This is a genomic window from Streptomyces griseoloalbus, from assembly GCA_014650015.1.
GTDB lineage: Bacteria > Actinomycetota > Actinomycetes > Streptomycetales > Streptomycetaceae > Streptomyces > Streptomyces griseoloalbus.
The window spans coordinates 7,069-236,133 of the sequence record BMUD01000013.1 but is presented as its reverse complement, the minus strand read 5'-3'; the positions used below and the strand labels follow the sequence as shown (position 1 = coordinate 236,133).

Genomic DNA, 229,065 nt, shown 5'->3' with positions numbered 1-229,065 from the left:
ACTCGCGTACACGACGACGGACGGCGGCCTGACCGCAGTCCTCGGCGTGATCCCCGTCGAAGGCAACCAGTTCGAGCCCGGCGACCTGTTCGCCCTCGCAGGCCGGCACGGCTTCATCGGTGAGTGGAAGGGCGACCACAGACAGCGCTGCGGCTGCTGGCTCGCCTGCATCGGCTCCGGGTCCCGCACCGTACTGAAGCCGGGCACCATCGACGTGCCGAGCACCAGTTGGTCCCTCGACATGGTGCAGGCCGTCGACCTGGACAGCGCCTACTACGGGCACCAGCGAGTGGTGGCGGGCCGGATGACGCTGGCCGACCCGGCACTGACGGAGCAGGCTCACGCGCTGCTCGACCGCCCGCTCGTCACCGCGTAGCCCCCTCATGCCGGCCCCGCTCGTCTGCTCCCCCCCGTGGCGGATGGGCGGGGCTTCCTCACGTCTCACCCCACGAGGTCCCGCAGGGGGACCCCAGTTGCATCCGCGAGGAGCAAGAGATCGTCCAGGCTCGGGACGCGTTGCCCGTACTCCCAGCGGTGGATGGTCCGGTGGTCGCGGCCGATGCGCTCGCCGAGCTGGAGTTGGGTGAGGTTCGCCGCGAGGCGGGCTTGGCGGAGGCGGGCCCCGATCTCCCGGCGGCGGGCTGGCACCCAGTCGGGCATCGGGTCGAGGGGCACCCGCTCACGCTGTAACGATCATGACTCGTTGTCTTTGCCCCCGTGGGCAAATTAAATGATCTTGCTGCCCCAGGGAGGCCAAACACCTTCTCACCTGCGGAAACGCGGGTGACCAGTGCACGGATCTTCGCCTGGACAAGTCACCGGACACCAAGACTCAGTCAAGGCGCAATGCCTCTGAGGTAAAAGCCAGCAGGGCGGTTTACCGTGTACGGCAAGAGGCCCCCGCCGACTCTCTCGGCGGGGGCCTCGTTCCTGTCGGGCCGACCTCCCCGCCGGACACCACACAGGCACGCGAGAGGCGCGTCTCAGGCGCGTGTGGGGGAGTCACGCCTGTCCCTCTCGCTGGATCTACTGTACGTGCGCGGTGCACCGAGTCCAGTACCTCGAACGGGTGAACTAGTCGGCGTGATCGTTTGGCGTTGTGGACGCTATGCGGACTCTGATCATGGAAACGCCCTCCGAGATTGGGTCCCGGAGGGCGTTTGACCTGCTGTGGAGCCTAGGGGAGTCGAACCCCTGACATCTGCCATGCAAAGACAGCGCTCTACCAACTGAGCTAAGGCCCCGGAAGGAAAGCATCCACCTGGGAGAAAGACATCCTGGTGGGCGCCCGAGACCAGAGTACCGGGTCCCCCCGGGGATTCCGCAAAAAGATTGGGGGTCCCCGTGACCGACCACTCTCCGTAAGATGCTCGGCGTGGTTCGCTACAGCGAACCACGGTTCATGGGGAAGCGATGGGGAGACGCAATGGACGCCGCACAGCAGGAAGCCACCGCCAGAGCGCGGGAACTGCAGCGGAATTGGTACGGGGAGCCACTGGGGGCGCTCTTCCGTAAGCTCATAGACGACCTGGGTCTCAACCAGGCTCGTCTCGCGGGGGTACTGGGACTGTCCGCACCGATGCTGTCTCAGCTGATGAGCGGCCAGCGGGCGAAGATCGGGAATCCCGCGGTGGTTCAGCGGGTCCAGCTGCTGCAGGATCTGGCGGGGCAGGTCGCGGACGGCAGTGTCAGCGCGGCCGAGGCGACCGAGCGCATGGAGGAGATCAAGAAGTCACAGGGGGGCTCGGTGCTCAGCAACACCACGCAGACGACGAGCAGTTCGGGAGCGCCCACGGTCAAGCGAGTGGTCCGCGAGATCCAGTCCCTGCTGCGCTCCGTGGCCGCCGCCGGCGACATCATCGAGGCTGCCGACACCCTCGCCCCCACCCACCCCGAACTGGCGGAGTTCCTCCGGGTCTATGGAGCCGGCCGCACCTCCGACGCGGTCACGCACTACCAGTCCCACCAGAGCTGATCCCCCTCCCGCGCGGCCGAAAGGGGGTTCGGCTGCCAGGGACGCGGGGGAGACGGGGGAAGCGGGGGAGACAGGGGGCCGCGGGGGGAGTCGTATCGCTCATAGAGGGGGAGGCACAGGGGGACACCGCAGGGGGAGGAGCGACGCACAGTCATGGGTGAGGTCTTCGCCGGCCGGTACGAACTGGTCGATCCGATCGGACGTGGTGGCGTCGGCGCCGTCTGGCGCGCCTGGGACCACCGCCGCCGCCGTTACGTGGCCGCCAAGGTCCTGCTGCAGAGCGACGCCCACTCGCTGCTGCGTTTCGTCCGCGAGCAGGCCCTGCGGATCGATCACCCCCATGTCCTGGCCCCCACCAGCTGGGCCGCCGACGACGACAAGGTCCTCTTCACCATGGACCTGGTCGCCGGCGGTTCACTCGTTCATCTGGTCGGCGACTACGGTCCCCTGCCGCCGGCCTTCGTCTGCACCCTGCTCGACCAACTGCTGGCGGGGCTCGCCGCGGTGCACGCGGAAGACGTCGTGCACCGCGACGTCAAACCGGCCAACGTGCTCCTGGAGGCCACCGGCACGGGCAGGCCACGGCTGCGCCTGTCCGACTTCGGCATCGCGATGCGAATGGGCGAACCCCGGCTGACCGAGACCAACCTGGTGGTCGGCACACCCGGTTATCTCGCGCCGGAGCAGATGATGGGCTCCGAACCCGACTTCCCCGCCGACCTGTTCGCCGTGGGCCTGGTGGCCCTGTATCTGCTGGAGGGCGCCAAACCGGACGCCAAGGCCCTCATCCAGTACTTCGCCGACCACGGGACACCCGGTGCGCCCCAGGGCATCCCCGAGCCGCTGTGGCAGGTCGTGGCCACACTTCTCCAGCCGGATCCACAAGCGCGGTTCCGCACGGCCACGGGAGCGCGCAAGGCGCTCGCCGCGGCAGCGGAGCTTCTGCCGGCGCCCGGCCCCGACGACGAACTGATCGAAATCTTCGACCAACTGGGACCGCTCCCCCCGGGCTTCGCCGCGGACGGTCCGCTGAAGAGGGCTTCCGGTGTGCGGCCTGGCGGCGTCGGTACGGCCACGGGGGAACACCGCCCGCAGGACGTGCGGGGTCCTCTTACCGAGGCCGGCCAGACGGGCAGCCGAGGGGCGGACGCGGTGCCCGGGACGGCCGGGGGACACGATGCCGTCCCCGTAACCGGTGGCCGGGGCACGGGTGCTGCGAACGCCTCCGCCGACATGAGCGGGGGCTGGGGTCGGGGCGGGGACGGGGGCGTCGGACCCACCGATCCGCGTCAGAGCACCGCCTCCTCCACCCCACCGTCCGCCTCCTCCACCCCACCGTCCGGCTCCTCCCCGCAACCGCCCGGCATGTCGGACACCGGCAGCTTCCATCTGCCGCCGCCCCAGGCCACGATCACCTCCTCCCCCGTGCCCGCGCCGCCGACGCCCGCGCACGCCCCTCGGACACCGGAGCAGGGCCGGCACGTCGCACAGCACCAGCCGGCCAACGCCGCCCCTTACGTCTCCCCCCACGAGCCCACGCATCCGCTGCGCTCCCCCCTGCCACGACCGCCCGCATATCGCGACGCCTCCACTGCTGAATACACCGCCCGGGCCGCGCAGGTTCCGGTGCCGTTCGAGGCAACGTCACGGCACGGATCGTCGCGGCACGGATCCACCCATCGGCCCCACCGCCGACGCAGCCGCCGACCCGGCCCTCCGGCAACGGTGGCCGTCCCTGTTCTGCTCCTGGCCCTGGCCTGCTACGCCGTGGGCTTCTGGGCCCTCACACGCATCTGAACCACCCCGACTGCGGGACACCCCGGCGTCCAGGCCGCCCTTACCTCCGGGACACCCCGACCTCCAGGCCCGCCCTTGCCTCCAGGCCCACCCTTGCCTCCAGGCCCCCTTACCTCCAGGCCGCCCTTGCCTCCGGAGCACCCCGCCCCCGGTAACACCTCGTTCCGCGCGACGACCCCGCCTCCCATACGACGACCACCGCCTACGAGCGGGCCCGCCGACGAGCGACCAGCGTCCACACACCGAGCCCCACCAGCAGTGCGCTCCCGGTGCCGATGCCGCCCACCGCGAGCGCCCGGAACGCGGCGTCGTCGCCCGCGGCCGCGCCCTCGGCCGCCGTCTGACGGTCCTGGCCCGTGACCGTGAAGACGCCCGACGGCACGGGCTCCCCCGCGTACCCGGGCCCGTCCTGTGCCCCACCGCTCAACCGCACCCGCAGGGTCAGCGGCACGGGCCCGTCGCCGAAGGCGTCCGCCACCTCCGCGGAGAGGTGCGCGACGAGGTAGTACGAACCGGCGAACCGCATCGCACCGGCCTGACGGCTGACGGCGTGGCGATTGACGTACGCGACCGGTGGCAGGGGAGCGAGGCTCTCCGCCTTCTGTGCGCCGTCGTAGCCGATGCCCGCGTCCGCGACGTGACCGCGGGCGGGGTTGTAGAGGTCCAGGTCCAGCGCGGCGGCGACGTAGCCGCTGCCGCCCGAGCCTGAGCTGCCCAGTTCGGCGGTGGCGTAGAGCTGACGGCCCCAGTCGACGGGGACCTTGTAGAAGAGTGTCTGCCCGGGGCGGATGTCGTCCCGCCAGACGCCCTGGCCGACGGGGGTGGCCCGGGCGAAGCCCGCTGCGCCCGGGCGCCGCTCGGGCTTGCCCGCGATGGGGCGGGGCGGGGCGGAGTTCCACTCCTGTGGCGCACGCGTCGCACCGGCCTTTTCGAGCGGCGGCTCCGACACCGCGGTGAGTTCCATCTCCCAGGGGTCGGGAGAGGAGCCCTCGCCGTCCGGGTCGACGCGCTCGACGGCCACGTAGTACGTACCGGCCTCCTTGCAGAGGGATTTCCTGGGGGAGATCTCCCGCATGGCCCAGGCGGCGACCGGATGCGGACTGCCGGCGGCACCGAAGCTCGCCGTGTCCACGTCACAGGCGCGGCCTTCGCTGTCCTCCACGGACACCTTGACTCCGTCGATGACGGAGGCGGTGCGGCCGGCCGGAGGGACGGCGGTGGCGGAGGCGTAGACGTTCGTGGTGGCGTCGAGTTCCAGGCGGTAGTAGACCCTCCCGCCGGCCGGAAGTGTGCTCCGGTAGGTCCGGCCGGGCACCAGTTCCACGGCGTCCGCGGTGCTCACGGTCCCGTCTATCCTCCTCGCGTCCTCGGCGAAGGCGTAGGTTCCGAGGGCTCCGGACGCCGACCGGAGGTTTCCGGCGCCCTCGACGGGCCCAGCGGCATCGGCGACGGCGGCCCTGGTGGCGGTCGCGGCGGTCGTCCCGGCGGAGGCGGCGGCAAAGGCACCCGGCGACACGCTCCCCAGCCCCAGCACCACCGCGGACGCAAGCGTCACCACGCCCGCGCGTCCGGCCCCCGAAGCCCCCACGCTCCCAGCCCTCGCGCGCCACCGCGCCGTACACCGCCGTGCCCTCACGCGCCACCCCTCGTCGTCGCCCGGACGTCGCACCGTCGCTCATCCTGCCCCGCGGACAAGGCCCGTCGGCAGGGTCCCGCCACACACAAAACCCCGACCGCGAAGGCGGCCGGGGTCTGTTCAGCGTCGGTTGTCGGTACTCACGAACCCGTGGGCACGGAGTCAGTCGCCTCCGTCCACAGATCCTGCTCGGCGCGATCCGCCTGGATCTGGCGGTACACGAGGAGCCCGCCGATGGCGGCCAGTGCGACCAGGAGAAGCTTCTTCACCGCGCGACCTCGTCTTTCCTTGACGTAGGGGACCTCTGCCGCCCGACTATACACACCGGTCGATACCGATCGGTGACCTGTGTCGGCGCCTCCAACTGCCCTCCGGCACCGCCCGATAGAAGCGGAGTACGGCGATCGGATCGGAGGGTGATCACACCTCCACGGACGGTTACTTAGACCGCTTTTCTCCCGCATCTTCCGCTTTTCGTCCCTCTTGCGACCATTCGAGTGGTGTTCATCTGAACATCCACGCGCCACGGGCGCGGATCCACCACTTCGGGGCCCACATACACATCATGAGGAAAGTACGCAAATCGCCCGACCCGAAAGAGAGGGACCATGGCCCGGAACAAGGTCATGAAGCTGTGGACCGCCGTCGTCACCGCCTTCCTCGCGCTGTGCACGGCGCTCGGACTCATCACCACGGCCACTACGGCCGCCTCCGCCGCCGTACCGCAGAGCGAGCCCGCCCGCAACAGCGAGAGCCACCCGAGTGCGACGGAATCGGCGCCGCTCCCCTGGTCCCTCCTCAGCGCCTTGCCCCCCACGATGAAACAGCGCATCCACGCCGAGGCCCACGGAAAGTCCCCCAGCTGCCGCCACCGACTGCTCCCGGATCCGGCCCCCGAACCGGCGCCCGAGGACTGCTCCGACGGCACCGCGTCCCCGACGGAATCCCAGCCCGCCGACGCACCCCTCCGACGCTGAGCGAGGCCGCAGCCCCCGCCCGTGCCGTCCTCGACTCCCACAAGTCCCGGCGAACTCGCGTACAGCCCCACGGCACGCGCCGGCCCGGCTCGCTCGAAGAGAGCAGCCGGGCCTTCCTCATGCCCGCATCATCCGCTTCTCTGCAGGCACCGCACCCGATGCCGGCAGGCCTTCCCCACGTCCTCCCGGATAAGACCGCCCATGGTCCGGCCTGCTGACGGTGGCGGTGACGGGCCTTCTGCCCCACGTCGGCCACCGACTGTCAGCCGTAAAACGGCGAGGACTCCCAACCGGCCCATGGACGTCCACACCCACGGGGTGGGGGACAGTGAACGGGAGGCTGTGACGGTGTTCGCAGAGCTGCTCGAGGGGCCCCTGATCGGCCGACCTCTGCCGTTCGCCGTCGTTGGTGTCAGCCGGTGGTGTCAAAAGACCCCCGGACCGATGGTCCGGGGGTCTTCTGGCTGGTGGGGCTAACAGGATTTGAACCTGTGGCCTCATCCTTATCAGGGATGCGCTCTAACCAACTGAGCTATAGCCCCGCCGCGCTCTGCGGTGTGTGTCCCGCGCGCTGACTCCTGAAGATTAGCGCACGACGGGGGCAGTCCCAAAATCGGTTGTCGGGGGACCGTCAGCCCAGAGCGCGGAAGGCCGGTGAGCAGCTCACTCGTCCTCGGCCAGCGTCAGCTCGACACCGCCCACGAACCCCGCGGAGAGGTTGTAGATGAACGCGCCGAGCGTCGCGAGGGCCGTCGCCAGGACGACGTCGATGACCGCGATGATCGTCGTGAACATCAGGACGTTGGGCAGTGACAGGAACGACTGGAGGTCGAAGCCGTTCGACTCGTTGGAGCCGGTCGCCTCGGCGATCGTGCCGCCGACCGTCGAGAACACGCCCATGGCGTCCATGACCATCCACAGCACCGCCGAGGCGACGATCGTGCAGATGCCGAGCGCGATGGAGAGCAGGAAGCTGACCTTCATCACCGACCAGGGGTCGGCCTTCGACACACGCAGACGTGCCTTGCGCACGCGCGGTGTGGTGCGCGCCCCCGTACGCGGGCGGCGCACCGCGCCGGTCTGGCCGGCTGCCGTGCCGGCCTGCGCCGGGTAGGCCTGCGGCGGGTGGTACGGGCCCGCCTGTTGCTGCGGCTGCCGTTCCCCCGGCAGCGGTGAGGCCGTATCAGCGGCTGCGCCCTGTTCCGGCGCTGCCTGCTGCGGGCCTCGGGTGTCCGTCACAGTTCCCCCCTGGGATCCATGCCTGTCGGACGAGGACGCGTCCTTGGCGGGCGACTTGATCGCTTTGAGATTCGTCGTGTGCGGATCTGTCGCCCGCGCGGCGGAGCCACGGCCACCGCCGTCCGTTCCCGTGCTGGTACCGGCCGGTCCGGCGCCCGTGGCTCCGCTCACGCTGACTCACTCCTCGTGCTACTCGGCCGAGGGCGCCTCACCCTCGTCCGTGCCGGTGGTCGCGGCCCCGTCGGCGGTCTCGTCCACGGCCACGTCGCCGTCGACTTCCTCCGCCTCGCGTCCAGCCTCGGCGTTACGGGCGATGCCGACCACGGCATCGCGCTTGCCCAGATTGATCAGTTGGACGCCCATGGTGTCACGGCCCGTCTCCCTGATCTCGTTGACTCGCGTACGAATCACACCGCCCGACAGCGTGATGGCGAGGATTTCGTCGGTCTCCTCGACCACCAGCGCGCCGACGAGGGAGCCGCGGTCCTCGACGATCTTGGCGGCCTTGATGCCGAGGCCGCCGCGACCCTGGACGCGGTACTCGTCGACGGCGGTCCGCTTCGCGTACCCGCCGTCTGTGGCAGTGAACACGAACGTACCGGGTCGAACAACATTCATCGAGAGCAGCTCGTCTCCCTCACGGAAACTCATGCCCTTGACGCCCGAGGTCGCGCGGCCCATGGGACGCAGCGTGTCGTCCGTGGCGGTGAACCTGATCGACTGCGCCTTCCTGCTGATCAGCAGCAGATCGTCGTCGGACGAGACGAGTTCGGCTCCGATCAGTTCGTCGTCGGAACCGTCCACCTGCTCGCGCAGGTTGATCGCGATCACACCGCCCGAGCGCGGGGAGTCGTAGTCCTTCAGCGGCGTCTTCTTCACCAGGCCGCCCTTGGTGGCCAGGACCAGGTGCGGGGCCGCCTCGTAGTCGCGGATCGCGAGAATCTGGGCGATGGCCTCGTCCGGCTGGAAGGCCAGCAGGTTCGCCACGTGCTGCCCGCGCGCGTCCCGTCCTGCGTCGGGAAGCTCGTACGCCTTCACGCGGTACACGCGGCCCTTGTTGGTGAAGAACAGCAGCCAGTGGTGCGTGGTGGAGACGAAGAAGTGGTCGACGATGTCGTCTTCCTTCAGCTTCGCCCCCCGTACGCCCTTGCCGCCGCGCTTCTGGGCCCGGTAGTCGTCGGTCTTGGTGCGCTTGATGTAGCCGCCGCGCGTGACCGTGACGACGATGTCCTCCTCGGCGATCAGGTCCTCGATGGACATGTCGCCCTCGTACGGGATCAGCTTGGTCTTGCGGTCGTCACCGAACTTCTCGACGATCGCGGCCAGCTCCTCGCTGACGATGCCGCGCTGGCGGACCGGGGAGGCCAGGATCCCGTTGTACTCGTTGATCTTCGCCTGGAGTTCGTCGTGCTCCTGGACGATCTTCTGCCGCTCCAGGGCGGCCAGTCGGCGCAGCTGCATCTCGAGGATGGCGTTGGCCTGGATCTCGTCGATCTCCAGGAGGCTCATCAGGCCCCCGCGCGCGATCTCGACCGTGTCGCTGCGCCGGATGAGCGCGATGACGTCGTCAATGGCGTCCAGGGCCTTCAGCAGGCCGCGCAGGATGTGCGCCCGCTCCTCGGCCTTGCGCAGCCGGAAGCGCGTACGGCGGACGATGACCTCGATCTGGTGCGTCACCCAGTGCCGGATGAACGCGTCCAGGGAGAGCGTGCGCGGCACGCCGTCGACCAGGGCCAGCATGTTGGCGCCGAAGTTGGTCTGCAGGTCGGTGTGCTTGTACAGGTTGTTCAGGACGACCTTGGCGACCGCGTCCCGCTTCAGCACGATGACCAGGCGCTGACCGGTGCGCGAGGAGGTCTCGTCGCGCACGTCGGCGATGCCGCCGATCTTGCCGTCCTTCACCAGGTCGGCGATCTTCTGCGCGAGGTTGTCGGGGTTGGTCTGGTACGGCAGCTCCGTGACCACCAGGCACTGGCGGTTCTGGATCTCCTCGACCTCGACCACCGCGCGCATGGTGATCGAACCGCGCCCGGTGCGGTACGCCTCCTCGATGCCCCTGCGGCCCACGACGAGCGCGCCGGTCGGGAAGTCGGGGCCCTTGATGCGCTCGATCAGCGCGTCGAGCAGCTCCTCGTGACTGGCTTCGGGGTTCTCCAGGTACCACTGGGCGCCGGCGGCCACCTCACGCAGGTTGTGCGGCGGGATGTTGGTCGCCATACCGACCGCGATACCGGCCGAGCCGTTGATCAGCAGGTTCGGGAAGCGGGCCGGAAGGACGGTCGGCTCCTGGGAGCGGCCGTCGTAGTTGTCCGTGAAGTCGACGGTCTCCTCGTCGATGTCACGGACCATCTCCATCGACAGCGGCGCCATCTTGCACTCGGTGTAGCGCATGGCCGCCGCCGGGTCGTTGCCCGGCGAGCCGAAGTTGCCGTTGGAGTCCACCAGCGGCATCCGCATCGACCACGGCTGCGCGAGGCGGACCAGCGCGTCGTAGATCGAGGAGTCGCCGTGCGGGTGGTAGTTGCCCATGACGTCGCCGACGACGCGGGCGCACTTGTAGAACCCCCGCTCGGGGCGGTAGCCGCCGTCGTACATGGCGTACAGCACACGGCGGTGGACGGGCTTGAGGCCGTCACGGACGTCCGGCAGCGCACGCGAGACGATGACGGACATCGCGTAGTCGAGGTAGGAGCGCTGCATCTCCGTCTCGAGCCCGACGGGCTCGACGCGCAGGGCGAGGCCGTCCTCGTCGGGCTGGACGGGAGTGTTCTCGTCGGTCATTGCTGGTGAAGATCCTTTCTGACGCGGTCAGCTGAGACCGACTCAGATGTCGAGGAAGCGGACGTCCTTGGCGTTGCGCTGGATGAACGCGCGGCGTGCCTCGACGTCCTCGCCCATCAGGACCGAGAACAGGTCGTCGGCCTGGGCGGCGTCGTCCAGGGTGACCTGGCCGAGGACGCGGTGCTCCTGGTCCATCGTGGTGATGCGCAGCTCCTCGGCGTTCATCTCACCGAGGCCCTTGAAGCGCTGGACGGAGTCCTCCCGGATGCGCTTGCCGGCCTGGCGGCCCATCTCGATCAGCGCGTCGCGCTCGCGGTCGGAGTACGCGTACTCGAAGTCGTCCCGGCCCCACTTGATCTTGTAGAGCGGCGGACGGGAGAGGTACACGTGCCCGGCCTCGACCAGCGGCCGCATGAAGCGGAACAGGAACGTCAGCAGCAGGGTGTTGATGTGCTGGCCGTCGACGTCGGCGTCCGCCATCAGGATGATCTTGTGATAGCGGAGCCTCTCGATGTCGAAGTCCTCGTGCACGCCCGTGCCGAACGCGGAGATCATCGCCTGGATCTCCTGGTTCTGCAGGATCCGGTCGATGCGCGCCTTCTCGACGTTGAGGATCTTGCCGCGGATCGGGAGGATCGCCTGGTACTGCGGGTTGCGGCCGGACTTGGCCGAACCGCCGGCGGAGTCACCCTCGACGATGAAGATCTCGCACTTGGTGGGGTCGTTCGACTGGCAGTCGGACAGCTTGCCCGGCAGAGAAGCCGACTCCAGCAGGCCCTTGCGACGCGTCAGGTCGCGCGCCTTGCGGGCCGCCACCCGCGCGGTGGCCGCCGCGATGCCCTTGCGGATGATGTCCGCGGCCTCGTTCGGGTTGCGGTCCAGCCAGTCGTTGAGGTGCTCGTAGACGACCTTCTGGACGAAGGTCTTCACCTCGGTGTTGCCCAGCTTGGTCTTGGTCTGGCCCTCGAACTGGGGCTCGCCCAGCTTGACCGAGATGATCGCGGTCAGACCCTCGCGGATGTCGTCGCCCGTGAGGTTGTCGTCCTTCTCGCGCAGCAGCCTCTTGTCCCGCGCGTACTTGTTGATGAGCGAGGTCAGCGCCGCGCGGAAGCCCTCTTCGTGCGTACCGCCCTCGTGGGTGTGGATGATGTTGGCGAAGGAGTACACACCCTCGGTGTAGCCGCCGTTCCACTGCATGGCGACCTCGAGGGACAGATGCCTGTCCTTGTCCTCGGCCTCCAGGTCGATCACGGTGGGGTGCACCAGGTCTCCCTTGCGGGAGTTGAGGTACTTCACGAAGTCGACGATGCCGCCCTCGTAGTGGTACGAGACGCTCTTGACCTCATGCTTCTCGTCCTCCCCCGCCTCGTCCGCGCCGGCGGTGGCCTTCGCCGACTCACGCTCGTCGGTGAGGTTGATCTTCAGGCCCTTGTTGAGGAAGGCCATCTCCTGGAAGCGCCGGGAGAGCGTCTCGAAGGAGTAGTCGGTGGTCTCGAAGATGTCGCCGTCGGCCCAGAAGGTGACCGACGTGCCGGTCTCCTCGGTGGCCTCGTGCCGAGCGAGCGGTGCCGTGGGGACGCCCAGCTTGTACTCCTGCGTCCAGCGGTAGCCGTCGGTCCTGACCTCCACCGCGACCCTCGTGGAGAGGGCGTTGACGACGGAGACACCCACGCCGTGCAGACCACCGGAGACCGCGTAACCGCCGCCGCCGAACTTGCCACCCGCGTGCAGCACGGTCAGCACGACCTCGACGGCGGGCTTGCCCTCGGAGGGGACGATGCCCACCGGGATGCCACGGCCGTTGTCGACGACCCGGACGCCGCCGTCGGCGAGGATCGTCACGTCGATCGTGTCCGCGTGACCGGCCAGCGCCTCGTCGACGGAGTTGTCGACGACCTCCTGCACCAGGTGGTGCAGTCCTCGCTCACCGGTCGAACCGATGTACATACCGGGTCGCTTGCGGACCGCGTCCAGACCCTCGAGGACGGTGATGGCACTGGCGTCGTACGAGGCGGTGACCTCGCTGCCCGAGGTGATCGCCTCGCTGTTCACGCCGGTGTCGGTGGACGGGATGTTCTCGTTGGGGTTGCCGGAATCGGCCACGAAGCGCCCTTTCTGGCACACCACGAACCGGGCTCGTCGGCAGGTTGCCGGAGCGGCTGCGGCATGTTGCGTTGGTAAGCCTTGATCAGCGTTGCTCAGCTTTTCCCGGACGGTCCCCACGGTCGGGGCGGGATTGTCTTCCAGTCTACCGGTAGCGCCGACATCGATGGGGGTTTGCGGGCACCTGAGTCCGCATGTGCCGCCCTCAACCGGTCTCGTCCGACTCCCGATATGCGGATGGGGGCTCCAAGAGCCCCACGAGGGCACTCAGCGCTTCCAGCCGTCAACCCTTGGCTACTTAAGAGTCAGGTCGCGATACGCGACCGCGTACGGGCGTACGACGAAACGGTCACCGGGGGTCCGAACCCACCGCTGAGGAGCAGTGATGTGATGTCAGTCACGTGTGGTGGAAGGGCCGGAAAAGGGCCACCGGTCACCCGTACGTGTCACCGGGCCCGGTGCTTCCGGGGGCGCGCAAGGGCCCGAAGCGACGGGCGGGACCACTGGGGCCGACGACCTTGATCAGCAGCACGGTGCCGTGGCCGAGGTCCTCGTTGAGGCGCGCGACCAGGGTCGGCGCGAGCAGCCGCAGATTGGTCGCCCAGGCCGTGGAGTCGCAGCGCACGACCAGCACCCGCTCGTCCTCGTCGTAGCGCTCCGGCTCGCAGTGCTTGGCCACGTCCTCGCCGACGATCTCCGGCCAGCGCCCCATCACCCCGCCCACCGCGGCCGGAGCCTCCCAGCCGCGCTCGGTGAGCAGCCGGTTGATCGCCGCGCCGAGAGCCATCGGGTCGCGGCGGTCGGCGCGCGCGCCGGAGCGCAGGCCGCCGCGCCGGGCCTGCTTCTTCTGCTGTGCCGCGTCGCCACGCGCGCGTGCCGCCTCCCTGGCCGCGCGCAACGCCACGCGCGCGAGATCGACACCGGAGGGCTCGGGGGCCTTCACGCCGTCACTCGTGGGCGCGCCGGGCTCGCTCATACGCGTTCCACCGTCCCCCCGGCCACCGCGAACCGGGCTCCGGCCAGCACATGGGGTACGTCGTCGTCGACGGCCGCGGTCACCAGGACCTGCTCCCCGGGCGCGACCAGCTCGGCCAGCCGCTCACGCCGGCGCGTGTCCAGCTCGGCGAACACGTCGTCGAGCACCAGCACCGGCTCGTTGCCCTCGGCGCGCAGCAGGTCGTACGAGGCCAGGCGCAGCGCCAGCGCGTAGGACCAGGACTCGCCGTGCGAGGCGTAGCCCTTGGCGGGCAGCTGGCCCAGCTTGAGGAGCAGGTCGTCGCGGTGCGGGCCGACCAGGGTGACGCCCCGCTCGATCTCCTGCTTGCGGGCCTCGGCGAGCGCGGCCATCAGCTGCTCGTACAGGTCCTCGCGCGTGTGGGCCTCGCCGGGCGCGGACGGCCGGTACTCCAGGGCGACCGGTCCGCCGCCGGGCGCGAGCTGCTCGTACGCCTTGTCGGCCAGCGGCTGGATCGCGGCGATGAGGTCCAGCCGCTGCGCCAGGAGCTCGGCGCCCGCCCGCGCGAGGTGCTGGTCCCAGACGTCGAGGGTGGAGAGGTCCAGGGTGCGCCCGCCGTGCCGGCGGGCCAGTGCGGCCGACTTCAGCAGGGTGTTGCGCTGCTTGAGCACCCGGTCGTAGTCGGAGCGGACGCCTGCCATGCGCGGGGAACGTGCGGTGATCAGCTCGTCCAGGAAGCGGCGCCGCTCGCCGGGGTCGCCCTTGACCAGGGACAGGTCCTCGGGAGCGAACAGCACGGTCCGTACGATCCCCAGCACATCCCGGGGCTTGACCTGCGAGGACCTGTTGATACGGGCGCGGTTGGCGCGGCCCGGGTTCAGCTCCAGCTCGATCAGTTGCTGCCGCTCGCCCTGGCGGACCTGCGCCCGGATGATCGCGCGGTCGGCTCCCATGCGGACCAGGGGCGCGTCGGAGGAGACACGGTGGCTGCCGAGGGTGGCGAGGTAGCCGACCGCCTCGACGAGGTTCGTCTTGCCCTGTCCGTTGGGCCCGACGAAGGCCGTAACCCCCGGGTCGAGCGGTACCTCGACCCGGGGGTAGGAGCGGAAGTCGGCCAGCGACAGATGCGTGACGTGCATGGTCGTTTCGCCGACCTCCCGCGGCGTAGTGGACCGCCCCGCGGTCCTGTGGATGCGTGGCGATGCCCTGTGGATTACTTCTTCTCGACCGCGTGGCCGCCGAACTGGTTGCGCAGCGCCGCGATCATCTTCATCTGCGGCGAGTCCTCCTGCCGCGAGGCGAACCGCGCGAACAGCGATGCGGTGATCGCCGGCAGCGGGACCGCGTTGTCGATGGCGGCCTCCACAGTCCAGCGTCCCTCACCGGAGTCCTGTGCATAACCCCGGAGCCCGTCCAGGTGCTCGTCCTCGTCGAGGGCGTTGACCGCGAGGTCGAGCAGCCAGGAGCGGATGACGGTGCCCTCCTGCCAGGAGCGGAACACCTCCCGGACGTCGGTCACCGAGTCGACCTTCTCGAGGAGCTCCCAGCCCTCGGCGTAGGCCTGCATCATGGCGTACTCGATGCCGTTGTGGACCATCTTCGCGAAGTGCCCGGCGCCGACCTTGCCGGCGTGCACCGCGCCGAAGTCGCCCTCCGGCTTGAGGGCGTCGAAGATCGGCTGCACCTTGGCGACGTTCTCCTTGTCACCGCCGTACATCAGCGCGTAGCCGTTCTCCAGGCCCCAGACGCCGCCGGAGACGCCGCAGTCGACGAAGCCGATGCCCTGGGCCGCCAGCTCCTCGGCGTGCTTCTCGTCGTCCGTCCAGCGGGAGTTGCCGCCGTCCACGACGACGTCACCCGGCTCGAGCAGCTCGGCGAGCTCGTCGATGGTGGTCTGGGTGGGCTCGCCTGCCGGAACCATCACCCAGACCACGCGCGGGCCGCTGAGCTTGCCCACAAGCTCCTGCAGGCTGTGGACATCGGCGAGGTCCGGGTTGCGGTCGTATCCGAGGACGGTGTGACCTGCGCGGCGGATCCGCTCGCGCATGTTGCCGCCCATCTTGCCGAGGCCGACGAGACCGAGCTCCATCAGTTGTGTTCCTTAGGTATGCGACGTGGCGTGACGGCACTTTCGTACCGGCGTCCGAGCCTAAACCCGGACGCCCGCGCACATCTGTGGGCATACGCGCTCATGCGCACGCCCTCACCTGCGGCTTTGCTCGGGCAGGTGCTCAGCCGCTGAGCCGGACCGGCATGATCAGGTACTTGTAGGCCTCGTTCGCCTCCGCGTCCACCGCCGGACGGCCGCTGAGCAGCGCGGGCTTGGTGGACGTGGTGAAGGACAGCTGGGCCACCGGGGAGTCGATGGCGCTCAGGCCGTCCAGCAGGAACGTCGGGTTGAAGGCGATCGAGATGTCGTCGCCCTCCAGCTGGGCGTCGACCCTCTCCACAGCCTGTGCATCGTCGCTGGAACCGGCTTCCAGGATGAGCACGCCCTGCTCGAAGCTCAGCCGCACCGGGGTGTTCCGCTCGGCGACCAGGGCCACGCGCTTGACGGCCTCCACGAAGGGTGCGGTCTCGATCACGGCGACGCTGTTGAACTCGGTCGGGAACAGTGTGCGGTACTTCGGGAGGTCGCCCTCCAGCAGCCGCGTGGTGGTGCGGCGGCCGGCGCCCTCGAAGCCGATCAGGCCCTCGCCCGCACCGGAGCCGGACAGCGCCAGGATCACCTGGTCCCCACTGGTCAGCGCCTTGGCGGTGTCCTGGAGCGTCTTGGCGGGCACCAGGGCGACCGCGGAGACCTCCGGGTTCTCCGGCTTCCACAGGAACTCGCGGACCGCGAAGCGGTAGCGGTCCGTGGAGGCCAGCGTGACGGTGTCGCCCTCGATCTCGATGCGCACGCCGGTGAGCACGGGCAGCGTGTCGTCCCGGCCGGCCGCGATGGCGACCTGCTGCACGGCGGAGGCGAAGACATCGCCGGGAACCGTGCCCGTCGCGTTCGGCATCTGCGGCAGGGCCGGGTACTCCTCCACGGGCAGGGTGTGGAGGGTGAACCGCGAGGAACCGCACACCACCGTCGCCCGTACACCGTCGGTGGAGATCTCCACCGGCCGGTTGGGGAGGGCGCGGGAGATGTCGGCCAGCAGGCGGCCGGAGACCAGGACCGTGCCCTCCTCCTCGACCTCCGCCTCCACCGAGACCCGCGCGGAGACCTCGTAGTCGAAGCTGGACAGGCTCAGCTGGCCGTCCTCGGCCTTCAGCAGCAGGCCGGCGAGGACAGGGGCCGGCGGACGGGCCGGGAGGCTGCGCGCCGCCCAGGCCACTGCCTCCGCGAGTACGTCGCGTTCCACCCGGATCTTCACTGTTGCCGCCTCCTGCTGTTGCCGGCGCTTCTCGCCCTGCCTGGCTTTCGTCGTCTGACTCGGTGTCGTCGGCCCCTGCGAGGGGAAGGACTCCGGGGACCAGTCTGACGCACCGCACTGACAGTAGGTGCCCCTCGGGGTCAAGTCGTGATGAGTGGCAGTCGGGGTCGAGACACCGAGTTGTGCACAGGGCCCCCTTCGAAACGGATTCCTCACTCTCTCTAGTCGGGAGTAGTAGTAGGGCCTGTGGATACCGTGGATAACCTCGTTTTCCCAGCTCAGCGCCGTGATTTTGTCCACCGGCCCTGTGGGCGGAGGCAGTGGACAACCAGGCGTATCTGTGGAGAACAGAAAGTTCTGCACACCCCGTGCACAGGTTGGGGCGAGTTCTCCCCAGCTCCGTCCCCAGCTTTGGAGGTCTTTCCCACAGCCCCCTTCGGCAACGTGATGTGACGCCTTTCACTCGCCCCGGTGAGGGAGCGCGTCGCGTTGCCGAACAGTGGACAGCCATGTGGAGAAGCGGGTGACCGCTGGGGACAACCGGCCCCTGCCTGTGGGTTGCCCGTGGACAACTTGGTGCACAGGCTGTGGATCACCGCTTTGTCCACAGTCTGTGGAGATCCTTCGTCCACGAATCCACAACCGGTTGACCTGCCCCGATGGTTCCTCAACAGGTTGAGCTGTGGACAGGATCGGGACAACTTCGCGGTCCCCAGCGTGTGGACGGGAAAAAGTCGCCCAATCTGTGGAGGGCGGCCGTAACCCGGCCTCGAAATCGAACAGCGGAGAGTGGCGCGGTGGACGGCGGCGGACGTCCGCGGGCGGCGAGGGGACCGCGGTCGGGTGTGACGCGCTGCGACGGACGGCGGCGCGGCGGGCCGGGCGGCCCGGTGGCGGGCCGTGGATGCCGGGTGCGGGCCGGGAAGGCAACCGACGGGGTGGACGCGGTCGGCGGGCCGTGGAGGCGGTCGGCGGGCTGAGGAATCAGCCCGCCGGGAGCGGGCGGGAGGCGCCGGGAGCGGGCGGGAGCACGAAGAAGGGCGCCCCCGGAACGATCCGGAGGCGCCCTCGACAACGAGGTCGGTGGGCCCTCAGCCGGCCTTGATGCGGTTGGTGAGCTCGGTGACCTGGTTGTAGATGGAGCGCCGTTCGGCCATCAGATTGCGGATCTTCCGGTCCGCGTGCATCACCGTCGTGTGGTCGCGTCCGCCGAACAGCGCGCCGATCTTCGGCAGTGACAGGTCCGTCAGCTCCCGGCACAGGTACATGGCGATCTGCCGCGCCGTCACCAGCGCGCGTCCGCGCGAGGTGCCGCACAGATCCTCGACCGTGAGCCCGAAGTAGTCGGCGGTCGCGCTCATGATGGCCGTCGAGGTGATCTCCGGGGCCGAGTCGTCGCCCCCGGGCATCAGATCCTTCAGGACGATCTCCGTCAGCCCCAGGTCCACCGGCTGCCGGTTGAGCGAGGCGAACGCCGTCACCCGGATCAGCGCGCCCTCCAGCTCACGGATGTTGCGCGAGATCCGGGAGGCGATGAACTCCAGTACCTCCGGCGGGGCGTTGAGCTGTTCCTGGACCGCCTTCTTGCGCAGGATCGCGATGCGCGTCTCCAGCTCCGGCGGCTGGACGTCGGTGATCAGGCCCCACTCGAAACGGTTCCGCAGTCGGTCCTCCAGCGTGACCAGCTGCTTGGGCGGCCGGTCGCTGGAGAGCACGATCTGCTTGTTGGCGTTGTGGAGCGTGTTGAAGGTGTGGAAGAACTCCTCCTGCGTCGACTCCTTGTCCGCCAGGAACTGGATGTCGTCGACGAGCAGGATGTCCATCTCGCGGTACCGCTTGCGGAAGCTGTCGCCCTTGCCGTCGCGGATGGAGTTGATGAACTCGTTGGTGAACTCCTCCGAGCTCACGTACCGCACGCGGGTGCCGGGGTAGAGGCTCCGTGCGTAGTGTCCGATCGCGTGCAGCAGGTGCGTCTTGCCGAGTCCGGACTCCCCGTAGATGAACAGGGGGTTGTACGCCTTGGCCGGCGCCTCGGCGACGGCGACCGCGGCCGCGTGCGCGAAGCGGTTGGACGCACCGATGACGAAGGTGTCGAAGAGGTACTTCGGGTTCAGCCGCGCGGTGGGTTCACCGGGGCCGGTCGCCGGCGCGGGCTGCGCGGCCAGCGGGCCGGGCGCGCCGCTGGTGGGCAGGTTCGGGCCCACCGGGCCGCCGCGGTGGACGTGCCCGGAGCCTGACGGCGGTTCGGGCAGCTCGCGGCGCCTGGGCTCGCGCTGGTCGTAGTCGCCCCGTGAGGTGTCGTAGTCGGAGCGCTGCTGGTCGTAGTGCGGTCGCTCCATCGGCTGCGGGCGGTAGTCCTGCGAGGGTGCACCGCCGTAGCCGTCCTGGGCGCCGTACGAGTTCTGCGAGCCGTAGGCGTCCTGCGACGGTGAGGCGTACGGGTCCCGCTCCGGGAAGCCGAGGCGCTGCTGCTGCCAGCCGTAGTCGTCCTGCGCCGGCCGCGGCCAGGCACCGGGCTCCGGGCGCTGGTACTCCGACGGGTAGGCGGGACGGGCCGTGGGGAGCTGGTCGCCGCCCGGACCCGGCTGCTGATCGGCGCGGCGACGGCCGTAGCCGTCGTACCCCTCGTAGGCGTCGCGCTCCGGCCGCTCCGGCCTGTCCTGCCGTTCGTGCCGGCCCTGCCTGTCCTGCTGCTCGAGGTGGTCCGAGCGGCCGGGGCGGTCCTGGCGGACGGCCGGAAGCTCCGGCTCCTCGTAACGCGGCTGGGGCCGGGGTGCCGGTGGGGCCGCGGGCTCGCCGACGGTGTCGTCGACGGTGATCGCGATCCGGATCGGACGGCCGCACTCACGGCTCAGGCTCTCGCTGACCACGGGGGCGAGGCGGCCCTCGAGCACACCCTTCGCGAACTCGTTCGGCACGGCGAGCAGGGCGGTGTCGGCGACCAGGGCCAGCGGCTGGCAGCGCCGGATCCAGTGTTCGTCCTTGCCCTCGACCCCCTGACCGCGGCCCTCTCCGAGTAGCTGCTCCAATACGCGTGGCCACACTGCGGCAAGATCGGCAGGTACGTCAGCCACAGGGCACGCTCTCTCACAGGTCCCTCGATCGTGTGATGCGAAGGACGGGTCGGGATGTAGATCGGGTGGTGGAGGGTCAAGGGAACGAATCGGAGTCCAGTCACGGTAGTCAGGGCGGCCGGTACGGTTCAAGTCGTTGTCCCCAGGCTGTGGACAAGGTCTCCCGGCGACCGCTGGTTTGACCGAATGGCGCAGCCGCGCGTACCGTAACCAGGTCGAGTTGTCGATGGCTGCTGCCGCCTGCCTCCGATGGGCACAGATCGCGCAAGGTGATCGGTCAGCGGTGCACTGGGGCGTAACGCGAGCTACTCGTGGGCGCACGGTGACAGCCAGGACGGCACCCCGCAAACACCGATTTCTTCTGGAGCCCCCGAGTGAGCAAGCGCACCTTCCAGCCGAACAACCGTCGTCGCGCCAAGACCCACGGCTTCCGGCTGCGTATGCGCACCCGTGCCGGCCGCGCGATTCTCGCGTCCCGCCGTAGCAAGGGTCGCGCCCGTCTGTCCGCCTGATACCGGTCAGGTCATGACGTCGTGCTGCCCACCGAGAACCGGCTGAGGCGGCGCGAGGATTTCGCGACCGCGGTACGACGAGGGCGCCGGGCCGGGCGCCAGCATCTCGTCGTCCACCTTCGAAGCGGTGCCACGGACCCGCATGCGCCTGGGGAGAGCGCTCCCCCGTCGCGTGCGGGTTTCGTCGTGAGCAAGGCCGTGGGAGGCGCGGTGGTGCGCAACAAGGTGAAGCGCAGGCTTCGCCATCTGATGCGCGAGCGAGTCGACCAGCTGCCCCCCGGTAGCCTGGTAGTCGTACGAGCGCTGCCCGGAGCGGGCGACGCCGACCATGTACAGCTGGCCCGAGACCTGGACGCCGCCCTGCAGCGGCTCCTGGGAGGGGGCGCGCGATGAAGTACCCGCTGCTGGCTCTGATCAAGCTCTACCAGTGGACGATCAGTCCACTGCTGGGGCCGGTGTGCAAGTACTACCCGTCGTGCTCCCACTACGGCTACACGGCCATCGACCGGCACGGTGCCGTCAAGGGCACAGCACTCACGGCCTGGCGCATCCTGCGGTGCAATCCGTGGTCGCTGGGCGGTGTGGACCATGTCCCGCCGCGTAAGCGTCCCCGGTGGCACGAAATGCTGCGTAACGCCTGGCGTGCACGCAAGGGCGGGACCATTGCCGCCGAACCGGCCACCGAAGGACAGACTCCTCCCACAAGTCCGACGAGTCCTTCGAGCCCGGCCGCAGAGACCTCGCCCCATGCCCAAGGAGCATGATTAGTGGACACGATTGCCAGCCTCTTCAGCTTCATCACGACACCTGTCTCCTGGGTCATCGTCCAGTTCCACAGCGTGTACGGCGCCCTCTTCGGCCCTGACACCGGATGGGCCTGGGGCCTGTCCATCGTGTCCCTGGTGATCCTGATCCGTATCTGCCTGATCCCGCTCTTCGTGAAGCAGATCAAGGCGACGCGCGCGATGCAGACGCTCCAGCCGGAGATGAAGAAGATCCAGGAGCGCTACAAGAACGACCGGCAGCGCCAGTCCGAAGAGATGATGAAGCTGTACAAGGAGACGGGTACCAACCCGCTTTCCTCGTGCCTTCCCATCCTGGCGCAGTCGCCGTTCTTCTTCGCCCTCTACCACGTGCTCAACAGCATCGCGTCGAACGACACCATCGGTGTGATCAACGACCGGCTGCTGGAAAGCGCGCAGAAGGCGCACATCTTCGGTGCCCCGCTCGCGGCGAAGTTCACGGACAGCGCGGACAAGGTCGAGGCGCTCAATTCCTCGCTGACCGATGTCCGCGTCGTCACGGCGATCATGATCGTCCTGATGTCGCTGTCGCAGTTCTACACGCAGCGCCAGCTCATGACGAAGAACGTCGACACCACGGTGAAGACGCCGTTCATGCAGCAGCAGAAGATGCTGATGTACGTCTTCCCCGTCATCTTCGCCGTGTTCGGTATCAACTTCCCGGTCGGTGTCCTCGTCTACTGGCTGACCACCAACGTGTGGACCATGGGCCAGCAGATGTACGTCATCCACAACAACCCCACGCCGGGTTCCAAGGCCCAGGCCGCGTACCTGGAGCGCCTCTCCAAGCACGTCACCCGGCACGGCAAGACCCGCAACCGTCGTGAGCGCGCCATCGTCAAGGCGATCGTCGCCAAGGGACGGGACCGCAACGAGTACGAGCGCAAGTTCATCAACGGCCTGAGCAAGGCGGGACTCGCGGCTCAGACCGACGGCATGGTGATCAAGAGCGAGAGCACCGTCGCCGCGCAGGCCGAGGACGGCACGCCGACCACCACCGGGGCATCCGCTCCCAAGCGTCAGCAGCCCAAGCGGCAGAGCAAGTCCCAGCGCCAGTCCGGTACGGCCAAGGCCGCAGGGGAGCCCACCTCGCTGACCAAGTCCGACGAGCCTGAGGACGACACCAAGCCCGCTGCCGCTGCCAAGAAGGGCAACGCCAAGCCCGCCGGCAGCACCCGCAGCAAGGCCCAGTCCGGACAGCGCAAGGGCCCGCAGCGGCCCAAGTCCCCGTCCAAGAAGTAAGAAGGAGTCCATCCCGTGACGGAAGGCACCACCGCCGCCGCTGCCGAGGGCGCAGACACCCTGACCCGCCTGGAGCAGGAGGGCGAGATCGCGGCGGACTATCTGGAGGGTCTGCTCGACATCGCCGACCTCGACGGTGACATCGACATGGACGTCGAGGCCGACCGCGCCTCCGTCTCGATCATCAGCGACACGGGCGGCCGTGACCTGCAGAAGCTGGTCGGCCGTGACGGTGAGGTGCTGGAGGCGCTCCAGGAGCTCACGAGGCTGGCCGTGCACCGGGAGACCGGGGACCGCAGCCGGCTGATGCTCGACATCGCCGAATACCGCGCCCAGAAGCGGACCGAGCTGTCCGAGCTGGGTGCGAAGGCCGCCGCTGAGGCCAAGAGCAGCGGCAAGCCCGTGAACCTCGACCCGATGACGCCGTTCGAGCGCAAGGTCGTGCACGACGCGGTCAAGGCTGCCGGCTTGCGCAGCGAGTCCGAGGGCGAGGAGCCGCAGCGCTTCGTCGTCGTGCTTCCCGCCTGATCGGCTCTACGTTCCACCGGCCCCGTCTGTTGCGCAGACGGGGCCGAACTTTGTCAGCCTGATAGTTCTGGTTCTGGTGTCGGCATCCCGTGTCGGCACGGTACGGAAGGACGGTCCCACGTGACGGAGGCAGCGGAGCTTCCCCCCGCGCCCGAGCAGGCCCGCGAGGTGTTCGGTGATCGCTTCGACGACGCGGTCCGGTACGCGGAACTGCTCGCCGAGGCGGGAGTGCAGCGCGGTCTGATCGGTCCGCGTGAGGTGCCCCGCCTGTGGGAGCGGCATCTGCTGAACTGTGCGGTGCTCTCCGAGGTCGTTCCGGAGGGCGTGACGGTGTGCGATGTCGGTTCGGGCGCTGGTCTGCCGGGCATTCCCCTGGCGCTGGTTCGAGAGGACCTCAAGATCACACTGTTGGAGCCGCTGCTTCGGCGCACCAACTTCCTGACCGAGGTCGTGGAGCTGCTCGGCCTGGACCACGTGACGGTCGTGCGTGGCCGTGCCGAGGAGGTCATGGGGAAGCTGCCTCCGGTGCATGTGGTGACCGCGCGCGCCGTGGCACCGCTCGACCGTCTCGCCACGTGGGGCATTCCTCTCCTGCGGCCGTACGGGGAGATGCTTGCGCTCAAGGGCGACACCGCCGAGGAGGAGCTGAAGAGCGCGGGCACGGCGTTGAGCAAGCTCGGAGCCGTGGCGACGTCGATCGTGCATGTGGGCGACGGTGTCGTGGACCCGATGTCCACGGTGGTGCGGGTCGAGGTCGGAGAGAGCCCGGGAGGTGTGCGGTTCGCGGCGAAGCGCTCGAAGGCCGCACGTACGGGACGGGCTCGGCGCCGACGCGGATAGTGGGCGATCCTGGTCCGAGAGTACGCAGTCCGATGGAGCAGGGTCTGTCCTGAGGGCCAGACGTACTCCACACAAGCTGCCAAACCCATGCATGTCGGAGTGTCGCGGCAGTGCCGCCTCGGCTGCTGTGCATCGTGTTTCACGTGAAACGTCGCTCACTGCTGCACGGCATCATCAGTCGGGGCCGCGCTGCGGCCGAACCCCGTGACCGGAAGCCTCTTGGTTCGCTCGGAGGGGCTCCTGTTCCCGACGAGACACCGGCCTCCTCAGGGGGCACGGAGTTGTCCACAGAGGTGGATTTCTCCACAGAACGTCAGGCCTCACTGGTTCACGACCCCGAAGGCATGGGAGGCTCTGTTCATTGCGAGCCTGAAGTCGAGGAGAGTGAATCCTTGCGGTCCGACGCCAACATCGCGGGACCGATGACCGATCCGGTCCCCGGTCCCCGTACCGAATCGACGGGGGCGGATGTTTCACGTGAAACACCACCTCCGATGGACGACACTCCCATCGGTCGTGCTGCCCAACTGGCGGTGGAGGCTCTAGGGCGAGCCGGTGAGGGCCTGCCGCGGCCCGAGCAGACCCGCGTCATCGTGGTCGCCAACCAGAAGGGCGGCGTCGGCAAGACGACGACCACCGTCAACCTTGCCGCGTCCCTGGCTCTGCACGGTGCCCGTGTCCTGGTGATCGACCTCGATCCCCAGGGCAATGCGTCCACGGCCCTGGGTATCGATCATCATGCCGAAGTTCCCTCCATCTATGACGTGCTGGTGGAGAGCAGGCCGCTGGCCGAGGTGGTCCAGCCGGTCCCCGACGTCGAGGGACTCTTCTGCGCACCCGCCACCATCGACCTCGCCGGTGCGGAGATCGAGCTCGTGTCCCTGGTGGCGCGGGAAAGCCGACTGCAGCGGGCGATCCAGGCTTACGAGCAGCCGTTGGATTACATCCTGATCGACTGCCCGCCCTCGCTCGGCCTGCTGACGGTCAACGCCTTGGTGGCCGGCCAGGAGGTTCTGATCCCGATCCAGTGCGAGTATTACGCGCTGGAGGGACTGGGACAGCTACTGCGCAACGTCGACCTGGTGCGAGGCCACCTCAACCCCGCCTTGCATGTATCGACGATCCTGCTCACCATGTACGACGGCCGGACGCGGCTCGCGTCACAGGTCGCGGACGAGGTGCGCACCCACTTCGGCGAAGAGGTACTCCGGACGAGCATTCCCCGCTCGGTCCGTATCTCGGAGGCGCCGAGCTATGGGCAGACGGTGCTGACTTACGATCCTGGATCGAGCGGTGCCCTCTCCTATCTCGAGGCGGCACGAGAGATTGCGCTGAGAGGCGTCGGCGTCAGCTACGACGCATCGCAGGCGCACATCGGCGCACAGAAGAATGATCCGACCATGGTGGAGGGCGTCCAGTGAGCGATCGACGGAGGGGGCTGGGCCGTGGTCTCGGTGCACTGATCCCTGCTGCCCCGACAGAGAAAACGGTGCCGCCGACCGCGGTGGGAGGCACGGCTTCCACGTCCCCTGCGGCGGTTCCGTTGCTGCCGAACGAGCGTGGGGTGGCTGCCGCGAAGGTGGCCACGCTGCCCTCTGTTTCACGTGAAACAGAGGAGCCCTCGGCGATGGGGGCTGCGGCGATGCCCGCGCCCCCCATGGGCGCTCACTTCGCTGAAATCCCCCTTGATGCCATCACGCCGAACCCCCGGCAGCCCCGTGAGGTCTTTGACGAGGACGCGCTGTCCGAGCTCATCACCTCCATCAAGGAGGTGGGTCTCCTTCAGCCAGTCGTCGTACGGCAGGTGGGACCCGCGCGCTATGAACTCATCATGGGCGAGCGCCGCTGGCGAGCCTGCCATGAGGCGGGACTCGAGGCCATCCCGGCGATCGTGCGGGCCACGGACGACGAGAAACTCCTCCTGGACGCACTGCTGGAGAACCTGCACCGTGCCCAGCTGAACCCGCTGGAAGAGGCCGCCGCTTACGACCAGTTGTTGAAGGACTTCAACTGCACGCACGACCAGCTGGCGGACCGCATCGGCAGGTCCCGCCCGCAGGTGTCCAATACGCTCCGTCTGCTGAAGCTCTCGCCGACCGTCCAGCGCCGGGTCGCCGCCGGTGTGCTGTCCGCAGGCCATGCCCGTGCGTTGCTGTCCGTCGAGGACTCCGAGGAGCAGGACCGGCTGGCCCACCGGATCGTGGCCGAGGGCCTCTCGGTGCGAGCTGTCGAGGAGATCGTGACCCTGATGGGCTCACGGCCCCAGAAGGCTCAGCGCTCCAAGGGACCGCGGGCCGGTGCTCTTGTTTCCCCGGCATTGACGGATCTGGCGACGCGCCTCTCGGACCGCTTCGAGACGCGGGTGAAGGTCGACTTGGGACAGAAGAAGGGCAAGATCACCGTCGAGTTCGCCTCCATGGAGGACCTGGAGCGCATTCTCGGCACCCTCGCTCCGGGTGAGGGACCCGTTCTGCAGAAGAGTCTGGTGGACGACGACGCCGAAGAGGCCGAGTCCTGAGCCGTCGGCTGATGCAGCCGAGCAGGGCGGACCGTGTCCGGTGTGTACCGGAAAACGGTCCGCCCTTTGCTTTTTGGCGGTATCGATGGAATCGCTTCATGGATACGATGCGTTCACATGTGGCGCATCCACCCGGCACTACCTCTGAGAGCAAGGCAGGGGCTATGCGAATGACGAGCCGCACCGGACTGGTGAGCGCAGGGCTGGGGGTGGGCGCCGTCAGCGGCTTCATCGGCAGCCTGCTCAGGGAACGGAGCACTCTGACAGCCGCCCGTGAGGCATCGGGCGTAGGAAGCGAGGAACAGCCTTCATGGGCCGTAGGCTCGTACCGCTCACGCTGGACAACCTTCAGGATCTCCCCCAGCGCTGTCGCTCGTGCATCTTCTGGGAGCTCGACCCCGTCAGCGGCGAGGCAGCAGTAAGGGCGGGCACCGCCGCGCTCGAGAAGGAGTCGTGGATCTCAGCCGTTCTTTTGGACTGGGGCTCCTGCGGCAGAGTCGTCTATGTCGATGACGTCCCCGTGGGCTTCGTCCTCTACGCTCCACCCGCCTATGTGCCGCGCTCCACGGCGTTTCCCACGAGCCCCGTGTCGCCCGACGCGGTGCAGCTGATTACCGCGTTCATCATGCCGGGGTACCAGGGCCAAGGGCTGGGTCGGGTGATGGTGCAGACGGTGGCGAAGGATCTGCTGCGCCGGGGCTTCAAAGCGATCGAGGCCTTCGGCGACGCCCGCTGGAAGGAACCGGCCTGCGTCCTGCCCGCTGACCACCTGTTGGCTGTGGGATTCAAGACTGTCCGACAGCACCCCACATACCCCCGGCTGAGGCTGGAGCTGAGGACGACACTCTCCTGGAAGGAAGATGTGGAGATGGCGCTGGACCGGCTGCTCGGAGCCGTGCAGAAGGAGCCGGCACTGCGTCCCCTCTGAGGACCTCATGCGAATGGGCCAGCCCACAAGGGCCGGCCCATTCGTGTTTCACGTGAAACATGTGCCGCCGGTGAGGCGGCCCACCGTCATTCGGCGATGAACTCCTCGAGGTCGCGAACGATCGCGGCCTTCGGCTTCGCACCAACGATGGTCTTGGCGACCTCGCCACCCTGGTAGACGTTCAGGGTCGGGATGGACATGACGCCGTACTTGGCGGCCGTACCCGGGTTCTCGTCGATGTTCAGCTTGACGATCTCGATCTTGTCCCCGTACTCGGAGGCGATGGCCTCGAGTGACGGAGCGATCTGGCGGCAGGGGCCGCACCAGGCGGCCCAGAAGTCCACCAGGACGGGCTTGTCGCTCTTGAGGACGTCCTGCTCGAAGGAATCGTCGGTCACATTCTTCAGGGTGCCGGCCACGGCGGGCTCCTTAACTGGTTGGTGCGTGGGGCGGGTGGTGGGGGTCAGACAGCGGTCTTCTCGGGCTCGGCCTGCTCTTCGTCGGCGAGAGCTGCGAGGAAGCGCTCGGCGTCGAGAGCGGCGGAGCAGCCCGTACCGGCCGCGGTGATCGCCTGGCGGTAGGTGTGGTCAACGACGTCGCCGGCACCGAAGACACCGGTGATGTTCGTGCGCGTCGAGGGCGCGTCGACCTTCAGGTAGCCCTCCTCGTCCAGCTCGAGCTGGCCCTTGAAGAGCTCCGTGCGCGGGTCATGGCCGATCGCGATGAACAGGCCCGTCACCGCCAGGTCCGAGAGCTCACCGGTCTTGACGTTGCGCAGCTTCAGGCCCGAGAGCTTCTGGTCGCCCTGGACCTCGGCAACCTCGCTGTCCCAGACGAACGAGATCTTCGGGTCGGCGAAGGCGCGCTCCTGCATCGCCTTGGAGGCGCGCAGGGTGTCGCGACGGTGGACGATCGTCACGGACTTGGCGAAGCGCGACAGGAAGGTGGCCTCCTCCATCGCGGTGTCGCCACCGCCGATCACGGCGATGTCCTGGTCCTTGAAGAAGAAGCCGTCACATGTGGCACACCACGAGACACCGCGGCCGGAGAGGGCGTCCTCGTTCGGAAGGCCGAGCTTGCGGTGCTGTGAGCCGGTGGTGACGATGACGGCCTTCGCCTTGTGTACCGTGCCGGCGGTGTCCGTGACGGTCTTGATATCACCGGTCAGATCGACGGCGACCACGTCGTCCGGAACGAGCTCGGCACCGAAGCGCTCCGCCTGGGCGCGCATGTTGTCCATGAGCTCGGGGCCCATGATGCCGTCCTGGAAGCCGGGGAAGTTCTCGACCTCGGTGGTGTTCATCAGGGCGCCACCGGCGGTGACGGCGCCCTCGAACACCAGGGGCTTCAGCGACGCACGGGCGGTGTAGAGCGCCGCCGTGTAGCCGGCGGGCCCGGAGCCGATGATGATCACGTTACGGACGTCGCTCACGGCTTAATTCCTCGTCTCTGGTCTGCGTCGGTCGACCGGGGGAGCTTCTCTCGTGACTCTCACCCCACCCAACGGATCCTAAGGGGCGCGCATTCCCGCTGTGCCCGGGCACACGATCACGGCCCTTTGGCGGCGTGGCGAGGCACCCACCGTACGGGAGACCAGGCAGGACGGAGACGAAGCGCCGGTCGTCAGGAGCGCGTGTAGGAGTGCTTCAGCAGGATCTTGGCCGCTGCGTCCGGAGAGGGGTTGTCGACACACGTCGCCTCAACGATGTACGCGGTCACACGGGTGTCGTCCGAGACATCGGGAAGCACGACGAGCACTGCTTCCTTCCCCTTGTACGTGCCCTGCTCGGTTGCGAGGGCGGCGTCATTACGGCCGATGCCTTCGCGCACACATTCCGGCACTGTGGGCTGCTTGAGGACCTTGGGGTTCGCGGCGCCGGACTCCGATTCCATCCCGAAGGGATGGGCCGAGCTGGACCCCTTTGCCTCCCCTGGGCTCTGCGCGAGGAGATCGGTGACCTGCTTCTCCAGTTTCCCTTCGAAGAAGGTGTCCGAAGCGGTCGCCCGACGCCCCTCATCGGGCCCCATGTCGTCGTTCAAGGAGGACAGGACCACCGACCCGAGCCCCAGAGCGGCGACGGTGAACACAGTCCCCAGAACGGCGACCCGTCGGCGTCCGCCTCGCAGGCGACCCTTGCGGCCCGGTCCGGTCGTGGCAGAGCGAGGGCGTCCGGTCGGCCGGTTTGGGGACGTCGATGTTTCACGTGAAACATGCGTCTGATCGTCGCCGGACGATACGGAAGCGGTGGCGAGGGGCTCCTCGGCCGCGACAGGCTCCGGCGTCGTGGCATGCAGCAGAGCCTCCGCGGCCAGCGCAGCGTCGATACGGCCCGCCACCTCGGCGGGCATGCGGGGCGGACCCGGCATCGTGCCGAGCAGATCGCGGATTTCCTCGAGCGAGGCATGGACGTCCGCGCAGAGCGCACACTCGTCCAGATGCCGGCGTACGGCAGCGCTCCGGGCGGACGGGAGGAGTCCTTCGGTGAGGTCGGAGATCTCCGCGACGTCCGGGTGCTCCGCCATGTCTGTCGTCGATGTCACGCTCGCCCACCTCCGCCCTTCACTGCAGCCGGGTCATTCGATTCTGCGTCCGGTGGATCCGCTCGCCGTGGACCCGCTGCGGGTGGGACGTCCGTCCCCTGCGTCCGGTTCCGTGCCGCACCCCGCTTCTTTCCCTCACCGGTGCCGTCCGGCCGTAGATGACTGAGCAAGGGCAGGAGTCTGGCTCTGCCGCGAGCGCAGCGGCTCTTCACCGTGCCGGTGGGCACGCCGAGGACGCGGGCGGCCTCCGCGACCGGGTAGCCCTGCATGTCCACCAGGACGAGCGCCGCCCGCTGATCGGCCGGGAGAGTACCCATGGCTTCGATGAGCTGGCGGTGCAGATCATTGCGCTCCGCCGGGGCCGAGGCGGACTCGTGCGGCTCCAGCAGCTGCTCCAGCCGCTCCGCGTCGTCGACCGGGGCGGTCTTCCGGGAGGCCGCCTTGCGCGCACGGTCCAGACAGGCGTTCACCGTGATCCGGTGCAGCCACGTCGTGACGGCCGACTGGCCACGGAAGGTGTGGGCGGCCCTGTAGGCGGATACAAGGGCGTCCTGGACGGCGTCAGCGGCTTCCTCGCGGTCGCCCAGCGTCCGGAGGGCCACGGCCCAGAGCCGGTCGCGGTGTCGGCGCACGAGCTCACCGAAGGCCTCGGGGTCGCCCTCCACATGGCGAGTGAGCAGCTCCTGATCACTCGTCCCGTCGTACGCTGCACCGTCCGCCATCGGCCCTCCTCCCCTCGTCGCAGAAGGCCTTAGCTGCTCACCTTGACGTCCATGACCCGACCGCGGAAGTTCCCGTCACTCGTCTGCGGCAGTTCTGTCAGCCACACCAGAAGGTACCGGGACTTGACCGCTTTCCCGGGCTTGAGGGTCACACTGGAGCCGGACCCCTCGGCGACCTTGGCGTAACCGTCGAAGGACGTGGGGCGAAACCCGTCGTCACCGGGGGCGGCACGCAGCTCGACCGATGTATGCCCCACGAAGGAGACGGTGACCTTCCCGACCTGCTGTACCTCGCCGAGGTCGACAATGACACCGACGCCGGGCTTGAGCCGGCCGAAGTCCGCACTCAGGTAGAAGTCCGTCTGCCAGTACGTGCCGGGCGTGTCGTCGTACACCTTGCCCACATCGCCTGGCTTCTCGGAACCGTCGCTGCCGAACGGGTCGAAGTCCTGTGCACCCCGAATGGCTATCGGCTTGCTGACCGGCTTCTCGGGGCTCTTGTCGTCCCCGTCCGTCGTCTGGGTCTTGTTCGTCTCGTCGGTCTCGCCGCCCTGTTCCATGAGGGCGTCCGCCAGTTGCCAGCTGCCCAGGCCCAGCGCGGCGATCAGCAGCGCCGAGACGGCCCACTTCAGTGCCTTTCCCGTGCGGCTCTGCAGCGGGGGAGGCGGAACCGGTGTCGGCTGGGTGATGCCGGGATGCGGTGCGGGCCGGCCGTAGGTGCCCTGTTGGTAATTGGTGCGCTGGTAGTCGGGCGGGCTGGTGAACGCGGGCTCCGGCGGGCGGATGCGGGGCATCTCGCCGATCGCCTTCACCAGTTCCTCCGGCGTGGTGCACGGGGACTCGTGGCGGGAGGCGGTGGCCCCGTCGTTGGCGAGCGCGCGCATGGCCAGCTCGGACAGGCCGCGGTGGACACCGGCCCGCACCTGGTCGGGCGGGATCAGCCCGATGTCCTTCGGCAGGCCGGACATGCCGTAGGCATCGTTCTCGTACGGCCAGCGTTGGGTGAGCGCCGCGTACAACAGGGCGCCGATGGACTCGGTGTCGGTGCGCTGTGGGGTGTCGGAGCTGATGCCGCGCAGCGCCGCGTTCACGGCGAGGCCCCGGATGCGCCACTGGCCGGTCGAGGTGCGCAGGACGGCGTTGGGATTCAGGCGCAGGTGGGCCAGGCCCTCGCGATGGGAGGCGGCCATGGCGGCGGACACCTGACTGACCATCTGGTAGGCGTCGTACACCTCCAGCGGGCCGGCCGCCAGGAGCGTGGTCAGTTCGGTGGCGTCGGGGAGCCATTCGTGCACGACGTAGACGACGTCGTTCTCCTCGACGGCGTCCAGGACCTGGACGAAGCGCGGGTCGCCCAGCAGGGCGGAGGAACGGGCCGCGGCCAGGACGGACCGGGCACGCGAGTGATCCGCGGGCAGGATGTGGACGCCGACGGCGCGGCGGAGCTTCTCGTCCACGGCACGCCAACTGCTGAACCCGTCCAGACGGGTGACGCACTCCTCCAGGCGGTAGCGTCTGGCGAGCTTGTGACCGCTGTGCAGTTCGGGCGGCGAGGTCTTCCCGGAACCGTCGGCCCCGATGCTCTCCTGTGCCTCGTCGCTGTCCGTGTCCCGCTCCCGGTTCTTGGCCACACCGTCGGCCGTGGACTGGTCCGCCTGTGCGGTCAGCGGCTGATCGCCGCTGTTGTCTGCCACGTCGACGGCAGCTGTGCTCCGTTCCGCCACCGTCGTTCCCTGCCTCCCCATCCATTGCGCGTCGGTCGGCGTCCGTCGCGCGCCGTCCGACGCCGAAACCAATTGTGCCCACAGTCCGCCGCTAAGCACGACACACAGCGGCTGATGATGGTTGTGCGCCTACCCCCTGCCTCAGCGTCCAAGGCGTCCGCGGACCATGCCGACCAGCGAGTTGACTTCCTCGATGCGCATCCGGCGGGCGGCCACAAAGAAGATCCCGAGCAGAACGGCCCCACCGGCCAGCAGTGCCGCGAATGATCCCACGACACCCTGGCCGAGCGTCTGGACGACTCCGTAGCAGGCCGCGCCGCTGAGCAGTGCGGCCGGAACGGAGGCGATGCACAGTCGCGCGTAGGTCCGCAGTACCCGGGCACCGTCCAGATCCCCGCCCAGCCGCTTGCGCAGTCGGCGCCAGGCGACGCCGACACCGATCACGTAGGCCAGGCCGTACGAGGCGGCCATGCCCACCACGGCCCAGCGGGCCGGGAGCACGACGAAACAGACGGCCGAGGCGACCGCGTTGCCCGCGGCCACGATGACCGTGTTGTAGAAGGGGGTTCGGGTGTCCTCGTACGCGTAGAAGGCCCGCAGGACGACGTACTGCACGGAGTAGGGGATCAGGCCGAGGCCGAACGCCATGAGCATGTAGCCCATGTTGGTGGCCGCTCCGATACCCGAGGAGCCGAAGATCAGCGTGCACATCGGAACGCCGAGCGCGACGAAACCGAAGGCGATCGGCACGATCGCGACCGCCGTGGTGCGCAGGCCCTGGGAGATGTCGTCGCGGACGGCGCCGCCGTCCGCCTCGGCCGCCGAGCGCGAGATGCGGGGCAGGAGGGCGGCCATCAGGGAGACGGTGATGATCGCCTGGGGCAGGCCCCAGATGAGCTGGGCGTTGGAGTAGGCGCTGAAGCCGGTGCCGGCGATGTCCGTGTCCTTGACCGACGCGGTCGCCAGCTGGGTGACCACCAGCGCGCCCGCCTGGTTGGCGAGGACGAAGAGGATCGTCCACTTGGCGAGCATGGCGGCCTTGCCGAGACCGTGGCCCTTCCAGTCGAAGCGCAGACGGATGCGGAACCCGGTTTCGCGGAGGTAGGGGATCATCGCCAGGGCCTGGACCACCAAGCCGAGAAGGACGCCCACGCCGAGCAGCCGCTCGCCCTCCGGGGGGATGTTCTCGACGGTCATTCCGGAGTCGGCGGCGGTGCCGTAGACCCAGATGAACGTGCCGAGCGTGACGATGATGACGATGTTGTTCAGGACCGGAGTCCACATCATCGCGCCGAACCGACCACGGGCGTTGAGGATCTGACCCATCACCACATGGACGCCCATGAAGAAGATCGAGGGCAGGAAGAAGCGGGTGAAGGTCACCGCGACGTCGTTGGCCGCCGGGTCGGTGGCGACCGGGACCGACAGCGCGCGCACCAGGAGCGGAGCGGCCAGCCACGCGAGCGCGGTGAGCGCGGCCAGGGCCACCATCACGAGCGTCAGCAGACGGTTGGCATATGCCTCGCCGCCGTCGTCGTCGTCCTTCATCGCTCGCACGAGCTGCGGTACGAAAACCGAGTTGAGGCCTCCGCCGACGGTCAGGATGTAGATCATCGTCGGCAACTGGTAGGCGATCTGGAACGACTCGCCCAGCAGGGCCAGGCCCAGTGCGGAGACGATCATCGCGGACCGGATGAACCCCGTGAGACGGGACACCATCGTGCCGGCCGCCATCACGGCGCTCGACTTCAGCAGCCCCCCGGCACGGCCGCCCTTCTTCGGGGCGGGGACGGGAACCGGCTCGGGTACGGGAGCTTCGGCGGCGGGCGGTGGCGTGGCCCCCGCGTAGTGGCCGGGTGACGAGGACGGGCCGGGCACCGGCGCGGCCTCGTAGGGCTGTCGGGCTCCCACCGGCTGCGGGCCTGGGTATCCGGTTCCGTGCGGGTCGGGGTACCCCCCGCCCTGCTGCTGGTCCGGGAAGGCACCATTCTGCTGCTGATCACGGAAGAGGTGAGCGAAGGCGTCCGGCTCCTGGCGGTGGTCGCCCGCCTGGCCGACCAGGTCGTCCACGCCCACGAACTGTGTGGTGCGGGGGTCGTCGCCGTACGGGAGGTACTGCGTCGGACCGTCCGGTTCCGGCGCGGGGGTGGGGGCCCACACCCGGGGGTCGGGAGCGTAGGGCGACTGGGGCGGCTGTCCGTACAGGGGCTGCTGGGCGGAGTATGTGCCGGGAGGGGGCGGCGGGTGGGCGGCGCGGTCGTAGAGCGCCTCGGCCACCGGGTCCTGGGCGGCGATGTCCTGCGCCCGGTAGGGATCCTGGTCGTAGGCGTCCTGGAGGTACGGGTCGGCGGGCGGCTGCGGCACCTGGTCGTGCCCGGGCGGCGGACCCTGCGAGGGGTCCGACTCGGGGTAGCCCGAGTTGCCCGCGGCATGGCCGCGGTCACCGTCGTACGGCGCGTTCATGGTTACCCCACCTCATCGTCCCGGGCCCACCGGCCACGACATCCTCAACGGTCCACTCTCTCACCCGTGCCGGACGGGCCGGCGCTTTCCGGTGCGGTGTCCGGGGCCGGGTCACTCGGCTGCTCCGGGCCGTCTGCCCGCGAGCCCGGCTCGGACTCCTGGGTGAGACGCTCCCCGGGAGCCGCCGGGTTCTGCGGGCCGTCCACGTCCTCGCCCGCCTCGTCATCCTGCTCTTCCGCCTCCCGGGCCGTGGCCCGCTTGCGCTGGGTGTACATCCGGAAACCGGCGAGAACGAGCAGCAGCACGCCACCGCCGATGACCAGCATCACCGTGGCGGTGATCTCGGTGACCTTCACGTCGAACGTGACGGGCTCGCCGTACTTCTGGCCGTCCTGCGTGTACAGCTGGGCGACCACCGTCGCCCGGCCGTTGGCATTGGCGGACGTGGTGAACTTCACCGACTGGCTGTGGCCGCCGGAGACCGCGACGGGCTGCTCCTCGTAGGAGTCCCCATCGATCTCGAGACGGGTCGGGTTGGTCGAGGTGAGTCGGAGCACCAGGTGCTCGACACCCTGCACCAGGTTGTTCTGGACCGTCACGGGGATCGTCGCACTGCGGCCGGAGAGTTTCGTCTCCGACTTGTCGATCAGCCTCACCTGACCGATGAGCCCGTCCAGATAGGCCTCGATGCCGCTGCGGTAGATCGCCGCCTCCGACTGCCGGCCCCGCCACGACGCGGCCATCCCCCGGTTCAGGGCGCGTCCGAACGGGGTCACCACCCGGGACTGGTCGGAGAGGATCACCTTGAACTTGTCGAGCTTGGCCTGCGTCCTCGCGATCTGCTCGAACGTCGACCGCGGCAGCTCGTGCTTGCGCAACGAGGAGGGGTACGAGGAGCCCGAGGGGACCTTGGTGGCGGCCGCGGGGTCCGGTTTGGCTTTGGCGGCCGACGTGAGGTCCTGCGACTCGGACCAGGACCCGCCCTGGAGGATGGCGAGGGCCTCGGCCATCGTCTGGGCCTGGCTCGCGGTCGGCGTGCGCTGCGGCGCGACGACCACGCTGCGCTGCTGATCCGTCTGCAGGCCCAGGGTCAGGCTCTGGGCCAGGAACCGCTGCACCGCGAGCGTGGACGCGGACGCCTGGGTCATGTCGCCCTGGAACGCGGTGGACAGCGGGGCGTCTGCGACGACGGCCGTGGTGCCGCCGCCGATGGGGCGGGGCGCGGAGGGCGTGTACGACAGGCCGCCGGACTCCTCGAAGGAGTCGCTGCGGGCGATGACCTTGTCGGCACCGGCGGATGTGGCGACCTTCACGATGGAGGGGTCGACGGCGCCGTTGACGGGCCAGGCGAAGTCCGTGGTCGGCTTCACGTGGAGGATCGAGTCGACTGTGCCGGAGGCGACGTCGGAGGCTTCCTTGAGGTGGCTCAGCGAGCCGGTGACGGACGTGCCGTTGTGGGCGAGAGAGGCCAGGTCGGGATCGCCGAACGGCAGCGCGACGACCTCCTTGTCCGCCACCGCCTTCTGCACCTCGGTGAGCCAGCGCTTGGCGACCGACTGGTGGGCGCCGACGGTGGTGTCGTCACCCGCGCCCGGGATTTCGTAACGGTCGGTCATCGCCTCGACGGACGCCAGCAAGTCCGGATCGATCACCCATGTGACGTCGAGATCCTTGCCCAGCGCGACCATCCGGTCCAGTCGGCCACCCGGGGCGATCTCCTTGGCGAGTTCGTCGTCGTGGAAGACCGGTGTCTGCCGCTCGTCCGAACCCGTCTCCGCCGTCATGTGGACTGTGGAGATCAGAGGCCACATGAACGTCGTCTTGGTTTTGGTGCCGGCTTCCTCGGGCTGCCATGGCAGGAACGTCCGCTGGACGCCGAGGGTCTGCTCCCACGGTTGCGCGGAGGTCTGCCCGGCGAGTGAGACGGCCAGCTGATAGACGCCGTCCTTCCCGAGGTCCAGTTCGTCCACCGGCACGGAGAGGGTGAAGGGCTGCGAGACGCCCGGGGTGAGCCTGGCGAACTCCTTGGCGTACTTGTCATCGACCTCAGGGCCGACGGCGCTCTGAACGTCGTCGCTGTTCCTGGCGACGGTGTCGATCCCCGAGCGGGTGTTCAACGGCGGCCCGACACGCAGACCCACGTGGGCGTCGGTGACGGTCTGCTTGCCCTTGTTGGTCACCGTTCCGGACACGGTCACGGTGTCGCCCTCGGTGGGGGCACCGGGGGTGAGGGAGTTCACCGATACGGACACCGAGCCCGGACCGGAGACGGCCTGCGACTCGTCCGGTGCGGCCGCGTCCGCGGGGGACGCGGCCGGAAGCTGCATGAGCCCGGCCAGCAGTGGCGCTCCGGCCAGCAGGGCTCCGGTGCGCCGCAGCCAGCGGCGGGCAGGTGAGGGACTCGTCCCCTGGAAGTCTGCCTCCTCGGCCACGCGCTCGCCCGTCCCTCGTCGTCGTCAGTGGTCGTCGGAATGTGCGTCCACGCATGGTAACGATGCGCGCTGAGGGGAAGTGCCGCGGACCGGCCCGCGAGATCGGAGGACGCGGGCCTTGTCCATGTATGACGGGGGTGTCCTCGCACGTAATGGGGGAGCTCCCGGCCGTTCGGGCCACGTACCCTCTTTTGTTGTGCCGAACGCCAACGAAGAAACCAGTGCCCTGAGCCAGGTGCAGGACCGCGCCGTGAGTGAACTGCTGCGGGTCGCCCCTGTCGCCGACGACCTCGCACGCCGCTTCCAGGAGGCCGGGTTCTCTCTTGCCCTGGTCGGCGGCTCGGTGCGGGACGCACTGCTCGGCCGCCTCGGCAACGACCTGGACTTCACGACCGATGCCCGCCCCCAGGACGTATTGAAGATCATGCGTCCTTGGGCGGACGCCGTCTGGGACGTCGGAATCGCCTTCGGTACGGTCGGTGCGCAGAAGGAAGCCCGTGTCGGAGACAGTGATCGCAGCTTTCAGATCGAGGTGACCACCTACCGGTCGGAAGCGTACGACCGCACCTCGCGCAAGCCGGAGGTGTCGTACGGCGACTCCATCGAGGACGATCTAATCCGCCGTGACTTCACGGTGAACGCGATGGCCGTCGCACTTCCGGAGAAGCGGTTCGTCGATCCGCACGGCGGTCTCGAAGATCTCGCGGCGGGTGTGCTGCGCACGCCGGGTACTCCCGAGGCTTCCTTCTCGGACGATCCACTGCGGATGATGCGAGCAGCCCGGTTCGCCGCTCAGCTGGACTTCGAGGTGGCACCCGAGGTCGTCGCGGCGATGAAGGAGATGGCCGGGCGTATCGAGATCGTCTCCGCCGAGCGCGTACGGGACGAGCTGAACAAGCTGATCCTGTCCGCGCAGCCCCGCACAGGGTTGTCGCTGCTCGTGGACACGGGGATTGCCGAGTACGTACTGCCCGAGCTGCCGGCCCTGCATCTGGAGAGGGACGAGCACCACCGGCACAAGGACGTCTACGAGCACACGTTGATCGTCTTGGAACAGGCGATGGCTCTTGAGGACGACGGCCCCGATCTGACCCTTCGCCTGGCGGCCCTGCTGCACGACATCGGCAAGCCGCGCACACGGCGCTTCGAGAAGGACGGCCGCGTCTCGTTCCACCACCACGAAGTGGTCGGGGCGAAGATGACGAAGAAGCGGATGACGGCACTCAAGTACTCCAACGAGCTGGTGAAGGACGTCTCACGTCTCGTCGAGCTTCATCTGCGCTTCCATGGCTACGGCACCGGGGAGTGGACGGACTCCGCCGTCCGCCGCTACGTCCGTGACGCCGGACCGCTCCTCAGCCGACTCCACCAGCTGACGCGCTCGGACTGCACCACGCGCAACCGGCGCAAGGCCACCGCGCTCTCTCGTGCCTATGACGGCCTGGAGAAGCGGATCGCCGAGCTTCAGGAGCAGGAGGAGTTGGACGCCATCCGCCCGGACCTCGACGGCAACCAGATCATGGAGATCCTCGGCGTCAAGCCGGGCCCGGCCGTCGGTCAGGCGTACAAGCACATGCTGGAGCTCCGGCTGGAGAACGGTCCGATGGGGCACGACGCGGCGGTGGCGGCACTCAAGGAGTGGTGGGCCGGACAGCAGGGCTGAGAGCGGGAAACGGGGTCATGTTTCACGTGAAACATGACCCCGCCGAACGTGCGGAGGGGCGGTGTTTCACGTGAAACACCGCCCCTCGGGCGTCTGAGGCACCTGCCCTACTACTTGTAGTCCTTCAGGCAGAGCAGGAAGTCCTTGCTGTCACCGCTCTCGGTGTACGTGTACTGGAAGTCCTTGGCCTCGGCCTCGCACTTGCTCGAAGCCAGGGTCTCGGTGAGGAACGAGCCTTCGATCTTGGCCAGCACCTTGTACTGAGCCTTCGCGTCGGCGCAGTCGACGACCTCGAGGTCCGGGTTGTTGTCATCCGTGCTGCCGCGGTGCATGCAGTCACCGACCGCGGCGGTCTGGGCGTCGTCCTGGCTGGAGATGTAGCCACCGATGGCCACACCGGCGACGATCAGCACGATGACGATGTTTTTGATCGTCTTGAAGCTGAGCTTGCGGCCCTGCTGCGGCGGCGGAACCGGAGCACCCGGAGGGGGGAACCCGGGCTGACCGGCCTGCTGCGGGAAGCCTCCCTGGGGCGGGTAGGGAGCCTGGCCCTGGGGCTGGCCGTAGGGCTGCTGCTGGCCCTGTGCGAACGGGTTGCCCTGGGGCGGCGGAGTGGTCACTTGGGGGTCCCCCTAGAACATAGGTGCGTGACGCGAAAGGCGCGTTGATAAGACGCACGTAAGTTACCGGCCCTCACTGACAACGCTGCAGCCTCATAAGGCTCTGTGGCACTGATGTGACACTTACTGAAGTTCAAAACGGGCCATAGCCATAGCTACTGCTCCGTAGATAACGGCGATTGTTACCACCAGCGGGACCGATCGACCATCCGGTGGGAGCATCAGGGCAGCCACCGCGGCGGCGGCGACGAAGGCCACGTTGAACAGGACGTCGTACAGGGAGAAGATCCGGCCACGGAAGCCGTCCTCGACGTAGGACTGGACGATGGTGTCCGTGGCGATTTTCGCGCCCTGGGTGGTCAGCCCCAGGACGAATGCCCCGGCCAGAAGCGGGCCGGTGGCGAACGGCAGACCGAGCGTGGGCTCCAGCACCGCGGCTGCCGCGGCGCACACCACGATCCAGCGACCCGGGCCCAGCCGCCCGGCGGCCCAGGGCGTCATGACGGCAGCGGCGAAGAAGCCGGCGCCCGAAGCCCCCAACGCCAGCCCCAGCAGGGCGAGTCCCTCGTCCGTGGTCGAGGTCAACGCGTACCGGCACAGCATCAGCAGGAGAACGAGCATGGCGCCGTAGCAGAAGCGCATCAGCGCCATCGCGGTGAGCGCCCAGGCGGCCTCCCTGCGCGAGGGAGCGGCAAGGTGACGTACGCCTGCCATCAGGTCGCGAGCGGTGCCGGTGACAGCCGTGCTCACCCGGGGGCGTATCAACGCCCGGTCGGGACCCAGCAGTCCCTTGGCGATGCGCAGCGACGCCACGGCCGCGCACAAGTACAGCGCTGCGCCCACGAGCACCACGGCCGCGTCCGAGTCGGCGACGACCAGGCGGACGACGAAGGCGAGACCACCGCCCGCGGTCGCGGCGAGCGTCCCGGCGGTCGGGGACAGGGAGTTGGCGATGACCAGCCGCTCGGTGTCCACGACACGGGGCAGCGCGGCGGACAGTCCGGCGAGCACGAAGCGGTTGACGCCGGTGACGCACAGCGCGGAGACGAACAGCAGCCAGTCGGGCACCCGGCCGAGGATCAGAAGGGCGGTCACCGACGCCATCAGGGCGCGCAGCAGATTGCCGTACAGGAAGACCTGGCGACGGCGCCAGCGGTCCAGCAGGACCCCGGCGAAGGGGCCGACCACGGAGTACGGGAGAAGCAGGATCGCCATCGCGGAGGCGATCGCCGCGGGCGAGGTCTGTCTCTCGGGAGAGAAGACCACGTAGGCGGCGAGTGCGACCTGGAAGACGCCGTCGGCACCCTGGGAGAGCAGCCGGACGGCGAGCAGGCGTCTGAAGCCCTGGAAACGCAGCAGAACGCGCAGGTCACGGACGATGGCCATGGGGCACAGCCTCACATATGGAGAGGGTCTCCGGGACGTACGACCCGGAGACCCTCAACTGCCCACAGTGGAGAGGCCTTAGCGCTCGACCTCGCCCTTGATGAACTTCTCGACGTTCTCACGGGCTTCGTCGTCGAAGTACTGCACCGGCGGGGACTTCATGAAGTACGAGGACGCCGAGAGGATCGGGCCACCGATGCCCCGGTCCTTGGCGATCTTCGCGGCGCGCAGGGCGTCGATGATGACACCGGCGGAGTTCGGGGAGTCCCAGACCTCGAGCTTGTACTCCAGGTTCAGCGGGACGTCACCGAAGGCGCGGCCCTCGAGGCGGACGTAGGCCCACTTGCGGTCGTCCAGCCAGGCCACGTAGTCGGACGGGCCGATGTGGACGTTGTTCTCGCCGAGATCCCGGTCGGGGATCTGCGAGGTGACGGCCTGCGTCTTGGAGATCTTCTTGGACTCCAGGCGCTCGCGCTCGAGCATGTTCTTGAAGTCCATGTTGCCGCCGACGTTCAGCTGCATCGTGCGGTCCAGGACGACACCGCGGTCCTCGAACAGCTTCGCCATGACGCGGTGCGTGATGGTGGCGCCGACCTGGGACTTGATGTCGTCACCGACGATCGGGACGCCCGCCTCGGTGAACTTGTCCGCCCACTCCTTGGTGCCGGCGATGAAGACCGGGAGGGCGTTGACGAAGGCGACCTTGGCGTCGATGGCGCACTGGGCGTAGAACTTCGCAGCGTCGTCGGAACCGACGGGCAGGTAGCAGACGAGGACGTCGACCTGCTTGTCCTTGAGGACCTGGACGACGTCGACCGCCGCCTCTGCGGACTCCTCGATGGTCTCGCGGTAGTACTTGCCGAGACCGTCGAGTGTGTGGCCGCGCTGGACCGTCACACCGGTGGTGGGGACGTCGCAGATCTTGATGGTGTTGTTCTCCGAGGCGCCGATGGCGTCCGCGAGGTCGAGACCGACCTTCTTGGCGTCCACGTCGAAGGCGGCGACGAACTCGACGTCGCTGACGTGGTAGTCGCCGAACTGGACGTGCATCAGGCCCGGCACCTTGGCCGCCGCGTCGGCGTCCTTGTAGTACTCGACTCCCTGCACCAGCGATGCGGCGCAGTTGCCCACGCCGACGATGGCTACGCGAACCGAACCCATTCCGGTTGCTCCCTGTGTGTACGAGTGAGGCCCTCAACGGGTCTCACGTGGCGGTGTCGTCGGGCGAATCCGGCCGGGGATCGTCCCCGGACCGGGGCAGGCCGCCCGTCGCTCCAGATGTGGTGTCCTGCTGAGCGGGCTCTCCGGTGGCGGATCCCTTGAGGTCCCGCCCGGCCCGCTCGCTCTCGATGAGCTCGTTCAGCCAGCGCACTTCGCGCTCCACGGACTCCATTCCGTGGCGCTGGAGCTCGAGCGTGTAGTCGTCGAGGCGCTCCCGGGTCCGGGCCAGGGAGACGCGCATCTTCTCGAGGCGCTCCTCCAGCCGGCTGCGGCGGCCCTCTAGTACGCGCATGCGTACGTCGCGCGACGTCTGCCCGAAGAAGGCGAACCGAGCGGCGAAGGTCTCGTCCTCGTACGCGTCCGGTCCCGTCTGGGAGAGCAGCTGCTCGAAGTGTTCCTTACCCTCCGCCGTCAACCGGTAGACGATCTTGGCGCGGCGCCCCGTGAGCGGAGCGGCCAGGGCGTCCTCGGTGGTGTTACCCGGCTCCTCGATCAACCAGCCTTGGGCGACCAGCGTCTTGAGGCAGGGGTAGAGCGTTCCGTAGCTGAAGGCGCGGAACACGCCCAGTGACGTATTGAGTCGTTTGCGCAGCTCATAGCCGTGCATCGGTGACTCGCGGAGCAGGCCGAGTACGGCGAACTCGAGGATCCCGGAACGTCGGCTCATCGTCGCCTCCCCTCTGCCGCGGTCATGCCATGACGGGCTCGTGTACGGCTCGTCGCCGCCCTTATGTCGAGCTGATGTATCGACTCGATACATCACGACGATAGAACGGCCTCCCGGATGCGACAAGAGGGAGAAGAGTGAACGGGATCACATCACCGATTCATCGCGCGCAAGTTGCCTGATTTGAGGTGAACTTCTGTGCTCGGAAGGTTTTGGCGGTGCGTAGTCTGTGCGCCATGCACACCACCGGGAACCAAGTGACGCCTGGGGGCGTCTCTGTCCCTGGTGTAGTACGGGTGAATGCGGAAACCTCCGCATCCGTACTGCGGGGGGACCGGAAACCAGCCGCCGTTTCCAGGCGCCCAAGGGTGCGCCTGCCCTAGGAGTAGTCGTTCGATGAGCGAGCACCGTCGCAAACCGCCGCAGCCGCAGGGAGGCGGACGTGCCGCGGCCCGACGCGGCCAGTCCGGCTCGTCCTCCGGCCGCCGCGCGGCTCCGCGAGGCGCCACCGGGTCTCCGTCCCTCTCCCATGGGTCGGGTTCCCACGGCTCGGGGGGTGAGGACCGTACGTACGGCAGCCGTGCCGAGGCGCGGCGCGCGGCACAGAGAGGCGGAGGCCGTCGGGCCGGTTCCGCCGGCCCCGGTCGCGGAAGGGGCCGCGCGGCTCCACCCGGCAAGAAGCGGATCATCGACTATCCGCGGCACAACAAGGACGGCTGGCAGCGCTGGCTGCCGTCCTGGAGGCTCGTGTCCGGGCTGTGCATCGCGTTCTTCGGCAGCCTGGTCGCCGTGGCCGGCATCGGCTACGCCATGGTGGGCGTGCCCAGCGAGGAGAACGCCGCGGCCTTGTCCGAGAACAACGTCTACTACTGGGCTGACGAGACTCAGATGGTCGCCACAGGTAGCGGCCAGAACCGGCAGAACGTCACGATCGACCGCATCCCCGAGGCGATGCAGTGGGCGGTGATCTCCGCCGAGAACAAGAGCTTCTACCAGGACTCGGGCATCGACCCCTCGGGCATCGCCCGGGCGCTGGCCAACATGGCGCGGGGCGGTGACACGCAGGGTGGCTCGACGATCACCCAGCAGTTCGTGAAGAACACCTACCTGAGCCAGGAACAGACGATCGGCCGGAAGTTCAAGGAGATGTTCATCTCGATCAAGGTGGGCACCAAGCTCTCCAAGGAAGAGATCCTCCAGGGCTACCTCAACACCTCGTACTACGGCCGGGGCGCCTACGGCATCCAGGCCGCCGCCCAGACCTACTACGGCAAGGACGCGGTCGACCTCACGCCGAGCCAGTGCGCCTTCCTCGCCGCGCTGCTCAAGGGCCCGACGTACTACGACCCCGCGGGCAACCAGAGCCTCGACTCCTCAGCCACCGCTGAAGCGAACCGGGAGCGCTCCGAGGAGCGCTGGGGCTGGATTCTCGAGCAGATGCACACGGACAAGCACCTCTCGGATGCCGAGTACCAGGAGGCGACCAAGAAGTACCCCATGCCTCAGGGCCGCAAGGCGACCAAGGGCATGACCGGCCAGATCAGCTATCTCGTGGACACGGCGAAGCGGTACGTCCTGAAGAACTCCGACATCACGGAGGCGCAGTTCGACCAGGGCGGCTACCAGATCTACACGACCTTCGAGAAGAGCAAGGTCGAGGCACTGGCCAAGGCCGTGAAGAAGGTCGAGCAGGAGAAGATCGACCCGGAGAAGCGCGAACTGGACAAGCACGTGCAGTTCGGCGCGGCGTCGGTGAAACCCAACGACGGTGCGATCGTCGCTCTCTACGGCGGAGCCGGCTTCGAGAACGGTCACTTCAACAACAACGCCGACACCTCCGGCGTCCCCGTCGGTTCGACGTGGAAGCCGTTCGTGCTCGCCGCCGCGATGCAGCACGGCACCTACAAGACCAATGGCCAGGGTGTCTCACCGCAGAGCAAGTACAACGGTGACGACCACCTGCAGATCAGGAACAACGACGGCTCCCTCGTGCTCAAGAAGGACAACACGCCCTTCTACCAGGAGAACGAGAGCGACTACCCGTGGGGTTACATCACCCTGCACAAGGCGATGGAGCAGTCCGTCAACACCCCCTTCGTGCAGCTCGGCATGGACGTGGGGATGAAGCACGTGGCGGATGTCGCCGAGAAGTCCGGCATCCTCAAGGACAGCTTCGCCGGGCTGAACGCGTCGTTCGCCCTTGGCACGTCGACGCCGAGCGCGATCCGCATGGCGGACGCCTACGCGACCTTCGCGGCATCGGGCAAGCAGGCCGACCCGTACTCGGTGACCGCCGTCAAGCACAAGGGGTCGGAGCTGCCGAACTTCGAGAAGCCGCGGGTCGAGCAGGCGATGCCGGAGAACGTGGCGCACAACGTCACCAAGGTCCTCGAGAACGTGATCGAGAACGGTACCGGTAAGAACGCGCTGGAGCTGGGGCGTACGGCCGCCGGCAAGACGGGTACGACGGACGAGAACAAGTCCGCCTGGTTCGTCGGCTACACCCAGCAGCTTGCGACCTCGGTCGCGATGTTCCGTGAGGACCCCGAGAGCCACAAGCTGCTCTCCATGAACGGCACGGCGGGTGAGGACTCCATCCACGGTGGTGACGTTCCGACGCAGGTGTGGACCGAGTTCATGAAGGCCGCGCTGAAGGGGGAGCCCGACCCCGGCTTCCCCGAAGCCGAGGAGATCGGCGAGATCGCGGACGGGATCGGCGCGCCGTCCCCGACCCCGACCATCACGGAGACCGAGGAGGCGACCCCGTCGGCGTCTCCGACCCCCACCGAGACCGAGACCACTCCGACACCCACCGAGTCCGCCACGTGTGGACCGTTCGACTTCAACTGTGAGGACGAAGAGGAGACGGGTGGCACCGGTCCGGGTGGCACGGACGCCGGTGGTACGGACGGAGGAGCGACCAATTCACCGGAACCGACGGAGAGCGGTGACACCGGCACCAGCAACGGGAACGGCAACGGCAACGGCGGCATCTTCGGAGGCGCTGCCGATTAGTCGGTCTCTCACCCGGCTTGGGTGTTTCACGTGAAACATGGGCCGCCGCACCTCCGGGTGCGGCGGCCCTCAGCATGTCCCTGGCCCTGTACGGCAGGATGTGCGGCATGCCCAGTGGAGAATCGACGCAAGCGAGCGTCCATGAGCCGGAACTGGTGCGGCCGACCGAGGAGGACCGGGTCGCCGCGGCCGGCAGCGAGCTGATCGGTGGTCCGCTCGGGCGGCGTGCCCTGCGCGGCAGATCCTGGTGGACCCCGGTGCGGGTGATCGCGCTCGTGGCGATCGGAATGTTCGCCCTCGGCCTGATCCAGAAGGCGCCCTGCTACAACGGAGCCTGGTTCTTCGGCGCCAGCTCCCAGTACACGCACGCGTGCTACTCGGACATCCCGCACCTCTACCAGGGGCGCGGTTTCGCCGACGGGCTGGTGCCGTACTTCGACAAGCTCCCCGGGGACATGCAGTACCTCGAGTACCCGGTGCTGACCGGTGTGTTCATGGAGGTCGCCGCCTGGCTCACTCCCGGCAGCGGCAGCATCCAGGACCAGGAGCAGTGGTACTGGATGGTCAACGCCGGGATGCTCATGGCGTGCGCGGCCGTCATCGCCGTCTGCCTGACCCGCACACACGCCCGGCGGCCCTGGGACGGTCTGCTGGTCGCGCTGGCACCGGCCTTCGCGCTCACCGCGACCATCAACTGGGACCTGCTGGCGGTCGCTCTGACGGCCGCCGCGATGTTGATGTGGTCGCGGGGGCGTTCCCTCGCCTTCGGCGTCCTCCTCGGGCTCGCCACGGCCGCCAAGCTCTATCCCGTGCTGCTGCTCGGGCCGCTGCTGGTGCTGTGCTGGCGTGCGGGGCGGTGGCGGGCGTACGGGACGGCCCTCGTCGGCGCGGCCGTCGCCTGGCTCGTCGTGAACGGGCCCGTGATGCTGTTCGCGTTCGACGGCTGGTCGAAGTTCTACACCTTCAGCCAGGAGCGAGGCGTCGACTTCGGGTCCTTCTGGCTGATCATGGCGCAGAACTCGGACGACCCGCTGAGCACCGACACGGTCAACACGTTCGCCACCCTGCTGATGCTGCTGTGCTGCGTGGGCGTCGCGGCGCTCGCGCTGACGGCTCCGCGCCGGCCGCGCTTCGCCCAGCTCGCCTTCCTGATCGTCGCGGCGTTCATCCTCACCAACAAGGTCTACTCACCCCAGTACGTCCTGTGGCTGGTGCCGCTGGCGGCCCTCGCCCGGCCGAAGTGGCGGGACTTCCTCGTCTGGCAGGCCTGTGAGGTGGCGTACTTCCTGGGCATCTGGATGTATCTCGCGTACACGACCAGCGGGGACGCGCACAAGGGGCTGCCCACCGACGGCTACCACTGGGCCATCGGCGTGCATCTGCTGGGGACGCTCTACCTGTGTGTCATGGTCGTGCGCGACATCCTGATGCCGGAGCGGGATCCGGTGCGCCGGTCCGGCGACGACGACCCGTCGGGCGGGGTGCTCGACGGGGCCGAGGATGCCTTCGTGCTCGGTCCCGCAGCTCGTCCCGCGCGCCACGCGGCCCACTTCGAAGGACCACAGGTCGAGTGGGGCAGGACGGGAGCCACGAGCGGTTCGCTCTGAGCGAACAGCCCGGGAGGCCTCCGGAGCACGGCGTCCTCAAGGCAGGAGAAGAGCCGTACACGGGCAACCGTGTACGGCCCTTTGGCGATGCTCAGCGGTCGACGAGACGGTCGAACTGCGTGGTGGTGTGGCGGAGATGAGCCACCAGTTCCTCGCCGACCTTCGGTTCCGGCGCGTCCGAGGGCACGAAGAGGATCGACACCTGCATGTGCGGCGGCTCGGCGAACCAGCGCTGCTTGCCGCCCCAGACGAACGGCGAGAGGTTCCGGTTGACCGTGGCGAGGCCCGCGCGGGCGACGCCCTTGGCACGCGGCATGACGCCGTGCAGGGCCTTGGGGGCCTCCAGGCCCACCCCGTGCGAGGTGCCGCCCGCCACGACCACCAGGTAACCGTCGGAGGCGGCCTTCTGCTGCCGGTAGCCGAACCGCTCCCCTTTGGCGACGCGCGTGACGTCCAGGACCGCGCCCCGGTACTCGGTGGCCTCGTGGTCCCCCAGCCAGAGCCGGGTGCCGATCCGGGCGCGGAAGCGGGTCTGCGGGAACTGCTGCCGCAGCCGGGCGAGTTCGTCGGCCTTGAGGTGGCTCACGAACATCGTGTGCAGCGGGAGGCGGGCCGCCCGCAGTCGGTCCATCCAGCCGATGACCTCCTCGACCGCGTCCGAACCGTCGGTACGGTCCAGGGGCAGATGGATGGCGAAGCCCTCCAGCCGGACGTTCTCTATCGCGGCGTGCAGCTGAGGCAGGTCCTGCTCGCTGATGCCGTGCCGCTTCATCGAGGACATCACCTCGATGACGACGCGGGCACCGACCAGGCCGTACACGCCGTCGATCGACGACACCGAGCGGATGACCCGGTCGGGCAGCGGTACGGGCTCCTCGCCGCGCCGGTACGGCGTCAGCACCAGCAGGTCACCGCCGAACCAGTCCTTGATCCGTGCGGCCTCGTACGTCGTGCCGACCGCGAGGACGTCCGAGCCCAGTCGTGTGGCCTCCTCGGCCAGCCGCTCGTGCCCGAAGCCGTAGCCGTTGCCCTTGCAGACGGGGACGAGCCCCGGGAACTGCTCCTGCACGTGCTTGTGATGCGCCCGCCAGCGCGCGGTGTCGACGTAGAGCGTGAGCGCCATGGCCGGACCTGGAACCTTTCTCGTGGATGCGGTGTAGCAAAGGTAGGGGAGCAGACGAAGCCGTCAGGGCGGCGAAGACCGGGTCAGCGGCGCGACATGTAGATGTCGAGAGCCTTGTGGAGAAGCTTGTTCAGCGGGAAGTCCCACTCCCCGAGGTACTCGGCCGCCTGACCGCCGGTGCCCACCTTGAACTGGATCAGACCGAAGAGGTGGTCGGTCTCGTCCAGCGAGTCGGAGATACCACGCAGGTCGTAGACGGTGGCGCCGAGCGCATAGGCGTCGCGCAGCATCCGCCACTGCATCGCGTTCGAGGGCCGGACCTCGCGGCCGATGTTGTCGGAGGCGCCGTAGGAGTACCAGACGTGCCCGCCGACGATCAGCATCGTCGCCGCGGACAGATTCACGCCGTTGTGCCGGGCGAAATACAGCCGCATGCGATTGGGGTCCTCGGTGTTGAGGGCCGACCACATGCGCTGGAAGTACGACAGCGGGCGGGGCCGGAAATGGTCGCGCACCGCCGTGATCTCGTACAGCCGCTGCCACTCGGGCAGGTCGTCGTAGCCCCCCTGGACGACCTCGACGCCGGCCTTCTCCGCCTTCTTGATGTTGCGGCGCCACAGCTGGTTGAAGTTCTTGTGGACATCTTCCAGGGCGCGGTTGGCCAGCGGCACCTGGTAGACGTAGCGGGGCTGGACGTCGCCGAAGCCGGCGCCGCCGTCCTCGCCCTGCTGCCAGCCCATACGGCGCAGCTTGTCGGCGACCTCGAAGGCGCGGGGCTCGATGAAGTCGGCCTCCAGGTCGCGCAGCCGCTTCACGTCCTGGTCCTGGATGCCCTTCTTGATGGTCGCGGCCTCCCAGCGCCGGATGATCACCGGCGGCCCCATCTTCACCGAGAACGCGCCCTGCTGCTTCAGGTGCGCGAGCATCGGCTCGATCCACTCCTGGAGATTCGGCGCGAACCAGTTGATGACCGGGCCCTCGGGCAGATAGGCGAGGTAGCGCTTGATCTTGGGCAGCTGCCGGTAGAGGACGAGACCGGCACCGACCAGCTCACCGGTCCGGTCGTCGAACCAGCCGAGACTCTCCGAGCGCCATTCCGCCTTGACGTCAGCCCAGGCCGGGACCTGCATGTGACTCGCCGACGGCAGGCTCTGGATGTAGGCCAGATGCTGCTCTCGACTGATGGTCCTCAGGGTCAGGCTCATTCGGGGCGCTCCTCGGGCTGGTGTGTCCCCATGGGTTCAGGGGCTCCGGCTCTCGCGCGAAGCCTACTGCGCCTTGGCGGCGCCCCGGTTGGGCGCACGGGACCTTCGCCCCGGCCCGTCGCCGGCCGGGGCGTTCGACGATGTTCGAAGGCAGGGGTGTCCGACGTCAGTCGAAGAGCCCGCCGAAGAGGCCACCGTGCGCCATGCCCAGGAAGAAACCGACCGCCGCGGCACCAAGGCCCAGGATGAGGCCGAAGCGCTCACGCGTCGTCTCCGAGGTCCACTGGCCGTACGCGCCGGTGATGATTCCCACCAGGCCGGCCCAGGAGCTGAGCAGATGCAGATGGTCGAACATCGCCGTGATGAAGGACGTGACGCCCAGCGCCAGGGTCACCGCGAGCAGGGTGGCCTGGAGGGGATGGGGCTTGCCGTCCGTGGCGAAAAGGCCTCCGGCGGTGGGTCGCAATGCCTGTGCCATGGGGCACCTCCTGCGAAAGGCGGCGAATCGTAGCGCCATACACACCCGATGTGTACAGATTGGGGGTCCCTCCGGCCGGATTTCAACCGGAAGCCGCTGTGCGGGTAGTCTGTAGCGTCTGCACCGGTGTCTGTCCGGACAGAGCCAGGCAAGGGGAGGGCCCACGGTCCGTCCCGGCCGGCCTGGGAAACCGCCGCCCGGCCTCGATTGTCAGTGGCGGCTGTTTTACTGACAGGCATCGTTGCGCAACGCATCACGACCCTCCTGCCACGGAACGACCGTGGCCGCTGAGTCCAAAGGAGGTGGGTTCCACATGCGTCACTACGAGGTGATGGTCATCCTCGACCCCGATCTCGAGGAGCGTTCTGTCTCCCCGCTGATCGAGAACTTCCTCTCTGTCGTCCGTGACGGCGGCGGAAAGGTCGAGAAGGTCGACACCTGGGGCCGTCGTCGTCTCTCGTACGAGATCAAGAAGAAGCCCGAGGGCATCTACTCGGTCATCGACCTGCAGGCCGAGCCTGCGGTCGTCAAGGAGCTCGACCGCCAGATGAACCTGAACGAGTCGGTCCTCCGGACCAAGGTCCTCCGCCCCGAGACCCACTGAGCCCTTCCGCTCAGCTGATCTCGGGACTCGAGTAGCAGCACCAAGCAGCCAGCAGCAAACCCGCCGAGAGGTTCCCCCATGGCAGGCGAGACCGTCATCACGGTCGTCGGCAATCTTGTCGATGACCCCGAGCTGCGCTTCACCCCGTCCGGTGCGGCCGTCGCGAAGTTCCGTGTCGCGTCGACCCCCCGCACCTTCGACCGCCAGACGAACGAGTGGAAGGACGGCGAGAGCCTGTTCCTGACCTGCTCGGTCTGGCGTCAGGCGGCGGAGAACGTCGCCGAGTCGCTCCAGCGAGGCATGCGCGTCATTGTGCAGGGCCGGCTGAAGCAGCGGTCCTACGAGGACCGTGAGGGCGTCAAGCGCACGGTCTACGAGCTGGACGTCGAGGAAGTCGGCGCCAGCCTGCGCAACGCCACGGCCAAGGTCACCAAGACCACCGGCCGCGGTGGCCAGGGAGGCTACGGCGGTGGCGGTGGCGGCGGCCAGGGTGGCGGCGGCTGGGGCGGTGGCCCCGGCGGCGGTCAGCAGGGCGGCGGCGCTCCCGCCGACGACCCGTGGGCGACCGGCACTCCCGTCGGCGGCCAGCAGGGTGGCGGCGGCTGGGGCGGTGGCTCCGGCTCCGGTTCCGGCAGCGGCGGCGGCTACTCGGACGAGCCCCCCTTCTAGGTGGGCCGTACCCACACTTCTTGATCACACAGGAGATACACCATGGCGAAGCCGCCTGTGCGCAAGCCGAAGAAGAAGGTCTGCGCATTCTGCAAGGACAAGGTCACGTACGTGGACTACAAGGACACGAACATGCTGCGGAAGTTCATTTCCGACCGCGGCAAGATCCGTGCCCGCCGCGTGACCGGCAACTGCACGCAGCACCAGCGTGACGTCGCCACGGCCGTCAAGAACAGCCGTGAGATGGCGCTGCTGCCCTACACGTCCACCGCGCGATAAGGGAAGGGTGACCGACTCATGAAGATCATCCTCACCCACGAGGTCTCCGGCCTCGGTGCCGCGGGTGACGTCGTCGACGTCAAGGACGGTTACGCTCGCAACTACCTGGTTCCGCGGAAGCTCGCGATCCGCTGGACCAAGGGCGGCGAGAAGGACGTCGAGCAGATCCGTCGTGCTCGCAAGATCCACGAGATCCAGACCATCGAGCAGGCCAATCAGGTGAAGGCCCAGCTCGAGGGCGTCAAGGTTCGTCTCGCCGTCCGCTCCGGCGACGCCGGTCGTCTCTTCGGTTCCGTCACCCCGGCCGACATCGCTTCGGCGATCAAGGCTGCCGGTGGTCCCGAGGTCGACAAGCGCCGCATCGAGCTGGGCGTGCCGATCAAGACGCTGGGCGCCCACGAGACGTCGGTGCGTCTGCACCCCGAGGTTGCCGCCAAGGTCAACATCGAGGTCGTCGCTGCCTGAGTGCTGCGCTCGCTGAAGCAGTGAGTATGGGGGCCGCATCCTTCGGGGGCGGCCCCCATCGCCATGTTTCACGTGAAACGGTCAGCGCGTCGCGCCCGTGACGATCCAGCGGCCCGAGCGGGTACGGAACCACAGGGTCAGCATGCGCACGGTCATCATGAGCGTCATGGTGGCCCAGAGCGCGGTGAGCCCGCCCCCGAGTGCGGGGACCAGCAGGGCGGCGGGAGTGAACACCGCAAAGGTCAGCAGCATCGCCCATGCCAGATACGGTCCGTCGCCCGCGCCCATCAGGACTCCGTCCAGGACGAAGACGATCCCGCAGATCGGCTGGGACAGCGCTACAAGCACCAGGGCGGGCAGTGCCGCGTCCTTGACTGTGGCGTCGCTGGTGAACAGGGGCAGAAACACCGGCCGGGCGAGTACCACCAGCACACCGAGCACGACACCGACCGCGATACCCCACTCGACCATGCGGCGGCATGCCTCACGGGCACCCTGGGTGTCGCCGGCGCCGAGATAGCGCCCGATGATCGCCTGCCCGGCGATGGCGATGGCGTCCAGCGCGAAAGCGAGCAGGCTCCACAGGGAGAGGATGATCTGGTGGGCCGCGATGTTCGAGTCACCGAGGCGGGCGGCAACGGCCGTCGCGATCATCAGGATGGCCCGGAGTGAGAGGGTGCGCACCAGCAGGGGGACACCCGCCTGGGCAGAGGCCCTGATCCCGGCGGCATCGGGTCGCAGCGAGGCTCCGTGCCGGCGCGCCCCACGGAGGACTACGGCCAGGTAGACCGCGGCCATGCCCCACTGTGCGATGACGGTGCCCCAGGCGGAGCCCGCGATACCGAGACCTGCGCCGTAGACCAGCGCGACGTTGAGCACACCGTTGGCGACGAAGCCGGCGATGGCGACATAGAGCGGCGTCTTGGTGTTCTGCAGCCCGCGCAGGACACCGGTCGCGGCGAGCACGACCAGCATGGCCGGTATCCCGAGCGTGGAGATCCTCAGATACGTGGTCGCATAGGGGGCCGCTGTGTCCGAGGCACCGAAAAGGTCCACGAGGGCCGGTGCCGTCGGTAGAACGACGGCCATGACGGAGGCACCGAGGAAGAGCGCCAGCCAGATTCCGTCCATGCCCTGTCGGATGGCCGACGACAGGTCGCCGGCCCCGACCCGCCGGGCGACAGCGGCCGTGGTGGCGTAGGCCAGGAAGACGAAGACGCTGACGGCGGTCATCAGAAGGGCGGAGGCGACGCCGAGCCCTGCGAGTTGTGCCGTGCCCAGATGGCCGACGATGGCGCTGTCGGCCATGACGAAGAGTGGCTCGGCGACGAGGGCGCCGAAGGCCGGGACGGCCAGCATGACGATCTCTCGGTCATGCTTCCGTCGCGCGGCTCCGGGGCGTGCGGGGGCCTGTGTCATGTGCACCAATCTAATCGTCCACAGGTAAGAGATGCAAAGCTTTTGTGACCCTTACGTCGTGGCTCTGGGTGTGGGCTTGCGTACACCTTATGAAGCGATCTTGATCCGACTGGGGAAGTTTTTCTTCTGCACAGCCGGTGGACGGGAAACATGCAGGTCGGAGCCGTCTTCGCACGGGAGTCCCGGGCTTGTTCACAGGGCTGTCCACCGGCTCGTGCACAGGTTTCGCGGAGTTCTCCACAGCATTGGGGCGGTCATCCACATGGCCTGTGGATAACCAGATTGGCTGACGGTGCCGACGGGCCTACGGTGGTCCGGCGCCCGCTCCGTCCGCCGGTTTCAGAAACGTCACAAATCCGGCGCGCCACAAACGGAGTTGGGCCTCTTATTTGTCAGTGCCGTGCCGTAGAACAGAGGGGCATGGCGAGGTCCGCTCGGCGGACGGGAGGAGGTGGCTCGGTGAGCATTTCCGAGCCCTTGGACGACCCGTGGGCCGACAGCGGTCCCAGTGATCGTCTGCCCGCCTCCCGCCGTCGTGACGACCGCGGCAAGGGCCGTGACGAGCAGCACGACCGCGGCCGGGACAACGGCGTGTGGGACGGTGGAGGCTCCGCGTTCGAAAGGGTGCCGCCACAGGACCTCGAGGCCGAGCAGTCCGTCCTGGGCGGCATGCTCCTGTCCAAGGACGCCATCGCCGACGTCGTGGAGATACTCAAGGGCCACGACTTCTACAAGCCGGCCCACGAGACCATCTACACGGCCATCCTCGACGTCTACGCCAAGGGTGAGCCGGCAGACCCCATCACGATCGCCGCGGAGCTGACCAAGCGCGGCGAGATCAACAAGGTCGGCGGGGCCTCGTACCTGCACACCCTCGTGCAGACGGTCCCCACGGCGGCCAATGCGGCGTACTACGCGGAGATCGTGCACGAGCGCGCGGTGCTGCGTCGCCTGGTCGAGGCCGGTACCCGCATCACGCAGATGGGATACGCGGCCGACGACGACGTCGATGAGATCGTCAACCGTGCGCAGGCCGAGATCTACGCGGTCACCGAGCAGCGCACCAGCGAGGACTACCTGCCGCTCGGCGACATCATGGAGGGCGCCCTCGACGAGATCGAGGCGATCGGGTCGCGCAGTGGTGAGATGACCGGGGTGCCCACGGGGTTCACCGACTTCGACTCGCTCACCAATGGCCTGCACCCGGGGCAGATGATCGTCATCGCCGCGCGTCCCGCGATGGGCAAGTCGACGCTCGCCCTGGACTTCGCGCGAGCCGCGTCCATCAAGAACAACCTGCCCAGCGTCATCTTCTCGCTGGAGATGGGGCGCAACGAGATCGCGATGCGCCTGCTGTCCGCCGAGGCCCGGGTCGCACTGCACCACATGCGTTCCGGCACGATGACCGACGAGGACTGGACGCGCCTGGCGCGCCGGATGCCGGACGTCTCGGCGGCGCCGCTCTACATCGACGACTCCCCGAACCTGTCGATGATGGAGATCCGCGCCAAGTGCCGTCGTCTGAAGCAGCGCAACGATCTGAGGCTGGTCGTCATCGACTACCTCCAGCTGATGCAGTCCGGTGGTTCCAAGCGTGCCGAGAGCCGTCAGCAGGAGGTCTCGGACATGTCCCGAAACCTCAAGCTGCTCGCCAAGGAACTGGAGGTCCCGGTCATCGCCCTGTCCCAGCTCAACCGTGGCCCCGAGCAGCGCACCGACAAGAAGCCGATGGTCTCCGACCTGCGTGAGTCCGGGTCCATCGAGCAGGACGCCGACATGGTCATCCTGCTGCACCGCGAGGACGCCTACGAGAAGGAGTCCCCGCGCGCGGGTGAGGCGGATCTGATCGTGGCGAAGCACCGAAACGGTCCGACGGCGACGATCACGGTCGCCTTCCAGGGCCACTACTCGCGCTTCGTGGACATGGCGCAGACCTGAGGAGCGGCCGGCAGGTGAGTCGGTTGTTGACGGGACGGCGGGAAGCCCGCCGGTGATCGACAACCTGCCGTGACTGGTCGCCGTAGTGAGGCCGATCATCAGCGCGCCTCACCCGGCGACCGTGCTGGACTGAGGGCATGACGACACCTCAGGAAGAACTGCTGCCCGGAACGCGGCGGGCGTTGCTGCACCGGATCGCCGTCGCCCAGACCGAAGGGCGTGCGCCGTCGCTCGTCGCGACCGTGGTGCGGGGCGGGAAGGCCGTGTGGACGGGGGCGCGGACCTCGGTGGAAGGACACGCCCCGGACGAGAACGTGCAGTACCGGATCGGGTCGATCACCAAGACGTTCACCGCCGTACTGGTGCTTCGGCTGCGCGACGAGAGAGCGCTCGATCTCTCCGACCCTTTGGACAAGCACCTGCCGGGTACGGGGGTGGGCCAGGCGACCATCGCCGACCTGCTCGCACACAGCGGTGGGCTGGCTGCCGAAACGCCCGCCCCTTGGTGGGAGCGGACCTCAGGGGCCCTGCGGCCCGGCCTCGCCGATGTGCTGGGCGAGCGGCCTCTGGTTCACCCCGTGGGCCGGCGGTTCCACTATTCGAACCCCGGATACGCGTTGCTCGGGGCCCTTGTCGAGAAGCTGCGTGATGCCCGGTGGGAGGACGTGCTTCGGCGAGAAGTGCTCGAACCCTTGGGCCTGCATCGCACGAGTGCGCACCCACAGGCGCCGCACGCGGGTGGCTGGGCGGTGCATCCCTGGGCGGATGTGATGCTGCCCGAGCCTTTGGAGGACCTCGGGGTGATGGCACCGGCCGGGCAACTGTGGTCCACCACCAGCGACTTGGCACGCTTCGCGGCGTTCCTGACGGAGGGGGACGACCGGGTGCTGAGCGCCGAGTCGTTGCGGGAGATGAGGACGCCGGCCGCGGCGGACGTGGCGAGCGGCTATGCGTACGGCCTGGGCATGGAACTCCGTCATCAGAACGGCCGAGCTCTGGTCGGGCACACCGGATCCCTTCCGGGCTTCCTCGCCTGCCTCACGATCGGTGTGGCGGACGACGTGAGCGCGGTGGTCCTGGCCAACTGCACCTCCGGGCCGGCACCGTTCACGGTCGCCGCTGACCTCGTACGGATCGTCGCCGAGGCGGAACCACGGATCCCTGCTCCCTGGCAGCCGCTGCGGGAGGCCGATCCGGCGGTACTGGAGCTGGTGGGGCAGTGGTACTGGGGGACATACGCCTTCGCGCTGCGGCTGTCGGCCGACGGTCTTGTCTCGCTGGAGCCCTTGTCTGGCAACGGTCGGCGTTCGCGTTTCCGGCCGAAGGGGGACGGCACCTGGGTGGGGCTCGAGGGCTATTACGCCGGCGAACTGCTGAAGCCCGTACGGCGACCGGACGGGGCGGTGAGCCATCTTGACCTGGGCTCGTTCGTGTTCACGCGCCAGCCGCATGAGGAAGGGGGTTCCGTGCCGGGTGGAGTGGACCCCGAGGGGTGGCGGGGCATCGGCTAGCCCCTCCTCGTTCAGGAGCCTGTGAGGGGTGCTGTTTCACGTGAAACAGCACCCCGAGTTGTCCTTACAACGCGAGCTTGAAGCCCACGTGGGAGGCGGTGGGCATCCGTGCGGGAGTTGTCGGAGGTCAGTTGGACCAGTTGGCAGCCCTCGCGGCGGGACGCGTCGATCGCCCACTCGATGAGCCGGCTCCCCAGGCCGCTGCCGCGCTCGTCCGCATGGACGCGAACGCCTTCGATGATCGACCTGGTGGAGCCGCGACGGGACAGTCCCGGAACGATCGTGAGCTGAAGTGTGCCGACGACGCGGCCTTCGCGGACCGCGACGACGAGGTGCTGGTGGGGGTCGGCGCTGAGTCGCTGCAGCGCGGTCAGGTACGGGGCGAGGTCGTCCGGCGACTCGCGCTGCGCGCCCAAGGGGTCGTCCGCGAGCATGGCGACGATCGCGGGGAGGTCGTCGGCGACCGCGGCTCGCACTTCAAGATCTCCCATGCCTGCACCCTACGCAGGCGCGGCCGGACCGGGCGACCTCCCTGGCGGCGCGATCTTCCGCCTATCTCCGCCTTCTACGCGGGCATGGGTGCCTTCAGTGTTTCCACGGTCCGCACCAGCGGGGCCAGATCGGGGTTCTTCGCCGCAGCGTCGAGGGCCTCGCGCAGGGCGGTGTCGTTCGTCGGCCGTGCCTCCTCCAGCAGCTTCAGGCCGGCCTCGGTGACGTTGGTGTAGATCCCGCGCCGGTCGGTGGGGCACAGGTAGCGCTCCAGCAGACCGCGGTCCTCGAGCCGGGTGACCAGACGCGTGGTGGCGCTCTGGCTGAGCACGACGGCGTCGGCGACCTGCTTCATCTGCAGATGCCCCCCGTCGCCGTCGTGCTGACGGCTCAGTACGTCGAGCAGGGAGTACTCCCGCACGCTCAGATCGTGCCGGGCCTGAAGGGCGCGCTCGATATGGGCCTCGATCCTCCCGTGCAGCAGGGAGAGAGCGCACCAGCCCTGAGCTAGGGCAGTGAGCGCGGGGTCCGTGGCTGTCATGGGCGTTTCCTCCGTCCAGGAGCTGCTGACACCAGGGTAGAGCAAGCGTGCAATAGACGGCGTTTGCAAGTAGCCAGCGTCTGCAATTATTGTGGTGGCACGCAAAGCGCTCCTGCAATCTTCTGGGAAGGTCTGTCCCCCATGCCTCTCGCGCTTCTGGCCCTCGCGATCGGGGCCTTCGGGATCGGAACCACGGAGTTCGTGATCATGGGCTTGTTGCCCGAGGTCGCGGGCGACTTCGATGTCTCCATCCCCACGGCCGGCTACCTGGTGACCGGCTACGCCCTGGGCGTCATGTTCGGCGCCCCGCTGATGACCGTGCTCGGCACCAAGATCTCCCGCAAGCGGATGCTGATGCTGCTCATGGGACTGTTCATCGTCGGCAACCTGCTCTCGGCGCTGGCCCCGTCCTTCGGCGTCATGCTGATCGGACGGGTGGTCGCCTCCCTGGCCCACGGCGCTTTCTTCGGCATCGGCTCGGTGGTCGCGGCCGACCTGGTCGCCCCGGACAAGAAGGCCGGAGCGATCGCCCTGATGTTCACCGGGCTGACCGTCGCCAATGTCGTCGGCGTTCCGCTGGGCACGCTCGTCGGCCAGTCCATCGGCTGGCGCGTCACCTTCGGCCTCGTCGCTGCCCTGGGGATCGTCGGCCTGGCCGGTATCGCCAAGCTCGTCCCCGACATGCCCAAGCCCGAGGGCGTACGGCTGCGTCACGAGCTGGCCGCCCTGAAGAACGTCCAGGTCCTCCTCGCCATGGCGATGACCGTCCTGGGCTTCGGCGGCGTCTTCGCGGCCATCACGTACATCGCGCCGATGATGACGCACGCCGCCGGCTTCGCCGACGGCTCCGTCACCTGGCTGCTGGTCCTCTTCGGCCTCGGCATGGTCGGCGGCAACCTCATCGGCGGCCGGTACGCGGACCGCGCGCTGATGCCCCTGCTGTACGTGTCCCTGGGCGCCCTCGCCGTCGTGCTCGCACTCTTCACGCTGACCGCGCACAACAAGGTCGCCGCCGCCGTCACCATCGCCCTCATCGGCGCTCTGGGATTCGCCACCGTGCCGCCCCTGCAGAAGCGCGTGCTCGACCAGGCGCACGGCGCCCCCACCCTGGCCTCGGCCGTCAACATCGGTGCCTTCAACCTCGGCAACGCGCTGTCCGCCTGGCTCGGCGGCCTCGTGATCGCGGCGGGCCTGGGCTACACCGCACCCAACTGGGTCGGCGCCGTCCTCGCCGCGGGTGCTCTGGTGCTGGCCTTTGTCTCGGCAGCTCTGGAACGCCGTGACGCCGTACCCGGCACCGTGGTCGCCGGCTCGGCGCCCACCGAGCAGCGGACTGCCATCTCCCACTGACCGAGAGGACCGGCCGGTGCGGGGCCGGGGCCGCCCCCGCACCTTCCGCTTCCGCACCTCGGCACGACCGACACCACCCGTACCGCAAGGAGAAACTTTCCATGAGCACCACCGCCGTCGCCCCGCTCAGCACCGCCGATGCCGAAGCGCTCGTCACCGTCGCACGCGAGGCCGCCGAGGCAGACGGTGTCACGGTCAGCGTCACCGTCCTCGACGCCGGCGGGCACCTGCTCGCCTTCCGCCGTGACGACCGTGCCGTACTGATCTCCGGCGAGACCAGTACCCGCAAGGCGTACACCGCTCTGCAGCTCGACGCGCCCACCGCCGACCTCGTGGACGCCGTGCAGCCCGGCGGTCTTTTCCACACCCTGCCCACCGCGCTCGACCGGCCGCTGCTGTTCATCGCCGGGGGCGTGCCCGTCCGGCGCGACGGCCGGCTGATCGGAGCCATCGGCGTCGGCGGTGGCGCACCGGAACAGGACCACGCCTTTGCCACGGCCGCCGTGGAGGCCCTCGTCTGACGACGGCGCCCATCGGACGCGACCAGACAGCGACGCCGGTCCCGCGTCCTCGGAACCGGCGTCGTCATGTCGGCGGGGGTCAGCCCGCTGCGACCGTCACCGGTGCGAACCGTCGGTTCCAGTCCCCGGGCAGCTCCGTGATCCCGTAGGTCATGACGGCGTTGAACGCGATCGAGGCCAGCCCGTGTTCCTTTGCCCACCTCAGCAGCTCTTCGTGCCGCACGTCGATGTCGGTGCGCAGCGGCCGGTCGGTGTGGGCGGCGACGGAGGCGAGGAGCGCCTTGGCCGTCGCGGTGTCACGGGCGATCAGCGGGCCCACGACATGGGTGTCCATGTTGGGCCAGGCAGCCGCGTAACCAATGATCCGTCCGTCCTCCTCGGCGACACGCAACTGGTCGGCGAAGGCCGGCAGCCGGGTGACGACGTGCGTCCGGTCGGCCCCGAACACCTCCTCGTCGAGCCGGAGAAGGGCGGGGAGATCCTCCGCGGTCGCGGCACGGGTGGCGACCTGCTGAGCCCCCGTGGGGACGAAGTGGCCGCGCAGCATCTCCGCCCGGCCGATGACCTTGAAACCGAGCTCCTCGTAGAGCGGCTGTCCGAAAGGGGTCGCATGCAGGGTGAGGGGCGTGGTGCCCATCGCGGCGACGACGTGACGCATCAACCGGCGTCCCACGCCCCGGCGCGCATGCCGTTCGGCGACCAGGACCATGCCGATGGCTGCCAGAGCGGGCTGTTCCCGCGGCCCGTACTCGGTGACGACGCTGGCGGCCACCAGGCCACCATCGGGGTCGTCGATGCCGTAACCCCTTCCGGCCGCGAGAAGGAGACCCCACTTGTGTTCCTCCCGAGGCCACCCCCGGTCCTCGGACAAGTCGGCACAGGCGGTGAGATCGCGGAGCGTCAGACGGCGGATGGGCAGAGCGTCAAGGGAAGGTGTCGGCACGCAGGTCAGGCTGTCCGACAGCGGGCTTCGGCGTCCACCTGTTTCCGAAGACTCATGCGAGCTTTTGGCCATGCCGCGTCGCATGGCGGCACCCGTGCACGGTCGGGCGTCAGCCCAGGTCGGGGGCGTGCATGGCGCGGACGCCCTCGATGTTGCCGTCCAGGTAGTGCCGTAGCGACAGCGGTACGAGGTGGACGGAGGCGATCCCGACGCGGGTGAACGGCACGCGCACGATCTCGTACTCGCCGGCGGGTTCGTCGACCTCCGGGCCGTGTCGCAGGGACGGGTCCATCGATTCCAGGCGGCATACGAAGAAGTGCTGCACCTTCACGCCGGTTGCGCCGCCGTCCTCGCCGATGTGCTCCACGGTGTCGACGAAACAAGGCACCACATCGGTGATCTTGGCGCCGAGTTCCTCGTACACCTCTCGGTGCAGGGCGTCGACGACGGTCGGGTCCTCTGGCTCGACCCCGCCGCCGGGGGTGACCCAGTAGGGATCCACGCCGGGTTTGGTGCGCTTGATCAGGATGAAGTTCTCGCCGTCCAGCAGAACGGCTCGGGCGGTGCGCTTGACCACGGGTCGGACGGTCATGGGGGGAATGTGGCCCGGCTGGTTCCACGTGAAACATCGCGAGATGTCCTCGCCCGGCTTTCCCGCGGTCAGCCTCCGCCGCAGTGCTCAGGACCAGTCGGTGGCCGCCTGCTCCAGCCGCCCATGAGCCCGTGCGATGTGCGGCATCGCCAGCGTGCCGGTGCGGACCACCAGGAAGTACGTGCGTAACGGAGGAACCGTCGGTTCGTACAGGGCCACCACATCGCCCCGCTCGAGCGCGCCCGTGCACAGGTAACGGGGCAGCACCGCCAACCCCGCTCCGGCGGTCGCGCAGGCCAGCACCGCGCGTAGATCCGGGACGACGACGGTGCCCGGGGCGACCGGGCGGGAGTCGAAGACGGAGGCCCAGTAGCGGGCGACAAGCGGCAGCGACTCGTGCACCTCGACCACCGGGACCTGGTCCAGGGCGGACGGGCCGGTATGGCGGAGCGTGCCGGGGCCGCCGATGCGCTCGGCCCAGCGCGGGGCGGCGACCAGGACGTGCTCTTCGTCGCAGAGCGCAGTCGCCGAGAGCAGGGCACCGCGTGGCCGGACCGTGCTGATGGCCAGATCGTGATGGCCGGCAGCCAGTCCCTCCAGTGTTTCCTCGGCGGTGCCGAAGGAGGCACGCAGGGCGAAGCCCTGGCCGTCCTCGCCGGTCAGCTCCGTGAGCGCGGGCAGCGCCCGTTCGGCGGTGAATTCCGGAGGGCCGGCCAGATGCAGGGTCCGTAAGGAGGAGTCCTCCTCCAGCCCGGCCTCGGCGATCTTCACCAGGGCGTCGAGGTGCGGTGCCGCCTTGTGGGCGAGTTCGTCCCCGATGGTCGTCGGTGTGACGCCGCGCGCCTGTCGAAGGAACAAGGGCCGCCCCAGCTGCCGTTCCAGCGTCCGTATCTGCGAGGTGACGGCAGGCTGGGAGAGGCCGAGCAGCGCGGCGGCACGGGTGAAGGAGCCGGCCCGGTGCACGGTCACGAAGGTTCGCAGCAAGGCCAGATCCACGGCACACCCTCCCCTGGTCAACCCCCGCCGTCGGCCCGGACGCGCCCAACTATAAGTAAGTCGATAGGTCGCTGTCGCTACGGTGATTGGACACTGACACTGAGTCAACTAGCCTTGGTCGCGCGGTTCTTCGCGCGCAGAACCGAGGACGGTCCGAGCCACGAGGGGGGAGGCTCGGACCGTCCGCAGTGGTGCGCCGGGCCTCGTCGGCCCTGCCGAAGCGGCCGGTCAGACGGCCGACTCGGCCAGGGCGCGCAGGACGTCCGCCACCAAGTCCTCGGGGTCCTCGGCGCCCACGGAGAAGCGGATGAAGCCCTCCGGCACCGCGTCCCCACCCCAGCGCCCACGTCGCTCCGCCGTGGACCGTACGCCGCCGAAGCTCGTCGCGTCGTCCACGAGCCGTAGCGCGTCGAGGAAACGGTCCGCACGCGCGCGCGTGGGCAGCGTGAAGGAGACCACACACCCATAGCGCCGCATCTGCTGCGAGGCGATCTTGTGCGAGGGGTCGTCGGGCAGCCCCGGATAGCGCAGCCCCGTCACCTCGGACCGCTCCCGCAGCGCCTGGGCGAGCGCCAGCGCGGTGGCGCTCTGCCGGTCGACACGCAGCTGCAGCGTGGCGATCGAGCGGTGCGCGAGCCAGGCCTCCATGGGTCCGGGAATGGCACCGACGATCTTGCGCCAGCGGCGGACGGCGGCCATGGCCTCGGCATCGCGGCCGCTGACGTATCCCAGAAGCACGTCGCCGTGCCCGGTGAGCTGCTTGGTGCCGCTGGCCACCGCGAAGTCGGCGCCGAGCTCCAGCGGGCGCTGGCCGAGGGGCGTCGCGAGGGTGTTGTCGACGGCGACCAGGGCGCCGCGCGCGTGCGCCGCTTCGGCGAGCCGGCGTACGTCGCACACGTCCAGCCCCGGATTCGAGGGCGTCTCGATCCACAGCAGCTTGGCGCCGTCGAGGACCTCGAGCTGGGCGTCGCCGCCCGTCGGCGCGGTGCGCACCTCAATGCCGTACGCCTCCAGCTGGGCACGCACCAGGGGCAGCGCCTGATAGCCGTCGTTCGGCAGGACGACCGCGTCCCCGGCGCGCAGCTGGGAGAAGAGCACCGAGGAGATCGCGGCCATGCCCGAGGCGAACACCAGGGTCTCGACGCTGTCCTGCCCAGGCGCCTCCAGCTCGCCGATGGCCCGTTCCAGCAGCGTCCAGGTCGGGTTCTCGTCCCGGCCGTAGGTGTACGGGCCGGTGGGGTCGCCCGGCAGATGGAAGTGGGCCGCGAACACGGGTCCGGGCAGTGTCGGCTCGTGCTTGACCGGCTCGGGCAGCCCGGCGCGCACCGCGCGGGTGCCGTCACCCGCCTCCTCCGGCAGGGCCGGCCCGTGGCTCGCGCCCGTCGTCGAATGGTTCATGCCGCCTGTCCTTCCACCTGCTCGCGTACGGCGGCGAGCAGTCCGGTGCTCGCCGCCTCCACCATCTCAAGGCACTCGTCGAAGCCTTCCGCGCCCCCGTAGTAGGGGTCCGGCACGTCGAGGTCGTCCTCGGCCGCGGGGTCGTACGACCGCAGCAGCCGCACCTTGTCCGCGTCCCGCTCCGTGGGAGCCAGGTGGCGCAGTGCCCTGAGGTGCCCGGAATCGAGCGCGATGACGAGATCGAGACGGGCGAACCAGGACGGGTCGAACTGCCGGGCGGTGTGGCCGGCGTCGTAGCCGTGCTCCCGCAGCACCGTCACCGTGCGAGGGTCGGCGCCCTCGCCCTCGTGCCAGCCGCCCGTACCGGCGCTGTCCACCTCGACCAGGCCGTCGAGTCCGGCCTCCGCCACCCGCGCGCGGAAGACGGACTCGGCCATCGGGGACCGGCAGATGTTGCCGGTGCAGACGAAGCAGACGCGGTAGGCCATCGCGCTCAGTCCCCGTCGGGCAGGACGACGTTGAGCGCCCAGGAGACGACGGAGATGATCAGGCCGCCCAGTACGGCCGTCCAGAAGCCCTCCACGTGGAAGCTCAGGTCGACCTGGTCGGCGAGCCAGGAGGTGAGCAGCAGCATCAGCGCGTTCACCACCAGGGTGAACAGCCCGAGCGTCAGGATGAGCAGGGGCAGGCTCAGGAGCTTCACGAGCGGCTTGACCAGGACGTTCACGAGTCCGAAGATCAGGGCGACCAGGAGCAGGGTGCCGATCTCCTTGCCCGTGCTGTCACCGGTCAGGGTGATCTTGTCGAGCAGCCATACGGCGACCGCCAGGGCGCCGGCGTTGGCGATCGTCTTGACTAGGAAATTCATCATGTGTCTGATCGTGACAGACACGATCGGGCTTGAGCAGTGAGGGCAGGGGCGGGACAAGGCGATGAAGGCATTCCGGCTGGACGAACTGGAGGCGGAACGCGCCGCCAACGACGGGGCGTATCTGCAGTTCCTGCGGGAGCGGAACATGTCGGTCGGCCTCTACGCGCTGGACGCCGGCACCCAGGATCCGCAGCAGCCACACCATCAGGACGAGGTGTACTTCGTCGTCAGCGGCCGCGCGGCGATCACCGTGGGTCTGGAGACCACCCAGGTGGCACGCGGCAGCGTCGTGTACGTACCGGCCGGCGTGGCGCACAAGTTCCACCACATCAGCGAGGATCTGCGGGTACTGGTGGTGTTCTCTCCCCCCGAGAGCTGAACCGCGGTTTCGGGGTTCCCTAGGGGGACGGTCAGGGGAGGACAAGGGATCCGAGGCCCCCGCCGGACCATCTGCCGCCCTAGCATCGAGTGCGGGACATCATCAATGCGACCCGGCACTCGGCGGGCGGAGAGGTAAGGACAAGGGCGATGCGAGAGATCTTCGCGGGACTGCCGTGGTGGGTGAAGTGGATCGCGGTGCCGGTCATCGCGCTGGTCGTGTTCGGCGGGCTGATAGCGAGCGTGGTCGGCTTCGTGATCGGACTTCTCTTCAAGGTACTGGTCTTCGTGGCGCTGGTCGGTGGACTGATCTACGTCGTACGGAAGTTCACATCGAGTTCTTCCTCGCGCGGCGACTGGTGAGTGGAGGGGAACCGGTGGTGCGGTAACAGGAATCGCCGGTTCCCTCGGGCGGGGGAAGTTTCTCCGACGCGCCGTCTGCGTGCGGTGACAGCCCGTTAGAGTCCGGAACTCGACGCGGGGACGATCCCCGCGAGCGGCGACCCCCACCCGTGTTCCCCACACGGGCTGCCCCCTCGCGTTTCGGGAGTGACCCTTGGCCACGACTGGCTCCGCCTCCGCGCATCTGACCGCGGTTCCTCCGCAGCCCCGCTCCCCGGCGTCCCCGGCAGCACCGGCGGCCACCACGACCCTCATCGGCTCCGTACAGCGAGCCATGCGCCTGCTGGAGACCGTCGCCGGGCACGAGCACGGGGCCCCCGCCAAACAACTGGCCCGCGAGACCGGGCTGGCGCTTCCCACCACCTACCACCTGCTGCGCACCCTGGTGCACGAGGGCTATCTGCGCCGGGACAAGGGGCTGTTCTTCCTGGGTGACGCGGCAGCGCGGCTGAGCTGCAGCGGAGAGCAGCAGAAACGTCGCAGCACGGTGGTCGACATCCTCGCCCGCTGGCGTGACGCGATCGGAGCCCCCGTGTACTACGCGGTCTACCGCGAGGGCGAGATCGAGGTCGTCTGCGTCTCCGGCGCCGCCGGCACCCCCGCGGTCGAGGGGTGGGCCGACTTCCGGGAGACCGGCCACGCCCATGCCATCGGACAGTGCCTGCTCTCCCAGCTCGACGAGGACGCCCGCCGCGACCACCTCGACCGCTATCCCGTGCGGCCCGTCACGCCCTACACCGTGCGCGACGACCACAGTCTGCTGAGACGCCTGGAACGGACACGGCGCATGGATCTGGTGATCGAACGTCAGGAGTACGTCCTGGGCGCGGTGTGCGCGGCGATTCCGATCACCGTCGGTACCACCGCCGCGTCACTGGCCCTCTCCATGCCCGCACATCAGGCCGACCGGCTCCTCCCCGCGGCGCGGCGACTGCAGGCCGAGATGGGGCGCCTGGTCGGCTCGCTGGAGCTGTCTATCAGTATCTGAAAACTCACTCCTTGTGATCTGCTGTGTACGTTGAGCAAGATTCCCTCTAGTGTCAGGGTCCATGCCCGGCCAGTCCGTGGCGAATGACGGGGTAGGCGATGCGCGAATCCGTACAGGCAGAGGTCATGATGAGCTTTCTCGTGTCGGAGGAGCTGTCCTTCCGCATCCCGGTGGAGCTGCGCTACGACACCTGTGATCCCTACGCCGTGCGGCTGACCTTCCACTTGCCCGGGGACGCTCCCGTGACCTGGGCGTTCGGCCGTGAGCTGCTGATCGATGGCGTGGGCCGGCCGTGCGGAGAGGGCGATGTCCGCGTCTCGCCGGTCGATCCCGACACGCTGGGCGAGGTGCTGATCCGCCTTCAGGTCGGCAGCGACCAGGCGCTGTTCCGTTCGTCGACCCCACCGCTCGTGGCCTTCCTCGACCGCACCGACAAGCTGGTGCCGCTGGGTCAGGAAGGGGCGCTCGCCGACTTCGACGCGCACCTCGACGACGCCCTGGACCGCATCCTGGCGGAGCAGAGCGCCGGCTGAAGCGTTACGCCAGTCGGGTGGCCGTTGGCGGAACGCTTCAGCGCGTTCCGCCACGCTCCGCGGGCGTCAGCGCTTACGGCGCCTGCCCCTCCCGCCGCGCCCCGCGGCCGGCCGGACATCCGGAGCCTGCCCGTGCCCCTGCGCTTGTGCCAGGGTCTGGCCCTGTGCCGTGGTCGATGCCGTCGGACGGTCGGCAGAAACCACCAGCGCGGCCAGGGCGGTGGTGACCGGCACCGAGGCCACCAGGCCGATCGAGCCGATCAAGGTGCGCACGATCTCCTCCGCGACCAGTTCGCTGTTGGCGACCGTTCCCACACTGCTCTGCGCGATGGAGAACAGCAGGAGCAGTGGCAGTGCGGCGCCCGCGTAGGCGAGGACCAGTGTGTTGACCACGGACGCGATGTGATCGCGGCCGATACGTATGCCCGCCCGGTACAGCCCGCGCCAGCCCGTCGACGGATTGGCCTCGTGCAGCTCCCAGACCGCGGAGGTCTGCGTGACGGTCACGTCGTCGAGGACACCGAGCGAACCGATGATGACACCGGCCAGCAGCAGACCGCTCATGTCGATCTGCGGGTACAGGCCGTGGATCAACCCGGTGTTGTCATCGGTGTTGCCGGTGAGCGCGGCCCAGTCGATGAACACCGAGCCCAGGACACCGATCAGCAGCAGCGAGATCAGTGTGCCGAGCACTGCCACGGAGGTACGGGCGGATAGTCCGTGACAGAGATACAGCGCGATCAGCATGATCGCGCTCGCCCCGATCACCGCCACGACCAGAGGGTTCGAGCCCTGCAGGATCGCGGGCAGGATGAAGAAGTTGAGCACCAGGAAGCTGATCGCCAGCGCGACCAGCGCCATGACACCCCGCAGCCGCCCCACGGCGACGACGGCGAGCGCGAAGATGCCGGCGAGCAGCGCCATGGGGAAGCGCCGGTTCACGTCGGTGACCGAGTACTGGAGATCCTCGGGCGCCGAGGGCTCGTAGGCGACCACGACTGCCTGGCCCTCGCTCAGCTGCCGGGACTGGTCCGGTTGCACGATCTCGTTGAACGTACGGTCCTTGTCATTGCCGGTGTCGACCCGGATCGTCGCCTTCTCGCAGGTGCCGTCCGCCTGCTGCTGGGCGGAGGAGCCCTCGGCGGTGGAGGTGTCACCGGTCGGGACGCCTCCGGAGGCGTTCACGGACTGGCAGCTCACCTCGACCACCTTGGTCACCGTGGCGTGCTGCGTCTGCCGGTCGAAGCCGACGCCGGTGCGCTCGTGCGCCGGGGCACCGCCCGGCCACAGCACCGCGAGTCCGATCAGCACCGCCGCGGCGAACGGGATCAGGATCGCCGCGATGACCCTGCGCAGATGCCGGGACACGGGCGCTGCCGGGCCATGACCGTGACTGTGCCCGTGGCCATGCCCGTGCCCGTTCCCTTGGCCGTTCCCGGTTCCGGCGCCGGAACCGGAACCGTGCGGTGGTCCGGGTGGTGGATACGGAGGAGGCTGAGTCGAGGTCACCGACCGATCATCGCAAGAACAAGCGGGGCCCTCTGTTCACCGCGCCAGAACTGCCGCTAGCGTGGAGGCACCTTTTGTACACGCGGGAGCTCGGAGCACCGGGCTGAGAGGGCGCTGACCTCCGTCCCAGCGACGTTTCACATGAAACATCACCGAAGTCGAGTGATGTTTCACACGGAACGCCGGCAGACGGAAGCCGCTGCGTCGACCGCCGAACCTGTTACCGGGTAATGCCGGCGTAGGGAGTAGGTCTCATGACCAACAAGGACGCACGCACGCCTGCCTTCACGCAGAACGCGACGGAGACGTCGCTGAACGAGGAGGCCGGGAAGTCCATCGGCTGGCACAAGGCGTATGTCGAGGGCACCCGCCCCGACCTGCGCGTGCCGGTCCGTCAGGTGCACCTCACCAACGGGCAGTCGGTCACGCTGTACGACACATCGGGCCCGTACACGGATCCGCTCGTCGACACCGACGTCCGCAGGGGACTGTCTCCGCTGCGGGAGAACTGGATCATCGCCCGTGGTGACACGGAGGAGTATGCGGGCCGTCCCGTCCGTCCCGAGGACGACGGAGTCAAGCACACCTCTCCGCGCGGGGGTCTGCGCAACCTGGACGCCGTCTTCCCCGGCCGGCCGCGCCTGCCGCGCCGGGGCCGCGCGGGCGAGGCGGTCACCCAGCTGGCGTACGCGCGCCGTGGTGAGATCACGCCCGAGATGGAGTTCGTGGCGATCCGGGAGAACGTCTCTCCCGAGGTGGTGCGCGAGGAGATCGCGGCAGGGCGGGCCGTGTTGCCCGCCAACGTCAACCACCCGGAGATCGAGCCGATGATCATCGGCAAGCGGTTCCTGGTGAAGGTCAACGCCAACATCGGCAACTCCGCGGTGACGTCCTCCATCGAGGAGGAGGTGGAGAAGATGACCTGGGCGACCCACTGGGGCGCCGACACGGTCATGGACCTGTCCACCGGCCGCAACATCCACACCACCCGGGAGTGGGTGCTGCGCAACTCGCCCGTGCCCATCGGCACGGTGCCGCTCTACCAGGCTCTGGAGAAGGTCGACGGCCGGGCCGAGGAGCTGACCTGGGACATCTACAGGGACACGGTCATCGAGCAGGCCGAGCAGGGCGTGGACTACATGACGGTCCACGCGGGCGTGCGCCTCGCGTACGTACCGCTCACCGCCAACCGCAAGACCGGCATCGTCTCGCGCGGTGGTTCGATCATGGCCGCGTGGTGCCTGGCGCACCACAAGGAATCGTTCCTGTACGAGCACTTCGAGGAACTCTGCGAGATCCTCGCCGCGTACGACGTCACGTACTCGCTCGGCGACGGCCTGCGGCCCGGTTCCATCGCGGACGCCAACGACGAGGCGCAGTTCGCGGAGTTGCGCACGCTCGGGGAACTCAACACGATCGCGAAGCGTTTCCAAGTGCAGACCATGATCGAGGGCCCGGGCCATGTCCCGATGCACAAGATCAAGGAGAACATCGACCTTCAGCAGGAGATCTGCGATGAGGCCCCGTTCTATACGCTCGGCCCGCTGACGACGGACGTCGCGCCCGCGTACGACCACATCACCTCTGGCATCGGTGCCGCGATGATCGCCTGGTGGGGCACGGCCATGCTGTGCTACGTGACGCCCAAGGAGCACCTGGGCCTGCCCAACCGTGACGATGTCAAGACCGGTGTCATCACCTACAAGATCGCCGCCCATGCCGCCGACCTCGCCAAGGGGCATCCGGGCGCACAGGAGTGGGACGACGCGCTGTCCGACGCCCGCTTCGAGTTCCGGTGGGAGGACCAGTTCAACCTCGCCCTCGACCCGGACACGGCACGCGAGTTCCACGACGAGACCCTGCCGGCGGAACCCGCCAAGACGGCGCACTTCTGCTCGATGTGCGGCCCGAAGTTCTGTTCGATGAAGATCTCGCATGACATCCGCCGTGAACACGGCGGCAGCCGGGACGAGATCGAGGAGGGTATGGCGCAGAAGTCGAAGGAGTTCGCGGCGGCGGGCAATCGCGTGTACCTGCCGATCGCGGACTGGTCGACGGACTGGTCGACGGACTGATCGACGGGCTGGTCGTTCGCCGGAAGGACGGCGCGGGAGTGGTGCTCGTGGCGGTGGCTCGCTTCTCGGGCACCGCTCCTGTGGGGGTCTGTCCGGGACCCCCTCCCCTTCGCCGGGCCGGGTGGGCAGACTGGCCCCATGACAGCGAGTTCGATGAGCAAGGGATCCAATCTTCCCGTCGATTCCCCCGTGGTGCGCGTTGAGCTCGCTTGGGTGCCCGGCCCCGGGGTGCCCGACGTCGACGCCTCGGCCCTGCTCCTCACGGAGGCCGGACGCGTGCGGGACGACGGTGACTTCGTCTTCTACAACCAGCCGCGACATGCGTCCGACGCGGTGACGCATCTGGGGAAGCGAAGCGCCACCGGCGCCGCGGCCGACACGGTGGAGGTGAATCTTCGCTCGGTGGAGCCGGCCGTCGAACGGATCGTGCTGTGCGCGTCGGCCGGTGGCGGGACGTTCGGGCAGGTGCCGGGGCTGGCGCTCAGGCTGCTCGATGCCGGGACGGGGTCCGAGCTGGCCCGGTTCGACATGGCCGCGGGGACCGAGACCGCCTTCATCGGCGGCGAGTTGTACCGGCGGCAGGGGACGTGGAAGTTCCGCGCGGTGGGGCAGGGGTACGCCTCCGGTCTCGCCGGGCTGGCCACGGACTTCGGCATCACCGTGGACGATCCGTCCCCGGCGGCCACCGCACCCACGGTCCCCGCACCCCCGGCCACCACCGCACCCCCGACCTCCCCAACGGTCCCCGCACCCCCGCCGGTACCTCCCACGGCGCCGGTCGCATCCGCACAGCCCTCCGGGGGTCACTCCGGCGCCCCGCGTCTCACCAAGGGTGAGGAGCGGCTGCCCGTCGACATGCGCAAGCGGTTGTCCCTGCGCAAGGAGCAGGTGGCGGTCAGCCTGCGCAAGCACGGGGCGGCCGACATCACCGCGCGCGTCATCCTCGTACTGGACGCTTCCGGGTCCATGTCCTTCCTGTATTCCAAGGGCGTCGTGGCCGACGTGGTCGAACGCATGGCCGCGGTCGCCGCGCAGCTGGACGACGACGGGGAGATGCAGGCCTGGACGTTCGCCTCGAACCCGGCCAGGTTGCCGGATCTGCGGCTCGGGGAGCTTCCCGAGTGGCTGCGGCTGCATGTGCGCGTGGGGGAGGTGGGCCTGTTCCGGCGCGGGCGCAAGAAGGGGCTGGATCCGAGCCAGGTCGACATGCGGGACGTCGGCATCCAGAACGAGGAGCAGAAGGTCATCGCCGAGGTGCGCGCCTTCGTGCGGGACCATCCCGCGTCCGCTCCGACCCTCGTGCTGTTCTTCTCCGACGGTGGCGTCTACCGCAACAAGGAGATCGAGGGCGAGCTCCGCGCGGCGGTGGAGGAGCCGATCTTCTGGCAGTTCGTGGGGCTGGGCCGGTCGAACTACGGCGTGCTGGAGCGGTTCGACACACTGCCCGGGCGCCGTGTCGACAACGTCGGGTTCTTCGCCGTCGACGACATCAGCACCGTGCCGGACCCGGAGCTGTACGACCGCCTGCTGTCCGAGTTCCCGCTGTGGATCACGGCCGCGGGCCGGGCGGGCATCCTCTGACCCGTCCACCCGGCTCGCGCCCCCGCCGCGGAGACTTCCTGGAGGTCTCCGCCCAAAAGGGAGCGCAAGCCGACGGACGGGTTACGGGCCGTACGGGCTGCTCCGGCCGGTGTTCCGGCTACTCCGGCTTGTGCTCCGGCCCTCCGAAGTCCGGACTCGAGTAGTCCGGACTGGAATAGCTCGGCCGTGTGCCACGGGCCCGCCCCTCGTCGGGACTGGTGAAACCCGGCCGGTCGTACCCGAGGTGCGGGATACGGCCGGTCGGCGCGGGCGGTGCCGTGTGCTGGAGCGCGGTGGCCGTCACCGGGTCGGTGAGCGCGTCCCGCAGGAAGGGCAGGATCCCCCGCTCCAGCAGGGCCTCGCGCCAGGCTTCCCTGGCCCGGCTCACCTCGCCGTCGAGTTCGCCGTACGCGCTGCCGAGCACCGCGGGCTTGTTGCGGAGCGCGGTGGTCAGCAGGCCCATGGCGGCGACGAGGATGGCGACCGCCGTCACCGCGCCGAACACCCAGCCGGTGGTGAGCATGGTCTGGGCGAACGCGGCGCCGGGGTGGAGCATCCGCAGGACGTAGCCGACGAGCAGGAATATCGCGGCCGCGGTTCCGGCCAGGACCGGTGCCAGGACGGCGACGACGGCGACGGCGCCCGCCCCGGCGGTCTCGGCGACCTCTCCCACGGTGGCGGCGAGCCCCGCCGCGTTCGTGCCCGGTTCGCTGGAGCCGGACGCGCGGACGGACGGGGTGGACGGCGCCGGCGGCCGGCGCAGTTCCTCGCGGACCTTCACGTAGTGCTGGTACTCGGTCGCCGCGGCCGCCGTGATGATCGCGGTGGCGTTGAGTGCCATCGTGCGCAGTTGTGCGGAGTTGAGCCGCTGTCCGGCAGCGGCCGGTTCCGGGTGGGTGTGTGGTGCGGAGCGCAGCGCCTCATCGAGAATCCGCTCGTATTCCTGGCGGTCCTCGCTCAGCAGGTGCTGCGGAACGCTGTTCATGTGCATCCCCCGATGCTCCGTAGGGCTTGGGGCTCGGCATGCTGACGAGCCGTCGGGCAGAAACGGAGGGGAGCCTGCTACGGATAAGCCGATGGTAGAGCGGTGACGGCGCGCGGTGACAGGGGGTTTACCGAAAAAGCCACCCGCGCGGTGCGGTCCCGGGACGCGGGACTGCGGCCCGGTGCACGCTCAGACGCCCAGTGGCAGTTTCGTGACCAGCAGTTTTCCGGCCATGGTGACCCCGCCGTCCATCGCGATGGCGAGTCCGTCGGCATAAACGTGCGGTCCGGCGACCACGGGACCGGTGTCGTCCTCGCCGTCCTCGGAGCCGACTTCGCCGAGCAGATACGGAATGGGGCTGTGGCCGTGAACGACCCGGGTGCCGCCGTACGTATCCAGCAGGGAGCGCACGGCGTCGGCGCCGCCCTCGTCGCGGAAGGAGAACCGCTTGGTGAACTTGCGGAACAGGTCCCAGACCTCGTCGGCGTCGTTGCGGGTGAGCGTTTCGCGGACGGTGTCGTTGACCTCCTCGATGGAGCGGCCGTAGTCGAGGTAGGCGGTGGTGTCGGAGTGGAGCAGCAGATGGCCGTCGACTTCCTCGACGGCGTCGAGGCGGGCCATCCACTGCAGGTGGTGGTCCTGGAGGCGGTCCATGTCGGTCTTCTGGCCGCCGTTGAGCAGCCAGGCCGCCTGGAAGGTGGCGGTGCCGGCCCCGGAGTTGACGGGGGTGTCGCCGAACCGCTTGGCGCCGAGCAGCAGCAGCTCGTGGTTGCCCATGAGGGCCTTGCAGTAGCCGCCGGCCGCGGCGGCCTCGGCGGACAGCCGCATCACGAGGTCGATGACGCCGATGCCGTCCGGGCCGCGGTCGGTGAAGTCGCCGAGGAACCACAGCCGCGCGGTGCCGGCGCACCACTGACCCGCCGCGTCGATGAGGCCCTGCTCCTGGAGGGCGGCCACCAGCTCGTCGAGATAGCCGTGGACGTCGCCGACCACGTACAGCGGTCCCGGGCCCGTGGCAGGCTGCGGGGCGGGGACGGACGCGGGGTCGACGGTCACCTGAACAGTGTCACCCCGATTGATGACGGGGAGGTCCCGCTGGGTGGGGGTGTATCCCTCCGGATGGGCCTCGTCCGACGGCGGGACGGCGTCACCCGGGTGGCTGCTCTGGGCATACGGACCGGTCTCGTGGACGTACGCGGGTACCCGGAAGTCGCGCAACGTCGCCGTCCGCTCCACCTCGGGTCCCTGACCGGCCCCCTGAGTCATCGACCCCTCCACCATCGCGCCGCATCTGCACCGCGTCGGACTGCCTGGTCGCAGCGGCCCGCGGTGTCGTGGGCCCATCATAGGAATGCGGATCGCGCTGTGTGATGACCCAGGGGTGGTGAATCGGAGCAGGACCCCGGATCGCCGTGGCATTCGCCCCGTTTGATCCGATGTTCAACTGCCCGGTGGCCTTCCACACCGCGCGTCCGCTGCCGGTGACCGGCCCGCCTGTTCCCGGGGGCCGGCCCGTTTCCCCCGGAGGGTGGCCGGGCAACGACCTCGTCCCACCCCTGGGGAAGCGAGGGCTCCACGGGCGGGTCCGCGATGCGACCCCGCCCGGAACCCGCTGTCACGTCCCGTTCGGCGACCTCGGCGGGCTGACCGTCGTACGGGGCGGTCGGCGCTGCGAGGAATTCCGCACGATCAGCTCGGTCGGTATGACCTGCTCCACCGGGTGGTCCGAGTCGACTCCCTCGATGGCGTCGATGAGCAGTTGGACCACCGCCGTGCCGATGCGGCGCGGCTGCAGGGAGAGCGTCGTGACGGGCGGTTCGGTGTTGGCGTAGACGGTGGACTCGCTGCAGCAGACCAGCAGCAGGTCGTCCGGGACGCGCAGGCCGTAGCGGCGGGCGGCGGCGAGCAGATCGGTGCCGTTGGGGTCGAACAGGCCGTAGACGGCGTCGGGGCGGTCGGGCCGGGCGAGCAGCCGGTCGGCGGCGACGGCCCCCGCGCACGGGTCGTGTGCCGGATAGGCCTCGTACACCGGTTCCTGGCCGACGCGCTCGCACCAGCGCAGATACGCGGTGGTCGACAGATGGGTGTACGTGTCGGTCGACGTGCCGGTGAGCAGGCCGATGCGGCGGGCACCGGCGCCGGCGAGGTGGTCGAGGATGCCGAGGACCGCGGCCTCGTGATCGTTGTCGACCCAGGCCGTGACCGGCAGTGAGCCGGCCGGCCGGCCGTCGGAGACGACCGGTAACCCCTGGCGGACCAGCTCGCTGACGACCGGGTCCTGGTCGGAGGGGTCGATGACGACCGTGCCGTCCAGGGCGACGTTGGACCACACGTCGTGGCGGGAGGTCGCGGGCAGGATGACGAGGGCGTAGCCGCGGGCGAGCGCGGCGGAGGTGGCGGCCCGCGCCATCTCGGCGAAGTACGCGAACTCCGTGAAGGTGAAAGGTTCATCCCCGTACGTGGTCACGGTCAGGCCGATGAGTCCGGACTTCCCGGTGCGGAGCGTCCGGGCGGCGGCCGAGGGGCGGTACCCCAGTCTGTCGGCCACCTCACGGACGTGGCGCCGGGTGGCGTCCGGGAGTCGGCCCTTGCCGTTGAGGGCGTCGGAGACGGTCGTGATGGAGACTCCGGCGGCGGCGGCCACGTCCCTGATGCCCGCTCGACCCGGCCTGCTGCCTCGGCGTGAGGTATCCGCGCGGCTCACCTGGTGCTTCCCTGCTGCTGTCATGGCGAGCCGATAGTAGGGCTCATGCGGTGGGGTAGGGCGGACGCATATGCGCGCATTGACAGGCACGTTTCTGCAAGATCATAAAGGGTCAACCCCCTTGGAAATCAAGGGTGTTGAACGTTCCAAAGTCAGGACCTGACGTGTTGGCCCATGCAGGCCTGTCGAGGGTGCGATGTTGCGAAGAGGTCTCAACTCACCTGCACGGGGGACGCGCGCCACGGCGCGAGCCACCGGCGCGTAGATATATGTGCGGCGCGCCCCTGGCCCGTACGTCATTCGTACCCCTTCGAGGGATGTTGCCCGTGTTGCCCGTGTGATCAATGAGGCAAGCCTGAGCCCCGGCCGCCCCTATACGCAGCGACGCCGAATCCTCATAAGGTGAGCAGTATTGAATGTCGGCGGCGGTCATGGGCCGCCGGTCTTCGCGAGGAGGACTGCGGTGAGCGAGACGAGCCCCAAGCTGCGCGCCGAGCTGGAGGGGATCCCCACGTACAAGCCGGGCAAGCCGGCGGCGGCCGGTGGACCGGTGGCGTACAAGCTGTCCTCCAACGAGAACCCCTATCCGCCGCTGCCGGGCGTGATGGAGACCGTGACGGCCTCGGCGGCCTCCTTCAACCGCTACCCGGACATGGCCTGTACGGCTCTGATGGCCGAGCTGTCCGACCGCTTCGCCGTTCCCGCCTCCCACGTGGCCACCGGAACCGGCTCGGTCGGTGTCGCCCAGCAACTGCTGCAGGCCACCTCGGGCCCGGGCGACGAGGTGATCTACGCCTGGCGGTCCTTCGAGGCGTACCCGATCATCACGCGGATCAGCGGTGCCACGCCGGTTCAGGTGCCGTTGACCCCGGGTGATGTGCACGACCTGGACGCGATGGCCGGGGCGATCACCGACCGGACCCGCCTCATCTTCGTCTGCAACCCCAACAACCCGACCGGCACGGTCGTGCGGCGGGCCGAGCTGGAGCGCTTTCTCGACCGGGTGCCCGGCGACGTCCTGGTGGTGCTGGACGAGGCCTACCGCGAGTTCATCCGGGACACCGAGGTGCCGGACGGCGTCGAGATCTACCGGGAGCGGCCCAACGTCTGCGTCCTGCGGACCTTCTCCAAGGCGTACGGCCTGGCGGGGCTGCGCGTCGGCTTCGCCATCGCCCACGAGCCGGTTGCCGCGGCGCTGCGCAAGACGGCGGTGCCGTTCGGGGTGAGCCAGATCGCGCAGGATGCGGCGATCGCCTCGCTGCGGGCCGAGGACGAGCTGATCGGCCGGGTCGGCTCGCTGGTGTGTGAGCGCAACCGGGTGATGGACGCGCTGCGGGCCCAGGGCTGGACGGTGCCCGAGACCCAGGCCAACTTCGTGTGGCTGCGGCTGGGGGAGCGCACCGTGCCGTTCGCGCAGGCGTGCGAGCAGGCGGGTGTGGTGATCCGGCCGTTCCCCGGTGAGGGCGTGCGGGTCACGGTCGGGGAGACCGAGGCGAACGACATCTTCCTGAAGGTGGCGGAGGGCTTCCGCAAGGAGCTCTGACCCGCGCATACGTCCAGGCGGCCGACGGGGCATCCCCGTCGGCCGTTGCCTTGTGCGCCGCATGTTCCGGCAAAGGGGTTGACGTCACACGGGACCCCCCTTCCGGGTCCGAAAAGCAGTAGGTCATAATTGCTTGTGAATGTGAACGCGTTCACAAGCGCATCCTGTTTTCCCGAGATGTGGGGGACGAACAGGATCAAAAGGCCGCTGTGACCACGGCGATGTAAGGAGCGACGACGTGGATCTGGCTCTGGCGCCGGAGACCCTGGCGCGATGGCAGTTCGGCATCACCACCGTCTACCACTTCCTCTTCGTCCCCCTGACGATCTCGCTGGCCGCCCTCACCGCCGGGCTGCAGACCGCCTGGGTGCGCACGGAGAAGGAGAAGTACCTCAGGGCGACGAAGTTCTGGGGCAAGCTCTTCCTGATCAACATCGCGATGGGTGTGGTCACCGGCATCGTGCAGGAGTTCCAGTTCGGCATGAACTGGTCCGACTACTCGCGCTTCGTCGGCGACGTCTTCGGCGCCCCGCTCGCCTTCGAGGCCCTGATCGCCTTCTTCTTCGAGTCCACCTTCATCGGTCTGTGGATCTTCGGCTGGGACAAGCTCCCCAAGAAGATCCACTTGGCCTGCATCTGGATGGTCTCCATCGGCACCCTGCTGTCGGCGTACTTCATCCTCGCCGCCAACTCCTGGATGCAGCACCCGGTCGGCTACCGGATCAACGAGGAGAAGGGCCGCGCCGAACTCACCGACTTCTGGCTGGTACTCACCCAGAACACCACGCTCAACCAGGTCTTCCACAGCTTCTCGGCGGCCTTCCTGACCGGCGGCGCCTTCATGGTCGGCATCGCCGCCTTCCACCTGATGCGCAAGAAGCACATCCCCGTGATGCGCACCTCGCTGCGGCTGGGCCTGGTCACGCTGGCGGTCGGCGGCCTGTTCACCGCGGTCAGCGGGGACACCCTCGGCAAGGTCATGTATGAGCAGCAGCCGATGAAGATGGCCGCCGCCGAAGCCCTGTGGGATGGCGAGGAGCCGGCACCCTTCTCCGTGTTCGCCTACGGAGACGTCGACCAGGGGCACAACAAGGTGGCCCTCGAGATACCCGGCCTGCTGTCCTTCCTCGCCCACAGCGACTTCGAGTCGTACGTGCCCGGCATCAACGACACCAATGAGGCGCTGCAGGAGAGGTTCGGCCCCGGTGACTACAAGCCCATCGTCCCGGTCGCCTACTGGGGCTTCCGCTGGATGATCGGCTTCGGTATGGCTTCCTTCTCGCTCGGCCTCCTCGGCCTGTGGCTCACGCGGAAGAAGTTCCTGCTGCCGGCCGCCTGGCGCACCGGTGACGACGAGGTACCCCATCTGATGCTGCTGAAGCAGCCGCTCGGTTCCCGGCTCACCCGGATCTACTGGCTCCTGGCGCTGTGGACCATGGCGTTCCCGCTGATCGCCAACTCCTGGGGCTGGATCTTCACCGAGATGGGCCGTCAGCCCTGGGTGGTGTACGGCGTGATGCAGACCCGGGACGCGGTCTCCCCCGGTGTGTCCACGGCCGAGGTCATCATCTCGATGTCCGTCTTCACCCTGCTCTACGCCGTCCTGGCCGTCATCGAGGTCAAGCTCCTCGCCAAGTACGTCAAGGCAGGCCCGCCCGAGCTCAGCGAGTCCGACCTCAACCCGCCCACGAAGCTCGGCGGCGACCTCCGTGACGCCGACAAGCCGATGGCCTTCTCGTACTAGGCCGAGGGAGCTGAACCGTCATGGAACTGCACGACATCTGGTTCGTTCTGATCGCCGTCCTGTGGACCGGCTACTTCTTCCTGGAGGGCTTCGACTTCGGGGTCGGCGTCCTCACCCGGCTGCTCGCCCGCGACCGCGCCGAGAAGCGGGTGCTGATCAACACGATCGGCCCCGTCTGGGACGGCAACGAGGTGTGGCTGCTCACGGCCGGCGGTGCGACCTTCGCCGCCTTCCCCGAGTGGTACGCCACGCTCTTCTCCGGCTTCTACCTGCCGCTGCTGCTCATCCTGGTCTGCCTGATCATCCGCGGTGTCGCCTTCGAGTACCGGGCGAAGCGGCCCGAGGAGCACTGGCAGCGCAACTGGGAGACGGCGATCTTCTGGACCTCGCTCATCCCGGCCTTCCTGTGGGGCGTGGCCTTCGGCAACATCGTGCACGGCGTGAAGATCGACGCCGAGTTCGAGTACGTGGGGAGCGTCGGGGACCTGCTCAACCCGTACGCACTGCTGGGCGGCCTGGTCACCCTGACCCTGTTCACCTTCCACGGCACGGTCTTCACGGCACTCAAGACGGTCGGCGACATCCGGGAACGGGCACGGAAGCTGGCCCTGCGCGTGGGTCTCGTCACCGCGGTACTGGCGTCGGCCTTCCTGCTGTGGACGCAGGCCGACCGGGGTGACGGCGCCAGCCTGGTCGCGCTGGTCGTGGCGGTCGCCGCACTGGTCGCCGCCCTGGTGGCGAACCAGGCGGGACGCGAAGGATGGTCGTTCGCCCTGTCCGGCGTCACCATCGTGGCCGCCGTGGCGATGCTCTTCCTGACGCTGTTCCCGAACGTCATGCCGTCCACGCTCGACGCCGACTGGAGCCTGACCGTCACCAACGCGTCGTCCAGCCCCTACACCCTGAAGATCATGACCTGGCTCGCGGTGATCGCCACCCCGCTCGTCATGCTGTACCAGGGCTGGACGTACTGGGTGTTCCGCAAGCGGATCGGCACCCAGCACATCGCCGATCCCGTGCACTGAGGTGTGTTTCACGTGAAACCAATCGACCCGCGCCTGCTCCGGTACGCCCGCGCCACTCGGGGTTTCCTGGTGGCTGTCGTCGCCCTGGGGGCCGTCGGCGCGGGGCTGGTCATCGCCCAGGCCATGCTCATCGCCGAGATCGTGGTGGGCGCGTTCCAGGACGGCAGGTCCGTCGGTGCGCTCGGCACTCCCGTGCTGCTCCTCACCGTCGTCGCGGCCGGCCGTGGGCTGGTCGGCTGGCTGACCGAGCTGGCCGCGCACCGGGCAAGCGCCGCGGCGAAGTCGGAGCTGCGGGGACGGCTGCTGGAGCGGGCGACGGCCCTGGGCCCGGGATGGCTGGACGGACAGCGCACCGGATCGCTGGTCGCCCTCGCGACCCGGGGAGTCGACGCCCTCGACGGATACTTTTCGCGCTACCTCCCCCAGTTGGGGCTCGCCGTGGTCGTACCGGTGGCGGTGCTGGCGCGCATCGTCACCGAGGAGTGGGTCTCGGCGGCGATCATCGTGGGTACCCTGCCGCTCATCCCGGTCTTCATGGTGCTGATCGGCTGGGCCACCCAGTCCCGTATGGACCGTCAGTGGCTGTTGCTGTCCCGGCTCTCCGGGCACTTCCTGGACGTCGTCGCCGGACTGCCGACGCTGAAGGTCTTCGGGCGGGCCAAGGCGCAGGCGGAGTCGATCCGGCGGATCACCGCCGAGTACCGGCGGGCGACCATGCGCACGCTGCGGATCGCCTTCATCTCCTCCTTCGCGCTGGAACTGCTCGCCACGCTCTCGGTGGCGCTGGTCGCCGTGACGATCGGCATGCGGCTCGTACACGGCGACCTGGACCTCTACATCGGCCTGGTCATCCTGATCCTGGCGCCCGAGGCCTATCTGCCGCTGCGGCAGGTCGGCGCCCAGTACCACGCGGCGGCGGAGGGACTGGCGGCGGCCGAGGAGATCTTCTCGGTGCTGGAGACGCCCGTACCGACGCCCGGAACGGGCGCGGTGCCGACGGGCGCCCTGTCCTTCGACGGTGTGACGGTCCGCCATCCCGGACGGTCCACGGACGCGGTGTCGAACGTGTCCTTCACCGTCGCCCCCGGAGAGACGGTCGCGCTCGTCGGGCCGAGCGGAGCGGGCAAGTCGACCCTTCTGAACGTGCTGCTGGGGTTCGTCCGGCCCACCGAGGGGCGCATACGGATCGGAGGAGCCGATCTCGCCGGCCTCGACCTCGCCGAGTGGCACAGCCGCGTCGCCTGGGTGCCGCAGCGACCGCACCTGTACGCCGCGACGATCGCGGAGAACGTACGGCTGGCCCGGCCGGACGCGGACGACGACGCCGTGCGGGGTGCCCTGCGAAACGCGGGGGCGCTTAAGTTCGTGGACGCGCTCCCCGAGGGTGCCGCAACCGTGCTCGGCGAGGACGGAGCGGGACTGTCGGCCGGGCAGCGGCAACGGCTCGCGCTGGCCCGGGCGTTCCTCGCGGACCGGCCCGTACTCCTGCTCGACGAGCCGACGGCCGCGCTGGACGGAGCCACCGAGGCCGAGATCGTGGCGGCGGTGCGGCGGCTGGCCGCAGGCCGGACGGTGCTGCTCGTGGTGCACCGGCCCGCGCTGCTGGCGGCCGCGGACCGCGTCGTGCGGCTCGCGGAACCGGCTCCCACGGCCCACGGCGAGTCCCCGCGCAGGGAGGCCGCTACGGATCCGGCCGTCGAAGTTTGCCCGGGACCCGTCGGCGGGCCCGCCGAGCCCGACGCCGCCCCGGCCCCGGGTGGTGCGCTCGCCCGTGTCCGTGCCCTGTCCGGCGCCCGGCGGGGGAGGCTCACGCTGGCGCTGCTGCTCGGCACCCTCGCCCTGGGCAGCGCCGTCGGGCTCATGGCGACCTCCGGGTGGCTCATCTCCCGGGCCTCGCAGCAGCCGCCCGTGCTGTATCTGATGGTGGCCGTGACGGCGACCCGGGCCTTCGGTATCGGGCGGGCCGTGTTCCGCTACGCCGAGCGGCTCGTGTCCCACGACGCGGTCCTGCGCATGCTGGCCGACACCCGGGTCGCGGTCTACCGGCGACTGGAGCGGCTGGCGCCCGCCGGACTGCGCGGCACCCGCCGGGGGGACCTGCTCTCCCGGCTGGTCTCCGACGTGGACGCACTGCAGGACTACTGGCTGCGCTGGCTGCTGCCTGCCGGTGCGGCCGTCGTCGTCTCCGCCCTGTCCGTCGGCTTCACGGCCTGGCTGCTGCCCGAAGCAGGGGCGGTGCTCGCGGCCGGGCTGCTGGCGGCGGGAGCCGGTGTGCCCCTGCTGACCGGTGCCGTGGCCCGGCGTGCGGAACGCCGGCTGGCACCCGCCCGGGGCGTTCTCGCGACCCGGGTGACCGATCTGCTCACCGGGACCGCCGAGCTGACCGTCGCCGGCGCGCTGCCCGTGCGGACCGCCGAGGCGCGCCGGGCCGACGGCACGCTCACCCGGATCGCCTCGCGCGCCGCCACCGCCACGGCGCTCGGCGACGGGCTCACCGCGCTGATCTCCGGCCTGACCGTCGCGGCCGCCGCGCTCGTCGGGGCACAGGCCGTGGCCACCGGCCGACTGGACGGTGTGGCGTTGGCCGTCGTGATCCTCACCCCGCTGGCCGCGTTCGAGGCCGTCCTCGGGATGCCGCTCGCCGTGCAGTACCGGCAGCGGGTGCGCCGGAGCGCCGAGCGCGTGTACGAGGTGCTGGACGCCCCGGTGCCCGTACGGGAGCCGGAGTCGCCGCGGCAGGCGCCCGCGTCGCCGTTCCCCCTCGTGGTCAAGGGGCTGGCGGCCCGGCACCCCGGGCAGGACCGGGACGCGCTCGACGGGCTGGACCTGACGCTGGAGCGGGGCCGCCGGATCGCGGTCGTCGGCCCGTCCGGCTCCGGGAAGACGACCCTCGCGCAGGTGCTGCTGCGCTTCCTGGACGCGGGCGCGGGCTCGTACACGCTGGCCGGTGTGGACGCGTACGCCCTGGACGGCGACGACGTACGGCGGCTGGTCGGGCTGTGTGCCCAGGACGCACACCTCTTCAACAGCTCGATACGGGAGAACCTGCTGCTCGCCAGGAAGGGCGCGACCGAGGACGAGCTGCGCGGCGCGCTCGCCCGGGCCCGGCTGCTGGAGTGGGCCGACAGCCTGCCCGACGGGCTCGACACGCTCGTCGGTGAGCACGGGGCGCGGCTGTCCGGCGGACAGCGGCAGCGGCTGGCGCTCGCCCGGGCGCTGCTCGCGGACTTCCCCGTGCTGGTGCTGGACGAACCCGCGGAACACCTCGACCTGCCGACCGCCGACGCGCTCACCGCCGACCTGCTGGCCGCCACCGCAGGACGCACGACGCTGCTCATCACCCACCGGCTGGCCGGCCTGGACGCGGTGGACGAGGTGATCGTGCTGGACGGGGGACGGATGGTGCAGCGCGGGTCGTATGCGGAACTCGTCGCCGCGGACGGTCCGTTGAGGTCGCTGGCACGGCGGGAGGAGGCGGCCGAAGCCCTGGTGACGGCACGCTAGCTCACCGTTCGCGGACGCAGGGCGTGTGACAGGGCGTCAGGCATGCGCGCTCGCACCGCCGTTCGGCGGCATGACTGGTCCGTCCGGGGTGAGTGGTCCCCCATGTGTACGAGGTGAACAGGACCGTGCGCCGTGGCGGGGCCAGGATCGCAGTCATGCGCTTCACCCGCCGCCACCCGATGCTCGCCGCCGTGCTGCTCTGCGCGCTCGCCGTGCTCGCCGCCCGGCCCACCGACGGCGACGGCTCCCACGCCCCCGGCCATGGCTCACCGTCCGGCGTCGGCGCGCAGGTGGCGCGGCTGTACGAGGAAGCGGCGGCGGCGACCGAGCGGTACGAGGCCGGCCGGCGGGAGGCCGAGAGGCAGCGGGCCAGGGCCCAGCGGCTGGAGGGGCGGCTCGACCGCGAGCGACGGGCGATGGCCGGCCTGCACGGGGAGCTGGGCCGGATCGCGAGCTCCCAGTACCGGGACGGCGGCGGACTGCCGCTCACGGCGCACATGCTCCTCGCGGACGACCCCGAAGAGATGATGCGGGGTCAGCGCGCGGTGCGGCAGGCGGAAGTGTCGCTCGACAAGGCGATCGACAGGAGTGAGCGGGCCGAGGCCCGGCTCGCCCGGGACGAGGCGCGGGCCGCGGCCGCGTGGAAGGGGCTGGAGCAGCGGAACGCGGAACTCGCAGCCCTGAAGCAGGGCATCGAAAGGAAACTCGAAGCGGCGCGGTGGAAGCTCCAGGGCCAGGCGGATGCCTCGGTCGCGGCCGGCGCCTGCCGCGGCGCGGTCCGGCTCGACCAGCCGGAGACACACTTCACGACCCGCTGGGTCGCGCCGGTGGAGACGTACGCGCTGTCCGCGTCCTACGGCAGTGGGGGCGCGCGGTGGGCGAACCGGCACACCGGGCAGGACTTCGCGGTACCGATCGGCACGCCGGTGCGGGCGGTGGGCACCGGGAAGGTGGTGAAGGTGTCCTGCGGTGGGGCCTTCGGCATCGAGGTCGTGGTGCGGCACGCGGGCGGGTACTACACCCAGTACGCCCATCTCGCCGCCGTCGCCGTCGACCAGGGTGAGCGGGTCTCGCCCGGGCAGTGGATCGGTCAGTCCGGCACCAGCGGCAACTCCACGGGACCACATCTGCACTTCGAGGTGCGGGTGACGCCGGAGATGGGGTCGGCGGTGAATCCGGTGGCGTGGCTGGCCCGGCGCGGGGTGTCCCTCTGAGCGGCTACCGCCGCTCGTCCAGCAACTGCTCGATCACCACGGCCACCCCGTCGTCGTTGTTGGCGACCGTGCGGCCCGAGGCGGCGGCGACCACGTCCGGGTGGGCGTTGCCCATCGCGTAGGAGCGGCCGGCCCAGGTCAGCATCTCGACGTCGTTCGGCATGTCCCCGAACGCGACGACCTCCTCGTGCGAGATGCCGCGCTCGGCGCAGCACAGGGCGAGCGTGCTGGCCTTGGACACACCGGGTCCGCTGATCTCCAGCAGGGCGCTGGGGCTGGAACGGGTGACGTTGGCGCGGTCGCCGATGGCGAGCCGGGCCAGGGTGAGGAAGGCGTCGGGATCGAGCTCGGGGTGGTAGGCGAGGATCTTGAGCACCGGTTCGCCGGCGGTGTGGGAGTCCGGAGCCAGCAGGTCCTCGGCGGAAGCGAGGATGTCCGGGGCCTCCATGTGCAGCTTCGGGTAGGCCGGTTCCTGGTTGAAGCCGAAGGTCTGCTCGACGGCGTACGCCGTGCCCGGTGCGGCCTCGCGCAGCAGCCGTACGGCGTCCAGCGCGTTCTCCCGGGCCAGCTCGCGCACCTTCACGAAACGGTGCGCGCCGGGGCCGCCGTGCAGATCGACCACGGCGGCGCCGTTGCCGCAGATGGCGAGGCCGTGGCCGTGGACGTGGTCGCTGACGACGTCCATCCAGCGGGCCGGGCGGCCGGTGACGAAGAAGACCTCGATGCCCGCCTCCTCCGCGGCGGCCAGCGCGGCGATCGTACGCGGGGACACCGACTTGTCGTCACGCAGCAGGGTGCCGTCGAGGTCGGTGGCGATGAGTCGCGGTGGGGTGGTGGCTGCCGGGGTCTCGGACTGTCGGATCGCTGAGGTCACCCGGCCATTGTCCCGCATATGCCTGCACGGCCGTGCGGGAGTCCGCACATCTGAGTGGTTACCGTCGTCACCAGCACTCTTCCCCACTCCCCGGGAAGGGTGGGAGGCCCGCCCGGGCAGCCGGTTCACCGCAGCTGTGCCGGTGCCTCCATGGCGATCCGTTCGAAGACCTTCTGGTCCGCCGCGAAGTCCGAGTCCGGGATGGGCCAGTGGATCACGATCTCGGTGAACCCCAGCTCCGCGTGGCGGCCCGCGAAGTCGACAAAGGCGTCCAGGGACTCCAGCGGGCGGCTGCGGTCCGGGGTGAATCCGGTGAGCAGGATCCTGTCCAGTTCGGTCACGTCCCGGCCGAGCTCGGCGCAGGCGTCGGCCAGCTTCTCCGCCTGACCACGAATGGCCTGAACCGATTGTTCGGGCGTGCCGTTCTCGTACAGCCTGGGGTCGCCCGTGGTCACCCACGCCTGTCCGTGCCGTGCCGCGAGCCGCAGCCCGCGCGGCCCGGTGGCGGCCACGGCGAAGGGAAGCCGGGGCCGCTGCACACACCCCGGGATGTTGCGCGCCTCGTGCGCCGCGTAGACGTCGCCCTCGTACGACACCGCGTCCTCGGTGAGCAGCCGGTCCAGCAGTGGAACGAACTCGGCGAAGCGGTCGGCCCGCTCGCGCGGGGTCCACGGCTCCTGGCCGAGCGCGGTGGCGTCGAAGCCGGTGCCGCCCGCGCCGATCCCGAGGGTGACGCGCCCGCCGGAGATGTCGTCGAGGGAGATGAGCTCCTTGGCGAGGGTGACCGGGTGCCGGAAGTTCGGCGAGGTCACGAGCGTGCCCAGGCGCATCCGGTCGGTGACGGCCGCGGCGGCGGTCAGGGTCGGAATCGCGCCGAACCACGGGCCGTCCCGGAAGCTGCGCCAGGACAGATGGTCATAGGTGTACCCCGTGTGGAAGCCGAGCTCCTCGGCGCGCACCCACGCCGCACGGCTGCCTTCGTGCCAGCGGCGGTACGGAAGGATCACGGTGCTCAGGCGCAGACTCATACCACCGAGCCTATGCGCCGTTGCCTGTTTCACGTGAAACGGTTGCCGCACACGTTGTCCGTCATCGCACCCGGTGGTGACGCCGACGCCCGCGGGCGGTGCGGCGCGAGGTCTGGTCGGCGCCGATGTCATGGGTGAAGCCGATCTCGCGCTCGTACACGTCGGCGAGTGCCCGGAGGGCGGTGACGGCGGCCTCGGTGCTGGGCAGGTGGTCCATACCGCCGATCATGCGGCTTCAGTGGCTTGCGGGGAACCGCAGATACCGGCTGGGCACGGTCCGCGTCAGCCACACGCCGTTCGCGCTCACGTGGAAGACATGACCGTCGCGGTGCATGGCGGCCGCGTCCACTGGCAGCACGACCGGGCGGCCCCGTCGGGCGCCGACGCGGGTCGCCGTCTCGCGGTCGGCGGAGAGGTGTACGTCGTGCCGGTTCATCGGCCGGAGGCCCTCGGCGCGGATCGCGTCCAGGTTGCGGGCGACGGTGCCGTGGTACAGATACGGCGGCGGGGTGGCAGCCGGCAGTCCGAGGTCGACCTCGACGCTGTGGCCCTGGCTGGCGCGGATCCGGGTGCCCTCGACGGCGAAGCGCCGCTTGTCGTTGGTGGTGACGACGTCGTCCAGTTCCGCCCGGGTGAAGCGGAAGCCGTGCGCGGACGCCGCGGCGATCAGCGTGTCGATCTCGACCCAGCCTCCCTCGTCGAGCGTGAGCCCGATCCGCTCGGGCTGATGGCGCAGATGCCTGGCGAGGTACTTCGACACCTTCACGGTGCGTCTTTCATCCATCCGTTCAGACTGCCGGGAGAGACGCGTATCACGCGATCGATTTTGCTCCGCAGGTTTGATCCACAGCTAAGTATGGTTATCCACAGGGAAATTGAAGGTTCTGTGGACAACCACGCTCACCCGGACGCCCTCACACCGGCGGCTTCACCCGCGCGATCCTCCGCAGCGCACCCGGCATCCACCGCGACAACGCGTACGCCCCTCGCGCCTCCGGGGTGACCGGCACCACCGCCTCGTCGCGCACCACCGCCCGCAACACCGCGGCGGCGACCTTCTCCGGGGGATAGTTGCGCAGCCGGTAGAGGCGTGCCGCCCGCTTCCGCAGGCGCCGCTCCTCCTCGGCGTCCGTACCGGCGAACCGCGCGGTGGAGGTGATGCCGGTGTTGACGAACCCGGGGCAGATCGCCGTCACGCCGATCCCCTGCCCGGCCAGCTCCGCGCGCAGGCACTCGCTCAGCATCAGCACCGCCGCCTTGGAGGTGCTGTAGGCGGGCAGCGCCCTGGACGGCTGGAACGCCGCCGCCGAGGCGACATTGACGATGTGGCCGCCCTGCCCGCGCTCGGTCATCCGCCTCCCGAAGAGCCGGCAGCCGTGGATCACACCCCACAGGTTGACGTCGAGGACCTTCTTCCAGTCCTCCGGGGTGGTGTCGAAGAAGGAGCCGCCCAGTCCGACACCGGCGTTGTTCACCAGGACGTCCACCACGCCGTACACACGGGTGACCCGCTCGGCGAGCCGCTCCATGGCCTGCTCGCCGGAGACGTCCGCCGTCTCCGCCCAGGCAGCCGCCGCGCCACGCCGGCGGGCCTCCTCCGCCGTGCGGGCCGCGGCCTCCGTGTCCCGGTCGACCGCCAGCACCCGCGCGCCCGCCTCGGCGAACGCGAGCGCCGTCGCCCGCCCGATGCCGCCGCCGGCTCCCGTGACCAGGACCAGCTGCCCGCCGAAGCGGTCGGCGTACCGGCCCGGAGCCGTCACCTCCGGCCGCCCGGCCTCCACGGACGTCACGAAGTCGGTGATCCACGTCGTCAGTTGGTCGGGGCGGGTGCGCGGCACCCAGTGCTTGGCCGGCAGCGTCCGCCGGGTCAGCTGCGGAGCCCACGACTCCAGTTCGTCGTGCAGCCGCTCCGAGAGAAACGCGTCCCCCAAGGGCGTGATGAGCTGCACGGGCGCGTGCGCGTAGGCGTCCGCGCGCGGGCTGCGCAGCCGGCGCCGCACGTTGTCCCGGTAGAGCCAGGCCCCGTGGGCCGCGTCCGACGGCAGCGACGAGGTCGGATAGTCGCCGCCCGGCACCCTCTCGACGCGCTCCAGGATCCGCGGCCAGCTCTTGCCGAGCGGTCCGCGCCAGGCGAGTTCGGGCAGCACGGGGGTGTGCAGCAGGTACACGTACCAGGACTTGGCGCCCTGGCCGAGCAACTGGGCGACCCGGCGCGGGGTCGGCCGCTTCAGGCGGCGGTTGATCCAGTGGCCGAAGTGGTCGAGCGAGGGCCCGGACACCGAGGTGAAGGAGGCGATCCGCCCCGCGGCGCGGTGGACCGTGACGAACTCCCAGGACTGCACCGAGCCCCAGTCGTGCCCCACCAGATGCACCGGGTGGTCCGGGCTGACGGCGTCCGCGACGGCCAGGAAGTCGTCGGTCAGCTTCTCCAGGGTGAACCCGCCGCGCAGCGGCCGCGGTGCCGTGGACCGGCCGTGACCCCGGACGTCGTACGCCACGACGTGGAAGCTCTCGGCGAGGCGCGGCGCGACCTTTGACCACACCTCCTTGCTGTCGGGGTAGCCGTGCACGAGGACGACCGTCGGCCGCCCGGGGTCACCCAGCTCGGCCACGCACAGCTCGACCCCGCCCGTGCGCACCCGGCGCTCCCGCGCGCCCTCGATCCCCGTCACACCGGCGAATCTGGCAGGTGTCGGAGAGTTCGGCAATAGCGCCCCACGGTGTGTGGATAACTCTCAGGCACTGTCCCCCTACGGGCCCGTACGACTCCAGGGGGACGCCAAGACGGCTCTCCGGTCTGACGACCGGAGTGGTACGGGTCACTATCGTCGACGACGTGACTGTGATCGCGACCGAAAGCCTGAGCAAGCGGTTCCCCAGGGTGACCGCCCTTGACCGGCTCTCCGTGGACGTCGGGCCCGGTGTGACCGGACTCGTCGGAGCCAATGGAGCCGGCAAGTCCACACTGATCAAGATCCTGCTGGGTCTGTCCCCCGCCACCGAGGGCCGCGCCGAAGTGCTCGGCCTCGACGTCGCCACCAAGGGCGCCGCCATCCGCGAACGGGTCGGCTACATGCCGGAGCACGACTGCCTGCCACCGGACGTCTCGGCCACCGAGTTCGTCGTCCACATGGCGCGCATGTCCGGCCTGCCGCCCACCGCCGCGCGCGAGCGCACCGCGGACACGCTGCGCCACGTCGGCCTGTACGAGGAGCGCTACCGCCCCATCGGCGGCTACTCGACCGGCATGAAGCAGCGCGTGAAACTCGCGCAGGCCCTGGTGCACGACCCGCAGCTGGTCTTCCTGGACGAGCCGACCAACGGCCTCGACCCGGTCGGCCGTGACGAGATGCTCGGTCTGATCCGCCGGATCCACACCGACTTCGGCATCTCTGTCCTGGTCACCTCGCACCTGCTGGGCGAACTGGAACGCACCTGCGACCACGTCGTCGTCGTCGACGGCGGCAAGCTGCTGCGCTCCAGCTCCACCACGGACTTCACCCAGACCACCACGACCCTCGCCATCGAGGTCACCGACACCGACGAGCACCCCGACGGCACCCGCTCGGTGCGCGACGCGCTCCACGCGCGCGGGGTGAGCACCGAGGACGGCAGCGGACTGCCGGGCGCCGGACACGTCCTGCTGCTCACCGCGCAGGGCGAGGAGACCTACGACCTGGTCCGGGACGTCATCGCGGACCTCGGCCTCGGCCTGGTGCGCATGGAGCAGCGACGGCACCACATCTCCGAGGTCTTCAAGAACGGCGACGAGAACGGCGACATGAACAACGACGGACACAACGGCGGGCAGCGCAAGGAGGCGGTCGGCCATGACAGCTGAGCAGTCCCTGCGGACACCGGCCACCGCATCGGGTGACACCCGTATCCACAACATCGGCTACCGCTCCTACGACGGCCCCCGCCTCGGCCGCTCCTACGCCAGGCTGTCGCTGTACTCGCAGTCCCTGCGCGGCTCCTACGGCCTCGGCCGCTCGGTGAAGTCCAAGGTGCTGCCGATGCTGCTGTTCGTGGTGATGTGCGTGCCCGCCGCCATCATGGTGGCCGTGGCCGTCACCGCGAAGGCCAAGGACCTGCCCGTCGACTACACGCGCTACGCGATCATCATGCAGGCCGTCATCAGCCTGTACGTCGCCTCGCAGGCACCGCAGTCCGTCTCGCGCGACCTGCGCTTCAAGACCGTACCGCTGTACTTCTCGCGGCCCATCGAGACCGCCGACTACGTACGCGCCAAGTTCGCCGCGCTGGCCTCGGCCCTGTTCATCCTCACCGCAGCTCCCCTGCTGGTGCTGTACATCGGCGCGCTGCTGGCCAAGCTCGACTTCACCGACCAGACCAAGGGATTCGCACAGGGACTCGTCTCCGTGGCACTGCTCTCGCTGCTCTTCGCCGGCATCGGCCTGGTCGTCGCGTCGGTCACCCCGCGCCGCGGCTTCGGCATCGCGGCCGTGATCGCCGTCCTGACCATCTCCTACGGCGCGGTCTCCACGCTCCAGGCGATCGCGGACGCCCAGAGCAGCGGCGACTCCATCGCCTGGATCGGCCTGTTCTCCCCGATCACCCTCATCGACGGCGTGCAGTCCGCCTTCCTGGGCGCGAGTTCCGTGTTCCCCGGCGGAATCGGCCCGAGCAACGGTGAGGGCGTGGTCTACGTCCTCTTCAGCCTCGGTCTGATCGCCGCCTGCTACGGCCTCCTGGTGCGCCGCTACAAGAAGGTGGGACTGTGACCACGCTCCACATCGACCACGTCTCCCGCTGGTTCGGCAACGTGGTCGCCGTCAACGACATCACCATGACCGTCGGCCCCGGTGTCACCGGCCTGCTCGGGCCCAACGGCGCCGGGAAGTCCACCCTCATCAACATGATGGGCGGCTTCCTCGCCCCCTCCACCGGCACCGTTACCCTCGACGGGCAGCCGGTCTGGCGCAACGAGGCCATTTACCGGCACATCGGCATCGTCCCCGAGCGCGAGGCGATGTACGACTTCCTCACCGGCCGCGAGTTCGTCCTCGCCAACGCCGAACTGCACGGCCTGGGTGCCAAGGCCGCCCAGCAGGCGCTGGCCACGGTCGACATGGAGTACGCGCAGGACCGCAGGATCGCCACGTACTCCAAGGGCATGCGGCAGCGCGTGAAGATGGCGTCCGCGCTGGTCCACCAGCCGTCACTGCTCCTGCTGGACGAGCCGTTCAACGGCATGGACCCGCGCCAGCGCATGCAGCTGATGGACCTGCTGCGGCGCATGGGCGACGAGGGCCGCACCGTGCTGTTCTCCTCCCACATCCTCGAAGAGGTCGAGCAGCTCGCCTGGCACATCGAGGTCGTCGTCGCCGGCCGGCACGCGGCCAGCGGTGACTTCCGCAGGATCCGCCGCCTGATGACGGACCGCCCGCACCGCTACCTGGTGCGCTCCAGCGACGACCGCGCCCTCGCCGCCGCGCTCATCGCGGACCCGTCGACGTCCGGCATCGAGGTCGACCACGCCGAGGGCGCGCTGCGCATCCAGGCCGTCGACTTCGGCCGCTTCACGGCCCTGCTGCCGAAGGTCGCGCGCGACCACGGCATCCGGCTGCTCACGGTCTCGCCGTCCGACGAGTCCCTCGAGTCCGTCTTCTCGTATCTCGTCGCGGCGTAGGAGGCCCTGATGTACGACCCCACAGTCGCCCAGCTCACCTACCGGGCCCTGCTCGGCCGCCGCCGGGCCCTCATCCTGGGCGCGCTGCCCCTGCTGCTGATCGCGATCTCCCTGGCGGTGCGCGCCCTCGCGGGCGCCGACGACCAGACCGCGGCCGACGTCCTCGGCGGGCTCGCGCTCGCCACGATGGTGCCGATCATCGGTGTCATCGCGGGCACCGGCGCGATCGGACCCGAGATCGACGACGGGTCCGTGGTGTATCTGCTGTCCAAGCCGATCAAGCGGCCCACGATCATCTACACCAAGCTGATCGTCGCCATCGCCGTCACCATGGTCTTCTCGGCGGTACCCACCCTGATCGCGGGCTTCATCCTGAACGGCAACGGCCAGCAGGTCGCCGTCGCCTACACCGTGGCCGCGCTGGTCGCCTCCATCGCGTACGCGGCGCTCTTCCTGCTGCTCGGCACGGTCTCCCGGCACGCGGTGGTGTTCGGACTGGTCTACGCGCTGGTCTGGGAGGCGCTGTTCGGGTCCCTGGTGCCCGGCGCGCGCACGCTGAGCATCCAGCAGTGGTCGCTGGCCGTGGCCCAGAAGGTCTCCGGCGGCGACCTGGTCACCTCGGACGTCGGCCTGACGACCGCGACGGTCCTGCTGGCGGCGGTCACCGTCCTGGCCACCTGGTACGCCGGCCAGAAGCTGCGCTCGCTGACGCTCGCCGGGGAGGAGTGAGACGTACGGACTCCTGACGGGGGCTTGACCCCGTCAGGGCGCACTGGGCAAACGGGACGGACCTTTTATTCACTGGCGTCCAGCCAGCCCGGTGGGCAGAGTGGTTGTGTCCGCGTCGCCGGGAAGGTCCGGCGTTCACATACCGGGAGAGGAGCGGGACGATGTCCATGCACGGCAGTACGTCCAGCTCCCTTCGGGGCAGCCCGCGGCGGACTCCGGAGTAATCCCTACTGCTCCGTGGAGTCCGCCCCGCACGGGGAGCTGCCCGGGGCGGCCGCTTCGAGCACGCGCACTCGTGTCGCGTGGGCCGCCCTTCCCTGCTTCCGCCTCTTCGGAGGCGGTGCTGTGGGTGTGGTGCGGGTCGGGTGCGGGTCGCGCGGGCCCGGCGCTGTGCGGGGTGCCCTCCGACTCGGCTTCGATCGAGCGGGAGGCGCCCCCCACCGCGCACCCGTGCCGTCCGGAGGGGGTACCACCAGGGCGTTCAGGCTCTGGGGGAGGCACGACTCGCCCGCGGTCACGCGAGCAGTCGCTCCAGCACCACCGCGATCCCGTCCTCCTCGTTGGAGGACGTCACCTCGTCGGCCACCGCCCGCAGTTCCCGGTGGGCGTTGGCCATGGCCACGCCGTACGCGGCCCAGGCGAACATCGGGAGATCGTTCGGCATGTCGCCGAAGGCGATCGTCTCCGCGGCCTTCAGGCCCAGCCGCCGCGCCGCCAGCGACAGCCCCGTCGCCTTGGACAGGCCCAGGGGGAGCAGCTCGACGATGCCCTCACCCGCCATGGTGACCGTGACGAAACCGCCCGCCGTGCGGGTGGCCGCCTCGGCGAGCTCGTCGGAGGTCAGGGTCGGGTGCTGGATGTACAGCTTGTTCAGGGGTGCCGTCCACAGGTCCGACGCGTCCGTGAACGGTGTCGAGGGCAGCGCGCCCACGACCTCGTAGCCGGGACCGACCATCACCTCGCCGTCCAGCCCGTCGCGGCTCGCCGCCAGGTGCAGCGGACCGACCTCCGCCTCGATCTTGGCCAGCGCCACCCCGGCCAGCTGCCGGTCCAGCGTCACCGAGGTGAGCAGGCGGTGCGCTCCGGCGTCGTACACCTGGGCGCCCTGGCCGCAGACGGCGAGACCGCGGTAACCGAGGTCGTCGAGTAGGGGGCGGGTCCAAGGCACCGCGCGGCCGGTGACGACGATGTGCGCGGCGCCCGCCGCGGTGGCCGCGGCGAGCGCGTCACGGGTGCGCGCGGAGACCGAGTGGTCGCCCCGCAGCAGCGTTCCGTCGAGGTCGGTGGCGATGAGCCGGTAGGGGAAGGCCGCGCTCACGTGGCGACCGGTTCCAGGATCTCCCGGCCGCCCAGGTACGGACGCAGCACCTCGGGCACGCGCACCGAGCCGTCGGCCTGCTGGTGGTTCTCCAGGATCGCGACGATCGTGCGCGGTACGGCACACAGGGTGCCGTTGAGCGTGGCCAGCGGGCGCACCTGCTTGCCGTCACGGACGCGGATCTGCAGTCGCCGGGACTGGAACTCGGTGCAGTCCGAGGTCGAGGTCAGCTCCCGGTACTTGCCCTGGGTCGGGATCCACGCCTCGCAGTCGTACTTGCGCGCGGCGGAGGAGCCCAGGTCACCCGAGGCGACGTCGATCACACGGAACGGCAGCTCCAGCGACGTCAGCCACTGCTTCTCCCACTCCAGCAGCCGCTGGTGCTCCGCCTGCGAGTCCTCCGGATCGACGTACGAGAACATCTCGACCTTGTCGAACTGGTGCACGCGGAAGATGCCGCGGGTGTCCTTGCCGTGCGAGCCGGCCTCGCGGCGGAAGCAGGGCGAGAAGCCCGCGTACCGCAGCGGCAGCCGGTCGGCGTCGATGATCTCGTCCATGTGGTACGCGGCCAGCGCCACCTCGGACGTGCCGACCAGGTAGAGGTCGTCCTTGTCCAGGTGGTAGACGTCCTGGGAGGCCTGGCCGAGGAAGCCGGTGCCCGCCATCGACTGGGGGCGCACCAGTGCCGGGGTCAGCATCGGCGTGAAGCCGGCGGCGGTGGCCTGCGCCATCGCGGCGTTCACCAGGGCGAGCTCGAGCAGTGCGCCGACGCCGGTCAGGAAGTAGAAGCGCGAACCGGAGACCTTGGCGCCGCGCTCGACGTCGATGGCGCCGAGACGCTGGCCGAGCTCCAGGTGGTCCCTCGGCTCGAAGCCCTCGGCGCCGAAGTCGCGGATGCTGCCGTGCGTCTCCAGCGTGACGAAGTCCTCCTCGCCGCCGACGGGCACGTCGGGGTGGATGAGGTTGCCGAGCCGGAGCAGCAGCTCCTGGGTCTCGGTGGCGGCGGCGTCACGGTCGGCGTCGGCCGCCTTGACGTCGGCGGCGAGCCGGCCGGCCTTCTTGAGCAGCTGGGCCTTCTCGTCGCCGGCCGCCTTGGGGATGAGCTTGCCGAGTGCCTTCTGCTCGGCGCGCAGCTCGTCGAAGCGGACGCCGGACGACCTGCGCCGTTCGTCGGCAGACAGGAGGGCGTCGACGAGGGCGACGTCCTCTCCACGGGCGCGCTGCGAAGCGCGCACTCGGTCGGGGTCCTCACGAAGCAGGCGAAGGTCAATCACGCGGTCAAGGCTACCGGTGCGGGATGACGGCCCACGACTCACTATTGCGAGGGTCGGCTCACGTTCCGTTATGCGTGTATTGCGTCTCGTGTTCCGTGAGGTCAATAGATGAGACGCTGCCCCTTGAACGAGTCAGTTCGCGGGCGGCCGGTTGACTCGAATCCCTTGTGCGGTACGGGACTTGGGATTCGGTTGTCCACAGGTATCCACACGCTGGGGAAAGTTATCCACAGGCTGTGGGGAAAATCTGTGGACACCGGAATTGATCACTCCGAAACGCGCGTCCGGGGCCGAGGAATCCCAGCGCAAACCCCCCTCCATCCCTACTTTTGAGTGGAAAGAGCTCACCCCAAAGGGTTGACCAAAGGAAAAGGGTGGACGAAGGGTGAGGTGCGCGATGATGAACGCGATCATGGCCGCTAGGGTGATTTGTCGACCGAATGAGGCTTCGGTGTCGACTTGTCCCCAGGTCGAGAAGCGGACCTGTGGATAACTCCTGTGGACAACGAAAATCAGCAGGTAGGACCGGCCGGTCCGGGCGCCCCCGCTTCCGTCAGAAGCGGCCGTCCTGGCACCGCGCGACCCAGTCCGCCGCCCCCACGAACTCCTCGTCCGAGGTTCCGGGGAACAGTGGCCGCACCTCCCCCGGACGCACATCCGCACGCGGGTACGAGCCCAGGAAACGCACCTGGAGGCAGATCCGCTTCAGCCCCATGAGCGCCTCGGCCATCCGGCGGTCCGAGATGTGCCCCTCGGCGTCGATGCAGAAGCAGTAGTTGCCGATACCGGCCCCCGTCGGGCGGGACTGGAGCAGCATCAGGTTGATGCCCCGTGTGGCGAACTCGCCCAGCAGGTCGCGCAGGCCGCCGGGGTGGTCGTCGCGCTGCCACAGCACGACGGAGGTCTTGTCGGCGCCGGTGGGCGCCGCGGGCCGGGCGGGACGGCCCACCAGCACGAACCGGGTCTGGGCGTTCTCCGCGTCGTGGATCCCGGTCTCCAGGGCCTCCAGCCCGTACCGGGCCGCCGCGAACTCACCGGCGAAGGCGGCGTCGTACCGCCCCTCCTGGACCAGTCGCGCGCCGTCCGCGTTCGAGGCGGCCGACTCCCAGAGGGCGTCCGGGAGATGGGTCTTCAGCCAGTTGCGCACCTGCGGCTGGGCGGCCGGGTGGGCGGTGACCGTCTTGATGTCCGACAGCTTGGTGCCCGGGCGTACGAGCAGCGCGAAGGTGATGGACAGCAGCACCTCGCGGTAGATCATCAGCGGGGTGCCGGCGACCAGTTCGTCGAGGGTGGTGGTGATGCCGCCCTCGACCGAGTTCTCGATGGGGACGAACGCGGCCTCGGCCTCGCCGACGCGCACCGCGTCGAGCGCGGACTGCACGGACACGTACGGGATCAGCTCACGGGTGGCCGCCTCGGGAAGCGTGCGCAAGGCGACTTCGGTGAAGGTGCCCTCTGGGCCGAGATACGCATAGCTCGCTGGCATGACCTCACCCTAATGGGCTCACGCCGGCGGAAGCCTCCTCGCCGGCTCGCAGGGGTGACTTGCTGCAGTTCTCATCCCTCCAGCAGACGCTGTCCCACATACTCTCCCTCTGCCGCGCCGCCCGGGACCGCGAACAGTCCGCTCGCCTCGTGGCGGACGAACGGGGTCAGGGCGTCACCCCGGTCCAGCTTGCGCTGCACCGGCACGAAGCCGCGCAGGGGGTCGGCCTGCCAGCAGATGAACAGCAGACCCGCGTCCGGCACCCCGTCCCTGTCGATGCCGTCGTGGTACGAGAACGGCCGCCGGAGCATTGCCGCGCCGCCGTTCTGGTCGGGCCGGGTGATCCTTGCGTGGGCGTTGATGGGGACGACGAGGTTGCCCCGCGAGTCCGTCTTCTCCAGGTCCATCTCGGACGTCTCGGTGCCCCCGGACAGCGGCGCCCCGTCGGACTTGCGGCGCCCGATGACGTTCTCCTGCTCCTTGACCGGCAGCTTCTCCCAGTCGTCCAGCAGCATGCGGATACGGCGTACGACGACGTAGGAACCGTTCGCCATCCAGGCGGGCTCGCCCTTCTCGGGTACGAAGATCCGCCGGTCGAAGTCGGCGTCGGCGGGCTTGGGATTGCGGGTGCCGTCGACCTGGCCCATGAGATTGCGGGCCGTCATGGGGTGGGCGGTGGCACCCGGTGAGCGGTTGAAGCCGTTCATCTGCCAGCGCACCCTGGCCGCCGAGCCCGCGTTCCGCTGAACGGCCCGCAGGGCGTGGAAGGCCACGAGGGCGTCGTCGGCGCCGATCTGCACCCACAGGTCACCGTTGCTGCGGCCCTTGTCGAGGTGGTCGGAGGAGAAGTCGGGCAGCGGGTCCAGGGCGACCGGGCGCTGCTTAACCAGACCGGTGCGCCCGAAGAAACTGTGACCGAAGCCGAAGGTGAGGGTCAGTGAGGAGGGGCCGGCGTCGCGGGCCACGCCGGTGTCGCCCTGTGCGCTCGGCTCACCCGCCATCAGCCGACGGGCCGTGTCCGACCAACGGCGCAGGAGCGCGGCAGCCTCCTTGCGGCCGGCGCCGGGTGCGAGGTCGAAGGCGATGAGATGGCCGCGGGCCTGGAGCGGCTGGGTGATGCCGGGCTGATGTTTCACGTGAAACTCCACCCGGCCCTCGCCCACCGACGTCAGCGGAGTGGCTTGGGCGGGCGCCGACGCATACCCCACCGCCCCTCCAGCCGCCCCGAGGACGAGCCCGGTGGCACCGGCCGTGCCGAGCAGCCGGCGTCGGGAGATGCCTTCCCCGGTGGCCGGGCCGGCGGGCCCCTCCAGGGGAGCTGCTGGGGTACGGGCCGGGGAAATGGACTGGTCAGCCATGATGGTTCAGCCGATCTTCGCGTTCTTCGAGACGGTCACCTGGTCGATGTCGGAGGTCCGCACGGTCACCTCGACCTCCCAGTCGCCCGCCATGGGGATCTGTACTCCGCTCGCCGACCAGTGTCCGGTGGTGACGTGGTCGGGGACGACGGCCAGCGGCCCGATGTCCTTGGCGGAGAGGGTGAAGGCGACCTTCACCTCGGGAATGTCGACGGGTCGGCCGTCCGGGCCTTCCACATAGACGTGCAGGTCGTTGTCACCCACGCGTGCGGGGTCGAGGTCGATCGTGGCGACGCCCTTGCCGTTCTCGCCGCCGGTGTCGAACGGCATGTGCAAGGTCACCGCGCCGGTGCCCTGGCCGGTGGAGGCGGATGCCGAGGACGAGGAGGAGGCCGCCTTGGCCTCCTGCTCCGTACGTCCCGGCTCGGTCTGCGTCAGCACGGTGGTGACGGCCAGCAGGACGACGGCGATGCCCGCCTCGGCGAGAACGGAGCGGCGCAGGCCGAACCGGTCGGGGTCGGCGTCGCGCAGTCGCTTCTGCCGGGCGGTCTCCATCGCAGCCCGCTGCCGGGCGAGCTGAACGGCTCGCGCGGAGTCAGCGCCGACGGCCTCCCCGGCCCCGGTCGCTCCGGCCCCGGCCTTGCCGGCCGTCTCGGCCCGGCCGCCCGCGTCGGTCACGTCCTGGCCCGCGTCGGACTTCTGCGCGGACACGGCCTTCGCGGGCGCCGTCTCCTGTGCCTGCTCATGCCGCGTATCCGTCGGCGCAGCCGCCTGAGCGAGCCGGGACGTCCACCGTCGCGAGACGGAGGCGATGGCGACCAGCACCACCACGAGCCCGATCTTGACGAGCAGCAGCTGCCCGTACCGGGTGTCGGTGAACGCCGACCAGGAGCCGAGCTGCCGCCAGCTCTGGTAGACCCCGGTGACCACCAGCGTCACCACACTGCCGAAGGCGAGCCGCGAGAACCGCTGGACGGCGTCCCGGTCGACCGGGGTGTCGGCGGGCGCCCGGTAGAGCGCGACGAGCAGGGCGGTGAGCCCGCCGAGCCAGGCGGCGGCGGCCAGCAGATGCACCACGTCGATGGGCATGGCGATACCCGGCTGGAGCCCCTGGGAGGCGTGCTCGGACATCGCCCAGCTCGCGGCGAGCCCGGCCGCCACGACCGTCCCGCCGATCGCGAGCCCGAAGGTCAGGTCCCGCTTCTCCTCGTCCTCCCGGTTCTCGTACGCCCCGAACAGCACCGCGATGAACAACGCCGCCGCCGCGAGCAGCAGCAGCCGGGACACCAGCGCCGCCCCCGGCTTGGTCTGGAGCACCTCCCCGAGCAGCGACAGATCGAAGACGTCGCCGATCTTCCCGGAGCGGGTGTACGAGCCGCGCAGGAGCAGCAGCGCGAGCGTCGCCCCGGTGAGCGCCAGCCACCCGGAGACCACCAGCCGCTGCACCGGCCGTACTCCGGCGCCGCGCCCCCAGCAGGCGAGCACGAAGGCGGCTCCGCCGGCCATGACGACGAAACCGGCGTACGACGTATACCGTCCGAGGCCGTACAGCCAGCCGACCAGGCCGGCGTCGGACGCCTGCGCGGAGACCGAGACGGACGTCTCGGAGGGTGCACCGATGGAGAAGGTGAAGGCACCGGCGACGGGATGGCTGTCCGCCGACACCACCTGGTAGGCCACGGTGTACGTGCCGTCGGGCAGCCCGCTGAGCAGCCGCACGGTGTACGTCGTGCCGCTCGGGTTGGCCGGGTCGCCCTTGTCCACCCGCTTGCCTTGGGGATCGAGCACCCGCACGGCGTCGTCGCTGACCGCGATCTGTTCGGAGAAGGTGAGCGAGACCTGGGCGGGTGCCCTGTCGACCACCGCCCCCTGCCCGGGATCGCTGCCGGTCAGCGCGGCGTGCGCGGAGACGGGAGCGGCCCCGGCGAGGAGTGCGCCGGTGACGGCCAGGAACAGCAGCACCAGGGTCCGCACGCGGGGGGCGATGGTCTGGGTCACAGGGGTGTCTCCCTCAGTGTCCGGTCTTCGGGGTGTAGGTGGCCGACTTCACCGGAATCTCGACCGTGACGGGGTCGGAGTGGGCGAAGCGCAGCTCGACGGAGACCGTCTGGCCCTGCTTGGGCTTCCGCTTCAGCTGCTCGAACATCAGATGGTTGCCGCCGCTCTCCAGCACCAGGCTGCCGTGGGCCGGGATGTCGAGGGCCTCGACCTCCTGCATGGCCCCGTCGACGGTCTCGTGTACCGAGACCTGGCCGGCGACGTCACTGCTGACCGAGGTGAGCCGGTCCGCGGCATCGCCCTCGTTGGTGATGGTGAGGAAGCCGGCGGCCATGTCCGACACCGGCTGCGGTATGTACGCGGAGCCGACGGACAGCTCCGCCTCGCCGCCGCCGGAGCCCGAACCGTCCGAGCCGCCGCACCCGGCCAGGGTCAGTGCCCCGGCGGCGATCACGGCCGCGGCTGCCAGGCCCCTCACGGGTTCTCGCCCTTGATGAGCTTGGGCAGGTCCTTGGTGTAGTCGTCGACGGTCGCGTCCTCGCCGTAGAGGACGTAACCGCCGTCGGTCTTCGGGGAGAAGGCGATGACCTGGGTGCCGTGGTCGGAGACGGTCTTGCCGGCGTCGTCCTTGCGCGGCGGGTCGATCGAGATGCCGAGGGTGCGGGCACCGGCCTGGATGGTGGCGAAGTCGCCGGTCAGGCCGACGACCTGGGAGTCGATGCCCTTGAGCCACTTGCCCAGCGCGGCGGCGGTGTCCCGCTCGGGGTCGGTGGTGACGAACACGATCCGCAGCTCGTCCTGCTGGTCCTGGGGCAGCTGCTTCTTGGCGACGGCGATGTTGTTCATCGTCAGCGGGCAGACGTCGGGGCAGTGCGTGTAGCCGAAGTAGACCAGCGTGGGCCGGCCCGCGGTCTCCTTGCGGACGTCGTACTTCTTGCCGTTCGTGTCGGTGAGGACGAGGTCGGGCTTCTCGAAGGGCTTGTCGAGAACGGTGGCCGCCTTCTGGGCGCCGGCCTCCTCGGACACCACGGAGACGGGCTCGCCGCTGTCACCGTCGCCGCCGCCGCAGGCGGAGAGGGTCAGGGAGGCGACGGCGAGCAGGGCCGCCGCCGCGAAGGTTTTCTTGCGCATGAATGATCCTGAAGTTGAGTGCTCCGGCGCGCACCGGAAGGTTTTGGGGCCGTGTGCGGTCCGGTGCGCGCCGTGGAGAAGGGGGTGGGCTCAGACGGTGCTGCGGCGACGTCCGGCGAGTACGCCGTAGGCGACGCCCGCGGCGCCGACCACGATGCCGACGACGCCCAGCACGCGGGCGGTGGTGTCCGTACCGCCGGAGTCGCCCTCGTCGGACGCGGCGGAGGTCTCGGTGGAGGCGTCCTCGGCCGAGGCGGCGTCGTCGGTGGCCTTGCCGTCCTCGGAGGCACCGTGGGAGTGACCGTCCTCGGCGGCCTCGGACAGGGTGAGCACGGGGGCCGGGTTGTCGGGTTCCTCCTGGCCCTCCTGCGGCACCTCGATCCAGCGGACGACCTCCTTGTTGGAGTACGTCTGCAGGGCCTTGAAGACGAGTTCGTCGGCGTCCTCGGGCAGGGAGCCGACGGACACCGGGAACTTCTGGAAGAAGCCGGGCTCGATGCCGTCGCCCTTGGCCGTCCAGGTGACCTTGGAGACGGCCTCGTTGATCTTCTCGCCGTGCATCTCGAGGGGCTTGTCCAGCGTGGACTTGCTGACCTTGATGTCCCAGCCCTCGACCGGCTGCGGCATCACGGACGCCAGCGGGTGGTCCGTCGGGAACGTGACCTCGACCTTGGTGGTCGAGGCGTTGTCCCGCTCATTGGGGACCTTGAAGCCGACGACCGCGTAACCGCCCTTCGCGGCCTCACCCTCCGGCTGCACGGTGACGTGCGCGAAACAGGGGGTGGACACGGCGAGGACGGCGACACCGGCGACGGCACCGGCGGCGGCGATACGGGAAGCCTTCATGGCAGAAGCACTCCGCTTCGATTGAGGTTTCACTGACGGTGAGGAACACGCCGCGCGCGCGGCCGGGCGGCTCTCCTCGGAGGAACGAGCCCGGGCGCACACGGACATCGGACGCACGCGCGTGCCACCCGCCGACGACGCTCCCCGCACCCGGAAGACCCGGAAGACCCGGAAGGGAAGACCCGGAAGGACCGGGAGGACCGAGAAGACCGAGAACCGGAGATCCGGAAAACCCGGAGGACCGGGCCGCGGCGGAGTGGTCGTCGCCTCGTGTCAGGCGGCGAGGGCGAGTGCGGTGCCGACGGCCGGCGGGCCGCGGCGGATCACCGTGTGCTGGAGTGCGGTGGTGGGCGGCGCGGGCGGTGCGAGCAGCGCGGTGCGCGCCATGCGCGGGGTGTCTTCCGGGGCTCCCGGGAGTCCTGCCCGCAGGGCGCGCACCAGGGCGAGCGCCGCGCGGAGGGACCGTACGAGGGCGCCCTCGGTGACACCCTGCGCCGACAGTTCGCTCAGCCGCAGCAGGGCCAGGTCGCCGCGGCGCAGCAGCCATCCCGTGGCCGTCGCCGCGAGGATGTGGCCGAGCAGCATCGGCAGCGAGGGCAGCAGGGACGCCGGGGAACCCGCGGCGGTCGACACGGCGTCCGCCGCGTGGACGTCCGCCCCGCCGGGGTGGATCCGCGCCTCGATGAGGACGCGCCGGGCCTGAACGGGGCTGATCCCCGCAGCGGTGGTCCCGCACAGCAGCCGAGCGGCCTGCTCGACCAACGAGGCGTCGGAGAGCGCGGACGACGAACCCGCGGGGGGTGCGCCGTGCTGCCCCAGACCGAACAGCGTGTGCAGCGCCGTCTGGCCGAACGCCAGCAGCGCCGCGATCAACGGCAGCGACCGCACGCGTCCGGCGAGCGGCGCGGCGACCACGACCGCCCCGAGGAATCCCGCGCCGAGCGTCCACAGTGGGACGGCGTCGCAGGAGGCGAGGGTGTGACCTGCCCCGGCCAGCACGACACAGACCGCGGCGAACACCGCGGCCCGCAGGATCCGGACCCCTCGTCCGGTGCGCATCGTGCGCGGGTGGGGGGCAGTCATGGCGGGCTCATCATCGCACCAGTCCGCCAACCGCCGTACGGCAGGTCCGCAAGATGAGGTACGACCGGAAGGTCACATCTGCCACAGGACGTCCCACATACACCGGTCAAACCCACGACACACCCGCCATATGGGCGGCGTCACGTCAACGTCACGCTTACCGGCGACGACTCAGGGCAATACGTAACGGTATGTCGAGCCGCAGCCAGGAGGCTGGAGCATGAGCATCTGGTGGTCACTCCATCTGCGGCGCGACGCCGCCAGCGTGCCGCTCGCCCGGCGCCTGCTGCTCGGCACCATGGAGACCGCGGGCGTCGACCCGGACATCTCCTACGACCTCTCCGTCGCCCTCAGCGAGGCCTGCGCGAACGCGGTCGAGCACGGCGGGGGCACCGCGCGGGGTGGCACCGCGGAGGCGTACCGGGTCACCGCCTATCTCGACGGCGAGAAGTGCCGCATCGAGGTCGCCGACGCGGGTCCCGGCTTTCCCGCCGCGACCGGGGGCCGCTCCCGTCCGCCGGCCCGTCCCGTGCCGTCCGACGCCGAGCACGGACGGGGCCTGTGCCTCATCCGGGAGCTCGCCGACCACGTCCACATCGGCAACAAGCCGGGGCGGGGCGGCGCCGTGGTGAGCTTCGACAAGATCCTCAAGTGGCGCGAGGACGCCCCGCTCGTCGCGGTGTAGCGAGACGGCCGGGCACGCGCGCGTACCCGGCCGTCATGCCGTGCGTCAGCCCTTGAGGGACGCCATCCACGCCTCGACCTCGTCCGACCGCCGGGGCAGCCCGGCGGACAGGTTCCGGTTGCCGTCGGCGGTGACCAGGATGTCGTCCTCGATGCGGACGCCGATGCCCCGGTACTCCTCGGGCACGGTCAGGTCGTCGGCCTGGAAGTACAGGCCCGGCTCGACCGTGAGCACCATGCCCGGCTCCAGCGTGCCGGCGACGTACGTCTCGGTCCGCGCGGCGGCGCAGTCGTGGACGTCCATGCCGAGCATGTGACCGGTACCGTGCAGCGTCCAGCGGCGCTGCAGGCCCAGCTCCAGCACCCGCTCCACGGGCCCCTCGACCAGGCCCCACTCGACCAGCCGTTCGGCCAGCACGTGCTGCGCGGCGTCGTGGAAGTCCCGGTACTTGGCGCCCGGCTTCACCGCCGCGATACCGGCCTCCTGGGCGTCGTACACGGCGTCGTAGATCTTCTTCTGCAGCTCGCTGTACCGGCCGCTGATCGGCAGCGTGCGCGTGACGTCGGCCGTGTAGTACGTGTGCGTCTCCACGCCCGCGTCGAGCAGCAGCAGGTCGCCGGAGCGGACCGGGCCGTCGTTGCGCACCCAGTGCAGGGTGGTGGCGTGCGGGCCGGCCGCGCAGATGGAGCCGTAGCCGACGTCGTTGCCCTCGACACGGGCCCGCAGGAAGAACGTTCCCTCGATGTAGCGCTCGCTGGTCGCCTCGGCCTTGTCGAGGACCTTCACGACGTCCTCGAAGCCGCGCACGGTGGAGTCGACGGCCTTCTGCAGCTCGCCGACCTCGAAGTCGTCCTTGACCAGCCGCATCTCGGAGAGGAAGACGCGCAGCTCCTCGTCCCGCTCGGCCGTGACCTTGTCGGTCAGCGCCGCCTCGATCCCGGCGTCGTAGCCGCGCACGACCCGCACCGGGCCGGTGGCCTCACGCAGCGCGTCGGGCAGCTTGCGGACGTCGGAGGCGGGGATGCCGTACCGCTTCTCGGCCTCGGTGAGCGAGTGGCGGCGGCCGACCCACAGCTCACCCTGTCCGTCCAGCCAGAACTCGCCGTTCTCACGGTCGGAGCGGGGCAGGAGGTAGATCGTCTCCTCATGGCCGTCGGCCGTCGGCTCCAGTACGAGGACGCCGTCCTCGGTCTGGTTGCCGGTGAGGTGGGCGTACTCGACCGACGCGCGGAAGGGGTACTCGGTGTCGTTCGAGCGGGTCTTCAGGTTGCCCGCGGGGACGACCAGACGCTCCCCCGGGAAGCGGGCGGAGAGCGCCGCGCGGCGGGCGGCGGTCTCGGCGGCCTGGGGGATCGGCTCCAGGTCCCGCAGCTCGGTGTCGGCCCAGCCGCTCTTCATGCTCTCGGCCAGCTCGTCGGACACGCCCGGGTACAGGCCGTTCTTGCGCTGCTTGACCGGCTCTTCCTCGGCGGTCTCCTGCTCGGCAGTCTCCGGGGTCTCCGGGAGCTGTTCTGCCACGGCGGTCATCCTCCTCGATACGCCACTGCACCTCCCCCGGGCTCACGGTTTCGCTCGAGCGGGGGACCCCCACCATCGTACGGTCGTGCCGAAACGGGCACCGGGCGGCAAATGACCTGCTACGGCGGGCGCACGGAGGATGACGCAACGACGCCGGACCGGCTACTCGAACCGGGCCGCCAGCAGCACCACGTCCTCCGTGGAGTCCGCCGTGTCCGCCCCGTCCGGAAGCACCGAGCGCAGGACGTGGTCGGCGACGGCGCCGGGGTCGCGGCGCAGCGCCGTCGGCACTCCGGCCGCCGCCGCGTGCAGCCGGGCGAAGGCGCGGTCGGTCGGGTCGCCGGTGCGGTGCAGCAGTCCGTCGGTGTAGAGCAGGACCGTCTCGCCCGGCTCCGCGTGGATCTCCACGCTCGGCGCCTCCCAGCAGGCGAGCATGCCCAGGGGGGCGGAGACCGAGGTCTCGACGAACTCGGTGCGGTGCTCGCCGAGCAGCAGCGGCGGACTGTGCCCGGCCCCGGCGAGCGTGATCCGGCGCAGCGCGGGTTCGCAGTAGCCGAACAGGGCGGTGGCCGACCGGGCCGGTTCGGTGAGCCGCAGCAGCAGTTCCAGATCGGACAGGACGGCGACCGGATCCTCGCCCTCCATCACGGCGTACGCGCGCAGGGACGCCCGCAGGCGCCCCATCGCGGCGACCGCGCTGGGCCCCGACCCGGTGACGGACCCGACGGCGAGACCGAGCGCGGCGTCCGGCAGCGACAGCGCGTCGTACCAGTCGCCGCCCCCGCGCGGGGAGGTGCGGTGCCGTGCGGCGAGCTGCACGCCGGCGACCCGGGGCAGGCGGGAGGGCAGCAGTTCCTCGGCCATCGTGGCCATGCACGCGCGCGTGCGCTCGAGCTCCAGGAGCCGGGCCAGGTGCTCGGCGGCGTGACGGGTGTAGAGACCGACGAGGTGGCGCCGGCGTTCCGACGGCTCGGCCGGCTCGTCGTAGAGCCACACCACGGCGCCCAGACGTCCGGTGGCTGCGGTGGTGAGGGGGAGGGCGTAGCTGGCGGCGTAGCCGAGGCGGGCGGCGACCTCGCGGTGCCGGGGGTCGATCCCCTTCTCGGCGAACAGGTCGGGCTCGGCGATGCCGTCGTCGGCACCGGGCAGTCCGTCGAGGATCCTGCCGTACGCCACGGAACTGCGCGGCACCGTCTCCATGTGGCCGAGGTCCGCGCGGGCCAGGCCGAGGCCGATGCTGGTGGCCGGTCCGTGGCCGTCGGCGGGTTCCAGGGCGACGAGACCCCGTCGCGCGCCCACCAGGGCCGCTCCCGCGCGCAGCAGTTCCTGGAGGGCCTCCTCCAACGCGTTCGCGCGGAGCAGGCGTTCGGTGAGTTCGTGGAGGGTCGTGAGGTCGGAGACCCAGCCGGCGAGGCGGTCCTGGAGCAGCGCGCCCGGTGCGTGCCGGGGGTTTGCCGACGGAGACGGGGAGGTACCCGTCGCGACGGACGCGACAGTGTGTGCGGGTGCGGGGACCGTTGAATCGATTCCGGCCACTTTCGGAGGGTGCGGGGCGTTCATGGCGTCCGGCTTTCCGACCGGTACGTACTGCTCGAAAGCATCGCAAACCCCCATGTCATTCTGCGTCGCCGGCAGTGTCTCCACATGTACACGTACTCGTAAGGAGATGTCCAGCATTGTCCTGCTGGGATTCCTGGTGTCCGTGGGACGGAAGGGAAGTCCCGATAGACCTCTTGCCGAATTATGAAATTGGCTTGAAACTGCCTCAGGGGGAGGCCTATTGCGATCGACTGGCCTTGCTCGACGGAGCGTCACAGCGGTCGTGATGGGTACGTACTCGGTGAAGGCCAGGGGTGGTTGTGAACCGCTCGGGAACCTGGCGACGGACCCGGGCGTCTTAACCATCGACGACCGTGCCCCATCCTCCCGTGGCGGAGGCGGAGAGAACCACGCGCGACGGCAAACGCCAGACTTCGCCACCCCCACGCCGCACCCGTACTTCTGATCGACGCAGTATGGGTGAAACGGCCGCGGAGGCAGCCCATGCTCGGCCCATAGGGGTTCCCCCTGCCCATGCGGGGGTGTGATGCGCCAACAGGTACGCACAGTGAAGTGATCGACTCATGACGTGATGTGGACCACCGGTGTTGCCAGGCGTGCAACGGAAAGGAACGAGCGCTCATGCGCGAGATCCTCGGAAGGCGGCGCGGGCTTCTGTCCCGGCGCGGCGACGGAGGGCCTGAGCTGATCGGCGCGGCCCTGACCTTCGCCACGGAATGGCAGTGGCCCATACTCCCGGGCGTGACGGCCGACCCGCAGGGCCGGGCCCGCTGCGGCTGCCCCGACCCCGAGTGCACGGTGCCGGGGGCCCACCCGTTCGAACCCGGCCTCCTCGCCGCCACCACCGACGCGCGCATGGTGCGCTGGTGGTGGAGCAACCGGCCGACGGCGCCCATCATCCTCGCCACCGGCGGCAATGCCCCCTGCGCGGTCTCCCTGCCCGCACCGGCGGCGGCCCGCGCCCTCGCCGCGCTCGACGGCCGCGGCATGCGGCTCGGCCCGGTCGTCGCCTCGTCGGCCCGCTGGTCGATCCTGGTGAAGCCGTACTCCATGGAGCAACTGGGCGAGCTGCTGTACGCCAAGGACTTCGTCCCCGGCTCCCTCCGCTTCCACGGCGAGGGCGGCTACATCGCCCTGCCCCCGTCCGAGATCGCGCAGGGCGAGGTCCGCTGGGAGCGCGCGCCGCTGCCCGGCTCGGCCTCGCCCTGGGTGCCCGATGTCGAGGCCGTGGTGGACGCCGTGGTCGAGGCCCTCACCCGCACGGGTGTGAGCGCACCCGAGATGTAGCGGGCGCCGGCGCCCGCCGCGCCCATCAACCGCGCCCCGGGGGCTGTCTTCCCGGGGCATGCGGCGTCATGCCGGGGGCCGCGCCCGGCACCGCCGAAGAGCCCGTCTGCTCGCCCTCGGGGGCGTCGTGGCGGCCGGCGCGATCGCGGTGGCGGTGGCGTCGGCGTCCACGGGCTCGGCCGACCGGGGGTACGCCTCGGGCCCCGGGCACCCCACGGTTCCGTACGGCCCGTCGCGCGCGCGGCGACGGCGTGACGCCAGTGCCCGCCGCCCCTGCCGTCGGCTCCCCGTCGTCGCCCGGCCCGCACCTGTCCGCCGCCGTGCGCTGCGGCCATCCCGACCGTCAAGCTGTCGGGCGGGTACCCGCGTGGTGGTCCGGAGCGAGGACGTCCGGGCGCGGACCCACTACCGCGACGCCACCGACGCGGCGCTGGACGCCGTACTGAGCCTCATGGGGCCCGGCGGCCGGAGCGTGCGGACCCGCGGCGCCGTGGACGCCGGGGACGAGCCCGTTCCGTGCGGGACGCCGCGTGAGCTGGGCGGGGAGGTCTGGCGCCGTACACGGAGTTCGCGGTGGTCACGGAGTTCGCGCGGTTCGCGGAGTTCGGGCACCGTGCCGGGGGAGGGCGGCTGCCGCTGCGTTCCGGGGGCAACTCACCGGCGACGAGCGGTTGAGAGCCGATCGCGTTCCGTGAACGGCGACCGGCACGGAAAGACCCGGTTGCTGGCGACGGGGGATGCACCAGCAACCGGGCTACGGGAACGGTAACAAGAGATCGGCGGTTCGCAAATTCGATCTCGGCTTTTCCGGTCACCGACTGGCTTGTCCGCACCGGGAGTTGCGCAGGGCGCCGGTGGTGCGGGGCAGGGCGGTTCCGCCGACCGGCCGGCCGGCGGAACCGTGTGGTGCGGTGGGCCTCAGCTGAGCGTGACCTGGCGGTTTGTCAGGCCGCCACGCGCACGGCGCTCGTCGGCGGTGAGCGGCGCGTCCGTGGCCAGCGCGGCGGCGAGCCGCTCGGCGAACTCGGCCGCCGGCTTCTCCACGTCCTCGGCGCCGACCCCGCTGGGCAGGTCCCAGACCGGGACGGTGAGCCCGTGAGCGCGGAAGGAGCCCACGAGACGGGTGCCCTCGCCGAGGGAGGACCGGCCCGCCGCGTGCAGCCGCGCGAGAGCGTCCAGAAGCTGCTCCTCGGGATGCGGCATGACCCACCGCAGATGGTTCTTCTCGGGCGTCTCGCACCAGTACGCGGCGTCCACGCCCGACAGCTTGACGGTCGGGATGGCCGCGGCGTTGGCCCGCTCCAGAGAGGCGGTGACGTCCGGGGTGGCCTTCTCCGGCTCCGGGATCCAGAACTCGAACCCACTGTGCACCACCGGCTCGAACCCGCCCTCGGGATCGAGGAGATCCTGCAGCCGGGGACCGTCGGCCGGCGCGCGCCGGGACTGCACCGGCGTACCCGGGTCGGCGGTGAGCGCGCGCTGCAGGGTGTCGGCGAGATCGCGGCTGATGTCACCGGAGGAGGTGTCGTTCTGCAGGCCGATCAGGACCGAGCCGTCGTCGCGGCGCAGGGCGGGCCAGGCCATGGGCAGCACCGTGGCCAGTGTGACCGACGGGACGTCCTCGGGCAGGCCGTCCTTGAGCGTCAGCTCGACGGTGGCGGCCGGCACCAGCTCGCGCAGCGCGACCCAGTCGCACTCGCCCGGCAGGCCCTCGAAGGGGCGGTGCACCAGCTCGGTCGCGGCATGCGCGGCCGCACGGCCGTGGCAGGCCTTGTAGCGACGGCCGCTGCCGCAGGGGCAGGGCTCGCGGGCGCCGACGACCGGGATGTCCCCATCAGCGCGTGCGGCGCGGGCTCCGTCCGTGCGCTGCGGTCGCTTGGCCTTCGTCTGGGGTCGCTTCTTGGCCATCGTGGGTGTCTCCCGGTTACGGCTCGTCTCGTACGGGCGGAGCCTAGTCGTTCACGCCACGGCCGACGGGAACCTGTGGACAACGTGCCGAACCGTGGTCACCCCCGAAGCCTTACGCGACCGAAGCGGTGCATGCTCCGCGCGCCCTCGGTCGCGGTCGTCCCGGAGCCGCTGCCGCCTCCGAGTCGCGGTCGTCCCGGAGCCGCTGCCGCCTCCGAGTCGCGGTCGTCTCTCAGTCCTCAGTCCAGGTCGTCGAAGACGTCCGCGAAGTCCAGTCCCGGTATGCGTGACACCGAGGGGGCCGTCACCCGGGCGGCGAAGTCCTCGCGCCGGTGCCCGCCACCGGCGTCCGGGTCGTACACGTCGTGGTGGACGACGACCCACACCGTGACCTCGCCCGGCACCTCGTCGCGTACGCCCCAGTCGTCGGCCAGCGCCGTGATGATGTTCAGCCCCCGGCCGCCGTGCGCCGTGACCGACGGAGTGGCCGGCGCCGGGCGGGTCGGGCCGCCGCCGTCCGTGACCTCGACGACGAGTCGGCCGCGCGGGTCCACCCGCCAGGCGGCGAGGACGTCGCCGTCCCCGGCCAGGGCGTCGCCGAGAGGGCGGCCGTGTTTGCACGCGTTGCTCAGCAATTCGGAAAGGATCAGTACGGCATCGTCGATGACCGCCTCCGCCACGCCGCCGTCGCGCAGTTCTGCGCGCAAACGGCGCCTCGCCTTCCCCACGCCCGCAGGGCCATGGGGCACGGCCATGCTCGACGACGTGGGCACCTCCTGTGCCACCACCAACGCCACCCCCGAGACCTCCTTCGCCCCACGCCACGGTGTGGATGCCCCATTGGCCTGAACCGGAAACCGGCCAATCCACGAGCGGTGACGCACTCGAAACGACCGAATACGCGCCGAACGCGCCGGGGCACTCCCTGTAGCGGTGTGGCTGGAATTCTTCGATGTGGCCGAGATGTGAGGATGCGTCGGGGTGCGGCGCCGGGTCAAGACTCCTGCACGCACCTCTTGGGACCGGTGGGACGCGAAGGGTGGGGCAGCCGGTGGGGCCGGCGGTCCACCGCGCGGTCAGCGGCCGAGGTGGTCGAGCACCGCGCGGGGACGGTTGGTGATGATGGCGTCCACGCCGAGGCGCACGCAGAGGTCCACGTCCTCCGGTTCGTTCACGGTCCACACGTGCACCTGGTGCCCGGACTGCTTCAGGCGCTCGATGTAGGCGGGGTGGCCGCGCACGATGCGGATCGAGGGTCCCGCGATCCCCACGCCGGCGGGCAGCCGTCCGTCGCGCAGCCGCGGAGAGACGAACTGCATCAGGTAGACCGTGGGCAGCGTCGGCGACGCGGCACGCACGCGGTGCAGCGACCGCGCGGAGAAGCTCATCACGCGTACCGGCGAGTCCTCGGCCCCGGCGGGGGTGTCGAGCCCGAACCGCTTGAGCAGGAGCAGCAGCCGCTCCTCCACCTGTCCCGCCCACCGCGTGGGGTGCTTGGTCTCGATCGCCAGCTCGACCCGGCGCCCGGCGTCGGAGACGAGCTCCAGCAGTCGCTCCAAGGTGAGGACGGAGGTGGCCTCCCGGTCCTCCGGTCGGTGCTCCCAGTCGGGCTCCTCGACGCGCGGGCCCCCGGAGGGGTCGCGACTCTTCCAGGAGCCGAAGTCCAGGGCGGCCAGATCGGAGAGCTCGAGCGCCGAGACCGCACCGCGCCCGTTGGACGTACGGTTGACGCGGCGGTCGTGAACGCACACGAGATGACCGTCGGCGGTCAGGCGTACATCACATTCGAGCGCGTCCGCACCGTCCTCGATCGCTTTGCGATAGGCGGCCAGGGTGTGCTCGGGGGCGTCCTCGGAGGCTCCGCGGTGGGCGACGACCTGAGTCGGGCGCTGTCGTGCGTGGGTCACCGCGTCATGGTGCCACCGCGCGCGGGTAGACGTGCGCTCGGAGTGGCGTGAGCGGTCTCGGCGTCCGGTCGGAGGCATCGAGGTGGCGCACCTTACGTGAGTAATGCCCTATATAAAGGATGAACCCGGACCCACAGGAACGGCTTATGGTGCCCTGACGGCCCGTGGGAAAAGCTGACGTCATACAAAGAGACATGCACAGCTGCATCGCGACGGACTCGTGGACGAGGGTGACCGAGCCGGACCGAGTGCGACCGGGAACAACAGCCGTGGATCGAGGAGAGAAGCTGTGAGCACCGAGAACGAGGGCACCGCGGTACCCCCTGCCCCGTCCGCACCGCCGCCCCCGCCGGTGGATGCTCCCGCTGCTTCGGCACACCAGGGGCACCCGGTCCCGGGAGCGGCTCCGGGCCCGGCTTCGCCGCCGCCGTCGGCGAGCGCGCAGGGCGGCGCGGGCCAGCCGTACGGCACCGGCCCGCAGGGGACCCAGGGCGAGGGCGGTTACGGCACCGCCGGCACCCACCACCCCGACCACCCCCACGGCGCGCACGACGCGCACGGAGACCAGGCCCCCCACGGGGGTACCCCGGCCGGGCCCCCCGCAGGTCCCCACGGCCCCTCCTCCGCCCCCGACGCCTCCTGGCCCCCGCCTCCTCCGCCGTCCACCCCGGCGTACGGAGACGGCGGTGCCGGGCACGGTGGCGCCGGGCACGGTGACGGCGGCTGGGGCTCCTCCTACCAGCAGCCGGCGCCCAGGAACGGCGGCGGCGGACGCGGCCGTATGGTCGCCGCGGTCCTGGCTGCCGCGCTGGTCGCGGGCGGCCTGGGCGGCGGCCTCGGTTACACGCTGGCCAGGGAGAACGACAGCAGCGGCTCGACCACCGTCTCGTCCTCCACCAGCGGTGGCAACGTCAAGCGCGACCCGGGCACGGTCGCCGGTGTGGCCGCCAAGGCGCTGCCCAGCACGGTCACCATCGAGGCCGAGAGCAGCAGCGGCGAGGGCGGCACCGGCACCGGCTTCGTCTTCGACACCCAGGGCCACATAGTCACCAACAACCACGTGGTGGCGGACGCCGTCGACGGCGGCAAGGTCTCGGTGACCTTCCCGAACGGCAAGAAGTACGACGCCGAGGTGGTCGGCAACGCGCAGGGCTACGACGTCGCGGTCATCAAGCTGAACAACGCCCCCTCGGACCTGAAGCCGCTCACCCTCGGCAACTCCGACGACGTGGCCGTCGGCGACTCGACGATCGCGATCGGCGCGCCCTTCGGTCTGTCCAACACGGTGACGACGGGCATCATCAGCGCGAAGAACCGCCCGGTGGCCTCCAGTGACGGCACCGGCAGCCAGGCCTCGTACATGAGCGCCCTGCAGACCGACGCGTCCATCAACCCGGGCAACTCCGGCGGTCCGCTGCTGGACGCGCAGGGCAACGTCATCGGCATCAACTCCGCGATCCAGTCCACCAGCAACGGCGGCTTCGGCACGGGGCAGTCCGGCTCGATCGGCCTCGGCTTCGCCATCCCGATCAACCAGGCCAAGTACGTCGCCCAGGAGCTGATCAAGACGGGCAAGCCGGTGTACGCCAAGATCGGCGCGTCGGTCTCCCTGGAGGACACGACGGGCGGCGCGAAGATCACCGACCAGGGCGCGGGCGGCGCCGAGCCCGTTGACCCGGGTGGCCCCGCCGACAAGGCCGGCCTCAAGCCCGGTGACGTCATCACCAAGCTCGACGACCGCGTCATCGACTCCGGTCCGACCCTGATCGGCGAGATCTGGACCCACAAGCCGGGCGACGAGGTCACGATCACCTACGAACGGGGCGGCAAGGAGCAGACCACGCAACTCACCCTGGGCTCCCGCGTCGGCGACAACTGACACCCACCCCTCGGCACCGACCCGTTACCCTTGTCCCCGCGCCGCCGATCACCGGCCGGCGCGGGGAGGCGTGCCCGAGCGGCCTAAGGGAACGGTCTTGAAAACCGTCGTGGCAGCGATGTCACCGTGGGTTCAAATCCCACCGCCTCCGCGCTGAGAGCAGTGAGAACGGCCCCTGACCTGGTAATTCGGTCGGGGGCCGTTCTCGTGTCCGGCCCTTTGACTCCCCGCTGTTCCCCGCGGTTTCCCGCTCGAACGGGCACGCAAGGGGCACGTAGGGGGCACGCGCGGACGGCTACCGGGAGATCGGAATCTCGTAGACGATCTCGCAGAGAGCGGCGGGCACCACGATGTCCGCTGTCTCCACGGGCCGTCCCTGGTCGCTGTAGTACGTCCGCCGGATGTGCGTGACGAGTGAGCCCTTCTGGATGCCCAGGAGTGAGGCCTCCTCGGCGGTCGCCTGCCTCGGCTCCGGCTGCTCCACGGCGTGGCTGACGGTGATGCCGATCTCCGCCATGCGGTTCACGACCCCTGCCCCGGCGTGCGGCCCTCCCTCGGGGAGGACGACCAGCGTGCCGCCGGTGAGGTCGTACGGCTCCCAACTCGTCGACAGTTGCACCGGCCGGCCGTCGGCGAGGAACTCGTACGCGGTGCAGACGCACAGATCGCCTTCGGCGATACCGAGACGCGCCGCGACCTCCGCCGGTGCCGGAACCTTGGCCTCGGTCCGGCTCTCCCAGTCCCCTTGCCTGCCTACGGCCTTCATGTCCGCGCGGAATGGCGAGCCGCTGGGCTGCTCACGCGCGGACGACCGGACCACGCGCACGCGCTGCCGGGGCTCGGCGACGTAGGTGCCCGAGCCTGCGCGGCCTTCGAGTACACCCTGGGAGATCAGCAACTCCTGCGCCCGGCGGACCACGTTGTCGCCGACGCCGTATTCCTGGCCGATCTGGGCGCGGGAGGGCAGTCGGTCCCCCGGCTCCCACTCGTGCTCCGCGATCCGCCGCCGGAGCTCGTCGGCGATGCGGAGATAGGGCGGTTGCTCAGGCATATGGAAAATCTAGTCCACTAGCTCTAATCTAGTTAACTAGCTTTACTTAAAGTGATCGCCACTAACCGGAGGGCTGCCCTGTGCCTGCTTCCAAGGAGCGCGCGGTGGCCATCGCAGCCCGGTTATCGGCCGTCGGGCTCGCCACGCGTGTGGAGGAGCGCGACGACTGCACGGCCATCGAGGCGGAGGTGCCGGAACCACTCTCCGCGGAGTCATGGCGGGAGGTCCTGGAAGCGGTGGCTACGGCCGACCGCTTCGGCCTCCTCGCCACCAGTTCGAACGACCGCACCCTCTGGGCGGTCGTACGCAAACGGTCCCCGCGACGGGCGATGTCGGGGGACCGGGCCATCAGCGATAGGGGCTGAACACCGTGCTCAATCGTATCCGCCGTACCGCCTCGCACCTCAGGGAGCGGTACCTCTACAAGGGACGGCACCGCCGCTCCGAAACGCCTGCGGGGCCGTTGCCTGTGTTGCCGGAAGTCGCCTACGGTGCGGTGCTGTTCCTGCGCTGGCACCGCGAGCACACGGGCGTTCTCGTGGGGGAGGAAACGGCGCTCGTCCGCCCGTACGTCCTGGCCAGTGAGGCGCGCACACGGCACCGCTCGGCGGCCGTGAGCAGCGCTCCCCTCGCCGACCCTTGGTACGCCTCGGCGGGTGACTTCTGATGCCACCCCGCCAACAGACCCACGTGCCGGGGCCCGACTCCTACCGGTCGACCTCTTGCCAGATCGGCACACACCACGCCTGCGCGGAGTCCTCCCCGACCACCGCGCCGGTTGACGTGCCGGTGAGCTACGAAGCCTGCGACTGCTCGTGCCACACCATCGCCAAGTGCCCGGGATTCACGGAGGCGGCACGGTGAAGGCAACGGCACTCAGCGGCGCCGTGCTTTCTCCTGTCGAGATCACCTCGGCCAGCGTGCAGCGCGGCGACATCATCCAGGTCGGAGGCCAGCAGCGCCGGGTGACTGACCTCTTCCAGCTGCCCGGCGGAGCGAAACGACTCGTGTTCGACTCGGGCGAGTTGCTGACCATCCACACGATGACCCGACTCGTCGCCCTGCGGCTCGTGCGAGTGAGAGGTGGTGAACCCGCCCATGCCCTCGCGCCGCGACGCCATCGCCGATGACCTCCGGGACCGGATCGCCACCGGCAGACTCAAGCCCGGCGATCGCCTGCCCTCTGAGGCGCACTTAGCCGCGCAGTACACGGTGAGTACGCCGACACTGCGGAACGCCCTCGCCGTGCTCCAGGCGGAAGGCCTCGTCGAGAAGATCCACGGGCGTCCGTTTCCCCCGCCGCCTTATCGAGGAACGCCGCATCACCTTCGTGAAGGTCGGCCGACACGTCCGCATCCCCGAGAGCGCCGTAGAGGCATACGTGGACGCCAACACTGTGGTACCGATCGTCCTGCGTCCCGCCGGTCTTCGGAGGGCTGCCTGATGGCTGGCAAGCGCAAGTCCCGCCGGGGCTTCGGCCGTGTCCGCAAGCTGCCGTCCGGCCGGTTCCAGGTCCGCTACCCGGGGCCTGACGGCGTTCTGCGCCCTGGGGATCGCACGTTCGCCACGTCGACCGATGCCGACCGCTGGCTCATGCGGAAGCGCATCGAGATCGAAGAGGGGCGCTGGCTCGACCCGGCCGAGGGGCAGACGACGGTACGGGACTGGTCGGCCCGCTGGCTTGCTGCCGTCTCTCCACAGCTCAAGCACAAGACACAGGCGTCGTATCGATCCCTGATCAATTCACTGATCGTTCCGGCCCTCGGTGACCGTGAACTGTCCGGCCTCCGACCGATCACCGTCGCTGAGTGGGTCGGTGGGATGAAGTCCAGGGGGCTCAGCGCGTCGCGAATCAGGCAGGCGTACCGCGTCCTGTCGCAGATTATGCGGTCGGCCGTCGACAACGACATGATCCCGCAGACGCCCTGCCGGGGCGTGAAGTTGCCTCGGATGCCGCAGACCGAGCCGCACATCCTCACCCCGCTGGAGGCTTCGCGGATCGTCCAGAGTGCGGCCAAGCCGCATGACCTGCTGATCGCCCTCCTCGCGTACGCGGGCCTGCGAGTCGGTGAAGCGTTCGCCCTTCGGCGTGCGGACATCGACGTCTCCGGCGGCTTCGTCCTGGTCGACGAGAACCTTGCCGAAGCCAACGGCACCTTGGTCTTCGATACCCCCAAGTCACATCAGAAGCGGCTACTTCGGGTCGGCCCGGCGCTCGCGAAACGGCTCGGCCGGCACCTGGAGGCGCTGCCTGGTGGGGATGATGCGCTCCTGTTCACCACACCCCGCGGCAAGCCGCTGCGCTACAACCAGTGGCGCAAGGCGTATTTCGACCCGGCGGTCTCGGCGGCAGGGCTAACTGACGTCACCCCGCACGACCTCCGCGCCTCGCACGGCACATGGGTCGCCGACCGGTACGGCGTCATGACCGCCGCCCACCGGCTCGGCCACTCCAACGCGAGCGTCACCACCCGGCACTACGCCCGTCCTGTCGCTGGTCGTGATGACCAGGTGGCCGAAGCAGCGGACTCATGGCTCGGCGGGCACGATGGCGACGGCTCCGTCGGGATGCTCGCACCCGACTGACCTGTGGGGAAGCAGTCGGCCCATCCGAGTGGTGAAAGGCCTCAGGAACCGTCGTGGTAGCGATGTCGCCGTGGGGCGACTCCCGCTCCCTCTGCATGTTGAGCAGCGAAGACGGACCCTGACCGGGGTAGATCGGTCAGGGTCCGTTCTGCTGCGTACTGCCCGAAGTACTCGTCGTTCCCCTGTGTCTTCCGCTCGACTGAGCATGGATGGGGCGTTGGCATCCGGACACAAGCCGATGGGGATCGATTAACGACGGTGAGTCGGCTGCGTATAGCTCTGCGGACGCTGCTGTGTGGGGTCAGATACCGTACGTCGGTACCGTCTGCCCTTGTTGACGGGTTCTCGATCCCCAACTACTCCTGGTGGGTAGGATTTTGTCGACCTTCATCGACCTCAGGGGGGCTCCATGATCGAGATAGTCGCTGATAGCCGTTCACCCTCACCTAGGCCCTGTCTCTTTGGTCAGCGCCGGGTCCAGATGAGGATGCCCGCGAGGTGGAGTGCGGCCTGATAGGCAATCGCGAGCTTGTCAGTTCGTGTGGCCAGGCCGCGCCACTGTTTGAGGTGGTTGATGCAGCGCTCGACGGTGTTGCGCTGCTTGTATGCCTCGCTGTCGAAGCCGGGCGGGCGGCCACCGAGTCGGCCTCGTCGCAGGCGATGGCGGACCTGGTCGGAGGGTTGCGGGATGACCGCGCGGATGTTTCGGCGCCGCAGGTGGCTGCGGATGGCACGTGAGGAGTAAGCGCGGTCGGCGAGAACGGCCAGGGGGCGTGTCCGTGGCCTGCCCGGGCCAGTGCGGGGGACGCGGATGCGGGACATCAACCCCTCGAAGGCGGGCGTCACCGGCTTGGCCTGGGGTGAGGATGAAGGCGAGGGGCCGTGCGTGGCCGTCTGCGGCCAAGTGGACCTTGCTGCTCAGGCCGCCGCGGGAGCGCCCGAGTGCATGATCGGCTGGCTCGTCGGGAGTGTGCCGCCGCCCATTTTTACGGGCTCCGGCTGCGTGCTGGTGGGCCCGGACGACAGTGGAGCCCACCGACACTGTCCAGTCGATGTCGTCGTCGGCGTCCGCCGCTGCCAGGAGAGCGGTGAGGACCGTCTCCCAGGTGCCGTCGACGGCCCACCTGATCAGCCGTTTGTGAGCGGTCTGGAAGGAGCCGAGCTCGTCGGGAAGGTCCCGCCAAGGCGAGTTGGTGCGGTACTTCCACGCGATGGCTTCCAGGGTGCGGCGGTGGTCGGCCCATCGCCGCCCGCGGACCGGATCGGCCGGCATCAACGGCTCGATCCGGCCCCACTTCGCATCGGTGATCACTAATCGGACAGGCACATCCGATCAACTGACCAGCCCACCGATGGGACACGTGCCGTCATGGTGGTCAGTCCTCGACTGATCAGGGACGTAGTGCTCAGTCGAGGACAGTGACGTTCTCCACGCCCCAGTACGCCATCTGGTCGCAGATCTTCCCGGATTCGTCGAAGGTCATGACTTCGATGATGTCGATGCTGAGGTCGCGGCCGTCCACCTCCGCCCAGAGCTTGAACGCCATGGCCGCTGTGTTCCCTAGGGAGAAGCTGATGGGAGCGGTCAGCTCGGCCCTCTTGGGTGTGAAGGGCACGTCGAGGAGCTGCTTCATCTCGTCCAGCGACTCCTCTCCGTTGCCACGGAGAGTGATGGGCTTCGTCCCCACCGGATCCTGGATGGTGCGCGGCACGGCGAGGTACTTGGCCGCGTAGTCCGGATCCGGGTTGGTGATGTTGTCGATGTAGCCCTCGATGGCCTTCCGCATGTGCTCTTCGGTGGGCGGGTTCGTAGGCCGGTCCAGAGGCGTGCCCGAGGTGAGGTGCGGCATCAACTTGCCGAAGCTGAATTCCGTGGCCATGCTCTGGTCTCCTTCGTAATGCGGTCGGGCGACGTGGTCGCCCCTCTTGGTCGACGGCAGCGTCGGACAGCGCACTGCTAGGTGTGGTCCGACAGCAGCCACGAACAGCGTGCAACCTTCTCACCATGTCAAGGTCAAGTCGGCTCGCGACGTCGCCTCACGAGTCCAGCTTCCGCACGGAGTAACCTTGACATCATGAGAGCCTTGGTGGTGTACCGATGAGGATCGGCGAACTGGCGCGGAGGACGGGGATCACCGCGCGCATGCTCCGCTACTACGAGGAGCAGGGCCTCATCACGCCCCAGCGCGCCGACAACGGATACCGCGACTACGACGAGACCCTCGTCGAGCGAGCGGAGAAGATCCGCTGCTTTCTCGACGCAGGTGTCCCGACGCGAGCCATCGCACCGATGCTCCACAGCGTTGAGCACCCGCACGAGATGGTCCCCAGCACAGCCCCCGAGCTGCGGGCGATGCTCGTGCGCGAGCGAGACCGGATGACCGAACGCATCGACTCCCTCGAACGCAACCGGGCCTCCCTGACCGAACTGATCGACGCCATGGACCGCGGCGACGCCCAATCGACAGGATCAGCCTGAGGGCGCCACCAAAGAGACAGAACCTAGCTCCCGTCTGGTCCGCCCTCGACCCACACACCGCGGAGCGGGCGTGGGTACCTGGCGTCCAGGTGGAGCGCGCCACTTTTATGAATGACCGACGCCGAGGGCCGCTCCGCCGCGACGGCCAGGCGGCCGAAGCATCCGACGTGTGGTCCAGCGGACATGACGGCGTCCAGGGGCACGTAGGGGGCACGACGGCAACGGCGACGGCTCGGCGGGGATGCCTGCGCGCGTCTGACCTGCGGCGCAGCGGTCAACGGCCTTGATCGCCGAAAGGTCTTGAAAACCGTCGTGGCAGCGATGTCACCGTGGGTTCAAATCCCACCGCCTCCGCGCTGAGAGCAGTGGAAAACGGCCCCTGACCTGGGTAGCTGGTCGGGGGTCGTTCGCATGTTCGGACGCCCTGACTGTCCGATGTTCCGCGGCGTGGTGCTCATGCACGCTTCACCGGACGGGGGTGCTGCTGGATATCGGCAGGTCTGATCTTGCTGCTGATGAGAGACGTGCAGGGCCGTTGGAAACCGGCGGTACCCATGGAACGTGGTCATGTCGCATGGCCGGTGATCGTGCCGCACCCTGAGAGGGTGATGGACCCCGGGCCGAGGCGTCAGCCACCGGAGGATGCTCGCAGGCGTGCCGCCGCGAGACGATCACGCCTGGTATGGGTGGGCGCTGCTCTGATGGGTGTGAGCGTGGTGATGCTCGCTGTGGCTGTCCTCAGCAGTTTGGGTGGTCAGGAGTCGGGCGGCTCGACGTCGCCTTCCCACACGTCGTCCCACACGCCCCGGTCGCCATCGCCTCCTGCCACACCGCCCGGGAGTAAGACCAGCACGGAACGGCCCCCCGGTGCGTCCCCCAGCAGCGACGAGGCCACACCGGGGGCCACGCCGCCCGGTTCCACTGACGACGAGAGTGCGACTCCGGAAGTGCCACCACCTGCTCCGGCCGTGACGGTGACGATCACCAAAACCGTCGAGTCGGGGCATGCCGAGGAGGCCACCGCCGGGACTGGGGGAACCGACGTTCCTGCGATCATCACCTCCGTCGCGGGGTTGATCACCGCCGGAGTGGGTGCCGCGTCCTTCGCTGCGGGGATGAGGAAGGCTCATCAGCCTCCCGGCGGGTCTTGACGACCACGTGTACGGATGGGCGCCCCCGCGCACGCCACTACGGACCCGCGGTCGGGGACGGCGCCCCCTGCATCCCGGTGCCCGCCGATCCTCCGCCGGAGGCATGGGGGTACGGACTTGTCGGCGAAGGGTCACCGGACGCCGGTCGGACCTGGCTTGACCCTCACGGTGCGTGAGGCTGAAGGGTGGGGTGCATGAGCGACTACTACGACGCGTTCGAGATGAGTCCCGTGCCCGCTCCCGGCCCGGATGCGGTTCCGCCGGAGCCGTTCCGCGGCATCTACGGAATGCCCGCGTTCGTGACGATCCCCACGAGCGATCTGGCGGCGTCGGTGGACTTCTGGGTTCGTGGGCTCGGGTTCTTCGAACTGTTCGGCATCCCCGGCCGGCTGGTGCATCTGCGCCGGTGGGCGTTCCAGGACGTACTCCTCGTCACGGCGGAGAGCGTTCCGGAGCAGGCGCCGGCGATGAGCCTCAGTTTCGCGTGCGTGCTCGGCCAGGTCGATTCCCTGGTCGAGGCCTGTCGTGCGGTGCGGCCGGACTCGGTCGATGGTCCACGGGACACTCCCTGGAACACCCGCGATGTGGAGGTGATCACCCCCGAGAACGCACGGATCGTCTTCACCGCGGCGAAGCCCTTCGATCCGGCCAGTCAGGAGGCACGGAACCTTGAAGCCATCGGTATCACCCCGCCGGGCGTCGGTCGCGGCGACAATGAGGACCATGCCTGATGCCACGGACCCCGATGGCCTGACCGTCGGTCAGGTCTCGGCGGGTCTGGGCGTGACGGTCCGCGCGCTGCACCACTGGGACGAGATCGGTCTGGCCCGACCGTCGCTGCGCACGGCTGCCGGATACCGGCTCTACACCGCTGGTGATCTGGAACGTCTGCACCGCATCGTCGTCTACCGTGAGATCGGTCTCGGCCTGGACCGGATTCAAGCCGTCCTGGACGACTCGACCGCAGACGTGCCCGGCGCATTGCGCGCGCAGCGCACCCAGGTCGCCGAACGGATCGACCGCCTCCAGCAGCTCAGTGCCGGACTGGACCGGATGATCGACGCCCACGAGCGCGGTCTGCTGCTGACCGTCGAACAGCAGACCGCGATCTTCGGACCCCAGTGGAACCCGGACTGGCCCGCCCAAGCCCGTCAGCGCTACGGAGACACGACGCAATGGCGGCAGTACGCCGAACGCTCGGCCTCCCGCGACCCGCAGGAGTGGCAGGCCGTCGCCGACGCGGTCGCCGGCCTCGAGCGCGCCCTCGGGGAGGCGATGGACGCCGGCGTCACACCCGGCAGCCCGGAGGCGAACCGACTCGTCGAGCGGCACCGCGAGGTCTTCGCTTCGTACTTCCCCCTCACCAGGCAGATGCAGGTCTGTCTCGGCCGTATGTATGAGGCCGATCCGGCGTTCGCCGCCCACTACGACGGCATCCGCGCCGGCCTTGCCACGTGGTTCCGTCACATCGTCGACGCCAGCGCGCGCGCCCACGGCATCGACCCCGACACCGCGACCTGGCAGTAGCCGGTACGTCAGCCCGCCCGAGGCCCGCAGTGGCACCGGCTCGCCGAGGCCGTCCGGTCCGACGGGGTCCGCCGGGCCGCTCGCGCGCGGGCAGTGCGGGGGGCGCGCGGCAGGCGGCGCCGGCCGGGCGACTCCCCACGCCGTTCCCGTGACTCGCCCTACACTCAGCGTCACGCGACGCACCGACTCTAGGGGGGCCGGATGGTGCCGAACGAAGGGGCCGGGCAGGGGGACGCCGCCTCGGCGGGGCCGACGCTGGAGAGGCTGCTGGCGGTCATGGGGGCCGGTGTGCTGGAGCCGGGCGCGGCCCCGCGCGGCCTGGGCGCCGTGGTCGAGGGGGTCACGGTGCTGGACCCCCTGGAGCCGGGGCAGCCGCGCGGGCAGGTGCTGCTGGCCGTGGGTGTCGATCCGCAGTCGGCCGCCGCCGTCGACGTCGTGCGGCAGGCCGCCGGCTCGGGGGCGGCCGCGGTGGTCTTCGGGCCGGGGAGGACGGGGCGGCACCCGGACGCGCTGCGGACGGCCGCCGAGGACACCGGTACGGCGGTGCTCTTCCGGACGGCATGGTGCGGCTGGACCGAACTGGTCGGCGCGCTGCGGGCCGGTCTGGTCCTGTCGGGAGTCCCCGCGGACCCGGCCGTGGCGGCTGTGACGCCGGGCGACCTCAACGGGCTGGCCGACGCGGTGGCGGTGCTGGTCGGCGGCGCGGTGACGATCGAGGACGTCGAGTCCCGGGTCCTGGCGTACTCGTCCACGAAGGAGGACGTGGACGAGTTGCGCCGGCTGACGATCCTCGGCCGCCGGGTGCCGGAGTGGCGCGTGGCCGCCATGCGGGAGGCCGGCTTCTTCCGGGCGTTGTGGGGCTCGGGTGACGTCATCCACCGGCCGGCGCACGGGGAGAACCCCGAACGCCTGGTGGTGGCCGTCCGGGCGGGCGGGGAGATCCTGGGATCGATCTGGGTGGCGGCCGCGGGCGGCGACCTCCCGCCGCACGCCGCCGACACGCTGCGGTCGGCGGCGCGGGTGGCCGCCGTACATCTGCTCCACCACCGGTCGCACCGCACGCACGCCCGGCTGGTCGAGGACGCGGCCCGCGCGCTGCTCGACGGACGGGGATCCGCCGACGTACTGGCCGAACGCACCGGGATACCGGTGCACGGGAACTGCGCCGTCCTGGCGGTACGTCCGGGAGCCTCCTGCAAGGGGGAGCAGACCGGGAGGCTGTGCGCCCTGCTGGCGGTGCGCTGCGGCGCGGACGGCCTCATGCCGGTGGTGGTGCCGGTCGACCAGGGAGCGCTGGTCCTGGTGGGCGGGCTGCACCAGGACCGGCGGCGGGCCGTCGAACAGGTGGGGCGTCTGGGGAGGTCCCTGGTCCGGCAGGTGGCCGACGCGTTCGGGCCGGAAGCGAGGATCGGGCTGGGCACGGTGGCCGACACCCTGGCGGGCCTGCCCGAGTCCCGCCGGTCGGCGGACCTGGCACTGGGCGCCCTGCTCACGACGGGCACGAGGGCAACGCCGGGCACGAGGGCAACGCCGGACACGCCGGCGACGACGGGTACGCCAGGCACGACGGGTACGCCAGGCACGACGGGAGAGCCCCGCACCGTCGCCTTCGCGAGCGAGGTGGCCGAGACGATCGCCCTGAACCAGATGCTGGACACGCTGCCGGGACCGTCACCGGCGCCGGACACACCGGTGGCACGTCTGGTGGCGTTCGACGCCGGGCCGGGCGGGGGCACCATGGTGCAGACCCTGCGGGCGTACCTCGACCACTTCGGTCATGTGCCGGACACCGCCCGGGCGCTGGGTGTGCACGCGAACAGCCTGCGGCACCGCATCAGCCGGCTCACCGAGGTGTCCGGGCTCGACCTCGGCAGCCCGGACGCCCGGCTCCTCGCCCAGTTGCAACTGCGCCTCCTCGAGCGCGGGGGCGGCCGCGAGGGCTGAGCACTCGGGCGCCGCCACGAAGAACGGGCGGTTCCTTCGTGCTCGCGCACAACGGCGGCCGTGCCACGTCCCGGGTTTCGCTCCACGGTGAGAACCGCGCGGCGCGACACCGGAATATCCGACGAAGACACCCGCACCCTTCCGACGGGAGTCTGGTCTCACCGCCCACGGCAGCCGTGGGCGGTGAGACCCCGGTTCACCGGTTCAGGGAGGGTGCACGATGAGTGGTTCCGACAAGGCAGGCCGGCGCGAGCGGATACTGCGGGCGGCGGTCCAGCAGGGGCTCCTGGAACCCGAGACGGCCGTACTGGCCGGGTTCGTCGACCTCGACGGCGTCCGCGAGACCGTCACGTCCCTGCACAGCGCGTTCCCCGCCCGCCTCCGGGTCCTGCACGCGTTCGCGGCCAAGGCGAACTGCCTGGTTCCGGTACTCGAGGAACTGCGCCTGAACGGCATGGGCTGCGAGGTCGCCAGCGCCGGCGAGTTCGCCCAGGCCCTGGAGGCGGGCTTCGAGCCCGCGCACATCGTGTTCGACTCCCCGGCCAAGACGCGGGCCGAACTGGCCCGGGCACTGAGCCTCGGGGTCGCGGTGAACGCGGACAGCTTCCAGGAACTGGCGCGGCTGGACGAGATCCTGGCGACCCGCTCCTCCGGCTCGCGGATCGGCGTGCGCATCAACCCCCAGGTCGGCGGCGGATCGATCTCCGCCATGAGCACGGCCACCGCGACCTCGAAGTTCGGCATCCCCCTGGAGGACGAGGGCAACCGGCGACGACTGCTCCAGGCGTACCGGGACCGGCCCTGGCTCACCTGGGTGCACACGCACGTCGGCTCGCAGGGCTGCCCCCTGCCCCTGATCGCCCGGGGCATAGCGAAGGCGGTGGAGTTCGCCGAGGAGGTCAACGCCCACCTCGGCCGCCGCCAGGTCACCGGCATCGACATCGGGGGAGGCCTGCCGGTCAACTTCGACAGCGACGAGACGACGCCCGGCTTCGACACCTACGTGGACCACCTGCGCGAGCACGCCCCCGCCCTGTTCTCCGGCGCGTACGAGATCGTCACCGAGTTCGGCCGCTCCGTGCTGGCCAAGAACGGCTTCATGGCCGCGTATGTCGAGTACACCAAGACCGTCGGCGGGCGCCCGATCGCGATCACCCACGCGGGCGCGCAGGTCGCCACGCGCACGGTGTTCGCCCCCGACGCCTGGCCCCTGCGGATCGAGGCCCACGACCCCCACGGCCGGGCCAAGCACGGCCGGCCGGTGCCGCAGGACATCGCGGGCCCGTGCTGCTTCGCCGGCGACCTGCTGGCACGCGACCGCGCGCTGCCCCTCCTCGACGTCGGCGACCTCGTCGTCGTCCCGGACACCGGTGCCTACTACTTCTCCACGCCGTTCCACTACAACAGCCTGCCCGAGCCCGCCGTGCACGGCGCCCGCGTCGACGCCGACGGCCGGGTCACCTTCCGGCTGCTCCGCCCCGCTCAGGACGCCCACCCGGCCCCGGCCCTCGCCGGCCGTTGACCCCCGCTCCCCGCGTGACCCACCAGCACACCGCGTCGTAGCCAGGAGACCAGGAGAGAGGAAGGTGCAACCACCATGAAAGTACGGTGCGCCCGGTCGGGGTGCCCCACGGAGAAAACGAGGCCCCCGCGCCGGTGGGGTGCCGTCGGACGACGGCTGTCCGTCACGGGGACGCGCTGCGGCAGAGCGACGTGTGATGTAGTGCGGTGGATCTCACGGCGCCGCCGCATCGCGGCCGACCAGTTCCTTCGGGGCGCGTGCTACGGGGCCGGTACGGCCGTAGTGGGTCTGCTGGCGGTATGGGCACAGACCCGCTGACGCCGCAGGAGCCCCGGACCACCGGTCCGGGGCTTCTCCACGGGAGCGGACGCGCGCACGCCGAGAGCCGAACCGCCCCGGGGCGGGGCCGTCGGCCGTCGAAGGGCGGGGGGTGGCGGCCCGGCGGTGGTGGTCTCGCCGCGGTTCTCCTCGGATCGGCTCAGGAAGCGGGCCGAGGTGCCGGACGACGCGTCGGAAGGGGGCATGCCGGGAGCATCGCAGCCACCACTGACACTCGTCAGGACGCTGCTCGCAGCAGCCGCAGCTGACCGATTTCCGTCACGTTCTTCATCAGTTCGGCGTTGGCCCAGGCGAGCATGGCGGCGACGGTGTACGTGGGGTCGTCCGGCCGGGGGAACAGGGCCGTGGCGTCCAGGTCGGTGTCGGTGAGGTCGTCCAGGACGGCCAGCCACTGTGTGCGCAGGTCGCGCAGCCACTCCACCGTGGGTGCGCCTTCGCCGGGCCAGGTGACGTCGGTGCGGTCCCGGGGCTGTCGCCCCCGCGCGTGGTCCAGGGTCACGCTCCACCACCAGCCGATGTGCCAGCTCACCCAGGCGACGGTGGGCACGGGTACGGGGTCGGGCTCGGTGTCCGCCCAGTCCGGCACCCAGGTTCCGTCGGGGGACCTGCGTACGGTCCAGCACAGGGGAGCGGGCTCCCACAGGAAGTCCTCCGGCTCCAGCCGCTCCAGGTGGTACTCGAACAGCGACCAGGTCAAGTCGAACTGACGGCGCAGCAGCGCGGAACGGGTGGCGGGGGGAGGGACGGGCGCAGAGGTGTTCATTCGGAGGCCTTCAGTGGCGTGGGTGGTCAGAGGATGGTCAGAGCTCTTCGTCCGTGGCCAGCCGCTCCCAGGACACGTCCCGCAGCCCGGGTGCGGCGTCGCAGCCCGACGGCACGCGCGGGGTCGGCTGGAACCAGACCACGGTGAGGCGGGAGCGGTACAGGGCGCGGTCATGGGCCGGGTCGAGCGCCTCGGAGCGGAAGCTGCCGACGCAGGTCACGGCGGGCAGCACCTCCACCGGGCCGAACGCGCCCGCGTACTGGTCGGGGTACTCGCGCGGGGGCGTGATCAGGTGGACCGGCGCTCCGGGGAAGTCGCGTTCGGCGGAGCGGAGCAGCCCGGCGATCCTCAGGTCGTTGAGGGGCTTGCAGGGGTAGCCCTCCAGTAGCCCGCCGTACGTCGACGACATCCGCAGCTCGGTGAGGTCGACGGAACGGCCGGCGGCGAGGACGACGCGGGCGAGTGCCATGGTCGGCACTCTAGAGCCGTGGTGCATCCGGGTCTTTCGGTTTTCGTGGGGGAGCGGGGAGGGAAGAGGGGCGGTCAGGGGCGGTGGCCCGTCATCCGCGCGGCCGACGCGATCGTCGCGCGGGCCTCGCGTTCGGACAGGCCCGTGGCACGGGCCGCGTCGACGAGGGGATCCACCAGGGCGGGGCCGATGCCGTCCTCGTAGGCACGGCAGGCCGCCCAGAACAGGCGGGTGTTGCGCTGGCCCGCGTGCGCGGCGAGGACGAACTGGACCAGTCCCCGGCCGCGTCCGCCGTCCGACGGGGGCGTCGGGTGGTGCGCCCGGGGCGGTGGGAGGAGCAGGCGGAGGAGGGCGGGGGGACAGGGCGCCGGGGGCAGGTGCGCGGTGCCCGGGGCGGTGGCGTAGGTGCCGTGGCCCGTACGGGAGCCGGGGCCGACCAGATAGCCGCCGGCGCCCCTGATGTCGATGCCGGGGGCGAGGCGGCCCGCGGAGTTCGGGACGACGACGTCCGGCGGTCCGCTCAGCCACAGATGGCGGCCGCCGCTCGGGGTCACGACGACCACCGTGGCGGGAATCGTGAACAGGTGGCGCAGGGCGAGCTCGCGCAGGGCGGCCGAGGAGTCCGTACCGGTCTTCGTGTCCAGGTCGACGCCGATGAGGTGGTGCGGGGGCAGTCCGCAGGCGATGCCGTAGCCGGTGGCGCGGGGTGCGGCGGCGAAGAGCTCGCGGACGCGGGTGGGGTCGGTGGAGGCGTCGTGGACGCCGTGACCCGGGCGGCCGCACGCGCCGTGGCACGGGGCGGGGTCGGGATCGTCGCGGTGCGGTGAGCGCAGGGCCGGGAGCTTCGTCCGGGACAGGGGGATGACGGCCAGTCCGCGTTCGGCGGCTGACAGGGCGTGTGCGAGGGCCAGCGTCGTGGCCTGCCGGTCGGTGGTGGCCATGACGCCATTTTCGTACAGGCGTTCGACAAAGGGAAGGGGGCGTGGGCGCGACGCGCCGGGGATGGTGAGGTCGGCGGGACCTGTGCCGGAACGCTTCATCCCTTGTGGGGCTCGGGGTGGGGATGTCCCTGTCGGGGCGGTGCGTGATGCGGGGGGCGTGAGGGGGTTTAACGACGTGTCATCACGCTTGCGTGCGAATGGCGGCTTCCGGGGTGGTTCGCCGGGGATTCCGTGGGCAACTCTGATCCCGCGACGTCGTGCACAGCACCGGGGCGGGGGCGACTTCCCCGGTGACCGCCGTACTTCACGCACAGACGGCCATAAGCCGGTGCGTCCTTGTTCTGGAGGGAACACAACATGGCACACATCCGTACCGTCCGCGTCATCGCCGCCGTCTCCGCGCTACCGCTCGCGGCCGCCCTCTTCACCGGTGTCGCGACCGCGGACGGCGGCGCCCTCGCGGACGACGGATCGAACGCGACGGCCACGAGCTCCGAGGTCGATGCCCTCGGCAGTGGTGTCGGCGGTGACAACTTCGGCAACTCGGCCACCACACAGCAGCAGGCCACCGGCCTCGGCGCCGCGAACGAGAGCAACACCGCCCAGGTCACCGGCTCCGCGTTCACCGCCGTCAACCAGGGCGAGGACAACGTGGCCATCAGCTTCACCCCGCTGTGGTGATGAGGTGAGAGGGCCGACGGCCCTCTGACGGCCGGGGTGCGGGTGTGCTTCGTGGGGGCAGGGCGTCCGGGCGGCGGTGCTTCGGCATCGCCGCTCAGGCGTTCTCGGAGTCCGTCAGGGCCATCCCGGGCCTCCCCCCGATGGCGCCCCGGCCGGCGCGCTCGGCCTCTCCCCCAGGGGTCAACCCGCAGTACCCCTCATCCGCTCGTCCACCTTCAGGAGGTGCAGCGAACCCCACCCCTACAACCTGAGGGGGATTCGTCTTCGGGACCTGCGGCCGATCCGCCGGACGGGGCACCGCTCATAGCGTTGAGCCATGACCACACCCGTCTGCACCAGCGCGTCGAACGCCGCTGCTCCGGCGACGCAGACCCTCCCGTACCCGTCGTTCTCGTCGTACATGAGGGCACGGCAGCCGGTGCTCCTGCGTACCGCCCGGTCGCTGACCGGGAATCCGAGCGACGCGGAGGACCTGCTGCAGACCGCGCTCGCCAAGACGTACGTCGCCTGGGAGCGCATAGAGGACCATCGCGCGCTCGACGGCTATGTGCGCCGGGCGCTGCTGAACACGCGGACCTCGCAGTGGCGCAAGCGCAAGGTCGACGAGTTCGCCTGCGACGAGCTGCCCGAGCCCGACCCGGTGCCGGCCGGTGACGACCCGGCCGAGCAGCAGGCACTGCGCGACGCGATGTGGCGGGCGATCATGCGGCTGCCCGCGCGGCAGCGGGCGATGGTCGTCCTGCGGTACTACGAGGACCTCAGCGAGGTCCAGACGGCCGAAGTGCTCGGCGTGTCGGTGGGGACCGTGAAGTCCGCCGTGTCGCGGGCCCTCGGCAAGCTGCGTGAGGATGCTGAACTGGGGATTGTCCGACAGTGAGACGGCCCTGAGGGAAACCGACGGCAGACCTCGTCCGGCGGGGCGTGATCGATCATCCGCTCCCCTAGTGACATACCGCTCGGTATGTGCGCAGAATCAGCGCGACCCCTACCGACGCGCAGGCGATGTCGCCCAGGAGGACGCCGTGCTGAGCACCATGCAGGACGTACCGCTGCTGATCTCGAGGATCCTCGACCACGGGTCGACGATCCACGGGACATCACTGGTGACCACCTGGACCGGTGAGGGCGAACCGCACCGCCGCAGCTACGCCGAGATCGGCGCCCGCGCGGCCCAGCTGGCCCACGCCCTGCGCGAGGACCTCGGGGTCGCCGGCGACGACCGGGTGGCCACCCTCATGTGGAACAACGCCGAGCACGTCGAGGCGTACTTCGCGATCCCCTCCATGGGGGCGGTGCTCCATACCCTGAACCTCCGCCTCCCGGCCGAGCAGCTCGTGTGGATCGTCAACCACGCCGCCGACCGGGTGATCATCGTCAACGGTTCGCTGATCCCGCTGCTCGCTCCCCTGCTGCCGCACCTGAAGACCGTCGAGCACGTGGTCGTCTCCGGCCCCGGGGACCGTTCGGCGCTGGCGGACGCCACCGCGCGGGTGCACGAGTACGAGGACCTGATCGCCGGACAGCCCGTCGCCTACGACTGGCCGGAGCTGGACGAGCGTGCCGCCGCGGCCATGTGCTACACCTCCGGCACCACCGGTGACCCCAAGGGCGTGGTCTACAGCCACCGCTCGATCTACCTGCACTCGATGCAGGTCAACATGGCCCAGTCGATGGGTCTGACGGACCAGGACACCTCACTGGTCGTGGTCCCGCAGTTCCACGTCAACGCCTGGGGCCTGCCGCACGCCACCTTCATGACCGGCGTCAACCTGCTGATGCCGGACCGCTTCCTGCAGCCCGCCCCGCTCGCCGAGATGATCGAGGGCGAGAAGCCGACCCACGCGGCCGCCGTCCCCACCATCTGGCAGGGCCTGCTCGCCGAGCTGACCGCCAAGCCCCGGGACGTTTCCTCCCTCACCCAGGTCACCATCGGCGGCTCGGCCTGTCCGCCGTCGCTCATGGAGGCGTTCGACCAGCTGGGCATGCGGGTCTGCCACGCCTGGGGCATGACCGAGACCTCCCCGCTCGGCACCATCGCCCGGCCGCCTGCCCACGCCGTGGGAACCGAGGAGGAGTTCGCCTACCGCCTGACCCAGGGCCGCTTCCCGGCCGGTGTCGAGGCCCGCCTGACCGGACCCGGCGGCGAGCGCCTTCCCTGGGACGGCGAGTCGGCGGGCGAGCTGGAGGTGCGGGGCTCCTGGATCGCCGGCGCCTACTACAACGGGCCCGACGCCGAACCCCTGCGCCCCGCCGACAAGTTCAGCGCGGACGGCTGGCTGAAGACCGGCGACGTCGGCACCATCAGCGCCGACGGCTTCCTGACCCTGACCGACCGGGCCAAGGACGTCATCAAGTCCGGCGGCGAGTGGATCTCCTCGGTCGAGCTGGAGAACGCGCTGATGTCCCACCCGGACGTCGTCGAGGCCGCCGTGGTGGCCGTCCCGGACGACAAGTGGGGCGAGCGCCCGCTGGCCACGGTCGTCCTCAAGGAGGGCTCCACCGCCGACTTCACCACCCTGCGCGCCTTCCTCGCCGACGAGGGCAAGATCGCCAAGTGGCAGCTCCCGGAGCGCTGGACGGTGATCGAGTCGGTGCCGAAGACGAGCGTCGGCAAGTTCGACAAGAAGGTGCTGCGCAGGCAGTACGCCGAGGGGGGACTGGACGTCACCCGGCTCTGACACCGCGGCAGACGTCGTACGGCGGCTTACGGCACACACGTGTCGGCCGGCGGGCGCCGGGCGGTGAGCGGAACCCGCCCGGCGCGCGGCCGTCACCGGCGTACGGGCAGCCGCTACCGGCGTCCCCGCCGCACCACCGTGCTGCCCCAGCCCAGTGCGAGTGCCACCGCCGCCACCGCCGACACCCCGCCCCAGCCGAAGTGGGTGAAGGCGGTGCCCGCGAGGGCCGAGGCGGTGGCGCCACCGGCGAAGCCGGAGACGACGTAGGCGGTGTTCGCGGTGGCCGGGCTGGAGGTGGTGGTCAGGGCGAGGGTCTGGTTGGCGACGTGGGAGGCGACCAGGGCCGCGTGGATGGCGATCGCGGCGACGAACAGGGCCCAGATGACGTGCCCGCCCAGCCAGAACAGCGGCACGGAGACGGCCGCGAGCAGATACGCCGCGCGCACCACCCGGGCGGCACCGAACCGGTCGACGAGTCCGCCCGCCAGCGGCGCCACCGCGCTCGCCGCGAGGCCGAAGAGGCCGAAGAGCCCGGCGGTGGCGGTGGACAGGCCGTAGGCCGGGCCGGTCAGCAGCAGCGCGAGCGAGGTCCACAGGGCGCTCCACGCACCGAACATCCCCGCCTGACGCACCGACGCGCGCCACAGATCGGGGGAACGGCGCAACAGTCCGGGCAGCGCGCTGAGGCCGCCGAACAGCGAGCCGTCACGGGGCTGCCGCACGGACGGCAGGACGAGGGCCGTGGCGAGTCCCAGGGCGAGCGTGAGCACGGCCGCGCCCACGAAGACCCACCGCCAGCCGAAGGCCTGCCCGGCGAGACCGCCGAGGACCCGGGCCGCGACGATGCCGGTGAACAGGCCGGCGATCACGGCGGCGACATGGCGGGCGCGACGCGCGGCCGGGGCGCGTTCGGCGACCAGCGGGACGAGGAGTTGCGGCACGACGGTGGCGGCCGAGGCGACGAACACGGCGGTGGCCAGCGCGCCGGTGCCGGGAGCGACCGCGCTGGCGATCAGGGCGGCGGTGGTGACCAGGGTGAGGGTGGTGACCAGGCGGCGCCGGTTGACGGTGTCGCCGAGCGGGGCGAAGAAGAGCAGGCCGGCGGCGTAGCCGAGCTGGGCGACCGAGGCGATCCAGGCCACGGCGGACGGCGTGGAACCGAAGTCCCGGGCCATCAGGGAGAGCAGCGGGGCGGCGAGGTAGATGTTGCCGGCCATGACCGCGCTGCACACGGCGATGAGCGTGAGGAACGGACCGGAACCCCGGGCCTTGCCGGATCCGCGGGCCGTGTCGGACCCGTGGGGCTGCCGTCCGGCCGGTGGCCTGTGGCCCTGCTGGACGGTGGTGGTGCCGGGTGCTGAGGACATGAGCGGGACAACCCCTTCGAGCCTGCTCTAACAACTAACCGGTTGGTTGGCTTACCGGGGAACAGTCTGCGTCGCCGTCGGATTCCCTGTCAACCAAACAGTTGGTTACTTGCCGCGCTACCCTGTCCCCATGGGAGTCAGGGACCCCGAGGCCACCAAGGCCCGGATCTTCGAGGCGGCGGTCACCGAGTTCGCCCGCCACGGCATCGCCGGTGCCCGCATCGACCGCATCGCGTCCGAGGCCAAGGCCAACAAGCAGCTGATCTACGCCTACTTCGGCAACAAGGCGGAGCTGTTCGCGATCGTCCTCGAACGGAAGATGATGGACCTCGCCGAGTCCGTCCCCGTCGACCCGGACGACATCGAGGGCTGGGTCGACCGCCTGATGGACTACCACGCCGCCCATCCCGAACTGCTGCGCCTGCTCTTCTGGGAGGGCCTGGAGTACGGCACCGACGAACTGCCCCACGAGAGTGGCCGCCAGGAGCACTACGTCCGCAAGGTGGCCCTCCTGAAGGACGGCCAGGACCGCGGAGTCGTCACCGACGCCATCCCCGCGGGCGACCTGTTGTTCCTGCTGACCGCGCTCGCGAACTGGACGGCCGTCGTCCCGCAGATGCGCCGCATCCTGGCCGGCGACGCGGACGGGGACAACGCGCGACTGCGCGCGTCGGTGAAGGAAGCGGCCCGCCGCCTGGTGGCCCGCTGACGGTTTCGCCGCCGGGCGCCCCGGCGCCCCGGACGCCCCGGACGGCGTACGGGCGCGGCCCTCCGCCAGTCGGCCCGAACGGCCGGTCCCCGGTCACTCGGTTCCGATCTCTCGGTTCCGATCTCTCGGTTCCGATCAGTTGGTCCCGATCAGTTGGTCCCGATCCGCGAGAGCAGGTCGACGATCCTTTCCTGCACCTCGGCACTGGTGGACCGCTCCGCGAGGAACAGCACCGTCTCACCGGAGGCCAGCCGCGGCAGGTCCGCCTGGTCGACGGCGGCGGTGTAGACGACGAGCGGGGTGCGGTTGAGCTGGCCGTTCGCCCGCAGCCAGTCCACGATCCCGGCCTGGCGCCGGTGCACCTGCATCAGGTCCATCACCACCAGGTTCGGCCGGAACTGCCCCGCCAGCGTCACCGCGTCGGCGTCACTCGCGGCCCGCGCGACCTGCATCCCGCGCCGTTCCAACGTCCCGGTCAGCGCCAGCGCGATCTCCGCGTGCTCCTCGATCAGCAGGACGCGGGGCGGATGCTGTTCGCTGTCGCGCGGTGCCAGCGCCTTCAGCAGTACGGCGGGATCGGCGCCGTACGCGGCATCGCGCGAGGCCTGTCCGATCCCCGCCGTGACGAGCACCGGCACCTCGGCGGCCACCGCCGCCTGCCGCAGCGACTGGAGCGCCGTACGGGTGATCGGCCCGGTCAGCGGGTCCACGAACAGCGCGGCGGGGAAGGCCGCGATCTGCGCGTCGACCTCCTCGCGCGAGTGCACGATCACCGGCCGGTAGCCGCGGTCGCTCAGCGCCTGCTGAGTGGAGACGTCCGGCGCGGGCCACACCAGCAGCCGGCGCGGGTTGTCCAGCGGCTCCGGGGGCAGTTCGTCGTCCATCGGCTGCGGACGCGGGGGGTCCGCCACCTCGACGGCCCCGCCCGGGCCGTCCAGCGGTTCGGGTCCCTCGGCGGCATCGGCGTCGGGTGCCCCTATGGCGTACGACCGCCCGGTGCCCTCGGTTGCCGGAGCGATCCGGGACTGACCGGCGGGCGCGTGCTGCGGCTGGGGCTGCGCCGGGGCCGGGGCCGGGGCCTGTGCGTGCGTCGGTGCCGGTGACCGGTCCTGCTGCGGGGCCGACGCCCGGGCGGTGCCGGGTGCGGTGGCGGGTGCGGACTCGGCCGACGGATGCGGGCGCGCGCCCTGCTCGTTGCCCGCGGCCGGGTCGGGACGCGTACCGAGCTTGCGGCGGCGGCCGGAACCACCCGGCTGGTGCGGGGGAGGCGTGGCCGACGGCAGCGGCTGCTGGACCTGAGCGGCCTGACGGTTGAACGGCACCCCCTGCCCCAGCGTCCGCACGCTGATCGCCCGTCCCTGCGTCGAGTTCGGATCCACCGGCGCCGCGGCCTCCGCGGGCAACGGCTGAGCGGCCCGCGGCGCCGGCGCGCCCTCGGGCGGCAACGGGGTGCCGGTGGCAGGGGTCGGCTGCGCCGGGTCCGGGACCGGCGGTACGGGCATACCGGCGCCGGAGGTGTCGCCTGCGGCGGGCCACTGCTGCGGAGCCGGGGTGCCTTCCGGCGGGGTGCCCTGCCCGGGCGGGGCCTCGGCGGGCAGCGGCTGCGCGGCAGGACGCCGTCCCTGCGCCTCTCCGTGTCCATCTCCGTGCCCCGGCGGGGGCACGGGCGCCCCCGGCGGCGGGACGGGAGCGTTTTGCGGCGGAACCGGAGCCCCCGGCGGCGGGATGGGAGCGCCCTGTGGCGGGACCGGGGCGCCTTGTGGCGGGACCGGAGCCCCCTGCGCCGGAACGGTTACCCCCTGCGGCGGAACCGGAGCGCCTTGCGGCGGGATGGGAGCCCCCTGTGGCGGAACCGGAGCGCCTTGCGGCGGGATGGGAGCGCCTTGCGGCGGGACCGGAGCGCCTTGTGGCGGGATGGGAGCGCCCTGTGGCGGAACCGGAGCGCCTTGTGGCGGGATGGGAGCCCCCTGTGGCGGGACCGGAGCCCCCTGCGCCGGAACGGTTACCCCCTGCGGAGGCACCGCACCCCACTGCGCCGAACCCCCCGGGGCCTGAACAGGCGGAGCCTGCCCCGCCGGTGCCTGAGCCTCCGCCTGCTCGCCGCCCTCCGCCGGCCGGCCGACGGCCCGTCGGCGGCGGCCCGTCGGCGCGCTGGTGGGATGCGGCTGCGGCGGGGTGTGGTCGTCGGCCTGGTCGTGCGGTACGGCGTCATGGCGGCCGTGGTCGATCAGTCCCTCACCGGGCGCGACGGTTCCGATCCCGCCCGTCTGTGCGGCCTGGCCGACCGCCCCGGCCTGCCCAACCGGCCGGGCCTGCCCGGCCTGCTGCGCGGCGGTCTGCTCCCCTTGATCCGCCTCGGCCGGCGGCAGTGCGAACACGGTACGGGGCGCGGCCTCCTGCGCCGCCGCCCGCTCCGTGGCGGCGGCCAGCGCACGCCGACGCCGTCCCGTCGCCTCCGGCTGCCCCGTGGACTGGGCCGGAACATGCACCTGGACCTCGGCCTGGGACGCATCGCCCGCCCCGTTCCCGCCGGACGGCGCGGGAAGCGCCGGCGGCAGCGCGTGCTGTTCGCCGGACGCGGTCCGCGCTCGCCCCCCGGACGGTGCGGGCATTCCCTGCGGGGGTACGGTCCCGCCCAGCCCCGTGTTCGACGCGGCAGCCCCCGCCGCATGCTCGGCGGCGGTGACGACGGCCCCCTCGGACACCCCGGCACCGGCGAGTTCGACCTCGGCGCCGACCGCGCCACCGGCCGTACCGGCGGCGGCAGCCGCCGCATCCTCGGCGGGCCGACCCCGCCGCCGTCCCGTACCGCCGGACACCACCGCGCCCTCAGCGGACGCCTGAGCCGGTGGCTGGGCCTGCGCGGGCTCGGCGGCGGCAGCCGCCCGGCGCCTGCGCCGCCCGGTGGGAACGGCGGCCTCCGGGCCGTCGTTCCCAGCCGGCACCTCGCTCTCCAGGAAGGCATCCACGGAGGCACGCCGCGCCCGCCGCCGCCCGCCACCGGAAGCCGACTCGGCACCGTCGGCGGGCGCACCCTCGTCGGCCGGAGCCGGAACGGGAGCCACGCCCGGCACCGCGGCCGGGCCTGCGCCCGCCACCGCGGCCGCATCCGCGCCCGGCACCGCGACGGGCGCCTCGATCGCCGCGACGGTGGTCGCGGCGGTGGCCGCGACGGCCCCCGCCCCGCCCCCGATCGGCACCTCGAGGACGAACGCGCTGCCGCTCATCCCCGGTACCTCGTGCGTCTGGAGCACGCCGCCGTGCGCCCGGACGATCCCGCGCACGATCGGCTCGTGCACCGGGTCACCGCCGCTGTACGGCCCGCGCACCTCGATGCGTACGACCTCACCGCGCTGCGCCGCCGCGACCACGACGGTGTTGTCCAGGTAACCGCCCGCGGACACGGGCGTGTTGCCGGTCGCGTCGACGCCCGCGACATCGGCGACGAGATGTGCGAGGGCCGTCGCGAGCAGCCGCGGGTCGACCTCGGCCTCGATGGGCGGCGCGTGCACGGCGAACTGGACCCGCCCGGGACCGATGAGCTCCACGGCCCCGTCGACTCCGGCGGCGACGACGGCGTCGAGCATCACCTTCGTACGGGTGACCTGCTCGGTCCCGACGTCGAGTCGCTGGTAGCCGAGGACGTTGTCGATGAGGGTGGTGATCCGGGCGTAGCCGGCCGACAGATGGTGGAGCACCTGATTGGCCTCGGGCCACAGCTGTCCGGCGTCGTCGGCGGCCAGCGCGGACAGTTCCCGGCGCAGTTCCTCCAGCGGGCCCCGCAGGGACTGTCCGAGCAGGGTGAGCAGCTGCTCGTGCCGGGCGGAGAGGGCCTCGTAGCGGTCCTTCTCCCGCTCGCCGAGCGCGGCGTACCGCTCCTCGTTCGCGGCGAGTTCCTCCGCGTGCCGCTCGCGCAGCTCCTCCAGCTCGGTGACGTGGCTCTGGCGCAGGGCGGTGAGCTCCAAGGCGTGTTCCTCGGCGATCCGCTCCAGCTCCTCGGCGTGCCGCTGCTCGGCGTCCTCCTTCTCCTTGACCAGCGCGTCGTAGGGGCGCCGGTCGGCGAAGGTCATGACGGCGCCGACGAGCTGGTCGCCGTCGCGCACCGGCGCGGTCGTCAGGTCGACCGGCAGCTGGTCGCCGTTCTTGGCGTACAGCACCTGTCCGCGCACCCGGTGCTTGCGCCCGGAGCGCAGGGTGTCGGCGAGCGGGGACTCGTCGTACGGGAAGGGGGAGCCGTCGGCGCGGGAGTGCAGGATGAGCGTGTGCAGCTCGCGCCCGCCGAGTTCGCCGGCCCGGTAGCCCAGGATCTGGGCGGCGGCCGGGTTGACGAGGACGATCCGCCCGTCCGTGTCGGTCCCGACGACGCCCTCGGAGGCGGCGCGCAGGATCATCTCGGTCTGCCGCTGCGAACGCGCGAGCTCCGCCTCGGTGTCGACCGTGCCGGAGAGGTCGCGGACGACGAGCATCAGCAGTTCGTCGGCGGTGTAGCCGTAATTGTCGTACGCCTGCTGACCGGTCTCCAGATTCGCACTGGTGACCTCGACCGGGAACTCCGTCCCGTCGGTCCGCCGGGCGATCATCCGTGTCGGCTTGGTGCGCGCCCGGGGGTCGATGTGGTCGGGCCGCCGCATGGACCCCGGGATGAGCTTGGAGTCGAACTGCGGGAGCAGATCCAGCAGCCCGCGCCCCACCAGCGCCGTGCCCGGGGTCTCGAAGGCCTCCAGGGCGATGGTGTTGGCGTTGACGACCGTTCCGTTGGCGTTGACCAGCACCAGCGCGTCGGGAAGCGCATCCAGTATGGCTGCGAGGCGAGCAGCGCCTCGGGATGGCCTGCTGCTCACGAGACGCTTCCTCCCTGTTACCGCGACGTGCCGACCGCTCGGGCCATCTTGCCAACCTGCCCGCAGCGTGTCACGCGAGGGAGTCTAAGGGCTGGGGTTGCGCTCGCGACGTCGGATGGGACGGACGACGCACGAGTAAGTGACGGCGATGTGACGCCCGGTAGCCCCGGAACCCATGACTGCCTGCGGTGACGCCGTCCGAACCTTCGCGGGACCTTTACGCCCGCTGTGCCCCGACTCGCCGACGCGCGCCCCCCCACGCGCCCCCCGAGTCCCTCATGGACGCCCCGCGGAGCGCGGTTCGGGCAGCGGTTCCGGCAGCAGGGGGACGAGCCGGTCCCAGCGGGCGATCGCGCATCCGTTCGCGCGGTCGTACGTCGCGTCGACGGGACGGCCGGCCCAGGTGCCGGTGATCCGGGCGGTGGCGGGCCCGCCGTACTGCATGGTGCAGACGGCGTCCCGCGGCGCCGGCGCGAAGGCGTCCTCCCCCCACCGCGTGTTCCGGTCGACGGCGGCACAGGCCCCGGCGGGGTCGGGATGGCTGCCGCCACTGGGCCGGCAGTACACCTCGTACGTCCCGTCCGCCCCGTCGCCCGCGTCGCGCACGGTGACGACGAGACGGTCACCGCGCGGAGCCGCATCCTGCGCGTACGCCACCGGGGGCGCCGCGGACAGCGACGTGAGGGCGGCGGCGGAGGCGGCGACGGCACCGACGACGAGTCGCCGCAGCGCGGGCCGGGCGGTCGGGTGGGCGGTGGGCCGGGCGGCGGGCGGCCGGAAGGTGTCGGAACGAACGATCTGCGTCATGACCTGCCCAACGCGCCACCGCGCGGGACGTTGCGCCACGCCGACGTCCCGGTCGGAAGTGCTTTGCCCTGCGGGCTCTCCGCCTAGTACCGTGGGGGGCGATTGGTGACACCCCACACGGTTGTGTCATCATCGGCACGCACGAACCACTCGCGCTCGCGCGCGGAAGGTCGTGCAGGGAGGCGTCGCCTAGTCCGGTCTATGGCGCCGCACTGCTAATGCGGTTTGGGTCTTAAAGCCCATCGAGGGTTCAAATCCCTCCGCCTCCGCCCCGATCAGAAGCCCCGGCCCCAGTGGCCGGGGCTTCGTCGTTGACGCCGCGCCGTCACCGCTCGATAGCGCTCGATCCTGTGTTTTCGCAGGTCACAAGGGGTATGGCAAACGGATTTCACATGGCGGCGGCAGTCATGTAATGTTCTTCCTGTCGCCGCGAGCGGGCCGAAAGGGCCGGGGAGCGGCGAGAAAACTGAAAAGACAAGCACTCGTAGCTTAACGGATAGAGCATCTGACTACGGATCAGAAGGTTGCAGGTTCGAATCCTGCCGAGTGCACACAGATCGAAGGCCCCGGAGAGATCCGGGGCCTTCGGCGTTTCCGGGTCGTACCGCAGTGAAGTACAGCGACGAGGAAGCGGCCCGCCGCGGTGGATCAGCGGCTACTGGGGTCGCCTGTCGGCTTCGTCTTGCGCGCATCGTCCCCGCAACGGTGCGCCCACGCGACGTCCATGCCGGTGCCGCGCGAGGAGGTGGCTGTCCGAGCGGGCGTACGCGGCGTGGGAGGGCCACGCCTGGTCACCGGCGATCTGCCGGCCGCCTCTGGCGTTCCGGTGTCATCCGGTGTCCGCGTCGTCCGAGTCGGGGTCGGGGTCGGGGCCTGGAGCGGGGGCGTCGTGTCCGGGGGAGGTTCCGTGGTCGCGGAGGGTGGTCCGGAGGTAGTGGGTCAGGGCGGTGGCCGCCGCGGTGAGGAAGACGAAGGTGTAGAGGATCTGCAGGATGGTGACCAGGCGGGCCGTCTGGCCGTGCGGGGTGATGTCGCCGTAGCCGACGGTGGCCAGGGTGACCAGGGTGAAGTAGAGGGCGTCCAGGCGGGTGGTGATGCCGTCCAGCTCGCCGGGGCGTTGGGCCAGGGCCTGGTAGGCGGTCGCGAAGACCAGGATGGACAGGCACATCAGTGGGGGGATGACCAGTCCGGGGCGGACGTCCCGGCGGGACAGCAGTACGTGGACGACCTGCCTCAGCAGCAGGAGGGCCACCAGGGCCAGGGCGAGGCAGAAGAGGATCCAGCTGAGCACCGGGCGGTGCGGGCCCAGCCGGTCCAGGGGGAGCAGGAAGTAGGCGGTGACCATCGCCGCCACACCGGTGACCTCGGCCAGCCAGAGCCAGAGGGCGCTCCGGACGGTGGGGGCGCGCTTCAGGCCCGGGACTCGGGGGACTCGCGGCGCGGTGCGCACAGGGCCCAGATGATGAAGCCGTCGATGATGATGAGGACGATCGACCACACCGGTGCGTAGGGCAGCCAGACGAAGTTGGCGATCATGCTGAGCCCGGCCAGCGCCACTCCCACCGCCCGGGCCCAGCCGGCCCCCCTGAACAGGGCGAGACCGGCGGCGGCCACCAGGGCGCCGAGGATCAGATGGACCCAGCCCCAGCCGGTCAGGCTGAACTTGTACGTGAAGTCTCGGGTGGCGACGAAGACGTCGTCCTGGGCGATGGCGGCGATGCCCTGGAAGATCGCCATGATGCCGCCGAAGGTCATCAGTACCGCCGCGGCGACCGTCCAGCTCGTCGCCCACGGGCTTGCCGCCTCCCACCCGGCCTGGTGGTGGCGCGTGCCGCTGACATTGCTCGCCATGTTCTCGCCTGCCCTTCGGCTGTCCCCGAGCGGTGCGGTCCCTCATTTCAGGTTGGCACTCCGGGTGGCACCCGGCACCTCGGCCCCGGCACCTCGGCCCCGGCACCTCGGCCCCGGCACCTCGGCCCCGGTACCTCGGCCCCGGCACCCCGGTGCCGGGCGCGCCTCGCACCGGGCACCTCGGGTCCGTACCGCGCGCGCCGGGTCAGTCGGTACGGCAGTGCTCCTCCAGGTAGTTCGCCGCCACCGTGTTCGCGCGATGGAACCAGTCGTGCAGTACGGCGGTCTCCTCGGCGGTGTAGTCGGCGAAGAGCGCGGTGATGCGGGCGTAGTAGGGCTCGTAGATCTCACGGGTGCGGGCCACGGCGTCGGGCAGGGCGGCCACGCGGACGCGGCGGCGGTCCGCGGGGTCGGGGCGGCGGGTGATGTAGCCCGCGCGTTCCAGGCGGTTGAGGATTCCGGTCATCGCGCCCGTCGTGACATGGACGCGGTCCGCCAGTTCGCCGGCCGTGAGCAGGTTCTCGCCGGCCTGGAGGACGAAGGCGAAGCAGGTCAGGTCGGTGACGTTCAGGCCCACCTGCTGGGCGATCTCGTGCTGACCCACCAGGTGGGTCGCGATGAGCTGGTCCATCGCCCACAGCGCCTGCTCCGGGGTGGCGGACGGGCGCGGCTTGGCTTGCATTCCGGGGTTCCTCATTTTCCTTAGTTCGTGAGGGGTTTCTATAGTAAATTTCTTAGGATGTGAGAGATTATGGGCGCCGACTGCAAAGGGGGGGCAGGCACGTGAGCGCACATCCATATGACCACGGGCACACGGTCGCGGGGTGGACAGGTTTCGCGATCGCCGGTGTCGGTACGGCGGTTCTGGGCCTGGGGGTCTGCACGGTGTCCGGGCCGCTGCTGGTCGGCGGGCCGGTGATCGCCCTGGCCGGTCTGCTCGTCACCTGGGTGCTGCACCTGGCCGGGTGGGGCAAGCCGTCGGGGCCGCGGCCGAGGGAGCAGTGGGGGTGGCGGGTGCGGGACCTGACTGTCCGGCAGGGGCATACGGGGTGCCTCGGATGCCGGTTGGCGGGCCGGGGGCGAGCCCGCCGCGGGCCCGCCCCGGCGGCGGGCCGGGTTCCCGTACCCGTGCGCGGGAGCGGCGCGGAAGGCGCGGATCCCGCGCGCGCCGGACAGCCCCGGAGCTGAGCCGCCGCGCGCGGTCGTCGGCGAAGCCACGGCCAGGGACGCCGGGAGGTTACCCCGGACGGCTGCCGCAGGGTTCTCACGGCCACCAGGACCTCAGCGGCCACCGGGACCTGCGCACCACTATCAATGTCAGTGGTCGCCTCTACTCTCGTCAGAGATGGGACAGGCATGGCGGTGCTCGGGGCTGCGGTGGTCGGCGGACGGTCCCGTGCTGGTGTGGGACGGTGGCCGGCGCTCCGCGCTGACCTGGGGGAAGCGGGTCGCCTTCGGGGTCGAGGAAGGGGGAGTGCGCGGATGCGTGGGGGCACGGGGGCATGCGTGTCCGCTCGGTGCGGCGGTGTCGGCGCGCGGTACGGGGGCGCGCTGCGAGGAGTGCGCGCGGCTGGACCGGGCGCACTCGGTGGCCGCCGACACCCTCGCGGACGATCCGCGGCCCTACCGCGTATACCTGGCGTGGTTCGGGCCCGGGATGGCCAAGGTCGGGATCACGGCGGTGGAGCGGGGTCCGGCGCGGCTGCTGGAGCAGGGAGCGGTCTGTTTCAGCTGGCTGGGGACCGGGCCGCTGATGGCGGCGCGGCGCACCGAAGAGCTGCTGCGCGCCGCGCTGCGCGTGCCCGACCGCATCGCCTACGCGGACAAGCGGGCGGTGAGGGCGTCCCTCCCCGCGACGGCGGCGGGGCGAGCGGCGGAGACGGCCGAGCTGCACGCGCGGGCGGTCGCCCTGAGCGGGTGGCCGGAGTCGCTCGGCCGTGAGCCCTTCCACCCCGTCGATCATGTCGAGGTGTTCGGGCTGACGGGGGTGCCGGCCGCCGTGGGGGAGGTCGCCGAACTGGTCGCCGGAGGCGCGGTGAGCGGTGAGCTGGTGGCCGCCGCCGGTCCGGATCTGCATCTGCTGACGGGGAGGGGAGTCGTGGTGCTGGACACCCGGCTGCTGGCCGGGTGGGGGCTGGTTCCGGCCGGTGGGCGGGAGTTCGCGATGCCGGTCCGGGCGCTCAGGGAGCGGGCGGGGGCGCAGGACGGCTTGTTCTGAGGTGGCCCGGGGGCGCAGGACGGCTTGTTCTGAGGGCTGGACCGGGGGCGCGGTCCCGGGTGATCGTGGCGGCATGAGCGCTGACCCCCACACCCGTACCGAAGCCGGCGACGTGCGGCGCTTCTGGGAGGGGCTCGGGCTGCCCGGCCTCATCGACGTGCACACGCACTTCATGCCGGAGCGGGTGCTGCGCAAGGTGTGGGCCTACTTCGACGCACTCGGGCCGCTGACCGGCGGCGTCGAGTGGCCGATCACGTACCGGAGGGAGGAGGGCGAACGGGCCGCGCTGCTACGGCAGTTCGGCGTGCGGGCCTTCACCGCCATGCTCTACCCGCACAAGCCGGGCATGGCGCGGTGGCTGAACGGCTGGGCTGCCGACTTCGCCCGCCGCACCCCCGACTGTCTGCACACCTCGACGCTGTTCCCCGAGCCCGGGGCCGTGGACCACGTCCGGGAGGCCGTGGAGGCGGGGGCGCGGGTGTTCAAGGCACATGTGCAGGTGGGTGCGTACGACCCGGCCGACGAGGCGCTCGACGCGGCCTGGGGTCTGCTCGCCGAGGCGGGCGTGCCGGTGGTGATCCACTGCGGGTCCGGGCCCGCGCCCGGCAAGCACACCGGCCCCGGGCCGGTCGCCCGGGTGCTGGCGCGGCACCCCCGGCTGCGGCTGGTGGTGGCGCATCTCGGCATGCCCGAGTACGAGGACTTCCTGGACCTCGCCGAGCGGTACGGGGAGGTGCGTCTGGACACCACCATGGCGTTCACCGACTTCAGCGAGCGCATGGCGCCGTTCCCCCGCCGGGCCCTGCCCCGGCTGGCCGCCCTCGGCGACCGGATCCTGCTCGGCTCGGACTTCCCCAACATCCCGTATCCGTACGTCCATCAGCTGCACGCGCTGGAGCGGCTGGGACTCGGGGAGGCGTGGCTGAGGGGGGTGTGCCACGACAACGCGGCACGGCTCTTCGGCCTGCCGGTGCGGCCCCCGGCCCGCCCCGAAACGCCCCTGTGAGTTTCTCAGCGAAAACACAGGATGCCGAAAGAGTGCTCTCAGGGGCCCCGGACATCGTGTGCGGCATGACCACGATCTCGCCCCAGGGGCGCACCGAACTGCTCAGGCCGGACGGGAGCCCCGTCCGCGTGCTCGTGGTGGACGACGAGCAGTCGATCACCGAGCTGATGTCCATGGCCCTGCGGTACGAGGGCTGGCAGATCCGCAGCGCGGGGGACGGCCAGGGTGCCCTGCGGACCGCGCGCGAGTTCCGGCCGGACGCCGTCGTCCTGGACATGAGGCTGCCGGACATGGACGGACTGTCCGTCCTCGGGCGGCTGCGCCGCGAGCTGCCCGACGTGCCCGTGCTGTTCCTGACCGCCAAGGACGCCGTCGAGGACCGTATCGCCGGACTGACCGCCGGCGGGGACGACTACGTCACCAAGCCGTTCAGCCTGGAGGAGGTCGTCGCGCGGCTGCGCGGGCTGATCCGGCGGTCCGGCGCCGCCGACCGCCGGTCCGAGTCGATGCTGGTCGTCGGCGACCTCACCCTCGACGAGGACAGCCACGAGGTCACCCGGGGCGGGGACGGCATCCACCTGACCGCCACCGAGTTCGAGCTGCTGCGCTTCCTCATGCGCAACCCGCGGCGCGTGCTCAGCAAGGCCCAGATCCTCGACCGGGTCTGGTCCTACGACTTCGGCGGGCAGGCGAACGTCGTCGAGCTGTACATCTCGTATCTGCGCCGGAAGATCGACGCCGGCCGGGAGCCGATGATCCACACCCGGCGCGGCGCCGGATACCTGATCAAGCCCGCGGTCTCGTGAGCGGGCGGCGACGACCGTGTCCGCGGCGGCGTGTGGGCAAGCCGCGCACGCTGCGGACGCGGCTCGTCGTCGCGTCCGTAACGTTGATCGCGGTGGTGTGCGCGTCGGCACCGTGACCACGCTGGCGTTGCGGTCACATCTGTACGAGCAGTTGGACGGCCAGGTGGGGGAGGTGGCCAAACGCGCGGCGGGCGGTCCCGGGCACGGCGAGCCGCTCCTGCGGTTCATGGGGGAGGAGGACCCTCTCGACCTCGTCACCAAGGGCCCGCAGGGCATCGGCACCATCGGCGTCACCATCGAGGGCGACCGGGTGACCGAAGGGGTCGTCAGCAAGCGCACGACGCGGAACGGGGTCCCGACCTCCGAGGCGACCCCGCTGACCGCCGCCCCGGCGGCCGGACCCCGCCCGGCGCGGGCACCAACGGCACCGGCGGCTTTCCCGGCGGCGGTCCGACGGGCCAGAACGGCCAGAACGGCCAGAGTCCCGGCCGGGATGCGCAGACCGGCCCCGGCGCCAACGCCGAGGCCGGCATGCCCGGAGGCCGCGCGGGCGGCGGCATGGGCGGCCTTCTCGGCGGCGCGGACGTCGACACCGAGGCGAAGGAACTGCTGGAGACCGACGCCGACGACTACACCTGGGCCGCCGCGGCCATCGGCGCCCAGAACGCCGCGAGTCACCAACTCGCCACCGGCGAGCCCGTGATGGCGATCGGCGGCTTCATCGGCACCGACCCGTCCCCGACGCTCGCCCAGTTCCAGCAGTACGTGAAGGACGGGAAGATCCACTACTTCGTCTCCGGCGGCGGATCCCGCCTGCCCCGCGGGCGACGACGCGAAGGGTCAGACAGGCCCTAGCATGAACCGGCGTCGGCGAGTCGAGGAAGGTGCGCCATGGTGAGGACAGCCCAGCGGTCCGAGCGTGGGCCGCGCTCCAGTGTCTGGCTGGAGGGCAAGGCCCGCCGCGGCGGGCGCGGCGGCGGGCAGCCGTCGGGGCTGGACCGGGATCGGATCACCGAGGTCACCGTACGGCTGCTGGACGCCGAGGGCCTGGACAAGTTCTCCATGCGCCGGCTCGCCGCCGAACTGAACGTGACGGCGATGTCCGTCTACTGGTACGTCGACACCAAGGACGACCTCCTCGAGCTCGCCCTGGACGCGGCCTTCGGCGAACCCGCGCTGCCCGATCCGGCTGCCGACGAGGACTGGCGCGACCAGCTGCGCGCGCTCGCCCGGGAGTACCGTGCCCTGCTGGTGCGCCACTCCTGGCTGTCGCCGCTGGTCGGGCGATTCCTCAACATCGGGCCCAACGCGCTGTCGTTCTCCGAGGTGATCCAGCGGGTCGTCCGGAAGACGGGCCTGCCCGCGCACGAGCTGACCGGGGCCATCTCCGCCGTCTTCCAGTTCGTGTACGGCAACGGCACGATCGAGGGCCACTTCCTCGCCCGCGTCGCCTCGACGGGCCTGACCCCCGACGAGTACCACCGGCACGCCATGACCGAGGTGACGCGGTCACCGGACGCCTCCGAGGTCATCGGGGAGTCGGCCAGGATCATGGAGGCCCGCGGCGGCGACACGGTCGAGGAGATGATGGAACGGGACTTCGCCTTCGCCCTGGACCTGCTGGTCGCGGGCATCGAGGCGATGGTCGCCCGCAGCCGGGACTGAAAAGACCCCGGCCTGACCGGTGCGGCAGGGCAGGAGACCGAGGAGCCTCCTGACTACTCCCCTTCCGCCAGCCGCGCAGGGAACCCGCCGGTCGCCACCGGCCCCCAGCGCTCCGGGGTGATCCGGATGATCGACTTGCCCTGCTTGACCATCGCCTCCCGGTACTCGTCCCAGTCGGGGTGCTCCCCGGCGATGTTCCGGTAGTACTCCACCAGCGGTTCCACGGACTCGGGCGAGTCGACGACCTCGGCGGTGCCGTCGATCTGTACCCACGGTCCGTTCCACTCGTCGCTGAGGACGATCAGGCTCACCCGGGAGTCCCGCTTGGCGTTGCGGGTCTTGGCGCGCTCGGGGTAGGTGGAGACCACGATCCGGCCCGAGTCGTCGACGCCGCAGGTCAGTGGCGATCCCTGGGGGCCGCCGTCGGCCCGCCGGGTCAGCAGGATCGCGCGGTGCCGGGGGCGTACGAAGTCGAGCAACTCATCGAGGGAGACGCGGGTGTTCGTCGCGATGTTCGGTGCCATGGCGCCAGACTAGGGCCTGCCGCGAACGTGGCGTCGTAGCCCGAAGGGCAGCCGCGCGGCGTCCGGTGCGTGCTCTCGGTGTGCCGCCCGGAAGCCCTCGTACCGGGCGTACTCGGCCTTTCGGGTGGTGCGGCGAGAGTGTGTGCCGGGCGTCGCGCGGCAGACGTCGCGTGCAGAGCCGAGTACATCCCGTACGAGGCTCTGCGCCCGGCACGCCGAGAGCACGCATCTGACGCCGCGAGGCCGCCCTGCGGGCGACGACGCGAAGTGACAGCACACCTAGGCGGCCATCGCCTCCGGGACGTTGTCGTACACCGGGACGTCGCGGCGCAGGCCGGTCAGTTCCAGGACGCGGCTCGCCACGCCGTCCGGCCGGGCCACCACGTACACCAGGGTCTCGGGGTGCAGCAGTCGGCGTACCTCGTTGATGAGGCGGACGCCCTGGGAGTCCATGAACAGGGTCGAGCTGAGATCGAGCACCACGACCCGTGGCCGCCGGTCCGGGCGGGGGCGGGCCTGGGACGTGATCAGCGGCAGCAGCTCGTCCGCGTTGGAGAAGTCGATCTCCGGCGGGAACGGGAACAGCACGCGGTCGGACAGCTCATGTGGCTCGGAGGGTTTCGGCAGGAAGGTCACGACAGTCACCTGGCAGACGTTCGTCCGGTTTCCGGTAAGGCCGCTTCCTGACCCGTCCGCCCATTGCACCACGTCGGAGCGGATCAGTGGAAGCGGCTAAAGTTGTGTACGTCCTGTGCTCGCAGTCGGGAATGTGCTGCGGAGCTCTCCTGCGCACGACCGTTCGATCGTGCATGCCGAAGAGGTTCGTGGTGGTTGCGTCCCGGTTTTCCGATTTGCCCCGTTTCCCTGTCGGTGTGGAACTGGCGGAAGCGCTTACGGCGGCGGCGCGCCAACTGCATGACACGTCCAGCCCGGACAGCACCCTCGACACCGCGGTCCGTCTCGCGGTGGACCTCGTGCCGGGCGCCGACCACGCGGGCATCTCCGTGATCGAGCGGAACAACCGGCGCCGCACGCTCGCCTGGACCGACGAGGTCGTGCGCTCCGCCGAGGACGGACACCCGGCGCCCGAGCGCCGGCCGTACTGGCACCGCCTGTGGACCGCCCCGGTGGCCGGGGTCGAGGACAGCGAGGGGGACGAGGGCGAGGACGTACTGTCGGAACGGGGCCTGCGGTCCGTGTTGTCGCTGCGGCTGCGTGCCGACCGCCGCCGGCTGACGGTGCTCACCACCTACTCCCGCAAGCCGCGTGCCTTCGACGAGACCTCGCTGCGGATCGGGCGGCTGTTCACCGCGCACGTCGGCATGGCGCTCGACTCCGCCACCGTGCGCGAGCAGCTCACCGAGGCGATGCGTACCCGGGACCTGATCGGCCAGGCCACCGGCATCCTCATGGAGCGCCTGGACATCGACGCGGCCGGCGCCTTCGACAGCCTGGTGCGGGCCTCACAGCGGGAGAACGTGAAACTGCGCGACCTCGCCCGCCGCATCGTCGACGCCCACAACACCCCCTGACGGCCCTCGTCGGCTCCCGCGGGGGGTCCGCCCCTACGCGGCAGGCAGTGACTCCCCCCGCACCGCCTGGATGTCCAGCTCCACCCTGAGCGTCGTGCCGATGGCCGCGATGCCGGCCTGGAGGACCTGGTTGTAGTTCATCGCGAAGTCCTCGCGCCGCAGTTCGGCCGTGGCGCGGAACGCCGCCCGGGTGCCGCCCCAGGGGTCCGCCCCGGTACCGAGGTGGGCCAGGTCCAGGTCGACGGGGCGGGTGACACCGCGCATGGCCAGCTCTCCGTGGACGGTCCAGCGGTCGGAGCCCGCCGCCGTCAGTCCGGTGGAGCGGTAGGTGATCTCCGGGTACCGCTCGACGTCCAGGAAGTCCGCGGACCGCAGATGGGTGTCGCGCATCCCGTTGCCGGTGTCGATGGACGCCGCCCGGATCACCGCCTCCACCCGGGACTTGGCGAGGTCGTCCGGTGCCACCTCCACCCTGGCCGCGAAGTCGGTGAACCGGCCGCGCACGCTGGAGATGCCCAGGTGCCGGGCGACGGCGGCCACGCTCGAATGCGCCGGGTCGACGGTCCACGGCCCGGGCGGCGGCAGCTCCGTACCGCCCTGCCGGGCCAGTGTCACCGTCCCGACCTCGGCCCGCCCGCTCGCGGTGACGATGGCGCTGGCGGCGGCGGGCGCGTACCCGACCGCGGTGACGATCACGGTGTACGCCCCCGGAGCCAGCGCGGTGGCGTCGCGGACAACGCCCTCGGCGTCCGCCTCGGCGCGCAGCACCTGCGTACCGGTCCCGTCGGTCACCGTGACGACCGCGTGCGACACGGCCCATCCGTCCCGGGTACGGATCCTCGCGGTCAGTGGCATCCCGTTTTCTCCCTGCAAAGGCTTACAAAAGGGTCATGATGAGACCGGCCCGCGGCGGGGGCGCGTCTGGGCTGCAGAACGCGCTCGCCCGCCACGGGCCGGGGTCCGGCTACTCGCCCGGGTGGGCGAGTTCGATGTCGTGGTCGTCGACTCCGCCGCCGGTGACCGTCAGCGCGGTGGCCACCGGGGGGTAGCCCGTGGCGATGACGGTGTACTCGCCCCCGTCCAGGTCGGCGAAGGCGTACGCCCCGTCCGCGCCGGTCGTCGCCGTGCCGACGACGTTGCCCGCCGCGTCGACGAGGGTCACCCGGGCGTCGGCCAGCGGCCCGTGCGGGGCGCGGACCACGCCCTGCACCTGGGCGCCGGTCTCCAGCTCGACCTCGATCCGGGTCACACCGGTGCCGCCGACCTCGACGGGCAGCGCGCGCGGCCGGTACCCGGCGGCGTTCACCGCGACGGTCACCGCGCCCGGCACCAACTCGGCGAAGGAGAACTCGCCCTGCTCGCCGGTGCTCCCGGTGGCCAGCAGGTCCCCGCGCACATCGGTGACGATCACCATCGCGTCCTTCACCGGCAGCCCGCCGCCGGCGGCGCGGACCAGTCCGGTCAGTCCGCTGGTGCCGCTGAGCAGGATGTCGTAGGTGACGGGTTCGCCGTTCACCACGACCGTGGACGCCTGCGGCTGGTGGCCGTCGGCGGCGGCGATCAGGACGTACGACCCGGTGCCGGGCGCGTCCACCGCGTACGAACCGTCGGACTGCGCCACCGACCGGCCCAGCTGACGCCCCGCCAGGGAGATCAGCGTGACGGCGGCCCGCGGCACGGGCGCGCTGTCGGCGCCCCGCACGAAGCCGCGCACCGGGATGCCGCCGGCGGGCTCCTCCGGGCGGGTAACGGTGGCGACGGCGGACAGGGGTTGTGCGGTCGCGCCCTTCGCGGCGGCCTCCGTGTCGGAGACGGCCCAGCCGGGGACGTGGCCGGCGGCCGCGGCGGGCGCCTCGGCGGCGGCCTCCGCCGGGGTGGGCACCGGAGCCGGCGCCGGGGTCCCGGCCTTCTCCTCCGTCGCCTGGGCCAGCGCGCCCGACGTCCGCAGCGGGACCTCCTTGATGAACAGGGTCACCAGGAACGCGAGCAGGGCGATCGGGGCGACGTAGAGGAAGATGTCGGCGATGCCGTGCCCGTAGGCGCTCTCCAGCCACTCGCGGATGCCGTGGGGCAGCAGGTCCATGTCGGGGATGTCGCCGCTGCCGGAGGCCTTGGCGGCCGCCGCCCGCTCCTGCGGGTCGAGCTGCCCGATGGTGTCGGACGCGTAGTGGCTGATCCGGGTCGACATGACCGAGCCGAGCACCGAGACGCCCACCGCACCGCCGAGGGAGCGGAAGAACGTCACGACGGAGGAGGCCGCGCCCAGGTCGCCCGGGGCCACCTGGTTCTGCGTGCACAGGACCAGGTTCTGCATCATCATGCCGACGCCGAGGCCCATCAGTGCCATGAAGACCGCGATGTGCCAGTACGGGGTGTCGTAGCGCATGGTGCCCAGCAGGCCCAGGCCCGCCGTGAGCAGCACGCCGCCGGCCAGCAGCCAGCCCTTCCACCGGCCGGTCCTGGTGATGATCATGCCGGAGACCGTGGACGACACGAACAGGCCGCCGATCATCGGGATGGTCATGACGCCCGACATGGTCGGGGACTTGTCACGGGCCAGCTGGAAGTACTGGCTGAAGTAGACGGTGCCCGCGAACATCGCGATACCGACGAAGAGCGACGCCAGCGAGGCCAGCGTGATGGTGCGGTTCCGGAACAGCCGCAGCGGGATGATCGGCTCGGCGGCCCTGCTCTCGACGAACAGGAAGATCAGCGTCAGCACGAGCGCGCCGCCGACCATGGCGCCGGTCTGCCAGGACATCCAGGAGTACTTGTCGTCCGCGAAGGTGACCCAGACGAGCAGCAGGCAGACGGCCGCGGTGACGAAGAAGGCACCGGCCCAGTCGACCTTGACCCGGCGCTTGACCACCGGCAGGTGCAGCGTCTTCTGCAGCACGATCAGCGCGATGAGCGCGAAGGGCACGCCGACGTAGAGGCACCAGCGCCAGCCGAGCCAGCTGGTGTCGGTGATGACACCGCCGAGCAGCGGACCGCCGACGGTCGCGACGGCGAAGGTCGCGCCCAGGTAGCCGGAGTAACGCCCGCGCTCACGCGGGGAGATCATCGCGGCCATGATGATCTGCGCCAGCGCGGACAGACCACCGGCGCCCAGGCCCTGGATGGCACGGGCGGTGATCAGCATCGCCGGGTTCTGCGCGAGGCCGGCGACGACGGAGCCGACGACGTAGACGATCAGGCCTATCTGGACCAGGGCCTTCTTGCTGACCAGGTCCGCGAGCTTGCCCCACAGGGGAGTGGAGGCGGTCATCGTCAGCAGCGAGGCGGTGACGACCCAGGTGTAGGCGCTCTGCCCGCCGCCCAGGTCGCCCACGATCTCGGGCAGGGCGTTGGTGACGATGGTGGAGGACAGGATGGCGGCGAACATGCCGAGCAGCAGGCCCGACAGCGCCTCCATGATCTGCCGGTGCGTCATCGGAGCGTGGCTTTCCGTGGAGCCTCCCCCGTGGTTGGCATGAGCCCGCACACCGGCTGGTGTGGTCGTTGCCATGGACTTCCTTCTCTTAAGTGCTTGCGGGTGTACGGGTGGTCTGTTCGAGAGCGGGAGGTGCCGGCCGGGAGGCGGCGCGGGTGTCGCCGAAGCTGTCCCTGAGCCGGGTCATCAGCTGGGTGAGCCGGCCGACCTCCTCGTCGGACCAGTCGGCCAGGCGCTCGGTGAGCAGCTGGGTGGTCCGCCGGAACAGCTCGTCGAGCCGGGTCCGGCCGGCCGGGGTGAGGTGCAGGATGCGCGAGCGCTTGTCGGCGGGATCGGGAAAGCGCTCGATCCAGCCGCGCTCGGCGAGGTGGGCGACGTGGCGGCTGGTGACCGACATGTCCACCGAGAGCAGCTCGGCGAGCTTGCTCATGCGCATGTCGCCGTACCGGCCGAGCAGCGTCAGCACGGCGGCGGAGCCGCTGGGGCAGTCGGCCGGCATGATCCGGTTCATCTCCCGCTTCACGGCGCCGAAGGCGCTGAACTGGCGCACCAGCTCCTCGTACTGCGCCGACTCGGCCATGACACCTCCGTTTTGTTGCTTAGAGCAACCATAAATTTCGATGGTTGCCGCAGGCAAATAAAAAGGGGTGTTGAGGGTCAAAAACTTGGCAAAGGCAAGTAATCGCGATAGTAAACGCGCAGGTGGGGTGGCCTGTGCCGATCGCGCCCGGGACCTGCACCTGCCCCGCTTGGGCCGCCCGTCGGGGATTCGCTAGGGTCTCGGAGCATGGCTAACACCCAAGGCCCGCAGGGCAACCACGACCCCGCCGGCAGCACCCAGATGTTCCGTGCGTTCGTCGACGAGGCGCCGCAGGGCCGGCAGGCCGCCGCCACGGGCGGTGGGCCGCGGATCGGCCTGATCGTCGGCATCGTCGTCGCCGTGGCGGTCGTCGCGGCGGTCGCCTGGCTCGCGCTGAAGTAAGGGACAACGCGGCGGCCGCCGTTGCGCCCCTGCGGGGCGCCCCGGCGGCCACTCATCCGACACCACGTACGGAGCGTCCGGCCGACGCCCCGTGACCTGGTGTGCCTCAGTCCGAGATGAGGCCCTCCCGCAGCTGCGCGAGCGTCCGCGTGAGCAGCCGCGAGACGTGCATCTGGGAGATGCCGACCTCCTCGCCGATCTGCGACTGGGTCATGTTGGCGAAGAAGCGCAGCATGATGATCCGCCGCTCACGGGGCGGCAGCTTGGCGAGCAGCGGCTTGAGGGACTCGCGGTACTCCACGCCCTCCAGTGCCGTGTCCTCGTAGCCGAGCCGGTCCGCGAGCGAGCCCTCGCCGCCGTCGTCCTCGGGGGCGGGGGAGTCCAGCGAGGACGCCGTGTACGCGTTGCCGACCGCGAGGCCGTCGACGACGTCCTCCTCCGACACGCCCAGCACGGCGGCGAGTTCGGTGACCGTGGGCGAGCGGTCCAGCTTCTGGGAGAGCTCGTCGCCGGCCTTCGTCAGCGCCAGGCGCAGTTCCTGCAGCCGGCGCGGCACCCGCACCGACCACGAGGTGTCGCGGAAGAACCGCTTGATCTCGCCGACCACCGTCGGCATGGCGAACGTCGGGAACTCCACGCCCCGTTCGCAGTCGAAGCGGTCGATCGCCTTGATCAGCCCGATGGTGCCGACCTGGACGATGTCCTCCATCGGCTCGTTGCGCGAGCGGAACCGTGCCGCCGCGTACCGCACCAGCGGGAGGTTGAGTTCGATCAGGGTGTCCCGGACGTAGGCGCGCTCCGGGCTGTCCTCGTCGAGCGCGGCGAGCCGCAGGAACAGGGAGCGGGACAGGGTGCGGGTGTCGAGGGCCGCCGTGTCCGGGAGGTCCGGAGCCGGTGTGGCCGTGAGGGCCGGGCCTTCGTCGATGGGGCCGAGTGCGTCGAGAGCATGGGGAGCTGTTTCGCTCTCCGCGAGCGTGAGCACCTTCGAGCTGCCCTGTTCTGCGGACATGCCACCCCCTTTGGGTCGCGGGACGGTCGCGGCGGACGCTCCCGTCTGAGGAACGCAGCCTTCACCTGAATACCGGCGCCGGAGCTTCGGCAAACGCGCTTTCCGCAGAATGTCACATGTCGGCAACGCGCTGTAGTGACATGTCGACATCTGAGATGCGAATCAGCCCTGGAAACAAGGGGTCTGACGGGCTATCGGCCCAGAACCGCACAGAACAGCACTGATGAGCGATTCGCTCGTTCAGGCTACGCGTCGATCCGGTTCGCGGATCGCAGTCGCTGGAAGCTACGCGCCAGTAGGCGGGACACGTGCATCTGCGAGACCCCGAGTTCCGCACTGATCTGCGACTGGGTGAGGTTGCTGTAGTAACGCAGCAGCAGGATGCGCTGCTCGCGCTCCGGTAGTTGGACGAGCAGATGCCGGACGAGATCGCGGTGCTCGACGCCGTCCAGGGCGGGATCCTCGTAGCCCAGCCGGTCCAGCAGCCCGGGCATCCCGTCGCCCTCCTGCGCGGCCTCCAGCGAGGTGGCGTGGTACGACCGTCCGGCCTCGATGCAGGACAGCACCTCCTCCTCGCTGATGCGCAGCCGCTCGGCGATCTCGGCGGTCGACGGGGAGCGCCCGAAGGCGGTCGTCAGGTCCTCGGTCGCGCTGTTGACCTGCACCCACAGCTCGTGCAGCCGGCGCGGTACGTGGACGGTGCGCACGTTGTCGCGGAAGTACCGCTTGATCTCGCCGACCACCGTCGGCATCGCGAACGTCGGGAACTGCACGCCCCGGTCCGGATCGAAGCGGTCGATGGCGTTGATGAGCCCGATGGTGCCGACCTGGACGACGTCCTCCATCGGCTCGTTGCGGGAGCGGAAGCGCGCGGCGGCATAGCGCACCAGCGGGAGGTTGGCCTCGATGAGCGCCGCGCGCACGCGGGCGTGCTCCGGCGTACCCGGCTCCAGTTCCTTGAGCTGGCCGAAGAGCAGTTGCGTCAGGGCCCGGGTGTCGGCGCCGCGCCGCTTGGCCGGGCTCGGAGGCTGGGGGGTCGCCGAGGGGTCGGCGTCGGCCGGGGACTGGGGCGTGGTCGGGGCCTGGAGCGCGTCGGGGGACATCTCGTCCTGGGGTGGCGCAGTACTGGCCGACACGGTCAACGCCACCTCTTTTTCGGTCTACTCATCCGTCAAAAGCGGTCATAGCATCACAAGACTGACTCACTGTGTGCAAGCACCGCATATTCCGTGTTGAGCAGCAAACATGTGCACCAGCACAAGAGAGCCCCCTGCCGTCACGGCAGGGGGCTTCGGAAGGCGAGGAGTCAGAACTCGTAGTCGGCGATCACCCACGTGGCGAACTCCCGCCACAACCCGACGCCCGCCTGGTGCTCCGGGTGCTCCACGTACCGGCGCAGCGCCGCCGCGTCCTCGAACGCCGAGTTGATGGCGAAGTCGTAGGCGATGGGGCGGTCGCTGATGTTCCAGGCGCACTCCCAGAAGCGGATCTCCGGGATCTTGCCGTCGAGCGAGCGGAAGGCCTCCACGCCCTTCACGACCCTCAGGTCGTCGCGCTCGACGCCCTCGTTCAGTCTGAAGAGCACCAGGTGGCGGATCATCACTCTCCTCCGTTGGCGAGCCACGTCATGAAGTCGCCGACCGCCTTCGCGGCGTCCGAGATGCCCTCGAACCCTATCTGCACGTAGTCGGCCGCCTTGGCCGGGTCGGTGATGATCAGGTACGACACGAAGACCACAAGAACGTAGACGGCGATCTTCTTCGCGGTCACCGCCATCGCGGCCCTCCCCTGTCACTGATGTGTGCTGGTGTCACATGTGTGGCGGGCCCATGATCGCACGAAGGGCCCCGTCTGACGACGAGGCCCTTCACCAGCGGTAGCGGAGGGATTTGAACCCTCGGTGACTTGCGCCACACTCGCTTTCGAGGCGAGCTCCTTCGGCCGCTCGGACACGCTACCAAGGGAGACCTTACAGCACGGTGGGGCATGGTTTGAAATCGGTATTCACCGGTTCCGGAAGAACTCCGTGAGCAGGCGGGAGCACTCGTCGGCGAGCACGCCCTCGATCACCTCGGGCCGGTGGTTGAGCCGCCGGTCGCGGACGAGGTCCCAGAGGGAGCCGACCGCGCCCGCCTTCTCGTCCCTGGCGCCGTACACGACCCGGTCCACCCGGGACTGCTGGATCGCGCCCGCGCACATCGTGCACGGCTCCAGCGTGACGACCAGGGTGCAGCCGGCCAGCCGCCACTCCCCGAGCCGCGCGGCGGCCCGCCGGACGGCGAGCACCTCCGCGTGGGCCGTGGGGTCGCCGCCGGCCTCGCGCTCGTTGTGGGCGGAGGCCAGTACGGTGCCGCCGTCCGGGGCGAGTACGACGGCGCCGACGGGAACGTCCCCGCCCCGGACGGCCAGTTCGGCCTCGTCCAGGGCGAGTCGCATCGCCGCCCGCCACCGGTCGCGTACCGGATCCGGCGGCGGGCTGGGTGCGGGTGGGGTGGTCGGCACGGTCAGCGGACGGTCTCCAGGACCTCCGAGGCGCCCAGGGCCTCGGCGATCTCGTTGACGGCGTCCTCGGTCATCGCACGCAACTCCTTCTCGCTCACGCCCAGATCCTCCAGGACCTGCGCGTCACCGACCGGTCCGTGCGGCATGGCCTCGGCGGAGCCGGTGGACGGGGCGCCGTCGTCGGCGTCGGCCTCGGTGTCCTCGTCGTCCGGTTCACCGTCCTCCGTGCCGTCGAGGTCGAGGGCGTCCAGATCGGCGCCGTCGTCCCCGGGGACACGGCCGAGCAGCTCGTCGGTGAGCAGGATCTCGCCGTAGCTGCTGCGGACGGCCGCGGCGGCGTCGGAGACGTAGATGCGAGGGTCCTCCTCGCCGTCCACGCGGACGACGCCGAACCAGCCGTCCTCCTGCTCGATCAGCACGAGCACCGTGTCCTCGTCGGGAGAGGCTTCCCGGGCCAGGTCGGCCAGATCCGACAGGGTCTCCACATCGTCGAGCTCCGTGTCGCTCGCTTCCCACCCGTCTTCGGTGCGCGCGAGCAGTGCGGCGAAGTACACCGTGACTCTCCCACTGGTCATAGGCGTGCCGGTTGGGAATCCCCCCGGCGGAGGTGTGCGGGCGGGGACCGGTGCTCCGAGCCCCACCCATTCGGAATCGTGGCAGAAACAAGGCCGTCGGGGGACGTCTTCGGCTCCCTGTGTCCGGCGGTTTCGACCGCAGTTCGCCGAGTGGGCCCATCGAGGACTCACCGGCGAACTCGTTGCCGCCACGTGCGGATCGTACGCGGCTGCACGCGCCTTCTGCGCACGGGCACTTCACCGAACACCCACGAGTCCCGTGATCTTCCCACCCATCACGGTCCCGGCCGCGGTACGGCGCCCGGGCGGGCCGTCCTACCAGCGGAAGGTGCGCATGCGCATCGCGTGCCGCAGCCGGGCCGCCTTGGCGCGGCGCGGCTGAACCCGGTCGCGCAGTTCCCGGGCCTCGGCGAGTTCGCGCAGGAACCGGGCGCGGCGCCGTCGTCGCTCGGCCTCCGTCTCGGCCCCTGTCCCGGCCGGGCCGGAGGTCTCGTGCGGCGACGGATCGTTTCGTTCTTCCTGCTCGCGCAATCGGCTCACCACCCCAGTCCGTCCTTCCCACCTTCCCCCGGACGGGGGGATTGACGCCAGCGAAGGAGTGACGGGGGTTCGGGAGGCTTGCGGCGCGCGGGGACGCCGGGCCCACCGGGCCCGGTTAATGTTGACGTCATGCGTCTCCACGTCGTCGACCACCCCCTGGTCGCCCACAAGCTCACCACGCTGCGCGACCAGCGCACCGACTCCGCGACCTTCCGCCGTCTCGCCGACGAGCTGGTCACCCTGCTCGCCTACGAGGCCACGCGCGACGTGCGCACGGAGCAGGTCGACATCCGGACGCCGGTCGAGGCGACCACGGGCGTCAAGCTCTCCCACCCGCGCCCGCTGGTGGTGCCGATCCTGCGGGCCGGTCTGGGCATGCTGGACGGCATGGTCCGCCTGCTGCCGACCGCCGAGGTGGGCTTCCTCGGCATGATCCGCAACGAGGAGACGCTGCAGGCCTCGACGTACGCCACCCGGATGCCGGAGGACCTCTCCGGACGCCAGGTGTACGTCCTGGACCCGATGCTCGCCACCGGCGGCACGCTGGTCGCGGCGATCCAGGAGCTGATCAAGCGCGGCGCGGACGACGTGACCGCCGTGGTGCTGCTGGCCGCGCCGGAGGGCGTCGAGGTCATGGAGCGCGAGCTGGCGGGCACCCCGGTGACGGTCGTGACGGCGTCGGTCGACAAGCGCCTCAACGAGCACGGCTACATCGTGCCGGGCCTCGGCGACGCGGGGGACCGGATGTACGGGGCGGCCGAGTAGGTCCGCGAGCCTCGCGGTCCCGGGTTCCCGGCTTTCTCGGGGCTCCCGGGCTCTCAGCAGTTCTTCTTCGGGGCGGGCGTCGGCTCGGGCTCGGCCAGTGCGGTCAGGGCCCGGTCGGCGTCCGCCTTCTTCGTCAGCTGCCGGAAGGCGTCGCCGATGACGAGGTCGACCTCGCTGCCCTTGCGGGCGGGGTCGGTGCGCCGTTCGGCGGCGGCGAGCTGGGTGCCGAGCACCGGCAGCGAGGTGTCCAGGGCGGAGACGGGCCCGAGCAGCACACCGGTGCCCTTGACCTTCTTGTCGTACTCCTTGGACGCGTTGGCGACCTCGCCGATCTTGAAGCCGCGCTTCTTGAGCTCGTCGGCGGTCTTCTGGGCGAGGCCGCCGCGGGTCGTGGCGTTGAGGACGTTGACCGTGATCGCGCCGGGCTCGGGCAGCGCCTTCGGGGCGGCCGCGGGGCTCGGCCCGGTGGCGCAGGCCGCCTTGGTGCCGGTCGCCTTGGTGCCGGCCGCGGAGACGGAGTCGCCGTCGCCGCCGGTGAACACGTCGATGAGCTGCAGCGTGCCCCAGCCGCCCACGCCGAGGACGGCGACGGAGGCGACGGTCAGGACGACGAGCCTGCCGTGCCGCCGGGGCCGGCGCATCCGCGGGTACTTGTCGCCCGTGATCCGGTACTGGCCGCCCATGCCAGGTGGGGTGAGCATGCTCATGGGCGCAGCGTAGTGCGCGCGGGCGGCTGTGCCTACTAGATGATCATTCGATGGTGTGCAGTCCAACCCGAAAGGGCCAAACCGCTCGTGGGAGCGGGGCCGGACGGGTGTCAGTCCAGTTCGAGGACGCGGGCGTGCAGCACCTGGCGCTGCTGGAGCGCCGCCCGGACCGCGCGGTGCAGCCCGTCCTCCAGATACAGATCGCCCTGCCACTTCACGACATGCGCGAAGAGGTCGCCGTAGAAGGTCGAGTCCTCGGCGAGGAGGGTCTCGAGGTCGAGCTGCTGCTTGGTCGTCACGAGCTGATCGAGGCGGACCGGGCGCGGCGCGACGTCCGCCCACTGCCGGGTGCTTTCCCGGCCGTGGTCGGGGTACGGCCGGCCGTTTCCGATGCGCTTGAAGATCACACGGAAAGCCTACCGGGCAAGGCGTTCCGGGCGCAGCCATGGCGACGCAGTGCGACGCTGAAAAAGGCACCCAAAGGGGGACGAAGCGGGAACGGGAGTTCGAGATGAGCGATCGTGAGACCACGCCGCCGGCCACCGCTCCCGAGGCGTCCGACGGTGCCCCCGCGCTCCCCGGCAAGGCCCTCGACATCGCGTCCGGCTATGCCTTCACCGGGCCCGCGCTCGACCTGGGCGCCCTGGTGTGGGACGGGCGGTGCCATGCGGACGCGCAGATCAGGGTGCCGCTGTCGACGCTGAACCGCCACGGCCTGGTCGCGGGCGCCACCGGTACCGGCAAGACCAAGACGCTCCAGCTCGTCGCCGAGCAGTTGTCGGCGCAGGGCGTGCCCGTCTTCCTCGCCGACATCAAGGGCGACCTCTCCGGGATCTGCGAGCCGGGCAGCCCGGACCCCCGGATCGAGGGGCGCGCCCGTGAGGTGCGCCAGCGGTGGACGGCGACCGGGTTCCCGGCCGAGTTCTACGCCCTCGGCGGCATGGGGCACGGCATCCCCGTACGGGCCGCGGTCACCAGCTTCGGCCCGGTGCTGCTGTCCAAGGTGCTGGAGCTCAACCGGACCCAGGAGCAGTCCCTCGGGCTGATCTTCCACTACGCCGACATGAAGGGCCTGGAACTGGTCGACCTCAAGGACCTGAGGGCGGTCGTGGCGTTCCTGGCCTCGGACGAGGGCGCACGGGAACTGAGGAGCATCGGCGGGCTGTCCCCGGCCACGGCCGGGGTGATCCTGCGGTCGCTGACCGTCTTCGAGGCGCAGGGCGCGTCCGGCTTCTTCGGTGAGCCGGAGTTCGACACGGCCGAGTTCCTGCGGACGGCGGAGGACGGGCGGGGTGTCGTCTCCGTCCTGGAGCTGCCCGCCGTCCAGGAGCGGCCGCAGCTGTTCTCGACCTTCCTGATGTGGCTGCTCGCCGACCTCTTCCACGATCTTCCCGAGGTCGGCGACGTCGACCGGCCGAGGCTCGTCTTCTTCCTCGACGAGGCGCATCTGCTGTTCGACGACGCCTCCGAGGCGTTCCTGGACTCGATCACCCGGACGGTGCGGCTGATTCGCTCGAAAGGGGTCGGCGTCTTCTTCGTGACGCAGACCCCGAAGGACGTGCCCGCCGAGGTCCTCGGCCAGCTGGGCCACCGCGTGCAGCACGCGCTGCGCGCCTTCACGCCGGACGACCAGAAGGCGCTGAGGGCCACGGTGAAGACCTTCCCGCACTCTCCTTACGACCTGGAGGAGGTCCTGACCGGCCTGGGCATCGGCGAGGCGGCGGTGACCGTACTGGGTGAGGAGGGCGCGCCGACCCCGGTGGCCGTGACCCGGCTGCGGGCGCCGGAGTCCCTGATGGGCCCGGTGGCCCGGGCGACCCTGGACCGGATGGTGCGGTCCTCGCCGCGGTACGAGCGTTACGCACAGGCTGTGGACCGCGTCTCCGCGTACGAGCGGCTGGCGGAACGGCCGGCCCCGGACGAGGGTACGGACGGGACGCGGGCCGCGACCGGTGCGCCGAAGGCCGGCCAGGAGCGCGCGCCCGGGGGACGGAGGCCGAGGTCCGAGGAGGGCCCCTCGATGATCGAACAGGTGGCGGGCAGCGGTGTCTTCGAGTCCCTGGCCCGTTCCGTGGGCACCCGGATCGGCCGCGAGATCACCCGCTCCCTCTTCGGTACGGCCCGCCGCAGGAGGCGGTAGCGACCCCGGGACCCCGGTGCTCGAGCTACTCGGCGGGCTTCTTCGCGGCCTTCGCCGCCTTCGCCGCGGCCTTCTGTTCCTGCTTGTGCGCCCGCACCTTGGCCAGCGACTCCGGGCCGGTGATGTCGGCGACGGAGCGGAAGGACTTCTCCTCTCCGTAGGCGCCCGCGGCCTCCCGCCAGCCCGTGGGCCGCACCCCGAGTTGCTTGCCCAGCAGGGCCAGGAAGATCCGGGCCTTCTGCTTGCCGAACCCGGGCAGCTCCTCCAGTCGCCTCAGCAGCTGCTCGCCGTCGCCGACGCCCCGCCAGACGGCCTCGGCGTCACCGTCGTAGTGCTCGACGAGGTAGCGGCAGAGCTGCTGGATGCGGCCGGCCATGGAGCCCGGGTAGCGGTGCACGGCCGGTTTGTCGGAGAGCAGCGCGGCGAACGCGTCGGGGTCGTACGCGGCGATCTCGTGCGCGTCCAGGTCGTCCGCGCCGAGCCGCTGGGCGATCGTCGCCGGGCCCTTGAACGCCCACTCCATCGGGATCTGCTGGTCCAGCAGCATCCCGGTCAGCGCGGCGAGCGGGCTGCGGCCCAGCAGTGCGTCGGCGTCGGGGTCCTGGGCGAGGCGAAGAGTGACGTCCATGCCCCGATGATCGCGCGTCGCGGCTCAGCTCGCGCGCCAGTACCCCAGCGCGTGCGTCCGCTGCTTGGGCACCCCCAGCTCCTTGCGCACGAATGCCGAGAGCGCCCGGGTGGTCGCGGTGTCGCAGGCGATCCAGACGTACGGGTGCTCGCCGGCCTGCCGCAACAGCTCGGGCAGGTCGGCCCGCACCCGCTCGACCAGCGCCGCTCCGGCCGCCTGCCGGGGCACCTCGCGCACTTCGTGCCGGCCGGGTTCGACCCCGCAGGGCAGCCCGTCGAGGGTGCCTTCGAACCAGACGGTCGCGGGCGCGGAACCCAGCGCCCCGAGGAGGGAGTTGAGGGCCGGCAGCGAAGCCGGGTCGCCGATGGCGAAGACATGCGAGGGAGCGGGGCTGGGCTCCTCGAAACCCGTGCCCTGCACCGTCGCCTCGATGGTGTCCCCGGGCTTCGCCGCCCTGGCCCAGTCGCTGGCGCACCCCTCGTGCAGCGCGAACTCGAGAGCGAAGCCGCCGCTCGCGGGATCCGGGTCGACCAGGGTGTACGCCCGCTGGTGGGGCCTGCCCGCGTTGTCGAACCACAGCCGCACCCACATCGTCGGGTGGACGCCGGTCGCCGCCAGCATGCCGCCGTCGGTGAAGCGCACCCGCCGGTAGTCCGCGGTGACGTCCTCGGCCCCCGTCACGGTGAAGGTGAAGTCCCTCGCCCGCATCAGTTTGAGGACCGCGCCCTCCCAACCCCGCCCCTGCCCCATCGTGTCCTCGCCCTTCACGTACGATTCCGCCACGGTTTGGTTAGGCGAGCCTAACCTAAAGTGAAATGAGGGCACAGTGACCGGCGAGATCTTCCGGGACCCCTGGGGCATCCCGCATCTGCGCGCGGACGACGCGAACGACCTCGCGCACGCCCAGGGCCGGGTCACCGCCCTCGACCGGGCCTGGCAACTGGAGGTCGAACGGCACCGCGCCCAGGGCACCTCGGCCGCCTTCCTCGGCCCCGAGGCCCTGCCCTGGGACCTCTTCGTCCGCCGTGCCCGCCTGACCGACACGGCCCGCCGCTGCTGGACCGAGCTGGAACGGACGGACCCGGAGACCGCCGGCTGGATCCGTGCCTATGTGGCCGGCGTCAACGAGGGGCTGAGCGCCGCCGACGCCCCCGAGTTCGCGCGGACGGCCCTCACCCCCGGCCCCTGGGAGCCCTGGACCCCGCTCGGGGTCTGGCTGGCCACCCACATCCTCTTCGCCGGCTTCCCCGCCAAGCTCTGGCGCGAGCACGTCGCCACCCACCTCGGCACGGACGCCGTCGGCCTGTTCGCCACCGACGGTCCCGGCACCGCGGGCAGCAACGGCTGGCTGGTCACCGGAGAGCGCACGGTCACCGGGCAGGCGGTCATCGCCGGCGACCCGCACCGCTTCATCGAGGACCCCGGTGTCTACCAGCAGATCCGCCTCTCCTGCCCGGAGTTCGACGTCGTAGGGCTCGCCGTGCCCGGCGTCCCCGGCATCGCCCACTTCGGCCACACCGGCACCGTCGCCTGGGCCATCACCAACGCCATGGCCGACTACCAGGACCTCTACCGCGAGCGGCTGCGGCGCACCGGCGCCGGCGTGGAGGCGCTCGGCCCGGACGGGGTGTGGCACCGGGCCGCCCGGCACACCGAGACCGTCGAGGTGGCGGGCGAGGAGCCGGTCGAGGTCGAGGTCATCGAGACCGACCGCGGCCCCGTCGTCATCGGCGGCCCCGAAGGCCTCGACGGCGGCGTGCCCGAGCCCGGCGCGCCCCCGGTCGCCGTCGCCCTGCGCCACCCGCCCCGCGTCACCGGCGACCTCGGCTTCGGCGCCCTGCTGCCGCTGCTGCGCGCCCGCCGGGTCGCCGACGTCGACGCGGCCGTCGAGCGGTGGGCCGAACCGGTCAACGTGGTCCTGGCCGCCGACACCGAGGGCGGCACCCTGCACCGGGTGGCCGGCCGGGTCCCGGTGCGTTCCGCGGCCAACCGGACCCGCCTGGTACCGGCGTGGGAGCCCGGGCACGCGTGGCAGGGGTGGCACGAGCCGCCGCGCGCCGGACTGACCGACGGGATCGCCGTGATGGCCAACCAGCGCGGCCCGGCCGCACCCCTCGGCGTCGAGTTCGCCCCGCCGCACCGCGCCGACCGCATCACCGAGCTGCTGGGACAGCGGACGCGCTGGTCCGCCGCCGACATGTCCGCCCTCCACACCGACACCCACCTCGCCTCCGCCGCCGCCCTGCTGGACCACCTCGCCGCGCTCGACGGCCTGGGCGCCCCGGCCGCCGCCCTGCGCGACCGGCTGCTGCGCTGGGACCGCCGCATGGACGCGGACAGCGCCGACGCCGCGGCCTACGCGGCGGTGCGCGGTGCGGTCGTACGGCGGCTGGCCGCGCACCCCGCGTTCGCCGCGCTGCGCACGCCGCCCGCGTACCCGGCGGTGTTCCGGCCCTGGCTCGCCCTGGTCCCGCGCATCGGCTTCGCCCTCGAACACCTCCTGCGGGCGGGGGAGCTGTACGGCGTCGACCGCCCGGCGGAGGTGCGCGCCGCGCTGGAGGAGGTGGCCGAACGGCCGCCCACCGGCACCTGGGGCGACACCCACCGCCTGGCACCCTGGCGGGCCCTGCCGCCCGGGACGCCGTACGACGAACCCGCTCTGTCCGGCGACCACGACTGCGTGCTGTGCACCTCGCCCGTGCCCGGCCTCACCGACCTCGCCGCGCGCGGCCCCGCCGCCCGTTACGTCTGGGACCTGGCCCGGCGCGAGGACAGCCGCTGGGTGGTGCCGCTGGGCGCCTCGGGCGTCCCCGGCTCCCCCCACCACCGCGACCAGCAGCCCCTGTGGGCCGCGGGAGACCTCGCCCCGGTCGTCACCGACTGGCACCGGCTGCGCAAGGAGCCCGACGGGCCTCGGCGTGGCACCGGTGAACGACCGGCCCGTGCAACCTGTGCGCACGTGGGTCGTGGCGCCGATGACCGCCCGGGACATGACACCGGTGCGCAGGCGGGTCGTGACACCGGCGACCGCCCGGGACATGACCCCGGTGCGCAGGCGGGACACGACACCGGTGCGCAGGCGGGTCGTGACACCGGCGACCGCCCAGGACATGACACCGGCGACCGTCCGGGAAGCAGCACCGACGAACGACCGACGAGGAGACCGATGTCCGACCCGTACGCCTACGCCACCCGAACGGCCGTCCACGAGCAGCTGGTCGGCGGTTTCGGCTCCGTACGCGTCCTGCCGCTCGACGTGACCGCCGACGCGCCCCTCCTGCACCGCTGGGTGAGCGGGGAACGCGCCGTCTTCTGGGGCATGAACGGCCTCACCGAGCAGCAGGTCACCGAGATCTACGCCCACATGGCCACCCTCGACACCCACCACGCCTACCTCGTCCTCAAGGACGGCGAACCGGTCGCGCTGTTCCAGACCTACGAACCCGAGGCCGACCGGGTCGGCGAGTGCTACCCCGTCGAGCCCGGCGACATCGGCGTCCACCTGCTGCTCGCCCCCGCCGAACCGGACGGGGCGCGGGCCGGCTGGACGGCCGGGCTGCTGGCCGCCCTCACCTCGTTCGTCCTGCTGGGCCTGGACCGCCGGCGAGTGGTGGTCGACCCGGACGTCGCCAACGACAAGGCGGTCGCCCGCTTCGTCAAGCAGGGCTTCACGGCCGGTCCCGAGGTCGTCCTGCCGGAGGTCGACCTGCCCGACGTGTATCTCCCGGCGAGGAAGGCCCAACTGGCGTTCCTCACCCGAGAGGTAGCCTTCGGCGCATGACGCCCGACGAGCTCGTCGCCCACTACGGACTGGAGCCGATCCCGCGCGAGGGCGGGCGGTTCCGGCAGACCTGGGCGGGTCCCGAGCGGCCGGACGGCCGGCCCGAGGGCACCGCCATCATCGCCCTGCTCACCGACGCCCCCGGCGACTTCTCCGCCCTGCACCGCCTGCCCGCCGACGAGATCTGGCACTTCTACCTCGGCGACCCGCTCCAGTTCCTCCTCCTCGCCCCGGACGGCACCTCGCGCACCCCCGTTCTGGGGACGGACGTCCCCGACGGCCAGCACCCGCAGCTCACCGTCCCCGCCGGCACCTGGATGGGGGCGCGGGTGGCGGCCGGCGGCGCCTGGACGCTCTTCGGCTGCACCATGGCGCCCGGCTTCACCCACGAGGGCTACGAGCACGGCGACGCGGCGGAACTGACGGCGCGCCACCCGGACCGGGCGGCGCTCATCGCGGAACTGTGCCGCCCATGAGCGGGCAGGGTCTGCTCCGGGGCCAGGTCGCCCTCGTCACCGGCGCGGGCGGCGGCATCGGCCGGGGCATCGCGGAGCGGTTCGCCGAGGAGGGCGCGGCCGTCGCGCTGCACTGCCGTACGGCGGTGGCGTCCGCGCGTGACACCGCCGACCGCATCCGCGCGGCGGGTGGTGAGGCCGTCGTCCTGCGCGCCGACCTCACCGACGAGGACGCCTGCCACGGCCTGGTGGCCGAGGCCGCCGAGTGGGGCGGCGGCCGGCTGACCGCGCTCGTCAACAACGCCGGGATCCAGCCGGTCCAGGAGCTCGCCGGGATGACGGCGGCCGAGTGGCGCACGGTCGTGGACACCAACCTCACCAGCGTCTTCGCCTGCACCCAGGCCGCTGCGCGGCTCATGAGGGACCAGGACGGCGGCGGATCCGTCACCCACATCGCCTCGGTCGAGGCCCACAGCCCGGCCCCGGCCCACGCCCACTACTGCGCGTCCAAGGCGGCGGTGGTGATGCACGCCCGCACGGCGGCCCTGGAGTACGGCCCGTGGGGCGTGCGCGTCAACACGGTCTCGCCCGGCCTGATCGACCGGGAGGGCCTGGCCGACGCCTGGCCGGAGGGCGTACGCCGCTGGCGGCAGGCGTCCGCCGTGGGGCGGCTCGGCCGCGCGCAGGACATCGGTGACGCCTGCGTGTTCCTGGCCTCACGGCTCGCGTCCTGGGTGACGGGCCACGACCTGGTGGTGGACGGAGGGGTGTCGGCCCGGCCGACCTGGTGAGCCCGGCGCTGAGCACGCCGGGCCCGCCGTCCGTACGTAACCCGTAGCCGGACGGCCGGGAGGCGGGTACGACGTGGAGCGACGGCGCGAGGAGACGGCGGGTGAGGGTGGCGGACGAGGCCACGCGAAGCGGCGGCGACTCCAGGCGCTGGTGCTGCTGGGCACCGCCCTGGTGCTGCTCCTGCTCGGCAGCGCGGCCCCGGCGAGCGCCCACTCCGCCCTGCGCGCCACCGACCCCGCCGACAAGAGCGTCGTCGAGTCGGCGCCCCGGCACATCACCCTGACCTTCACGGAGTCCGTCGGCCTGCTCGAGGACTCCTTCCGCGTCTACGGCCCCGACAACCGCCGGGTCCACCTGGGCGAGCCGCGGCACGCGGACGGCGCCTCCGACACCGCCCGCACCGAGCTTCCCGGCGGCCTCACCGACGGCACCTACACGGTGGCCTGGCGGGTGGTCTCCGCCGACAGCCACCCGGTATCCGGCGCCTTCACCTTCTCCATCGGCGCACCCTCGCCCACCCCGCCCGCGGCGCCCGCGGCCCCCGCCGAGCACCCGGTCACCGCGAGCCTCTACGACACCGGCCGCTATCTCGCCTACATCGCCGCCGCCCTGCTGATCGGCACGGCGGCGTTCGTGGGGCTGTGCCGTCCACCGGACACCGCCCCGCTGCGGCTGCCGCTGCTCACCGGCTGGTGGACCCTGATGGCGGCCACGGTCGTGCTGCTCGTCCTGCGCGCCCCCTACGAGACGGGTACGGCGCCGGGCACCGCCTTCGACACCTCCGCCGTCGCCCGCACCCTCACCGGCCGCCCGGGTCTCGCCCTGCTGGCCCGGCTGGCCCTGCTCCTGCTGACGGCGGCCATCCTGCTCCGGCTCACCCGGCACCGCGCACCGGACGACCGCACGCCCCCGGCCCACCTGGCCGTGGGCGCCGCCCTCTCCGTCGCCCTGGCCCTGACCTGGGCGGCGGCCGAACACGCCGCCGCCGGGATCCAGGTGCCGGTGGCGATGACGTCGTCCGTCCTGCACCTGCTGGCGACGGCCTGCTGGCTCGGCGGCCTGACGGCCCTGCTCCTCACCCTGTACCGCGCGCGGACCCCGCCACCGGCCGCCACGGTCACCCGCTTCTCCCGCCTGGCCTTCGCCTCGGTGACCGTCCTGGTCGTCACCGGCGTCTACCAGTCCTGGCGCGGCCTGGGCTCCTGGACCGCGCTCACGGACTCGCCGTACGGCCGGATCCTCACGGTGAAACTCCTCGCGACGGTCTTCCTGCTGTCGGCGGCCGGCCTGTCCCGCCGCTGGACGACTCTCCTGGTGACGAGGGCGAAGGCACCGGTGACGGTGGAGGCACGGGTACCGGAACCGGTGGGCGCGGCCGGCACCACGCCGGGGACCGGGCCCGGGCAGCCGGCGACGACCGGACCGGGGGAGCCCGGCACCGGGACGGACCCCGGCCCCTCCCACGAGCGCCGCGCCCTGCGCCGGTCCGTTCTGGCCGAAGTGGCCGTGGCCGTCGTCGTGCTGCTGATCACCACGGTGCTGACCGGCACCCTCCCCGCGCGCGCCGAGGCCGAGGCGGCCGAGGCACCCCGGCCGCAGGTGGCCGGGCTTCCCGGGGCGTCGGCGTTCACGGTCCCCTACGACGTCGGCACCCCTGACGGCCGGGGCACGGTGCAGATCACCATGGACCCGGGCCGGGTGGGCGAGAACGGCCTCCAGGCGGTGGTCTTCGGCGCCGACGGCGGGCTGGTCACCGTGCCGGAACTCCGCGTCTCCTTCACCCTCGCCGCCCAGGACATCGGCCCCATCGACGCGAAGGTGACCGACCGCGGCGGCTACTGGGCCACCCACGACCTCAACCTCCCCCTCGACGGCACCTGGACGATGAAACTGACGGTCAGGGTCTCCGCACTGGACCAGGTGAGCGAGACCCGGAAGGTGCGCATCACCCGCTGACACGCCGTCGCGGCGAGCCGCCCGGCGGGGACACGACCCCTCGTTCGTTAACGATCAGTGAACGCCTCTACAACCTTCGGTTACGTACGCCTGTCTGGCTAACGCAGGGATGTTCCAAGGTTTATGAAGAGGAGCCAGGACGTGACCGTGCGTTCCTTTGCCCGGAGGATGCGACCGCGAGTCGAGCGGAAGGCTGCCGAAAGGGTGTGGCAGCTGCGCACCCTGCGGCGGCGCCGCAGAGCGGCGGTCACGGACCCGGTGCTCCGCCCGGTGGCGGTGCGCGGCCAACAGCTCTACGGGCGGGTCGTGACCCGGTTCAGCGCCGCCGAGGCGGCCGCCGCCAACCTCGGGCTGGTCGTCGCCGCACTGGAGCAGGCGGGCATTCCCCACTTCCTGGTACCGGCCTCCCGGACACGCCACACGGTCGGCGTGAACGCCGTCGACCGGGAGCGTTTCCTCGCCGCCCTGGAGGAGCGGAACGCGGGGAAGCCGGTGTTCATCGGCAGACCGCTGCCCGGCGGACAGCTCAAGAACCCCGCGTTGTTCATGGACGGGTTACTGCCCTCCCCGCTGCGTACGGCGCCCGTACTGCGGATCGGGGAGAACCACCTCGGGCCCTCGGGCCAGCTGCTCGCCGGGCCGGAACTCGCCTGCGACGTCGAGTTCTGGGAGGACGGGGCGCAGCTCCTCGCCTCCGACGACGGGCCTAGGCGACTGGCCAACGTGCAGCCGCAGGCGTCCGAGGACGTCTTCGCCGAGTCCCTCGTCGCGCCCCGGAACAACGGCATCACCGACGTACTGCCGGCGTCCGAACAGAAGCCGGCCACCGTGCGGATCGGCGACCGGGAACTCCCGAGCTTCGTCCCGCTCACCCTGCCGACCGTGAACGACGTGACCTTCCCCGTCGACGTCGTCTACACCTGGGTGGACGGCGACGAGCCGGAGATGCGGGCCAAGCGGGCCCGGTACCAGGAGCGCGGCATCGCCGAGATCCTGGACAAGGAGACCAACGCCTCCCGCTACACCAGCCACGACGAGCTGAAGTACTCGCTGCGCTCGCTCGCGATGTACGCCGACTTCGTCCGGCACGTCTACATCGTGACCGACGGTCAGACGCCGCACTGGCTGGACGACCGGGCCCCGGGGATCACGGTCGTCGACCACCGCGACATCTTCCCGCCGGACGTCCTGCCGGTGTTCAACTCCCACGCGATCGAGACGCGGCTGCACCACATCCCCGGCCTGTCGGAGCACTACCTGTACCTGAACGACGACGTGTTCGTCGGCCGCCGCGTCACCGCGGAGCACTTCTTCCACGGCAGCGGCCTGATGAAGATCCCGGTCTCCCCGCTCAAGATCGGAGTCGGCAAGCCGCACGCCGAGGAGACGGCCACCAACTCCGCGAGCAAGAACGTCCGCCGACTGCTGTTCGAGAAGTTCGGGCGGATGACGACGAACAACTTCATGCACACCCCGCTGCCACAGCAGCGAGAGACGCTGCGGGTGCTCGAGGAGCTCTTCCCGCAGGACGTCGGCCGCACCACGGCGTCCCGCTTCCGCTCGCCGCAGGACATCGCCATGACGGCCCCGCTGCTCTACCAGTACGCGCTGACGACCGGCCGCGGCGTACCCGGGAAGTACAGCTTCCGGTATGTGAACATCAGCCGCCCGGACGCCGAGAGGCGCCTGGCCGAGCTGCGCCGCAACCGCCGCTTCGACTTCTTCTGCCTCAACGACGTCGATGTGCCGCCCGAGGAGCGGGAGCGGGTCGGCCTGCGGATGAGCGAGTTCCTGGAGGACTACTTCCCCTTCCCGAGCCCCTTCGAGAAGAAGTGACGGGGCCGGGGGCATGGGCATCCGTCACCGCATCGCGGCGCCCCGGAGCATACGGGTCGCCCGGGACGTTCTCATACACCTGCGGCTCCGGTCGGCGGCCCGGCTCTGGGCGCTGCGCGCGGCCCCGGCCCGGCGCCGCCTGCGCGCCACCGTCCCCGGCCTGCGCCGGGTCACTTTCGGACCGGTGCGCCTGTACGGCCGTACGGTCGCCGGCTACACCGCCGCGGACGCCGTCGAAGCCGATCTGGAGCGGGTGTGCACCCTGCTGGAAGGGCTCGGCGTCCCGTATTTCCTGGTCCCGGCCGACCACGGGCAGAGCGCGCCGCGGCAGGTCATCGGCGTCGAGGAGACGTACCGCGGCGCGGTCCTCTCCGGGGCCGCCCAGCGCTTCGCCGACACCGCGGGGTTCGTCGGCGCCGTCGGACCGGACGGCGCCGTGACCACCGCGGCGCTGTGGGCCGACGGGAGGCTGCCGCGGGCGCTGAGGCGGGCGCCGGTGCTCCGCACCGGCGTGGTGCGCCTGGGTCCGGGAGGGCAGGTGCTCACCGGCCCCGAGACGGGGTGCGACATCGAGTTCTGGCGCCACGGCCGGGACCTCGGCGCCGCCCGCGGCACGGATCCCTCCTGGTTCACCGTGCCCGGCAGCCGGTTGCCGGACGTCTTCGGCCCGGCACTCGTCGCCCCGCGCCGCAACCCCGTGTCGGAAGTGCTCCCGGTGACGGCGCAGCGGCCGGCCGTGGTGGCGGGCCGCCGCCGCAGCGTGCCGACGTTCGCCCCGTTCGCCGAGCCGGGCATCGACGAGGTGCGCTTCCCCGTCGACGCCGTGTACACCTGGGTCGACGGGGACGACCCGCCGCTGGCCGCGAAGCGCCGCGCCCATCAGGCACCCTCCGACGACGTCATCGCAGCGCGCGAGACCGGCGCCTCCCGCTACACCAGCCACGACGAGCTGAGGTACGCGCTGCGCTCGCTGGAGATGTACGCCGGGTTCGTCCGGCACGTCTACCTCGTGACCGACTCCCAGGTCCCCGCCTGGCTGGACCCGGACGCCGAGGGCCTGACCGTCGTCGACCACCGGGACATCCTCCCGGCCGACGCCCTGCCCGTCTTCAACTCGCACGCGATAGAGAGCCGGCTGCACCACATCCCCGGCCTGCCGGAGCACTACCTCTACTTCAACGACGACGTCTTCATCAACCGCCCGGTGCGCGCCGAGCACTTCTTCCACGGCAACGGCATCGCCCGCATCCCGCTGTCCCCGCTGAAACTCGGCGTCGGCGCCCCGCACCCACTCGAACCGGCCCCGAACTCGGCCGGCAAGAACGCCCGCGAGGTGATCCGGCGCTTCCACGGCCGGCACATCACCCACAAGTCGCTGCACACCCCGCATCCCCAGCTGCTGTCGGTCATGCGGGAGATGGAGAGCCTCGCGATCGAGGAACTCGAGCGGACCTCCCGCTCGCGCTTCCGCTCCACCGCCGACGTCCCTCCCGCGTCCACCCTCCACCACCACTGGGCGATCGCGACCGGCCGGGCCGTCCCGGCCGACTACCGCTTCCGCTACGTGCAACTGGGCACACCGGACATGCCGCGGCGCCTGGCCCGCCTCGCGGCCGGCGAGGACATCGACTTCTTCTGCCTCAACGACGTGGACACCGCCCCGGCGGCCCGCTCACAGGCCCGGGCCGCCATCCACGCCTTCCTGGAGCGGAAGTACCCGTTCCCGAGCCGCTTCGAAGGACCGGCCCGGACCACCTCCCGCCCGGCCGAGCCGATCACGGCGAGCCTCCCGCCCCGGCCGGCGCGGAACGAGACCCAGCTCCGCGACTGACACCGCCCGCACCGAAGAAACGCGAGCCGGAAGCGCAGGCAGGGGTCGGCCACCCGGTAGCGGCGTTCCTTCGACGGCCCCGGCGAGAGCGGCGGTTCGGCGGCGATGACCCTGCGGCTGCACCAGCGCTGGTGCAGCCCACCGGCCGTTTCGCGGCCGTATGGGTGTCGTCGCGCCGGCGCGGAGGGCGGGCAGTGCGGCGCGGGGCCGTGACCGGTCCCCCGTTCCGGTCACGGCCCCGCTGGTGTGGAGGGTGGTCATCGGCGTGCGGCGTCAGCAGCAGCCGCCTGCGACGGCCGGTTCCTTGGTCGTGGCATCGGCCGGACCGGTGCAGCAGGTGCTGCCCTGCTGCTTGGCGAGGGGGCCGGCGTCCGCCTTGACCACGTACACCTCCCAGGGTTCCTGGCCGGGGCCGTGCACCCAGACCTTGTCCTGGAGGGCGTAGCAGCAGGTGGTGTCGTCCTCCTCGGTGGTGGCCAGGCCGGCCTCGCTCAGGCGGGTGGTGGCGGCGTGGACGGCCTCGGTCGAATCGACTTCGACGCCGAGGTGATCCAGGCGGGTGTCCTCGCCCGCCCGGCCCTCGATCAGTACGAGCTTGAGCGGGGGCTCGGCAAGGGCGAAGTTGGCGTATCCGTCACGGAGTTTGGCGGGCTCGGTGCCGAACAGCTTGCTGTAGAAGGCGATGGACGCGTCGAGGTCCGCGACGCGGAGGGCCAGCTGAACGCGGGACATGGTGTACCTCCTGCACGATGGGTGGTTGGTGGGTCAGCGGCTGCCGGAGGCGGCCGAGGTTCCGATGCCGATCCGCAGGGTGGCCGGGGCGCCGCAGCATCCGCCGCCCTGGCCGTTTTGGGCCGCGTCGGGTTCGTCGTACAGTCCCGCGCCGCCGCACACTCCGGTCTCCGGCAGGGTCAGTTCGACGCGTTCGGCGGACTCGCGGTCGCCGGCGATTGCGGCGGCGATGGAGCGGACCTGCTCGTAGCCGGTCATCGCCAGGAACGTGGGGGCGCGGCCGTAGGACTTCATGCCGACCAGGTAGATGCCCTGCTCCGGGTGGGACAGCTCGTTCACGCCGTGCGGGTAAACGGTTCCGCAGGAGTGCGCGTTCGGGTCGATCAGCGGGGCCAGGGCGGTCGGCGCCTGCAGACGCACGTCCAGTCCGAGACGGACCTCGGAAAGGAAGGACAGGTCGGGGCGGAAGCCGGTCAGCACGATGACCTCGTCGACCGGGTCCAGGCGGCGGCCATCCTCGGCGACCAGGACCAGCCGGTCGCCGTCACGGTCCACGGCGGCTGTGCGGAAGCCGGTGACCGCCCTCGCGTGGCCGTCCTCGACGGCGGCCTTGGCGCGCAGACCCAGGGCGCCGCGTGCGGGCAGCTCGTCGGCCTCGCCTCCGCCGAAGGTGTGTGCGCCGATGCCGCGTCGCAGGATCCACGTTGCGTGCGTGCCGCGCTCCTCCTTGGCCAGGTCGGCGAGGTGGGCCAGTGCGGTGAAGGCGGAGGCGCCGGAGCCGATGACCGCGGTGCGCTTGCCCGCGTGGCGGGCACGGACGGCCGGGACCTTGAGGTCGGGGACGCGGTAGGAGATGCGGTCGGTGGCCGTCTTCTCGCCGAGGGCGGACAGACCGTCGGCGCCCATCGGGCTGGGGGTGGACCAGGTGCCGGAGGCATCGATCACGGCGCGGGCGGTGATCCGCTCCTCGCGCCCGTCCGTCCCCAGGATGTGGATGGTGAAGGGCTGCTCGTCGCGATCGGCGTCGACGATGCGGTCGCGGCCCGCGCGGGCGACGCCGGTCACCGTGACGCCGTAGCGAACCTTGTCGCCGAGGACGGCGGCGAGCGGCTGTAGGTACTGCTCGGCCCAGTCGCCGCCGGTCGGGTAGGCGGCGTCAGCGGGGCGCACCCAGCCGGTGGGGGCGAGGAGCTTCTCGGCGGCCGGGTCGGTGACCTCGGCCCACGGTGAGAACAACCGCACGTGTGCCCAGTCGCGTACGGCGGTGCCCGCGGACGGTCCGGCTTCGAGGACCAGGGGTGCGATGTCGCGCTCGACGAGGTGGGCGGCGGCGGCCAGGCCGATCGGACCGGCACCGATGACCACGACGGGCAGCTGGTCGCTGGTGGACGCGTTCACGAGACTCCCCTTTGCTTCGACATTCGTCGATGGCTTACGCAGCCAGCATGGCACTTGCTTCGATAAGCGTCAACATAGACATGCATCGAATCTGGGGGTTTCCTCGAGGGAGCTCGCTGCCGGGCATGCCTTTTCCTGCTGGAGGACGGCGGCCGGCCGGTGACGAGGGCGGTGGTCGCAGCCTCCGGCGCATGAGTGGCGGCGCAGCCTGTCGTCCAACTCCCTGCGCGGCGTCGGCCGGGACACCGCCCGCATGGCGCGGCACCTGGCGGCTCACCTGGCCCACGGCTGAGCCGTTCGCCCCTCGACCACTGGTTCGACGTATGTCAACATAGATGCATGTCGAACACGAAGGTGCTGCCGCTGATCGAGGCCGAGGGATCCGAGGCCGTCGCGCCATGCTGCCCGCCGCTCACCGAGCGCCCGTTCACCGCGGAGGAGGCCGAGGCGGCCGCGCGGATGTTCAAGGCGCTCGGCGACCCGGTGCGACTGCGGCTGTTCTCGGCGGTGGCCTCGCACGAGAGCGGCGAGGCGTGTGTCTGCGACATCTCCGACGTCGGGGTTTCCCAGCCGACCGTTTCCCACCACCTGAAGAAGCTCAAGGAGGCCGGGCTGCTGACCTCGCAGCGGCGCGGTACGTGGGTCTACTACCGGGTCGAGCCGTCCGTGCTGGCCGCGATGGGCAAGCTGCTGACCTTGCCGGCCGTGGCCTGACCCGAGCATGAGGAGGAGCGGGCCCGCGTGGAACACATCTCCATGTCGATCAACGTGCTCGTCTACCTGCTGGCAGGTCTTGCCACCGTCCTGGCCTGTGCCGGCGCAGTCCTGCACGGGCGGGTCCCATCGGCCTCTGAAGGGTCGCTCGGCACTCCGTAACCTCGCTCATCCTGGGTTGGGAGCCTGGGGAGCGGCTCGGATGCGCGCCCGGTACATGCACGTGACCGGGCCCCTGCTCGGCAAGGTCGCGCAGTAAGCCGGCGACGCTCTTTGGGAGCTCCCCAAAACGAACTGAGACGGACAACGTCGAAGGGCCCCACCGCGAACGGTGGGGCCCTTCGACATCGTGCCCGGTGAGGCACTGGCGGAGGATACGAGATTCGAACTCGTGAGGGGTTGCCCCCAACACGCTTTCCAAGCGTGCGCCCTAGGCCTCTAGGCGAATCCTCCGCTGGGAACATTACATGACCGAGAGGAGTGCTCGCGAACTCGTTCCGCGCCCTCGACATGGGGTAGCCTCTGCATAGCCCCTCACGCGGCGCTATCTGACTGAACTCCCCCAGGGCCGGAAGGCAGCAAGGGTAGGTCGGCTCTGGCGGGTGCGTGGGGGGCGCTTGCGTTCCCGGCCGGACGCCGCAGGTCCCGCGGCCCGGCCCGGCGCCCGTCCGGCGCGCGGGGCCGGTTGTCGGTGGGCGCCTATAACCTCGTATGCGTGTCGTCTCTCGCGCTGTACCGCCGTTATCGCCCGGAGTCGTTCGCCGAGGTCATCGGGCAGGAGCATGTCACCGACCCGTTGCAGCAGGCGTTGCGGAACAACCGGGTCAATCACGCGTACCTGTTCAGCGGGCCGCGCGGATGCGGCAAGACGACCAGCGCGCGCATCCTGGCGCGGTGCCTGAACTGCGAGAAGGGCCCGACGCCGACCCCGTGCGGGCAGTGCCAGTCCTGCCAGGACCTCGCGCGCAACGGACCCGGTTCGATCGACGTGATCGAGATCGACGCCGCTTCCCACGGTGGTGTGGACGACGCCCGTGACCTGCGCGAGAAGGCTTTCTTCGGGCCCGCCTCCAGCCGCTACAAGATCTACATCATCGACGAGGCCCACATGGTCTCCCCGCAGGGTTTCAACGCCCTGCTCAAGGTCGTCGAGGAGCCCCCGGAGCATCTGAAGTTCATCTTCGCGACCACCGAGCCCGAGAAGGTCATCGGGACGATCCGGTCGCGTACGCACCACTACCCGTTCCGGCTGGTGCCGCCCGGCACCCTGCGGGACTACCTGGGCCAGGTGTGCCAGAAGGAGAACATCCCCGTCGAGGACGGCGTGCTGCCGCTCGTGGTGCGGGCCGGCGCCGGGTCCGTGCGTGACTCGATGTCCGTCATGGACCAGCTGCTCGCCAGCGCCGGCGCCGACGGTGTGACGTACGCCATGGCCACCTCTCTGCTCGGGTACACGGACGGCTCGCTGCTCGACTCCGTCGTCGAGGCCTTCGCGACCGGTGACGGTGCCGCCGCCTTCGAGGTCGTCGACCGGGTGATCGAGGGCGGCAACGATCCGCGCAGGTTCGTCGCGGATCTGCTGGAGCGGCTGCGGGACCTGGTGATCCTCGCCGCCGTTCCGGACGCGGCCGAGAAGGGGCTCATCGACGCCCCGGCCGACGTCATCGAGCGGATGCAGGCCCAGGCCGGCACCTTCGGCGCCGCCGAGCTCAGCCGCGCCGCCGACCTCGTCAACCAGGGGCTCACCGAGATGCGCGGTGCCACAGCGCCCCGCCTCCAGCTGGAGCTGATCTGCGCGCGCGTGATGCTCCCCGCCGCCTACGGCGACGAGCGCTCGGTCATGGCACGCCTGGACCGGATCGAGCGCGGCGCGCACTTCTCCGCGGGCGCCGGCGGCGCCGGTATGCCCGCCATGGGATACGTACCCGGGCCGGAGGCTCATGGGGGAGCGCCGGCCGGGGCCGGGCACGGTCAGGGGCAGGGCCCCGTGCCGCCGGGAAGCGGCCCCGCCGCCGCCCGCGCCGCCGTCCGGGCTCCGGGCCCGGGACCCGCTCCGGCGCCGTCCGCTCCCTCGCCCGCCGCGGCTCCCGCGCCTGCTCCGGCCCCTGCCCCGGCTCCCGCTCCCGCGCAGGCTCAGCCTCCGGCGGCCGCCCCGGCCCCTGCCCCGGCCGACCCCCCGACCGGGCCCGGCGCCCCCGGTGCCTGGCCCACCGCCGCGTCCGCCGGCAGTGGTGGCCGACGGCCGGGCGGCTGGCCCACGGCCACCCCGGCGGGCGGCGGCGGGCAGCCCGCGGCCGCGACCGGTGCTCCCGCGCCGCCCACGCCCCAGACGGCCCCGGCTCCCGCACCGTCGGCACCCGCACCGTCGGCCCCCGCGCCCTCGGGCGGCGGCGGTGGTCTCGACCCCCGCATGCTCTGGCCGAACATCCTGGAGACGGTCAAGAACCGTCGTCGCTTCACCTGGATCCTGCTCAGCCAGAACGCCCAGGTGACCGGCTTCGACGGCACGACCCTCCAGATCGGCTTCGTGAACGCCGGGGCGCGGGACAACTTCCTCAGCAGCGGCAGCGAGGACGTACTGCGCCAGGCGCTGGCCGAGCAGTTCAACGTGCAGTGGAGGATCGAGGCGGTCGTCGACCCCTCCGGCGGCGGCGTGGCGGCACCCGCACCGGCCGGACCGCCCGGCGGCCGCAACGGCGGTGGTGGCGGAGGCTACGGCGGTGGCGGCGGGTACGGCGGCTCCGGCACCGGAGGCGGTCAGCGCCCGTCCGCGCCCCAGCCGCCCGCCCCTTCCGCCCCCGCGCAGCCGACGAGCGGCACGCCGGCGCCCTCCGCGCCGGCACCCGGCTCCGCTCCCGCCCCGGCACCCCGCCCGTCCGCCCCGGAGCCACCGCCCCCCGTCTCCCCGGAGGACGACATCCCCGAGGACGACGACCCCGACCTGGACGAATCGGCCCTCTCCGGGCAGGACCTCCTCGTCCGCGAGCTGGGTGCGACGGTCGTCGAGGAGTTCACGAACGACTGAGTGTGCTGTCCCGGGACGCCCGTGGACGCCCTTCGCCGCCGGAAACGGCGGTCCCTGGAGGAACCCACAAAACACCTCCCGCCACCCCTTCGGAAGCCCGCACAAAGCGAAGGCGCCGCTTCCCGTTAGGCTGACCCCCGTGAAGGTCCTCGTCATCGGCAGCGGCGCCCGCGAACACGCCCTGTGCCACTCCCTGTCCCTCGACCCCGATGTCACCGCGCTGCACTGCGCGCCCGGCAACGCCGGCATCGCCGAGGTCGCCGAGCTGCACCAGGTCGACGCCCTCGACGGCGCGGCCGTGTCCGCGCTGGCCGCGCGGCTCGGCGTGGACCTCGTGGTGGTCGGCCCGGAGGCGCCCCTCGTCGCCGGTGTCGCCGACGCCGTACGCGACGCGGGCATCGCGGTCTTCGGCCCCTCCAAGGAGGCAGCGCAGCTCGAGGGCTCCAAGGCCTTCGCGAAGGACGTCATGGCGGGGGCCGGGGTGCCCACCGCCCGCAGTTACGTCTGCACGACGTCCGAGGAGGCCGACGCGGCCCTCAAGGCGTTCGGCCCTCCGTACGTCGTCAAGGACGACGGGCTCGCCGCCGGCAAGGGCGTCGTCGTCACCGACGACATCGAGGCGGCCCGCGCGCACGCCGGTGCCTGTGAGCGGGTGGTCATCGAGGAGTTCCTCGACGGCCCCGAGGTCTCCCTCTTCGCCATCACCGACGGCGAGACGGTCGTCCCCCTCCAGCCCGCCCAGGACTTCAAGCGCGCGCTGGACGGCGACGAGGGCCCGAACACCGGCGGCATGGGCGCGTACTCCCCGCTTCCGTGGGCCGATCCGAAGCTGGTCGACGAGGTCATGGAGACCGTCCTCCAGCCGACCGTGGACGAGATGCGGCGCCGCGGCACCCCGTTCTCCGGACTGCTCTACGCCGGACTCGCGATCACCTCGCGCGGTGTCCGCGTGATCGAGTTCAACGCCCGGTTCGGCGACCCCGAGACCCAGGTGGTCCTGGCCCGGCTGAGGACCCCGCTGGCCGGCGTGCTGATGGCCGCCGCCACCGGCAACCTCGCCCACCTGGAGCCGATGCGCTGGAGCGACGAGGCCGCGGTCACCGTGGTCGTCGCCTCGCACAACTACCCCGGCACCCCGCGCACCGGCGACCCGATCACCGGCCTGGACGAGGTCGCCGCGCACGACGCCCCGCACGCGTACGTGCTGCACGCCGGGACGAAGCGCGACGGCGAGGCGGTCGTCAGCGCGGGCGGGCGGGTGCTGTCCGTCACGGCGACCGGCAAGGACCTCACCGAGGCCCGCGACCGCGCCTACCGCGCGGTCTCCCGCATCGGCCTCGACGGCTCCCAGCACCGCACCGACATCGCGGCGAAGGCGGCCGAGGACGCCTGACCGGACGGGCCGGTCCGCTTCCCGGCGCCAGTGAACCCCGCAGGCCCCGGATCCGTCTCAGGATCCGGGGCCTGACCCTTGCCGTCCGTCATCCACCTCTCCCCAAAGCCATTCCATCGAGTGAGCGATGCCCCATCCGGCTGACGAGACCCGGAGCCCCAACTAGGGTGCCGCGCAAGCGTTCCGGCACTTGGCCCATCGGCATTGCGATGTCAGTGGCGGGTGCCACAGTGGGGGAGTGGACAACGCCAGGACAGCGTCAGGACCGCCGGGAGGGGGTGAGGTCGGGCCATGAGCGGAAGCGGACTGGGAGCGGAGGCGGGCGCGCAGGCCGCGCGATCACGTGCGCTGGCCGTGCTGCGCATCCGCAGCCGGGCGCTGGCCGTCGCGCTGCTGCCGGCCGCCGTCGCCGTGGTCCTGCTCGTGGGCGGCTCCACCGGCCATCTGCCGGGCACCGGCTGGGACCTGGTCCGCCGGATCCTCACACCGCTCGCGGTGCTCGTTCTGCTCCTCGGCGCCGCGGTCGCCCTGGTCGTCGTCCGGGCCCGGCCCGCCATGAGCCCGACGGTCCCGATCGCCGAGGAGGCGGCCCCGGACCTGTACCGGATGGTGCGCGACCTCGCCGACCGCCTGGGCGTTCCCGCCCCGTCCGCCATAGCGCTCACGCCCGACTGCGACAGCTGGCTGGAGGACCGTACCCACCCGGCCCACGGCCCCCCGCCGGCCGAGGAGCACGACGACATAGCGGGCGCGGGCCGGCCTTCGCGCGTCAGGACCGGCGCCGCGCCGGTGCTGGTGATCGGCTCCCCGTTCCTGTGGTGGATGCGGGTGGGCGAGCTGCGCGCGGTGCTCGCCCCGGTCGTCGCCGGTACGGGACCGTCGGCCCACCCGGACATAGCCGCCGCCCGGCGTTTCGTGAGGGGTCTGGACGCCGCGGTGGCCGTGACCGCGGAGTCCCGCCGCGGGCCGGTGTTCCGTGGGGTGCTCGCGGGCGTCGGCTGGGCCGCCCGTCTGCTGCTGCGCGGGTGCCGGGGCCACGCCGCCGAGATGGAGCGAGGGGTCGCCGCCGCGGCGGCCGAGCGTGCCCAGGTCGTGGACTACGGGCTGCGGATCGTCGCCCAGGAGCAGGTGGGCCTGGCGTACGCGGGCTGGGACCGGCTGCTCACCCGGGTCGCGCTGCCCGCCTGGCGGATGGGCCGCTGGCCCTCGCGGCTCAACGCCGGAGTGGTGGCCGCGCTCACCGAGCTGTCCCGCCGGGACCGGCTGGCGGAGGGCTTCGCCTCCCGCCTCGGCGAGCGCCCCGCCTGTGACCTGCTCGAAGAACCCGGCGCGGTGGACGAGGCGACCTCCCTGCTCGCCGCCCGCCTCTTCCACGGCGGTCCCGCCAAGACCGGCCCGGCCTGGTCACCGGTCCACTGGGACGACTATCCGGAGGCGGTCGTCGACCGCAAGTGGCGCACCGACGCCGCCCGCCTCCACCGCGTCCTGGACGCCCTCCACGTACCGCCCACCCCCGGTGAGCCCCCGGCCCCCGACGCCCCCACCCTCACCCGGGTCCTCGCCCACCTGACGACCCCACCGGCACCCGCGGAACCGCTCCCGTCCATGGCGCCCGTCCCCTCCACGGAGCCCACCGCGCCCACGGCACCCGCCCGGCCCACGGGCCTTGACGCACCCACCGCGCCGGCCACGGACCCCACCCAGGACGACGAGGACCTGACCGGCACCACCGCCCGCAGTGCCGCTCTGGCCGCCCGGCTGAGTGCCGAGCTGGCTCGCGAGGGGGCGGCAGCCCCGGCCGCGACCTCCGCCGCCACCGGCCCGGAGGACGCCGCGCTCCCCGGCGCCCCCGACCCGGCCCCCCTCGGGGACGACCGCGCGCTCCCCCTCTTCCCGCTCCAGCCCCCGCGCACCGCCCGTGAGCTGCTCGCCGACCACATCACGGCGATGGTCTGCTGTGCGGCGATGGACACCGTGGGCGCCGCCCCCGGGCTCGACTGGCTCGACGGCCCGACCCTCGTCCTGGGCGGTGTGCGCGCCGCGGACCTGTCCCCCCAGGTCCTCGACCTGATCGAGGACGGCGACCCCTCGGCCCTCCATCTGTGGCTGACCCGGCAGGGCATACGCCCCGAAAAGCCGGTACGGCTCGTCTGAGCTGACGCCCACGCACCCCTTCCTCCCTGCCTCGACTCCCCCTGCCCGGAGCTCAACCTTCCGTTTTCGGTCAATTCAAAACGAACGGTGACGGACTGGGTGTCAAATGTGATGTGCTTGGACCGTTCGCGCTCACTGGCAAGAGCTCGCGACATACGACAAGCACATAACTGGCGGCAGGCATCACCCGCCAGGCGACTGCCGAACAGCACCACGCACCGCACCGCGACGGGGGCGAGAGGGAGGGGAGCGATCATGGGTTCGGAGCAGATCCGCCGCTGGGAGTCGGGAGCACTGGCGCACGCCGTGAACGATCCCTTCGGGCAGGGCCCTCTCCCGTGGCTGCGCGGCAGCGAGACCTACTTCGGCGACACCGGGCAGGTCGTCCCCTGGTACGTGGACGCGGACCCGGACCCGTACCCGGAACGAGCCGCCGCCCGCCTCCCGAGGCAGCGCGGCCCCGGGCGGCCCGCCCCCCGCTCCTTGGGCGGACCCCGCGCGGCGGACGACGTGCACCGCCAGATCAAGGGCTTCGCCTCCACCGGCGCCGTCGCCCCCGGTGAGGCCATCGACTTCCACGTCACCGTCGACCCGCCCCAGGAATTCGACGTCGATGTCTACCGCATCGGCCACTACAGCGGCCACGGCGCCACGAAGATCACCTCAAGCCCCCGCCTCTCCGGCATCGTGCAGCCCGCGCCGCTCACCGCCGACCGCACCGTCTCCTGCCACCACTGGTGGCTGTCCTGGCGGTTACCGATCCCGTCGTACTGGAGCGTCGGCGCGTATGTGGCCGTCCTCACCACGGCCGACGGCTACCGCTCGCACATCCCGTTCACCGTCCGGGACGACCGCCCGGCGGACCTCCTCCTCGTCCTGCCCGACGTCACCTGGCAGGCGTACAACCTCTACCCCGAGGACGGCCGCACCGGCGCGAGCCTCTACCACGCCTGGGACGAGAAGGGCCGGCTGCTCGGCGAGGCCGACGCCGCCACCACCGTCTCCTTCGACCGCCCGTACGCGGGCGCCGGCCTCCCGCTGCACGTCGGTCACGCCTACGACGTCATCCGCTGGGCCGAGCGCTACGGCTACGACCTCGCCTACGCCGACGCGCGCGACCTGCACGCCGGCCGGGTCGACCCCACCCGCTACCGGGGCCTGATCTTCCCCGGCCACGACGAGTACTGGTCGCGGCCCATGCGCACCGCCGTGGAACGCGCCCGCGAGCACGGCACGTCCCTGGTCTTCCTCTCCGCCAACACCCTGTACTGGCAGGTCGAACTGGCCCCGTCCCCGTCCGGCCCCGACCGCCTGCTGACCTGCCGCAAACGCCGCGGCCCGGGCAAAGCGGTGCTGTGGCGGGAGATCGACCGCGCGGAGCAGCACCTGCTGGGCATCCAGTACGCCGGTCCCGTGCCGGAACCGCATCCGCTGATCGTCCGCAACGCCGGCCACTGGATGTGGGAGGCGACCGGCGCCCACGAGGGCGACGGCATAGAGGCAATGGTCGCGGGCGAGGCCGACCGCTACTACCCGCGCACCCCGCTGCCCGAGCACGAGGAACGCGTCCTGCTCGCCCACTCGCCGTACACCGACCGGGACGGCGCCCGGCGCCACCAGGAGACCTCCCTGTACCGGGCGCCCTCCGGGGCGTGGGTCTTCGCCTCCGGCACCTTCGCCTGGTCCCCGGCGCTGGACCGCCCGGGCCATGTCGACCCGAGGATCCAGCGCGCCACGGCCAACCTCCTGGACCGCATCTGCAAACGCGACTGACCGCAGGGCCGCCCACCCCTACCGACACCCCTGGCCGAGACCGTTCGCCCCATAAGGGAGAATCGAGCCATTGGACATCACCACGGGGAGGAACCGTGTCCGGATTCGTCGAAAAGCCCGAGCCCATCCAGGTTCCGGGTCTGGTGCATCTGCACACCGGAAAGGTGCGCGAGCTGTACCGGAACGAGGCGGGCGACCTCGTGATGGTCGCCAGTGACCGCATCTCCGCCTACGACTGGGTGCTGCCGACCGAGATCCCCGACAAGGGCCGGGTCCTCACCCAGCTCTCCCTGTGGTGGTTCGACCAGCTGGCCGACCTGCTCCCCAACCACGTCCTGAGCACCGAACTCCCGGCCGGCGCCCCCGCCGACTGGGCGGGCCGCACGCTGGTCTGCAAGTCCCTGAACATGGTCCCCGTCGAGTGCGTGGCCCGCGGCTACCTCACCGGCTCCGGGCTGACCGAGTACAACGAGTCCCGTACGGTCTGCGGCCTCGCCCTCCCCGAGGGCCTGGTGGACGGCTCGGAACTGCCCGCCCCGATCTTCACCCCGGCCACCAAGGCCGCCGTCGGCGAGCACGACGAGAACGTCTCCTACGAGGAGGTCGCCCGCCAGGTCGGCGCGGAGACGGCGGCCCAGCTGCGCCAGGCCACCCTCGCCGCCTACTCCCGGGCCCGCGACATCGCCCGCGACCGGGGCATCCTCCTCGCCGACACCAAGTTCGAGTTCGGCTTCGACGGTGAGGGCCTGGTCATCGCGGACGAGGTGCTCACCCCGGACTCGTCCCGCTTCTGGCCGGCCGAACAGTGGGAGCCGGGCCGGGCGCAGGCGTCGTACGACAAGCAGTTCGTGAGGGACTGGCTGACCTCGGCCGAGTCGGGCTGGGACCGGAAGAGCGAGCAGCCCCCGCCGCCGCTGCCGCAGCAGGTCGTGGACGCGACCCGGGCCAAGTACGTGGAGGCGTACGAGCGCCTGACCGGCACCGCCTGGAACTGAACGCACGACCGCTGGGCCCGGTGAGCCGGCCGGGCCCACGACAGCCGCCGGGCACGACAAAGGCCCCGGTCGATGACCGGGGCCTTGATCCTGAGCGGACGACGAGGCTCGAACTCGCGACCTCAACCTTGGCAAGGTTGCGCTCTACCAACTGAGCTACGTCCGCGTTGCGCCGTGGCGCGAGGCCAACTATACCCAACCTCGTTCGCGTGCGAGGCGCACCGCCGCGTGCCGGTTTTCCGCCCCGAGCTTGGAGACGGCCGAGGAGAGGTAGTTCCGCACGGTCCCCTGGGACAGCGCGGCCCGCTCCGCGATCTCGGCCACGGGCGCCCCGTCGACCGCGAGCTCCAGCACCTCCGCCTCGCGCGCGGTCAGCGGGGAGTCGCCGGAGGCGATCGCGTCGGCGGCCAACTCGGGGTCGACGTAACGGTTTCCCTCGTGCACGGTGCGGATGATCTCCGCGAGGCGCTGGGCGCTGACGGTCTTGGGGACGAACCCGCGCACACCCGCCGCGAGCGCCCGCTTCAGATGCCCGGGCCGCCCGTGACTGGTCACGATGAGCACCCGGCAGCCGGGCAGTTCCGCCCGCAAGGATGTGGCGACCTTCACACCGTCCGCGCCGGGCATCTGCAGATCGAGTACGGCGACATCGGGGGCGTGCGCCCGTGCCATCGCCAGCGCCTCGGGACCGGAGGCCGCCTCGGCGACGACGGTCAGATCGTCCTCGAGCGACAGCAGCGCGGCGAGCGCGCCCCGGATCAGGTGCTCGTCGTCGGCCAGCAGCAGCCGCACGGGCGGGGGTGTCGTCATGGTGTGGCCTCACTCACGGGACGCGGGGGGTGCAGGGCGGTGAACGCCGCCGGGGGAGCCTCCCCGGGATGCGCGGGCAACGGGACCTCGACGGTCAGCAGGAACGACCCGTCGCCGACGGGACCGGCCCGCAGCGTGCCCCCGATCTCGGCCAGCCGCTCGCGCAGCCCGACGAGTCCGGACCCCCGTCCCGGACCGTCGGTCCGCGGCACCCCGTCGTTCTCCACCGTCAGCACCACACGCCCCTCCCGCACTCCCAGCGTCATCGTGCACCGCCGTGCGTCCCCGTGCCGCAGCACGTTCGTGGCGGCCTCCCGCACCACCCAGCCGAGCGCGGACTGCACCGGCGCGGGAAACCCGGTCACCGGGCCGGTGACGGTGCAGTCGATGCCGGCGGCGGTCAGCACGCCCTGCGCGCCCGCGAGTTCACCGGACAGGTCGGCCTCCCGGTAGCCGCGCACCACCTCGCGCACCTCGCGCTGCGCCTCGTGGGCGAGGCGCTGCACCTCGATCATCTCGGTCACGGCCTCCGGCCGTTCCCGCTGGGCGAGCTGGACGGCCAGCTCGCTCTTCAGCGCGATGACGGCGAGGTTGCGCCCCATCACGTCGTGCAGATCCCGTCCGAACCTGAGCCGTTCCTCCGCGACGGCGAGCCGCGCACGGGTCTCGCGGGCCTCGTCCAGTTCGTAGACGGCGTTGAGCAGCCAGACGGAGAACAGGGAGGTGAAGGCGAAGAACCCGCCGCAGGTCAGCACGACCAGCGCGATGACCGGGGCGACGAGAACGGGCAGGCCGAGGAGGAGGGACAGGGCTCCCGAGCCCAGCGCGAATCCCGCGACGGTGGTGAACACCCGCCGCCGGCCGCGGACGCCGAGGGCGACCACGCCGGCGCCGAAGGCCGTCACGATCGTGAAGAGCGCACCGGCCGCCCCGTCGGCCTCCTCGCCGGCCGGCCCGTGCTCGGCGATGGCGAGCGAGATGACGGCCACCACCGCGGTGGCGGCGCCGAACACCCACAGCGTCCGGACCGGCTGTTCGCGTTGCCCGCGCAGCCAGTCCACGGCGTGCGAGGCGGTCACGGCGCAGAACACGCTGTGCGCTGCCGCCATGAGCAGCAGCGGAACCGCCAGCCGCAGCCCCACCTCCCCGATCACCGGCCCGGAGGCCGCCACGAGCTCGATCAGCGCGATCAGGTGGAACGACCACCGCGTGTACGTCTCGACCTTGGCCGGGGTGCTCTTGCGCCCCCACCAGCCGCCCGGCCTGCTCCTGCTCCTGCGCCCCCACCAGCCGCCCGGCCTGCTCATCGTCCCGCGTCCCCCTGCCCTCACGTAGGTCAGCGCCTCGGCTCCCAGCGGAACCACCGCTGTACAGCAAACACCGAGAGCAGGGTCCAGGCCACCGCCGTGGCCACGGCGCCCAGCGCCTCGGACGCCCCCAGGTCGCCGGTCCAGCCGCCGCGCACCAGGGTGACCACCGGGGTCAGCGGCAGCACCTCGCACACGGAGGCCAGCCGGTCGGGGAGCAGCTCCAGGGGGACGAACATGCCGGAGCCGATCATCGAGACGATCATCAGCGGCATCGGTGTGACCTGCGCGCTCTCGCCGGTGCGGGTGAAGCTCGCGGTGACCGCCGCGAGCGCGGCGCACATCACGAGTCCCAACAGCAGGCCGAGGACGGCCCAATGCGGCGCGGACGGCGCGGACAGGTCGAGGAGCACGGAGCAGCCCGCCGCCAGCAGCAGGCACTGCGCGAGCCCGATGAGGGCGGCCGGCAGCGCCGACCCGCCGAGGATCTCGCCGTCCCGCAGCTCGCCCGTGCGCAGCCGCTTGAGGACGAGCTCCTCGCGGCGGACGACGAAGACGCCGACGAGGGCGGAGTACACGGCGAAGAGCAGGGAGAAGCCGACGGCGGCCGGCAGGACGACGGTGCCGGGGGTCAGTCCGGCCTCGGCGAGGTCCATCTCCTCGGCCGCCGACCGCACGCTGAGCGGCAGCACCAGCGGCACGAACAGGGCGGCGACGAGGGTGCCCTTGCTCCGCCCCAGCAGCGTCAGCTCGGCGCGGGCGAGCGCGGTCATCCGGCTCGTCGGGGTGGTCACGGTCGTGCTCATGCCGCGTACTCCTTCGTCGCGGGGGTCCTGGTCGATGCTCCCTTGGCGATGCCGAGGAACGCCTCCTCCAGGGACGCCGACCGCACGTCCAGGCGGCGCAGCTCGACCCCGGCGCGTTCGGCCCAGACCAGCAGTCCGGTGGCGGCCCGCTGCAGGTCGCGGGTGCGCAGCCGGACCGTCCGTCCGTCCACCTCGTGCTCGCTCACGCCGAGTTCGGCGAGCGGCGGCAGGTCGCCCACGAAGTAGCCCCGGGGCAGCTCGAAGGTGATGCGGGACGGTTCGGAGGCGGTCACCTCGGCCGGGGTGCCGGTGGTCGCGATACGGCCCTCGTGCATGATCGCGAGCCGGTCGGCGAGGTTCTCGGCCTCTTCCAGGTAGTGCGTGGTGAGGAGCACGGTCGTACCGCCGTCGCGCAGGGCGCTCACCAACTCCCAGGTGTCGCGGCGGCCTTCGGCGTCGAGTCCGGTGGTGGGTTCGTCGAGGAAGAGGACCTCGGGGTCGCCGAGCAGGGCGAGCGCCAGGTCCAGGCGGCGCCGCTGGCCCCCGGACAGCTGCTTCACCCGGACGCCGGCCTTCGTCTCCAGCCCGACCAGCGCCAGTACCTCCCGCTCCGGGCGGGCCCCGCTGACGCACCCCGCCCACATCCGCGCGGTCTCGGCAACGGTCAGTTCGGAGGGGAATCCCCCTTCCTGCAGCATCACTCCGGTGCGGGGCCGTACGGCGGCCCGGTCGGTGTACGGGTCGTGCCCGAGGACCCGGATCCGTCCGCCGGCCGGGGCGGCGAGCCCTTCCAGCAGTTCGACGGTGGAGGTCTTGCCGGCGCCGTTGGTGCCCAGCAGGGCGAAGATCTCCCCGCGCCGCACGGAGAAGTCGATCCCGCGCACCGCTTCGAACCCGCCCCCGTAGACACGTCGCAGGTCGGTGACCTCAATCACGTGTTCGTGTTCGTTCGCTTCCATGCTTGAAGCATTCCGGTGGCCGGGGGGCTCGGGCAGTGCGTGCTGTCATCACCGCACATGACAAATGTCAGACGGGCACGGGTGAAGGGCACGACAAAGGCCCCGGTCGATGACCGGGGCCTTGACCCTGAGCGGACGACGAGGCTCGAACTCGCGACCTCAACCTTGGCAAGGTTGCGCTCTACCAACTGAGCTACGTCCGCATTGCCTCCGACCGGCTCTCACCGATCGGCGCGGGCACCAGCCTACCTGATCCACCACAGTGGTCGGTACGGCGATGCAGAGCGGGTGACAGGAATTGCACACTGCGCCTTCCCCCTGGAAGGGGGATGTTCTACTACTGAACTACACCCGCATGTACTCCGTGAGCCGGGCCTTTCGGCCTTGCCCCTCGGCGTGCTCCAGACTCTAGCTGATCAGCGGGGGTGCTGCGCAAGTCGGTTGCCGCGAGGGGTGGGTGACCGGCCGTCGGACGGGCCACCCGCCCCGCCCGGTTCCGGTCACCCGACCGGCGCGGTTCCGGTCACCCGACCGGCTCACTGCGCCGCGGTGAACGCCTCGTAGACCTTCTTGGGGATGCGTCCCCGCGCGGGGACGTCCATCCGGTTCGCCTGCGCCCAGGCGCGCACGGCCGCCGGGTCGGGGGCGACCTCCGTCTGCCGGTACGCCTTGCCGGAGCGCGACCGCTTGCGGCCGGCGTCCACGTAGGGCGCGAGCGCCTTCCGCAGTTTCCTGGCGTTGGCTTCATTGAGGTCGATCTCGTACGACTTGCCGTCGAGTCCGAAGGCGATCGTTTCCGCCGCTTCCGAGCCGTCGATGTCGTCAAAGAGAGTGACCACGACCTTCTGCGCCACGAATATCGGTCCCTTCGTGCGACACCTCTCGTCCGTACGTCCGTGATGACGTGCCGGTACGTCGCCGAGATGTCGGCTGTTCGCCTGTAATCGGGCAAAGTATCTGCTAATGACAATTCATTTGTACAGTGCCCGGCAATGCAATGTGAAGCCCGACTAAATCTGTCCGCGTGTCTGTGGCGCAATAGAGATGAGCGAGTGAACGTGGATCTTTCCCGGATCTTTTCCCTGGCGTCTCCCTGCGATGCCGAATCGTGATGGGGGTCACGTAGATTCCTACAACTCTACCCGCGTAGAAATTTTGTGCGGGTAGTCTGAAGGAACCTGCTCAGCACCACACACCGGGAGTGCCAGTGGCACGCGTCGTAGTCGACGTCATGCTCAAGCCGGAGATCCTCGACCCCCAGGGCCAGGCGGTGCAGCGCGCACTGCCGCGACTGGGTTTCGAGGGGATCTCGGACGTCCGCCAGGGAAAGCGATTCGAACTGGAAGTTGACGGGCCGGTCGACGAGGCCGCGCTCGCCCGTATCCATGATCTTGCGGAATCCTTCCTCGCCAACACCGTGATCGAGGACTTCACCGTCAGGGTCGAGGAAGTCGCGGAGGCCGCGAAGTGACCGCTCGTATTGGCGTAGTCACTTTCCCGGGCAGCCTGGACGACCGGGACACGCAGCGCGCGATCCGCGTCGCCGGCGCCGAACCCGTCGCCCTCTGGCACAAGGACAAGGACCTCAAGCAGGTCGACGCCGTGGTGCTCTGCGGTGGTTTCTCGTACGGCGACTATCTGCGCGCCGGTGCCATCGCGCGCTTCTCGCCGGTGATGGACTCCGTCATCGACCAGGCCAAGGCCGGCCTGCCGGTGCTCGGCATCTGCAACGGCTTCCAGATCCTCACCGAGGCGCACCTGCTCCCCGGCGGCATGCTGGGCAACGATCATCTGCACTTCATCTGCCGCGACCAGAAGCTGCGGGTGGAGAACGCGGACACCGCCTGGACCACCGACTACACGGCCGGCCAGGAGATCCACATCCCGCTGAAGAACATGGACGGCCGCTACGTCGCCGACCGGCGCACGCTGGACGAGCTGGAGGCCGAGGGCCGGGTCGCCTTCCGCTACATGGACTTCAACCCCAACGGCTCGCTCAACGACATCGCCGGCATCACCAACGCGGCGGGCAACGTCGTCGGTCTGATGCCGCACCCCGAGCACGCCGTCGAGCCGCTGATCGGCACGGGCCGTACCGACGGCCTGCCGTTCTTCACGTCGATCCTCAAGAAGCTGGTCAACGCATGAGCCGGACGCCTCTGGACACGGTCGAGCACGCGGCCGCGACCCCCGACGTCGAGCTGCCCTGGGCCGAGCTGGGCCTGAAGAAGGACGAGTACGAGCGGGTGGTGGAGATCCTCGGCCGCCGCCCGACCGGCGCCGAGCTCGCCATGTACTCGGTGATGTGGTCCGAGCACTGCTCGTACAAGTCCTCCAAGGTCCACCTCCGCCAGTTCGGCGAGAAGGCCCCCGAGTCCGACGCCCTGCTCGTCGGCATCGGCGAGAACGCCGGTGTCGTCGACGTCGGCCAGGGCTACGCGGTCACCTTCAAGGTCGAGTCGCACAACCACCCGTCGTACGTCGAGCCCTACCAGGGCGCGGCCACGGGCGTGGGCGGCATCGTCCGCGACATCATCGCGATGGGCGCCCGCCCGGTCGCCGTCGTGGACCCCCTGCGCTTCGGCGCCGCGGACCACCCCGACACCAAGCGCGTCCTGCCGGGTGTCGTCGCCGGCATCGGCGGCTACGGCAACTGCCTGGGCCTGCCCAACATCGGCGGCGAGGTCGTCTTCGACGCCTGCTACCAGGGCAACCCCCTGGTCAACGCCGGTGCCATCGGCGTGATGCGGCACGAGGACATCCACCTCGCCAAGGCGTCCGGCCCGGGCAACAAGGTCATCCTGTACGGCGCCCGGACCGGCGGCGACGGCATCGGCGGCGCCTCGATCCTGGCCTCCGAGACCTTCGACGACGCCAAGCCGTCCAAGCGCCCCGCCGTCCAGGTCGGCGACCCCTTCCAGGAGAAGCTCCTCATCGAGTGCACCCTGGAGGCGTTCAAGGAGAAGCTGGTCGTCGGCATCCAGGACCTGGGAGCCGCGGGCCTGTCCTGCGCGACCAGCGAGCTGGCCTCCAACGGCTCCGGCGGCATGCGCGTCACCCTGGACGACGTCCCGCTGCGCGACTCCACGCTCTCGCCCGAGGAAATCCTCATGAGCGAGTCCCAGGAACGCATGTGCGCGGTCGTCGAGCCCGACAAGGTCGACCGCTTCCTCGAGATCTGCGACAAGTGGGACGTCATCGCCACCGTCATCGGCGAGGTGACCGACGGCGACCGCCTGGAGATCTACTGGCACGGCGGCAAGATCGTCGACGTCGACCCGCGCACGGTCGCCCACGAGGGCCCGACGTACGAGCGCCCGTACGCCCGCCCGTCCTGGCAGGACGAACTCCAGGCGGACGACGCGAACAAGCTGCCCCGCCCGCAGACGTCCCAGGACCTGAAGGACCAGGTCCTGAAGCTGGTGGGCTCGCCCAACCAGGCGTCCAAGCAGTGGATCACCCAGCAGTACGACCACTTCGTGCAGGGCAACACCGTCCTCGCCCAGCCCGAGGACTCCGGCATGATCCGCATCGACGAGGCGTCCGGCCTCGGCGTCGCGATCGCCACCGACGGCAACGGCCGCTACGCCAAGCTCGACCCGTACACGGGCGCGCAGCTGGCCCTCGCGGAGGCGTACCGGAACGTGGCGACGACCGGCGCCAAACCCCTCGCGGTCTCCGACTGCCTGAACTTCGGCTCGCCGGAGGACCCGGCGGTGATGTGGCAGTTCGCGGAGGCCGTACGCGGTCTGGCGGACGGCTGCCGGCAGCTCGGCACCCCGGTGACCGGCGGCAACGTCTCCCTCTACAACCAGACCGGCGAGGCGGCCATCCACCCCACCCCGGTGGTGGCCGTGCTCGGCGTCATCGACGATGTGGCCCGCCGCACCCCGGTCGCCTTCCAGGAGGAGGGCCAGCTGCTGTACCTCCTCGGCGACACCCGTGAGGAGTTCGGCGGCTCGGCCTGGTCCCAGGTCGTCCACGACCACCTGGGCGGCCTGCCCCCGAAGGTCGACCTGGAGCGGGAACGCCTGCTGGCCGAGATCCTGATCTCCGCCTCCCGCGACGGCATGATCGACTCCGCGCACGACCTGTCCGACGGCGGTCTGATCCAGGCGGTCGTCGAGTCGGCGCTGCTCGGCGGCAAGGGCGCGCGTCTGGTCGTCCCGGACGGCCTGGACGCGTTCACCTTCCTCTTCTCGGAGTCGGCCGGCCGCGCGATCGTGGCCGTACCGCGCTCGGAGGAGCTCCGCTTCAACGACATGTGCGGGGCGCGCGGCCTCCCGGCCACCCGCGTCGGTGTCGTCGACGGCGACACGGTGGAGCTCCAGGGCGAGTTCTCCCTCACCCTGGCGGAACTGCGCGAGACCCACGAGGCGACGATCCCGGCACTGCTGGTCTGATCCTCCGCCTCCCGCACGAAGCCCCCGCCCGGACCGGGCGGGGGCTTCGGCGTACCGAAAGTCGTCGGCGACAGGCTCTTGTGCGGAATTACGTAGTTACGTAATCTCGTGGGTGTGGAACTCGAAGAGCGCATGACCGATCTCGAACGCCGACTGGCGGCACTGGAGGCGGCCGACCGTGCCGCCCCCCGGCTCGGCGAGGGCGACTTCTGGGCCCTCGAAGGGCTGAAGGAGCAGCTCGCCGAGCTGCGGGCCGCCGACGGAGGCGTGCTGTTCACCGGCGCGGTCCGGCTGCCGACCGGCGAGCAGTACGAGTGGCAGCACGGCGCGCTCACCGAAGGGCTGCTGGCCTACGAGTGGCCGGACGCCGCCGAGGCGCTCGCCGCGCTCGGCCATCCGGTGCGGCTCCGGCTGCTCCGCGAGATAGTCGGCGGCCGGCGCACCGCGGCGGAACTGGCGGAGCTGGAGGAGATCGGCACGACCGGCCAGATCTACCACCACCTGCGCCAGCTCACCGGTGCCGGCTGGCTGCACACCACGGGCCGGGGCCGCTACGAGGTTCCGCCCGGCCGGGTCGTACCGCTGCTGGTGACGCTGTCGGCGGCGCGTCCCTGACCACCGCCGGCACAGAGGACAAGGGGGAAACATGTCCGCACGCAAACTCGCCCAGACTGCCTTCCGCGGTCTGCAGATCGGCTTCATCGGGCTGGTGATCGCCCACATCGCGTTCGACTGGGGCTACGCCTGGTGGTGGAACCTGCTGCCGCTGGCCCTGGCCTACGCCCTCGTCATCGCGGTGAACAGGTGGGGCGGTACTCCGGACGCCCCCGGCTCGGCCCGTGAGCCGGTCGAGGTCGACCCGCCCGTCACCGGCCGCTGGACCGCGCTGAACAGCCCGGCCGACCGCACCCCGAGCCACGGGGTGCACGCCTACGGCCAGACCTACGCCATCGATGTCCTGGCCGAACCCGAGCCGGGTGCCCGTCCGGGCTTCTCCGCGCTGTGGCCGCTCGCCCGCCGCGCGGACGCCTTCCCGGCGTTCGGTGCCCCACTGCGAGCCGTCGCCGACGCCCGGGTCGTAAGCGCCGACGACCGGCAGCGCGACCACCTCAGCCGGACCTCGCTGCCCGCCCTGCTGTACCTGATGCTGATCGAGGGCTCGGTGCGCGAGATGTCGGGAGTCCGCCGGATCCTCGGCAACCACGTGGTGCTGGACCTCGGCGACGGCACCTACGCCGCCTACGCCCATCTGCGGCGCGGCTCCCTCACGGTGCGCGAGGGCGACCGGGTGGGCGCCGGGGACGTGATCGCCGCCTGCGGCAACTCCGGCAACTCCACCGAGCCCCACCTGCACTTCCAGCTGATGGACGGTCCCGACCCGGACACCGCCCGCGGCATACCGTTCACCTGGCGCGGCCTGGGCGTCCCCCGCAACGGCGAGTCGTTCGACATAGCCGAATACGGCGCCGGCCACCCCCGTGTGACGCCTTAGGCTGCCGCCATGCCACCGGCCAGGAAACGCGCCCGTACCTATGACCCCGCCAGGACCCGCACCGCCGTGCTGGCGCAGTTCGCAAACGTGCGGGCGGCCGTGCGCCCCCTCACCCCCGAGCAGCTCGCGCGGCCGACGCGGCTGGGCGAGTGGACCGTACGGGAACTGGTGGCGCACATCGGGATGGCGTTGACCGCCGTGGACCGGCTGCTGGACGAGCCCGAGCCCGCGCGGCAGGACGGGCGGCTGCTCGACTGGCCGTTCGCGATAGCCGCCGAGGCGGACGCCATCGCCGCGACCGCCCGTCGGTCGGCCGCGGACCACCCCGACCCCGACGCCCACCTGGCCGACGTCGAGCGGCGCTTCACCGCTCGCCTCGACGCGCACCCCGGCGGCAGGCTGCTGCCCACCAGTGCCGGCGCCCTGCCGCTGGCCGACTACGTCGTCACCCGCACCGTGGAACTCGTCGTCCACACCGACGACCTCAACGCCGCCGTGCCCGGCCTCGACATCCCCTACGACCGTCAGGCCCTCGCCGCCTGCACCCGGCTGCTGGCCGACGCGCTCGCGGCGAAGGCGCCCGGCGGCTCGACCGAGGTGCGGATCCCGCCGTACGCGGTGGTGCAGTGCGTGGAGGGGCCCCGGCACACCCGCGGCACCCCGCCGAACGTCGTCGAGACCGACCCGCTGACCTGGATCCGCCTGGCCACCGGGCGCACGGCCTGGCCGGACGCCGTCGCCGACGCCCGGGTCAGCGCGAGCGGGGAGCGGGCGGACCTGGGGCCGTATCTGCCGCTGCTGACGTGATCCCCGGACCGAAGGGGAACCGCCCGCTCCCGTCTCCCGTCGAATCGGCATGTACAGGCAGAAGCACCAGCAGCGCATGACCCTGATGGCAGTCGCCGTGCTCGTCCCGCTCGCGGCGGCCTGTGGCAGCGAACGGGCGGGAGCGGGCAGCGGCACCGCCGGCGTGGACGAACCGGTCACCGGCATCCGCTGGAGCGTCGACAGCGTCACCGTCGACGGCACCACCCACCGGGCCCCCGGCAGCGCACACGTCACCCTCGACGACAAGGGCCGGGCCGAGGGCAGCTACGGATGCAACACCTTCAGTTCCAAGGCCGCCGTCGACGGCGACCGGATCAGCCTCAGCGACGCCGCCTCCACCGAGATGGCCTGCGACGACCAGCCCATGGACTTCGAACGCGCCCTCTCCCGCACCCTCGCCGACAGCGCCCTGAAGGCCGATGTGAAGGGCGACCGCCTCACCCTCACCACCGACGCCGGCGACACCGTCCGCCTCAGCGAGGCGAAGGACACCCCGCTGGCCGGCACCAAGTGGACCGTCACCACCCCCGCCACCGACAGCCGCGCCCACCTCACCTTCGACGAGAAGAAGGGCACCGTCTCCGGCAGCCTCGGCTGCAACCAGGTGAACGCCGAGGCCACCGTGCGCGACGGGCATATCACCCTGGGCGCGCCCTCCACGACCCGAATGATGTGCGAAGACTCACTCATGGACAGCGAGAAGGCCCTGACGAAGCTCTTCGACGCCACGCTCGCCTACTCCATCGATCACCGCACGCTCACGCTGACCAGCGAAAACGGGGCCGAGGTCCGTGCCGTCGCCGAGGGCTGATGCATGACGGCGGCCGCATCGCGCATTCGGACCAGTGGGCGATCTCGCCTACACTCGGTGGCGTGCCACGTGGTGACGGACGACTCAACCACGACCTGCTCCCCGGCGAGAAGGGCCCCCAGGACGCTTGCGGCGTCTTCGGTGTCTGGGCTCCGGGCGAAGAGGTCGCCAAGCTCACGTACTTCGGGCTCTACGCCCTCCAGCATCGGGGCCAGGAATCCGCGGGAATCGCGGTCAGCAACGGCTCCCAGATCCTCGTCTTCAAGGACATGGGCCTCGTTTCCCAGGTCTTCGACGAGACCTCGCTCGGTTCACTCCAGGGTCACATCGCGGTCGGACACGCCCGCTACTCGACCACTGGCGCCTCCGTGTGGGAAAACGCCCAGCCGACGTTCCGCGCCACCGCGCACGGATCCATCGCGCTCGGCCACAACGGCAACCTGGTCAACACGGCGCAGCTCGCCGAACTGGTCGGCGAGCTCCCCAAGGAGAACGGCCGTTCCCCGAAGGTCGCGGCCACCAACGACACCGACCTGATCACCGCCCTGCTGGCCGGCCAGCGCGCCGCCGACGGCGAACCGGTGACCGTGGAGCAGGCCGCGCACGTGGTCCTCCCGAAGGTCAGGGGCGCCTTCAGCCTCGTCTTCATGGACGAGAACACCCTCTACGCGGCCAGGGACCCGCAGGGCATCCGCCCGCTGGTCCTGGGCCGCCTGGAGCGCGGCTGGGTGGTCGCCTCCGAGTCCGCCGCCCTCGACATCTGCGGCGCCAGCTTCGTGCGCGAGATCGAACCGGGCGAGTTCGTCGCCATCGACGAGAACGGCCTGCGCACCTCCCGATTCGCGGAAGCGAAGCCCAAGGGCTGTGTCTTCGAGTACGTGTACCTGGCCCGCCCGGACACCGACATAGCCGGCCGGAACGTGTACCTCTCGCGCGTCGAGATGGGCCGCCGCCTCGCCAAGGAGGCACCGGCCGAGGCCGACCTGGTCATACCGACCCCGGAGTCGGGCACCCCGGCCGCCATCGGCTACGCGGAGGCGTCCGGCATCCCCTTCGGCGCCGGCCTGGTCAAGAACGCGTACGTCGGACGTACGTTCATCCAGCCCTCGCAGACCATCCGGCAGCTCGGCATCCGCCTGAAGCTGAACCCGCTCAAGGAAGTCATCAAGGGCAAGCGCCTGGTCGTGGTCGACGACTCGATCGTCCGCGGCAACACCCAGCGCGCCCTGGTCCGCATGCTCCGCGAGGCGGGCGCCGCCGAGGTCCACATCCGGATCTCCTCGCCGCCCGTGAAGTGGCCGTGCTTCTTCGGCATCGACTTCGCCACCCGCGCCGAGCTCATCGCCAACGGCATGACCATCGAGGAGATCGGCACCTCGCTGGGCGCCGACTCCCTGGCGTACATCTCCATCGACGGCATGATCGAGGCGACCACCATCGCCAAGCCGAACCTGTGCCGCGCCTGCTTCGACGGCGAGTACCCGATGGAGCTGCCCGACCCCGAGCTCCTCGGCAAGCAGCTCCTGGAGACCGAGCTGGCCGCCGGCACCGCCGCCCCGGCCGCGGTCGACGCGATCCGCCGCCCGTAAGCCCTGACGGACGACACGAAAGCTCTCACAGTCATGTCCCAGAACACTGGTGCCAGCTACGCAGCGGCGGGCGTCGACATCGAGGCGGGCGACCGCGCCGTCGAGCTGATGAAGGAGTGGGTGAAGAAGACGCAGCGCCCCGAGGTCCTCGGCGGCCTCGGCGGCTTCGCCGGCCTCTTCGACGCCTCCGCCCTGAAGAAGTACGACCGTCCGCTGCTCGCCTCCGCCACGGACGGCGTCGGCACCAAGGTCGACATCGCGCGGCAGCTGGGCGTGTACGACTCCATCGGCCACGACCTGGTCGCCATGGTCATGGACGACATCGTGGTGTGCGGCGCCGAGCCGCTGTTCATGACCGACTACATCTGCGTCGGCAAGGTTCACCCCGAGCGGGTCGCCGCCATCGTCAAGGGCATCGCCGAGGGCTGTGTACTGGCCGGATGCGCCCTGGTCGGCGGTGAGACGGCCGAACACCCGGGCCTGCTGGGTCCGGACGACTTCGACGTCGCCGGCGCCGGTACGGGCGTCGTGGAGGCCGACCGGCTGCTCGGCGCGGATCGCATCCGTACGGGTGACGCGGTGATCGCCATGGCGTCCTCCGGCCTTCACTCCAACGGCTACTCCCTCGTCCGGCACGTGCTGCTGGACCGGGCGGGGCTCGCCCTGGAGAGCCGGATCGACGAGCTGGGCCGCACCCTCGGCGAGGAACTGCTCGAGCCCACCAAGATCTACTCGCTGGACTGCCTGGCCCTGATCCGCACCACCGAGGTGCACGCGTTCAGCCATGTCACCGGCGGCGGCCTCGCGGCCAACCTGGCCCGAGTGATCCCCGACGGACTGCACGCGACCGTCGACCGCTCCACCTGGACCCCCGCCCCGGTCTTCGACCTCGTCGGCCGGACCGGCTCGGTGGAGCGACTGGAGCTGGAGAAGACCCTCAACATGGGGGTCGGCATGATCGCGATCGTGCCGCAGGAGTCCGTCGAGGTGGCGCTGGCGACGCTGGCCGACCGCGGTGTGGACGCCTGGGTGGCCGGCGAGATCACCGACCGCGGCGAGCACACCACGGGCGCGGCCCTCGTCGGTGACTACGCGAACTGAGCACCGGGACACCGAGCACCGGAACGCTGCCCGCGCGGTGACCGTGCGGGCAGCACGGGCAGGGAGTCGGCCCGGACGGCAGGCGCGGTCAGGGCAGCACTGAACCCGGTCGGTGACCGGGGCCACCGACCGGGTTCATGCTCAGCGCAAGGTCAAGCGCCGCGACGCTGTTGCGAGGACGGTCCGTCCTCGCCCTCGTCGTCGTCCTCATAGAGGTCGGCGTACCGTGCGTACAGGTCGTCGTCTTGCTCATCGTCCTCGAAATGGTCACCGTTCGGTGACTGGTTCGACGGCGATGCGCCCAGCTCCTCGGCCAGGCGTGAGAGATCAGTCCCACCGCTGTTGTACTTCAGCTGGCGGGCGACCTTCGTCTGCTTGGCCTTGGCCCGGCCGCGCCCCATGGCTCGACCCCCTCAACGACGGGGCTCGACGGCCCCAGAGTCTTGACACGCGTTCATGGTCCAGAACGGACTCTCCGCGGAAAGTCCGGTCCGTAGGGCTTCCACGGTACCTGAGCCCGCGCCCATACGGTACGTCGCCCGCATGACGTGCCCGCGCCCAGGACCTTCGAGGCGCCCCGTCCTCGCTGGTCAACCGCGATTTTAACCAGTTATCGGCGGTCGACCCGCCGGGAGAAGTGAGAGTTGTCTCCAAGTGCCCGCCGACGGGTACCGGTCATATGTGCGAGGGCGCCCCGCAGGGGCCGCCCTCGCGGGCCTCATCGCGCCGGGCGCGCCTCCGCCATCCGCTGCTCGGCGATCCGGTCGGCCGCGGCGGCCGGCGGAATCCCGTCTTCCTTCGCACGTGCGAATATGGCGAGCGTGGTGTCGAAGATCTTCGCCGCCTTCGCCTTGCACCGGTCGAAGTCGAAGCCGTGCAGCTCGTCGGCGACCTGGATGACCCCGCCGGCGTTCACCACGTAGTCCGGCGCGTAGAGGATCCCGCGGTCGGCGAGGTCCTTCTCCACTCCCGGGTGGGCGAGCTGGTTGTTGGCGGCGCCGCAGACCACCGTGGCGGTCAGCACCGGCACGCTGTCGTCGTTCAGCGCCCCGCCCAGCGCGCACGGGGCGTAGACGTCCAGGCCCTCGGTGCGGATCAGCGCCTCGGTGTCGGCGACCGCCGACACGCCCACGGGGTGCCGGTCGAGGATCCGCCGTACGGCCTCCTCGCGCACATCGGTGATGACGACCTCGGCGCCCTCGGCCCGCAGGTGCTCCACCAGGTGGTGGCCGACCTTGCCGACGCCCGCGACGCCGACCTTGCGGTCGCGCAGCGAGGGGTCGCCCCACAGGTGCTGGGCGGAGGCCCGCATGCCTTGGTAGACGCCGAAGGCGGTGAGCACCGAGGAGTCGCCGGCGCCGCCGTTCTCGGGGGAGCGGCCGGTGGTCCAGCGGCACTCACGGGCCACGACGTCCATGTCGGCGACGTAGGTGCCGACGTCGCAGGCGGTGACGTACCGGCCGCCCAGCGAGGCGACGAACCGGCCGTAGGCCAGCAGCAGCTCCTCGCTCTTGATCTGCTCCGGGTCACCGATGATCACGGCCTTGCCGCCGCCGTGGTCGAGACCGGCCATGGCGTTCTTGTACGACATCCCGCGCGCGAGGTTCAGGGCGTCGGCGACGGCCTCCTCCTCGGTGGCGTACGGGTAGAAGCGCGTACCACCGAGGGCGGGGCCCAGCGCGGTGGAGTGGATGGCGATGACGGCCTTGAGGCCACTGGCACGGTCCTGACAGAGCACGACTTGCTCGTGGCCCCCCTGGTCCGAGCGGAACAGGGTGTGCAGGACGCCGTCAGATACGTCGGTCACTGTGGTGACTCCTGAGTAAGTAGCGGCGGTGTGGGAGCAGCCTCCCGTGGAGGTGGCGGGGGCTGTGAGCACGAGATTAGAGCCTGCCGTGCCCACAGTGGTGACCATGCCGGGGATCACCTCCGACCGGAGTACCGCCGTGCGACGATTTGCATGGATTTCCCGTGTGTCCGCGCGAGGGCCCCACAGGTTTTCGCGACGGTCCGCGGGGGAGGGAGCAGGCGTGCCCAAGGTGTCCTCGCTGATCGTCCCCTACGCGACCTACTTGCGCGTGTACGAACCGCTGGCCGCCTTCCCGGAGCCGGAACGCGGCCACTGGGCCCGTTACGCCCGCCGCCCCGACCGCCCCTCCTGCCAGGACGAACTGCGCCGGGCGCTGGCCGACCTCGCGCCCACCCCGCCGGTGCCGGTACCGGTGCACGAGAGCGACGACGCGTTCGTGCTGGAGGCCGACGGCGTGATCTGCGTCTGCCCCTGGCGCACCCGGCTGCGCGGCTGGCAGGCCCTCGGTGAGCTCGCCGAGGACTTCCCCCTGCCGGTCCTGGACGCGCTCTTGCCCCCGGTCGTACGGCACCAGGCCACTCAGGACTACGAACGCTGGCTCGCCGACCACCCCGACGCCCGGCCGTGGATCCGTACCGCGACCTGGCAGGTGCCGATCAACTGGTTCGTGCTGTTCGCGGACGACGAGCGGGAGTACGCCAAGGGCTCCGCCGAGGAGGCACCCGTACTGCGCTACCGGGCCCCCATGGTCCAGGCCCGGCGCCGGGTGGCGCGCGGGCTGCGGGCGCTGCGGGACGCCATGGAGGAGAGTCTGCTGATCGACGGCCTGGTGGACGTCGGACGCTGGCTGGAGGAGTTCCACCCGCGCTCACTGGTCGAGCTGGACTACGGCGGGCTGGTGCACGCCCTGCCGGCCGGCACGCTGGAGGACGACCACTCGGCGGCGGACGTGGCCGAAGGGATCGCGGCGCTGCGCCGGGGCGACGAGGAGGGCGCCGGAGCGGCCTACGGGCGTCTCGTGGAGCGCTGGCGCTCGGTGCGCGACCTGCGCTCGGCGAACTGACGTTTGACCAAACGCCCCTTCTTGGGGTTTTGTCATCGCACTGAGGTGTCTGAGGTTCCGTCAGTGCGGGCCCGGCAGCGGACGTAGATGCCGATCCGGGCGTTTGTCCCAAGCGCGCCAAGCGTGACGGACCGCACGTACGCGGCCCTTGCGTCCCTTGCCCCTCCTCATGCCAAAATAGGACAAGGAGTCCGGGGAGGGCTCCTCCGTCCTACTGTGCTCGGCTATGGGCGGAATCTCAGCATTGCGTGCTTTGGGGGGTCTGGTGACTCCTGAACGCCGCTGTGACTGATCGTCACAGTGGCGTGACTGTCCGCTATGGCATGGTCCATCGGCTTCCGCGGCTGATGAACACCTGGGAGGGCAATTCCATCGGTTTGGCCGACGTGGCTGGACAGATGGTGTAGTTGTAGTGCCGAGGACAAGCCGTTCGTCCTATAACCGACTCGACTCGCGTCCGCCATTTCGGGCAACGCGGGTCAAGGTGCAGAATTTAGAGGAAAGAACCGAGAAGGTTCGGTTCTCCCGAGGAGGCCGCTCATGACCGCTCGCACCCCTGATGCCGAGCCGCTGCTGACCCCGGCTGAGGTCGCCACCATGTTCCGCGTCGACCCCAAGACGGTCACGCGCTGGGCGAAGGCAGGCAAGCTCACGTCGATCCGCACGCTCGGCGGGCACCGCCGCTACCGCGAAGCCGAGGTCCGCGCACTGCTCGCGGGCATTCCGCAGCAGCGCAGCGAGGCCTGAACAACTGAATGAACCGGGCATAACCGGCTGGTCCCCCACTGGTCGAGACGCCCGGAACCCTAGCTCCAAGCGACGCGGGGACTGCCCCAACAGGCCCCACGCCCACACCGATCAGAGCTTTCCAGGCAACTGAACAAGGGTGCGTCGTCGATCGCGCTGGACTCCGCCGGGTCCAGCGCGATCTTTTTTGTGCGCTGTTGGTGGGCCCGGCCGTGCCCGGCGGGTCTCGGGGAGCGCTCTGTGCGCGGGCTTGTCGGACTCTGGGGCCGGGTGGGGGATCACCTGTGGGCCGGCCGGTGCGGGCCTCGCCGAGTGGTGCAATTGCACATATTAAATTGACCTGTTGTAGGAGAGGTGTAAGTACCGCACTCCCCAAAACTCACACGGTGACACCCGTCACATACCAGTCGGCTTGTTAAGCCCATGGCATATGCGCTAAAGAGAACGCGCGTTGGCGCCGGACCGTTCCTCGGCGGGTTCCGGGACGCCGGGCGGGGAGGCCATCGCCAGCCGCAACAGGCGATGACAGATCGGGCAGTGACGCGTCAGATGCCGGTACGACGACGCGGCCGACAGGTGCGCACGCAGCAACGCCCGCGTCTCATGCCTGGCCGATGCCGCCATACGCCACCCCCAGCGGGCCCACACGGGAAGAGGTCCTGCCTCCTGGAGTACCGAGGGAACGGGGGCCCGTCAAGACGGCAGAGAGGCGCTGACGGCGCTGACGGGCACACAGTGCCCCGAAGCGCGCGGAAGAGCCCGGGTCCGAAGACCCGGGCTCTTCCGGTCGAGGTCCTGGCGGGACGTGCCGTGCCCCATCGCGGCCCCGCCGCAGGGCGCGGCCCAGGGTGTGCCGATGCGCGAAGAAGGCCCGCACCCCCAAGGGGTGCGGGCCTTCTCCGTGTTGCGGTCCTGACGGGATTTGAACCCGCGGCCTCCACCTTGACAGGGTGGCGAGCACTCCAAACTGCTCCACAGGACCAGGTTTCGCAGCGCCATTCCTGCGTTGCGCTGCGAGAAGGACTCTACAGGAGGGAAACCCCCTTGGTCGAACTCACCCTGCGTACCGGGCCTGTTACGGCACCGCCGCGTCGATCGCCTTCACGATCCGCTTGTCCGACACCGGATACGCCGTGCCGAGCGCGTGGGCGAAGTAGCTGACCCGCAGCTCCTCGATCATCCAGCGGATCTCCCGCACCTGCTGCGGAACGGGCCGTCCCGGCGGCATCTGCTCCAGCAGCCACGCGTACTCGTCCCGCATCTCATGGACCTTCGCCATGCGCGTCGTGTCCCGCTGCACGTTCGCCGGCATCTGCTGCAGGCGGCGGTCCGCGGCGACCAGATACCGCATCAGGTCCGGCAGCCGGCGCAGTCCCGCCTCCGTCACGAAACCCGGCCGCACGAGCCCGTCCAGCTGCCCCCGCACGTCCTGCAGGTTCGGCAGCAGCGCGGGGCTCCGTACGCCCTTCAGGCGCCGCTCACAGGCCTGCCACGCGGCCAGCACCTGCTGCACCTGGCCCACCGCACGGACCGTCGTGTCCACGATCTCCGCGCGGACCTTGTCGTACAGCTTCCGGTACGACTCCTCGTCCCACGCCGGCCCGCCGAAGTCCGCGATCAGCTTGTCCGCCGCGGCCATCGCGCAGTCGTCGAACAGCGCCTGCACGGAACCGTGCGGATTCGCCGACAGCGCCAGCTTCTGAGCGTTCGTCAGCTTCTCGGAAGCGAACTTCGCGGGATTGACCGGGATGCCCAGCAGAATCAGCCGGCGCGTGCCCCTCCACATCGCCTCCGCCTGCTCGGCCTCCGTGTCGAACAGCCGAACGGACACCGTGTCACCGTCGTCCACCAGCGCCGGATACGCCTTCACCGGCTGACCGGCACGACGGGTCTCGAACACGCGGGTGAGCGAACCGATCGTCCAGTCCGTCAGCCCCTTGCGCTCCAGGGACTCGCCACCCTCGCGCTGCGCGGTGGCGGCAGCGGCCTGCGACAGGGCCTTGCGGGCCTTCGGCCGCAGACTGAGCTTCAGCGCCTCCAGATCCTTGTCCTCGGCGAGCTTGCGCCGCCGCTCGTCGACGATCCTGAAGGTGATCTTCAGATGGTCCGGAACGCGCGACCAGTCGAAGTCCTCCGCCTCGAAGGGCACCCCGACCATCCGCTTCAGCTCACGGGCCATCGTCACGGTCAGCGGCTCCTGCGGCGACTGTGTCCGATGGTGCCCCTCCGGGGACGACGCCCGCTCCAGGAACGCCTTCGCGAAGTTCGGCGCCGGCACGTAGTTGCGGCGGATCGGCTTGGGAAGCGACCGGATCAGCTCCGTGACGACCTCCTCGCGCAGGCCCGGAATCTGCCAGTCGAACCCCTCGTCCGTCACCTGGTTGAGCACCTGGAGCGGGACGTGGACCGTCACACCGTCGGCGTCCGCACCCGGCTCGAACTGGTACGTCACCCGGAACTTCAGCGGGCCCTGCCGCCACGTGTCCGGATAGTCGGCCTTGGTGACGGCCTCAGCCGACTCCCGGATGAGCATCTCGCGCTCGAAGTCGAGGAAGTCGGGCTGCTCGTGCCGCTTGTGCTTCCACCACGAGTCGAAGTGCGCCCCCGACACCACGTGCTCGGGGATCCGCTGGTCGTAGAAGTCGAACAGGGTCTCGTCGTCGACCAGGATGTCCCGCCGCCGCGCCCGGTGCTCCAGCTCCTCGACCTCGGTCAGCAGCCGCCGGTTGTCCGCGAAGAACTTGTGATGCGTCCGCCAGTCGCCCTCGACCAACGCGTTGCGGATGAACAGCTCACGGGAGGCCTCCGGATCGATCCGGCCGTAGTTCACCTTCCGCTGCGCCACGATCGGAACGCCGTACAGCGTCACCTTCTCGTACGCCATCACGGCCGCCTGGTCCTTCTCCCAGTGCGGCTCGCTGTACGTGCGCTTCAGCAGGTGCTCGGCGAGCGGCTCCACCCACTCCGGCTCGATCTTCGCGTTGACCCGCGCCCACAACCGCGACGTCTCCACCAGCTCGGCCGACATCACGAACCGGGGCGGCTTCCGGAACAGCGCCGACCCCGGGAAGATCGCGAACTTGGCGTTCCGCGCGCCCAGGTACTCGTTACGGCCGCCGTCCTTGCGGCCCGCCGGGCCGGAGTCCTTGGACTCCTTCACGTCCTTCATGCCGATGTGCGAGAGCAGACCCGCCAGCAGGGACACATGGATGTGATCCGCCGGGGCGTCGTCCTCGTTCAGATGGATGCCCATCTGCTTGGCGACCGTCCGCAGCTGCGTGTAGATGTCCTGCCACTCGCGGATCCGCAGGAAGTTCAGATACTCCTGCTTGCACATCCGCCGGAACGACGACGAACCGCGCTCCTTCTGCTGCTCGCGGACGTACCGCCACAGATTGAGGTAGGCCAGGAAGTCACTGGACTCGTCCCGGAACCGCGCATGCTGCTGGTCCGCCTGCGCCTGCTTGTCCGCCGGCCGCTCCCGCGGGTCCTGGATCGACAACGCCGCCGCGATGACCATGACCTCACGGACACAGCCGTTGCGGTCCGCCTCCAGCACCATGCGCGCCAGCCGCGGGTCCACCGGCAACTGCGCCAGCTTCCGGCCCGTCTGTGTCAGCCGCTTGCGCGGATCCTTCTGCGCGGCGTCGAGCGCACCCAGCTCCTGCAGCAACTGCACACCGTCACGGATGTTGCGGTGGTCCGGCGGGTCGATGAACGGGAACTTCTCGATCTCGCCCAGACCGGCCGCCGTCATCTGCAGGATCACCGAGGCGAGGTTCGTCCGCAGGATCTCCGCGTCCGTGAACTCCGGCCGGGACAGGAAGTCGTCCTCGCTGTACAGACGGATGCAGATACCGTCCGACGTACGACCGCAGCGCCCCTTGCGCTGATTGGCGCTGGCCTGCGACACCGCCTCGATCGGCAGCCGCTGCACCTTCGTGCGATGGCTGTACCGCGAGATGCGGGCGAACCCGGGATCGATGACGTACTTGATGCCCGGGACGGTCAGGGACGTCTCGGCCACGTTGGTCGCCAGAACAATCCTGCGACCACTGTGCTGCTGGAAGACCCGATGCTGCTCGGCATGGGACAGCCGGGCGTACAACGGCAGCACCTCGGTCGAGCGATACCGCTTCTTCGTCAGCGCGTCCGCCGTGTCCCGGATCTCCCGCTCACCGGAGAGGAAGACCAGGATGTCGCCGGGCCCCTCCGCCATCAGCTCCTCGACGGCGTCCGTGATCGCGGTGATCTGGTCGCGGTCGGCGTCGTCCGAGTCCTCCTCCAGCAGCGGGCGGTAACGGACCTCCACCGGATAGGTGCGCCCGCTGACCTCGATGATCGGGGCGTCACCGAAATGCCGTGAGAAACGCTCCGGGTCGATGGTCGCGGAGGTGATGACGACCTTGAGATCGGGCCGCTTCGGCAGCAACTGCGCCAGATAACCGAGCAGGAAGTCGATGTTCAGCGACCGCTCGTGCGCCTCGTCGATGATGATCGTGTCGTAGGCGCGCAGCTCGCGATCGGTCTGGATCTCCGCGAGCAGGATGCCGTCGGTCATCAGCTTGATGAACGTGGCCTCCGGATTCACCTGGTCGGTGAAGCGGACCTTCCAGCCGACGGCCTCCCCGAGCGGGGTATCCAGCTCCTCGGCGACCCGCTCGGCCACCGTGCGGGCGGCGATGCGCCGGGGCTGGGTGTGGCCGATCATGCCCCGGACGCCCCGGCCCAGCTCCAGACAGATCTTCGGGATCTGCGTGGTCTTCCCGGACCCGGTCTCACCCGCGACGATCACCACCTGGTGATCGCGGATGGCCTCCGCGATCACGTCCTTCTTCTGGCTGACGGGCAACTGCTGCGGGTACCGGATCTCCGGCATCCGGGCACGCCGCGCGGTCATCCGCTCCTCGGCCCCGGCGACCTCCGCCTCGATCTCGGCGAATACGGCAGCGCGGGCCTCCGGCTTACGGATCGTGCGTGCACCCTCGAGCCTCCGCCCGAGCCGGTGCGCATCGCGCAGCGACAACTCGGTGAGGCGGGAGGCAAGGGAGCCGAGAGCGGGGGCAGAGTGCGTAGACATACGGACTCCAGGATCTCATCCCGCGGAAATTCGCGGCCAATGGTTTTGCCGGGACACACAACAAGGCCCCGATCGATGATCGGGGCCTTACTGTGGCTGGGGCCGGGGTCGAACCGGCGACCTATCGCTTTTCAGGCGATCGCTCGTACCAACTGAGCTACCCAGCCGCGGTGTTTCACGTGAAACACCAGCGGTCCTGACGGGATTTGAACCCGCGGCCTCCACCTTGACAGGGTGGCGAGCACTCCAAACTGCTCCACAGGACCAAGCGTGTCGTACGACAGTGTCGCACAGGGTGGTGCGTGCCCCCAACGGGATTCGAACCCGTGCTACCGCCTTGAAAGGGCGGCGTCCTAGGCCGCTAGACGATGAGGGCTATCGGCCCGCCTGGGCGCTTCGCAGCGCGTCGGGGACGTGAGAAGCATATGGGATGGGGGGAGGGTTCGCCAAAACGGTTTACGGGGAGGTCGTCGAGGGGGTGGCGGAGGACGGGCCGGGCGACGGGGTCGCGCCGGGCTGGTTCTCCTTGGGGAGGTGGCGGCTGACCTCCGCCGTCGTCAGACCGAGGCCGCCCAGTTCGATCGAGTCCCAGGCCTGGAGGCGGCGGGTGTCGCGGTCGAAGTAGAGGATCGACGTCTCGATCGGGTCGGGGTACTTGCCCTCGATGGCCCGCAGGCCGCTGCCGCCGGTGGAGCCTTCTACGCGCAGCCGGGTGCCGTACCGCATGACCTCCGTCTTCTCGTGGTGGATGTGGCCGGCCAGGACCAGGGGCACGGTGCCGTCGACCTCGCGGGCGGCGGACGGTTCATGGGCGATCGCGACGTCCACCGGGGTACCGGCGCTCCGCTGGTCGCGCAGGGCGGAGGCGAGGCGGGCGCCCGCCAGTTCCTGGGACTGCTCGGCTCCGGTCCTCTTCGCGCGGTCGGGCGTGAACTGGGGATCGCCGATGCCGGCGAAGCGCAGGCCGGCGACGGTTCGGGCCTTGCCGTCGTCGAGGACGTGGACGTTCCTCATGCCTTCGAGGTAGCGCTGGGTGACGAGCGAGTCGTGGTTGCCGCGGACCCAGACGTAGGGGGCGCCGAGGTCCTCGATGGGGTCGAGGAAGCCGTTCTCGGTGGCGGTGCCGTGGTCCATGGTGTCGCCCGAGTCGACGATCACGTCCACCCGGTACTGCTCCACCAGCGAGGCGATGATCTTCCAGCTGGCCGGGTTGAGATGGATGTCGGAGACGTGCAGGACGCGGATGGTGGTCGGGTCGGGCTGGTAGGCGGGGAGGGTGGAGGTGGCGTCGTAGAGCTTGGTCACGTTGGTGACGAGACGGGCCAACTCCTTCTGGTAGACGTCGAACTCGGTGACGATGCTGCGCGCGTCGCCGACGAGGGACGGGGCGGAGGAGAGCAGGCCGGAGAACTTCGGCTCCAGGACGGAGTCGGCGTTCCAGGTGGCGTAGGCGGTGCCGCCGGACGCGGCCAGGAGGGTGAGGGCGAGACCGCCCGCGCCGAGGGCGCGGCGGGGGCGGCGGTAGACGACGAGACCGAGGGCGGTGGCCCCGGTGACGACGGCGATGCAGGAGCGTACGGCGAGGTCGGCGGTGCCGTGGGTGATGTCCTGGGCGACCTCGTCCTGGAGGCCGGAGAGGCGTTCGGGGTGGTCGACGAGGGCCTGGGAGCGTTCGGGGTCGAGCTGGTCGACGTTGACGTCGAGGCGGACGGGGGCGACGTGGCTGTCGAGCTGCAGGGCGCCCAGGGGGGAGATGTTGATCTTTGTGCCGCCGGTGATGGAGGGGCGCAGGGTCATGGTGGTGTTCATGGGGCCGACGGGGACGCGGACGTTGCCGACGACGAGCAGGCCCAGCCAGGCGCCGAGGACCACGACGGTGACGAGGCCGGCGGCGCGGGTCCAGGGGTGCGCCTGGGGGACGAGGGCGATGGCCCTCGGGGCGGGCCGGCGGGAGCGGTAGCGGCGGGTGAGGGCCCGCGGGACCCGTCGGATGCGGTGCAGGGCGTTCACGACTGGGGAGGGGACGCGGGCCATTGGTCCCGTATGCCCAAGTCGACGGCCGGATATGCGGGGGTCCTGGGCATCTCGTACGGACGGCTCGTACCTGACAATGGCTCTGTGCTGGAGATGACGCGCGAGATGTTCGAGGAGCTGGTCGCCGAGGCGCTGGACCGGATCCCGCCGGAGTTGACGCGATTGATGGACAACGTCGCGGTGTTCGTCGAGGACGAGCCGCCGGCGGACGATCCGGAGCTGCTCGGGGTGTACGAGGGGACTCCGCTGACGGAACGGGGTGAGTGGTACGCGGGTGTGCTGCCGGACCGGATCACCATTTTCCGGGGGCCGACGTTGCGGATGTGCGAGTCCCGGGAGGACGTCGTCGCCGAGACGGAGATCACGGTGGTGCACGAGATCGCGCACCACTTCGGGATCGATGACGCCCGGCTGCACGCGCTCGGTTACGGCTAGAACCTGCCTGACCATTCGCGTCGTCGCCCGCAGGGCGGCCTCGCGGCGTCAGAGTGCGTGCATGGCGTCGCGAGGCAGGCGGGAACTGTCAGACAGGCCCAGGGGGTGCCGTTCGGATCGTGCCGGGGTCGCGGTGCCCGGCACGCGCATCCGCCGCGTGGTCGTCGGCCGCCAGGGCTCCGCCCCAGTGTCCTCCTCCGCCTTGCAGCTGCTGCACGCACCGGACCCCGCTCGGCTCGGCCGCAAGGCGCCGTTTCCCGGAAGTCGGCATGATCCGAACGACACCCCTTAGGCCGTTTGCGTGTCTTCTTGTGGGTGGCGGGAGTTGGGGTGGTTGACCCTGCACTCCCATCGGAGGTGGCTCCGTGCGCCGCTTGTTGGTACCTGTCCGCCTGGCCGCCACCCTCGTGGCCGTGGCCGCTGCCGCCGGCTGCGTGAGTGTGGGGGAGGACGGTGCGGGCGGGAGCGCCGGGCCGTCGCATTCCTCGGGGCGGCCGGGTGGTGAGGCACCGGACGGGGGTGCGGCGGTGTCGGGCGGTGGGCCCGGCTACGGGGCCGCGGCGGCCGACGGTGAGCGTGGTCACGCCGGCCAGGGCGAGGGGCACAAGGGCAAGGGGACTAAGGGCGGGGCGGGGAAGCCGGAGTCGGCGGGGGTGACGCCGTCCGCGGGAGCGAGCCGGTCCGCGCCGGCCGATGACGGGCCAGAGGGGCCGGCCGGGCCGCCCCCTGACGACCGGCCCGTTCCGCCGGAGCCCTCGCGGACGCCGGATCCGCAGCCGTCCCCGACGCCGCCCGAGACATCGGTTGCACCGGAGCCGACGCAGGCGGAGCCGTCCTCGTCGGCGCACGAGCCGCCCGAGACGCAGTTGGCGCAGCGGGAGCCGGCGCCGGAAGCGGGGGCGCCGGTCTAGCGTTCTTTCCCTCGCCGACCCGCGTGTCCGCCCGCCGAACCGGCCGGCCCGTCCCTGGCTCACCCCGCTGACCTGCGGATTGTTCCGGGACGTTGGCTCGGTTTGCTTTCGGGGGGTCGGGGTGCGTATGGTGGCAGATCGTTTGATCCTATTTGCCCGGCGCCACTGCAGAGCGCGCCGTGTGGCGCGTACTCTCCCCTTGCCGTGGTGGACCGCATTGAGGCGGTCATATTGCGAATCGCGAATCACGGAGTTGACGGGCGCGTGCCGAAGAGACTCCGGAAGGTTTCGCATTCGTATGCCCATCGCCAGTACTGATCACGTCGTCGTGCCCGAGAACACCGAGGACACCGACATCGACGTCACCACCGAGGTGGCGGCCCCCGAGATCACCTTCGCCGACCTCGGTCTGCCCGAGGGTGTCGTGCGCAAGCTCGCGCAGAACGGCGTGACCACCCCCTTCCCGATCCAGGTCGCGACCATCCCGGACGCCCTGGCCGGCAAGGACATCCTCGGCCGTGGCCGCACCGGCTCCGGCAAGACCCTCTCCTTCGGTCTGCCGACCCTGGCCACGCTGGCCGGCGGCCGGACCGAGAAGCACAAGCCGCGCGCCGTCATCCTGACGCCGACGCGTGAGCTCGCCATGCAGGTCGCCGACGCGCTCCAGCCGTACGGCGACGTCCTCGGCCTGAAGATGAAGGTCGTCTGCGGCGGTACGTCCATGGGCAACCAGATCTACGCCCTGGAACGCGGCGTCGACATCCTGGTCGCCACCCCGGGCCGGCTGCGGGACATCATCAACCGCGGCGCCTGCTCGCTGGAGAACGTGCAGATCACCGTCCTCGACGAGGCCGACCAGATGTCCGACCTGGGCTTCCTGCCCGAGGTCACCGAACTGCTCGACCAGGTCCCGGCGGGCGGCCAGCGGATGCTGTTCTCCGCGACCATGGAGAACGAGATCAAGACCCTCGTCGTCCGGTACCTCAACGACCCGGCGACCCACGAGGTCGACGCGGCGCAGGGCGCGGTGACGACCATGTCGCACCACATCCTCGTCGTGAAGCCCAAGGACAAGGCGCCGGTCACCGCGGCCATCGCCTCCCGCAAGGGCCGCACCATCATCTTCGTCCGTACGCAGCTGGGCGCCGACCGTGTCGCCGAGCAGCTGCGGGACGCCGGTGTGAAGGCGGACGCGCTGCACGGCGGTATGACGCAGGGCGCCCGGACCCGGACGCTGGCGGACTTCAAGGACGGGTACGTCAACGTCCTGGTCGCGACGGACGTCGCGGCGCGCGGTATCCACGTCGACGGCATCGACCTGGTGCTGAACGTGGACCCGGCCGGTGACCACAAGGACTACCTGCACCGCGCGGGCCGCACGGCGCGTGCCGGGCGCACGGGCACGGTCGTGTCGCTGTCCCTGCCGCACCAGCGGCGGCAGATCTTCCGCCTGATGGAGGACGCGGGCGTCGACGCCACGCGCCACATCATCCAGGGCGGCACGGCCTTCGAACCGGAGGTCGCCGAGATCACCGGTGCCCGGTCCATGACCGAGGTGCAGGCCGAGTCGGCGGGCAACGCGGCGCAGCAGGCCGAGCGCGAGGTCGCCCAGCTGACCAAGGAACTGGAGCGGGCGCAGCGCCGCGCGGCGGAGCTGCGCGACGAGGCCGACCGGCTGCTGGCCCGGGTCGCACGCGAGCGCGGCGAGGACCTCGAGACGGTGGTGGCCGAGGCGGTCGCCGTCGCGTCGGCCGAGACCGAGGTGTCGCTGCCGGAGCAGCCGACCTCGCGCGACGGGGAGCGGGTCGAGCGCGTGGAGCGTCCGGAGTCCTCGGCGCCGTACGAGCGGCGTGAGCGGCGGGACGACCGCGGGGACCGTGGCGGTTTCCGCCGGGACGACCGGGGCGAGCGCGGTGGTGACCGTGGTGGGCGTTCCTTCGAGCGCCGTGACGACCGTGGCGGCTTCCGTCGCGACGACCGTCGTGACGGCGACCGTGGCGGTTTCCGCCGGGACGACCGGGGCGACCGTGGTGGTGACCGTGGTGGGCGTTCCTTCGAGCGCCGTGACGACCGTGGCGGCTTCCGTCGCGACGACCGTCGTGACGGCGACCGTGGCGGTTTCCGTCGGGACGACCGCGGGGACCGTGGCGGCTTTCGCCGGGACGACCGGGGCGAGCGCGGTGGTGACCGCGGTGGGCGTCCCTTCGAGCGCCGTGACGACCGCGGTGGCTTCAACCGTGACCGTGACGACCGGGGCGGCTTCAACCGCGACCGGGACCGTGGTGGCTTCCGCCGGGACGACCGCGCCGGACACCGTGGCAGCGACCGCCCCTTCAACCGCGACCGCCAGGGCGACCGCCCGGGCTTCCGCACCGGCGCCCACGACCGCCCGAACGGCCGTCGTGACGACCACCGCGGTGGCGGCTCCTTCGGCCGCCGCGAGGACAAGCCGCGCTGGAAGCGCAACGGCTGACACGGCCTCACCGAGCTGACCGCAAGGGCCCGTACGACACCCGTCGTGCGGGCCCTTCCGCGTTCCCACGGGACACGAGAGGGCCCGCCTCGGCGATACCCGATCGGAGACCCGGCCACGTCCGGCTATGCTCGGGGAGGCAACATCGCCAGGGGCCCTTAGCTCAATTGGCAGAGCAGTGGACTTTTAATCCATTGGTTGTGGGTTCGAGTCCCACAGGGCCTACCGGTGACCCCGGTCCGGACACGGTCCGGGCCGGGGTCAGTGCCGTGGGGGCCGGTGGCGGCCGCCGGTGCGCGGGTGGTCGGGGTCGAGCAGTTGGACGGCGATTCCGGCGAGGACCAGCCCCGCCGCGATGAGCAGTCCGTCGGCGACGACCACGCCCGCGATCAGCATGATCACCCCGATGGCCAGCAGCCACCAGGCGCACCTGCGCCGGTACTCACGCGGGCGGGCCGGACGCCCCGCGGACAGCGAGCGGGTGAAACGGGGATCCTCGTGCTCGAGTCGGGCCGCGAGGTCGACGAGGCGCTCGTCGTCGGACTGGGGCACGGCTCCTCCTTCCCAGGGGGTGGCCGCCCGGTGACACCACCGGCGGCCGTCGCTCCGGACACCGCCGGGCGTCGGTTCCGTGGCTCCGGGACAGTACGAGAGCGAACCGTCGGCCTGCCGCGAACTCGGGCCGGTACAAAGGAGTTTGCCCGTGCGCCGACGTCATCACCCGCCCGGTGACCGGACTCCAGCGTCGCCCGCCGCCGCCGGGTTCGGCCATCGGTCGCGGGCCCCATCCCTGCCGGGGGCCGGTGTGTACCCGCGGGCCACGGGGCAGGGGGGACCCCGGCACGGAAATGGGGGTTGTCACCGATGGCGCCGGGCCCGCTTCGGCGCCCAGGCTGGAGGGTGACGGCCCGCAGCCGCGCCCCCGGCAGACGGGCCGTCGGGCTCCCGCCGCACCGGGAGCCCACCGTGAGCGGCCCATGGTGAGGAGGCGGTACGGGGTGCCTCTGTTCTGGCGGATCTTCTTGCTGAACGCCGTCGTCCTCATCGTGGCCACGGCCCTGCTGCTGGGGCCGGTCACCGTGTCCACCCCGGTGCTGCTCACCGAGGCCGCGGTCCTCGCGGTGGGGCTGGCCGCCATGCTGGTCGCCAACGCGCTGCTGCTGCGGGTCGGGCTGGCGCCGCTGCAACGCCTGACGCGTGCCATGACCACGACCGACCTGCTCCGCCCGGGGCACCGCCCCGCGGTCGGGGGGCGGGGCGAGATCGCCGAGCTGATCACCACGTTCAACACCATGCTCGACCGGCTGGAGGACGAGCGGGCCACCAGTAGTGCCCGCGCCCTGTCGGCGCAGGAGGCCGAACGCCGCCGGGTCGCCCGGGAACTGCACGACGAGGTCGGCCAGTCCCTCACCGCCGTACTGCTCCAGCTCAAACGTGCCGCCGACCACGCGCCGCCCGAGCTGGGGCAGGAGCTGCGCCAGGTGCAGGAGGCCACCCGGGCCGGCCTGGAGGAGATCCGGCGCATCGCCCGCCGGCTGCGCCCCGGGGTCCTGGACGAGCTCGGGCCGGCCAGCGCGCTGAAGGCCCTCGCCACCGAGTTCGGCGGGTCCGGCCTGAGCGTTCAGCACAGCATCGAGGGGGACCTGCCCCCCTTGGACCGGGAGGCCGAGCTGGTCCTCTACCGGGTGGCTCAGGAAGCACTCACCAACACCGTCCGCCACGCCGGGGCCCGCCGCGCCGAGCTCGCCCTGTACCGCACGTCCGGCGGCGTCGCCCTGCGCGTGCGGGACGACGGCCGGGGCATCGGCGGCGAGGCGGAGGGCGCCGGTATCCGGGGGATGCGGGAACGCGCCCTGCTCGTCGGCGCCGATCTGACCGTGGAGCCCGGCGCCGGTGGAGGCACCGTCGTACGTCTGACCGTTCCCGTCCCCGTCCGCTTTCCCGCGCACGCCCTCGTTCCCGTACGAGGGTCCGCGGCCGCGCATGCTCCGCCCCCGTGACCGACGCCCCCGACCGGAAACGCTGACATGAACGACCCGGCCCCCACCCGCATCCTCCTCGCCGACGACCACGCGCTGGTCCGCCGGGGGGTCCGCCTCATCCTGGACGGCGAACCGGATCTGACCGTCGTGGCCGAGGCCGCCGACGGTGCCGAAGCCCTCGAGCAGGCCCGTGAACACCGGCCCGACCTGGCCGTCCTGGACATCGCCATGCCCCGCCTGACCGGCCTCCAGGCGGCCCGCGAGCTCTCCCGCACCCTGCCGGAGACGCGCATCCTCGTCCTGACCATGTACGACAACGAGCAGTTCTTCTTCGAGGCCCTCGCCGCCGGGGCCTCGGGCTACGTCCTGAAGTCCGTCGCCGACCGCGACCTCGTCGAGGCCTGCCGCGCCACCATGCGCGGTGAGCCGTTTCTCTACCCCGGGGCGGTCAACGCCCTCATCCACAACTATCTCGACCTCGCGCGGGAGGGCCGGACCCTGCCGGCCAAGGCCATCACCGACCGCGAGGAGGAGATCCTCAAGCTCGTCGCCGAGGGACACACCTCGCAGCAGATCGCGGGCCTCCTCGTGATCAGCCCCAAGACGGTGGAACGCCACCGGGCCAATCTCCTGGCCAAGCTCGGCCTGAAGGACCGCCTGGAGCTCACCCGGTACGCCATCCGCGTGGGTCTGATCGAGCCCTGACCCGTACCGCGTCGGGCGTGGGCGGGGACGTGAGCGGGCCGGAGCGGTTGTCAGACTGGACCCGGGTCGCACAGGCCCGCCCACCGCCGGTTCCGCCGGCCGCCGTCCCGCACCCGGAGTACGCCGATGCCCCACCCGTACGTCCTGCTCTCCGCCGCCGTCTCCCTCGACGGCTGTCTGGACGACACCGGCCCCGAGCGGCTGCTGCTGTCCGGCCCGGCCGACTTCGACCGGGTCGACGAGGTGCGGGCCTCCGTGGACGCCATCCTGGTCGGCGCCGGCACGATCCGCGCCGACAACCCCCGGCTGCTGGTCAACTCGCCCGAGCGGCGCGCCGCCCGGGTAGCCGGGGGCGGGCCCGAGTATCCGCTCAAGGTCACCGTCAGCGGTTCCGGCGATCTGGATCCGGCGGCGCGGTTCTGGCACACGGGCGGTGAGAAGCTGCTCTACACGACCGACAAGGGCGCCGAGCGGGCCCGCGCCCACGGTCTCGCCGCCGATGTCGTCGCGCTGGGGTCCGAGCTCGACTGGCGGCGGCTGCTGGAGCATCTGTACGCCGTGCGCGGGGTCCGGCGGCTGATGGTCGAGGGGGGCGGCCGGGTCCACACCCAGCTCCTCACCCAGGGCCTCGCGGACGAACTCCAGCTCGTCCTCGCCCCGCTGTTCGTCGGTGACCCGGACGCGCCCCGCCTCTTCGGACCCGGCGCCTACCAGGCCGGCCGGCTGCGGCTCCTCGAGACCCGCCCGATCGGCGACGTCGTCCTGATGCGCTACGAGCCCACCGCTCCCGGTACCCGACCGCTGCCCGCTGCCGCCGACCACCACTGGCTGGCCCTCGCCTGCGACCTGGCCGAGCGGTGCCCGCCCTCCGGGACGGCGTTCAGCGTGGGCGCGGTCGTGGTGGCGGCCGACGGCACGGAGCTGGCACGCGGCCACTCCCGGGAGGGCGCCGACCCCGTGGTGCACGCGGAGGAGGCCGCGCTCGCCAAGATCGACCCCACGGATTCCCGGCTCGCGACCGCCACCGTGTACTCCAGCCTGGAGCCCTGTGCCCACCGCGCGTCCCGGCCGGCGCCCTGTGCCCGGCTGATCCTGGACGCGGGGGTGCGGAGGGTGGTCACGGCCTGGCGTGAGCCGGACACCTTCGTGGCGGGCGCCGACGGCAGCGGGGTGCTGGCGGAGGGGGGCGCCACCGTCGTGGTCCTGCCGGAGCACGAGGACCGGGCCAAGGCGCCGAACGGTCATCTGATCGGCCGGTGAGACGGGGCCGGTGATCATGGGTGTGCGGCAGGCCCCGCGCATGGCGTACACTGGTGTCATACCGACGCGGGGTGGAGCAGCTCGGTAGCTCGCTGGGCTCATAACCCAGAGGTCGCAGGTTCAAATCCTGTCCCCGCTACTGAAGGCCGAAGGCCGGAATCCAAAGGATTCCGGCCTTCGGTTTTTTTTCGATCCGCCGCCGACTCCGCCCCCGGTGCGTCATCACCCAGCGTGAGTGGTCCACCCCGCAGCGCATAACAACTGACATACTGTCAGAAACGAGTCGGCGCCCGAAGCAGGGTCAACTCGCCCGTTTTTGACTGCCGGTGGAGCTTACGTCCCCGCGAAAATCGTTAACGATCAAGAGGAACGGCTTGGAATACGACCCTCGCGTCTATTAACGTTCGATAACGCAGCGCGGTCGTCCCAGCCGTCACAGAAGTCGGCTCCGTGCGCACGCGCCGAATCCCGCAAGGGAACCGGGGAACCATCACCATGGGGTGAATCGCGTGGATACCGCCGTGGAAACACGGCTCGTATACGCGCGTAGGAGACCTTCCTGCTCCGAACCCGTCAGCTAACCCGGTAGGCGGAGAAGGAAGGAAAGGAGTACGCCCACGTGGCGTCGAACCGGCCTGCCCCCGAGGCCCCGTACCAGCCGAGCGACACCTTCGCCTACGGCAGCATCCGCACCGACGAGGGCCCCTTCGAGGAGTGGAACCCCACCGCGGAGTCCGTCCGCCCGGTACGTGGCCGGCACCGCGTCAGCAAGCAGCGCGGCGGCGGTCTCGCCCGCAGCTCCACCGTTTTGGGCGTCGGCGTCATAGCGGCGGTCGGAGCGGGCGGCATGGCCAGTGCCCAGACCGGCAAGCCGCCGGTCTCGATCTCCATGCCCGACCTTCCCAACGTGGGCTCCCTCATCTCCGACCAGGAGACGCCCGAGGGTTCGGCGACTCCCCTCAGCGACCTCGCCAGGAGCACCGCCGACACCGAGCAGGGCGCCGCCGGCGCCGGTGAGGCGCTGCGCGCCCGGATCATGGCCCAGGTCGAGCAGCAGCAGGACCAGGCCGAGAGCAAGGCGGAGGCCGAGGCCGTCGCCGCCGCCGAGAAGGCTGCCGCCGAGGCCGCCGCCAAGGCGGAGAAGGAGGCAAAGGCCAAGGCCGCCGCCGCCAAGGAGAAGGCGGAGGAGGAGGCCAGGAAGAAGGCCGAGGCCGAGCGCCTCGCCAAGCTGGCCAAGCAGTACGCGCTGCCGACCTCCTCGTACACCCTCAGCTCCACCTTCGGGCAGGCCGGCGCCTACTGGTCCTCCGGCTACCACACCGGCCTCGACTTCGCCGCCCCCACGGGCACGCTGATCAAGGCGGTGCACACCGGCACGATCACCTCCGCCGGCTACGACGGCTCCTACGGCTACAAGACCGTGCTGACGCTCGAGGACGGCACCGAGATCTGGTACGCCCACCAGTCGTCCATCAGCGTCAGCGTCGGCCAGAAGGTCAACACCGGTGATGTGATCGGCCGCGTCGGCTCCACCGGCAACTCCACCGGGGCCCACCTCCACCTGGAGGTCCATGCCGGTGGCTCCGCCTCCGGCATCGACCCGCTGGCGTGGCTGCGGGGCAAGGGCCTCACCCCCTGACCGCCGCCGCCCGCTGAGGCGCTCCGCCCCGGAGACCGGCAGTCCCGACGATGACCCCCCGACGTCGAGGCTGCCGGTCCGGCATGTGGGGGGCGGACAGGGCAGGCAGGACTCGGGGCGTGCCCGTCAGGACCGATGTGCGTTCGGGTCGTACGCGCCGTACGGGTGCCCGTACGGCAGGGGGGCATGCGGTGGACGGCTGTGTACGGGGTGCCCGTGCGGCGGATGACTGTGTGCCGGCTGCCCGTGCGGCGGGGGCCCGTACATCCCGGGCACCGGCCACGGCGCGGCGGCGACCGGGACCGCAGGCGCGGTGACGCGGGCCGCGTGGTCCAGGGCCGGACGGGCCGCGCCCCGCCGGTGCCACAGCTCCAGCAGCAGTTCCCGCTCCCGCGTGACGAAGTCCGTCCCCGCCCGCCCGAGCCGCCCCCGGTGCCGAAGGAACGCCAGCGAGGTCGCGTACGCCTCGTACTGCGCCACCGCCCGGGCCGCCGCCTTCCCGCCGTACCGGCGCGCGTACTGCCGGGCGATGCGCCGCGCCCGCATCGAGCCGAGCGCGAACGGCTCCGCGGGAGTGAGCCAGCCGGCCACCGCGTACGCGGGCAGTTCCGTCCGTACGGTCCGCAGCTCGCGCTGCCGCGTCCACACCACCAGCCAGGTCAGCACCCCGAACATCGGGACCATGAACGCCCCGTACACCGCGAAGAAGCCGTACTGGCCGAGCGTCGAGGACCCGTTCCACAGCGCGTGCATGCCCATCGCCAGGAGCAGCCCGCCCAGCGGGAGCAGTACCCGCCGCAGCCGTTGCCCCTCCCCGGACAGCGCCGCGATGCCGAAGCCGATCCCGGTGAGCACGGTGAACAGGGGGTGCGCGAACGGCGACATGACGATGCGGACGAAGAACGTCGCCGCGGTGACCGAGGCGATGCCGTTGTCGCCGGTGAGCTGGTCGGTGCCGAAGGCGGTGCCCAGGTAGAGGATGTTCTCCGTGAACGCGAAGCCGGTGGCGGTGACCCCGGCTATCACCACGCCGTCGAGGATCCCGGTGAAGTCGCGTCTGCGGAAGAGGAACACCAGGAGGACGGCGGCGGCCTTCGCGGACTCCTCCACGACCGGCGCTATGACGGTCGCACCGAGGGTGTCCGCACCGGCCGGATCGGCGGTCGCCGTCGCTATCCACTGCGTGGCGAAGCTGTTCGCGACGATCGCTATCAGCGCCGCCGCACACGCCCCCCAGGCGAAGGAGAACAGCAGGTTCCGCCAGGGCCCCGGTTCGACCCGGTCCAGCCAGCGGAACGCGGCCACGAGGAGCGGCACCGGGAGGACGGCGAGACCCAGTCCCACCAGGAAGCCCTCCGTCCCGGTCTGCTCGCGGACCAGGGCGAGGATGACCAGCCCCGAGAGGGTGAGCAGGCTGATCAGCGCCCCGTAACGCACCCAGGGGCGCTGCCACCAGTGCGCGTGCCGCAGCGTTCCGCCGCCGGAGGATGCGCCGGGATGCGCCGGGTACGGGGGGCTGGAGGCCACGGAATCGACCCTAACGAGGGAGGGGCAGGTCTGGTCTATGTGCTGTCCCGGGCTCGGTCTCCGGGGCGGTGCCCGGCCCGTTCGTCGTGCGGTACGCGACGGAAGAGCAGGTCGTTCACGACATGACCCTTGTCCAGTCCCTGTCCCTCGAAACGGGTGAGCGGCCGGAACCCGGGGCGCGGCGCGAAACCGCCGCCCGCCTGCGTGTTCTCGAAGGCGGGGTGCGCGGTGAGCACCTCGAGCATCTGCTCCGCGTACGGCTCCCAGTCGGTGGCGCAGTGCAGGACCGCACCGGGCCGGAGCCGGGTCGCGGCGAGGGTGAGGAAGTCCGGCTGGATCAGCCGGCGCTTGTGGTGCCGCTTCTTGGGCCAGGGGTCGGGGAAGTAGACGCGCAGTCCGCCGAGGGAGTCGGGGGCGAGCATTTCGCGCAGCAGGATGATCGCGTCGCCGTTGCCGACCCGGACATTGCCCAGGCCGAGTTGGTCGGCGAGGTTGAGCAGGTTTCCCTGGCCGGGGGTGTGGACGTCCACGGCGAGGATGTTGGTGGCGGGGTCGGCGGTGGCCATCGCCGCGGTGGCCTCGCCCATGCCGAAGCCGATCTCCAGGACGACGGGGTGGTCGTTGCCGAAGAACTCGGCGAGGTCGAGCAGGCGGCTGCCGTCGATGTCGAAGCCCCACTGGGGCCAGAGCCGCTGCAGTGCGTCCGCCTGGCCGGCGGTGACGCGGCTGCGGCGCGGCTGGAAGCTGCGGATCCGCCGCTCGAAGTGCGATCCGGCGGGATCGGCCTTCGGCCCGTCCGGGAACCGTGGCTCGCCCTTGGCCCGGGCATGGCGGATCGACACACCGGGCGTGTGCGGCGGGTGCGGGGCTTCGGGAGTGGTGCTCACGGAGTCAGACACAGTGCTGTCGATTTTACGGGGCCCCGGCGGGCGGTCGCCGTGCCCTCACCGCCCCCCTGCCGCCGCCAGCGCCGCCAGGGCACGCCGCGCGACCTCCCGCCCGATCGGCAGCGATGCCGTCGCCGCGGGTGAGGGCGCGTTCAGCACGTGCACCGCGCGGGGGGTCTGCTGGATCAGGAAGTCGTCGACCAGTGTGCCGTCCCGCAGCACGGCCTGCGCCCGCACCCCGGCCGCCGCCGGCACCAGGTCCTCCTCCCGCACGGCGGGCAGGAGCCGGCGCACCGCCCGGGCGAAGGCGGCCCTGGACAGCGAGCGGCGCAGCTCGCCGCCGCCGTACCGCCAGTGGCGGCGGGCCAGCTGCCAGGAGCCCGGCCAGGCCAGGGTCGCGCCCAGTTCGCGGGGACGCACCGTGTGCCAGTCGTAGCCCTCGCGGGCCAGGGCCGGTACCGCGTTGGGGCCGACGTGGACGCCGCCGTCGATGCCGCGGGTGAGGTGGACGCCGAGGAAGGGGAACGCCGGGTCGGGCACCGGGTAGACCAGGCCGCGCACCAGTTTCGGCCGGGCCAGCTCGTAGTACTCGCCGCGGAAGGGCACGATGCGGGCGCCGGGCTCGTCGCCGGTCAGGCGGGCGATCCCGTCGCAGTGCAGACCGGCGCAGTTCACCAGGATCCGGCCGCGTACGACGTCGCCGGCGGCCGTCAGCACGGCGACTCCCCGGTCGGGGCGGCGGTCGACGCGTACGACCCGCGCTCCGTAGCGGATCTCCGCGCCGGACTCCTCCGCGAGCCGGCGGGCGACCGCGGCGAAGTCGCAGATGCCGGTGGTGCCGACGTGGAGGGCCGCCAGACCGTCGACCTCCGGCTCGTACTCCGCCATCTGCGCGGCGCCCAGTTCGCGGACCGTGATGCCGTTCTCCCGGCCGCGCTGGGCCAGGGCGTGCAGGCGGGGGAGCTCGTCGCGGGCCGTGGCGACGATCAGCTTGCCCGTCACGGCGTGCGGGATGCCGTACTCCGTGCAGAACTTGACCATCTCCGCGGCGCCCCGCACCGCGTACCGGGCCTTCAGCGAGCCGGGGCGGTAGTAGATGCCGCTGTGGATGACGCCGCTGTTGCGGCCCGTCTGGTGCCGGGCGGGTCCGGGCTCCTTCTCCAGCAGCGTCACCCGGGTGCCCGGGGCCGCGCGGCTGATCGCATACGCCGTCGACAGGCCGACGATCCCACCGCCGATCACCAGCACGTCGCAGTCGTACGCCTGCCCCGCCACCTGCACCACCTCCCGGTTCCGATAGTGCACTGCGCCACTGACAATGGCTTCAAACCCGGGGGGCGGCCTTTCGGGACGGTTGTGTCAGATCGCCGTTGTCATGCGTCGTGGCGGGTCGTCGTTCGTCGTTGTCCGTCGTTCGGCGTCGTGGCGTCGTGGCGTCGTGGCGTCGTGGCGTCGTGGCGTCGTGGCGTCGTTCGTCGTCGTTCGGCGTTCTTCGTCGTCGTGCGTATCAGGTCGTCGTCGGCGTCGGTGGTGTCAGGCCGTCGTCATCAGCAGCGGCCGGGCGCGTTCGCGCAGTTCGACCACGCGGGGTTCGTCGCCGTAGGGCTCCAGTCGGTGCAGGAGGTCCTTGACGTACTCGGTGGTGCGGGCGGAGGAGATGCGGCCCGCCACCTCCACCGCGCGGACGCCCTGCTCGCAGGCGGCGTCCAGGTTGCCCGACTCCAGTTCGGCGACCGCCGAGACGACGAGCCGCAGACCGTGCGAGCGCACGAACTCCTCCGTCGGCCTGGACAGTGCCTGCTCGGTGAAGCGGCGGACCTGGCGGGGTGCCTTCAGATCGCGGTAGCACTCCGCGGCGTCGGCGGCGAAACGGTCGTACGAGTAGAAGCCGAGCCAGGTCGGGTCGCTGTCGCCCGGCCGGGAGCGCTCCAGCCAGCTCTCCGCCGACTTCAGGGCGGCACCGGCCGCCTGGGCGTCACCCGCGCGTGCGTGCGCGCGTGCCTCGACCAGGCGGAAGAAGCTCAGGGTGCGGGCGGTGGCCAGGCCCCGGTTGCGTTCCAGCGCGGCCTGGGCGAGGTCCACGCCCTCGTCGCCGAAGCCGCGGTAGGTCGCCTGGAGGGACATGGAGGCCAGGACGTAGCCGCCGAGGGGCACGTCGGCCGCGGCGCGGGCCAGGCGCAACGCCTGGATGTAATAGCGCTGGGCGGCCTCCTGCTGGCCGGTGTCGAAGGCCATCCAGCCGGCGAGGCGGGTGAGCTCGGCCGCGGCACCGAAGAGCGAGCGGCCCACGTCGTCGGAGTAGGCGCCGAGCAGCAGCGGCGCCGCCTCCACCCTGAGACATTCGGGGACCATCGACGAGCGCCAGTCACCGCCGCCGTACTTGGAGTCCCAGCGCCGGGCGTCCTCGGCGGCCTCCCGCAGTTTGCGCACATCGCTGTGGCCGACTTTGAGCGGTGCGCCGGAGCCGTCGGCCGGGTTCACCTCACGCGCCACCGAGCTGTCGGCCGGGGTTATCAGCCAGCGCGAGGCGGGCGTCGCGTATGCGCTCACCGCGAACGACCCGGCGAGCGACTGCCAGATGCCGCCGGAACCCGCTCTGCGGCCGGCGAGGTCCAGCCGGTACAGCTCCGTCGCGGACTTCACCGCCTGTCCGACGTCGCGGGGGAAGGCGAGGCCCACCTCGGGTGCGGGATCGGCGTCCGCCAGGCCGATCTCGTGGAGCGGCACGGGACGCCCCAGCTTCTGGCCGATGGCGGCGGCGATCAGGTGCGGGGCGGCACCTTGCGGCACCATGCCCTTCGACACCCAGCGCGCCACCGACGTCTTGTCGTAGCGAAGTGTCAGCCCTCGCTGGGCGCCTAGGTCGTTGACGCGCCGCGCGAGGCCTGCGTTGGAGATTCCCGCGAGGGCGAGAACGGCGCCGAGTTTTTCGTTCGGCCCGCGTTGCTCCCTGGACATGCGCCACCCCTCGACACAGACGGCTGCCGCGCTGGCATAACCACGCGGCATTCGTAAACCCAGCGTAGTTCGCCGCATCCCAAGCGTTAAGGGGCATTCTTCCGGATGGCGGGAATGTGGTCCGTACTGAAGTACGGGTCCGGTACGCGCAGTTGCGGCGTGCTCCCGGTGTGTGGCCGTGCGCCCGTGTGTGCGCTCTTCTCCGGCCATCGCGGGAGCGGTTCCATGGTCGGTGCGTGGGTCGGCCCGCTGTACTGGATCCAGTGGGCTGGGGGACACCGCCGCCTTCATCCCCGCGGGCGGCGGAATGGTCCGGGAGGCGTGCTGCGTCTCCCGGACCACGCGACCGTTCAGCGGTGCGCAGAGCCTGTACGGAGCGTGTTCGAGGTTGGCCTCACCGCTTCGATTTGACTCAAAATCGACCCCACCCTTCCCGAGGTATCACCGTCTCTACCATGGCAGTTGACGGCGCGTTGGGGGTCTCGGGGGCGCACCATGGGGGCGCATTCGCGTCGCAGTGGCGTGGCGCGTCGCGGGGCGCCGGTACGGTGATCCTCTTGCGGCGGGCCCCCGTTCAAGGCGGGGCGGTGTATCCGCCGGGGCGCATCCGACGGGGCACATACGGCTCCGGCACCCCTCCTGAGCGCCTCCTTCATGGCAGCATGGGGAACCGGTTCGTGCGGGGCACTGGTTGTCCACAGCCTGTGGAGGCGGCGATGCGGTGGTTGGTGGGTTGGAGCAGCACCGCCGCGGGCGCCATGGGCCTCGGTCCCACCGGCTCCGCCGGCGCCACCGGGCTCGACGGAGAGACCCTGCGGCCCGTGGGCTCCCAACTGCTGTGGGGCGACCCCGACCCGCTGTGGGCGGTCGGCGACTGGCGCCCCGACGAGGTGCGGGTGGTCGAGGCCGACGCACAGACCCGGATCGCCGTCCTCGGCACCTGCGGCGCCTCCGACGAACAACTGCGCGTCGCGCTGTTCGCCGCGCGCGGCGGAGCACTCCGGCATCTGACCGCCTGGCCGGGGAGCTACACCGCGATCGTCCAGGTCGGCAGGAGAGTCACCGTCTGCGGTGACCTCGCGGGCGCCCGGCCGGTCTTCTACACCCCCTGGGCGGGCGGCACGGCGTACGCGACCGCCGCCCTGCCGCTCGCCGACCTTATCGAGGCCAACCTCGACTTCGGGCACCTCGCCGCGCTGCTCGCCGCGCCCGACGTACCGGCCGCGCTGCACGACTCCACGCCGTACGACGGCGTGAAGCGCATTCCGCCGGGGCACGCGCTGATCCTGCGCGCGGGGGCGCGCGAGATCGCCGGGTACGACCCCGTCGCCTCGCTCGCGGTCGCCGCACCGCCGGCCGACCCCGACCGTGCCGTGGACGCGGTGCGGGACGCGTTGGTCGAGGCCGTGCGGACACGACTGGCCGCGCCCCGGCATGTTCCCGGCGCCGACATCGATCCGGGGCCCGTGCCGGGGATGGGGCCCGCCGAACGGCGCGCGGCCCGTGGGACGCCGGTGCCGGGCATCGGGGCCGATCTGTCCGGCGGGCCGGCCTCCGGGGCGCTGGCGTTGCTCGCCGCCGGGCTGCCCGGGAGGCCGGGGACTGTGCTCGGGCACGGCACGGGGGCGGGGGAGCGGCTGCTGGCCGTCACCTTCAACGACCTGGCGGTGAGCGGGTCCGCCGGTGGGCGGGACGACGACGAGCTGGAGCGGGCGGGCGCGCTGGCGGCGAACCCGCGGTTGCACCATGTGGTGGTGGCGGGGGGCGAGGAGACGCTTCCCTACGTCGAGCTGGACGGGCCGCTGACGGACGAGCCGGGGCCCTCGCTGGTGTCGGCCGCCCGGCACCGGGCCCGGCTGGCGGCGGGCAGCGCGGATCACTTCACGGGGTACGGGGCGAAGCAGGTGCTGGACGCCCATCCGGCGCGGCTCGCCGACCTGCTGATGGACCGTAAGCGGCGGCATCTGGTGCGGCCGGTGGCCGCCTTGGCCAAGGCGGACGGGTCCGTGATGGTGCCGGCGCGGGTGTACGGGGCGGCGCGGCGGCTGGCGCGTACGCCCTATCGGGTGGGGTTGGAGAGCCTCGCGGAGCGGCTGCTGCACCGGCGGCTGGACGACGACGGGCCCGCGGGGGCGGCGGACGCCTCGCTGGCCGCGCTGACCTGGGGCAGACCCGGGCCCGCTGCGCGCTGGCTGACCGGTGAGGCGCTGGCTGAAGTATCGGTTCGCCTCCAGGCGTCGACGCGGCGGTCGGACGTGGGGCCGGGGCAGCGGCCCGGTGACTTCCGGGCGCGGGCGGCCTTGGCTCGGCACGCGGCGGACCTGCGGGTGCTGGAGCAGGCGGCCGAGATCCGGTTCCAGCGGTTGCACGCGCCGTTCCTGGACAACCAGGTCGTGCGGGCGTGCCGTGCGCTGCCGGAGGCGCTGCGGGTGCGGCCGGGGGCGCGGGCGGCGATTTTGCGGTCGGTGCTGGAGGGGGCGGGGGTGCGGGAGCTGCCGGCGGGGTGGGGGGCGCCGGGCGCCGCCACCTCGGGGGTCGCGGCGCGGACGGGGTTGCGGGTGGCGGCGGGCTCGCTGATGGCGCTGTTCGATACGCCGCTGCTGGCGGAGGCGGGGCTGGTCGAGGCGCGGGTGGTGCGCAAGGCGTTGCGGGGGGCGGCGGAGGGTGAGGCGCTGCCGCTGGACGGGCTGGCGGATCTGGTCGCGCTGGAGGTGTGGCTGCGGCGGTTGCTCGCGCGGCGGGGGACGTGCTGGACCGGGACGCCGGCTCGGCAGCGGGCGGTGCCGGGTGGGATCGCTCCGCAGCGGGGGGCGTTGGGTGCCGGTGCGGGGGGTGCGCGGTGATGCCTGCGGCGCGGGGTTCGGTTCGGTGGGGGTTGCTGTAGAGCCTGCGGTGCGCTGTTTCGGTTCGGTGGGGGCGTGTGTGGCGCCTGCGGGCGGTGGGGGTGCGGGTTGTCTGCCTGCGGCGCAGCTGCGGGTTGTGTGGTTGTTGCGGTAGCGCCTGTGGGTGGTGGGTGGGTCGGGGCCGGGTCGGGGGTGTCCGTCCTCGGACTGGCGCGGAATCGGTCACTTGGTGAGGTACGGGCGCGGACGCGCCAGCCACTGCGGGCGAACACCCCCGCCCCGTCCCCTCCGCGCCGTACGCGGCCACAGCCGCCCACCGCGGGCAGTCACTGCCGCCCGCTGCGGGCAGTCGTGCCGCTGGGGCGATGGGGGTCCCCCCGCTCGAGCGAAGCCGAGAGTGGGGGAGGGTGGGCGCGGCGGCACCCCGCCAGCGCCGGGCTGCGCAACCTCCCCCGGCCCGCCCCCGGCACCGGGCACCCCGCGCACGCCGGGATGAGCAGTCCTCCGGCCCGCCCCCGGCACCGGGCACCCCGCGCACGCCGGGATGAGCAGTCCTCCGGCCCGCCCCCGGCACCGGGCACCCCGCGCACGCCGGGATGAGC

General features: G+C 70.8%; 197 protein-coding genes, 16 tRNA genes, 1 other RNA gene, 6 pseudogenes and 1 riboswitch (1 of these 221 only partly in view). Of the genes and pseudogenes, 107 read left to right on the top strand and 113 right to left on the bottom strand.

Annotated features, from left to right (window positions below; all coding sequences use genetic code 11):
• A protein-coding gene (locus tag IE178_RS21225) for a hypothetical protein (RefSeq protein ID WP_193513383.1) crosses the window boundary here: on the top strand, nt 1–376 show its 3' portion. The gene continues 80 nt to the left of window position 1, outside the view; 376 of the gene's 456 nt are visible here — the last part of the coding sequence; the start codon falls outside the window, past its left edge; its stop codon occupies nt 374–376.
• 65 nt (nt 377–441) lie between these two features.
• On the opposite strand, the gene IE178_RS21220 is transcribed toward IE178_RS21225, so the two are convergent.
• The gene (locus tag IE178_RS21220; RefSeq protein WP_193513382.1) at nt 442–675 is read right to left on the bottom strand and encodes a helix-turn-helix transcriptional regulator; all 234 of its coding nucleotides are present in this window, start codon (nt 673–675) and stop codon (nt 442–444) included.
• 496 nt (nt 676–1,171) lie between these two features.
• A tRNA-Ala gene (locus IE178_RS21215) sits at nt 1,172–1,244 on the bottom strand.
• A 182-nt stretch (nt 1,245–1,426) separates the two neighbouring features.
• Between IE178_RS21215 and IE178_RS21210 the strand changes: the two genes are divergently transcribed.
• The gene (locus IE178_RS21210; RefSeq protein ID WP_145868300.1) at nt 1,427–1,975 is read left to right on the top strand and encodes a helix-turn-helix domain-containing protein; all 549 of its coding nucleotides are present in this window, start codon (nt 1,427–1,429) and stop codon (nt 1,973–1,975) included.
• 153 nt (nt 1,976–2,128) lie between these two features.
• Nucleotides 2,129–3,772: a protein kinase domain-containing protein gene (locus tag IE178_RS21205; protein ID WP_193513381.1), complete on the top strand. Its 1,644-nt coding sequence runs from the start codon at nt 2,129–2,131 to the stop codon at nt 3,770–3,772.
• Nucleotides 3,773–3,974: 202 nt separating this feature from the next.
• On the opposite strand, the gene IE178_RS21200 is transcribed toward IE178_RS21205, so the two are convergent.
• Complete coding sequence (locus tag IE178_RS21200) at nt 3,975–5,408, bottom strand: hypothetical protein (protein ID WP_438874396.1); 1,434 nt, start codon at nt 5,406–5,408, stop codon at nt 3,975–3,977.
• A 140-nt stretch (nt 5,409–5,548) separates the two neighbouring features.
• Nucleotides 5,549–5,677, bottom strand: coding sequence for a DLW-39 family protein (locus IE178_RS36090; RefSeq protein ID WP_003999697.1), 129 nt, complete (start codon nt 5,675–5,677; stop codon nt 5,549–5,551).
• A 339-nt stretch (nt 5,678–6,016) separates the two neighbouring features.
• On the opposite strand from IE178_RS36090, the gene IE178_RS21190 reads away from it, so the two are divergent.
• Nucleotides 6,017–6,385 carry a DUF6344 domain-containing protein gene (locus tag IE178_RS21190; protein ID WP_184764316.1) on the top strand — a complete coding sequence of 123 codons (369 nt, stop codon included), beginning with the start codon at nt 6,017–6,019 and terminating at the stop codon, nt 6,383–6,385.
• Nucleotides 6,386–6,850: 465 nt separating this feature from the next.
• Here the strand turns inward: IE178_RS21190 and IE178_RS21185 are convergent.
• From IE178_RS21185 to dnaA, 9 genes are all read right to left on the bottom strand, one after another.
• Nucleotides 6,851–6,927, bottom strand: a tRNA-Ile gene (locus IE178_RS21185).
• A gap of 121 nt (nt 6,928–7,048) precedes the next feature.
• Entirely contained in the window at nt 7,049–7,795 is a 747-nt protein-coding gene (locus tag IE178_RS21180) for a DUF3566 domain-containing protein (RefSeq protein WP_193513379.1), read from the bottom strand.
• An 18-nt stretch (nt 7,796–7,813) separates the two neighbouring features.
• A complete protein-coding gene (gene gyrA / locus IE178_RS21175) occupies nt 7,814–10,405 on the bottom strand; it encodes a DNA gyrase subunit A (protein ID WP_193513378.1) in 2,592 nt (863 codons plus the stop codon).
• Between the two features lie 42 nt (nt 10,406–10,447).
• Nucleotides 10,448–12,508 (bottom strand): DNA topoisomerase (ATP-hydrolyzing) subunit B, encoded by a 2,061-nt coding sequence (gene gyrB, locus IE178_RS21170; protein WP_184764319.1) that lies wholly within the window; start codon nt 12,506–12,508, stop codon nt 10,448–10,450.
• Nucleotides 12,509–12,941: 433 nt separating this feature from the next.
• Nucleotides 12,942–13,484 carry a DciA family protein gene (locus IE178_RS21165; RefSeq protein WP_184764320.1) on the bottom strand — a complete coding sequence of 181 codons (543 nt, stop codon included), beginning with the start codon at nt 13,482–13,484 and terminating at the stop codon, nt 12,942–12,944.
• On the bottom strand, nt 13,481–14,602 hold the full coding sequence (gene recF / locus IE178_RS21160; RefSeq protein ID WP_184764321.1) for a DNA replication/repair protein RecF: 1,122 nt from the start codon (nt 14,600–14,602) through the stop codon (nt 13,481–13,483). Before recF ends, IE178_RS21165 begins: the two co-directional genes overlap by 4 nt.
• Nucleotides 14,603–14,676: 74 nt before the next feature.
• Entirely contained in the window at nt 14,677–15,552 is an 876-nt protein-coding gene (gene gnd, locus IE178_RS21155; protein ID WP_184764322.1) for a phosphogluconate dehydrogenase (NAD(+)-dependent, decarboxylating), read from the bottom strand.
• Nucleotides 15,553–15,694: 142 nt separating this feature from the next.
• On the bottom strand, nt 15,695–16,825 hold the full coding sequence (dnaN, locus tag IE178_RS21150; protein ID WP_193513377.1) for a DNA polymerase III subunit beta: 1,131 nt from the start codon (nt 16,823–16,825) through the stop codon (nt 15,695–15,697).
• A gap of 1,091 nt (nt 16,826–17,916) precedes the next feature.
• Nucleotides 17,917–19,899, bottom strand: coding sequence for a chromosomal replication initiator protein DnaA (dnaA, locus tag IE178_RS21145; RefSeq protein ID WP_193513376.1), 1,983 nt, complete (start codon nt 19,897–19,899; stop codon nt 17,917–17,919).
• Nucleotides 19,900–20,273: 374 nt separating this feature from the next.
• On the opposite strand from dnaA, the gene rpmH reads away from it, so the two are divergent.
• The 10 genes from rpmH (at nt 20,274) to IE178_RS21100 (ending at nt 27,270) form a co-directional block, all read left to right on the top strand.
• A complete protein-coding gene (rpmH, locus tag IE178_RS21140) occupies nt 20,274–20,411 on the top strand; it encodes a 50S ribosomal protein L34 (RefSeq protein WP_003956500.1) in 138 nt (45 codons plus the stop codon).
• A 21-nt stretch (nt 20,412–20,432) separates the two neighbouring features.
• Nucleotides 20,433–20,804, top strand: a complete 372-nt coding sequence (rnpA, locus tag IE178_RS21135; RefSeq protein WP_184764325.1) for a ribonuclease P protein component — start codon at nt 20,433–20,435, stop codon at nt 20,802–20,804.
• The gene (gene yidD / locus IE178_RS21130; protein WP_193513375.1) at nt 20,801–21,175 is read left to right on the top strand and encodes a membrane protein insertion efficiency factor YidD; all 375 of its coding nucleotides are present in this window, start codon (nt 20,801–20,803) and stop codon (nt 21,173–21,175) included. The genes rnpA and yidD overlap by 4 nt, the downstream gene beginning before the upstream one ends.
• Nucleotides 21,176–21,178: 3 nt before the next feature.
• The gene (gene yidC, locus IE178_RS21125; protein WP_184764327.1) at nt 21,179–22,456 is read left to right on the top strand and encodes a membrane protein insertase YidC; all 1,278 of its coding nucleotides are present in this window, start codon (nt 21,179–21,181) and stop codon (nt 22,454–22,456) included.
• 15 nt (nt 22,457–22,471) lie between these two features.
• Nucleotides 22,472–22,984, top strand: coding sequence for a Jag family protein (locus IE178_RS21120; RefSeq protein WP_184764328.1), 513 nt, complete (start codon nt 22,472–22,474; stop codon nt 22,982–22,984).
• A 120-nt stretch (nt 22,985–23,104) separates the two neighbouring features.
• Nucleotides 23,105–23,824: a 16S rRNA (guanine(527)-N(7))-methyltransferase RsmG gene (gene rsmG, locus IE178_RS21115; protein WP_193513374.1), complete on the top strand. Its 720-nt coding sequence runs from the start codon at nt 23,105–23,107 to the stop codon at nt 23,822–23,824.
• 6 nt (nt 23,825–23,830) lie between these two features.
• Nucleotides 23,831–23,971, top strand: a complete 141-nt coding sequence (locus IE178_RS36630; protein ID WP_369075350.1) for a 2Fe-2S iron-sulfur cluster-binding protein — start codon at nt 23,831–23,833, stop codon at nt 23,969–23,971.
• Nucleotides 23,972–24,168: 197 nt separating this feature from the next.
• Nucleotides 24,169–25,245 (top strand): ParA family protein, encoded by a 1,077-nt coding sequence (locus tag IE178_RS21110; protein WP_184764483.1) that lies wholly within the window; start codon nt 24,169–24,171, stop codon nt 25,243–25,245.
• Nucleotides 25,242–26,342 (top strand): ParB/RepB/Spo0J family partition protein, encoded by a 1,101-nt coding sequence (locus IE178_RS21105; protein WP_193513373.1) that lies wholly within the window; start codon nt 25,242–25,244, stop codon nt 26,340–26,342. Before IE178_RS21110 ends, IE178_RS21105 begins: the two co-directional genes overlap by 4 nt.
• A 310-nt stretch (nt 26,343–26,652) precedes the next feature.
• Nucleotides 26,653–27,270, top strand: a complete 618-nt coding sequence (locus tag IE178_RS21100; protein ID WP_193513372.1) for a GNAT family N-acetyltransferase — start codon at nt 26,653–26,655, stop codon at nt 27,268–27,270.
• 86 nt (nt 27,271–27,356) lie between these two features.
• Here the strand turns inward: IE178_RS21100 and trxA are convergent, their stop codons facing one another.
• From trxA to IE178_RS21065, 7 genes are all read right to left on the bottom strand, one after another.
• The gene (gene trxA / locus IE178_RS21095) at nt 27,357–27,689 is read right to left on the bottom strand and encodes a thioredoxin (RefSeq protein WP_030847066.1); all 333 of its coding nucleotides are present in this window, start codon (nt 27,687–27,689) and stop codon (nt 27,357–27,359) included.
• Between the two features lie 44 nt (nt 27,690–27,733).
• Nucleotides 27,734–28,702 carry a thioredoxin-disulfide reductase gene (gene trxB / locus IE178_RS21090; RefSeq protein WP_184764332.1) on the bottom strand — a complete coding sequence of 323 codons (969 nt, stop codon included), beginning with the start codon at nt 28,700–28,702 and terminating at the stop codon, nt 27,734–27,736.
• Between the two features lie 191 nt (nt 28,703–28,893).
• Nucleotides 28,894–29,811, bottom strand: a complete 918-nt coding sequence (locus IE178_RS21085; protein ID WP_193513371.1) for an anti-sigma factor family protein — start codon at nt 29,809–29,811, stop codon at nt 28,894–28,896.
• Nucleotides 29,808–30,533, bottom strand: a complete 726-nt coding sequence (gene sigM, locus IE178_RS21080) for an RNA polymerase sigma factor SigM (RefSeq protein WP_184764334.1) — start codon at nt 30,531–30,533, stop codon at nt 29,808–29,810. The genes IE178_RS21085 and sigM overlap by 4 nt, the downstream gene beginning before the upstream one ends.
• Nucleotides 30,534–30,562: 29 nt before the next feature.
• Nucleotides 30,563–32,257, bottom strand: coding sequence for a protein kinase family protein (locus tag IE178_RS21075; RefSeq protein WP_193513370.1), 1,695 nt, complete (start codon nt 32,255–32,257; stop codon nt 30,563–30,565).
• 141 nt (nt 32,258–32,398) lie between these two features.
• Nucleotides 32,399–34,720 carry a murein biosynthesis integral membrane protein MurJ gene (murJ, locus tag IE178_RS21070; protein WP_193513369.1) on the bottom strand — a complete coding sequence of 774 codons (2,322 nt, stop codon included), beginning with the start codon at nt 34,718–34,720 and terminating at the stop codon, nt 32,399–32,401.
• Nucleotides 34,721–34,764: 44 nt separating this feature from the next.
• Entirely contained in the window at nt 34,765–37,152 is a 2,388-nt protein-coding gene (locus IE178_RS21065) for a DUF6049 family protein (RefSeq protein ID WP_193513368.1), read from the bottom strand.
• Between the two features lie 196 nt (nt 37,153–37,348).
• On the opposite strand from IE178_RS21065, the gene IE178_RS21060 reads away from it, so the two are divergent.
• Entirely contained in the window at nt 37,349–38,815 is a 1,467-nt protein-coding gene (locus tag IE178_RS21060) for a CCA tRNA nucleotidyltransferase (RefSeq protein ID WP_438874395.1), read from the top strand.
• Between the two features lie 110 nt (nt 38,816–38,925).
• On the opposite strand, the gene IE178_RS21055 is transcribed toward IE178_RS21060, so the two are convergent.
• The 4 genes from IE178_RS21055 to IE178_RS21040 all read right to left on the bottom strand — a co-directional run bounded on the left by IE178_RS21055 (nt 38,926) and on the right by IE178_RS21040 (nt 42,709).
• Nucleotides 38,926–39,435 (bottom strand): LppU/SCO3897 family protein, encoded by a 510-nt coding sequence (locus tag IE178_RS21055; RefSeq protein ID WP_193513367.1) that lies wholly within the window; start codon nt 39,433–39,435, stop codon nt 38,926–38,928.
• 123 nt (nt 39,436–39,558) lie between these two features.
• Nucleotides 39,559–40,821, bottom strand: coding sequence for an MFS transporter (locus IE178_RS21050; protein ID WP_193513366.1), 1,263 nt, complete (start codon nt 40,819–40,821; stop codon nt 39,559–39,561).
• Between the two features lie 78 nt (nt 40,822–40,899).
• On the bottom strand, nt 40,900–41,982 hold the full coding sequence (locus tag IE178_RS21045) for an inositol-3-phosphate synthase (protein ID WP_184764340.1): 1,083 nt from the start codon (nt 41,980–41,982) through the stop codon (nt 40,900–40,902).
• 43 nt (nt 41,983–42,025) lie between these two features.
• Complete coding sequence (locus IE178_RS21040) at nt 42,026–42,709, bottom strand: PadR family transcriptional regulator (protein WP_184764341.1); 684 nt, start codon at nt 42,707–42,709, stop codon at nt 42,026–42,028.
• 396 nt (nt 42,710–43,105) lie between these two features.
• Between IE178_RS21040 and IE178_RS21035 the strand changes: the two genes are divergently transcribed.
• Nucleotides 43,106–45,724 carry a transglycosylase domain-containing protein gene (locus IE178_RS21035; protein ID WP_229876042.1) on the top strand — a complete coding sequence of 873 codons (2,619 nt, stop codon included), beginning with the start codon at nt 43,106–43,108 and terminating at the stop codon, nt 45,722–45,724.
• Nucleotides 45,725–45,822: 98 nt separating this feature from the next.
• On the top strand, nt 45,823–47,331 hold the full coding sequence (locus IE178_RS21030; RefSeq protein ID WP_184764485.1) for a glycosyltransferase family 87 protein: 1,509 nt from the start codon (nt 45,823–45,825) through the stop codon (nt 47,329–47,331).
• A gap of 91 nt (nt 47,332–47,422) precedes the next feature.
• Here IE178_RS21030 and IE178_RS21025 read toward each other — a convergent pair whose 3' ends face one another.
• The 3 genes from IE178_RS21025 to IE178_RS21015 all read right to left on the bottom strand — a co-directional run bounded on the left by IE178_RS21025 (nt 47,423) and on the right by IE178_RS21015 (nt 50,137).
• Nucleotides 47,423–48,454 (bottom strand): alanine racemase, encoded by a 1,032-nt coding sequence (locus tag IE178_RS21025; protein WP_193513365.1) that lies wholly within the window; start codon nt 48,452–48,454, stop codon nt 47,423–47,425.
• An 83-nt stretch (nt 48,455–48,537) separates the two neighbouring features.
• Entirely contained in the window at nt 48,538–49,659 is a 1,122-nt protein-coding gene (gene femX, locus IE178_RS21020; RefSeq protein WP_184764343.1) for a peptidoglycan bridge formation glycyltransferase FemX, read from the bottom strand.
• A gap of 166 nt (nt 49,660–49,825) precedes the next feature.
• Nucleotides 49,826–50,137, bottom strand: coding sequence for a hypothetical protein (locus tag IE178_RS21015; protein ID WP_193513364.1), 312 nt, complete (start codon nt 50,135–50,137; stop codon nt 49,826–49,828).
• 313 nt (nt 50,138–50,450) lie between these two features.
• On the opposite strand from IE178_RS21015, the gene rpsF reads away from it, so the two are divergent.
• The 4 genes from rpsF to rplI all read left to right on the top strand — a co-directional run bounded on the left by rpsF (nt 50,451) and on the right by rplI (nt 52,154).
• Nucleotides 50,451–50,741, top strand: coding sequence for a 30S ribosomal protein S6 (gene rpsF, locus IE178_RS21010; RefSeq protein ID WP_019324683.1), 291 nt, complete (start codon nt 50,451–50,453; stop codon nt 50,739–50,741).
• A gap of 78 nt (nt 50,742–50,819) precedes the next feature.
• Nucleotides 50,820–51,410, top strand: a complete 591-nt coding sequence (locus tag IE178_RS21005; RefSeq protein ID WP_193513363.1) for a single-stranded DNA-binding protein — start codon at nt 50,820–50,822, stop codon at nt 51,408–51,410.
• Nucleotides 51,411–51,452: 42 nt separating this feature from the next.
• Nucleotides 51,453–51,689, top strand: coding sequence for a 30S ribosomal protein S18 (gene rpsR / locus IE178_RS21000; protein ID WP_003949403.1), 237 nt, complete (start codon nt 51,453–51,455; stop codon nt 51,687–51,689).
• An 18-nt stretch (nt 51,690–51,707) separates the two neighbouring features.
• A complete protein-coding gene (gene rplI, locus IE178_RS20995) occupies nt 51,708–52,154 on the top strand; it encodes a 50S ribosomal protein L9 (RefSeq protein ID WP_184764346.1) in 447 nt (148 codons plus the stop codon).
• Between the two features lie 81 nt (nt 52,155–52,235).
• Here rplI and IE178_RS20990 read toward each other — a convergent pair whose 3' ends face one another.
• Nucleotides 52,236–53,573: an MATE family efflux transporter gene (locus tag IE178_RS20990; RefSeq protein ID WP_184764347.1), complete on the bottom strand. Its 1,338-nt coding sequence runs from the start codon at nt 53,571–53,573 to the stop codon at nt 52,236–52,238.
• 459 nt (nt 53,574–54,032) lie between these two features.
• Between IE178_RS20990 and dnaB the strand changes: the two genes are divergently transcribed.
• Together dnaB and IE178_RS20980 are read left to right on the top strand one after the other, a co-directional pair.
• Complete coding sequence (gene dnaB / locus IE178_RS20985) at nt 54,033–55,511, top strand: replicative DNA helicase (protein ID WP_184764348.1); 1,479 nt, start codon at nt 54,033–54,035, stop codon at nt 55,509–55,511.
• Between the two features lie 137 nt (nt 55,512–55,648).
• Entirely contained in the window at nt 55,649–57,022 is a 1,374-nt protein-coding gene (locus tag IE178_RS20980; protein ID WP_193513362.1) for a serine hydrolase domain-containing protein, read from the top strand.
• Between the two features lie 64 nt (nt 57,023–57,086).
• Here the strand turns inward: IE178_RS20980 and IE178_RS20975 are convergent.
• Both IE178_RS20975 and IE178_RS20970 read right to left on the bottom strand, forming a co-directional pair.
• Nucleotides 57,087–57,513: pseudogene (locus tag IE178_RS20975) on the bottom strand (GNAT family N-acetyltransferase).
• Nucleotides 57,514–57,587: 74 nt separating this feature from the next.
• A complete protein-coding gene (locus tag IE178_RS20970) occupies nt 57,588–58,052 on the bottom strand; it encodes a MarR family winged helix-turn-helix transcriptional regulator (protein ID WP_184764351.1) in 465 nt (154 codons plus the stop codon).
• Nucleotides 58,053–58,193: 141 nt separating this feature from the next.
• Here IE178_RS20970 and IE178_RS20965 point away from each other — a divergent pair, with 141 nt between their 5' ends.
• Both IE178_RS20965 and IE178_RS20960 read left to right on the top strand, forming a co-directional pair.
• Nucleotides 58,194–59,402 carry an MFS transporter gene (locus tag IE178_RS20965; protein ID WP_193513360.1) on the top strand — a complete coding sequence of 403 codons (1,209 nt, stop codon included), beginning with the start codon at nt 58,194–58,196 and terminating at the stop codon, nt 59,400–59,402.
• Nucleotides 59,403–59,503: 101 nt separating this feature from the next.
• Nucleotides 59,504–59,923 (top strand): GlcG/HbpS family heme-binding protein, encoded by a 420-nt coding sequence (locus IE178_RS20960; protein ID WP_184764353.1) that lies wholly within the window; start codon nt 59,504–59,506, stop codon nt 59,921–59,923.
• Nucleotides 59,924–60,002: 79 nt separating this feature from the next.
• On the opposite strand, the gene IE178_RS20955 is transcribed toward IE178_RS20960, so the two are convergent.
• The 6 genes from IE178_RS20955 to IE178_RS20930 all read right to left on the bottom strand — a co-directional run bounded on the left by IE178_RS20955 (nt 60,003) and on the right by IE178_RS20930 (nt 64,723).
• Nucleotides 60,003–60,866, bottom strand: a complete 864-nt coding sequence (locus IE178_RS20955; protein ID WP_193513359.1) for a GNAT family N-acetyltransferase — start codon at nt 60,864–60,866, stop codon at nt 60,003–60,005.
• Between the two features lie 109 nt (nt 60,867–60,975).
• Nucleotides 60,976–61,458 carry an NUDIX domain-containing protein gene (locus IE178_RS20950; protein ID WP_184764355.1) on the bottom strand — a complete coding sequence of 161 codons (483 nt, stop codon included), beginning with the start codon at nt 61,456–61,458 and terminating at the stop codon, nt 60,976–60,978.
• Between the two features lie 87 nt (nt 61,459–61,545).
• Entirely contained in the window at nt 61,546–62,454 is a 909-nt protein-coding gene (locus IE178_RS20945) for a LysR family transcriptional regulator (protein WP_184764356.1), read from the bottom strand.
• Between the two features lie 228 nt (nt 62,455–62,682).
• Nucleotides 62,683–63,852, bottom strand: coding sequence for a cystathionine gamma-lyase (locus IE178_RS20940; RefSeq protein ID WP_193513358.1), 1,170 nt, complete (start codon nt 63,850–63,852; stop codon nt 62,683–62,685).
• Nucleotides 63,849–64,340 (bottom strand): low molecular weight protein-tyrosine-phosphatase, encoded by a 492-nt coding sequence (locus IE178_RS20935; protein WP_193513357.1) that lies wholly within the window; start codon nt 64,338–64,340, stop codon nt 63,849–63,851. Before IE178_RS20935 ends, IE178_RS20940 begins: the two co-directional genes overlap by 4 nt.
• Nucleotides 64,341–64,345: 5 nt before the next feature.
• Nucleotides 64,346–64,723: a phage holin family protein gene (locus IE178_RS20930; RefSeq protein WP_184764359.1), complete on the bottom strand. Its 378-nt coding sequence runs from the start codon at nt 64,721–64,723 to the stop codon at nt 64,346–64,348.
• Nucleotides 64,724–64,784: 61 nt separating this feature from the next.
• On the opposite strand from IE178_RS20930, the gene IE178_RS20925 reads away from it, so the two are divergent.
• From IE178_RS20925 to IE178_RS20910, 4 genes are all read left to right on the top strand, one after another.
• Nucleotides 64,785–65,102 carry a cupin domain-containing protein gene (locus IE178_RS20925; RefSeq protein WP_184764360.1) on the top strand — a complete coding sequence of 106 codons (318 nt, stop codon included), beginning with the start codon at nt 64,785–64,787 and terminating at the stop codon, nt 65,100–65,102.
• A gap of 149 nt (nt 65,103–65,251) precedes the next feature.
• Nucleotides 65,252–65,464, top strand: a complete 213-nt coding sequence (locus IE178_RS20920) for a DUF5326 family protein (protein ID WP_007492480.1) — start codon at nt 65,252–65,254, stop codon at nt 65,462–65,464.
• Between the two features lie 292 nt (nt 65,465–65,756).
• On the top strand, nt 65,757–66,491 hold the full coding sequence (locus IE178_RS20915; RefSeq protein ID WP_318280155.1) for an IclR family transcriptional regulator: 735 nt from the start codon (nt 65,757–65,759) through the stop codon (nt 66,489–66,491).
• Between the two features lie 98 nt (nt 66,492–66,589).
• Entirely contained in the window at nt 66,590–67,024 is a 435-nt protein-coding gene (locus tag IE178_RS20910; protein ID WP_184764361.1) for an SsgA family sporulation/cell division regulator, read from the top strand.
• A gap of 66 nt (nt 67,025–67,090) precedes the next feature.
• Here IE178_RS20910 and IE178_RS20905 read toward each other — a convergent pair whose 3' ends face one another.
• The gene (locus IE178_RS20905; protein WP_193513356.1) at nt 67,091–68,533 is read right to left on the bottom strand and encodes a YibE/F family protein; all 1,443 of its coding nucleotides are present in this window, start codon (nt 68,531–68,533) and stop codon (nt 67,091–67,093) included.
• 254 nt (nt 68,534–68,787) lie between these two features.
• Between IE178_RS20905 and thiC the strand changes: the two genes are divergently transcribed.
• Nucleotides 68,788–70,608: a phosphomethylpyrimidine synthase ThiC gene (gene thiC, locus IE178_RS20900; protein WP_318280151.1), complete on the top strand. Its 1,821-nt coding sequence runs from the start codon at nt 68,788–68,790 to the stop codon at nt 70,606–70,608.
• A gap of 138 nt (nt 70,609–70,746) precedes the next feature.
• Nucleotides 70,747–72,189: a VWA domain-containing protein gene (locus tag IE178_RS20895; protein ID WP_193513355.1), complete on the top strand. Its 1,443-nt coding sequence runs from the start codon at nt 70,747–70,749 to the stop codon at nt 72,187–72,189.
• Nucleotides 72,190–72,307: 118 nt separating this feature from the next.
• On the opposite strand, the gene IE178_RS20890 is transcribed toward IE178_RS20895, so the two are convergent.
• From IE178_RS20890 to IE178_RS20880, 3 genes are all read right to left on the bottom strand, one after another.
• On the bottom strand, nt 72,308–73,180 hold the full coding sequence (locus IE178_RS20890) for a hypothetical protein (protein WP_193513354.1): 873 nt from the start codon (nt 73,178–73,180) through the stop codon (nt 72,308–72,310).
• Between the two features lie 183 nt (nt 73,181–73,363).
• Complete coding sequence (locus IE178_RS20885) at nt 73,364–74,455, bottom strand: metallophosphoesterase (RefSeq protein ID WP_318280150.1); 1,092 nt, start codon at nt 74,453–74,455, stop codon at nt 73,364–73,366.
• Between the two features lie 334 nt (nt 74,456–74,789).
• Nucleotides 74,790–75,902: a LacI family DNA-binding transcriptional regulator gene (locus tag IE178_RS20880; protein ID WP_184764366.1), complete on the bottom strand. Its 1,113-nt coding sequence runs from the start codon at nt 75,900–75,902 to the stop codon at nt 74,790–74,792.
• A gap of 439 nt (nt 75,903–76,341) precedes the next feature.
• Here IE178_RS20880 and hisC point away from each other — a divergent pair, with 439 nt between their 5' ends.
• The 5 genes from hisC (at nt 76,342) to IE178_RS20855 (ending at nt 84,908) form a co-directional block, all read left to right on the top strand.
• Entirely contained in the window at nt 76,342–77,421 is a 1,080-nt protein-coding gene (gene hisC / locus IE178_RS20875) for a histidinol-phosphate transaminase (protein WP_184764367.1), read from the top strand.
• Nucleotides 77,422–77,659: 238 nt separating this feature from the next.
• On the top strand, nt 77,660–79,165 hold the full coding sequence (locus IE178_RS20870; RefSeq protein ID WP_193513352.1) for a cytochrome ubiquinol oxidase subunit I: 1,506 nt from the start codon (nt 77,660–77,662) through the stop codon (nt 79,163–79,165).
• A gap of 20 nt (nt 79,166–79,185) precedes the next feature.
• Entirely contained in the window at nt 79,186–80,190 is a 1,005-nt protein-coding gene (gene cydB, locus IE178_RS20865; RefSeq protein ID WP_184764369.1) for a cytochrome d ubiquinol oxidase subunit II, read from the top strand.
• Nucleotides 80,191–80,202: 12 nt separating this feature from the next.
• Nucleotides 80,203–83,694: a thiol reductant ABC exporter subunit CydD gene (cydD, locus tag IE178_RS20860; RefSeq protein WP_193513351.1), complete on the top strand. Its 3,492-nt coding sequence runs from the start codon at nt 80,203–80,205 to the stop codon at nt 83,692–83,694.
• 155 nt (nt 83,695–83,849) lie between these two features.
• Nucleotides 83,850–84,908 carry a M23 family metallopeptidase gene (locus IE178_RS20855; RefSeq protein ID WP_193513350.1) on the top strand — a complete coding sequence of 353 codons (1,059 nt, stop codon included), beginning with the start codon at nt 83,850–83,852 and terminating at the stop codon, nt 84,906–84,908.
• Nucleotides 84,909–84,912: 4 nt separating this feature from the next.
• Here the strand turns inward: IE178_RS20855 and IE178_RS20850 are convergent, their stop codons facing one another.
• The 5 genes from IE178_RS20850 to IE178_RS20830 form a co-directional block, all read right to left on the bottom strand.
• The gene (locus tag IE178_RS20850) at nt 84,913–85,800 is read right to left on the bottom strand and encodes an HAD-IIB family hydrolase (RefSeq protein WP_184764372.1); all 888 of its coding nucleotides are present in this window, start codon (nt 85,798–85,800) and stop codon (nt 84,913–84,915) included.
• Between the two features lie 107 nt (nt 85,801–85,907).
• The gene (locus IE178_RS20845; RefSeq protein WP_193513393.1) at nt 85,908–86,810 is read right to left on the bottom strand and encodes an LLM class flavin-dependent oxidoreductase; all 903 of its coding nucleotides are present in this window, start codon (nt 86,808–86,810) and stop codon (nt 85,908–85,910) included.
• A 61-nt stretch (nt 86,811–86,871) separates the two neighbouring features.
• Nucleotides 86,872–87,027: a hypothetical protein gene (locus tag IE178_RS20840; protein WP_184764500.1), complete on the bottom strand. Its 156-nt coding sequence runs from the start codon at nt 87,025–87,027 to the stop codon at nt 86,872–86,874.
• Between the two features lie 18 nt (nt 87,028–87,045).
• Nucleotides 87,046–87,594: an RNA 2'-phosphotransferase gene (locus tag IE178_RS20835; RefSeq protein WP_184764373.1), complete on the bottom strand. Its 549-nt coding sequence runs from the start codon at nt 87,592–87,594 to the stop codon at nt 87,046–87,048.
• 130 nt (nt 87,595–87,724) lie between these two features.
• A complete protein-coding gene (locus IE178_RS20830) occupies nt 87,725–89,482 on the bottom strand; it encodes an SDR family oxidoreductase (protein WP_184764374.1) in 1,758 nt (585 codons plus the stop codon).
• Between the two features lie 125 nt (nt 89,483–89,607).
• On the opposite strand from IE178_RS20830, the gene IE178_RS20825 reads away from it, so the two are divergent.
• Genes IE178_RS20825 through IE178_RS20810 form a run of 4 tightly spaced genes read left to right on the top strand, consistent with a single transcriptional unit; the run spans nt 89,608 to nt 93,192 of the window.
• Nucleotides 89,608–90,651, top strand: a complete 1,044-nt coding sequence (locus IE178_RS20825; RefSeq protein ID WP_193513392.1) for an ABC transporter ATP-binding protein — start codon at nt 89,608–89,610, stop codon at nt 90,649–90,651.
• On the top strand, nt 90,641–91,555 hold the full coding sequence (locus tag IE178_RS20820) for an ABC transporter permease (protein ID WP_193513349.1): 915 nt from the start codon (nt 90,641–90,643) through the stop codon (nt 91,553–91,555). The genes IE178_RS20825 and IE178_RS20820 overlap by 11 nt, the downstream gene beginning before the upstream one ends.
• Entirely contained in the window at nt 91,552–92,463 is a 912-nt protein-coding gene (locus IE178_RS20815; RefSeq protein WP_184764376.1) for an ABC transporter ATP-binding protein, read from the top strand. Before IE178_RS20820 ends, IE178_RS20815 begins: the two co-directional genes overlap by 4 nt.
• Before the next feature lie 9 nt (nt 92,464–92,472).
• On the top strand, nt 92,473–93,192 hold the full coding sequence (locus IE178_RS20810; protein ID WP_193513348.1) for an ABC transporter permease subunit: 720 nt from the start codon (nt 92,473–92,475) through the stop codon (nt 93,190–93,192).
• Nucleotides 93,193–93,706: 514 nt separating this feature from the next.
• On the opposite strand, the gene IE178_RS20805 is transcribed toward IE178_RS20810, so the two are convergent.
• The 9 genes from IE178_RS20805 to IE178_RS20765 all read right to left on the bottom strand — a co-directional run bounded on the left by IE178_RS20805 (nt 93,707) and on the right by IE178_RS20765 (nt 103,686).
• Complete coding sequence (locus IE178_RS20805) at nt 93,707–94,510, bottom strand: HAD family hydrolase (RefSeq protein WP_193513347.1); 804 nt, start codon at nt 94,508–94,510, stop codon at nt 93,707–93,709.
• Nucleotides 94,507–95,784: a serine--tRNA ligase gene (gene serS, locus IE178_RS20800; protein WP_184764379.1), complete on the bottom strand. Its 1,278-nt coding sequence runs from the start codon at nt 95,782–95,784 to the stop codon at nt 94,507–94,509. Before serS ends, IE178_RS20805 begins: the two co-directional genes overlap by 4 nt.
• 553 nt (nt 95,785–96,337) lie before the next feature.
• Nucleotides 96,338–97,270 (bottom strand): prephenate dehydratase, encoded by a 933-nt coding sequence (gene pheA, locus IE178_RS20795; RefSeq protein WP_193513346.1) that lies wholly within the window; start codon nt 97,268–97,270, stop codon nt 96,338–96,340.
• Nucleotides 97,271–97,341: 71 nt separating this feature from the next.
• A complete protein-coding gene (efeB, locus tag IE178_RS20790) occupies nt 97,342–98,628 on the bottom strand; it encodes an iron uptake transporter deferrochelatase/peroxidase subunit (RefSeq protein ID WP_193513345.1) in 1,287 nt (428 codons plus the stop codon).
• A 6-nt stretch (nt 98,629–98,634) separates the two neighbouring features.
• Nucleotides 98,635–100,626 carry a copper resistance protein CopC gene (locus tag IE178_RS20785; protein ID WP_193513344.1) on the bottom strand — a complete coding sequence of 664 codons (1,992 nt, stop codon included), beginning with the start codon at nt 100,624–100,626 and terminating at the stop codon, nt 98,635–98,637.
• Nucleotides 100,627–100,639: 13 nt separating this feature from the next.
• Nucleotides 100,640–101,104 (bottom strand): copper chaperone PCu(A)C, encoded by a 465-nt coding sequence (locus IE178_RS20780; RefSeq protein WP_184764383.1) that lies wholly within the window; start codon nt 101,102–101,104, stop codon nt 100,640–100,642.
• Nucleotides 101,101–101,757 (bottom strand): SCO family protein, encoded by a 657-nt coding sequence (locus IE178_RS20775; RefSeq protein WP_184764384.1) that lies wholly within the window; start codon nt 101,755–101,757, stop codon nt 101,101–101,103. Before IE178_RS20775 ends, IE178_RS20780 begins: the two co-directional genes overlap by 4 nt.
• A 90-nt stretch (nt 101,758–101,847) precedes the next feature.
• Nucleotides 101,848–102,603, bottom strand: a complete 756-nt coding sequence (locus IE178_RS20770) for a YcnI family copper-binding membrane protein (protein ID WP_193513343.1) — start codon at nt 102,601–102,603, stop codon at nt 101,848–101,850.
• A gap of 273 nt (nt 102,604–102,876) precedes the next feature.
• A complete protein-coding gene (locus IE178_RS20765) occupies nt 102,877–103,686 on the bottom strand; it encodes a hypothetical protein (RefSeq protein WP_184764386.1) in 810 nt (269 codons plus the stop codon).
• 220 nt (nt 103,687–103,906) lie between these two features.
• On the opposite strand from IE178_RS20765, the gene IE178_RS20760 reads away from it, so the two are divergent.
• Nucleotides 103,907–104,371, top strand: a complete 465-nt coding sequence (locus IE178_RS20760) for an ATP-binding protein (RefSeq protein ID WP_184764387.1) — start codon at nt 103,907–103,909, stop codon at nt 104,369–104,371.
• Between the two features lie 45 nt (nt 104,372–104,416).
• Here the strand turns inward: IE178_RS20760 and IE178_RS20755 are convergent, their stop codons facing one another.
• Together IE178_RS20755 and IE178_RS20750 are read right to left on the bottom strand one after the other, a co-directional pair.
• Nucleotides 104,417–105,889 (bottom strand): aminopeptidase P family protein, encoded by a 1,473-nt coding sequence (locus IE178_RS20755; RefSeq protein ID WP_184764388.1) that lies wholly within the window; start codon nt 105,887–105,889, stop codon nt 104,417–104,419.
• 162 nt (nt 105,890–106,051) lie between these two features.
• Nucleotides 106,052–107,566 carry a PP2C family protein-serine/threonine phosphatase gene (locus IE178_RS20750; protein ID WP_193513342.1) on the bottom strand — a complete coding sequence of 505 codons (1,515 nt, stop codon included), beginning with the start codon at nt 107,564–107,566 and terminating at the stop codon, nt 106,052–106,054.
• A 504-nt stretch (nt 107,567–108,070) separates the two neighbouring features.
• On the opposite strand from IE178_RS20750, the gene IE178_RS20745 reads away from it, so the two are divergent.
• Nucleotides 108,071–108,736: a bifunctional DNA primase/polymerase gene (locus IE178_RS20745; protein WP_193513341.1), complete on the top strand. Its 666-nt coding sequence runs from the start codon at nt 108,071–108,073 to the stop codon at nt 108,734–108,736.
• A 918-nt stretch (nt 108,737–109,654) separates the two neighbouring features.
• Here the strand turns inward: IE178_RS20745 and IE178_RS20740 are convergent.
• The 3 genes from IE178_RS20740 to IE178_RS20730 all read right to left on the bottom strand — a co-directional run bounded on the left by IE178_RS20740 (nt 109,655) and on the right by IE178_RS20730 (nt 112,551).
• Nucleotides 109,655–110,644: a DUF5926 family protein gene (locus IE178_RS20740; protein ID WP_193513340.1), complete on the bottom strand. Its 990-nt coding sequence runs from the start codon at nt 110,642–110,644 to the stop codon at nt 109,655–109,657.
• Between the two features lie 239 nt (nt 110,645–110,883).
• On the bottom strand, nt 110,884–111,528 hold the full coding sequence (locus tag IE178_RS20735; protein WP_193513339.1) for an ATP-binding protein: 645 nt from the start codon (nt 111,526–111,528) through the stop codon (nt 110,884–110,886).
• Nucleotides 111,529–111,720: 192 nt separating this feature from the next.
• Nucleotides 111,721–112,551: a glycerophosphodiester phosphodiesterase gene (locus IE178_RS20730; protein WP_193513338.1), complete on the bottom strand. Its 831-nt coding sequence runs from the start codon at nt 112,549–112,551 to the stop codon at nt 111,721–111,723.
• A gap of 289 nt (nt 112,552–112,840) precedes the next feature.
• Here IE178_RS20730 and IE178_RS20725 point away from each other — a divergent pair, with 289 nt between their 5' ends.
• Together IE178_RS20725 and IE178_RS20720 are read left to right on the top strand one after the other, a co-directional pair.
• Nucleotides 112,841–114,430, top strand: a complete 1,590-nt coding sequence (locus tag IE178_RS20725) for a S1C family serine protease (RefSeq protein WP_193513337.1) — start codon at nt 112,841–112,843, stop codon at nt 114,428–114,430.
• Nucleotides 114,431–114,494: 64 nt separating this feature from the next.
• Nucleotides 114,495–114,581, top strand: a tRNA-Ser gene (locus IE178_RS20720).
• 144 nt (nt 114,582–114,725) lie between these two features.
• Here IE178_RS20720 and IE178_RS20715 read toward each other — a convergent pair.
• On the bottom strand, nt 114,726–115,481 hold the full coding sequence (locus IE178_RS20715; RefSeq protein ID WP_145868386.1) for a GntR family transcriptional regulator: 756 nt from the start codon (nt 115,479–115,481) through the stop codon (nt 114,726–114,728).
• A gap of 80 nt (nt 115,482–115,561) precedes the next feature.
• Between IE178_RS20715 and IE178_RS20710 the strand changes: the two are divergent.
• The 6 genes and pseudogenes from IE178_RS20710 (at nt 115,562) to IE178_RS20685 (ending at nt 118,067) form a co-directional block, all read left to right on the top strand.
• Nucleotides 115,562–115,839, top strand: a pseudogene (locus IE178_RS20710) (hypothetical protein).
• Between the two features lie 12 nt (nt 115,840–115,851).
• Nucleotides 115,852–116,148 (top strand): hypothetical protein, encoded by a 297-nt coding sequence (locus IE178_RS20705; protein WP_193513335.1) that lies wholly within the window; start codon nt 115,852–115,854, stop codon nt 116,146–116,148.
• 193 nt (nt 116,149–116,341) lie between these two features.
• Nucleotides 116,342–116,611: a hypothetical protein gene (locus IE178_RS20700; protein ID WP_193513391.1), complete on the top strand. Its 270-nt coding sequence runs from the start codon at nt 116,342–116,344 to the stop codon at nt 116,609–116,611.
• Nucleotides 116,580–116,711 (top strand): annotated as a pseudogene (locus IE178_RS36625) (GntR family transcriptional regulator); the annotation flags it as partial. The gene IE178_RS20700 and the pseudogene IE178_RS36625, both read left to right, overlap by 32 nt.
• 40 nt (nt 116,712–116,751) lie before the next feature.
• Nucleotides 116,752–116,925: pseudogene (locus IE178_RS20690) on the top strand (excisionase family DNA-binding protein); the annotation flags it as partial.
• Nucleotides 116,925–118,067, top strand: coding sequence for a tyrosine-type recombinase/integrase (locus IE178_RS20685; protein ID WP_193513390.1), 1,143 nt, complete (start codon nt 116,925–116,927; stop codon nt 118,065–118,067). The pseudogene IE178_RS20690 and the gene IE178_RS20685, both read left to right, overlap by 1 nt.
• 465 nt (nt 118,068–118,532) lie before the next feature.
• Here the strand turns inward: IE178_RS20685 and IE178_RS20680 are convergent.
• A protein-coding gene (locus tag IE178_RS20680; RefSeq protein WP_438874397.1) for an IS5 family transposase occupies nt 118,533–119,340 on the bottom strand; the annotation gives its coding sequence in 2 pieces (ribosomal slippage) (nt 118,533–118,908 and nt 118,907–119,340; 810 coding nt in all).
• A 133-nt stretch (nt 119,341–119,473) separates the two neighbouring features.
• Nucleotides 119,474–119,947 (bottom strand): nuclear transport factor 2 family protein, encoded by a 474-nt coding sequence (locus IE178_RS20675; protein WP_193513333.1) that lies wholly within the window; start codon nt 119,945–119,947, stop codon nt 119,474–119,476.
• A 218-nt stretch (nt 119,948–120,165) separates the two neighbouring features.
• On the opposite strand from IE178_RS20675, the gene IE178_RS20670 reads away from it, so the two are divergent.
• The 5 genes from IE178_RS20670 to IE178_RS20650 all read left to right on the top strand — a co-directional run bounded on the left by IE178_RS20670 (nt 120,166) and on the right by IE178_RS20650 (nt 126,690).
• A complete protein-coding gene (locus tag IE178_RS20670; protein ID WP_193513332.1) occupies nt 120,166–120,546 on the top strand; it encodes a MerR family transcriptional regulator in 381 nt (126 codons plus the stop codon).
• Nucleotides 120,547–121,891: 1,345 nt separating this feature from the next.
• Nucleotides 121,892–122,428 carry a VOC family protein gene (locus tag IE178_RS20665; RefSeq protein ID WP_193513331.1) on the top strand — a complete coding sequence of 179 codons (537 nt, stop codon included), beginning with the start codon at nt 121,892–121,894 and terminating at the stop codon, nt 122,426–122,428.
• Nucleotides 122,421–123,224, top strand: a complete 804-nt coding sequence (locus IE178_RS20660) for a MerR family transcriptional regulator (protein ID WP_193513330.1) — start codon at nt 122,421–122,423, stop codon at nt 123,222–123,224. Before IE178_RS20665 ends, IE178_RS20660 begins: the two co-directional genes overlap by 8 nt.
• A gap of 201 nt (nt 123,225–123,425) precedes the next feature.
• On the top strand, nt 123,426–125,168 hold the full coding sequence (locus tag IE178_RS20655; RefSeq protein WP_193513329.1) for a PucR family transcriptional regulator: 1,743 nt from the start codon (nt 123,426–123,428) through the stop codon (nt 125,166–125,168).
• A gap of 220 nt (nt 125,169–125,388) precedes the next feature.
• Nucleotides 125,389–126,690: a type III PLP-dependent enzyme domain-containing protein gene (locus tag IE178_RS20650; protein WP_193513328.1), complete on the top strand. Its 1,302-nt coding sequence runs from the start codon at nt 125,389–125,391 to the stop codon at nt 126,688–126,690.
• 556 nt (nt 126,691–127,246) lie between these two features.
• On the opposite strand, the gene IE178_RS20645 is transcribed toward IE178_RS20650, so the two are convergent.
• The 3 genes from IE178_RS20645 to IE178_RS20635 all read right to left on the bottom strand — a co-directional run bounded on the left by IE178_RS20645 (nt 127,247) and on the right by IE178_RS20635 (nt 129,202).
• Complete coding sequence (locus IE178_RS20645) at nt 127,247–127,792, bottom strand: DinB family protein (protein WP_193513327.1); 546 nt, start codon at nt 127,790–127,792, stop codon at nt 127,247–127,249.
• Between the two features lie 37 nt (nt 127,793–127,829).
• Nucleotides 127,830–128,261: a hypothetical protein gene (locus IE178_RS20640; protein ID WP_184764405.1), complete on the bottom strand. Its 432-nt coding sequence runs from the start codon at nt 128,259–128,261 to the stop codon at nt 127,830–127,832.
• A 74-nt stretch (nt 128,262–128,335) separates the two neighbouring features.
• Nucleotides 128,336–129,202: a bifunctional DNA primase/polymerase gene (locus IE178_RS20635; RefSeq protein WP_193513326.1), complete on the bottom strand. Its 867-nt coding sequence runs from the start codon at nt 129,200–129,202 to the stop codon at nt 128,336–128,338.
• A gap of 357 nt (nt 129,203–129,559) precedes the next feature.
• Here IE178_RS20635 and IE178_RS20630 point away from each other — a divergent pair, with 357 nt between their 5' ends.
• From IE178_RS20630 to IE178_RS20620, 3 genes are all read left to right on the top strand, one after another.
• The gene (locus tag IE178_RS20630; protein ID WP_184764407.1) at nt 129,560–129,883 is read left to right on the top strand and encodes a hypothetical protein; all 324 of its coding nucleotides are present in this window, start codon (nt 129,560–129,562) and stop codon (nt 129,881–129,883) included.
• Nucleotides 129,884–130,199: 316 nt separating this feature from the next.
• Nucleotides 130,200–130,760, top strand: a complete 561-nt coding sequence (locus tag IE178_RS20625) for a SigE family RNA polymerase sigma factor (protein ID WP_184764408.1) — start codon at nt 130,200–130,202, stop codon at nt 130,758–130,760.
• A 157-nt stretch (nt 130,761–130,917) separates the two neighbouring features.
• Complete coding sequence (locus IE178_RS20620; RefSeq protein ID WP_184764491.1) at nt 130,918–132,561, top strand: long-chain fatty acid--CoA ligase; 1,644 nt, start codon at nt 130,918–130,920, stop codon at nt 132,559–132,561.
• Nucleotides 132,562–132,674: 113 nt separating this feature from the next.
• Here IE178_RS20620 and IE178_RS20615 read toward each other — a convergent pair whose 3' ends face one another.
• On the bottom strand, nt 132,675–133,928 hold the full coding sequence (locus IE178_RS20615; RefSeq protein WP_193513325.1) for an MFS transporter: 1,254 nt from the start codon (nt 133,926–133,928) through the stop codon (nt 132,675–132,677).
• A gap of 130 nt (nt 133,929–134,058) precedes the next feature.
• On the opposite strand from IE178_RS20615, the gene IE178_RS20610 reads away from it, so the two are divergent.
• Nucleotides 134,059–134,637 (top strand): TetR/AcrR family transcriptional regulator, encoded by a 579-nt coding sequence (locus IE178_RS20610; RefSeq protein ID WP_184764410.1) that lies wholly within the window; start codon nt 134,059–134,061, stop codon nt 134,635–134,637.
• A 149-nt stretch (nt 134,638–134,786) separates the two neighbouring features.
• On the opposite strand, the gene IE178_RS20605 is transcribed toward IE178_RS20610, so the two are convergent.
• A complete protein-coding gene (locus IE178_RS20605; RefSeq protein WP_193513324.1) occupies nt 134,787–139,478 on the bottom strand; it encodes a PAS domain-containing protein in 4,692 nt (1,563 codons plus the stop codon).
• A 276-nt stretch (nt 139,479–139,754) separates the two neighbouring features.
• Nucleotides 139,755–140,285 (bottom strand): SSI family serine proteinase inhibitor, encoded by a 531-nt coding sequence (locus tag IE178_RS20600; protein ID WP_193513323.1) that lies wholly within the window; start codon nt 140,283–140,285, stop codon nt 139,755–139,757.
• Nucleotides 140,286–140,463: 178 nt separating this feature from the next.
• Between IE178_RS20600 and IE178_RS20595 the strand changes: the two genes are divergently transcribed.
• Together IE178_RS20595 and IE178_RS20590 are read left to right on the top strand one after the other, a co-directional pair.
• Nucleotides 140,464–140,554, top strand: a tRNA-Ser gene (locus IE178_RS20595).
• 209 nt (nt 140,555–140,763) lie between these two features.
• Nucleotides 140,764–140,836: transfer RNA gene (locus tag IE178_RS20590), tRNA-Arg, on the top strand.
• A 278-nt stretch (nt 140,837–141,114) separates the two neighbouring features.
• Here IE178_RS20590 and IE178_RS20585 read toward each other — a convergent pair.
• The 3 genes from IE178_RS20585 to IE178_RS20575 all read right to left on the bottom strand — a co-directional run bounded on the left by IE178_RS20585 (nt 141,115) and on the right by IE178_RS20575 (nt 142,818).
• Entirely contained in the window at nt 141,115–141,630 is a 516-nt protein-coding gene (locus tag IE178_RS20585) for a potassium channel family protein (protein ID WP_193513389.1), read from the bottom strand.
• A 65-nt stretch (nt 141,631–141,695) separates the two neighbouring features.
• Nucleotides 141,696–142,136 carry a DUF7144 family membrane protein gene (locus IE178_RS20580; RefSeq protein WP_193513322.1) on the bottom strand — a complete coding sequence of 147 codons (441 nt, stop codon included), beginning with the start codon at nt 142,134–142,136 and terminating at the stop codon, nt 141,696–141,698.
• Nucleotides 142,137–142,341: 205 nt separating this feature from the next.
• A complete protein-coding gene (locus tag IE178_RS20575; protein ID WP_193513321.1) occupies nt 142,342–142,818 on the bottom strand; it encodes a MarR family winged helix-turn-helix transcriptional regulator in 477 nt (158 codons plus the stop codon).
• A gap of 101 nt (nt 142,819–142,919) precedes the next feature.
• Between IE178_RS20575 and IE178_RS20570 the strand changes: the two genes are divergently transcribed.
• The 7 genes and pseudogenes from IE178_RS20570 (at nt 142,920) to IE178_RS20545 (ending at nt 147,831) form a co-directional block, all read left to right on the top strand.
• A complete protein-coding gene (locus tag IE178_RS20570) occupies nt 142,920–143,324 on the top strand; it encodes an HGxxPAAW family protein (protein ID WP_193513320.1) in 405 nt (134 codons plus the stop codon).
• Between the two features lie 157 nt (nt 143,325–143,481).
• Nucleotides 143,482–144,354: a DUF2797 domain-containing protein gene (locus tag IE178_RS20565; protein ID WP_184764416.1), complete on the top strand. Its 873-nt coding sequence runs from the start codon at nt 143,482–143,484 to the stop codon at nt 144,352–144,354.
• 73 nt (nt 144,355–144,427) lie between these two features.
• The gene (locus IE178_RS20560) at nt 144,428–145,360 is read left to right on the top strand and encodes an amidohydrolase family protein (RefSeq protein ID WP_184764417.1); all 933 of its coding nucleotides are present in this window, start codon (nt 144,428–144,430) and stop codon (nt 145,358–145,360) included.
• Between the two features lie 65 nt (nt 145,361–145,425).
• On the top strand, nt 145,426–146,166 hold the full coding sequence (locus tag IE178_RS20555; RefSeq protein ID WP_193513319.1) for a response regulator transcription factor: 741 nt from the start codon (nt 145,426–145,428) through the stop codon (nt 146,164–146,166).
• A pseudogene (locus IE178_RS36085) lies at nt 146,163–146,365 on the top strand (two-component sensor histidine kinase); the annotation flags it as partial. The gene IE178_RS20555 and the pseudogene IE178_RS36085, both read left to right, overlap by 4 nt.
• A pseudogene (locus tag IE178_RS36975) lies at nt 146,284–146,970 on the top strand (mannosyltransferase YkcB-related protein); the annotation flags it as partial. The pseudogenes IE178_RS36085 and IE178_RS36975, both read left to right, overlap by 82 nt.
• An 87-nt stretch (nt 146,971–147,057) precedes the next feature.
• Complete coding sequence (locus IE178_RS20545; RefSeq protein WP_193513318.1) at nt 147,058–147,831, top strand: TetR/AcrR family transcriptional regulator; 774 nt, start codon at nt 147,058–147,060, stop codon at nt 147,829–147,831.
• Nucleotides 147,832–147,884: 53 nt separating this feature from the next.
• Here IE178_RS20545 and IE178_RS20540 read toward each other — a convergent pair whose 3' ends face one another.
• A complete protein-coding gene (locus tag IE178_RS20540) occupies nt 147,885–148,355 on the bottom strand; it encodes a PPOX class F420-dependent oxidoreductase (protein ID WP_184764420.1) in 471 nt (156 codons plus the stop codon).
• Between the two features lie 279 nt (nt 148,356–148,634).
• On the bottom strand, nt 148,635–148,991 hold the full coding sequence (locus tag IE178_RS20535; RefSeq protein WP_373301135.1) for an STAS domain-containing protein: 357 nt from the start codon (nt 148,989–148,991) through the stop codon (nt 148,635–148,637).
• Nucleotides 148,992–149,164: 173 nt separating this feature from the next.
• Here IE178_RS20535 and IE178_RS20530 point away from each other — a divergent pair, with 173 nt between their 5' ends.
• Nucleotides 149,165–149,887, top strand: coding sequence for an ANTAR domain-containing protein (locus IE178_RS20530; protein ID WP_193513317.1), 723 nt, complete (start codon nt 149,165–149,167; stop codon nt 149,885–149,887).
• 33 nt (nt 149,888–149,920) lie between these two features.
• On the opposite strand, the gene IE178_RS20525 is transcribed toward IE178_RS20530, so the two are convergent.
• The 3 genes from IE178_RS20525 to IE178_RS20515 form a co-directional block, all read right to left on the bottom strand.
• Entirely contained in the window at nt 149,921–150,742 is an 822-nt protein-coding gene (locus IE178_RS20525; protein WP_193513316.1) for a YceI family protein, read from the bottom strand.
• A 109-nt stretch (nt 150,743–150,851) separates the two neighbouring features.
• Nucleotides 150,852–153,320 (bottom strand): MFS transporter, encoded by a 2,469-nt coding sequence (locus tag IE178_RS20520; protein WP_498370642.1) that lies wholly within the window; start codon nt 153,318–153,320, stop codon nt 150,852–150,854.
• A gap of 88 nt (nt 153,321–153,408) precedes the next feature.
• A complete protein-coding gene (locus IE178_RS20515; RefSeq protein WP_193513314.1) occupies nt 153,409–153,900 on the bottom strand; it encodes a MarR family winged helix-turn-helix transcriptional regulator in 492 nt (163 codons plus the stop codon).
• A gap of 207 nt (nt 153,901–154,107) precedes the next feature.
• On the opposite strand from IE178_RS20515, the gene IE178_RS20510 reads away from it, so the two are divergent.
• On the top strand, nt 154,108–154,302 hold the full coding sequence (locus IE178_RS20510; protein ID WP_093764193.1) for a hypothetical protein: 195 nt from the start codon (nt 154,108–154,110) through the stop codon (nt 154,300–154,302).
• 106 nt (nt 154,303–154,408) lie between these two features.
• Here IE178_RS20510 and IE178_RS20505 read toward each other — a convergent pair whose 3' ends face one another.
• The 8 genes from IE178_RS20505 to IE178_RS20470 form a co-directional block, all read right to left on the bottom strand.
• Complete coding sequence (locus IE178_RS20505) at nt 154,409–155,311, bottom strand: RNA polymerase sigma factor SigF (protein ID WP_184764426.1); 903 nt, start codon at nt 155,309–155,311, stop codon at nt 154,409–154,411.
• A gap of 245 nt (nt 155,312–155,556) precedes the next feature.
• Nucleotides 155,557–156,453, bottom strand: coding sequence for an RNA polymerase sigma factor SigF (locus IE178_RS20500; RefSeq protein WP_184764427.1), 897 nt, complete (start codon nt 156,451–156,453; stop codon nt 155,557–155,559).
• A 164-nt stretch (nt 156,454–156,617) separates the two neighbouring features.
• Nucleotides 156,618–156,911 carry a Dabb family protein gene (locus tag IE178_RS20495; RefSeq protein WP_193513313.1) on the bottom strand — a complete coding sequence of 98 codons (294 nt, stop codon included), beginning with the start codon at nt 156,909–156,911 and terminating at the stop codon, nt 156,618–156,620.
• Nucleotides 156,911–157,087 carry a hypothetical protein gene (locus tag IE178_RS20490; RefSeq protein WP_184764428.1) on the bottom strand — a complete coding sequence of 59 codons (177 nt, stop codon included), beginning with the start codon at nt 157,085–157,087 and terminating at the stop codon, nt 156,911–156,913. The genes IE178_RS20495 and IE178_RS20490 overlap by 1 nt, the downstream gene beginning before the upstream one ends.
• Before the next feature lie 98 nt (nt 157,088–157,185).
• Nucleotides 157,186–157,270: transfer RNA gene (locus IE178_RS20485), tRNA-Ser, on the bottom strand.
• A gap of 45 nt (nt 157,271–157,315) precedes the next feature.
• Nucleotides 157,316–157,747, bottom strand: a complete 432-nt coding sequence (gene tadA, locus IE178_RS20480) for a tRNA adenosine(34) deaminase TadA (RefSeq protein WP_318280154.1) — start codon at nt 157,745–157,747, stop codon at nt 157,316–157,318.
• Nucleotides 157,748–157,815: 68 nt separating this feature from the next.
• Nucleotides 157,816–158,367: a tRNA adenosine deaminase-associated protein gene (locus IE178_RS20475; protein ID WP_193513388.1), complete on the bottom strand. Its 552-nt coding sequence runs from the start codon at nt 158,365–158,367 to the stop codon at nt 157,816–157,818.
• 336 nt (nt 158,368–158,703) lie between these two features.
• Entirely contained in the window at nt 158,704–158,919 is a 216-nt protein-coding gene (locus tag IE178_RS20470; RefSeq protein WP_184764494.1) for a hypothetical protein, read from the bottom strand.
• 138 nt (nt 158,920–159,057) lie between these two features.
• Between IE178_RS20470 and upp the strand changes: the two genes are divergently transcribed.
• A complete protein-coding gene (gene upp, locus IE178_RS20465) occupies nt 159,058–159,693 on the top strand; it encodes a uracil phosphoribosyltransferase (RefSeq protein WP_184764430.1) in 636 nt (211 codons plus the stop codon).
• 53 nt (nt 159,694–159,746) lie between these two features.
• Here the strand turns inward: upp and IE178_RS20460 are convergent, their stop codons facing one another.
• Entirely contained in the window at nt 159,747–160,376 is a 630-nt protein-coding gene (locus IE178_RS20460) for a LytR C-terminal domain-containing protein (RefSeq protein ID WP_184764495.1), read from the bottom strand.
• Nucleotides 160,377–160,510: 134 nt separating this feature from the next.
• Nucleotides 160,511–160,807 (bottom strand): type II toxin-antitoxin system VapB family antitoxin, encoded by a 297-nt coding sequence (locus tag IE178_RS20455; RefSeq protein ID WP_004943146.1) that lies wholly within the window; start codon nt 160,805–160,807, stop codon nt 160,511–160,513.
• A 104-nt stretch (nt 160,808–160,911) separates the two neighbouring features.
• Here IE178_RS20455 and IE178_RS20450 point away from each other — a divergent pair, with 104 nt between their 5' ends.
• A complete protein-coding gene (locus IE178_RS20450) occupies nt 160,912–162,540 on the top strand; it encodes a helicase HerA-like domain-containing protein (protein ID WP_193513311.1) in 1,629 nt (542 codons plus the stop codon).
• A 25-nt stretch (nt 162,541–162,565) separates the two neighbouring features.
• Here the strand turns inward: IE178_RS20450 and IE178_RS20445 are convergent, their stop codons facing one another.
• Nucleotides 162,566–163,168: an HhH-GPD-type base excision DNA repair protein gene (locus IE178_RS20445; RefSeq protein ID WP_184764432.1), complete on the bottom strand. Its 603-nt coding sequence runs from the start codon at nt 163,166–163,168 to the stop codon at nt 162,566–162,568.
• Between the two features lie 24 nt (nt 163,169–163,192).
• Nucleotides 163,193–163,918, bottom strand: coding sequence for a siderophore-interacting protein (locus IE178_RS20440; RefSeq protein ID WP_184764496.1), 726 nt, complete (start codon nt 163,916–163,918; stop codon nt 163,193–163,195).
• Nucleotides 163,919–163,994: 76 nt separating this feature from the next.
• On the opposite strand from IE178_RS20440, the gene IE178_RS20435 reads away from it, so the two are divergent.
• From IE178_RS20435 to IE178_RS20405, 6 genes are all read left to right on the top strand, one after another.
• Nucleotides 163,995–166,949 carry a GNAT family N-acetyltransferase gene (locus IE178_RS20435; protein ID WP_318280149.1) on the top strand — a complete coding sequence of 985 codons (2,955 nt, stop codon included), beginning with the start codon at nt 163,995–163,997 and terminating at the stop codon, nt 166,947–166,949.
• Nucleotides 166,946–167,425, top strand: coding sequence for a cupin domain-containing protein (locus IE178_RS20425; RefSeq protein ID WP_193513310.1), 480 nt, complete (start codon nt 166,946–166,948; stop codon nt 167,423–167,425). The genes IE178_RS20435 and IE178_RS20425 overlap by 4 nt, the downstream gene beginning before the upstream one ends.
• Complete coding sequence (locus IE178_RS20420; RefSeq protein WP_193513309.1) at nt 167,422–168,195, top strand: SDR family NAD(P)-dependent oxidoreductase; 774 nt, start codon at nt 167,422–167,424, stop codon at nt 168,193–168,195. Before IE178_RS20425 ends, IE178_RS20420 begins: the two co-directional genes overlap by 4 nt.
• A gap of 151 nt (nt 168,196–168,346) precedes the next feature.
• Nucleotides 168,347–170,152, top strand: coding sequence for a copper resistance CopC/CopD family protein (locus tag IE178_RS20415; RefSeq protein ID WP_193513386.1), 1,806 nt, complete (start codon nt 168,347–168,349; stop codon nt 170,150–170,152).
• A 168-nt stretch (nt 170,153–170,320) separates the two neighbouring features.
• Nucleotides 170,321–171,988 (top strand): stealth family protein, encoded by a 1,668-nt coding sequence (locus IE178_RS20410; protein WP_318280148.1) that lies wholly within the window; start codon nt 170,321–170,323, stop codon nt 171,986–171,988.
• Between the two features lie 13 nt (nt 171,989–172,001).
• The gene (locus IE178_RS20405) at nt 172,002–173,819 is read left to right on the top strand and encodes a stealth family protein (RefSeq protein WP_193513307.1); all 1,818 of its coding nucleotides are present in this window, start codon (nt 172,002–172,004) and stop codon (nt 173,817–173,819) included.
• Nucleotides 173,820–174,092: 273 nt separating this feature from the next.
• On the opposite strand, the gene IE178_RS20400 is transcribed toward IE178_RS20405, so the two are convergent.
• A complete protein-coding gene (locus tag IE178_RS20400) occupies nt 174,093–174,551 on the bottom strand; it encodes an ArsI/CadI family heavy metal resistance metalloenzyme (protein WP_193513306.1) in 459 nt (152 codons plus the stop codon).
• A 33-nt stretch (nt 174,552–174,584) separates the two neighbouring features.
• Entirely contained in the window at nt 174,585–175,949 is a 1,365-nt protein-coding gene (locus IE178_RS20395; RefSeq protein WP_193513305.1) for an NAD(P)-binding domain-containing protein, read from the bottom strand.
• Nucleotides 175,950–176,288: 339 nt separating this feature from the next.
• Between IE178_RS20395 and IE178_RS20390 the strand changes: the two genes are divergently transcribed.
• A complete protein-coding gene (locus IE178_RS20390; RefSeq protein WP_184764439.1) occupies nt 176,289–176,663 on the top strand; it encodes an ArsR/SmtB family transcription factor in 375 nt (124 codons plus the stop codon).
• Nucleotides 176,664–176,690: 27 nt separating this feature from the next.
• Nucleotides 176,691–176,825: a hypothetical protein gene (locus tag IE178_RS36080; RefSeq protein WP_318280147.1), complete on the top strand. Its 135-nt coding sequence runs from the start codon at nt 176,691–176,693 to the stop codon at nt 176,823–176,825.
• Nucleotides 176,826–177,028: 203 nt separating this feature from the next.
• Here IE178_RS36080 and IE178_RS20385 read toward each other — a convergent pair.
• Nucleotides 177,029–177,116: transfer RNA gene (locus IE178_RS20385), tRNA-Ser, on the bottom strand.
• Between the two features lie 72 nt (nt 177,117–177,188).
• Here IE178_RS20385 and ffs point away from each other — a divergent pair.
• The 6 genes from ffs to IE178_RS20355 all read left to right on the top strand — a co-directional run bounded on the left by ffs (nt 177,189) and on the right by IE178_RS20355 (nt 186,003).
• Nucleotides 177,189–177,287, top strand: an RNA gene (gene ffs / locus IE178_RS20380) — signal recognition particle sRNA small type.
• A gap of 91 nt (nt 177,288–177,378) precedes the next feature.
• Nucleotides 177,379–179,688, top strand: a complete 2,310-nt coding sequence (locus tag IE178_RS20375; protein WP_193513304.1) for a DNA polymerase III subunit gamma and tau — start codon at nt 177,379–177,381, stop codon at nt 179,686–179,688.
• A gap of 139 nt (nt 179,689–179,827) precedes the next feature.
• Nucleotides 179,828–181,081, top strand: a complete 1,254-nt coding sequence (purD, locus tag IE178_RS20370) for a phosphoribosylamine--glycine ligase (RefSeq protein WP_184764441.1) — start codon at nt 179,828–179,830, stop codon at nt 181,079–181,081.
• Nucleotides 181,082–181,372: 291 nt separating this feature from the next.
• The gene (locus IE178_RS20365; RefSeq protein WP_193513303.1) at nt 181,373–183,235 is read left to right on the top strand and encodes a hypothetical protein; all 1,863 of its coding nucleotides are present in this window, start codon (nt 181,373–181,375) and stop codon (nt 183,233–183,235) included.
• A gap of 255 nt (nt 183,236–183,490) precedes the next feature.
• Nucleotides 183,491–185,008 (top strand): N,N-dimethylformamidase beta subunit family domain-containing protein, encoded by a 1,518-nt coding sequence (locus tag IE178_RS20360; RefSeq protein ID WP_184764443.1) that lies wholly within the window; start codon nt 183,491–183,493, stop codon nt 185,006–185,008.
• A 95-nt stretch (nt 185,009–185,103) separates the two neighbouring features.
• Entirely contained in the window at nt 185,104–186,003 is a 900-nt protein-coding gene (locus IE178_RS20355) for a phosphoribosylaminoimidazolesuccinocarboxamide synthase (protein ID WP_193513302.1), read from the top strand.
• A 93-nt stretch (nt 186,004–186,096) separates the two neighbouring features.
• Here IE178_RS20355 and IE178_RS20350 read toward each other — a convergent pair.
• From IE178_RS20350 to IE178_RS20315, 8 genes are all read right to left on the bottom strand, one after another.
• Nucleotides 186,097–186,169, bottom strand: a tRNA-Gly gene (locus IE178_RS20350).
• A gap of 23 nt (nt 186,170–186,192) precedes the next feature.
• Complete coding sequence (locus IE178_RS20345) at nt 186,193–186,813, bottom strand: response regulator transcription factor (protein WP_193513301.1); 621 nt, start codon at nt 186,811–186,813, stop codon at nt 186,193–186,195.
• Entirely contained in the window at nt 186,810–188,120 is a 1,311-nt protein-coding gene (locus IE178_RS20340; RefSeq protein WP_193513300.1) for a sensor histidine kinase, read from the bottom strand. Before IE178_RS20340 ends, IE178_RS20345 begins: the two co-directional genes overlap by 4 nt.
• A 29-nt stretch (nt 188,121–188,149) precedes the next feature.
• Nucleotides 188,150–188,926, bottom strand: coding sequence for an ABC transporter permease (locus IE178_RS20335; protein WP_184764446.1), 777 nt, complete (start codon nt 188,924–188,926; stop codon nt 188,150–188,152).
• Entirely contained in the window at nt 188,923–189,885 is a 963-nt protein-coding gene (locus IE178_RS20330; protein WP_193513299.1) for an ABC transporter ATP-binding protein, read from the bottom strand. The genes IE178_RS20335 and IE178_RS20330 overlap by 4 nt, the downstream gene beginning before the upstream one ends.
• Nucleotides 189,886–190,015: 130 nt before the next feature.
• Nucleotides 190,016–190,088 (bottom strand) — tRNA-Gly (locus IE178_RS20325).
• An 80-nt stretch (nt 190,089–190,168) separates the two neighbouring features.
• A tRNA-Gly gene (locus IE178_RS20320) sits at nt 190,169–190,240 on the bottom strand.
• 181 nt (nt 190,241–190,421) lie between these two features.
• Complete coding sequence (locus IE178_RS20315) at nt 190,422–190,739, bottom strand: histone-like nucleoid-structuring protein Lsr2 (protein WP_184764448.1); 318 nt, start codon at nt 190,737–190,739, stop codon at nt 190,422–190,424.
• Nucleotides 190,740–191,092: 353 nt separating this feature from the next.
• Between IE178_RS20315 and purS the strand changes: the two genes are divergently transcribed.
• The 9 genes from purS to purM all read left to right on the top strand — a co-directional run bounded on the left by purS (nt 191,093) and on the right by purM (nt 200,109).
• Nucleotides 191,093–191,356: a phosphoribosylformylglycinamidine synthase subunit PurS gene (purS, locus tag IE178_RS20310; protein ID WP_006133353.1), complete on the top strand. Its 264-nt coding sequence runs from the start codon at nt 191,093–191,095 to the stop codon at nt 191,354–191,356.
• Nucleotides 191,353–192,033, top strand: coding sequence for a phosphoribosylformylglycinamidine synthase subunit PurQ (purQ, locus tag IE178_RS20305; protein ID WP_193513298.1), 681 nt, complete (start codon nt 191,353–191,355; stop codon nt 192,031–192,033). Before purS ends, purQ begins: the two co-directional genes overlap by 4 nt.
• On the top strand, nt 192,030–194,288 hold the full coding sequence (purL, locus tag IE178_RS20300) for a phosphoribosylformylglycinamidine synthase subunit PurL (protein WP_184764450.1): 2,259 nt from the start codon (nt 192,030–192,032) through the stop codon (nt 194,286–194,288). The genes purQ and purL overlap by 4 nt, the downstream gene beginning before the upstream one ends.
• Before the next feature lie 114 nt (nt 194,289–194,402).
• Nucleotides 194,403–194,903 (top strand): ArsR/SmtB family transcription factor, encoded by a 501-nt coding sequence (locus IE178_RS20295; RefSeq protein ID WP_193513297.1) that lies wholly within the window; start codon nt 194,403–194,405, stop codon nt 194,901–194,903.
• Nucleotides 194,904–194,934: 31 nt separating this feature from the next.
• Nucleotides 194,935–195,780, top strand: a complete 846-nt coding sequence (locus tag IE178_RS20290; protein WP_193513296.1) for a M23 family metallopeptidase — start codon at nt 194,935–194,937, stop codon at nt 195,778–195,780.
• A gap of 9 nt (nt 195,781–195,789) precedes the next feature.
• Nucleotides 195,790–196,587, top strand: coding sequence for a maleylpyruvate isomerase family mycothiol-dependent enzyme (locus IE178_RS20285; protein WP_193513295.1), 798 nt, complete (start codon nt 195,790–195,792; stop codon nt 196,585–196,587).
• A 49-nt stretch (nt 196,588–196,636) separates the two neighbouring features.
• The gene (locus IE178_RS20280; RefSeq protein ID WP_193513294.1) at nt 196,637–197,419 is read left to right on the top strand and encodes an META domain-containing protein; all 783 of its coding nucleotides are present in this window, start codon (nt 196,637–196,639) and stop codon (nt 197,417–197,419) included.
• A 62-nt stretch (nt 197,420–197,481) separates the two neighbouring features.
• On the top strand, nt 197,482–199,008 hold the full coding sequence (gene purF / locus IE178_RS20275) for an amidophosphoribosyltransferase (RefSeq protein WP_184764453.1): 1,527 nt from the start codon (nt 197,482–197,484) through the stop codon (nt 199,006–199,008).
• Nucleotides 199,009–199,041: 33 nt separating this feature from the next.
• On the top strand, nt 199,042–200,109 hold the full coding sequence (purM, locus tag IE178_RS20270; RefSeq protein WP_184764454.1) for a phosphoribosylformylglycinamidine cyclo-ligase: 1,068 nt from the start codon (nt 199,042–199,044) through the stop codon (nt 200,107–200,109).
• 152 nt (nt 200,110–200,261) lie between these two features.
• On the opposite strand, the gene IE178_RS20265 is transcribed toward purM, so the two are convergent.
• Nucleotides 200,262–200,510: a DUF3073 domain-containing protein gene (locus tag IE178_RS20265; protein WP_184764455.1), complete on the bottom strand. Its 249-nt coding sequence runs from the start codon at nt 200,508–200,510 to the stop codon at nt 200,262–200,264.
• Between the two features lie 317 nt (nt 200,511–200,827).
• Nucleotides 200,828–201,916, bottom strand: a complete 1,089-nt coding sequence (locus IE178_RS20260) for a Leu/Phe/Val dehydrogenase (protein ID WP_184764456.1) — start codon at nt 201,914–201,916, stop codon at nt 200,828–200,830.
• 223 nt (nt 201,917–202,139) lie between these two features.
• Here IE178_RS20260 and IE178_RS20255 point away from each other — a divergent pair, with 223 nt between their 5' ends.
• The gene (locus IE178_RS20255; RefSeq protein ID WP_193513293.1) at nt 202,140–202,982 is read left to right on the top strand and encodes a DUF8083 family protein; all 843 of its coding nucleotides are present in this window, start codon (nt 202,140–202,142) and stop codon (nt 202,980–202,982) included.
• Nucleotides 202,983–203,522: 540 nt separating this feature from the next.
• Nucleotides 203,523–203,729, top strand: coding sequence for a developmental transcriptional regulator BldC (bldC, locus tag IE178_RS20250; protein ID WP_003949541.1), 207 nt, complete (start codon nt 203,523–203,525; stop codon nt 203,727–203,729).
• Nucleotides 203,730–204,164: 435 nt separating this feature from the next.
• Here bldC and IE178_RS36075 read toward each other — a convergent pair whose 3' ends face one another.
• The 7 genes from IE178_RS36075 to IE178_RS20220 form a co-directional block, all read right to left on the bottom strand.
• Nucleotides 204,165–204,353, bottom strand: a complete 189-nt coding sequence (locus IE178_RS36075; protein WP_318280146.1) for a DUF6274 family protein — start codon at nt 204,351–204,353, stop codon at nt 204,165–204,167.
• A gap of 283 nt (nt 204,354–204,636) precedes the next feature.
• A tRNA-Asp gene (locus IE178_RS20245) sits at nt 204,637–204,711 on the bottom strand.
• Between the two features lie 93 nt (nt 204,712–204,804).
• On the bottom strand, nt 204,805–208,809 hold the full coding sequence (hrpA, locus tag IE178_RS20240; RefSeq protein WP_193513292.1) for an ATP-dependent RNA helicase HrpA: 4,005 nt from the start codon (nt 208,807–208,809) through the stop codon (nt 204,805–204,807).
• Between the two features lie 93 nt (nt 208,810–208,902).
• Nucleotides 208,903–208,976 (bottom strand) — tRNA-Phe (locus IE178_RS20235).
• Between the two features lie 24 nt (nt 208,977–209,000).
• Nucleotides 209,001–209,075: transfer RNA gene (locus tag IE178_RS20230), tRNA-Asp, on the bottom strand.
• A 37-nt stretch (nt 209,076–209,112) separates the two neighbouring features.
• A tRNA-Glu gene (locus IE178_RS20225) sits at nt 209,113–209,185 on the bottom strand.
• A gap of 80 nt (nt 209,186–209,265) precedes the next feature.
• Entirely contained in the window at nt 209,266–210,843 is a 1,578-nt protein-coding gene (locus IE178_RS20220) for a metallophosphoesterase family protein (protein WP_184764459.1), read from the bottom strand.
• A gap of 84 nt (nt 210,844–210,927) precedes the next feature.
• Here IE178_RS20220 and IE178_RS20215 point away from each other — a divergent pair, with 84 nt between their 5' ends.
• The 4 genes from IE178_RS20215 (at nt 210,928) to IE178_RS20205 (ending at nt 214,887) form a co-directional block, all read left to right on the top strand.
• On the top strand, nt 210,928–211,278 hold the full coding sequence (locus IE178_RS20215; protein ID WP_184764460.1) for a metallopeptidase family protein: 351 nt from the start codon (nt 210,928–210,930) through the stop codon (nt 211,276–211,278).
• A gap of 365 nt (nt 211,279–211,643) precedes the next feature.
• Entirely contained in the window at nt 211,644–212,189 is a 546-nt protein-coding gene (locus IE178_RS36970; RefSeq protein WP_438874394.1) for a hypothetical protein, read from the top strand.
• 298 nt (nt 212,190–212,487) lie between these two features.
• Nucleotides 212,488–214,662: a DEAD/DEAH box helicase gene (locus tag IE178_RS20210; RefSeq protein ID WP_184764461.1), complete on the top strand. Its 2,175-nt coding sequence runs from the start codon at nt 212,488–212,490 to the stop codon at nt 214,660–214,662.
• A gap of 152 nt (nt 214,663–214,814) precedes the next feature.
• Nucleotides 214,815–214,887 (top strand) — tRNA-Lys (locus IE178_RS20205).
• Between the two features lie 36 nt (nt 214,888–214,923).
• Here the strand turns inward: IE178_RS20205 and IE178_RS20200 are convergent.
• Nucleotides 214,924–215,214, bottom strand: coding sequence for a DUF3040 domain-containing protein (locus tag IE178_RS20200; protein ID WP_184764462.1), 291 nt, complete (start codon nt 215,212–215,214; stop codon nt 214,924–214,926).
• Nucleotides 215,215–215,660: 446 nt separating this feature from the next.
• Here IE178_RS20200 and IE178_RS20195 point away from each other — a divergent pair, with 446 nt between their 5' ends.
• From IE178_RS20195 to IE178_RS20175, 5 genes are all read left to right on the top strand, one after another.
• A complete protein-coding gene (locus IE178_RS20195; RefSeq protein WP_193513291.1) occupies nt 215,661–216,662 on the top strand; it encodes a HAMP domain-containing sensor histidine kinase in 1,002 nt (333 codons plus the stop codon).
• Between the two features lie 27 nt (nt 216,663–216,689).
• A complete protein-coding gene (locus IE178_RS20190; RefSeq protein ID WP_184764464.1) occupies nt 216,690–217,349 on the top strand; it encodes a response regulator transcription factor in 660 nt (219 codons plus the stop codon).
• Nucleotides 217,350–217,475: 126 nt separating this feature from the next.
• Complete coding sequence (locus IE178_RS20185) at nt 217,476–218,609, top strand: dihydrofolate reductase family protein (protein ID WP_193513290.1); 1,134 nt, start codon at nt 217,476–217,478, stop codon at nt 218,607–218,609.
• A 65-nt stretch (nt 218,610–218,674) separates the two neighbouring features.
• Nucleotides 218,675–218,748 (top strand) — tRNA-Met (locus IE178_RS20180).
• Between the two features lie 310 nt (nt 218,749–219,058).
• A riboswitch (cyclic di-AMP (ydaO/yuaA leader) is annotated at nt 219,059–219,216 on the top strand.
• Between the two features lie 12 nt (nt 219,217–219,228).
• Nucleotides 219,229–220,248 carry a M23 family metallopeptidase gene (locus tag IE178_RS20175; RefSeq protein ID WP_193513289.1) on the top strand — a complete coding sequence of 340 codons (1,020 nt, stop codon included), beginning with the start codon at nt 219,229–219,231 and terminating at the stop codon, nt 220,246–220,248.
• A 126-nt stretch (nt 220,249–220,374) separates the two neighbouring features.
• On the opposite strand, the gene IE178_RS20170 is transcribed toward IE178_RS20175, so the two are convergent.
• The 4 genes from IE178_RS20170 to IE178_RS20155 form a co-directional block, all read right to left on the bottom strand.
• Nucleotides 220,375–221,775, bottom strand: coding sequence for a PrsW family intramembrane metalloprotease (locus tag IE178_RS20170; protein WP_193513288.1), 1,401 nt, complete (start codon nt 221,773–221,775; stop codon nt 220,375–220,377).
• 35 nt (nt 221,776–221,810) lie between these two features.
• Nucleotides 221,811–222,662, bottom strand: a complete 852-nt coding sequence (gene trmB, locus IE178_RS20165; RefSeq protein ID WP_373301134.1) for a tRNA (guanosine(46)-N7)-methyltransferase TrmB — start codon at nt 222,660–222,662, stop codon at nt 221,811–221,813.
• Between the two features lie 57 nt (nt 222,663–222,719).
• The gene (gene lhgD / locus IE178_RS20160; protein ID WP_193513287.1) at nt 222,720–223,967 is read right to left on the bottom strand and encodes an L-2-hydroxyglutarate dehydrogenase; all 1,248 of its coding nucleotides are present in this window, start codon (nt 223,965–223,967) and stop codon (nt 222,720–222,722) included.
• A gap of 228 nt (nt 223,968–224,195) precedes the next feature.
• Entirely contained in the window at nt 224,196–225,620 is a 1,425-nt protein-coding gene (locus tag IE178_RS20155) for an NsdA family TPR-like regulatory protein (RefSeq protein WP_184764470.1), read from the bottom strand.
• 716 nt (nt 225,621–226,336) lie between these two features.
• Between IE178_RS20155 and IE178_RS20150 the strand changes: the two genes are divergently transcribed.
• The gene (locus IE178_RS20150) at nt 226,337–228,463 is read left to right on the top strand and encodes an asparagine synthase-related protein (RefSeq protein WP_184764471.1); all 2,127 of its coding nucleotides are present in this window, start codon (nt 226,337–226,339) and stop codon (nt 228,461–228,463) included.
• The last annotated feature ends 602 nt before the right edge of the window (nt 228,464–229,065 follow it).

Bases quoted from the DNA above. Each gene is read 5' to 3' on its own strand.
- IE178_RS21210 (WP_145868300.1), top strand. From the start codon at position 1,427: ATGGACGCCGCACAGCAGGAAGCCACCGCCAGAGCGCGGGAACTGCAG.
- IE178_RS21205 (WP_193513381.1), top strand. From the start codon at position 2,129: ATGGGTGAGGTCTTCGCCGGCCGGTACGAACTGGTCGATCCGATCGGA.
- IE178_RS21190 (WP_184764316.1), top strand. From the start codon at position 6,017: ATGGCCCGGAACAAGGTCATGAAGCTGTGGACCGCCGTCGTCACCGCC.
- gyrA (WP_193513378.1), bottom strand. From the start codon at position 10,405: ATGACCGACGAGAACACTCCCGTCCAGCCCGACGAGGACGGCCTCGCC.
- IE178_RS21165 (WP_184764320.1), bottom strand. From the start codon at position 13,484: ATGAGCGAGCCCGGCGCGCCCACGAGTGACGGCGTGAAGGCCCCCGAG.
- recF (WP_184764321.1), bottom strand. From the start codon at position 14,602: ATGCACGTCACGCATCTGTCGCTGGCCGACTTCCGCTCCTACCCCCGG.
- gnd (WP_184764322.1), bottom strand. From the start codon at position 15,552: ATGGAGCTCGGTCTCGTCGGCCTCGGCAAGATGGGCGGCAACATGCGC.
- yidD (WP_193513375.1), top strand. From the start codon at position 20,801: ATGAAGTACCCGCTGCTGGCTCTGATCAAGCTCTACCAGTGGACGATC.
- IE178_RS21110 (WP_184764483.1), top strand. From the start codon at position 24,169: ATGGGAGGCTCTGTTCATTGCGAGCCTGAAGTCGAGGAGAGTGAATCC.
- IE178_RS21100 (WP_193513372.1), top strand. From the start codon at position 26,653: ATGGGCCGTAGGCTCGTACCGCTCACGCTGGACAACCTTCAGGATCTC.
- sigM (WP_184764334.1), bottom strand. From the start codon at position 30,533: ATGGCGGACGGTGCAGCGTACGACGGGACGAGTGATCAGGAGCTGCTC.
- murJ (WP_193513369.1), bottom strand. From the start codon at position 34,720: ATGAACGCGCCGTACGACGGTGACCGCGGCCATGCCGCGGGCAACTCG.
- IE178_RS21050 (WP_193513366.1), bottom strand. From the start codon at position 40,821: ATGGCCATCGTCCGTGACCTGCGCGTTCTGCTGCGTTTCCAGGGCTTC.
- IE178_RS21045 (WP_184764340.1), bottom strand. From the start codon at position 41,982: ATGGGTTCGGTTCGCGTAGCCATCGTCGGCGTGGGCAACTGCGCCGCA.
- IE178_RS21040 (WP_184764341.1), bottom strand. From the start codon at position 42,709: ATGAGCCGACGTTCCGGGATCCTCGAGTTCGCCGTACTCGGCCTGCTC.
- IE178_RS21035 (WP_229876042.1), top strand. From the start codon at position 43,106: ATGAGCGAGCACCGTCGCAAACCGCCGCAGCCGCAGGGAGGCGGACGT.
- IE178_RS21030 (WP_184764485.1), top strand. From the start codon at position 45,823: ATGTGCGGCATGCCCAGTGGAGAATCGACGCAAGCGAGCGTCCATGAG.
- IE178_RS21025 (WP_193513365.1), bottom strand. From the start codon at position 48,454: ATGGCGCTCACGCTCTACGTCGACACCGCGCGCTGGCGGGCGCATCAC.
- femX (WP_184764343.1), bottom strand. From the start codon at position 49,659: ATGAGCCTGACCCTGAGGACCATCAGTCGAGAGCAGCATCTGGCCTAC.
- IE178_RS21015 (WP_193513364.1), bottom strand. From the start codon at position 50,137: ATGGCACAGGCATTGCGACCCACCGCCGGAGGCCTTTTCGCCACGGAC.
- rpsF (WP_019324683.1), top strand. From the start codon at position 50,451: ATGCGTCACTACGAGGTGATGGTCATCCTCGACCCCGATCTCGAGGAG.
- IE178_RS21005 (WP_193513363.1), top strand. From the start codon at position 50,820: ATGGCAGGCGAGACCGTCATCACGGTCGTCGGCAATCTTGTCGATGAC.
- rpsR (WP_003949403.1), top strand. From the start codon at position 51,453: ATGGCGAAGCCGCCTGTGCGCAAGCCGAAGAAGAAGGTCTGCGCATTC.
- rplI (WP_184764346.1), top strand. From the start codon at position 51,708: ATGAAGATCATCCTCACCCACGAGGTCTCCGGCCTCGGTGCCGCGGGT.
- IE178_RS20990 (WP_184764347.1), bottom strand. From the start codon at position 53,573: ATGACACAGGCCCCCGCACGCCCCGGAGCCGCGCGACGGAAGCATGAC.
- IE178_RS20980 (WP_193513362.1), top strand. From the start codon at position 55,649: ATGACGACACCTCAGGAAGAACTGCTGCCCGGAACGCGGCGGGCGTTG.
- IE178_RS20970 (WP_184764351.1), bottom strand. From the start codon at position 58,052: ATGACAGCCACGGACCCCGCGCTCACTGCCCTAGCTCAGGGCTGGTGC.
- IE178_RS20965 (WP_193513360.1), top strand. From the start codon at position 58,194: ATGCCTCTCGCGCTTCTGGCCCTCGCGATCGGGGCCTTCGGGATCGGA.
- IE178_RS20960 (WP_184764353.1), top strand. From the start codon at position 59,504: ATGAGCACCACCGCCGTCGCCCCGCTCAGCACCGCCGATGCCGAAGCG.
- IE178_RS20950 (WP_184764355.1), bottom strand. From the start codon at position 61,458: ATGACCGTCCGACCCGTGGTCAAGCGCACCGCCCGAGCCGTTCTGCTG.
- IE178_RS20940 (WP_193513358.1), bottom strand. From the start codon at position 63,852: ATGAACCATTCGACGACGGGCGCGAGCCACGGGCCGGCCCTGCCGGAG.
- IE178_RS20935 (WP_193513357.1), bottom strand. From the start codon at position 64,340: ATGGCCTACCGCGTCTGCTTCGTCTGCACCGGCAACATCTGCCGGTCC.
- IE178_RS20930 (WP_184764359.1), bottom strand. From the start codon at position 64,723: ATGATGAATTTCCTAGTCAAGACGATCGCCAACGCCGGCGCCCTGGCG.
- IE178_RS20925 (WP_184764360.1), top strand. From the start codon at position 64,785: ATGAAGGCATTCCGGCTGGACGAACTGGAGGCGGAACGCGCCGCCAAC.
- IE178_RS20920 (WP_007492480.1), top strand. From the start codon at position 65,252: ATGCGAGAGATCTTCGCGGGACTGCCGTGGTGGGTGAAGTGGATCGCG.
- IE178_RS20910 (WP_184764361.1), top strand. From the start codon at position 66,590: ATGCGCGAATCCGTACAGGCAGAGGTCATGATGAGCTTTCTCGTGTCG.
- thiC (WP_318280151.1), top strand. From the start codon at position 68,788: ATGACCAACAAGGACGCACGCACGCCTGCCTTCACGCAGAACGCGACG.
- IE178_RS20895 (WP_193513355.1), top strand. From the start codon at position 70,747: ATGACAGCGAGTTCGATGAGCAAGGGATCCAATCTTCCCGTCGATTCC.
- IE178_RS20890 (WP_193513354.1), bottom strand. From the start codon at position 73,180: ATGCACATGAACAGCGTTCCGCAGCACCTGCTGAGCGAGGACCGCCAG.
- IE178_RS20885 (WP_318280150.1), bottom strand. From the start codon at position 74,455: ATGGTGGAGGGGTCGATGACTCAGGGGGCCGGTCAGGGACCCGAGGTG.
- IE178_RS20880 (WP_184764366.1), bottom strand. From the start codon at position 75,902: ATGACAGCAGCAGGGAAGCACCAGGTGAGCCGCGCGGATACCTCACGC.
- cydB (WP_184764369.1), top strand. From the start codon at position 79,186: ATGGAACTGCACGACATCTGGTTCGTTCTGATCGCCGTCCTGTGGACC.
- IE178_RS20855 (WP_193513350.1), top strand. From the start codon at position 83,850: ATGCGCTTCACCCGCCGCCACCCGATGCTCGCCGCCGTGCTGCTCTGC.
- IE178_RS20850 (WP_184764372.1), bottom strand. From the start codon at position 85,800: ATGCGGGACAATGGCCGGGTGACCTCAGCGATCCGACAGTCCGAGACC.
- IE178_RS20845 (WP_193513393.1), bottom strand. From the start codon at position 86,810: ATGAGTCTGCGCCTGAGCACCGTGATCCTTCCGTACCGCCGCTGGCAC.
- IE178_RS20840 (WP_184764500.1), bottom strand. From the start codon at position 87,027: ATGGACCACCTGCCCAGCACCGAGGCCGCCGTCACCGCCCTCCGGGCA.
- IE178_RS20835 (WP_184764373.1), bottom strand. From the start codon at position 87,594: ATGGATGAAAGACGCACCGTGAAGGTGTCGAAGTACCTCGCCAGGCAT.
- IE178_RS20820 (WP_193513349.1), top strand. From the start codon at position 90,641: ATGACAGCTGAGCAGTCCCTGCGGACACCGGCCACCGCATCGGGTGAC.
- IE178_RS20810 (WP_193513348.1), top strand. From the start codon at position 92,473: ATGTACGACCCCACAGTCGCCCAGCTCACCTACCGGGCCCTGCTCGGC.
- pheA (WP_193513346.1), bottom strand. From the start codon at position 97,270: ATGCCAGCGAGCTATGCGTATCTCGGCCCAGAGGGCACCTTCACCGAA.
- efeB (WP_193513345.1), bottom strand. From the start codon at position 98,628: ATGGCTGACCAGTCCATTTCCCCGGCCCGTACCCCAGCAGCTCCCCTG.
- IE178_RS20775 (WP_184764384.1), bottom strand. From the start codon at position 101,757: ATGCGCAAGAAAACCTTCGCGGCGGCGGCCCTGCTCGCCGTCGCCTCC.
- IE178_RS20770 (WP_193513343.1), bottom strand. From the start codon at position 102,603: ATGAAGGCTTCCCGTATCGCCGCCGCCGGTGCCGTCGCCGGTGTCGCC.
- IE178_RS20765 (WP_184764386.1), bottom strand. From the start codon at position 103,686: ATGACTGCCCCCCACCCGCGCACGATGCGCACCGGACGAGGGGTCCGG.
- IE178_RS20760 (WP_184764387.1), top strand. From the start codon at position 103,907: ATGAGCATCTGGTGGTCACTCCATCTGCGGCGCGACGCCGCCAGCGTG.
- IE178_RS20750 (WP_193513342.1), bottom strand. From the start codon at position 107,566: ATGCTGGACATCTCCTTACGAGTACGTGTACATGTGGAGACACTGCCG.
- IE178_RS20745 (WP_193513341.1), top strand. From the start codon at position 108,071: ATGCGCGAGATCCTCGGAAGGCGGCGCGGGCTTCTGTCCCGGCGCGGC.
- IE178_RS20740 (WP_193513340.1), bottom strand. From the start codon at position 110,644: ATGGCCAAGAAGCGACCCCAGACGAAGGCCAAGCGACCGCAGCGCACG.
- IE178_RS20715 (WP_145868386.1), bottom strand. From the start codon at position 115,481: ATGCCTGAGCAACCGCCCTATCTCCGCATCGCCGACGAGCTCCGGCGG.
- IE178_RS20685 (WP_193513390.1), top strand. From the start codon at position 116,925: ATGGCTGGCAAGCGCAAGTCCCGCCGGGGCTTCGGCCGTGTCCGCAAG.
- IE178_RS20675 (WP_193513333.1), bottom strand. From the start codon at position 119,947: ATGGCCACGGAATTCAGCTTCGGCAAGTTGATGCCGCACCTCACCTCG.
- IE178_RS20670 (WP_193513332.1), top strand. From the start codon at position 120,166: ATGAGGATCGGCGAACTGGCGCGGAGGACGGGGATCACCGCGCGCATG.
- IE178_RS20665 (WP_193513331.1), top strand. From the start codon at position 121,892: ATGAGCGACTACTACGACGCGTTCGAGATGAGTCCCGTGCCCGCTCCC.
- IE178_RS20660 (WP_193513330.1), top strand. From the start codon at position 122,421: ATGCCTGATGCCACGGACCCCGATGGCCTGACCGTCGGTCAGGTCTCG.
- IE178_RS20655 (WP_193513329.1), top strand. From the start codon at position 123,426: ATGGTGCCGAACGAAGGGGCCGGGCAGGGGGACGCCGCCTCGGCGGGG.
- IE178_RS20650 (WP_193513328.1), top strand. From the start codon at position 125,389: ATGAGTGGTTCCGACAAGGCAGGCCGGCGCGAGCGGATACTGCGGGCG.
- IE178_RS20645 (WP_193513327.1), bottom strand. From the start codon at position 127,792: ATGAACACCTCTGCGCCCGTCCCTCCCCCCGCCACCCGTTCCGCGCTG.
- IE178_RS20640 (WP_184764405.1), bottom strand. From the start codon at position 128,261: ATGGCACTCGCCCGCGTCGTCCTCGCCGCCGGCCGTTCCGTCGACCTC.
- IE178_RS20635 (WP_193513326.1), bottom strand. From the start codon at position 129,202: ATGGCCACCACCGACCGGCAGGCCACGACGCTGGCCCTCGCACACGCC.
- IE178_RS20630 (WP_184764407.1), top strand. From the start codon at position 129,560: ATGGCACACATCCGTACCGTCCGCGTCATCGCCGCCGTCTCCGCGCTA.
- IE178_RS20625 (WP_184764408.1), top strand. From the start codon at position 130,200: ATGACCACACCCGTCTGCACCAGCGCGTCGAACGCCGCTGCTCCGGCG.
- IE178_RS20620 (WP_184764491.1), top strand. From the start codon at position 130,918: ATGCAGGACGTACCGCTGCTGATCTCGAGGATCCTCGACCACGGGTCG.
- IE178_RS20615 (WP_193513325.1), bottom strand. From the start codon at position 133,928: ATGTCCTCAGCACCCGGCACCACCACCGTCCAGCAGGGCCACAGGCCA.
- IE178_RS20610 (WP_184764410.1), top strand. From the start codon at position 134,059: ATGGGAGTCAGGGACCCCGAGGCCACCAAGGCCCGGATCTTCGAGGCG.
- IE178_RS20600 (WP_193513323.1), bottom strand. From the start codon at position 140,285: ATGACGCAGATCGTTCGTTCCGACACCTTCCGGCCGCCCGCCGCCCGG.
- IE178_RS20585 (WP_193513389.1), bottom strand. From the start codon at position 141,630: ATGGTCACCGCCTACTTCCTGCTCCCCCTGGACCGGCTGGGCCCGCAC.
- IE178_RS20580 (WP_193513322.1), bottom strand. From the start codon at position 142,136: ATGGCGAGCAATGTCAGCGGCACGCGCCACCACCAGGCCGGGTGGGAG.
- IE178_RS20575 (WP_193513321.1), bottom strand. From the start codon at position 142,818: ATGCAAGCCAAGCCGCGCCCGTCCGCCACCCCGGAGCAGGCGCTGTGG.
- IE178_RS20565 (WP_184764416.1), top strand. From the start codon at position 143,482: ATGGGACAGGCATGGCGGTGCTCGGGGCTGCGGTGGTCGGCGGACGGT.
- IE178_RS20560 (WP_184764417.1), top strand. From the start codon at position 144,428: ATGAGCGCTGACCCCCACACCCGTACCGAAGCCGGCGACGTGCGGCGC.
- IE178_RS20555 (WP_193513319.1), top strand. From the start codon at position 145,426: ATGACCACGATCTCGCCCCAGGGGCGCACCGAACTGCTCAGGCCGGAC.
- IE178_RS20545 (WP_193513318.1), top strand. From the start codon at position 147,058: ATGGTGAGGACAGCCCAGCGGTCCGAGCGTGGGCCGCGCTCCAGTGTC.
- IE178_RS20540 (WP_184764420.1), bottom strand. From the start codon at position 148,355: ATGGCACCGAACATCGCGACGAACACCCGCGTCTCCCTCGATGAGTTG.
- IE178_RS20530 (WP_193513317.1), top strand. From the start codon at position 149,165: ATGCCGAAGAGGTTCGTGGTGGTTGCGTCCCGGTTTTCCGATTTGCCC.
- IE178_RS20525 (WP_193513316.1), bottom strand. From the start codon at position 150,742: ATGCCACTGACCGCGAGGATCCGTACCCGGGACGGATGGGCCGTGTCG.
- IE178_RS20520 (WP_498370642.1), bottom strand. From the start codon at position 153,320: ATGACGCACCGGCAGATCATGGAGGCGCTGTCGGGCCTGCTGCTCGGC.
- IE178_RS20515 (WP_193513314.1), bottom strand. From the start codon at position 153,900: ATGGCCGAGTCGGCGCAGTACGAGGAGCTGGTGCGCCAGTTCAGCGCC.
- IE178_RS20510 (WP_093764193.1), top strand. From the start codon at position 154,108: ATGGCTAACACCCAAGGCCCGCAGGGCAACCACGACCCCGCCGGCAGC.
- IE178_RS20505 (WP_184764426.1), bottom strand. From the start codon at position 155,311: ATGTCCGCAGAACAGGGCAGCTCGAAGGTGCTCACGCTCGCGGAGAGC.
- IE178_RS20495 (WP_193513313.1), bottom strand. From the start codon at position 156,911: ATGATCCGCCACCTGGTGCTCTTCAGACTGAACGAGGGCGTCGAGCGC.
- IE178_RS20490 (WP_184764428.1), bottom strand. From the start codon at position 157,087: ATGGCGGTGACCGCGAAGAAGATCGCCGTCTACGTTCTTGTGGTCTTC.
- tadA (WP_318280154.1), bottom strand. From the start codon at position 157,747: ATGCGACTCGCCCTGGACGAGGCCGAACTGGCCGTCCGGGGCGGGGAC.
- upp (WP_184764430.1), top strand. From the start codon at position 159,058: ATGCGTCTCCACGTCGTCGACCACCCCCTGGTCGCCCACAAGCTCACC.
- IE178_RS20460 (WP_184764495.1), bottom strand. From the start codon at position 160,376: ATGGGCGGCCAGTACCGGATCACGGGCGACAAGTACCCGCGGATGCGC.
- IE178_RS20450 (WP_193513311.1), top strand. From the start codon at position 160,912: ATGAGCGATCGTGAGACCACGCCGCCGGCCACCGCTCCCGAGGCGTCC.
- IE178_RS20445 (WP_184764432.1), bottom strand. From the start codon at position 163,168: ATGGACGTCACTCTTCGCCTCGCCCAGGACCCCGACGCCGACGCACTG.
- IE178_RS20440 (WP_184764496.1), bottom strand. From the start codon at position 163,918: ATGGGGCAGGGGCGGGGTTGGGAGGGCGCGGTCCTCAAACTGATGCGG.
- IE178_RS20425 (WP_193513310.1), top strand. From the start codon at position 166,946: ATGACGCCCGACGAGCTCGTCGCCCACTACGGACTGGAGCCGATCCCG.
- IE178_RS20420 (WP_193513309.1), top strand. From the start codon at position 167,422: ATGAGCGGGCAGGGTCTGCTCCGGGGCCAGGTCGCCCTCGTCACCGGC.
- IE178_RS20410 (WP_318280148.1), top strand. From the start codon at position 170,321: ATGCGACCGCGAGTCGAGCGGAAGGCTGCCGAAAGGGTGTGGCAGCTG.
- IE178_RS20405 (WP_193513307.1), top strand. From the start codon at position 172,002: ATGGGCATCCGTCACCGCATCGCGGCGCCCCGGAGCATACGGGTCGCC.
- IE178_RS20400 (WP_193513306.1), bottom strand. From the start codon at position 174,551: ATGTCCCGCGTTCAGCTGGCCCTCCGCGTCGCGGACCTCGACGCGTCC.
- IE178_RS20390 (WP_184764439.1), top strand. From the start codon at position 176,289: ATGTCGAACACGAAGGTGCTGCCGCTGATCGAGGCCGAGGGATCCGAG.
- IE178_RS20365 (WP_193513303.1), top strand. From the start codon at position 181,373: ATGAGCGGAAGCGGACTGGGAGCGGAGGCGGGCGCGCAGGCCGCGCGA.
- IE178_RS20360 (WP_184764443.1), top strand. From the start codon at position 183,491: ATGGGTTCGGAGCAGATCCGCCGCTGGGAGTCGGGAGCACTGGCGCAC.
- IE178_RS20345 (WP_193513301.1), bottom strand. From the start codon at position 186,813: ATGACGACACCCCCGCCCGTGCGGCTGCTGCTGGCCGACGACGAGCAC.
- IE178_RS20340 (WP_193513300.1), bottom strand. From the start codon at position 188,120: ATGAGCAGGCCGGGCGGCTGGTGGGGGCGCAGGAGCAGGAGCAGGCCG.
- IE178_RS20335 (WP_184764446.1), bottom strand. From the start codon at position 188,926: ATGAGCACGACCGTGACCACCCCGACGAGCCGGATGACCGCGCTCGCC.
- IE178_RS20330 (WP_193513299.1), bottom strand. From the start codon at position 189,885: ATGGAAGCGAACGAACACGAACACGTGATTGAGGTCACCGACCTGCGA.
- purL (WP_184764450.1), top strand. From the start codon at position 192,030: ATGAGCCGGACGCCTCTGGACACGGTCGAGCACGCGGCCGCGACCCCC.
- IE178_RS20290 (WP_193513296.1), top strand. From the start codon at position 194,935: ATGTCCGCACGCAAACTCGCCCAGACTGCCTTCCGCGGTCTGCAGATC.
- IE178_RS20285 (WP_193513295.1), top strand. From the start codon at position 195,790: ATGCCACCGGCCAGGAAACGCGCCCGTACCTATGACCCCGCCAGGACC.
- IE178_RS20280 (WP_193513294.1), top strand. From the start codon at position 196,637: ATGTACAGGCAGAAGCACCAGCAGCGCATGACCCTGATGGCAGTCGCC.
- purM (WP_184764454.1), top strand. From the start codon at position 199,042: ATGTCCCAGAACACTGGTGCCAGCTACGCAGCGGCGGGCGTCGACATC.
- IE178_RS20265 (WP_184764455.1), bottom strand. From the start codon at position 200,510: ATGGGGCGCGGCCGGGCCAAGGCCAAGCAGACGAAGGTCGCCCGCCAG.
- bldC (WP_003949541.1), top strand. From the start codon at position 203,523: ATGACCGCTCGCACCCCTGATGCCGAGCCGCTGCTGACCCCGGCTGAG.
- IE178_RS36075 (WP_318280146.1), bottom strand. From the start codon at position 204,353: ATGGCGGCATCGGCCAGGCATGAGACGCGGGCGTTGCTGCGTGCGCAC.
- hrpA (WP_193513292.1), bottom strand. From the start codon at position 208,809: ATGTCTACGCACTCTGCCCCCGCTCTCGGCTCCCTTGCCTCCCGCCTC.
- IE178_RS20220 (WP_184764459.1), bottom strand. From the start codon at position 210,843: ATGGCCCGCGTCCCCTCCCCAGTCGTGAACGCCCTGCACCGCATCCGA.
- IE178_RS20210 (WP_184764461.1), top strand. From the start codon at position 212,488: ATGCCCATCGCCAGTACTGATCACGTCGTCGTGCCCGAGAACACCGAG.
- IE178_RS20190 (WP_184764464.1), top strand. From the start codon at position 216,690: ATGAACGACCCGGCCCCCACCCGCATCCTCCTCGCCGACGACCACGCG.
- IE178_RS20185 (WP_193513290.1), top strand. From the start codon at position 217,476: ATGCCCCACCCGTACGTCCTGCTCTCCGCCGCCGTCTCCCTCGACGGC.
- IE178_RS20155 (WP_184764470.1), bottom strand. From the start codon at position 225,620: ATGTCCAGGGAGCAACGCGGGCCGAACGAAAAACTCGGCGCCGTTCTC.
- IE178_RS20150 (WP_184764471.1), top strand. From the start codon at position 226,337: ATGCGGTGGTTGGTGGGTTGGAGCAGCACCGCCGCGGGCGCCATGGGC.